At 49.3% G+C, this 229808-nt stretch carries 218 protein-coding genes, 9 pseudogenes and 1 riboswitch (2 of these 228 cut by a window edge); of the genes and pseudogenes, 167 read left to right on the forward strand and 60 right to left on the reverse strand.

Going from position 1 to position 229808, the window contains the following annotated elements; translation table 11 throughout:
* The 19 genes from DCC85_RS04355 to DCC85_RS04445 form a co-directional block, all read left to right on the forward strand.
* Positions 1 to 545: the 3' portion of a response regulator transcription factor gene (locus tag DCC85_RS04355; RefSeq protein ID WP_108464473.1), read on the forward strand. Its footprint begins 160 nt before the window's first position; 545 of the gene's 705 nt are visible here — the last part of the coding sequence; the start codon falls outside the window, past its left edge; it ends in the stop codon at positions 543 to 545.
* Positions 542 to 1546, forward strand: a complete 1005-nt coding sequence (locus DCC85_RS04360) for a sensor histidine kinase (protein ID WP_108464474.1) — start codon at positions 542 to 544, stop codon at positions 1544 to 1546. The genes DCC85_RS04355 and DCC85_RS04360 overlap by 4 nt, the downstream gene beginning before the upstream one ends.
* A gap of 117 nt (positions 1547 to 1663) precedes the next feature.
* On the forward strand, positions 1664 to 2434 hold the full coding sequence (locus DCC85_RS04365; protein WP_108464475.1) for an ABC transporter ATP-binding protein: 771 nt from the start codon (positions 1664 to 1666) through the stop codon (positions 2432 to 2434).
* Positions 2409 to 4337, forward strand: coding sequence for an ABC transporter permease (locus DCC85_RS04370; RefSeq protein WP_108464476.1), 1929 nt, complete (start codon positions 2409 to 2411; stop codon positions 4335 to 4337). The genes DCC85_RS04365 and DCC85_RS04370 overlap by 26 nt, the downstream gene beginning before the upstream one ends.
* 120 nt (positions 4338 to 4457) lie before the next feature.
* Positions 4458 to 5033 (forward strand): SLOG family protein, encoded by a 576-nt coding sequence (locus tag DCC85_RS04375; protein ID WP_108464477.1) that lies wholly within the window; start codon positions 4458 to 4460, stop codon positions 5031 to 5033.
* 126 nt (positions 5034 to 5159) lie between these two features.
* Positions 5160 to 5263: riboswitch (TPP riboswitch) on the forward strand.
* A 163-nt stretch (positions 5264 to 5426) separates the two neighbouring features.
* Positions 5427 to 6113 carry a thiaminase II gene (gene tenA, locus DCC85_RS04380; protein ID WP_108464478.1) on the forward strand — a complete coding sequence of 229 codons (687 nt, stop codon included), beginning with the start codon at positions 5427 to 5429 and terminating at the stop codon, positions 6111 to 6113.
* A 53-nt stretch (positions 6114 to 6166) separates the two neighbouring features.
* The gene (gene thiM, locus DCC85_RS04385) at positions 6167 to 7006 is read left to right on the forward strand and encodes a hydroxyethylthiazole kinase (RefSeq protein WP_108464479.1); all 840 of its coding nucleotides are present in this window, start codon (positions 6167 to 6169) and stop codon (positions 7004 to 7006) included.
* Positions 7003 to 7824, forward strand: coding sequence for a bifunctional hydroxymethylpyrimidine kinase/phosphomethylpyrimidine kinase (thiD, locus tag DCC85_RS04390; RefSeq protein ID WP_108464480.1), 822 nt, complete (start codon positions 7003 to 7005; stop codon positions 7822 to 7824). Before thiM ends, thiD begins: the two co-directional genes overlap by 4 nt.
* A complete protein-coding gene (thiE, locus tag DCC85_RS04395; RefSeq protein ID WP_108464481.1) occupies positions 7821 to 8504 on the forward strand; it encodes a thiamine phosphate synthase in 684 nt (227 codons plus the stop codon). The genes thiD and thiE overlap by 4 nt, the downstream gene beginning before the upstream one ends.
* A gap of 362 nt (positions 8505 to 8866) precedes the next feature.
* A complete protein-coding gene (locus DCC85_RS04400; protein ID WP_108464482.1) occupies positions 8867 to 9559 on the forward strand; it encodes an ABC transporter ATP-binding protein in 693 nt (230 codons plus the stop codon).
* Between the two features lie 22 nt (positions 9560 to 9581).
* A complete protein-coding gene (locus DCC85_RS04405; protein ID WP_108464483.1) occupies positions 9582 to 10355 on the forward strand; it encodes a hypothetical protein in 774 nt (257 codons plus the stop codon).
* 92 nt (positions 10356 to 10447) lie between these two features.
* Positions 10448 to 11242, forward strand: a complete 795-nt coding sequence (locus DCC85_RS04410) for a hypothetical protein (protein WP_108464484.1) — start codon at positions 10448 to 10450, stop codon at positions 11240 to 11242.
* Positions 11239 to 13299 (forward strand): sensor histidine kinase, encoded by a 2061-nt coding sequence (locus DCC85_RS04415; RefSeq protein WP_108464485.1) that lies wholly within the window; start codon positions 11239 to 11241, stop codon positions 13297 to 13299. Before DCC85_RS04410 ends, DCC85_RS04415 begins: the two co-directional genes overlap by 4 nt.
* Positions 13300 to 13322: 23 nt before the next feature.
* Positions 13323 to 13949 (forward strand): response regulator transcription factor, encoded by a 627-nt coding sequence (locus DCC85_RS04420; protein WP_108464486.1) that lies wholly within the window; start codon positions 13323 to 13325, stop codon positions 13947 to 13949.
* 276 nt (positions 13950 to 14225) lie between these two features.
* Positions 14226 to 15785 carry a M4 family metallopeptidase gene (locus tag DCC85_RS04425; protein WP_108464487.1) on the forward strand — a complete coding sequence of 520 codons (1560 nt, stop codon included), beginning with the start codon at positions 14226 to 14228 and terminating at the stop codon, positions 15783 to 15785.
* Between the two features lie 52 nt (positions 15786 to 15837).
* Positions 15838 to 19665, forward strand: a complete 3828-nt coding sequence (locus tag DCC85_RS04430) for an S-layer homology domain-containing protein (protein ID WP_159081777.1) — start codon at positions 15838 to 15840, stop codon at positions 19663 to 19665.
* 164 nt (positions 19666 to 19829) lie between these two features.
* Positions 19830 to 21044, forward strand: coding sequence for a macrolide family glycosyltransferase (locus DCC85_RS04435; RefSeq protein WP_159081778.1), 1215 nt, complete (start codon positions 19830 to 19832; stop codon positions 21042 to 21044).
* A gap of 103 nt (positions 21045 to 21147) precedes the next feature.
* Entirely contained in the window at positions 21148 to 21465 is a 318-nt protein-coding gene (locus DCC85_RS04440; RefSeq protein WP_234414343.1) for a PadR family transcriptional regulator, read from the forward strand.
* 11 nt (positions 21466 to 21476) lie between these two features.
* Complete coding sequence (locus DCC85_RS04445; protein WP_108464490.1) at positions 21477 to 21989, forward strand: DUF2812 domain-containing protein; 513 nt, start codon at positions 21477 to 21479, stop codon at positions 21987 to 21989.
* Between the two features lie 64 nt (positions 21990 to 22053).
* On the opposite strand, the gene DCC85_RS04450 is transcribed toward DCC85_RS04445, so the two are convergent.
* Positions 22054 to 23103, reverse strand: coding sequence for a 2,3-butanediol dehydrogenase (locus tag DCC85_RS04450; protein ID WP_108464491.1), 1050 nt, complete (start codon positions 23101 to 23103; stop codon positions 22054 to 22056).
* Between the two features lie 301 nt (positions 23104 to 23404).
* On the opposite strand from DCC85_RS04450, the gene DCC85_RS04455 reads away from it, so the two are divergent.
* Both DCC85_RS04455 and DCC85_RS04460 read left to right on the forward strand, forming a co-directional pair.
* Positions 23405 to 24433 carry a LacI family DNA-binding transcriptional regulator gene (locus DCC85_RS04455; RefSeq protein ID WP_108467723.1) on the forward strand — a complete coding sequence of 343 codons (1029 nt, stop codon included), beginning with the start codon at positions 23405 to 23407 and terminating at the stop codon, positions 24431 to 24433.
* Between the two features lie 95 nt (positions 24434 to 24528).
* The gene (locus DCC85_RS04460; protein WP_108464492.1) at positions 24529 to 24984 is read left to right on the forward strand and encodes a cupin domain-containing protein; all 456 of its coding nucleotides are present in this window, start codon (positions 24529 to 24531) and stop codon (positions 24982 to 24984) included.
* Positions 24985 to 25067: 83 nt separating this feature from the next.
* On the opposite strand, the gene DCC85_RS04465 is transcribed toward DCC85_RS04460, so the two are convergent.
* Both DCC85_RS04465 and DCC85_RS04470 read right to left on the reverse strand, forming a co-directional pair.
* Complete coding sequence (locus DCC85_RS04465) at positions 25068 to 25907, reverse strand: 1,4-dihydroxy-6-naphtoate synthase (RefSeq protein WP_108464493.1); 840 nt, start codon at positions 25905 to 25907, stop codon at positions 25068 to 25070.
* Positions 25904 to 26581, reverse strand: a complete 678-nt coding sequence (locus DCC85_RS04470; protein ID WP_108464494.1) for a futalosine hydrolase — start codon at positions 26579 to 26581, stop codon at positions 25904 to 25906. The genes DCC85_RS04465 and DCC85_RS04470 overlap by 4 nt, the downstream gene beginning before the upstream one ends.
* Before the next feature lie 388 nt (positions 26582 to 26969).
* Here DCC85_RS04470 and DCC85_RS04475 point away from each other — a divergent pair, with 388 nt between their 5' ends.
* The 5 genes from DCC85_RS04475 (at position 26970) to DCC85_RS04495 (ending at position 31222) form a co-directional block, all read left to right on the forward strand.
* On the forward strand, positions 26970 to 28112 hold the full coding sequence (locus tag DCC85_RS04475) for a polysaccharide deacetylase family protein (protein WP_108464495.1): 1143 nt from the start codon (positions 26970 to 26972) through the stop codon (positions 28110 to 28112).
* A gap of 248 nt (positions 28113 to 28360) precedes the next feature.
* Positions 28361 to 29134: an amino acid ABC transporter substrate-binding protein gene (locus tag DCC85_RS04480; protein ID WP_108464496.1), complete on the forward strand. Its 774-nt coding sequence runs from the start codon at positions 28361 to 28363 to the stop codon at positions 29132 to 29134.
* Positions 29135 to 29213: 79 nt separating this feature from the next.
* The gene (locus tag DCC85_RS04485) at positions 29214 to 29873 is read left to right on the forward strand and encodes an amino acid ABC transporter permease (RefSeq protein WP_108464497.1); all 660 of its coding nucleotides are present in this window, start codon (positions 29214 to 29216) and stop codon (positions 29871 to 29873) included.
* A gap of 14 nt (positions 29874 to 29887) precedes the next feature.
* Positions 29888 to 30631 carry an amino acid ABC transporter ATP-binding protein gene (locus DCC85_RS04490; RefSeq protein ID WP_108464498.1) on the forward strand — a complete coding sequence of 248 codons (744 nt, stop codon included), beginning with the start codon at positions 29888 to 29890 and terminating at the stop codon, positions 30629 to 30631.
* Positions 30632 to 30745: 114 nt separating this feature from the next.
* A complete protein-coding gene (locus DCC85_RS04495; RefSeq protein ID WP_108467724.1) occupies positions 30746 to 31222 on the forward strand; it encodes a chromate efflux transcriptional regulator ChrS in 477 nt (158 codons plus the stop codon).
* 121 nt (positions 31223 to 31343) lie between these two features.
* Here the strand turns inward: DCC85_RS04495 and DCC85_RS04500 are convergent, their stop codons facing one another.
* Positions 31344 to 32315: an LCP family protein gene (locus DCC85_RS04500; RefSeq protein WP_108464499.1), complete on the reverse strand. Its 972-nt coding sequence runs from the start codon at positions 32313 to 32315 to the stop codon at positions 31344 to 31346.
* Positions 32316 to 32509: 194 nt separating this feature from the next.
* On the opposite strand from DCC85_RS04500, the gene DCC85_RS04505 reads away from it, so the two are divergent.
* The 9 genes from DCC85_RS04505 (at position 32510) to DCC85_RS04545 (ending at position 44199) form a co-directional block, all read left to right on the forward strand.
* Positions 32510 to 33028 carry a mismatch-specific DNA-glycosylase gene (locus DCC85_RS04505; RefSeq protein ID WP_108464500.1) on the forward strand — a complete coding sequence of 173 codons (519 nt, stop codon included), beginning with the start codon at positions 32510 to 32512 and terminating at the stop codon, positions 33026 to 33028.
* A gap of 316 nt (positions 33029 to 33344) precedes the next feature.
* Entirely contained in the window at positions 33345 to 33704 is a 360-nt protein-coding gene (gene nrdI, locus DCC85_RS04510; RefSeq protein WP_108464501.1) for a class Ib ribonucleoside-diphosphate reductase assembly flavoprotein NrdI, read from the forward strand.
* Positions 33691 to 35775 carry a class 1b ribonucleoside-diphosphate reductase subunit alpha gene (gene nrdE, locus DCC85_RS04515; protein WP_108464502.1) on the forward strand — a complete coding sequence of 695 codons (2085 nt, stop codon included), beginning with the start codon at positions 33691 to 33693 and terminating at the stop codon, positions 35773 to 35775. Before nrdI ends, nrdE begins: the two co-directional genes overlap by 14 nt.
* 48 nt (positions 35776 to 35823) lie before the next feature.
* Positions 35824 to 36789, forward strand: coding sequence for a class 1b ribonucleoside-diphosphate reductase subunit beta (nrdF, locus tag DCC85_RS04520; RefSeq protein ID WP_108464503.1), 966 nt, complete (start codon positions 35824 to 35826; stop codon positions 36787 to 36789).
* Positions 36782 to 37249, forward strand: a complete 468-nt coding sequence (locus DCC85_RS04525; RefSeq protein WP_108464504.1) for an NUDIX domain-containing protein — start codon at positions 36782 to 36784, stop codon at positions 37247 to 37249. The genes nrdF and DCC85_RS04525 overlap by 8 nt, the downstream gene beginning before the upstream one ends.
* A gap of 325 nt (positions 37250 to 37574) precedes the next feature.
* A complete protein-coding gene (gene bcd, locus DCC85_RS04530; protein ID WP_108467725.1) occupies positions 37575 to 38681 on the forward strand; it encodes a branched-chain amino acid dehydrogenase in 1107 nt (368 codons plus the stop codon).
* Between the two features lie 301 nt (positions 38682 to 38982).
* Complete coding sequence (locus tag DCC85_RS04535; protein WP_108464505.1) at positions 38983 to 41076, forward strand: class I SAM-dependent methyltransferase; 2094 nt, start codon at positions 38983 to 38985, stop codon at positions 41074 to 41076.
* Positions 41077 to 41105: 29 nt separating this feature from the next.
* Positions 41106 to 41654, forward strand: coding sequence for an STM3941 family protein (locus DCC85_RS04540; RefSeq protein WP_108464506.1), 549 nt, complete (start codon positions 41106 to 41108; stop codon positions 41652 to 41654).
* Positions 41655 to 41805: 151 nt separating this feature from the next.
* Positions 41806 to 44199, forward strand: a complete 2394-nt coding sequence (locus tag DCC85_RS04545; RefSeq protein ID WP_108464507.1) for a bifunctional diguanylate cyclase/phosphodiesterase — start codon at positions 41806 to 41808, stop codon at positions 44197 to 44199.
* 100 nt (positions 44200 to 44299) lie between these two features.
* Here the strand turns inward: DCC85_RS04545 and DCC85_RS22870 are convergent, their stop codons facing one another.
* Positions 44300 to 44440: a hypothetical protein gene (locus tag DCC85_RS22870; RefSeq protein ID WP_159081779.1), complete on the reverse strand. Its 141-nt coding sequence runs from the start codon at positions 44438 to 44440 to the stop codon at positions 44300 to 44302.
* A 144-nt stretch (positions 44441 to 44584) separates the two neighbouring features.
* On the reverse strand, positions 44585 to 45673 hold the full coding sequence (locus DCC85_RS04550) for an SGNH/GDSL hydrolase family protein (RefSeq protein ID WP_108464508.1): 1089 nt from the start codon (positions 45671 to 45673) through the stop codon (positions 44585 to 44587).
* Positions 45674 to 45889: 216 nt separating this feature from the next.
* Between DCC85_RS04550 and DCC85_RS04555 the strand changes: the two genes are divergently transcribed.
* The 5 genes from DCC85_RS04555 (at position 45890) to DCC85_RS04575 (ending at position 50798) form a co-directional block, all read left to right on the forward strand.
* The gene (locus DCC85_RS04555) at positions 45890 to 46606 is read left to right on the forward strand and encodes a PadR family transcriptional regulator (RefSeq protein WP_108464509.1); all 717 of its coding nucleotides are present in this window, start codon (positions 45890 to 45892) and stop codon (positions 46604 to 46606) included.
* A gap of 111 nt (positions 46607 to 46717) precedes the next feature.
* Positions 46718 to 47476, forward strand: a complete 759-nt coding sequence (locus DCC85_RS04560; RefSeq protein WP_108464510.1) for an ABC transporter ATP-binding protein — start codon at positions 46718 to 46720, stop codon at positions 47474 to 47476.
* Positions 47477 to 47478: 2 nt separating this feature from the next.
* Positions 47479 to 48219, forward strand: coding sequence for an ABC transporter permease (locus tag DCC85_RS04565; protein ID WP_108464511.1), 741 nt, complete (start codon positions 47479 to 47481; stop codon positions 48217 to 48219).
* On the forward strand, positions 48219 to 49229 hold the full coding sequence (locus tag DCC85_RS04570; RefSeq protein WP_108464512.1) for an ABC transporter permease: 1011 nt from the start codon (positions 48219 to 48221) through the stop codon (positions 49227 to 49229). The genes DCC85_RS04565 and DCC85_RS04570 overlap by 1 nt, the downstream gene beginning before the upstream one ends.
* 372 nt (positions 49230 to 49601) lie before the next feature.
* The gene (locus tag DCC85_RS04575) at positions 49602 to 50798 is read left to right on the forward strand and encodes an ankyrin repeat domain-containing protein (RefSeq protein ID WP_108464513.1); all 1197 of its coding nucleotides are present in this window, start codon (positions 49602 to 49604) and stop codon (positions 50796 to 50798) included.
* 126 nt (positions 50799 to 50924) lie between these two features.
* Here the strand turns inward: DCC85_RS04575 and DCC85_RS04580 are convergent, their stop codons facing one another.
* From DCC85_RS04580 to DCC85_RS04590, 3 genes are all read right to left on the reverse strand, one after another.
* Positions 50925 to 51596, reverse strand: coding sequence for a M15 family metallopeptidase (locus tag DCC85_RS04580; protein WP_234414344.1), 672 nt, complete (start codon positions 51594 to 51596; stop codon positions 50925 to 50927).
* 11 nt (positions 51597 to 51607) lie between these two features.
* Positions 51608 to 53125 (reverse strand): S41 family peptidase, encoded by a 1518-nt coding sequence (locus DCC85_RS04585; RefSeq protein WP_159081780.1) that lies wholly within the window; start codon positions 53123 to 53125, stop codon positions 51608 to 51610.
* A gap of 107 nt (positions 53126 to 53232) precedes the next feature.
* A complete protein-coding gene (locus DCC85_RS04590; RefSeq protein WP_325048417.1) occupies positions 53233 to 54162 on the reverse strand; it encodes an exonuclease domain-containing protein in 930 nt (309 codons plus the stop codon).
* Between the two features lie 236 nt (positions 54163 to 54398).
* Here DCC85_RS04590 and DCC85_RS04595 point away from each other — a divergent pair, with 236 nt between their 5' ends.
* Genes DCC85_RS04595 through DCC85_RS04605 form a run of 3 tightly spaced genes read left to right on the forward strand, consistent with a single transcriptional unit; the run spans position 54399 to position 56269 of the window.
* Complete coding sequence (locus DCC85_RS04595) at positions 54399 to 55100, forward strand: pirin family protein (RefSeq protein WP_108464516.1); 702 nt, start codon at positions 54399 to 54401, stop codon at positions 55098 to 55100.
* A gap of 26 nt (positions 55101 to 55126) precedes the next feature.
* Complete coding sequence (locus DCC85_RS04600; RefSeq protein WP_108464517.1) at positions 55127 to 55459, forward strand: hypothetical protein; 333 nt, start codon at positions 55127 to 55129, stop codon at positions 55457 to 55459.
* A gap of 39 nt (positions 55460 to 55498) precedes the next feature.
* Positions 55499 to 56269: a zinc ribbon domain-containing protein gene (locus DCC85_RS04605; protein WP_159081781.1), complete on the forward strand. Its 771-nt coding sequence runs from the start codon at positions 55499 to 55501 to the stop codon at positions 56267 to 56269.
* Positions 56270 to 56375: 106 nt separating this feature from the next.
* Here the strand turns inward: DCC85_RS04605 and DCC85_RS04610 are convergent, their stop codons facing one another.
* Positions 56376 to 57167: an SDR family oxidoreductase gene (locus DCC85_RS04610; RefSeq protein ID WP_108464519.1), complete on the reverse strand. Its 792-nt coding sequence runs from the start codon at positions 57165 to 57167 to the stop codon at positions 56376 to 56378.
* 261 nt (positions 57168 to 57428) lie between these two features.
* Here DCC85_RS04610 and DCC85_RS04615 point away from each other — a divergent pair, with 261 nt between their 5' ends.
* Positions 57429 to 59147: a glycoside hydrolase family 13 protein gene (locus DCC85_RS04615; RefSeq protein WP_108464520.1), complete on the forward strand. Its 1719-nt coding sequence runs from the start codon at positions 57429 to 57431 to the stop codon at positions 59145 to 59147.
* A gap of 119 nt (positions 59148 to 59266) precedes the next feature.
* On the forward strand, positions 59267 to 60610 hold the full coding sequence (locus tag DCC85_RS04620) for a GH1 family beta-glucosidase (RefSeq protein ID WP_108464521.1): 1344 nt from the start codon (positions 59267 to 59269) through the stop codon (positions 60608 to 60610).
* Between the two features lie 173 nt (positions 60611 to 60783).
* Here the strand turns inward: DCC85_RS04620 and DCC85_RS04625 are convergent, their stop codons facing one another.
* The gene (locus tag DCC85_RS04625; RefSeq protein WP_108464522.1) at positions 60784 to 61968 is read right to left on the reverse strand and encodes a MalY/PatB family protein; all 1185 of its coding nucleotides are present in this window, start codon (positions 61966 to 61968) and stop codon (positions 60784 to 60786) included.
* Between the two features lie 195 nt (positions 61969 to 62163).
* Between DCC85_RS04625 and DCC85_RS04630 the strand changes: the two genes are divergently transcribed.
* Positions 62164 to 63783, forward strand: a complete 1620-nt coding sequence (locus DCC85_RS04630; protein ID WP_108464523.1) for an S-layer homology domain-containing protein — start codon at positions 62164 to 62166, stop codon at positions 63781 to 63783.
* 186 nt (positions 63784 to 63969) lie between these two features.
* Here DCC85_RS04630 and DCC85_RS04635 read toward each other — a convergent pair whose 3' ends face one another.
* A complete protein-coding gene (locus tag DCC85_RS04635; RefSeq protein WP_108464524.1) occupies positions 63970 to 64962 on the reverse strand; it encodes a ring-cleaving dioxygenase in 993 nt (330 codons plus the stop codon).
* A 54-nt stretch (positions 64963 to 65016) separates the two neighbouring features.
* A complete protein-coding gene (locus tag DCC85_RS04640; RefSeq protein WP_108464525.1) occupies positions 65017 to 65463 on the reverse strand; it encodes a MarR family winged helix-turn-helix transcriptional regulator in 447 nt (148 codons plus the stop codon).
* Positions 65464 to 65743: 280 nt separating this feature from the next.
* Here DCC85_RS04640 and DCC85_RS23690 point away from each other — a divergent pair, with 280 nt between their 5' ends.
* Positions 65744 to 66019, forward strand: coding sequence for an AEC family transporter (locus DCC85_RS23690; RefSeq protein WP_442789520.1), 276 nt, complete (start codon positions 65744 to 65746; stop codon positions 66017 to 66019).
* A 359-nt stretch (positions 66020 to 66378) separates the two neighbouring features.
* Complete coding sequence (locus DCC85_RS23695) at positions 66379 to 66573, forward strand: hypothetical protein (RefSeq protein ID WP_442789533.1); 195 nt, start codon at positions 66379 to 66381, stop codon at positions 66571 to 66573.
* 125 nt (positions 66574 to 66698) lie between these two features.
* Here the strand turns inward: DCC85_RS23695 and DCC85_RS04650 are convergent, their stop codons facing one another.
* The 3 genes from DCC85_RS04650 to DCC85_RS04660 form a co-directional block, all read right to left on the reverse strand.
* The gene (locus DCC85_RS04650) at positions 66699 to 67121 is read right to left on the reverse strand and encodes a threonine/serine exporter family protein (protein ID WP_108464526.1); all 423 of its coding nucleotides are present in this window, start codon (positions 67119 to 67121) and stop codon (positions 66699 to 66701) included.
* A 17-nt stretch (positions 67122 to 67138) separates the two neighbouring features.
* Entirely contained in the window at positions 67139 to 67831 is a 693-nt protein-coding gene (locus tag DCC85_RS04655; RefSeq protein ID WP_234414447.1) for a threonine/serine exporter family protein, read from the reverse strand.
* A gap of 158 nt (positions 67832 to 67989) precedes the next feature.
* Positions 67990 to 68913, reverse strand: coding sequence for an AEC family transporter (locus DCC85_RS04660; protein WP_108464528.1), 924 nt, complete (start codon positions 68911 to 68913; stop codon positions 67990 to 67992).
* 401 nt (positions 68914 to 69314) lie between these two features.
* Between DCC85_RS04660 and cyoA the strand changes: the two genes are divergently transcribed.
* The 5 genes from cyoA (at position 69315) to DCC85_RS04685 (ending at position 73742) form a co-directional block, all read left to right on the forward strand.
* Complete coding sequence (gene cyoA / locus DCC85_RS04665) at positions 69315 to 70316, forward strand: ubiquinol oxidase subunit II (RefSeq protein ID WP_108464529.1); 1002 nt, start codon at positions 69315 to 69317, stop codon at positions 70314 to 70316.
* Between the two features lie 21 nt (positions 70317 to 70337).
* On the forward strand, positions 70338 to 72308 hold the full coding sequence (locus DCC85_RS04670) for a cbb3-type cytochrome c oxidase subunit I (protein ID WP_108464530.1): 1971 nt from the start codon (positions 70338 to 70340) through the stop codon (positions 72306 to 72308).
* Entirely contained in the window at positions 72308 to 72925 is a 618-nt protein-coding gene (cyoC, locus tag DCC85_RS04675; protein WP_108464531.1) for a cytochrome o ubiquinol oxidase subunit III, read from the forward strand. The genes DCC85_RS04670 and cyoC overlap by 1 nt, the downstream gene beginning before the upstream one ends.
* A 1-nt stretch (position 72926) precedes the next feature.
* Positions 72927 to 73265, forward strand: a complete 339-nt coding sequence (gene cyoD / locus DCC85_RS04680; RefSeq protein WP_108464532.1) for a cytochrome o ubiquinol oxidase subunit IV — start codon at positions 72927 to 72929, stop codon at positions 73263 to 73265.
* Positions 73266 to 73451: 186 nt separating this feature from the next.
* Positions 73452 to 73742, forward strand: coding sequence for a hypothetical protein (locus DCC85_RS04685; RefSeq protein ID WP_108464533.1), 291 nt, complete (start codon positions 73452 to 73454; stop codon positions 73740 to 73742).
* Between the two features lie 62 nt (positions 73743 to 73804).
* Here the strand turns inward: DCC85_RS04685 and DCC85_RS04690 are convergent, their stop codons facing one another.
* On the reverse strand, positions 73805 to 74245 hold the full coding sequence (locus DCC85_RS04690) for a hypothetical protein (RefSeq protein ID WP_108464534.1): 441 nt from the start codon (positions 74243 to 74245) through the stop codon (positions 73805 to 73807).
* A 149-nt stretch (positions 74246 to 74394) separates the two neighbouring features.
* Positions 74395 to 75132 carry a peptidylprolyl isomerase gene (locus tag DCC85_RS04695; RefSeq protein ID WP_108464535.1) on the reverse strand — a complete coding sequence of 246 codons (738 nt, stop codon included), beginning with the start codon at positions 75130 to 75132 and terminating at the stop codon, positions 74395 to 74397.
* A 172-nt stretch (positions 75133 to 75304) separates the two neighbouring features.
* Between DCC85_RS04695 and DCC85_RS04700 the strand changes: the two genes are divergently transcribed.
* The 6 genes from DCC85_RS04700 to DCC85_RS04725 all read left to right on the forward strand — a co-directional run bounded on the left by DCC85_RS04700 (position 75305) and on the right by DCC85_RS04725 (position 82112).
* Positions 75305 to 76144, forward strand: coding sequence for a manganese catalase (locus DCC85_RS04700; protein WP_108464536.1), 840 nt, complete (start codon positions 75305 to 75307; stop codon positions 76142 to 76144).
* Between the two features lie 153 nt (positions 76145 to 76297).
* Positions 76298 to 77371: a GGDEF domain-containing protein gene (locus DCC85_RS04705; RefSeq protein WP_108464537.1), complete on the forward strand. Its 1074-nt coding sequence runs from the start codon at positions 76298 to 76300 to the stop codon at positions 77369 to 77371.
* A gap of 167 nt (positions 77372 to 77538) precedes the next feature.
* Positions 77539 to 78888, forward strand: a complete 1350-nt coding sequence (locus DCC85_RS04710; protein ID WP_234414345.1) for a spore germination protein — start codon at positions 77539 to 77541, stop codon at positions 78886 to 78888.
* On the forward strand, positions 78888 to 79982 hold the full coding sequence (locus DCC85_RS04715) for a GerAB/ArcD/ProY family transporter (RefSeq protein WP_108464538.1): 1095 nt from the start codon (positions 78888 to 78890) through the stop codon (positions 79980 to 79982). The genes DCC85_RS04710 and DCC85_RS04715 overlap by 1 nt, the downstream gene beginning before the upstream one ends.
* Positions 79979 to 81091: a Ger(x)C family spore germination protein gene (locus DCC85_RS04720; RefSeq protein ID WP_108464539.1), complete on the forward strand. Its 1113-nt coding sequence runs from the start codon at positions 79979 to 79981 to the stop codon at positions 81089 to 81091. Before DCC85_RS04715 ends, DCC85_RS04720 begins: the two co-directional genes overlap by 4 nt.
* Before the next feature lie 79 nt (positions 81092 to 81170).
* Complete coding sequence (locus DCC85_RS04725) at positions 81171 to 82112, forward strand: aldo/keto reductase family protein (protein WP_108464540.1); 942 nt, start codon at positions 81171 to 81173, stop codon at positions 82110 to 82112.
* 82 nt (positions 82113 to 82194) lie between these two features.
* Here DCC85_RS04725 and DCC85_RS04730 read toward each other — a convergent pair whose 3' ends face one another.
* On the reverse strand, positions 82195 to 82428 hold the full coding sequence (locus tag DCC85_RS04730; protein WP_108464541.1) for a hypothetical protein: 234 nt from the start codon (positions 82426 to 82428) through the stop codon (positions 82195 to 82197).
* A gap of 254 nt (positions 82429 to 82682) precedes the next feature.
* Between DCC85_RS04730 and DCC85_RS04735 the strand changes: the two genes are divergently transcribed.
* Complete coding sequence (locus DCC85_RS04735) at positions 82683 to 84581, forward strand: sensor histidine kinase (protein ID WP_108464542.1); 1899 nt, start codon at positions 82683 to 82685, stop codon at positions 84579 to 84581.
* A gap of 45 nt (positions 84582 to 84626) precedes the next feature.
* Here DCC85_RS04735 and DCC85_RS04740 read toward each other — a convergent pair whose 3' ends face one another.
* The 3 genes from DCC85_RS04740 to ytaF form a co-directional block, all read right to left on the reverse strand.
* The gene (locus DCC85_RS04740; protein WP_108464543.1) at positions 84627 to 84872 is read right to left on the reverse strand and encodes an NHLP leader peptide family RiPP precursor; all 246 of its coding nucleotides are present in this window, start codon (positions 84870 to 84872) and stop codon (positions 84627 to 84629) included.
* 72 nt (positions 84873 to 84944) lie between these two features.
* Entirely contained in the window at positions 84945 to 85883 is a 939-nt protein-coding gene (locus tag DCC85_RS04745; RefSeq protein ID WP_108464544.1) for a hypothetical protein, read from the reverse strand.
* Between the two features lie 100 nt (positions 85884 to 85983).
* Positions 85984 to 86751 (reverse strand): sporulation membrane protein YtaF, encoded by a 768-nt coding sequence (ytaF, locus tag DCC85_RS04750; protein WP_325048401.1) that lies wholly within the window; start codon positions 86749 to 86751, stop codon positions 85984 to 85986.
* A gap of 38 nt (positions 86752 to 86789) precedes the next feature.
* Here ytaF and DCC85_RS04755 point away from each other — a divergent pair, with 38 nt between their 5' ends.
* From DCC85_RS04755 to DCC85_RS04780, 7 genes are all read left to right on the forward strand, one after another.
* Positions 86790 to 87644: an SPFH domain-containing protein gene (locus DCC85_RS04755; RefSeq protein ID WP_108464545.1), complete on the forward strand. Its 855-nt coding sequence runs from the start codon at positions 86790 to 86792 to the stop codon at positions 87642 to 87644.
* A 16-nt stretch (positions 87645 to 87660) separates the two neighbouring features.
* Positions 87661 to 87846 carry a type II toxin-antitoxin system antitoxin gene (locus DCC85_RS04760; protein ID WP_108464546.1) on the forward strand — a complete coding sequence of 62 codons (186 nt, stop codon included), beginning with the start codon at positions 87661 to 87663 and terminating at the stop codon, positions 87844 to 87846.
* A gap of 204 nt (positions 87847 to 88050) precedes the next feature.
* On the forward strand, positions 88051 to 88446 hold the full coding sequence (locus DCC85_RS04765) for a DivIVA domain-containing protein (RefSeq protein ID WP_108467729.1): 396 nt from the start codon (positions 88051 to 88053) through the stop codon (positions 88444 to 88446).
* Between the two features lie 185 nt (positions 88447 to 88631).
* On the forward strand, positions 88632 to 89096 hold the full coding sequence (locus tag DCC85_RS04770; protein ID WP_108464547.1) for a Dps family protein: 465 nt from the start codon (positions 88632 to 88634) through the stop codon (positions 89094 to 89096).
* 497 nt (positions 89097 to 89593) lie between these two features.
* Positions 89594 to 90994 (forward strand): group II intron reverse transcriptase/maturase, encoded by a 1401-nt coding sequence (gene ltrA, locus DCC85_RS04775; RefSeq protein WP_108463800.1) that lies wholly within the window; start codon positions 89594 to 89596, stop codon positions 90992 to 90994.
* 230 nt (positions 90995 to 91224) lie between these two features.
* Positions 91225 to 91392: a hypothetical protein gene (locus DCC85_RS23105; protein ID WP_199909974.1), complete on the forward strand. Its 168-nt coding sequence runs from the start codon at positions 91225 to 91227 to the stop codon at positions 91390 to 91392.
* A 198-nt stretch (positions 91393 to 91590) separates the two neighbouring features.
* A complete protein-coding gene (locus tag DCC85_RS04780; RefSeq protein WP_108464548.1) occupies positions 91591 to 91914 on the forward strand; it encodes a KGG domain-containing protein in 324 nt (107 codons plus the stop codon).
* Between the two features lie 93 nt (positions 91915 to 92007).
* Here the strand turns inward: DCC85_RS04780 and DCC85_RS04785 are convergent, their stop codons facing one another.
* On the reverse strand, positions 92008 to 93702 hold the full coding sequence (locus DCC85_RS04785; RefSeq protein WP_108464549.1) for a methyl-accepting chemotaxis protein: 1695 nt from the start codon (positions 93700 to 93702) through the stop codon (positions 92008 to 92010).
* Between the two features lie 184 nt (positions 93703 to 93886).
* Here DCC85_RS04785 and thpR point away from each other — a divergent pair, with 184 nt between their 5' ends.
* Together thpR and DCC85_RS04795 are read left to right on the forward strand one after the other, a co-directional pair.
* Positions 93887 to 94471 (forward strand): RNA 2',3'-cyclic phosphodiesterase, encoded by a 585-nt coding sequence (gene thpR, locus DCC85_RS04790; RefSeq protein WP_108464550.1) that lies wholly within the window; start codon positions 93887 to 93889, stop codon positions 94469 to 94471.
* A 304-nt stretch (positions 94472 to 94775) separates the two neighbouring features.
* Positions 94776 to 95582, forward strand: a complete 807-nt coding sequence (locus DCC85_RS04795) for a cell wall hydrolase (RefSeq protein WP_108464551.1) — start codon at positions 94776 to 94778, stop codon at positions 95580 to 95582.
* A 27-nt stretch (positions 95583 to 95609) separates the two neighbouring features.
* Here DCC85_RS04795 and DCC85_RS04800 read toward each other — a convergent pair whose 3' ends face one another.
* On the reverse strand, positions 95610 to 96794 hold the full coding sequence (locus DCC85_RS04800) for an MGDG synthase family glycosyltransferase (RefSeq protein ID WP_108464552.1): 1185 nt from the start codon (positions 96792 to 96794) through the stop codon (positions 95610 to 95612).
* A gap of 373 nt (positions 96795 to 97167) precedes the next feature.
* Between DCC85_RS04800 and DCC85_RS04805 the strand changes: the two genes are divergently transcribed.
* The 9 genes and pseudogenes from DCC85_RS04805 (at position 97168) to DCC85_RS04845 (ending at position 111573) form a co-directional block, all read left to right on the forward strand.
* A complete protein-coding gene (locus DCC85_RS04805; protein ID WP_108464553.1) occupies positions 97168 to 97740 on the forward strand; it encodes a TetR/AcrR family transcriptional regulator in 573 nt (190 codons plus the stop codon).
* A 66-nt stretch (positions 97741 to 97806) separates the two neighbouring features.
* The gene (locus DCC85_RS04810; RefSeq protein ID WP_108464554.1) at positions 97807 to 99987 is read left to right on the forward strand and encodes a YhgE/Pip domain-containing protein; all 2181 of its coding nucleotides are present in this window, start codon (positions 97807 to 97809) and stop codon (positions 99985 to 99987) included.
* A gap of 225 nt (positions 99988 to 100212) precedes the next feature.
* Positions 100213 to 100794 (forward strand): TetR/AcrR family transcriptional regulator, encoded by a 582-nt coding sequence (locus DCC85_RS04815; RefSeq protein ID WP_108464555.1) that lies wholly within the window; start codon positions 100213 to 100215, stop codon positions 100792 to 100794.
* Positions 100795 to 100834: 40 nt separating this feature from the next.
* Positions 100835 to 103018 (forward strand): YhgE/Pip family protein, encoded by a 2184-nt coding sequence (locus DCC85_RS04820; RefSeq protein WP_108464556.1) that lies wholly within the window; start codon positions 100835 to 100837, stop codon positions 103016 to 103018.
* Between the two features lie 544 nt (positions 103019 to 103562).
* Positions 103563 to 108158 (forward strand): glutamate synthase large subunit, encoded by a 4596-nt coding sequence (gene gltB, locus DCC85_RS04825; RefSeq protein ID WP_108464557.1) that lies wholly within the window; start codon positions 103563 to 103565, stop codon positions 108156 to 108158.
* 301 nt (positions 108159 to 108459) lie between these two features.
* Positions 108460 to 108880 (forward strand): annotated as a pseudogene (locus DCC85_RS04830) (dTDP-4-dehydrorhamnose 3,5-epimerase family protein).
* An 8-nt stretch (positions 108881 to 108888) separates the two neighbouring features.
* Positions 108889 to 109791, forward strand: a complete 903-nt coding sequence (gene rfbD, locus DCC85_RS04835; RefSeq protein WP_108464558.1) for a dTDP-4-dehydrorhamnose reductase — start codon at positions 108889 to 108891, stop codon at positions 109789 to 109791.
* A gap of 95 nt (positions 109792 to 109886) precedes the next feature.
* Positions 109887 to 110795 carry an ABC transporter ATP-binding protein gene (locus tag DCC85_RS04840; protein ID WP_108464559.1) on the forward strand — a complete coding sequence of 303 codons (909 nt, stop codon included), beginning with the start codon at positions 109887 to 109889 and terminating at the stop codon, positions 110793 to 110795.
* The gene (locus DCC85_RS04845; protein ID WP_108464560.1) at positions 110788 to 111573 is read left to right on the forward strand and encodes an ABC transporter permease; all 786 of its coding nucleotides are present in this window, start codon (positions 110788 to 110790) and stop codon (positions 111571 to 111573) included. The genes DCC85_RS04840 and DCC85_RS04845 overlap by 8 nt, the downstream gene beginning before the upstream one ends.
* Positions 111574 to 111679: 106 nt before the next feature.
* On the opposite strand, the gene DCC85_RS04850 is transcribed toward DCC85_RS04845, so the two are convergent.
* Together DCC85_RS04850 and DCC85_RS04855 are read right to left on the reverse strand one after the other, a co-directional pair.
* Positions 111680 to 112108 carry a bactofilin family protein gene (locus tag DCC85_RS04850; RefSeq protein ID WP_234414348.1) on the reverse strand — a complete coding sequence of 143 codons (429 nt, stop codon included), beginning with the start codon at positions 112106 to 112108 and terminating at the stop codon, positions 111680 to 111682.
* A gap of 5 nt (positions 112109 to 112113) precedes the next feature.
* On the reverse strand, positions 112114 to 113103 hold the full coding sequence (locus tag DCC85_RS04855) for a M23 family metallopeptidase (protein WP_108464562.1): 990 nt from the start codon (positions 113101 to 113103) through the stop codon (positions 112114 to 112116).
* A 267-nt stretch (positions 113104 to 113370) separates the two neighbouring features.
* Between DCC85_RS04855 and cls the strand changes: the two genes are divergently transcribed.
* The gene (gene cls, locus DCC85_RS04860; RefSeq protein WP_108464563.1) at positions 113371 to 114813 is read left to right on the forward strand and encodes a cardiolipin synthase; all 1443 of its coding nucleotides are present in this window, start codon (positions 113371 to 113373) and stop codon (positions 114811 to 114813) included.
* 104 nt (positions 114814 to 114917) lie between these two features.
* Here cls and ligD read toward each other — a convergent pair whose 3' ends face one another.
* On the reverse strand, positions 114918 to 115805 hold the full coding sequence (gene ligD, locus DCC85_RS04865; protein ID WP_108464564.1) for a non-homologous end-joining DNA ligase: 888 nt from the start codon (positions 115803 to 115805) through the stop codon (positions 114918 to 114920).
* A gap of 160 nt (positions 115806 to 115965) precedes the next feature.
* Here ligD and DCC85_RS04870 point away from each other — a divergent pair, with 160 nt between their 5' ends.
* Positions 115966 to 116913 (forward strand): ATP-dependent DNA ligase, encoded by a 948-nt coding sequence (locus tag DCC85_RS04870; protein ID WP_108464565.1) that lies wholly within the window; start codon positions 115966 to 115968, stop codon positions 116911 to 116913.
* A gap of 54 nt (positions 116914 to 116967) precedes the next feature.
* Here the strand turns inward: DCC85_RS04870 and ku are convergent, their stop codons facing one another.
* A complete protein-coding gene (ku, locus tag DCC85_RS04875; protein WP_108464566.1) occupies positions 116968 to 117891 on the reverse strand; it encodes a non-homologous end joining protein Ku in 924 nt (307 codons plus the stop codon).
* 275 nt (positions 117892 to 118166) lie between these two features.
* On the opposite strand from ku, the gene tsaE reads away from it, so the two are divergent.
* From tsaE to DCC85_RS04900, 5 genes are all read left to right on the forward strand, one after another.
* Positions 118167 to 118658, forward strand: a complete 492-nt coding sequence (tsaE, locus tag DCC85_RS04880) for a tRNA (adenosine(37)-N6)-threonylcarbamoyltransferase complex ATPase subunit type 1 TsaE (RefSeq protein WP_108464567.1) — start codon at positions 118167 to 118169, stop codon at positions 118656 to 118658.
* Positions 118651 to 119472 carry a tRNA (adenosine(37)-N6)-threonylcarbamoyltransferase complex dimerization subunit type 1 TsaB gene (gene tsaB / locus DCC85_RS04885; RefSeq protein WP_108464568.1) on the forward strand — a complete coding sequence of 274 codons (822 nt, stop codon included), beginning with the start codon at positions 118651 to 118653 and terminating at the stop codon, positions 119470 to 119472. The genes tsaE and tsaB overlap by 8 nt, the downstream gene beginning before the upstream one ends.
* 17 nt (positions 119473 to 119489) lie before the next feature.
* The gene (rimI, locus tag DCC85_RS04890) at positions 119490 to 120026 is read left to right on the forward strand and encodes a ribosomal protein S18-alanine N-acetyltransferase (RefSeq protein WP_234414349.1); all 537 of its coding nucleotides are present in this window, start codon (positions 119490 to 119492) and stop codon (positions 120024 to 120026) included.
* A 2-nt stretch (positions 120027 to 120028) separates the two neighbouring features.
* A complete protein-coding gene (tsaD, locus tag DCC85_RS04895) occupies positions 120029 to 121069 on the forward strand; it encodes a tRNA (adenosine(37)-N6)-threonylcarbamoyltransferase complex transferase subunit TsaD (protein WP_108464569.1) in 1041 nt (346 codons plus the stop codon).
* A 262-nt stretch (positions 121070 to 121331) separates the two neighbouring features.
* On the forward strand, positions 121332 to 121982 hold the full coding sequence (locus DCC85_RS04900) for an SGNH/GDSL hydrolase family protein (protein ID WP_108464570.1): 651 nt from the start codon (positions 121332 to 121334) through the stop codon (positions 121980 to 121982).
* Positions 121983 to 122041: 59 nt separating this feature from the next.
* Here the strand turns inward: DCC85_RS04900 and DCC85_RS04905 are convergent, their stop codons facing one another.
* Complete coding sequence (locus tag DCC85_RS04905; RefSeq protein ID WP_108464571.1) at positions 122042 to 122611, reverse strand: GNAT family N-acetyltransferase; 570 nt, start codon at positions 122609 to 122611, stop codon at positions 122042 to 122044.
* Between the two features lie 199 nt (positions 122612 to 122810).
* On the opposite strand from DCC85_RS04905, the gene DCC85_RS04910 reads away from it, so the two are divergent.
* The 12 genes and pseudogenes from DCC85_RS04910 to DCC85_RS04965 all read left to right on the forward strand — a co-directional run bounded on the left by DCC85_RS04910 (position 122811) and on the right by DCC85_RS04965 (position 132458).
* A complete protein-coding gene (locus tag DCC85_RS04910; protein WP_159081782.1) occupies positions 122811 to 123137 on the forward strand; it encodes a hypothetical protein in 327 nt (108 codons plus the stop codon).
* A gap of 33 nt (positions 123138 to 123170) precedes the next feature.
* On the forward strand, positions 123171 to 123374 hold the full coding sequence (locus DCC85_RS04915) for a hypothetical protein (RefSeq protein ID WP_108464573.1): 204 nt from the start codon (positions 123171 to 123173) through the stop codon (positions 123372 to 123374).
* Positions 123375 to 123387: 13 nt separating this feature from the next.
* Positions 123388 to 124401, forward strand: a complete 1014-nt coding sequence (locus DCC85_RS04920) for an asparaginase (RefSeq protein ID WP_108464574.1) — start codon at positions 123388 to 123390, stop codon at positions 124399 to 124401.
* Between the two features lie 117 nt (positions 124402 to 124518).
* On the forward strand, positions 124519 to 125220 hold the full coding sequence (locus DCC85_RS04925) for a hypothetical protein (RefSeq protein ID WP_108464575.1): 702 nt from the start codon (positions 124519 to 124521) through the stop codon (positions 125218 to 125220).
* A 242-nt stretch (positions 125221 to 125462) separates the two neighbouring features.
* A complete protein-coding gene (locus DCC85_RS23275) occupies positions 125463 to 125681 on the forward strand; it encodes a hypothetical protein (RefSeq protein WP_234414350.1) in 219 nt (72 codons plus the stop codon).
* Positions 125682 to 125940: 259 nt separating this feature from the next.
* Positions 125941 to 126403: pseudogene (locus tag DCC85_RS04935) on the forward strand (IS3 family transposase); the annotation flags it as partial.
* 469 nt (positions 126404 to 126872) lie between these two features.
* Positions 126873 to 128729, forward strand: a complete 1857-nt coding sequence (locus DCC85_RS04940; RefSeq protein ID WP_108464576.1) for an HSP90 family protein — start codon at positions 126873 to 126875, stop codon at positions 128727 to 128729.
* The gene (locus DCC85_RS04945) at positions 128729 to 129784 is read left to right on the forward strand and encodes a hypothetical protein (RefSeq protein WP_108464577.1); all 1056 of its coding nucleotides are present in this window, start codon (positions 128729 to 128731) and stop codon (positions 129782 to 129784) included. Before DCC85_RS04940 ends, DCC85_RS04945 begins: the two co-directional genes overlap by 1 nt.
* A 131-nt stretch (positions 129785 to 129915) precedes the next feature.
* Complete coding sequence (locus tag DCC85_RS04950) at positions 129916 to 130743, forward strand: metallophosphoesterase family protein (protein ID WP_108464578.1); 828 nt, start codon at positions 129916 to 129918, stop codon at positions 130741 to 130743.
* Positions 130744 to 130745: 2 nt separating this feature from the next.
* Positions 130746 to 131366: a hypothetical protein gene (locus DCC85_RS04955; RefSeq protein ID WP_108464579.1), complete on the forward strand. Its 621-nt coding sequence runs from the start codon at positions 130746 to 130748 to the stop codon at positions 131364 to 131366.
* Between the two features lie 32 nt (positions 131367 to 131398).
* The gene (locus DCC85_RS04960; RefSeq protein WP_108464580.1) at positions 131399 to 131794 is read left to right on the forward strand and encodes a ribosomal maturation YjgA family protein; all 396 of its coding nucleotides are present in this window, start codon (positions 131399 to 131401) and stop codon (positions 131792 to 131794) included.
* Positions 131795 to 131816: 22 nt separating this feature from the next.
* Entirely contained in the window at positions 131817 to 132458 is a 642-nt protein-coding gene (locus tag DCC85_RS04965; RefSeq protein ID WP_108464581.1) for a hypothetical protein, read from the forward strand.
* Positions 132459 to 132648: 190 nt separating this feature from the next.
* Here the strand turns inward: DCC85_RS04965 and DCC85_RS04970 are convergent, their stop codons facing one another.
* Positions 132649 to 133137 carry a spore coat protein gene (locus DCC85_RS04970; RefSeq protein ID WP_108467731.1) on the reverse strand — a complete coding sequence of 163 codons (489 nt, stop codon included), beginning with the start codon at positions 133135 to 133137 and terminating at the stop codon, positions 132649 to 132651.
* A gap of 117 nt (positions 133138 to 133254) precedes the next feature.
* Positions 133255 to 133959, reverse strand: a complete 705-nt coding sequence (locus DCC85_RS04975; protein ID WP_108464582.1) for a YoaK family protein — start codon at positions 133957 to 133959, stop codon at positions 133255 to 133257.
* Positions 133960 to 134194: 235 nt separating this feature from the next.
* On the opposite strand from DCC85_RS04975, the gene DCC85_RS04980 reads away from it, so the two are divergent.
* From DCC85_RS04980 to DCC85_RS05055, 16 genes and pseudogenes are all read left to right on the forward strand, one after another.
* Entirely contained in the window at positions 134195 to 135244 is a 1050-nt protein-coding gene (locus DCC85_RS04980; RefSeq protein ID WP_108464583.1) for an SPFH domain-containing protein, read from the forward strand.
* A complete protein-coding gene (locus DCC85_RS04985; protein ID WP_108464584.1) occupies positions 135241 to 136203 on the forward strand; it encodes a diacylglycerol kinase catalytic domain-containing protein in 963 nt (320 codons plus the stop codon). Before DCC85_RS04980 ends, DCC85_RS04985 begins: the two co-directional genes overlap by 4 nt.
* A gap of 349 nt (positions 136204 to 136552) precedes the next feature.
* The gene (locus DCC85_RS04990) at positions 136553 to 137089 is read left to right on the forward strand and encodes a hypothetical protein (RefSeq protein WP_108464585.1); all 537 of its coding nucleotides are present in this window, start codon (positions 136553 to 136555) and stop codon (positions 137087 to 137089) included.
* Between the two features lie 81 nt (positions 137090 to 137170).
* Positions 137171 to 137326: pseudogene (locus DCC85_RS04995) on the forward strand (GNAT family N-acetyltransferase); the annotation flags it as partial.
* 15 nt (positions 137327 to 137341) lie between these two features.
* The gene (locus DCC85_RS05000; RefSeq protein WP_108464586.1) at positions 137342 to 138172 is read left to right on the forward strand and encodes a hypothetical protein; all 831 of its coding nucleotides are present in this window, start codon (positions 137342 to 137344) and stop codon (positions 138170 to 138172) included.
* Between the two features lie 12 nt (positions 138173 to 138184).
* A complete protein-coding gene (locus DCC85_RS05005) occupies positions 138185 to 138688 on the forward strand; it encodes a GNAT family N-acetyltransferase (RefSeq protein WP_108464587.1) in 504 nt (167 codons plus the stop codon).
* A gap of 47 nt (positions 138689 to 138735) precedes the next feature.
* Positions 138736 to 139260: an O-acetyl-ADP-ribose deacetylase gene (locus tag DCC85_RS05010; RefSeq protein ID WP_199910006.1), complete on the forward strand. Its 525-nt coding sequence runs from the start codon at positions 138736 to 138738 to the stop codon at positions 139258 to 139260.
* A 40-nt stretch (positions 139261 to 139300) separates the two neighbouring features.
* Positions 139301 to 139846, forward strand: coding sequence for an ATP-binding protein (locus tag DCC85_RS05015; protein WP_108464588.1), 546 nt, complete (start codon positions 139301 to 139303; stop codon positions 139844 to 139846).
* A gap of 23 nt (positions 139847 to 139869) precedes the next feature.
* Entirely contained in the window at positions 139870 to 140397 is a 528-nt protein-coding gene (locus DCC85_RS05020) for a DinB family protein (protein WP_159081783.1), read from the forward strand.
* Between the two features lie 3 nt (positions 140398 to 140400).
* A complete protein-coding gene (locus DCC85_RS05025; RefSeq protein ID WP_108464590.1) occupies positions 140401 to 141666 on the forward strand; it encodes a DNA glycosylase AlkZ-like family protein in 1266 nt (421 codons plus the stop codon).
* A 111-nt stretch (positions 141667 to 141777) separates the two neighbouring features.
* Positions 141778 to 142302 carry an NUDIX hydrolase gene (locus DCC85_RS05030; RefSeq protein ID WP_108464591.1) on the forward strand — a complete coding sequence of 175 codons (525 nt, stop codon included), beginning with the start codon at positions 141778 to 141780 and terminating at the stop codon, positions 142300 to 142302.
* Positions 142289 to 143239, forward strand: coding sequence for a TRM11 family SAM-dependent methyltransferase (locus tag DCC85_RS05035; RefSeq protein ID WP_108464592.1), 951 nt, complete (start codon positions 142289 to 142291; stop codon positions 143237 to 143239). The genes DCC85_RS05030 and DCC85_RS05035 overlap by 14 nt, the downstream gene beginning before the upstream one ends.
* A 75-nt stretch (positions 143240 to 143314) precedes the next feature.
* Positions 143315 to 144013, forward strand: a complete 699-nt coding sequence (locus tag DCC85_RS05040) for a response regulator transcription factor (RefSeq protein ID WP_442789521.1) — start codon at positions 143315 to 143317, stop codon at positions 144011 to 144013.
* Positions 144014 to 144044: 31 nt separating this feature from the next.
* Complete coding sequence (locus tag DCC85_RS05045) at positions 144045 to 145175, forward strand: sensor histidine kinase (protein ID WP_108464593.1); 1131 nt, start codon at positions 144045 to 144047, stop codon at positions 145173 to 145175.
* 48 nt (positions 145176 to 145223) lie between these two features.
* A complete protein-coding gene (locus DCC85_RS05050) occupies positions 145224 to 145958 on the forward strand; it encodes a metallophosphoesterase family protein (RefSeq protein WP_108464594.1) in 735 nt (244 codons plus the stop codon).
* 207 nt (positions 145959 to 146165) lie between these two features.
* Positions 146166 to 148184 (forward strand): methyl-accepting chemotaxis protein, encoded by a 2019-nt coding sequence (locus tag DCC85_RS05055; RefSeq protein ID WP_108464595.1) that lies wholly within the window; start codon positions 146166 to 146168, stop codon positions 148182 to 148184.
* 195 nt (positions 148185 to 148379) lie between these two features.
* Here DCC85_RS05055 and DCC85_RS05060 read toward each other — a convergent pair whose 3' ends face one another.
* The 5 genes and pseudogenes from DCC85_RS05060 to DCC85_RS05075 all read right to left on the reverse strand — a co-directional run bounded on the left by DCC85_RS05060 (position 148380) and on the right by DCC85_RS05075 (position 153392).
* On the reverse strand, positions 148380 to 149669 hold the full coding sequence (locus DCC85_RS05060) for an MFS transporter (protein WP_108464596.1): 1290 nt from the start codon (positions 149667 to 149669) through the stop codon (positions 148380 to 148382).
* A gap of 122 nt (positions 149670 to 149791) precedes the next feature.
* On the reverse strand, positions 149792 to 149914 hold the full coding sequence (locus DCC85_RS23555) for a hypothetical protein (protein WP_267896068.1): 123 nt from the start codon (positions 149912 to 149914) through the stop codon (positions 149792 to 149794).
* Positions 149915 to 150229: 315 nt separating this feature from the next.
* Positions 150230 to 150607 (reverse strand): rhodanese-like domain-containing protein, encoded by a 378-nt coding sequence (locus DCC85_RS05065; RefSeq protein WP_108464597.1) that lies wholly within the window; start codon positions 150605 to 150607, stop codon positions 150230 to 150232.
* A 120-nt stretch (positions 150608 to 150727) separates the two neighbouring features.
* Positions 150728 to 150976: pseudogene (locus DCC85_RS05070) on the reverse strand (pyridoxal-phosphate dependent enzyme); the annotation flags it as partial.
* A gap of 457 nt (positions 150977 to 151433) precedes the next feature.
* On the reverse strand, positions 151434 to 153392 hold the full coding sequence (locus DCC85_RS05075) for an ABC-F family ATP-binding cassette domain-containing protein (RefSeq protein ID WP_108464599.1): 1959 nt from the start codon (positions 153390 to 153392) through the stop codon (positions 151434 to 151436).
* A 292-nt stretch (positions 153393 to 153684) separates the two neighbouring features.
* On the opposite strand from DCC85_RS05075, the gene DCC85_RS05080 reads away from it, so the two are divergent.
* The 7 genes and pseudogenes from DCC85_RS05080 to DCC85_RS23700 all read left to right on the forward strand — a co-directional run.
* Positions 153685 to 154332, forward strand: a complete 648-nt coding sequence (locus DCC85_RS05080; RefSeq protein ID WP_108467734.1) for a 5-formyltetrahydrofolate cyclo-ligase — start codon at positions 153685 to 153687, stop codon at positions 154330 to 154332.
* 2 nt (positions 154333 to 154334) lie between these two features.
* A complete protein-coding gene (gene moaC / locus DCC85_RS05085; RefSeq protein ID WP_325048402.1) occupies positions 154335 to 154823 on the forward strand; it encodes a cyclic pyranopterin monophosphate synthase MoaC in 489 nt (162 codons plus the stop codon).
* Between the two features lie 67 nt (positions 154824 to 154890).
* Positions 154891 to 155376 carry a MogA/MoaB family molybdenum cofactor biosynthesis protein gene (locus DCC85_RS05090; RefSeq protein ID WP_108467736.1) on the forward strand — a complete coding sequence of 162 codons (486 nt, stop codon included), beginning with the start codon at positions 154891 to 154893 and terminating at the stop codon, positions 155374 to 155376.
* Between the two features lie 385 nt (positions 155377 to 155761).
* A complete protein-coding gene (gene groES, locus DCC85_RS05095; protein WP_108464600.1) occupies positions 155762 to 156043 on the forward strand; it encodes a co-chaperone GroES in 282 nt (93 codons plus the stop codon).
* A gap of 72 nt (positions 156044 to 156115) precedes the next feature.
* A complete protein-coding gene (gene groL, locus DCC85_RS05100; protein WP_108464601.1) occupies positions 156116 to 157744 on the forward strand; it encodes a chaperonin GroEL in 1629 nt (542 codons plus the stop codon).
* 325 nt (positions 157745 to 158069) lie between these two features.
* On the forward strand, positions 158070 to 158708 hold the full coding sequence (locus DCC85_RS05110; protein ID WP_159081784.1) for a sigma factor-like helix-turn-helix DNA-binding protein: 639 nt from the start codon (positions 158070 to 158072) through the stop codon (positions 158706 to 158708).
* 187 nt (positions 158709 to 158895) lie between these two features.
* A pseudogene (locus tag DCC85_RS23700) lies at positions 158896 to 159101 on the forward strand (MBL fold metallo-hydrolase); the annotation flags it as partial.
* A gap of 126 nt (positions 159102 to 159227) precedes the next feature.
* On the opposite strand, the gene DCC85_RS05120 reads toward DCC85_RS23700, so the two are convergent.
* From DCC85_RS05120 to DCC85_RS05130, 3 genes are all read right to left on the reverse strand, one after another.
* Complete coding sequence (locus DCC85_RS05120; protein WP_108464604.1) at positions 159228 to 160388, reverse strand: MFS transporter; 1161 nt, start codon at positions 160386 to 160388, stop codon at positions 159228 to 159230.
* Positions 160385 to 162640 carry an alpha-galactosidase gene (locus DCC85_RS05125; protein ID WP_108464605.1) on the reverse strand — a complete coding sequence of 752 codons (2256 nt, stop codon included), beginning with the start codon at positions 162638 to 162640 and terminating at the stop codon, positions 160385 to 160387. The genes DCC85_RS05120 and DCC85_RS05125 overlap by 4 nt, the downstream gene beginning before the upstream one ends.
* Before the next feature lie 95 nt (positions 162641 to 162735).
* A complete protein-coding gene (locus DCC85_RS05130; protein WP_108464606.1) occupies positions 162736 to 163587 on the reverse strand; it encodes an AraC family transcriptional regulator in 852 nt (283 codons plus the stop codon).
* Between the two features lie 494 nt (positions 163588 to 164081).
* Here DCC85_RS05130 and DCC85_RS05135 point away from each other — a divergent pair, with 494 nt between their 5' ends.
* Together DCC85_RS05135 and DCC85_RS05140 are read left to right on the forward strand one after the other, a co-directional pair.
* The gene (locus DCC85_RS05135) at positions 164082 to 164657 is read left to right on the forward strand and encodes a LysE family translocator (protein ID WP_108464607.1); all 576 of its coding nucleotides are present in this window, start codon (positions 164082 to 164084) and stop codon (positions 164655 to 164657) included.
* Positions 164658 to 165293, forward strand: a pseudogene (locus DCC85_RS05140) (helix-turn-helix domain-containing protein); the annotation flags it as partial. It abuts the gene before it with no gap.
* Positions 165294 to 165301: 8 nt separating this feature from the next.
* On the opposite strand, the pseudogene DCC85_RS23615 reads toward DCC85_RS05140, so the two are convergent.
* The 3 genes and pseudogenes from DCC85_RS23615 to DCC85_RS05160 form a co-directional block, all read right to left on the reverse strand.
* A pseudogene (locus DCC85_RS23615) lies at positions 165302 to 165439 on the reverse strand (DUF3267 domain-containing protein); the annotation flags it as partial.
* Positions 165440 to 165465: 26 nt separating this feature from the next.
* Positions 165466 to 165762 (reverse strand): hypothetical protein, encoded by a 297-nt coding sequence (locus tag DCC85_RS23280; protein WP_108464608.1) that lies wholly within the window; start codon positions 165760 to 165762, stop codon positions 165466 to 165468.
* A 247-nt stretch (positions 165763 to 166009) separates the two neighbouring features.
* Positions 166010 to 166099: a YjcZ family sporulation protein gene (locus tag DCC85_RS05160; RefSeq protein WP_108464609.1), complete on the reverse strand. Its 90-nt coding sequence runs from the start codon at positions 166097 to 166099 to the stop codon at positions 166010 to 166012.
* Positions 166100 to 166343: 244 nt separating this feature from the next.
* Between DCC85_RS05160 and DCC85_RS05165 the strand changes: the two genes are divergently transcribed.
* The 4 genes from DCC85_RS05165 (at position 166344) to DCC85_RS05180 (ending at position 170360) form a co-directional block, all read left to right on the forward strand.
* Positions 166344 to 167348 carry a S66 family peptidase gene (locus DCC85_RS05165; protein ID WP_108464610.1) on the forward strand — a complete coding sequence of 335 codons (1005 nt, stop codon included), beginning with the start codon at positions 166344 to 166346 and terminating at the stop codon, positions 167346 to 167348.
* A 595-nt stretch (positions 167349 to 167943) separates the two neighbouring features.
* Entirely contained in the window at positions 167944 to 168753 is an 810-nt protein-coding gene (locus DCC85_RS05170; RefSeq protein WP_108464611.1) for a DUF2262 domain-containing protein, read from the forward strand.
* Between the two features lie 13 nt (positions 168754 to 168766).
* Positions 168767 to 169306 carry a hypothetical protein gene (locus DCC85_RS05175; protein WP_108464612.1) on the forward strand — a complete coding sequence of 180 codons (540 nt, stop codon included), beginning with the start codon at positions 168767 to 168769 and terminating at the stop codon, positions 169304 to 169306.
* Between the two features lie 118 nt (positions 169307 to 169424).
* Complete coding sequence (locus DCC85_RS05180; RefSeq protein ID WP_234414352.1) at positions 169425 to 170360, forward strand: serine/threonine protein kinase; 936 nt, start codon at positions 169425 to 169427, stop codon at positions 170358 to 170360.
* Here DCC85_RS05180 and DCC85_RS05185 read toward each other — a convergent pair.
* On the reverse strand, positions 170320 to 172410 hold the full coding sequence (locus DCC85_RS05185) for a VWA domain-containing protein (RefSeq protein ID WP_108464614.1): 2091 nt from the start codon (positions 172408 to 172410) through the stop codon (positions 170320 to 170322). The two genes, DCC85_RS05180 and DCC85_RS05185, sit on opposite strands and share 41 nt — an antisense overlap.
* Positions 172411 to 172770: 360 nt before the next feature.
* Between DCC85_RS05185 and DCC85_RS05190 the strand changes: the two genes are divergently transcribed.
* From DCC85_RS05190 to DCC85_RS05275, 18 genes are all read left to right on the forward strand, one after another.
* Positions 172771 to 174939, forward strand: a complete 2169-nt coding sequence (locus DCC85_RS05190) for a transcriptional regulator (RefSeq protein ID WP_108464615.1) — start codon at positions 172771 to 172773, stop codon at positions 174937 to 174939.
* Positions 174940 to 175058: 119 nt separating this feature from the next.
* Positions 175059 to 175487, forward strand: coding sequence for a membrane-associated protease 1 (locus tag DCC85_RS05195; protein WP_108464616.1), 429 nt, complete (start codon positions 175059 to 175061; stop codon positions 175485 to 175487).
* 206 nt (positions 175488 to 175693) lie between these two features.
* Positions 175694 to 176149 carry a J domain-containing protein gene (locus DCC85_RS05200; RefSeq protein WP_108464617.1) on the forward strand — a complete coding sequence of 152 codons (456 nt, stop codon included), beginning with the start codon at positions 175694 to 175696 and terminating at the stop codon, positions 176147 to 176149.
* Positions 176150 to 176191: 42 nt separating this feature from the next.
* Positions 176192 to 176734, forward strand: coding sequence for an FHA domain-containing protein (locus tag DCC85_RS05205; protein ID WP_234414353.1), 543 nt, complete (start codon positions 176192 to 176194; stop codon positions 176732 to 176734).
* A 28-nt stretch (positions 176735 to 176762) separates the two neighbouring features.
* Positions 176763 to 177278: an FHA domain-containing protein gene (locus tag DCC85_RS05210; RefSeq protein ID WP_108464618.1), complete on the forward strand. Its 516-nt coding sequence runs from the start codon at positions 176763 to 176765 to the stop codon at positions 177276 to 177278.
* Between the two features lie 14 nt (positions 177279 to 177292).
* The gene (locus tag DCC85_RS05215) at positions 177293 to 178153 is read left to right on the forward strand and encodes a PP2C family protein-serine/threonine phosphatase (RefSeq protein ID WP_108464619.1); all 861 of its coding nucleotides are present in this window, start codon (positions 177293 to 177295) and stop codon (positions 178151 to 178153) included.
* Between the two features lie 56 nt (positions 178154 to 178209).
* A complete protein-coding gene (locus DCC85_RS05220) occupies positions 178210 to 180063 on the forward strand; it encodes a PP2C family serine/threonine-protein phosphatase (protein WP_199909976.1) in 1854 nt (617 codons plus the stop codon).
* Entirely contained in the window at positions 180060 to 181352 is a 1293-nt protein-coding gene (locus tag DCC85_RS05225; RefSeq protein ID WP_108464620.1) for a normocyte-binding protein, read from the forward strand. The genes DCC85_RS05220 and DCC85_RS05225 overlap by 4 nt, the downstream gene beginning before the upstream one ends.
* A complete protein-coding gene (locus DCC85_RS05230; RefSeq protein ID WP_108464621.1) occupies positions 181343 to 182038 on the forward strand; it encodes an iron-dependent peroxidase in 696 nt (231 codons plus the stop codon). Before DCC85_RS05225 ends, DCC85_RS05230 begins: the two co-directional genes overlap by 10 nt.
* 59 nt (positions 182039 to 182097) lie before the next feature.
* A complete protein-coding gene (locus DCC85_RS05235; RefSeq protein ID WP_108464622.1) occupies positions 182098 to 184758 on the forward strand; it encodes an acetate and sugar kinases/Hsc70/actin family protein in 2661 nt (886 codons plus the stop codon).
* Positions 184759 to 184840: 82 nt separating this feature from the next.
* Positions 184841 to 185560, forward strand: coding sequence for a DNA and RNA helicase (locus DCC85_RS05240; RefSeq protein WP_234414354.1), 720 nt, complete (start codon positions 184841 to 184843; stop codon positions 185558 to 185560).
* A gap of 58 nt (positions 185561 to 185618) precedes the next feature.
* Positions 185619 to 187181, forward strand: a complete 1563-nt coding sequence (locus DCC85_RS05245; protein ID WP_108464624.1) for a hypothetical protein — start codon at positions 185619 to 185621, stop codon at positions 187179 to 187181.
* Between the two features lie 35 nt (positions 187182 to 187216).
* The gene (locus tag DCC85_RS05250; RefSeq protein WP_108464625.1) at positions 187217 to 188356 is read left to right on the forward strand and encodes a pentapeptide repeat-containing protein; all 1140 of its coding nucleotides are present in this window, start codon (positions 187217 to 187219) and stop codon (positions 188354 to 188356) included.
* 35 nt (positions 188357 to 188391) lie between these two features.
* Positions 188392 to 188928, forward strand: coding sequence for a hypothetical protein (locus tag DCC85_RS05255; protein ID WP_159081785.1), 537 nt, complete (start codon positions 188392 to 188394; stop codon positions 188926 to 188928).
* A complete protein-coding gene (locus DCC85_RS05260) occupies positions 188925 to 189545 on the forward strand; it encodes a DUF4280 domain-containing protein (protein ID WP_108464627.1) in 621 nt (206 codons plus the stop codon). The genes DCC85_RS05255 and DCC85_RS05260 overlap by 4 nt, the downstream gene beginning before the upstream one ends.
* Positions 189546 to 189584: 39 nt before the next feature.
* The gene (locus DCC85_RS05265) at positions 189585 to 192812 is read left to right on the forward strand and encodes an HNH/ENDO VII family nuclease (protein ID WP_159081786.1); all 3228 of its coding nucleotides are present in this window, start codon (positions 189585 to 189587) and stop codon (positions 192810 to 192812) included.
* Positions 192809 to 193252 carry an SMI1/KNR4 family protein gene (locus DCC85_RS05270; protein WP_108464629.1) on the forward strand — a complete coding sequence of 148 codons (444 nt, stop codon included), beginning with the start codon at positions 192809 to 192811 and terminating at the stop codon, positions 193250 to 193252. The genes DCC85_RS05265 and DCC85_RS05270 overlap by 4 nt, the downstream gene beginning before the upstream one ends.
* 134 nt (positions 193253 to 193386) lie before the next feature.
* Positions 193387 to 193635, forward strand: coding sequence for a transposase (locus DCC85_RS05275; protein ID WP_108464630.1), 249 nt, complete (start codon positions 193387 to 193389; stop codon positions 193633 to 193635).
* A 625-nt stretch (positions 193636 to 194260) separates the two neighbouring features.
* Here the strand turns inward: DCC85_RS05275 and DCC85_RS22875 are convergent.
* Positions 194261 to 194572, reverse strand: a complete 312-nt coding sequence (locus DCC85_RS22875; RefSeq protein ID WP_159081787.1) for a hypothetical protein — start codon at positions 194570 to 194572, stop codon at positions 194261 to 194263.
* Positions 194573 to 194926: 354 nt separating this feature from the next.
* Here DCC85_RS22875 and DCC85_RS05285 point away from each other — a divergent pair, with 354 nt between their 5' ends.
* The 4 genes from DCC85_RS05285 (at position 194927) to DCC85_RS05300 (ending at position 199079) form a co-directional block, all read left to right on the forward strand.
* Positions 194927 to 196957, forward strand: coding sequence for a deaminase domain-containing protein (locus DCC85_RS05285; RefSeq protein ID WP_159081788.1), 2031 nt, complete (start codon positions 194927 to 194929; stop codon positions 196955 to 196957).
* A 13-nt stretch (positions 196958 to 196970) separates the two neighbouring features.
* Entirely contained in the window at positions 196971 to 197654 is a 684-nt protein-coding gene (locus DCC85_RS05290) for an Imm3 family immunity protein (RefSeq protein ID WP_159081789.1), read from the forward strand.
* Positions 197655 to 197885: 231 nt separating this feature from the next.
* On the forward strand, positions 197886 to 198104 hold the full coding sequence (locus DCC85_RS05295) for a hypothetical protein (protein WP_108464634.1): 219 nt from the start codon (positions 197886 to 197888) through the stop codon (positions 198102 to 198104).
* 402 nt (positions 198105 to 198506) lie between these two features.
* Positions 198507 to 199079 (forward strand): DUF2569 domain-containing protein, encoded by a 573-nt coding sequence (locus DCC85_RS05300; protein ID WP_108464635.1) that lies wholly within the window; start codon positions 198507 to 198509, stop codon positions 199077 to 199079.
* A gap of 465 nt (positions 199080 to 199544) precedes the next feature.
* Here the strand turns inward: DCC85_RS05300 and DCC85_RS05305 are convergent, their stop codons facing one another.
* The 3 genes from DCC85_RS05305 to DCC85_RS23560 form a co-directional block, all read right to left on the reverse strand.
* On the reverse strand, positions 199545 to 200147 hold the full coding sequence (locus DCC85_RS05305; protein WP_108464636.1) for a hypothetical protein: 603 nt from the start codon (positions 200145 to 200147) through the stop codon (positions 199545 to 199547).
* Between the two features lie 24 nt (positions 200148 to 200171).
* Complete coding sequence (locus DCC85_RS05310; protein WP_108464637.1) at positions 200172 to 200465, reverse strand: M57 family metalloprotease; 294 nt, start codon at positions 200463 to 200465, stop codon at positions 200172 to 200174.
* A gap of 170 nt (positions 200466 to 200635) precedes the next feature.
* On the reverse strand, positions 200636 to 200764 hold the full coding sequence (locus DCC85_RS23560) for a hypothetical protein (protein ID WP_267896069.1): 129 nt from the start codon (positions 200762 to 200764) through the stop codon (positions 200636 to 200638).
* 302 nt (positions 200765 to 201066) lie between these two features.
* On the opposite strand from DCC85_RS23560, the pseudogene DCC85_RS23285 reads away from it, so the two are divergent.
* The 4 genes and pseudogenes from DCC85_RS23285 to DCC85_RS05330 all read left to right on the forward strand — a co-directional run.
* Positions 201067 to 201542 (forward strand): annotated as a pseudogene (locus DCC85_RS23285) (helix-turn-helix domain-containing protein); the annotation flags it as partial.
* 75 nt (positions 201543 to 201617) lie between these two features.
* Positions 201618 to 201972: pseudogene (locus DCC85_RS23620) on the forward strand (hypothetical protein); the annotation flags it as partial.
* A 30-nt stretch (positions 201973 to 202002) separates the two neighbouring features.
* Positions 202003 to 202584 carry a hypothetical protein gene (locus DCC85_RS05325; RefSeq protein ID WP_108464638.1) on the forward strand — a complete coding sequence of 194 codons (582 nt, stop codon included), beginning with the start codon at positions 202003 to 202005 and terminating at the stop codon, positions 202582 to 202584.
* Between the two features lie 12 nt (positions 202585 to 202596).
* A complete protein-coding gene (locus DCC85_RS05330) occupies positions 202597 to 202863 on the forward strand; it encodes a hypothetical protein (protein ID WP_108464639.1) in 267 nt (88 codons plus the stop codon).
* Between the two features lie 52 nt (positions 202864 to 202915).
* Here DCC85_RS05330 and DCC85_RS05335 read toward each other — a convergent pair whose 3' ends face one another.
* The 4 genes from DCC85_RS05335 to DCC85_RS05350 all read right to left on the reverse strand — a co-directional run bounded on the left by DCC85_RS05335 (position 202916) and on the right by DCC85_RS05350 (position 206610).
* Positions 202916 to 203704 (reverse strand): ABC transporter permease, encoded by a 789-nt coding sequence (locus tag DCC85_RS05335; RefSeq protein WP_108464640.1) that lies wholly within the window; start codon positions 203702 to 203704, stop codon positions 202916 to 202918.
* Positions 203705 to 204487 carry an ABC transporter permease gene (locus tag DCC85_RS05340; RefSeq protein WP_108464641.1) on the reverse strand — a complete coding sequence of 261 codons (783 nt, stop codon included), beginning with the start codon at positions 204485 to 204487 and terminating at the stop codon, positions 203705 to 203707.
* Positions 204450 to 205469 (reverse strand): ABC transporter ATP-binding protein, encoded by a 1020-nt coding sequence (locus DCC85_RS05345; protein ID WP_108464642.1) that lies wholly within the window; start codon positions 205467 to 205469, stop codon positions 204450 to 204452. The genes DCC85_RS05340 and DCC85_RS05345 overlap by 38 nt, the downstream gene beginning before the upstream one ends.
* A 112-nt stretch (positions 205470 to 205581) precedes the next feature.
* Positions 205582 to 206610, reverse strand: coding sequence for an ArsR/SmtB family transcription factor (locus tag DCC85_RS05350; protein ID WP_108464643.1), 1029 nt, complete (start codon positions 206608 to 206610; stop codon positions 205582 to 205584).
* 215 nt (positions 206611 to 206825) lie between these two features.
* On the opposite strand from DCC85_RS05350, the gene DCC85_RS05355 reads away from it, so the two are divergent.
* Positions 206826 to 207161, forward strand: a complete 336-nt coding sequence (locus tag DCC85_RS05355) for a DUF4181 domain-containing protein (protein ID WP_108464644.1) — start codon at positions 206826 to 206828, stop codon at positions 207159 to 207161.
* A 401-nt stretch (positions 207162 to 207562) separates the two neighbouring features.
* Here DCC85_RS05355 and DCC85_RS23125 read toward each other — a convergent pair whose 3' ends face one another.
* Entirely contained in the window at positions 207563 to 207715 is a 153-nt protein-coding gene (locus DCC85_RS23125) for a hypothetical protein (RefSeq protein ID WP_199909978.1), read from the reverse strand.
* Positions 207716 to 207886: 171 nt separating this feature from the next.
* On the opposite strand from DCC85_RS23125, the gene DCC85_RS23130 reads away from it, so the two are divergent.
* The 5 genes from DCC85_RS23130 to DCC85_RS05375 all read left to right on the forward strand — a co-directional run bounded on the left by DCC85_RS23130 (position 207887) and on the right by DCC85_RS05375 (position 211927).
* Entirely contained in the window at positions 207887 to 207976 is a 90-nt protein-coding gene (locus DCC85_RS23130; RefSeq protein WP_199909979.1) for a sporulation protein YjcZ, read from the forward strand.
* A 194-nt stretch (positions 207977 to 208170) separates the two neighbouring features.
* On the forward strand, positions 208171 to 208746 hold the full coding sequence (locus DCC85_RS05360; RefSeq protein WP_108464645.1) for a GbsR/MarR family transcriptional regulator: 576 nt from the start codon (positions 208171 to 208173) through the stop codon (positions 208744 to 208746).
* Positions 208747 to 208964: 218 nt separating this feature from the next.
* Positions 208965 to 209525 (forward strand): sigma-70 family RNA polymerase sigma factor, encoded by a 561-nt coding sequence (locus DCC85_RS05365; protein ID WP_234414448.1) that lies wholly within the window; start codon positions 208965 to 208967, stop codon positions 209523 to 209525.
* Positions 209482 to 209847 carry a hypothetical protein gene (locus DCC85_RS05370; RefSeq protein WP_108464646.1) on the forward strand — a complete coding sequence of 122 codons (366 nt, stop codon included), beginning with the start codon at positions 209482 to 209484 and terminating at the stop codon, positions 209845 to 209847. The genes DCC85_RS05365 and DCC85_RS05370 overlap by 44 nt, the downstream gene beginning before the upstream one ends.
* The gene (locus DCC85_RS05375) at positions 209831 to 211927 is read left to right on the forward strand and encodes a carboxypeptidase-like regulatory domain-containing protein (RefSeq protein WP_159081792.1); all 2097 of its coding nucleotides are present in this window, start codon (positions 209831 to 209833) and stop codon (positions 211925 to 211927) included. The genes DCC85_RS05370 and DCC85_RS05375 overlap by 17 nt, the downstream gene beginning before the upstream one ends.
* Positions 211928 to 212087: 160 nt before the next feature.
* Here DCC85_RS05375 and pstB read toward each other — a convergent pair whose 3' ends face one another.
* The 4 genes from pstB to DCC85_RS05395 form a co-directional block, all read right to left on the reverse strand.
* Positions 212088 to 212843 (reverse strand): phosphate ABC transporter ATP-binding protein PstB, encoded by a 756-nt coding sequence (gene pstB, locus DCC85_RS05380; protein WP_108464648.1) that lies wholly within the window; start codon positions 212841 to 212843, stop codon positions 212088 to 212090.
* Positions 212844 to 212862: 19 nt separating this feature from the next.
* A complete protein-coding gene (gene pstA / locus DCC85_RS05385) occupies positions 212863 to 213750 on the reverse strand; it encodes a phosphate ABC transporter permease PstA (protein ID WP_108464649.1) in 888 nt (295 codons plus the stop codon).
* Positions 213747 to 214646: a phosphate ABC transporter permease subunit PstC gene (gene pstC / locus DCC85_RS05390; protein ID WP_108464650.1), complete on the reverse strand. Its 900-nt coding sequence runs from the start codon at positions 214644 to 214646 to the stop codon at positions 213747 to 213749. The genes pstA and pstC overlap by 4 nt, the downstream gene beginning before the upstream one ends.
* Before the next feature lie 106 nt (positions 214647 to 214752).
* Positions 214753 to 215694, reverse strand: a complete 942-nt coding sequence (locus tag DCC85_RS05395) for a phosphate ABC transporter substrate-binding protein (RefSeq protein WP_108464651.1) — start codon at positions 215692 to 215694, stop codon at positions 214753 to 214755.
* 192 nt (positions 215695 to 215886) lie between these two features.
* On the opposite strand from DCC85_RS05395, the gene DCC85_RS05400 reads away from it, so the two are divergent.
* On the forward strand, positions 215887 to 216783 hold the full coding sequence (locus DCC85_RS05400; protein WP_159081793.1) for a LysR family transcriptional regulator: 897 nt from the start codon (positions 215887 to 215889) through the stop codon (positions 216781 to 216783).
* Here the strand turns inward: DCC85_RS05400 and DCC85_RS05405 are convergent.
* Both DCC85_RS05405 and DCC85_RS05410 read right to left on the reverse strand, forming a co-directional pair.
* Complete coding sequence (locus tag DCC85_RS05405; RefSeq protein WP_108467742.1) at positions 216740 to 219016, reverse strand: alpha/beta hydrolase family protein; 2277 nt, start codon at positions 219014 to 219016, stop codon at positions 216740 to 216742. The genes DCC85_RS05400 and DCC85_RS05405 overlap by 44 nt on opposite strands.
* A 121-nt stretch (positions 219017 to 219137) precedes the next feature.
* Entirely contained in the window at positions 219138 to 219713 is a 576-nt protein-coding gene (locus DCC85_RS05410) for a GbsR/MarR family transcriptional regulator (protein ID WP_108464653.1), read from the reverse strand.
* Between the two features lie 448 nt (positions 219714 to 220161).
* Between DCC85_RS05410 and DCC85_RS05415 the strand changes: the two genes are divergently transcribed.
* From DCC85_RS05415 to deoD, 4 genes are all read left to right on the forward strand, one after another.
* Positions 220162 to 221382, forward strand: coding sequence for a quaternary amine ABC transporter ATP-binding protein (locus DCC85_RS05415; RefSeq protein ID WP_108464654.1), 1221 nt, complete (start codon positions 220162 to 220164; stop codon positions 221380 to 221382).
* The gene (locus tag DCC85_RS05420) at positions 221357 to 222202 is read left to right on the forward strand and encodes an ABC transporter permease (RefSeq protein WP_199909980.1); all 846 of its coding nucleotides are present in this window, start codon (positions 221357 to 221359) and stop codon (positions 222200 to 222202) included. Before DCC85_RS05415 ends, DCC85_RS05420 begins: the two co-directional genes overlap by 26 nt.
* A 52-nt stretch (positions 222203 to 222254) precedes the next feature.
* Positions 222255 to 223178 carry a glycine betaine ABC transporter substrate-binding protein gene (locus tag DCC85_RS05425; RefSeq protein ID WP_108464655.1) on the forward strand — a complete coding sequence of 308 codons (924 nt, stop codon included), beginning with the start codon at positions 222255 to 222257 and terminating at the stop codon, positions 223176 to 223178.
* Between the two features lie 216 nt (positions 223179 to 223394).
* A complete protein-coding gene (gene deoD / locus DCC85_RS05430; RefSeq protein WP_108464656.1) occupies positions 223395 to 224102 on the forward strand; it encodes a purine-nucleoside phosphorylase in 708 nt (235 codons plus the stop codon).
* 169 nt (positions 224103 to 224271) lie between these two features.
* On the opposite strand, the gene DCC85_RS05435 is transcribed toward deoD, so the two are convergent.
* Positions 224272 to 224796: a hypothetical protein gene (locus tag DCC85_RS05435; protein ID WP_108464657.1), complete on the reverse strand. Its 525-nt coding sequence runs from the start codon at positions 224794 to 224796 to the stop codon at positions 224272 to 224274.
* 206 nt (positions 224797 to 225002) lie between these two features.
* Here DCC85_RS05435 and DCC85_RS05440 point away from each other — a divergent pair, with 206 nt between their 5' ends.
* The 3 genes from DCC85_RS05440 to DCC85_RS05445 all read left to right on the forward strand — a co-directional run bounded on the left by DCC85_RS05440 (position 225003) and on the right by DCC85_RS05445 (position 227860).
* The gene (locus tag DCC85_RS05440) at positions 225003 to 225563 is read left to right on the forward strand and encodes a GNAT family N-acetyltransferase (RefSeq protein ID WP_108464658.1); all 561 of its coding nucleotides are present in this window, start codon (positions 225003 to 225005) and stop codon (positions 225561 to 225563) included.
* A 250-nt stretch (positions 225564 to 225813) separates the two neighbouring features.
* Positions 225814 to 225975 (forward strand): hypothetical protein, encoded by a 162-nt coding sequence (locus DCC85_RS22890; RefSeq protein WP_159081794.1) that lies wholly within the window; start codon positions 225814 to 225816, stop codon positions 225973 to 225975.
* A gap of 169 nt (positions 225976 to 226144) precedes the next feature.
* Complete coding sequence (locus DCC85_RS05445; RefSeq protein ID WP_108464659.1) at positions 226145 to 227860, forward strand: NAD-dependent malic enzyme; 1716 nt, start codon at positions 226145 to 226147, stop codon at positions 227858 to 227860.
* Between the two features lie 111 nt (positions 227861 to 227971).
* Here DCC85_RS05445 and DCC85_RS05450 read toward each other — a convergent pair whose 3' ends face one another.
* Positions 227972 to 228907: a DMT family transporter gene (locus DCC85_RS05450; RefSeq protein WP_108464660.1), complete on the reverse strand. Its 936-nt coding sequence runs from the start codon at positions 228905 to 228907 to the stop codon at positions 227972 to 227974.
* A 205-nt stretch (positions 228908 to 229112) separates the two neighbouring features.
* On the opposite strand from DCC85_RS05450, the gene DCC85_RS05455 reads away from it, so the two are divergent.
* Positions 229113 to 229808: the 5' portion of a Gfo/Idh/MocA family protein gene (locus DCC85_RS05455; protein ID WP_108467744.1), read on the forward strand. The gene runs 294 nt beyond the window's last position; the window shows 696 of its 990 coding nt (coding positions 1-696); the start codon lies at positions 229113 to 229115; its stop codon lies beyond the right edge, outside the window.

A 229808-nucleotide genomic window follows, 5' to 3' on the forward strand; every position in this document is an offset into this window, starting at 1 on the left:
ATCTGCCCAGGTATGACGGGTATTATTGGTGTCGGCAGATTCGTCTCGTCTCTACCTGTCCCATTCTTTTCATATCTGCCCGCAGCGGAAAAATGGACCAAGTGATGGCTCTTGAGAACGGAGCCGATGATTATATCCCCAAGCCTTTTGAACATGAAATTGTAATGGCCAAAGTCCGCAGCCAGCTCCGCCGCGTATACGGCGATTACGCCGCGAAGTCAGAAGAGCGGAAGGTAGTGCTGGGCGGGCTCACGTTATATCTGGAGAGCATGGAGCTTGAGCTCGGAGAGCAGAGGGTACCGCTTAGCAAGAAGGAGACTATTCTTCTGGAGACGCTGCTACGCCGCAGCCCGCGTGTTGTCAGCCGGGAGACGATTCTGGAGAAGCTGTGGGACGACGCTTTTGTGGATGACAACACGCTCAGTGTCAATGTCACCCGGGCTCGCAAGAGGCTGGCCGAGCTTGGGATTGAGCAGGCGCTGGAGACGGTGCGCGGTTCAGGCTACCGGCTGCTTGTCACCTGGAAGGACGGGAGCAGGCCATGAAGCTGTTTCTACGGGAGCATCTCGCACTGACCCTCTGGACACTGGCAGAGCTGCTGGTCGTCGTGTTGGTATTCTGGTATGACGGCTATGACCATTGGCTGACCGCCCTATATGCTGTTCTGCTGGGATTGTTCTTCTATGCGGGCTACTTGACCTTTCGTTATACCACCCACCGCATCTTCTACTATCGTCTATCCCGCCGGATGGAGTCGATGAAGGAATTTGTCCCGAGCCCCGAGAATGCGCCGCTTTCTAGGGCACTTGATGATCTGATGGATGCCCAGTACGGGCATTATCACGCCCTGCTGCAGTCCTACGAGCTCAAGCAGAAGGAGCATCTAACCTTTATGAACCAGTGGGTCCATCAGATGAAGACACCGCTCTCTGTCATTGAGATGACGGCCCATGATGAGGATGAGGACGACCCCCGCTTCCGAAGCATCACAGAGGAGGCGGATCAAATCCGCAGGGGGCTGGAGATGGTTCTGTATGCGGCAAGGCTTGATGCTTTCGAGCAGGACTTCAGTGTGGAGCCGGTTCTGCTGCGTGATGTGGCGGGTGAGGCGGTTCATGAGCTCAAGCGTTTCTTTATCCGGAATCATGTCTATCCCGAGATCCTGATCGAACCGGACCTTTCGGTGCAATCTGATGCCAAGTGGCTGCGCTTTGTGCTGCTGCAGGTCCTCTCTAATGCGATCAAATACTCATCCGGCAGCGGGGAGAAGGTAACGATCAGAGCCTGTGCACTGGATAAATCAATCATTCTGGAGGTGCTGGATCGCGGAGCAGGCATCCCGAAGGCGGATTTGCAGCGGGTGTTCCGGCCCTTTTATACCGGTGAGAATGGACGCTTCTTCAAGGAATCCACGGGGATGGGACTTTATCTGGCTAAAGAGGTGCTGACCAAGCTCGGACATCGGATTGAATTGGAATCCGCAGTAGGCGAAGGAACGCTGGTGCGTATCATCTGCAGCCGGGAACATGACATTGTTGTCAGGTAAGTGAAAGGTGAATGAATAGGAGCTAGTGAAATCTTGCTATACACTAGAGACATAGAGACGAGGGGCTATAAGTATTGAGGCTCCTTGGGACTACTCAAGTAGGAGGCGAGATAGACCATGGAAATTTTGAATGTTACGCAGCTAAGTAAAATATATAAAGGGATGGTGTCCTACGAGGCCCTCTCGGGGATCAATCTATCTATTGAAAAAGGGGAATTTGTCGGGGTTATGGGCCCCTCGGGCAGCGGTAAGACAACCTTGCTTAACCTAGTGTCAACGATCGACCGGCCAACCTCTGGAGAGATTCGGATCGCGGGGGAGAATCCGTTCGAACTGAAGCCGGATAAGCTGGCGATGTTCCGGAGGCGTGAGCTCGGCTTTGTCTTCCAGTCCTTCAATTTGCTCAATACGTTGACCGTAAAGGAAAATATCCTGCTGCCGCTCACCCTTGACGGGACACCGCTCAGAGAGATGGATCGCCGCGTTGATGTCCTCGCACAGAAGCTTGGAATCACCTCGATCCTGGATAAGCGTACCTACGAAATATCCGGAGGGCAAGCTCAGCGGACAGCCATTGCCCGCGCGCTGATTCACGGGCCGAAGCTGGTGCTGGCGGATGAGCCGACAGGGAACCTGGATTCCAAAGCTGCACGCGATGTGATGGAGATTCTGGAACAGCGCAACCGCGAGGATGAAGCAACGATGCTGCTGGTTACCCATGATCCCGTAGCAGCGAGCTACTGCTCGCGTGTGATCTTCATCAAGGACGGTCAGCTGTATAACGAAATTCATTTCGGCGATAACCGGGCCGCCTTCTATCAGAAGATTATCAACGTGCTATCTTTGATGGGAGGTTCGGGGCATGACATTTCGCCAGTTCGCGTTTAATAACATTTTCCGCAATAAGCGGACTTATTTGGCCCACTTCTTCAGCAGCGCGTTCTCAGTGATGATCTTCTTTGTCTATGCTCTTTTGCAGTTCCATCCTAATCTGCAGGGGCGCTTAGCCTCCAGCAGTGAGACCCTTAGCGCCTTGGCGACTTATGGGATGATTATCTCTGAAGTTGTGATTCTAATCTTCTCATTTCTGTTCCTGCTGTATTCTGTTGGCTCCTTCCTGAAGCTGCGGAAGAAGGAGTTCGGTATATTCATGCTGCTGGGCATGTCGCGCAAGCAGCTCAACCGCCTGGTCTTTACAGAGAATTTGCTGATTGGCTTGGCGGCCATCATTATGGGGATGGGTGTAGGCATCATCTTCTCCAAGCTGATTCTACTCTTTTGCGGAACGGTGCTGGCGATCAATCACGGGCTTCCCTTCTATTTCCCGCTGAAGCCCTTGCTGCTGACGGGAGCCGCCTTCCTCATTCTATTCCTGTTTATTTCTATACTCAGCTCCCTGCTGCTGGGAAAAGGAAATCTGATCGACCTGATCAAAGCAGAAGATGCGCCAAAGCCTGAGCCGAAGGCTTCCATTCTGCTATCCTTGCTGGCTGTCCTCTTCATTGGCGGCGGTTATGCTTGTGTATTTGCGTTCACGATTCTGCGGCTGTTCGCCTTCTTCCCGCTGCTGCTCGCAGGGGTCTTCTTCACCATTTTGGGGACTTACTTCCTCTATACGCAGCTGAGTGTATATTTCATCCGCAGGCTGAAGACGAAGAGGTCTTTGTTCTTCCGGAGAATAAATCTGCTGACCTTCTCGGAGCTGACTTACCGGATGAAGGACAATGCTGTTATGTTCTTCATGGTGACGATCATCGTGGCTTCCTCCTTTACGGGAATCGGCACGATGCTGGCTGTCTCAGATCCCGGACTGTCGGAGATGGTTAATCCGTATGCGTTCACTTATCATTCGAATACGGAAAATGGGGAAGAAGAGAAGCATTTAAGTGAAATCGAGACCGCGCTTAAGCAAAGTAACATTTCTTACCAAAAGGCAGCTTTTATCCCTTTATTCACAGATCAGGGAACAGAGCTTATCAAGCTGAGTGAATACAATGCGATGACTGGTCTGCTCGGTTATGGCCCGGCCACTTTGAAAGAGGGAGAAGATGGCTTCCGCACTCCTGGCACTGTCGAACAGCGGAATGAATTCCGGAAAGAGAGCGAAGATGCTAAGCCAGCCGAGATCGAGCTTATTTTTATGAATAAAAAATATGAAGTTCATTTAATAGGCCCGGGGACCGAGAGAGTGGTTCCGGGAGGCAATAAAGATATGATTGTGATCTCGGACCGCTTGTACGAAAGCCTTAAAGCGGCGGGAGATTATGTTTCGATAGCCAAGACGGTACTCTACAATGTTGAGGATTGGAAGCAAACTCGTGATGCTGCCGAGAAGCTGAGCGCGTCCATTAATAAAGAGATGCCTGAGTATCCGTTGGAATCTTTGGTGCTGAACTGGGCCAATTCCAAGCAGTCTAACGGCATTATTCTGATTGTCAGCGGGCTTGTGGGTATCGTGTTCTTCACCTTTGCGGCCAGCTTTACCTATTCCAGGCTGTATGCCGATCTGTCCCGGGATGAGCAGCAGTACCGCATGATCTCCAAGATTGGACTCAGCCGGAAGGAGCTGAGGAAGGTTGTCACCAGGCAGCTCGTTCTGATGTTCTTCCTGCCGATTGTGCTGGCTGTAGTTCACAGTGCGGTAGCTTTTATGGCTCTCCAGCAGCTGATCGATTACAGCATGCTCGGGCATGCGCTCTCGCTGTATGCATTCTTCATCGCAGTGCAGGTTGTGTATTATTTCATTACACGCTGGCGTTATCTGCAGCATATGTACCAGAAGGTCGGCTAGAGAAGTGGTATAATGATATACAAGGAATGAATCCTAAAAGTCCTTCCGAAGAATGCAGCTTTCGGAAGGACTCTTTTATGCTGGCAAGCGCCGATTTAAGAAACAGCAAGGATGGGAACTATGAAGAATTTGCTCGTAACCGGTTATCGCGCCCATGAACTGAATATCTTTAATCAGAAGCATCAAGGCATTCCGTATATTATGAAGGCTCTTGAGAATAAGCTGGTCCCGCTGGTGGAAGAAGGCTTGGAATGGATCATTACGCCAGGACAATACGGGGTGGATTTATGGGCTGTAGAGGTGGCTATACAGCTCAAGAGCACATATCCGCACCTGAAGTGTTCTATACTGACAGCCTTCCAGTCCCAGGAGGAGAACTGGAAGGAGGACAAGCAGGAATATTTCCGCGAACTCCTGAGAGGCGTGGACTACTATGCGCCGGTTAGCAAGCAGCCTTATGCAGGCCCCTGGCAGTTCACCGCCCGCGACGAGCTGCTGCTGCGCAAGACCGATGGCATTCTGCTCGTCTATGATGAAGACGCCGGGGAAGGCAGCCCCAAGTTCATCCTTGAACGGGCACTGAAGAAGCAGCAACAGGACGGCTATGAGGTTATCCGGATCAGCTCGGAGGACATTCAGAGTGTAGCGGATGAAGAAGCCTTGGGTATGGATACATTTATGGATGAAATGCCCTGAGATGTTCAAGCAGCTCTATCCGTTTGCAATCAACAGGCCGATTCAAGCTCTGCAAATTTTAATTTGACTTCTTAGGCTGGGATAGGTACAGTTGTAGTGAAATAATGAATTTCCAAAATTACATAGGAAGTCCACTAGGGGAGCCGTCAGCGGCTGAGACAAGAGCATATCTTGGACCCTTTGAACCTGATCTAGTTCGTACTAGCGTAGGAAAGTGGAGCCGGCTCGTTATATATTGCCCCTTGTACTTTCATTAGTGACTAGTGAAGTACAGAACCTTGCCCCATAGCAGCCGCTCCAGTTCCCTGGAGCGGCTTTTTTGCGTTCCGTTTAAGCTGTGCGTGCGGGTCTTTAGAGTGCTTCCTGCAAGGCTATTATTCGGAGGTGGAGAACATGAGCTTTACCGCATCGCTCCGCAGACAGGCGGACGGCATTTTCGAGGCGATCTTTAACCATCCCTTTGTAAGGGGAATTGCAGAGGGGAAATTGCAGAGGGAACAGCTGATTCACTATGTCAAGCAGGACTTTGAATACTTAAACGCCTACATGCGCATCTATGGACTGGCCATATCCAAAAGCACAAGTCGGAAGGATATCGCTGTATTTAATGAGCAAATCTCGTTCATTCTGCACAGTGAGATTCATCCGCATCAGAACTTTTGCCAGGCTGCCGGGGTGACCTATGAGGAGCTGCAGGGATATCCGCTGGCTCCGTCCGCACATCATTATATTCGTCATATGCTTACGGCGGCATATGAAGGGAGTCTGGGAGAGATTATGGCCGTATTGTTGCCTTGTCCATGGACGTATCTGGAGATTGGCCAGAGGCTTCTGGAAGAGGTTCGTCCTTCAGAGTCCCACCCATTCTATGAGTGGATTCACTTCTATGGCGGTCAGTCCATGACCGTCACAGATCAGTTCCGGGAACGTGTAGATGCATGGGCGGAAACAACAACAGAGCTGGAACGAGCGAGAATGACCGAGCATTTCATGCTCAGCTGTCAGCTGGAGTATTTGTTCTGGGATATGGCTTACAAGCTTGAGGAATGGCCGGTTCAGTTAGAGGCTGCGGCACTGTAAGTCTGAACTCTCCTATTGAAAAATCAATCCAAGAGAAAAGTGAGGTTAGTCCCATGTTAGAACACCATATTTCGGGTCTTATTACTAAAATCCAGAGGGCCAAGCCGCTGATTCATAATATGACGAACGTAGTGGTCACCAATTTCACCGCCAATGGCCTGTATGCGCTCGGAGCTTCGCCGGTTATGGCGTATGCTCCAGAAGAGGTGGCGGATATGGCCAAGGTAGCTGGAGCCCTGGTCCTTAACCTCGGGACCCTATCCACAGAGCAGGTGGATGCCATGATCCTTGCAGGGCTGTCCGCGAATGCTCACGGAGTGCCTGTCCTGCTGGACCCGGTTGGCGCGGGCGCGACTGCCTTCCGGACGGAATCGGCGCTTCGTATTCTGCGTGAAGTGAAGGTGAGCCTGGTTCGCGGGAATGCAGCAGAGGTCGCGCATCTCCTTGGTGAAGCCCGGGAGATCAAGGGCGTTGACGCCGGCATAAGTGGAGCCGATGAGAATGCGGAGCTTGCGATCCGGGCCGCGCGTAAGCTGGAGGCTGTCGTCGCGATTACCGGCCGCGAGGATGCCATCTCGGATGGGCAGGGGTGCCGGATCATCAGCGGCGGGGATGCGCTGCTCACCCAGGTGACCGGAACCGGTTGCCTGCTGACATCCGTGCTGGGAGCGTTCGCAGCGGTTGAGAAGAACCTGCTGCTAGCCGGTACGGCCGGCCTGGCCTTCTACGGGGCAGCGGCATCCCGCGCAGCAGAACGAACCTCTGCCCAAGGGCCGGGCAGCTTCCAGATCGCTTTTCTCGATGAGCTGGCGAAGCTGCATCCGCATTCCCTGAAGGGGCATACGGCGATCAGAGAGCTTCAGGCCGAGCGAGCCGGAGGCCAGCAGGCATGAGCAATCACACCATTCCCACAGCGCTGACAATCGCCGGCTCAGACAGCGGCGGGGGGGCCGGCATTCAGGCGGATCTGAAGACATTTCAGGAGCTTGGGGTGTTCGGCATGTCTGCGATTACCGCCATCACGGTGCAGAATACCATGGGCGTATCCGGGGTCTATCCGCTGCCGCCGGAAGCGACGGCCGAGCAGATCGAGGCCGTGGGCTCAGACTTTACGGTCGGCGCCCTGAAGACCGGCATGCTGTTCAGCGCTGATATCATTGCGGCAGCGGCCGAGCAGATCCGAGCCTTTGGCTGGAAGAACGTGGTCGTTGACCCGGTCATGATTGCCAAAGGCGGCAGCGAGCTGCTCCAGCAGGAGGCGGTTCAGGCGCTGAAGGAGCTGCTGCTCCCGCTTGCGCGGGTCGTGACGCCGAACTTGCCCGAGGCCGAGGTGCTGTCCGGCCTTGCGATCAGGACGGCGGCAGACCGGAGGGAAGCCGCCAAGCGGATCGGCGCCTGCGGCCCGCAGGTGGTGGTCATCAAGGGCGGACATGCAGAGGGCAGCGAGCAGGTGGTGGACCTGCTCTATGACGGCACCGGCTTCTCTGAGCTGTCCGGCCCCCGCATTCACACCCCGCATACCCATGGCACAGGGTGTACGTTCTCGGCGGCGATTGCTGCCGAGATGGCTAAGGGGGCCGAGGTAGGGCAGGCAGTGGAGGTTGCCAGGGCTTTTATTCAGGCGGCGATCGAGGAGAATCTAGGATTGGGCCAGGGGCATGGCCCAACCAATCATTGGGCCTACCGCCGCAGACAGGCGGTGCGCTCATGACAGGCCGCTGGTCTGCTTCACAAGTTCGTGAGCTCTTGCGGATGTACCTGGTAGTCGGCAGTCAGAACTGCCGGTCCCATCCGCTGGAGGTCGTGGAGGAGGCCTTGGCCGGCGGGGCAACGCTTGTCCAGTTCCGCGAGAAGGGGCCTGGCGCACTCCGCGGCGCCCCGCTCAAGGAATTGGCACGTGAGCTTCAGGCCGCCTGCCGGCGCGCTGGCGTGCCGTTCATCGTCAATGACGATGTGGAGCTGGCGCTGTCCATTGATGCCGACGGGGTTCACGTCGGGCAGGACGATGAAGATGCGGGCCGTGTCCGCGTCCGCATCGGGGAGGGGCGGATACTGGGTGTATCCGCCCACAGTGTAGAAGACGCGCGCCGGGCTGCTGCCGGCGGTGCCGACTATTTGGGCATCGGGCCAATTTACCCGACGGGGTCCAAGGACGATGCCCGTGCCGTGCAGGGCCCGTCCATCCTGCGCGAGCTGCGCGCAAGCGGGATTGAGCTGCCGCTGGTAGGCATCGGCGGCATCACGGCATCGCGCGTGGAGGAGGTTATCCACGCCGGTGCAGACGGGATCGCCGTTATCTCGGCGATCACGCAGGCGGAGGCGTCCGGTGAGGCGGCGCGCCAGCTGAGCAGGCTTGTCAGCCACAGCCTTGCAGGCAGGCTGACAAGCTAACGACAGCGACAAGAGAGCAGGAGGACATGGAATAAGCCTAGATTGATAACGTTAAAGTACGGAGACCCTCTTAAAGGGATAAGACCCTGTGGACGAATGTAGCTTAGTAGAAATGAACGCTGTGCAGCTCATCCCGGGATCCTTTTTTTTATACCATAGCATGCTTCTTCATTCATTGAAGGGGCATGCTTTTTCTGTTGGTGACCGTATGGTTGGTATCAGCAACCAAAAGATAAGTTTTGCGTGAATTGCGGTAAAGCTTCGGTGAAGCGCAGGTTTAACCCAGTTACAATAAAAATCAGTCGTGTTACACATTTTGGTTTCATAGAAAGAAGACTGAAGAAGGGAAGGATGAGTGCACATTGCAATATTTGCTTGAATGTCATGAGGTAACCAAGAAATACGGTTGCAAGAAGGCGCTGGATCGGTTGAATCTGGTTCTCCCGGAAGGCCGAATTCTGGGTTTGCTGGGGCCCAATGGGGCGGGAAAAACAACACTGATCAAATTAATTGTGGGCCTTCTTCGATCCTACCAGGGAGAGATCACTATTGCAGGAAGCAGGCCGGGAGTTGCCACTAAGGCCATTGTGTCCTATATGCCAGATCGGGAATTTTTGTATCCTTGGATGAATGTAGGGGAGGCCGTTAACTTCTTTGACCAGGCGTTTGCAGACTTTGACCGCAACCGTGCTCTAGGTATGATTGACGATCTGGGAATTCATTTGAAAGATAAGGTTAAGTCACTGTCCAAAGGCATGCAGGAGAGGGTGAATATGTCGTTGATTTTCGCTAGGCAGGCTAAGCTGTTTGTGCTGGATGAGCCGCTGGCCGCTGTAGACCCCTCTACCCGTGACAAAATTATGAGAATTATTCTTGATTATTTCGATCCTGCGAGCTCGATTATTCTTAGTACCCATCTGGTACATGATGTGGAGCAGATTTTTACAGATGTTGCCATTGTTAGTGACGGTAAAGTGCTGCTTCAGGGGAGTGTGGAACATTTGCATCAAACCTATCAACAATCTATAGAATCGCTTTTCAAGGAGCTTGTCTAGCTAGCAATAAAGGAGGATGGAAATGGTGTGGCTGCCCCAATTCAAGACGGAGCTCAGACGGCATATTCCTGTTGTCGCCACTTTAATTGTGCTTAGTTCTTGTGTTAGTTTGTATTTTGCATGGAATAAGAACTCGGATTATGCATTTACTTATTTGCTGATCAACATGGTCATAGGTATTTTAATCCCTGTTTATATTTTTGTAGATTACTATCAGGATTTCTATATTGGGAAGAGGTCAATATCTCATACACTGCCTCTTAAGACTTCCAGCTTGTTCTGGATTAAGTCGGTGGTTTTTCTTGTGGGAATTATGCTGGTGTGGGCCAGCACGCTTTTGGAGCTTTTTTTGAACCCACATGGCTTATACCATGTTAGAATGGCTGGTTCCAGCAGTCCACTGCTGGGTGTTGCCTATATTATATTGTCTAAGCTCGCGGGGGCTGCAAGCGGTCTGGCTGTGATGGGGCTTGCCTTGGCGGCTGCCAAGCTGGTTAGGGTCAGGGCTGCAAGCTATTTGCTAATGGCCTGTATCATAGTTCTCATCGTAGCGCCCCAGTTCTTATGGATTACATCGGAAGGTTATCATTTTAAAATGGGGACCTCGGATCTCGATTCATTCAAACAGTATGCGGGCATGTTGAGCGTCAGTATTAGCTATGAGCCTCCATTTCAAGATATTAATGAGACGATCCGTTGGGCATCTGTATGGATCAATGCGGCTGTTGCGGTTGGAGCCGGTTCGGTGTTACATATCTTATTCAACTCTAGCAAATATGAAGTTTACGGAAACTGACAAGAGGTTATCCCTGTTTCGAACTAGAGGCGTGTTAGAATAATTTGGGAGGCAAGGTTTGGGTTTAGGTTTAGTGGAAAAGAGGAAGAAAAATGGCCGCTCTCCATTTATTTAAAATAGAAGCAAAGCGACAAATCCATCCAATACTCTGGGTTTTTCTGATCAGTCTGCTGCTGAATTTAATCTTCTCAAGCCGGAGTGGGGATGCGATCTATTCGGATTTGAATGTACTGATGAATCAGTGTATCGGTCTTTATCTACCTATTTATATCTTTATTGATTTTTACCGGGATATGTATGTGGGGATGAATTTGCTGAATCACATGGTCCCGGTCCGGACCTCGCTTCATTTTGTTATAAAGGCTTTAGTTCTCGCACTCGGTGTGATCGCAATATGGGCCACAAGCTTGATTCAGGTGTTCTTTAGTGAACAAGGGCTTTACGCAGTAAGAATGCAGTCTTCCAGCCATCCGGTTATGGGGATCTGGTATATTACAGCCGCCAAATTCGCTTCCGTAGGATGCGGACTTGCGATCGTAGGCTTGGCGGCGGCGCTCGGCAGAAGGATTAGCTGCAAACGCCTAGCTATAGCTGCGATGATAGGAATAGTAGCTGGAATTACGCTGGTGCTATTTTGGCTGAACCAACACGGGGCGGCTCACCCGGGGCAGTGGATGCTTGGTACAAGCTCTATTGAATCGTATAAGCAGTATGCTGGATTTTTGACCATAAATTTCCCCGAGCCTTATATGAATTCCGATATATATGACACCGTCCGCTGGGATTCGGTCGGCATCAACGCAGCGGTGGCCCTAGCTGTGTCTCTAGTGGCCGGAAGGATGTTTAATTCGTCAAAGTATGAAGTGTATGGGAAGCTGGGGGCATGAACCGTTTGCAGCGTGGTACTGTAGCACTCTTTACTCTGACGATCATTGCAGCTTTGTATTTTGTGCTAACAGCGGATTTCTCCAATCTGTCTGCAGCATTCATACATACAGTTATTCCGGTTATTGTCCAACTGCTGCTGGGGATGATCGGGGTCTGGCTCTATGCCCGCAACTCGTTGGATCACTCCGCAGCTGCGGCTTCCGGGGTGCTGACGGCAGCAGGTCTTGTGATCCTGAGTGGGCCCGTCAGGAAGGAGGTTCCACTGGCTTGGCCCATTTACGAGTCAGCATTGCTGAGCATTCCATGGCTGCTGTTGATATGGGTCAGATTTCGAAGCAGCTCTGTATTTCATACTGCTGTTAGAGTGAAGTGGCTATTGGCGGCGGTGAGCATTGGCTCCTTTGCATGGCTGGGTGCAGCTGGCATGAACCAAGCAGGGCTTCTTAGCGAAAACGACCTTATTTGGCTGGGCATTCATTGGGATGCAAATTTGGAATACACTTGCCTTGGGTTAACCCTTGTCGGCTGCCTTTTATGGCTGCGACCGCTGAAGCTGACTGTGCTGCTCCTTTTGATGCACATGGGCATCTTCTTCCTGATTGATCTGCCGCCGCTATTGCTTCATGCCGTTTGGCCTATTCCGTATGTTCCGCTGATCCATGCTTGCGCATTTTTTATGGCGGTGGCTGGACTGGAACAAATCGAGCAGGTTTTAAAAGAAGACAGTTGGCGCAGAACCCTTCGGCAGCATGTCTCTGCTATGGCTGCCGCTCTCCTGGCTTCAATAGGGTTAAGTCTTGTTAATGCACTGATCTGGGGAGATCGTCTTTCCCTGGGAGATTACGGCCTAATGGCACTGTTGAGTGCCGTCTTTTTACTCCTTCTGCAAATTGTGATGATCAAGATAAAAGGTTGGACCCATCTGTATACGGCAGAGGGACGTTGGCAAATGGACCGCCTTACCTCCTTTGGAGATAGATTGGCCGGAGCTCAGAATACTGCTAAATTGGATGCCTTAATCGTAGAGGAAGCGTGCTCTGCTCTGAACATGCCAAAGCTGGCCTTGATCGAGTACGACACCTGTTCGGACCGTCTGTCGCTTCGCGCAGGGGATGTCCATCTGCTGCAATCTGGCTTGTACAGATGGCTGCCGTTTGAGCTGGAGAATTATGCATATACAGAGCTGACGGACCGCCGCTACCTTCAATTCACTCACCACGGAACAATTCATCTTTTTCTGGTGATAGACAAGCCGGTCGGGAGCCGGACTCTCTCGCATAGCAAGCGGCAGTATCTTCAAAGTATGGCTGTTTATGCGTCCATTGCCTATGAAAAGCAGCTGCTGATCGAAGGACTGGCGGTGGAGCTGGACAATGTGCTGAAGAATCAGCCTGAGCTGTCCCCAAGGGTGACCCGACTGGCCTTTACGATATCAGAGCGGGAGCGGCGTAAGCTGTCGCTTGAGCTCCATGATTCAGCTCTGCAGGAGCAGCTTCACTGGTACCGTCAGTTGCAAAGCATACTGGAACGAGGGAACCATAATGGACTGCGGGAGGGCCTTGAAGAAATCGGAGAAGGCATGTTGGATGTGATCCATCAAATTCGTGAGATATGTACAGATCTTAGGCCGTTGCTTGTCCCAGAAAGGGGGCTGGTTGAGGCTCTAAATGGTCTCATGCGCCGGATTCAGCTGCGCTCAGATTTGGTCATTCATTTGGATTACGGTCTGCATAACGTAGGACTTCCGGAAGAAGAGATTATTACCCTATATCGGATCCTGCAAGAGCTGTTGAATAATACGTTGAAGCATTCGGGAGCCCATGCTGTGGTGATAGAACTGTTTACGGAAGGGGAGTTGTTGTGCCTTTGCTATTCTGATGATGGGCAAGGAATGGATTGGGATGAAGTGGAGGCATCCGGGGAGCACATGGGTTTGACAGGAATCAGGGAGAGGGTAGCTGGGCTTGAGGGTCAGGCTGAAATCTGGTCGCGGCCTGAAGGGGGCTTCTGCTTCAAGATGTCATTTAGGTCCCGCAGAGCTAGAGCTATAAACTGATAGAAGAGGAGCAGGCGATAATCATGAATTCTATACTGCTAGTTGATGATCACCCTCTCTTGGGAGCTGGAACGAAACAGTTGATTGAACAAGAAGCAGACATGAAGGTAAGCTTTGTTCAAACGGCGGCAGAAGCTCTTGATTTACAACAAAAGCAGGAGTTTGATCTCTATCTCTATGATTTGAATTTACCTGATATGGAGGGCTTGGAGCTGGTACGGCGAACTCAGACTGATGCTCCTATACTGATCTATAGCGGTTTTGACATGGCGCCCCAATTCAACCTGCTGCTGAGAGCTGGTGCGGTTGGGTTCATCAGCAAGGCCTCTTCCCCCTCCCAGTTTATTCGCAGTATCCGGAGTGCGCTGGAAGGTACGGCTACCCTGCCGATTGAACTGCTTCGCGAGCTAAGACGCAGGGAAGAGGGGAGGCCCCTGATGTCGGATACCCCGCAGGAGATTCTGCTTACGGAGAAGGATCGCTGCTTGCTGGTAGGAATTGCTGAAGGGAAAAGCAACAAGGAATTGGCCGAGCAGTTCTATATGAGCCAGCGTACCGTAGAATATCATCTGACAAGCCTGTTCAATAAATTTGAGGTTCATTCGCGCTCCGAGGCAGTGCTTGCAGCGCGGCGCAGGGGACTCATTTAATCGAATCACTCTATGAGTGATTTTTTTGTTTAAACAGGTTCAACTTATAGTTCCGGAGAAGCTGCGTCAGCAGGGGGATAGCCGCCTTATTTACGGCTTGTTCTAATAGCGCAAAATGGAGATGTCGAAATAAAAATGATTTTGTCGAAAAAATGTAAATTTTGGTTGACCAGCCAATGATTCTGCCCTTATAATCCTGATTAACACCAACGATGATGACGATAGATACATACCCATTATCGAAAGTGAGTTTGCTATTAGAAGAGGGGTAGAACCATGGGGAAGCAGGCGGTTTCTGTGCTGCTGACCTCTGCAATTCTTCTGTCCACACTGGTTGTTGGCGGAGGAAGTGTACGGGCGCAGGGAGAAATCTCAGTTATCAGGGATGACTTAGGGGGAATTAACAGCATTAATGGAGATTTGGGCAGGCTAACCGGTTCGACTCCAGAAGAGAGGGCTATTCAAGGCCTGATCAGTGTGAAGGACAAGCTTGGCATTCAAGATGTGCGAAGCGAATTTAGGTTTGTGAGTTCAGAAGAAGGAATTGGCGGCCGAACGCATACCCGGCTGGATCGGGTCCTGAATGGCTTGTTAGTGTATGGGCAGCAGGTTATTATCCATGAGAATCAAGGCAGGCTTGAGGGGATTACCGGAAGCTATACCGCTTTGACGAGTACAGCGACCAAGCCCGTCCTGACTGCTGATGAGGCGATCGATGCTGCGCGAGAGCATACCGGCTATTACGGAAGCACGAGCAAACCGCCGGAAGCCAAGCTTGTCTATTATCCGCAAGGCGACAAAGCGATCCTGTCCTATCAGACCTCTGTTGTATATTTGGCAGGGCGTCAGACCGGTGACTGGACCATCTTCGTGGATGCGGTAACCGGGGACATCATCGACGCTTATAACCAGGCTGAAACGCTGGGAGGGCAAGGGATTGGCACGGCTGGAGATACCAAGAAGATCAATACGGTGAAGAAAGGGACTTCTTATTTTCTTGAAGACCGGACCAAGCCGATGTATGTCAATGGTTCCACCATTCGGACTTTTTCTTATAATAATGGTTCTATTTCTCAGACTCTGCTGACAGACTCTAATAACCTGTGGGATGATGCTTCCCAGCGGACAGCGGTTGATGCCCACTATTACGCAGGTGCTGTCTATGATTTCTATAAAAAGGTTCTAGGGCGCGATTCCTTCGATAATAAGGGCTCCTCGATCATTTCTGGCGTGCACTACTCGACCAATTATAATAATGCTTTCTGGAGCTCTTCCTTGGGCCAGATGGTATACGGCGATGGGGACGGAGCAGAGTTCTCGTCACTTTCCGGTGCGCTGGATGTGGTTGCCCATGAGCTGACACATGCGGTTACCCAGTATACGTCCGGCCTCCTTTATAAGGATCAGCCGGGTGCACTGAACGAGTCCTGGTCTGACGCCATGGCGATGGCGGTGGAGAACACAGACTGGATGATTGGCGAGGATGTCTACACCCCGCAAACCCCAGGAGATGCTCTTCGCTATATGGACGACCCTCATCGGGGGGGACAGCCGGATAAGATGGCTGAGTATATTGTTACCACTTCAGATAGCGGGGGCGTGCATTATAACTCAGGTATTCCGAACAAAGCGTTCTATCTGTTTGCTACAGCAATCGGCTCACGGGTTGATGCGGGCAAAGTATGGTACCAGGCCTCTCTGGCTTATATGGTGCCCGACACCGACTTTGCCGGAGCCCGGGCGGCTACTCTGTTAGCTTGTCGTGATATTTACGGCGCCAGTTCCACACAGTATGCCGCGCTTGCTGATGCTTGGAGCCAAGTAGGCGTGAACTAAAGAGAAAATAATCGCTTAACGAGCCAAGGAACGTACAGGGGGAAAACATAAAGTGAGACGATGGAATAAATGGATGTCGGCGGCTGCTGCTGCCGTGCTGCTTAGTGGAGGAGTTCTTCCGCTGCCTGCTGGAAGCTTATTCGGCGGGGCGGCTCCAGTTCATGCTGCGGGCGAAGAAGGCTTATTGCTGAAGGATTCTGCCTCATGGGCGGCTGAAGCGATTCAGAATGTGAATCGGCTGGGCATTATGACAGGAGATGCACAGGGCAATTTTAGAGCACAAGGGAACTTGACCAGACAAGAGTTCGCAGTGATCTTAACCCGGGTGCTGAAGCTCTCGGCAGCTCCTGTGACCAAAGTATCATATAAAGATGTTAAATCCGGGAGCTGGGCTGCTCCTGCGATTGAAGCTATGAAACAGCAGGGGGTTATGCTGGGCGGCGGAGACGGTCTATTCCGTCCAACAGCGCCTTTAACCCGACAAGAAATGGCGGTTACGTTGGTTCGTGCGCTTAAGGCCGATGCCTCTGGGCTCGGAGCTCAGCTCAGCGTCAAGGACAAAGCCCAAATTAGCTTATGGGCAAAGGATGCTGTGCAGTATCTTTTGCAAAGCGGGATTATGAAGGGGGACGGCACTAATTTTGCGCCGTCAAGATTTGTGCAGCGGCAGGAAATGGCTGTCGTGATCAACCAGTCCCTAGATTCGTTCAATCTTACAGCATCCCAAACTATCGACCGTGTTGAAGATGGCATGGTTGTGGTAGACGGTGAAGCCTACCGGGTAGCTGATTCCCTGAAGGGGTTGTTCTCTTCGGAGAATGCCGCAGCGCTGAAAAATGCAGCCGTACGCATTGAGATGAAGGAGGGTATCGTTGCGAAAGTGACTTACCTGGAGCTGCGCAGTGCTGGCAAGCTTCCGGCAGCCGGGCAGGAGGAGTTCTCCGGCAACCTCGTTCTGGATGCCCATGGGGCGAAGATTGAGGGGGATGCGGCGGTAACAGCCGACTTTGTAACGCTAAGAAATATGGAGATCAGCGGCAATCTTCGGATTGACTCAAAGATGGAGCATGACTTCTATGCGGACCATGTTAGCGTACAGGGACAGACCGTTGTCGATGGTGGCGATAGCAATACCGTTGTCTTCGATCATGCCCGGCTTGCTGGAGTAGATATTACGAAGACAGAGGTGCATGTACGCTTCATAAGCGATTCTGTTGTAGGTCATATTGCCCTTCATACCTCTGCCCAAGTGGAGGCAGGCGAGGGGGTTACGATTCCGCTTCTACAGCTTCTCAGCGGATCAGCAGAAGTGAAGCTCAGCGGAAATATAAAGTCAGTGGAGATGCCGGTATCCGGCAATCAGACGATCAGTGGTTCCGCGGCAATCGGAGAGCTTAAGGTATCTGGTTCGGGCACAGCGCGTGTTAATATCTCCGGCAGCGTAGGTGTACTGTCAGCCGGAGGCTCGGCAGTGAAAATTGTCCTCGGCTCCTCGGCATCAGTACATGATTTATGGCTGCCGGCTGGCTCGGCGCCCGCAGATATCGTGAGCGGTTATGACCAGGTGAAAGCCCAGATTGGAGCCGTTAACGGCGTATCTAATGGACCGGCAGCCAGTGGAGGAGTCTCAGCTCCTGCGACTTCTTCAGGCGCGGGCGGAGGGGGCGGATCAGCTGGATCGGGATCGGAAGGCGGCTCATTTCCTTCTCAGCCGGCTCCTCCTGCCTCTACACAGAATGGAGAGCTGAAGGCAGATGTCGTCTCGGGTAGAGCGTTCTATACCCAGTATGCCAAAGACGATGCTGTAATCCGGCTGATTCGTAAGGACAGCGCAGGAACGGAGATTCCGGCTGGCAGCCTCTCTGACCTGTCCGTGAAGCTGGATGGACAGACCTTGAGTCCGGCGGATTACACCGTGAATGAGGCAGTTGCCGAGGTGACCTTGTCCAAGCAGCTGCTGAACACGCTTCAGGCCGGAGATCATGCAGGGCAGCTTACCTTAGGCGCGCTGAGCGCTTCCTTCACACTGGAAGCCCGAATTCCGCATGCGCCTGTCATGCAGAACTTGGGGGCCAAGTCACTGCGTCTGGATTCCGCTCCACTTATCTTTACGGCGTCTAACTTGGCCACCGACCCGGATGGGGATGACTTAAGCATAGATCCAGCTTCGGTCTCTGTGCCGACTCCGGATATTGTTAGCGCAACGGTAGAGGAAGGCCAGCTGAAGATTGAACCTTTAGCCCTGGGACAGACGTCGGTTTCAGTGACTATCGTGGATAATTCCGCCGTTTTGGGACAAGACCGGGTTGAAGTAACTATCCCTGTATCGGTAGCGGGCGATATGCTTGATGCAGAGCTGCTCTACACGGATCAAATTCGGCAGAACGATGCGGGTACGGACCTGCCGATCGGTATTAAGCTCTATGATTCTCTCGGGAACTTAGTGGAACATCCTCAGCTTGCTGAGCTGAAAGTGGCGAATGGAACAGAACTGATCGCAGGCCAAGACTATATTGTGGATGATACAGAAGGAAATGTGTATCTCACTTTGTCCTATCTAAACAGCCTGTCCAGCGGAACGCACACCATTCAGCTGAGCTATGCAGGATTAACGGCGGAAGTGGCATTAACCGTACTCTCTCCTGATCCTATCATAGTAACCTCGGTTCGAAATGTTAATGAGGCGACAGATATCGCATCCATGAGAAATGCGCTCGAAGCTGCCGGGCTCAAGCTGGAACTGGCCCTATATCAATCGTTGAGTGAAACGCAGAAGAATCAGATTGCAGGCTCTGTGCTCCTTGGAGCAGGCACTTACAGCAATCGTGCCGATATTCAGGATGCCTTGGATCTGGCGCTCAATGATTTGCTGAATGGCGGCGACGAATCTACCGCTATTGCAGCGGTCAATCAAGCGGCCACCGTGGAAGAGATGCTGAGTGCGCTGCGCTCTCCGCAGCTTCACCTGGACAACGAAGACTATAGCTCGCTGGAACCGCGTGAAGTAGCGACACTGGCACAGTATTTCCTGGATCAGATTGCAAGTAATCATAAGGTTTATACATCACGTGATGATATTCAAAATGACTTTGACAGCATTATTTCCATGATCTACGAGGATTGGTATAAGATCGTAGATGATGTAAACGCACTGAAAATTGGATATGTTAGCGGAGATTCCCGCTCCGGCGTAACCAGGGATGTTACTCTGCCTACAGCAGGTACTGTACACGGATCTCAGATTACCTGGACCTCGAGCAATCCTACCGTAATCTCTGCTACAGGGAAGGTCACGCAGCCGATAGGCGCAAGTGTTAAGGTCACCTTGAGCGCCTTGTTTAAGAACCGGTATGAAGAATATACCGCTGTGATTACACTGACCGTTCTGCCTGCCAGCGCACCGCCGCTGAGTGCAGGTACCTCTGCGGGCTTCACCCTATCTGACCAGGCAGCAGCAAGCCTCGCAGACGGCACGAATTCACTGCAGGTTACACGAGATCTCACCGTTGCGGAGCTTATCGGGATGCTGCGATATAACGAAGGGCAAGGTACGGTGAAGATTTATACCGACAGCTCCCTTCAGACTGAAGCGGACCCGAATATGCCTGTCACCAGCGGCATGACCGTAGTAGGCGAGGCTCCACTGGCAAACGGGCAGGAGCGTAAAATGCTTCAGGTCGAGCTGGGAACGGGCGGTTCATCCGCATCTCCGCAGACCTCCGAAGCAGCCCAATCTGCTCAGGAATCTTCTCCGGAGGGGCAGCCGGAAGGCGCAGCTTCAGAAGCAGCATCAACGGATGAAGAGGGCACCGCGCAACCGGATGCTGCTCCAAGCCCTGAGCAAGCTCCTAAAGCTCCGCAGCAGCTCTATCCCCAGTAATTAAGTACAATCAAGCGGCAGTTTCTCCATCAGATTCACGGAGGACTGCCGCTTTTTCTATGCCCTTCCTCCTTGACAAGGCGAGCTTAAACTGGACTATATAGGGGGAATGGACTATTCTTTCAGTTGGATCATGTTCATTCATGAAGGGAGGGTCATTACCGATGTCCAAATTATTCTTTTTAGGCCTGCCCGCCCACGGGCATATCAATCCCACCTTAGGGTTGGTTCGTGAGCTGACCGAGCTGGGGGAACAGGTCATCTATTACTCCTTCGATGCCTTCCGGAGCGGCATCGAAGCAGCGGGCGCCGAGTTCCGCCGATATCCGCTGAACCCTGCGAATTTTGATGCCAATCAGATTACCCAAGATTTCGCTATATTATATAGAACATTAATAGAGGCAGCCTCGAAGCTTCTTCCCGGTCTGCTGGAGGAGATCCAGCGGGAGAAGCCGGATTATATCATTCACGACTCCCTTGCTGTCTATGGCAAATATGCGGGGCTGCTCAGTGGAATTCCCTGTGTGAATTCTGTGACTACCTTGGCCTTTCCAGACCGCTTTTATCTTCTTCCGCCCAATATTCTATGGTCTTCTATCAAACTGGCTTTGTTTCATCCTCGCAACGCTTATTTGGGTTACAGCAGGCATCGTAAGCTGATTCGTGAGATGGGGATTACCAAAGCAAACATGCTTGATGCCTTTATGAATAAGGAGGAGCTGAATATTGTCTACACCTCGGATGAATTGCAGCCCAATCGCCGGTTTTTCGGCCAGGAGTTTCTCTTTGTCGGGCCTTCGATCTCCGGGAGAACAGCTAGTGAGCTTGATATCAAGCTGAAGGAGCTGTTAGAGATGGAGCGGCCTCTGATCTATATTTCCTTGGGGACGATCAATAATCACGATTTCAGCTTCTACCATGCCTGCCTTGAAGCGTTCGCAGATCCGAATTTCTCTGTCTTGATGTCGGTCGGCAGCGCCGTGGATATTTCCGGACTGGAGGTGCCGGAGCATGTTGTGATCCGCCGCAGCCTCCCGCAACTGGAGATTCTGAAGAGAGCTGACCTGTTTATCACTCATGGAGGAATGAACAGCGTGCATGAAGGCCTTTGGTTCGGGGTTCCGCTGATCCTGATTCCGCAGCAGGAGGAACAGCGGGCGGTGGCTTTGCGGGTTCAGAAGCTTGGAGCCGGGATGGTGCTAAAGAGGAAAGGCGCGGGTGACATTACACAGGCTGTGCACAAAGTGCTGACCCATCCGGCTTATCGCCTGAGGAGTAGGCAGCTGGGAGACGGCCTGAAGGAAGCCGGTGGCGCACCAAGGGCTGCGAGTCAAATCAAGGCATATATGATGAACCGGTGCGTGGAGGAACGGGTGTAATTGATGACCACCCTATCATAACTTGCCAACTATATCACATCGTGATATATTATAAACAAATATATCGCGACGCGATATAGTACATAAGGAGAGAGGGACCCTTGTGGAGAAGAAGAGAACCAAGCAAGCTTATTTACCCATGACGGAAACCATGTTCTATATCCTGCTTTCTTTAACGGAGCAGAAGCATGGATACGGAATCATGCAGCATGTAGAGGAATTGACCTCAGGGAGAATTAAGCTTGGGGCAGGTACGACATACAGCAGCCTGTCCAAGCTGGAGAAGGATGATCTGATCCATGCAGCAGGAGAGCAGGACCGCCGCAAATTATATGTCATTACGGACCATGGGCGGGAGCTGCTTCATCTTGAGCTGGACCGGCTTCGGGAGCTCGTTCACAATGGGTGCAAGTTATTATAGGGAGAGAACGTATGAAGCGAATACCATTCACGAAATTAACCGGCAAGGAGTACGATGCCTGGCTTGAGAATTATGCAAAGCAGGGCTGGCATTTGGAGAAGATTAACGGGCTGGGCCTGTTGCACCATTTCCGTGAGGGAGAGCCGTCCAAGGTGCGCTATTTCTCAGACTACCAAGGGAAGAAACCGAAGGATTATGAGCAAATTTTTGCAGACAGCGGCTGGGAGTTGGTGTCCTCCGATCAGGAAGGATTCTATTTATGGCGGATAAATTATGATCATCGGGAACGGCCCGAGGTGTTCACTGACAGGCAGTCTCTGCTGGGCCATTATCGAAAGATCATTACCCTGCAGCTGGTGATCCTACTTCTAGGTACCGTTGGGGCTGTGTTCTTCGGGCCGGAAAATCCTATTCTATTCTACGTATATAAAATTGCAATGTCTGCGATGGCGGTATTGATTGGACTTAGCTGTATTAAGGACTGTATTAACTATATCCGCATTCGTATGGAGGCTGCCTCCTAAAGCAGAAAACGCGCAAAGGGACTTATGAGAGAGTCCTTTTGCGCGTTTGTTATTAAAGGGGGGATTATTCAGCTTTCACCAGGATTTTAACTTGGTTCTTCTCTTTCAGCAGCGCGTCAAAGCCCTGCTCAACGACTTCATCAAGCTTGATGCGCTTGGTTACCAGCTTGTCTGCAGGGAAGTAACCCTTCTCCATCAGGCTGATTACAGCAGGGAAGATATCGCGGTAACCGATGATGCCGCTTATCGTACGTTCCTTCATGACGATATGGTTCGGATGTATAGGAGCTTCCTTCTCGAAGATGCTGACGATCATCATTTCTCCGCCGAGTTTCGTCGATTCAATCGCTTGAGTCAGAACAGGAGGGACGCCTGTCACTTCATAAACGACATCTGCCCCGCCTTGAGTTCGCGCATGAATTTCCTTCACGGCATCAACCTCTTTCGGGTCAATGACAATCGCGCCAAGTTCTGCAGCCTTGCTCTTGCGTTCTGGTGACAGCTCCACAGCATAAATCTCTGAAGCTCCAGAGGCCTTAAGCGCCTCGATTACGAGCAGTCCGATTGGACCTGCGCCGAAGACAACCGCTTTATCGCCGACTTTCAGCTTGCTGGAGCGTACGGCATAAAGAGCAACTGCAGAGGGCTCAACCAGTGCGCCTTGCTCAAAGGATACGCTGTCCGGAATTTTGTGAACCATATGCTCATCGGCTGCAACATATTCAGAGAAGCCGCCGCCACCGCCGGCCAAGCCGAGGAAGCCCATTTGATCACAGAGATTGTATTTCCCTTGTCTGCAGGCCTCGCATTCCCCGCAGGCAAAGATTGGTTCAACGACGACGCGGTCGCCGGCCTTGAATTTAGTAACGCCTTCGCCTACCTCAACTACTTGACCGGAGAATTCATGGCCCATAACGACCGGAGCCTTCTCTCCTGTCAGCGAATGAGGAGTCCCTTCGGAAATAAAGATGGGTCCGGCTGTATATTCATGAAGGTCACTGCCACAAATTCCACACCATTCAACCTTGATTTTAACTTTTCCGGGAAGTGCGGAAGGCTCTTCAATATTCTCTACACGCAGGTCTTTAACACCATGCCATCTCATTGCTTTCATTGCTGTCATCTCCCAATTCCATCATATGCATAGCGGTAATATCATAACCCAATAGGAAACGTTTCCGTTAAATAATATGTCATAATTTAGGCACCTTGTCAATTCAAAACTGTGGAAAAGTGTGATTTTTTTGGTGGATTTATTTAAATTTAAAACGCTTTTTTGATTTCTGGAGACAGGTTCAACTTCAGGAATGCCGAGAGTAAACTCCAAAAAAAGAAGCATGGTATAATAGGAGGACGAAAGCATAGGGAATTCGTTGATTGGGAAACGATTCCCGAAGAGAGAGGTTATTCTAAGCGTGGATACTAAGAGAAAAGTGACGATAGAAGATGTGGCAAAGCGGGCGGGTGTAGGAATTGCGACCGTATCGAGGGCGATTAATAACTCTGGCGGTATTAGCGCGAAGACGAAAGCGCGTATTATGCAGGTGATTGAGGAGATGGGATTCGTTCCGAACACATCTGCTCAGAGTCTGAAGGTCCGTCATACGAATCAGATTGCTTTGGCCGTGCCTGATATTCGGAATGCCTTCATTCCCGAGGTCGCCTGGTCTGTAGAGCAGACCGCCAAGCAGCATAACTATCGTGTGGTGCAGATCAATACTTTGGGTAACGTGCGAGCCGAGCTGGAGATGATTAGGGACATCAAGAAGCTGCACGTGGACGGGCTTGTCATTCTCCCGCTAGCTTATCCAAAGACCTTGATGGACCTTGTGAACAGGTCAAGTATACCTATTTCTATCATTAATTACGGCAAGAAGCTGGAAGCGAATGTGAAGGCCGATATTGTCAGCTTGGCCCGCCAGGAGGGGCTGCTTGTCATGGAGCACTTGAGGAAGATCGGCCGGACCCGCATCGCTTACGCTGGTGCGCCAAAGGATATTATCGAGGAGAGATACTTTGCTTATCAGCGATCCCTGCCGCAGGTGGATGTTTCACTAGTGTATTTTGGTGAGGACTTCTCGTTTTATACCGGAAGGAACGCCGCTGATTATTTTTGCAGTTTGAAAAATATGCCGGATGCGGTCTATGCAGGGAATGATATGATTGCGATCGGCCTTGTAAACCGGTTCAAGGAACTGGGTATACGGGTTCCAGAGGACATTGCAGTGGTCGGAATTGATAACAACCTGCTGACCACGATTACGACCCCGAAGATCAGCTCGGTATCCATCATGGGCGAGGAGGTAGCCCGGCTGGCAACAGAGCTGCTGCTCAAGCGGATCCAGGAGAACAGCTCCGCTCCCTATGAGCGGGTGCAATTTGAACCGAGGCTGATTGTCAGAGAATCCAGTGTAGCTGTAACGCGAAGCACTTCCCCCTTCTAGAGAGCTTTATTACGAATATGTTAAAATAAATCATCAGCACATCATTTCCATGCTCTTCCTTTACTAAAGAGAGCACTGACAGGAGCGATCTACTTATGGAACAGAAGCTATCCCCGCTAGTTAAGGCACTAGACATGGAGCCGCATATCGAAGGCGGCTGGTTCAAAGAAATGTGGAAGTCTTCCTTCAAAATCCCTGAAGAGGTACTTGCCCCGAAATATTCCGGAGCACGTGCTTCCGCAAGCTCAACCTATTTCCTGCTGCATCCGGGAGAAGTGTCCGAATGGCATGTGGTGCTGTCGGACGAGCTGTGGCTGTATCACTCAGGCGGTCCACTGCAGCTGACCCTGGGCGGCAGCGGCGAGCATCCTGAAGCCGGGGAGAAGCTGATTCTCGGTATGGACGTAGAGAATGGCCAAACTCCGCATGCGCTTGTTCCAGCAGGTGTCTGGCAGACGGCAACCCCGCTCGGAGACGAGCCGGTATTTGTTACCTGTGTTGTCGCTCCGGCCTTCCATTATGACGACTTCAAGCTGGTTGAGAAGAAATAGGGTTAAATACGCATGTAATGTAAAAACAGCCTTAGGATCATCATTCGGTGATCCTAAGGCTGTTTTCTTTTTGAAAGTGCGCTTTATCGCAATAGCGAAAGATCAAATTCAGGGGTGAGCCCTTCCTGGGCAGCACGTCCGAGCAGTGTAGATATCGCCTTATAGCCTTCGTCACCCAGCGAGCGGGTAAACTCGTTAACATACAGGTTGATATGCTGCTGGGCTACGGACGGGTCCATCTCCTGGGCATGGCCGAGAATGTAGTCCCGGGACACCTCAGGATGAGCCCAAGCGTATTCCACGGAGGCCTTGGCCCAGTCGGCAATGGCCTGTGTGTCCAGGCTGCGCTTGGCGATGATCGCCCCGAGCGGGATCGGTGATCCGGTGTCACCTTCCCACCAGTTGCCGAGGTCTGTCATGAGGGACAGGCCATAGGATGGGTAAGTGAAGCGGGCTTCGTGAATGACGAGACCGGCGTCAATCTTGCCATCACGGACGGCAGGCATGATCTCGTTGAACGGCATGACGATAATTTCGCCGACCCCGCCCGGCACGTTCTGGGCAGCCCAGAGCCGGAACAGCAGGTAAGCGGTGGAGCGTTCGCTCGGCACAGCTACCCGGCGGCCGGAGAGCAGTGCCGGATCCGCTTCTTGGCTCAGTCCGCCGCGCGTTAATACGAGCGGTCCACAGCCGCGACCGAGTGCGCCTCCGCTAGGCAGAAGCGCATATTCGGAGAGGACCCACGGCAGAGCCGCATAGGAGATTTTGAGAACCTCCGGTCCGTTGCCGCTGGCGGCCCAGTTGTTAGTAATATCAATGTCGGCATAGGTGACATCGAGTTTTGGTGCTCCCGGAATCAGGCCATGCACCCAGGCATGAAAGACAAACGTGTCGTTCGGACACGGGGAGAATGCAATGTTCATGATAGTACCTCCAGTAGAACTGAGCTGGCAGCCTCAAGCTGCTGCAGAGCATCGCCGATCCGCCAGGCGGCCCGGTCACGAGGGCCGACTGCGTTCGAGATGGCGCGCAGCTCGAGAGCCGGCAGGCCGAACGCATGGGCAGCGGCGGCTACGCCGTAGCCCTCCATGCCTTCGGAGGCAGCGTCCGGAAATCGCCGGCCAAGGGCGGCGGCCGTCTCGGCCGTGCCGGTCACGGTGGCCAGCGTAAGCGCCGCCCCCTTGTGAACCGGCAGGCCCGCGCTGGCTAAGGCGGCGGCTGTGCGTTCAGCCAGGGCGGCGTCCACCTCTACCCGGGCAGAGCCGAAGCCGAGCTCGTCCAGGCTGCTGAAGCCGCCGTCCGCCGTTTCGGCGCCAAGGTCGGCGCCGACGATGCGGGTCGATACGACCAGCGAGCCGAGCTCGGCCCGTCCGGGATAGCCGCCGCCAATGCCTGCGCTGAGGACAAGGCGGTAGCCGCCTTGCTCGGCGATCAGCGCTTGCGCGGTGCGGATGGCGGCCGAGACCGGGCCGACCCCGGCGAGGCGGACGTCAAATGCCGGGGAGTTCTTCAAGCCACGCAGGATGGCGCTGGCTTCAGCCTCCACCGCGGCCATGATTAAAATTCGGCCCTGGGCCGGATCTTGCTGCTGCATCATCGTCTGTAAATGCTCCTTTGCTTATATGAATAGGCTTGCTTAACTGGTTCACTCAGTACTCAAAATTTGATTGAAACTATATTAATTATAGTCCTCAAGCTGCGAATTGGACAACTTGACAGTGAATTCGCTTGCCCTGCCCCTATTTTTCCCCATGAAATCAGGCTTTGCTTAAATGACAGTCATAACTTCCCCTGCTTCACGCATATAGAGTAAAGCTTACAATTTATCTTTACTCCTTGGCATTTTGATTCGGGCAATAGGGCAGAGGTTACAAACCTTTTACCGTAAGTTGTCTAAGTTTTCATTCATTTTCTTTCAATATGCTCTACAGTTAATAGAGCTGATTGGAAGAATCATAGACATAAGTTGAAAGGATGAATTGCTAATGTACAGAAGATGGATGGCAGCGGTGCTTGTCGTGATCTTGGGAATGACCCTTGCTTTGCCGAGAGGAACCTCTGCGGCGGCGAGTAAAGGCGAAGCCTTGCTGGGGATTAATGACAAACTGACAGAGATTGCACCGTTACTAAAGAGTGGTAATTATTATGTGCCTGTGCGGGAGCTTGCCAAGGAAATGGGGCTTCAGATGACGGGCTCGCCCGAACATATTGTGCTTGCCGACCAAAGCGGTAGAACACTGACCCTGCTGCGCAGCGGCGACCAGGCGCTCCGGTCGGATGGAGCCAAGGTCAAAGCGAGCATGTTCGTCTCGCAGGGAAGAACAATGATCCCATTCGGTACGGTAGCAGAATCGTTTAATTATAAAGTTACCTACAACCCCGATCAGCGAGTGCTGCGCGCCGTGAACAATGCGAAGGCGCTGAGCGAGAGTGAGTTCCTTAAGAAGTACAGCCAGCAAATAGCTAAGCTTGCCCGTGTAGAGACACCGTCCAGCCCTGGTCAAAAGGGGAAGCAGCCAGTCTATCTTACTTTTGACGATGGTCCGAGTGCACATACGGGTCAGCTGCTTGATATTCTAAGCAAATATGACGCCAAGGCGACCTTCTTCATGCTGGGCAACCGCATCAGCAGCTACCCGGCTGCGGTGCAGCGGATGGTGAAGGAAGGCCATGCTCTGGGACTGCATGGGATGACGCATGAGAAGAATAAGTTCTATGCTTCTCCGGCAGCTGCGTTGAAAGAGATGAATCAGGATAACGAGAGACTGAATAAGGCGGTCAAGCAGAAGACAACCCTTATTAGGACGCCTTACGGCAGCAAGCCGTATTTTACCCAGTCGTTCCGTGACAAGGTTCTGGGCGAAGGTGGATACCATATGTGGGATTGGAACGTGGATTCACTGGATTGGAAATACAAGAGCAACAGCCGTGCTATTTATAATAATGTAATGAAGCAGGTGCATAACGAACACAAACATGGCACAGCGCCGCTGATCCTGTTCCATGATCAGGCTGCTACGCTGAAGGTACTGCCGCAAATTCTGGCAGAGCTTAAGAAGGAAGGATACAACTTTGAGATCCTGACTTCCGAAATGAAGCCCGTGAACTTCTGGAAGGACGCCCGTTAAGAAGCATGTAATAGATGAAAGAACAGGAAAACAGCCATCATATAAGTGATTATTCATGTCAACAAAGCCTGGTGCGGGAGATGCCGCAGCCAGGCCTTTTCTTTGCAGAGAAAATTAGGCCTGCCTGACATAAACTTGGTTCCCCTCTCTCGACTCTTTTATGGTAGTATGGTATCATAAAGTCTTGGTGACGTATTAACGAATTAAAGTGTTCTTTATATTTTTTGATTTTAGTAGGGGGTCTACAGATGAAGAAACTGTCACTACTCGCATTGGTGCTTGGAGCGCTGCTTATGGCTTTGGCCGGCTGCTCTGGGAAGGAAGGCGCAGACAGCGGCAAGCTTGTGATTGGCATTGATGATAAGTTCGCGCCGATGGGCTTTCGGGATGAACAGAACAATATTGTAGGTTTTGATATTGATTACGCTAAGGCTGCTGCGGAGAAGATGGGGGTTCAGGCGGAGTTCCAGCCGATTGATTGGTCTTCCAAAGAGTCTGAGCTGACAAGCGGCCGGATTGATTTGATCTGGAACGGGTATACAATTACGGATGAGCGCAAAGAGAAGGTGCTGTTCACGAAGCCTTATCTGAAGAACAGCCAGGTCATTATGGTGCTGGCTAAATCTCCGATTGCGAAGCTGACGGACTTGGCTGGCAAGGAAGTGGGGCTGCAGTCCTTATCTTCGGCTGCCGATGCACTGGATGCGAGTCCGATCAAGACAGAGCTTAAGAAGGTAACTGAGTTCTCCGATAATGTTCTGGCTTTGTCGGATTTGAAGAACGGCCGCGTTGATGCCGTGGTGATTGATGAAGTGGTTGCCAGATACTACATGTCCAAGGAGAAGGACACCTTTAAGCTGCTGGATGAGTCTTTGGCACCTGAGGAATATGGAGTCGGTGTGAAGAAGGGGAATGAAGAGCTGCTGAACAAGCTGCAGAAAGCCCTTGATGAGCTGAATACGGACGGCACAGCGGCGCAGATTTCGAACAAGTGGTTTGGGGAAGACAAAGTTCTGAAATAGGTTAGTTTATAGCAAATATACTCTACAGACCGGATGAGCTACAGAAGATCCGGTCTTGTTTTTGGGAGCCTGGATAAATATGAGCTTAGATTATTTAATTCAAATTACCGGTCCAATGCTGGAAGGAGCCCGCACAACCATTGTTTTATTTCTGATCTCTGTTGTGCTGTCCATTCCGCTGGGCTTTTTGGTGACCCTGATGGTCAAAAGCCGGATCAAGCCATTAGCTTGGCTGGCGCACGCCTATATTTATGTAATGCGCGGCACGCCGCTCTTGCTGCAGATGCTGTTCTTCTGCTTCGGCCTGCCGAATCTGCCAGTCATAGGCGAGTATTTGGTGCTTGACCGCTTCGTGGCCGCGGCGCTTGCATTCGTGCTGAACTATGCCGCCTACTTCGCGGAGATCTTCCGCGGCGGGCTCTTGGCTGTCGATCAAGGACAGCATGAGGCCGCACAGGTGCTTGGACTCAGCCGGTGGCAGACGACGGTGCGCATTATCATGCCGCAGATGTTCCGTGTTGCGCTTCCGGCAGTAGCGAATGAATCGATTACGCTCGTTAAGGATACAGCGCTGCTGTACGCCGTAGCTGTACCGGAGCTGCTGCACTTTGCCTTAACCGCAGTCAACCGCGATTTTACCATTATGCCATTCTTCGTTGCCGGCGTGATTTATTTGCTGATGACCATGGTCTTGACCTTGTTGTTCAAGCTGATTGAGAAGAAGTTCAAATTCGAATAGAAGGACTGTCGTAAATGAGTATCATTCAAGTAACAGAACTTAAAAAATCATACGGCGATCTGGATGTGCTGAAGCGGATCACCTTTGAGGTGAACAAAGGTGAGGTGATCGCCGTGATCGGCCCGTCGGGATCTGGCAAAAGCACGATGCTGCGCAGCCTGGTGAATCTGGAGCAGGTGAACGGCGGTACGATCCGCGTTCAGGACCGTGAGCTTGTCAAGGATGGACAGTATGCTGGCAGCCAGGAGATCAAAGCCATTACCTCGCGCATGGGAATGGTGTTCCAACACTTTAATTTGTTTCCCCACTTGACTGTACAGGCCAACTTGGAGCTTGCGCCAAAGCTTGTGAAGAAGCTCCCGGCTGCAGATATCCGGCGCATGAGCGCCGAGATGCTGGGCAAGGTGGGCCTGGCAGACCGGGCGGCTGCCTACCCGAGCCGCCTCTCCGGAGGGCAGAAGCAGCGGGTGGCCATCGCCCGTGCGCTGATGATGAATCCGGATATTATGCTGTTTGACGAGCCAACCTCGGCGCTGGACCCGGAGCTGACGGGTGAGGTGCTGCGCGTGATTAAGCAGCTGGCCGAGGAACATATGACGATGGTGATTGTAACCCATGAGATGGGCTTTGCGCGGGAAGTGGCTGACCGTGTGCTGTTCATGGATAATGGAGAGATTGTAGAGGCAGGCCCGCCGGAGCAGCTCTTCGAGCATCCGCAAGCCGAACGGACCCGCTCCTTCCTGGCCCGTACCCGTTAATCCAGAAATCTTGGACTTTCATACCATTGATTGATCCCGGCTTCATAACGGTATATAGTTATAGGATGAGCTTTGTATCGCTCATTGATTATTTACCAGAAGCGGGTGAGTCATTTGTCCAAATCGAACGATCCGGATAAGCCCCTAATCGACCAGATCGACCGGGAGATTATCAAGGCGCTGAACCGGAACGGGAGGATCTCGTATACCGATTTGGGGAAGGAGATCGGGCTGTCCCGCGTCGCTGTGCAGACGCGGATTAACTCCCTTATGGATGAGGGAGTCATCGAACGATTTACAGCCGTGATCAACCCGGAGAAGATCGGGATCACGGTATCTGCCTTTTTCAACGTTGAAGTAGAACCCAAGCATTTACAGAAGGTAGCAGAGGCTCTTGCAGAGGAACCGGTGGTAACCAGCCTCTATCATATGACAGGCCCCTCCAAGCTTCATATGCACGCCCTGTTTACGGACAACCGGGAGATGGAGGCCTTTATGAAGGAGAAGCTGTACGTTCTTCCGGGGATCACCAGTGTGGATTCTCAGGTGCTGATCACACGTTATAAAAGCCGCATGGGCATGCGGTTGTAAAGATAATTACAGCAAAAGACAGGTCTTTCCTGATGAGAAGACCTGTCTTTTGCCCTGTTATAGATGCGGATTTTGTAAATTTCTAGGATAGTGTGAAAGCGAAGGGGCTGGCTTTTATAGGCTACTGCACCTTGTTCGCCAGCACTTGCTCTACGTACTGCCGGAGGGCAGGTGGGTCCGTCTTAAGAACAGCCGCCCCGCCAACCTTCTCATTCTGCAGAAGTTGGTTAGGCGGGATTTGTACTTTGACGACCTCATTAGGAGATATATCAAAGCCTAACCCTGCCAGCTTGATCAGATCCTGAAGGCTGAGATTGGTTTTGATGTACGGGGACACGGCACTAAGAATTCCAGGCAGCTTGAAGATCGATGAGGTGCTCTGGATCTTTGCCGCTACGGCCACTAGAAATTTGCGCTGTCTTTCGGTACGCGTAAAGTCCGAAGTGGCATCATGCCGGAAGCGAACATATTGAAGAGCTGTGGTTCCGTCCAAGTGCTGCTCGCCTTGCTTCAAATCAATGTCGTACCGGTGCTTGTCTCCGCCATCGCTGTATTTCATATCTTTCTCGACATATAGGTCAATGCCGCCGATGGCATCCACCAGGGAGATAAAGCCATTGAAATCGGTGTAGATGTAATAATTAATGTTGATACCAAGCAAATCCCCGACCGTGCGCATAGCCAGATCGCTTCCGCCATAGGAGAAGGCGGCGTTGACTCGGCTGCTACCATGGCCTGGAATTTTGGCATAGGTGTCGCGCATGATGGACATCAGATAAGCCTTCTTGGTAACCGGGTTAATGCTGGCCACCATGATGGAGTCGGAGCGTCCCATCTCCTTATCCCCACGGGAGTCGGCTCCGAGCAGGAGGATATGGACGGTTTCTTTGCCGTCCCATTTGGGCGGCAAGGACAGCTCTTCAGGTTCCCCTTGATCTGCAGAGGAACTGGAAGCAGCAGCGTCTGAGGGGCCTACAGATGGCACGGACATCGTTTGTTTGGAGAAGTGGTACAAGCTGTACCCATAATAGCCTACAACGGCGATGATGGCGATTGAGCAGGTGAGGAGCACCCATTTTATCCATTTTCGCATGAAACATACCTCGGCAATCTTTGATTTTCAAACCATGTTAAACTATATTTTCAATCTAACGTTTTGTCAATTTTTCTTGTTTATTGAATTCTATTTGACGTAGAAATATTGTGATTTCATTCAATTGGTTTGATGTATTCTCTGTTATTTTATCAAAGTGATATACGGAGCAGTGCGGATAGGAGGGAAGCGGTATGGAAGAGATTGTAGATCACTTGGATTACGGCTTGCAAATCATATTCGTTGGCTTCAATCCCAGTCTGCGCTCAGGTGAAGTAGGGCATCATTATGCCAATCCGCGGAATAATTTCTGGCGCATTCTGTATCGGTCCGGCCTGACTCCCCGGCTATATGAGCCTGAAGAGGACGGTGAACTTCTGAAGCTGGGCTATGGGTTCACCAATATTGTCGCCCGGCCAACGCGTGGTATTGAAGACATCACAAGGGAGGAGTACAAGGAGGGGCGGGAGATCCTTTGTCGCAAGCTGATTAAATACCGCCCGCGGGTTGTATGCTTTGTAGGCAAAGGCGTGTATGCGGAATACAGCAAGCGCAGGCAGGCGGAATGGGGGTTCCAGCCGGATCCGTTTATTCCGGGCCTGCATGAATTTGTAGCTCCCTCCTCCAGCGGTTTGGTCCGCATGCCCATGGACGAAATCATTTCTATATACAGCAGATTAAAAAGGGCGATGGAGGAAGAAATTTACGTGTAATTATGATGAAAAACAGCACCTTAATTTCATTCAATTTTCATATAAAAGAAATTATTTTTTTTCGGGTGCATTCGCGGCGCTTCACCAAATTTTTTTTAAGAAAAAAAAGAACGCTTTAGTATAGATACCTAGCGGGTTTAACCGTGTCAACCCCCTTTTTTGGGACAGATAGACGGATTGACAAACACTATATCTAGCGATTAAATTAAATATCGTTCCCTATATATTGGGTTTAACGGAACGGACAAAGGTTTAAAGAAGAGAAGACAAACTTTCGCATAATAGATAGGTTAAGATACGGAAGGGGTAAGAAATCATGCTCATCGCTTATGACTCCAAGACGGGCAATGTTAAGAGGTTTATAGGTAAGCTGAATTTGCCTGCAGTACAGATTAATGAAGCTATGACTCTGGATGAACCATTTGTATTGGTTACATATACTACAGGGTTCGGGCAGGTGCCGCAGCGCGTAGCTGCTTTTCTGCAGAAAAACCATCAGCGCCTGCTTGGAGTAGCTGCCAGCGGCAACCGAAATTGGGGAGACAAGTTCGCCAAGAGCGCAGATTTGATCTCACAGCAATATGACGTTCCGGTCATTGCCAAATTCGAATTGTCAGGCACGTGGGGCGATGCAGAGAGATTTCAACAGGAGGTGAGCCGGGTTGCGGCATATTGAACTGAACAACATGTTAATGAAGCGTGATGCGGATGGATTCTTCCAATTGGAGAAAGATCGCGAAGCGGTTCAAGAATTTATGGAAGAAGTGGCTCGTAAGAGCATTAAATTTGCGGATACTTCCGCTAAAGTACGTTATATGATCGATAATGATTACTATGAGAATATGTATGACCGGTATTCCGAAGCAGAAGTAGAGGAAATTTATGAGATCACGCACAGCTATGGCTTTGAATTTCCTTCTTATATGGCCGCATCCAAATTCTACACGGACTATGCGGTAAAGACGAACGACCGCTCCCTGTATTTGGAGCACTACCCGGACCGGGTCGCTGTCGTAGCTCTTCATCTGGGACGGGGCAATGCGGAAACGGCGCGTACGCTGGCCCGTTCGATGATGGAGCAGCGTCTGCAGCCGGCAACACCGACATTCCTGAACGCGGGCAAGAGCCGCCGCGGAGAGATGGTGTCCTGCTTCCTGCTGGAAATGGATGATTCCTTGAACTCCATTAACTATGTCCTCAATACTTGCATGCAGCTGTCCAAGATTGGCGGCGGGGTTGCCGTTAACTTGTCCAAGCTGCGCGGACGCGGTGAGGCCATTAAAGGAGTTGAAGGCGCAGCTAAAGGAATCATGCCGGTGCTGAAGCTGATGGAGGATGCGTTCTCCTACGCGGACCAAATGGGGCAGCGTAAAGGCTCTGGTGCGGGATACTACAATATCTTCGGCTGGGACGTAATGGAGTTCCTGGACAGCAAGAAGATCAATGCAGATGAAAGAACCCGACTGAAGACCCTGTCGATCGGCCTGATCGTACCGAACCGGTTCTACAAGCTTGCCCAGGACAACCAGCCGCTGCATGTATTCGGTCCTTACAGCGTCTACAAAGCCTATGGCACGCATTTGGACGACATGGACATGGATGAGATGTACGACAAGCTGCTGGCCGATGAGCGCGTGAAGAAGAAGGCCATTATGAGCGCGCGGGACATGCTGACCAAGATCGCTATGGTTCAGCTGGAGTCCGGCTATCCGTACATTATGAACAAGACGAATGCCAATAAGGGACATGCGCTGGGCCGGGTAGGCCAAATCAAAATGTCCAACCTGTGCACAGAGATCTTCCAGCTGCAAGAGACCTCTGAAATCAACGACTATGGCACAGAAGACGCCATTCGCCGCGATATCAGCTGTAACCTGGCTTCCCTCAACATTGTCAATGTGATGGAGCACAAGAAGATTCGCGAATCGGTGCATGAGGGCATGGTTGCGCTGACAGCTGTCAGCGACATGACGAATGTATCGAACGCACCAGGTGTGGCTAAGGCGAACCGTGAGATGCACTCTGTCGGCCTTGGTGTCATGAACTTGCACGGATTTTTTGCTAAGAACAAAATCGCATACGAGAGCGCAGAAGCTAGAGATTTTGCCCGTACGTTCTTTATGACGATGAATTACCACTCCATTGAGAAGAGCATGGAGATCGCCCGAATGACTGGGGAGAAATTCGCTGGGTTCGAGCTCTCCGATTATGCCAGCGGAGAATACTTTGGCCGCTACTTGGAGACCGACTACCGGCCTGCTACAGCCCGCGTACAAGAGCTCTTCGAAGGCATTGATATTCCTACGATTGAGGATTGGAAGAACCTGAAGGCGCAGGTTATGGAACATGGACTTTATCATGCATACCGGATGGCGATTGCGCCAACGGCCAGCATTTCCTATATTCAGAATGCTACCTCCAGCGTAATGCCGGTGGTAGAACAAATCGAGACGCGGACTTATGCGAACTCGACGACATACTATCCAATGCCTTATCTGGGCCGCGATAATATCTTCTTCTATAAATCGGCTTATCAGATGGATCAGTTCAAGGTGCTGGATCTCATTGCTGAGATTCAAGCTCATGTGGACCAAGGCATTTCAACCGTACTTCACGTGAACAGCAATGTGACGACTCGTCAGCTTGCTCGTTATTATCTATATGCGGCTCATAAAGGCTTGAAGTCGCTCTACTATACTCGCACGAAGAAGCTGTCTGTTGAGGAATGCGTGACCTGCTCCATCTGACGATGGGCAGGTTTTGCCCTCGCTTAGGAAGGGAGAATCAATCATATAATGAGTGCTATTAAAGCGGTGAACTGGAACCGTCCGGATGACGACTTCACTCTGATGTTCTGGAATCAGAATATCATGCAGTTCTGGACCGATGATGAAATTCCGCTCTCTGACGACAAGATGTCGTGGATGAAGCTTAATGATCAAGAGAAAGAAGCCTATATGAAGGTGCTTGGCGGGCTTACGCTCCTGGATACAATTCAGGGCGGCGTAGGTATGCCACAAATATTGGAGCATGTGGACGGCCTGCAGCGCAAGGCAGTGCTTGGCTTCATGGCTATGATGGAACAAATTCATGCTAAATCATACAGCAGCATCTTCACCACGCTGGCCTCTACGGAAGAAATCGATGCGGTATTCCGCTGGGTCGAAGAGAATCCTTATCTCCAGACCAAAGCTGAAACCATCCGTCAATATTACGTGAACATTAACTCTCCGAAGGAATTGTTCTTGGCTATGGCAGCCTCCGTACTGCTTGAGAGCTATTTGTTCTATAGCGGATTCTTCTATCCGCTCTATCTGGCCGGACAAGGCAAGATGACCTGCAGCGGGGAGATTATCGACCTGATCCTGCGTGATGAGAGCATTCACGGCGTATATGTCGGCGTATTGGCCCAGGAAATTTACGCCGAGCTGGAAGAGGACGAGCGCCGCGATTTGTATGAGACGCTTGTAGGCCTGCTGCGTTATCTTCACACCAATGAAGAACGGTATACGGAGCAAATTTACAGCTCGATCGGTCTGGTGGATGAAGTGAAGACCTTCCTGCGTTACAATGCGAACAAAGCGATGATGAATCTTGGCTTTGACCCGCTTTTCCCAGAGGAAGAGGTCAATCCGATTGTCTTCAACGGAATAAGCACGCATACGAAGCAGCATGACTTCTTCTCGAAGAAGGGCAATGGTTATGTGCGGGCTCTGAACGTTGAGCCGCTTACGGATGAGGACTTTACCTTTGATGCCTAAAGAAGCTAAGTTGCATCAGCAGGAGCCCCAGACCCCGCAGCAGGTGATCCAACCGAGGATCGGCGTGGGTGCACTGATCGAGAATGAACAGGGAGAGGTTCTGCTCGTTTACCGGAACAGAGCACCGGAGAAGGATACCTGGAGTGTGCCGGGCGGCAAGGTGGATCTGTATGAGCGGCTGGAGGATGCGGTCATCCGTGAGGTGAAGGAAGAGGTTGATCTGAGCATCCGAGTGGATGCCCTGCTGGGGACGGCAGAGACCATAGATGAGAGCAAGGGAGAACATTGGATCTCCGTTCTGTACAAGACATCGGTGGCTCAGGGCACAGCCCGGAACATGGAGGAAGGCGGAGCGATTGGCGACGTTCGCTGGTTCCCGGCCAGCAGCCTTCCGGACAACCTTGCTTGCTTTGCAGAGCCTGTTCTTTTGGAGTGGAAAAGTAAATATAGCCGAGAATGATAAGGAAGCCCCGTAAGGGGGTTCCTTTTGTTTTTGGGGAATACTAGGCTAGATTGCCATTAAGGAAGCGAGCTAGCAGATAGGTTATGAAATCGCATGTTTGTGTCAGATTGTATGACATTATAAGCGGAATATGAGCTGCTAAGGATAAATCCAGCCCGTATGATGGATTGACAGGCTTGGACGATCTATAATACCTTTGGGAATGGAAAGGCATTAGTTTGAGAAACAGATTAAATGAGGCATATTTATGTGACATTACATAACATGAATGGACTGCAAAGAAATGATGCCGCAGAACATTCATGAATTGGAGGATGCTGGGATGGAACTGTTTAAAGCAATGGAGCAATATGATTACGAGCAGTTGGTGTTTTGCCAGGACAAGGCTTCGGGACTCAAAGCGATTATCGCCATTCATGATACAACGCTGGGGCCGGCTTTAGGCGGAACGCGGATGTGGAATTACGTATCTGAAGAGGCAGCCATTGAGGATGCGCTGCGGCTGGCGAAGGGAATGACGTATAAGAACGCGGTGTCCGGACTGAATCTTGGAGGCGGGAAGACGGTCATTATTGGCGATCCGCGTAAAGACAAGAACGAAGCGATGCTAAGAGCGTTTGGCCGCTATATCCAGGGCTTGAACGGCCGGTATATTACGGCGGAGGATGTAGGGACTACGGTTGAGGATATGGATATCATTCACCAGGAGACGGACTATGTTACAGGGATCTCTCCATCGTACGGTTCCTCAGGCAACCCTTCCCCGGCAACCGCTTATGGTGTCTATCAGGGGATGAAGGCGGCGGCGAAGGAAGCGTTCGGATCCGATTCCCTGGAAGGACGCACTGTAGCAGTTCAGGGTGTAGGGAATGTGGCCGTTCATTTGTGTAAATATCTGCATGAAGAGGGGGCCAAGCTGATCGTCACCGATATTCATAAGCAAGCGGTGGACCGAGTGGTGGAACAATTCGGGGCCCAGGCAGTCTCACCGGATGAGATTATCGGTGTCGAATGTGACATTTACGCGCCTTGCGCCTTAGGGGCTACCATTAATGATGAATCCATTCCTCAGCTGAAAGCCAAGGTGATTGCCGGTTCCGCGAATAACCAGCTGAAGGAAGCGCGTCATGGCGACCGTCTGCACGAGCTTGGGATTGTATACGCCCCCGATTATGTGATCAATGCGGGCGGGGTCATCAACATTGCGGATGAGCTTAATGGCTATCACGCAGATCGCGCTTATAAGAAGATTGGAGAAATCTATCAATCGATCGAGCAGGTATTTGAAATTTCCAAGCGCGAAGGAATTCCAACCTATCTGGCTGCCGATCGTCTTGCCGAGCAGCGGATTGAGCGGATCAAGAATGCGCGCAGCACCTTTTTGCAGAACAGCCACAACGCTTTGAGCATTCGCAGAAGCCATCGCTAATGTGAGCTTAATGATCACGACGCCTGTCTTTGAAGTCTTAGAACTTTGAAGACAGGCTATTTTTATAAGAGCACGAATTGGTTCCTAGCCTGGTATAATAGGGTAAAAAATACTTGAGCCGGAAATAGTTAGCGCAGTAAAACGTGGACAAGCGGATGATTGAACAGACGCCGGGGATCGAGCTTACGCTACCAAAAGTATGGTATAAGCCTTTAAAGCGAAAGTAGCGAAAGCAGTAAGATGGGCAGATGAAACTGCTCATCGCTAAGCAGAACGAATAAAGAAAGCAGGGGGAGAACTAATGCTTAAGTCATTAACGGCTATTGCTTTGTATCGCCAGGGGGATGTGGAGATCGTACAGCATCATATGTGGCTGCGCTGGATGACCTCAGCAGAGGAGCGGATTGTCAATCTTGAGCGGATCGCCTCGCTCCGTGAATTGGCGCAAGCGAATCCTGTGCTGGATTATGTGGAGCGAAGCCTAAAGCTGCTGGACCGGATGCAGCTGTCCTTTTGGATGAAGGACATTTTGGAAGAGGTGCTGATCTGGTCGGAGACCGCCAAAGGCGGGACGCTGCGTGAGCGCCTCATCTGGGCAGAGGAAGGCATTAATCTAACCGTACATAACGAAGGCTCCGCCCAGCTGTATATGAAATATGCGGATGACCCAAAAAGTGACCGGGGCCGTGTAATTCATCTGTTGATTCAAACGCATGGTCTGATCGGACAGCAGATTCGCGGGGAGGTCCCGGCTAAGGAAAATGAGGTGCTGATGAAGCTGTATGAGGAGGGCTTGATGACAACTGATGAGCTTGAGCGGCTGCTGTACGCGCTGAATCACTGCATTATTGGAGCTGTGTCGGCAGAGCTATGGAACAGTGTCAAGCCTGAGGTCTCCCACCTAATAAGGCAGTTAACACATGAAGGGGAGACGAATAAGCTGACGATTAGAGAGCGGATGAAGCGGCTTAGAACCCTGTCCATTCAGCAAGGTGAGGACTTTGTTGCCGGATGGGGCCGAGTGGAAGCAAGCCCGCAGCTTTCCGCCCGGTTAGAAGGTCTTGCGCAGCATACATTCTGGTATGTGGAGTCGGCCCTACAAGCCTTCTCCTTGGAAGAGTTCCTTAAAATATTCTGCCTTGTGACAAGTGATCCTGGTATGGAGGAGCTGCGCCATATCAGCTTCGAGAAGCTGATGAAGACCCTGTATTATGATTACAAGGGCGAGAAGAGAATCAATGTCTACATGAAGCGCATCATTGAGAATTATTTAGCCGGATTCACATGGACCGAAGAGTCCCTTCTGGCCTCAAGCCCGCAGGTTCCGGCAAATGCAGCCAATCCTCATCTGACGCACCGGCTTGAGCGGCTTGCTGAACAGCCGGATACGGTATTCTTCGTCTTCGATTTCTCGCCGGCTGCGCGCAAGTTGATTGAATTCTGTATCGAGGCAGAGAAGACTCCGCTCTATGAGCAGGCGGTCCTCATGCTGTTCGACTTATTCGGGCTGCGGCGGGATGCCTACGACCGATTCCATAATGAAGAGACTTATTTGCAGGACATGAACCAAGCTGGCGATCATAAGCGGGTCATTCTGGATTATATCACTGGAAATACCGTCCTTGATATTGGCCCCGGAGGAGGTGTGATGCTGGATCTCATCGAGCAGGAGCTTCCGGGACGGCGGGCGCTAGGGCTGGATATAGCGGCAAATGTTATCGAGGCGCTGGAGCGCCGGAAAGCTATGGAGGGGCGGCAATGGGAAGTTACGCAGGGAGATGCACTGCGGCTGAAGGAATATGTGAAGCCCGGCAGTATTGGCACGGTCATCTTCTCTTCTATTCTTCATGAGCTGTACTCCTACATAGAGACAGACGGTACCCGCTTCAATAAAGCAACGGTTGCAGAGGCTCTGCGAAGTGCCTATGAGGTGCTTGAGAACCGTGGGAGAATTATTATCCGGGATGGCATTATGACAGAACCAGTGGGTCAGAAGAGAATCATCAAGTTTTTAAAACAAGGCGGCATGCGTCAGCTGCAGAGGTATGCGCATGATTTTCGCGGCAGAACCATTGTGTATGAGGAACTTGCCCCAGATACGGCTTGCCTGAAGGTGAATGATGCGATGGAATTTCTATACACATACACCTGGGGGGAAGAGGCTTATGTGCATGAAGTGCAGGAACAGTTCGGAATATTTACACCTTCGGAATACGAGCGGTTTATTTATGATACTTTGGGCGCCGGAATCGACATCATTACAGCAACTCACTATTTACAGGAAGGATATGCAGAAGCCTTAGCAGATAAGGTGGAAGTCTTCGATGAGCAGGGAGACCCTGTGCGCCTGCCTGACAGCACATGCTTGATCGTTATAGAGAAGAGAGAGTCTTGAGTGGAACAAAATTAGAAGGAGGATAACTCATGAACAGAGATGAAATGTTTTCGAGCCGACCGACAGGTCCTTATACAGCTTATATGGGAATGGGGAAAAGGTGGCTTTTTGCAGGATTAGCATTGCTTTTTGTAGTGTTGGGCTGCTTTGTTGCTTATTACTCTTATCAGGATCAAAAGTACTTTTTTACGGTGATCGGAGTCCTTTGCATTGTCTTTTTCGGCTTTTGCCTGCTCTATATTGTCAGCAAGCTGAACGATAGGACACCGGCAGTCGTTGTCGATGAGGATGGGATCACCGACAGATCTTCCTATATCGCTGGAGGACTGATCCGTTGGGAGGAAATCCGAGATATTGAACTTTACGAATTCATGAACCAATCGTTCATCGGTATTGAACTGTACGATAGTGACAGTTATCTGGAGAAGCAGCGCGGATTGAGAAGGCTCATGATGAACGCCAATCGGGGGATGGTTCAGGCTACGATCAATATCTCCCAATCCTCCTTAAGCACTCCGCTTGAGGAGCTGTATGACCGAATCATAGAACAGTGGGAGAGACGGATGGAAAAAGATTAAAATTTTATTTTAATTCATATCTTCCTGACTAAAAAAAGTGAGAATTTTGTCGAAATATAGTGTATAGACAGAGTGAAGACGGCAGCTTTGCCTGGAAAAAGAGTGTTTTTTTCTGGATAGAGCTACTATTGTCAGGAAGAGGGGGCCTTGCGTGGGAGAGATTTACGGAACCTGGAACGAATTCTTGATTACTATCTCGTTTATCATTTCGGTTGCGGCTGCTTATTCAGCGCTTGATCTGGCAGGAAGAATCGGAATTGCTCGGGGAAGGGATCGGATCCTATGGCTGATTACAGGTGCGGCTTCAATGGGCATTGGCATCTGGGCTATGCATTTTGTAGGCATGCTTGCTTTTACGCTTGATACTAAGGTCTCCTATGATATGGACCTTGTTCTGCTCTCCGTGGTGTTAGCCATTGCAGTCTCTGCCATAGCGATGCTAACCATCATTACTACAGAGCATCTGGGCTGGGTTCAATATGTGGCCGGAGGAACCTTGATTTCAAGCGGAATCGTAGGCATGCATTACACGGGGATGGCAGCGATGACAGTGAAGATTACTTATGAGCTGCCAGGCGTATTGTTGTCCGTCCTGATTGCTACAGTAGCGTCTGTGGTCGCTGTTTGGATGCTCTTTCGCTTCAGGCAGGATCAGGAGCAGCATGGGATGAAGTACAAGTTGGGCGGGGCATTAATCATTGGTGCTGCTGTATTTGGAATGCACTATACAGGGATGGCCGCATCCCATTTTCATCATAGAACAAATCCCGAACTGGCACCGGGCATGGAGATTGACCCGAAGGTTCTGGCTTATTTCATTACGGCGGGAACTTTACTGCTGATCGGCTTGACGCTGTTCGGCATCTTCGTGAACAGACGGCTCACGCTGAAGGATTCTGCCTTAGAAGCGCATGATCGGTGGTACCGGTCCCTTTACGAAAACAATCAGGACGGGATTCTGTCGGTGGATACCGACGGGCGAATTATCGGACTCAATCCTGCGCTTTCCCGGCTCAGCGGCTATCAGGCAGAGAGGTACCTTTACAAGCATATTTCCTCCCTTGGGGTGAAGGTTGATCCGCAGTTCCTCATTAATTTGTCCAAAGTGGAGATCAAGGTGCCTTCAGAAAATGGGGAGCTTGAGCTAAGCATAACCAGCGTGCCAGTCAGCATTGAGGGGAAGAACGTCGGTACCCATCTGCTGATCCGTGATATTTCCGAAGAGAAGAAGATTAAGGATCAGGTTCAGCATCTTGCGTATCATGACGAGCTTACAGGATTGCCAAACCGCAGAAGATTTAATCAGGTCCTGTCGGAGACCATCCTCAACAGCCGGGTGTTTGGCGCAAGGTTTGCCGTGATGATGATCGATATCGACCGGTTCAAAATGATTAATGACTCTTTGGGCCATGCCTATGGGGACATCTTCCTTCGGACGGTCAGCGAACGGATTCGGGAGGCGGTTAAGGGCTATCAGGTCACCCTCGCCCGCATGGGCGGGGATGAATTTACCTTGATCTTTGACGGCTGGAATGTTGAGGAAGAGGTGGAACTGCTTGCTGAGCGGATTATTAGCTCTATTCAGGTACCCTACCATTTGAAGGACAACGACTTCTATATCACGGCAAGTATCGGTATTGCGATCTATCCGGGGCATGGTTCGGATGAAATGCAGCTGCTTCGGAATTGTGATTCGGCCATGTATGAGGTCAAGAAGCAGGGGAAGAATGGATACCGCTTCTATAGCAGCACCATGGACAATAAAATGCTGGAGAAGATCGCCCTTGAAGCAGAGCTGCGCAAAGCGGTTGAGCGCGGTGAGCTGGTCATTCACTATCAGCCCCAGATTCGCATGCCTGACCAGACACTGGCGGGTATCGAAGCGCTTGTGCGTTGGAATCACAGAACGAGAGGGATGATTCCGCCGGGTGTGTTCATTCCGATTGCCGAAGAGACGGGCGTCATTTATGAGCTTGGGAACTGGGTGATGCGGGAGGCATGCAGACAAATGAGCGTCTGGCAGCGCGCCGGCCGCCCGGCTGTTCCGGTTTCAGTGAACCTGTCGTCCCAGCAGTTTCACCAGCCGGGGCTGATGGATAATATCCGTGAGATCCTAAGTGAAACAGGGCTTGCACCTGAGTATCTTGAGCTGGAGATTACCGAGAGCATGATGATGGACGCATCGATGTCCATTGATATTTTGCAGGCTCTGACCGAGCTTGGCGTCCGAATCAGTCTGGATGACTTCGGGACAGGCTACAGTTCGCTCAGCTATCTGAAGCTGTTCCCGATCCAACGGCTCAAGATCGACCGTTCCTTCATTACACATATTACTTCTAATGAAAGTGACAAGGCGATTGTAGCAGCCATCATCTCGATGGCACGGCATCTGAAGATGAACGTAGTGGCCGAGGGGATTGAGACCCGGGAACAGCTGGATATCCTTGTTCAAAGTGAAGGGGTTGAGATTCAGGGCTATTATTTCAGCAAGCCGATAACTGCAGAAGAATTGGAGAAATCCTATCTGTCCGTGGTTACAGCATGATGGGCCCTATAGTGGTGAGCTGCTTAAGCTGACCTAAGCGGTAAGCACTAAGGAGGCACACTAATGAGGCAAGCGGCAGGCAAAGCCAAGGTAGGTCTGGCTAGGCTTTACGGCAGATATAGACCATGTTCGTGCTCTTGGAGGAGATGGGGGTTTCCTTCCAATCCTCATAGACGGCTTCAATCAGGAAACCATGCGCATCTAATAGACGCTTCATTTCCTGCGGGTATACATAGCGCAAGCGGATTCGGGTGATATGCTCGGGTCCTTTTTGTTGTCTGCGGATGGTGGTATAGTGCTGAATCTGGGTTAAGGCATCATTGCGCAGGAGAAAAAGAACCCGGGACGCAAGTGTTCCGGGCTCTTCTATCGTGTCAGTGACTGCTTATCTTCGCTCTGTTATTTTTCGAAGTACGGGCTCTAGGCCATCCGCCATCTGAATCAGTCCCAGATCTGTTGGATGGATGCCATCGACGAAGCAGTCCTGTCCATGACGCTTCAGCAGCTTCTCACCATCGTGGAAATAGATATGGCGGTCTCCTGCCGCGCGTAAGGATTCAACCAGCTTGATCTGCATCTCTTTACGGGTTCGCTGGGCCTCGCGGGAGGCGGCATCGAACTTCTGCTTGGCAAAGATAATTCGCGAGAGGACGAGGATCGGAACCTTAGGCTGGGCCTCGCGTAAAATTCGAATGAACTCCGGCAGCGTCTGGGAATACAGCTCCGGTGTTACGCTGTTCGCTTCGTAATCCAGCACATAACAGGCCGGGTCAGGAATGGTTGCCATGAGGCGGGCCAGCTCCGGTTCGCCCTTGCCGCTTCCTGAGAAGCCAAGGTTAATGAATTCCCTGCTCATCCGGCGGCTCAAAACATTGGTATAGCTCATGCCCGGACGCGAGGCACAGGCGCCCTGCGTAATTGAAGTGCCGTAGACGATGATTCGTCCAGGGCGGAATGCTGGAGGAGGCTGTATAGATGTGTTCGGCTCTAAGCCGATCAGTACCTCTTCTACGCCCTGATACAGTGGAAAATGCAGCAGCAGTGTCCGCATTTCCTTGGATCCTCCTTCGAAGAGAACAGCCTGGTATTCCGCAGCCTGGGGATTCAGCGTTGTAGTTCCGCGGTATTCCAATTCTCCATGAATCTCTTCATAGCAGTCAAAGCCGCATTGTCCCGAAGGAGCCATATGGTACATATTAGCCGGTCCAGCCAGCTTTACTTTGAGAGCCAGCTTGGCTGCATTGGTACGAAAGCGGATGATTCCTCCTGAAGTATGGTTTGCCAGATTATTAACTGCTTCAGGGATCGGGAAGGGCAGGACGGAAGGAAGGCGCCGATAGCGCTCATCCTGCTTAAGCCATGGAAATCCTGAAATCTCAAAGGGTGCCTGGAGTGGAGAGTGCCAGTTCAATTCGGCCACCTCCGCCGTTTGCAGGGTCTCTGCATCGGCTGTACTGCTAAATTTGTGGGTCATTCCCACCACTCCTTTCCTAATTCAATGTTGATATGTGAATAACTGGAACCTATCTGAAATTCTAGATAGATCATCAATGTCCTGCTTAAAAGTGGAAATTGGGAGTGGAGCAGAATATCTTTAGCGATTAAGTGCCGGTTTTTTTGTAACGGTATTGAATGTATCCAATGTTGGTGATATTATATACTCAACATTGGATATGCTAGAGGTGAAAACATGATACGCTCATTGATTTTATACTATTTGAACGTTAAGCCAACTCATGGCTACGAAATCCAGAAATTTCTTCAAGTTTCCGGCATTGATAATTGGGCTAAAATACAATCCGGATCTATTTATTATGCACTTACAAAACTGGATAAGGACGGTTGCGTAGAGGTTTTAAAAGAGGAAAAAAACGGTTCTAGAATCCGCAAAATCTATGTTATTACAGATAAAGGAAAACAGAAGCTTCAGGAAGATTTGCAACAAGAGCTATTAACTCCGATTGCTCCTGTTGGTTCCGATAAGTTCTTTCTGAATAATATCCTTGACGAACTGCCAAAAAGCGCAATTATAGCTACGATAAATAAGCACTTGGCCGATTTAAAAGAACAAAAAGAATATTGGGAAAAATGGCGTCAAGCGAAAACGAATACGGTCGTCCCTGGTGCTGAAAAAATAGCTTTTGATATGACAATTGACAGTTTGAAATACCAAATTCTATGGCATGAAGAAATCCTTAATCATATTGACCAGTATATTACGCTTGGTAAAGAAACAAGAAGGATTATTCAAACGATTGATTTCTCTGCTGTTGATGATGAAGATACGATTACTACTTCGGCCAAACTGCTCGATATTCAAAAGCTGCGTGATGAAATTATCAATGATCCGTCGAAAGCAGTTGAAAATATTGACCGATTGATTGAACAGCTTAAAAAGAAAAAATAGAATTCGAAATAGAGCACGAAGACAAGGTGCTTTATTTCAGCATCATATATCCAACGTTGTATATATAATATTGTATAAATTATGTTATCTATTAGGAGGAGATCAAAAATTATGAATAATCCAGTATTAGAGGTCAGAAACATCTGCAAGAAATATGGTGATAGGGAGGTAGTAACGAACGAGAATTTTACGGTTTACAGCGGTGATATTTTGGGGTTTATCGGACCAAATGGCGCCGGGAAAAGCACCAGTATAAACATGATAACAACTTTAGTTGCACCTGATCGTGGAAATATCTTTTTTCGCGAACAAGACATAATGAAACAACCAGATGACTTTAAACGGGCTTTAGGTGTTGTTCCCCAGGATTTGGCTATTTACGAAGACTTATCTGCCTATGAGAATGTTCGATTTTTTTGTGCTTTGTATGGGATCAAAGGCGCAGAGTTAAAAGATCGAGTAAAACAAGCTCTGGAGTTTGTAGGTTTATGGGAGCGCAGAAAAGATAGCCCCTCCAAATTTTCAGGCGGTATGAAGCGCCGTTTGAATATAGCTTGCGCAATTGCACACGGGCCTGAACTGCTGATTATGGACGAACCGACGGTTGGGATTGACCCGCAATCACGAAATAAAATTATGGAAGCAGTCAATCTGCTTCACCAAACAGGAACAACGGTTATTTATACCTCTCATTACATGGAAGAAATTGAAACCCTATGCAATCGTATCGTCTTGATGGATAAGGGGGTTGTTTTAGAGGATTTGGATAAAAAAACGTATAAAGAAAAATATGCAGCTATGGGATTTACGAACTTGGAAGAAATTTTTCTACACCTGACAGGAACAGATTTAAGAGATATGGAGGGTTAAAAATGAGTCAATTCAATACCTTATTTCTCTTTGGATTAAAACGTCGTGGCAAAGATTTTTTTGTTCTGTTCTATAATATTGTATTCCCGACAATCATCATTTTGTTGTTAGGATACTTGACCTCACCTTCCTACGGAACCACATTCACCTCGTACCATTATTATACCATTGTGATGATACCATTTTGTGCGCTCATGGGAATTACAACGGTCTCCTATGCGGCACAGGATGAAAAATTACTGCATACTGCCTATCGGTATATGGCCGCTCCAATCAGCAAGAGGGAGATTGTGCTCTCCAAGTTTGCTTCTTCCGTGATTGTGCTTTCCATCTGCAATAGTGTCACGTTATTGATCGCAATGCTAATGTTCGGGCTTAATTTCCACAGCAATATTTTTAGGGTCATCTGGCTTCTGATTTGTGAAACCATATCCGTTACCGGAATTGGTTTATATTTGGGACTTGCATGTAAAAATTTAGACGCATTACGAAACTTTCTGAATATCCCGATGGTCATATTCGGATTTCTCGGGGGTGCATTTTTCCCTGTTAGTTCATTTAACCCTATTCTAGCCTTTATTATTAATCTTTCGCCTTTAACTTGGATTAATCGGGGCATTATAGCTTGTGTTTACGATAACCAAACCCAAACCATTGAATTCATCTCCGGAGGACTCTTGATCATGGGTTTGATTATGACAGCATTAACCATTCGTTTTTTTAAGAAGGAGGCGTTCATTTAATGATTGGGCTTACCATTTTTCAAAATAATTTCAGACGCAATATGGCTAAAAAATCAGGATTTGCGTTAACGCTACTCCTACCGATTGTTGTAGTCATTCTAGGCGTAACGGCTAATTATATCAGCAAACCCTCTTTTACATTAGGGATTATCAATACTGCCCCCACTACAGTTACAGAACAAATTATTCGTACTCTGAGAGAAACGGAAAGAGTAGAGGTTGAGAATGCTAATCCGTCCACAAAAAAAACAGATATGATTACCGGACGCTACTCTGCAATTCTTGAATTTGGTAACGATGGCTTTCAACTTGAATCCGTTAAGGATCAAGATACGCTCGCAACTTTATTTCATATTGTTGAGAAATATTCTAAGGAACCTAAACCTGTGGATATAGAAATGCTGTTCGATACGTCACTGGGGATTCCAGAACGCACATGCGCCTTTATCCTTCTTTTTTTGATGGTAACCGCTACGATCAATGCTTCCTTAATTACCAAGGATAGAAATAATGGAACCATTCGACGTATTAAGTATTCACCATGTTCAGCTGCTTCCTATGTATCTGGAAACATATTTTATAACTTTACGATTACTTATTTGCAATATTTTATTGCAATATCTATCATAACAATATTGCGTTTAGATACGGGTATCAGTTATGGGAATTATTTGTTAATGGGCGTTTGGATTGCCCTTTTTACAACCGCCTTTGGGACTTGCATGGCCTCCTTGTTTCGTAAAGAAATGCTGGTTAACCTCTTTGCTACATGCATTGCCTTGATTTTTTCGCTGATTGGAGGGAGCTTCATTTCTTTAGAAAAAATGCCACATGCGCTGAAACAAATCAGTGTCATTAGCCCTGTTCGTTGGTTTATTGAAAGTGCAAATATAATGGAACAAGGGAAGTCATGGTTCTGTGATTATACTTCGATTCTTGTGTTAACAGGCTCTACTGTACTTTTATTTGCTATTGCAATGATTAGAAACAAACACATGAAAACAATTTAAACAGAATTATGGAGAAAACAAAGCACATAATGCAATTGCTTATTTAAATGTTCTCACTTTGCATAATAGCGAGTTTGGAGGAAATTCTCCATGCTCGTGGCGTAACTATCCCTCCAAACACATTGGTTTGAGGGAATTTTTATGCGTAAAACGTGATAATAGAAAGTTCAATATAAAACTTTAGATCAATCTATTTAGATAGAATGATCTAAAGAAATGAATGCTATAGGGCCGTATTAGGCCATAATAGTAGAAGTTCAATATAAAACTTTAGATCAATCTATCTAGATGGTATAATATTCTAACTTATCTCTTATTTTTATAGGTGGGTTAAACTCATACATAGAGCATATAGAGTGGTGGAGTGATGATATGAAGCGGCAAACAGGGTTAGCGGGTGTACTGGTGATGTTAGTGATGCTGGGCATGCTGTTTGGAGGATGCGGGAAGAATGCAGCGTTAAACGGCCATGAAGGAGAGAATCGTGCTGCCGACCAGACTTCAGTTGAGGTGGCTGATACCACTGCACAGGCCAAGGGAGCAGAGAAGCCGGAAGAGCAAGCCAAACCGGCTGAACAGAATGAAAGGGGCGGAAGTTCAGCCAAGGTTAAGAATTCGGCAGATCGGGAGGCGTGCAAAGCATATTACCCGCAGGGTGGCGGAGCTTCCAAGGCGGACCTTGTGATCGATGATGAGGGCCCAACCGTAATCATCAAGCAGAAGGACGGTACCCGCATAGAATACGGGGTACAGGGGGCTGCAATGAATGCCAATGTAGAGGCGCTGAAGATGCTGAAGCGCTGCGGGGCAGATCTCAACCAGAAGAATGACGCGGGACAGACGCCACTGCTGCTGGCTGTGGAGGGCAAGGCGTCGGCCACTGGCCAGGAGGATGCCAAGAAATACGATGAGGCTGTGGATTATTTGCTGGAACAGGGCGTCCGTCCGAATGAGAAATCTAATACTAGGCGGACCGCTTATATGGCTGCCTATATGAACGGCGACAGCCGAAATGAGAAGAAGCTGAAGCCCTTCTCCACATCAGCAGAGCAGGCTACGGTTAGGTTGTATTCCGGTCTGGAGAAGCTGTCGCTATCCCAAGTCAAACAGTTGGTGGAAGTGAAGCATGCCGATGTGAATGCCGGCTTCGGGCAGCTGGACTTTCCTGCGTTTTTTCATGCAGTAGAGCTTGAGCGTACAGATATAGCTGAGTATATGATTGAGCATGGCGCGGATTTATCGCTTTGTCCAGGAGAAGAGGGAGGACTTACGATTCTCGAGTTCGCCGTATCTATGGGCAACCTGCCCTTAACCCAGTTTCTATTAGAGCATCCTTATGGCTTTGATGTGACAACACCATCGGACGATATGCAAATTCCCCTGCTGGCCACAGCCGTCTCTCAATCTAATTACGAGATGTCGAAGTATTTAATCGAGCAGGGAGCCGATGTGAATGCGGTCTATTCGGACCAGGGGGACGAGCTGTCCATTTTGCAAAGCGTGAATGAGACTGAGCCGGCTGGGAAGAAAATCAAGGAGCTGCTGATTGCAAATGGGGCAAAGGAATGACCTGATGCCACCAGAGCGCCGTATCTGTCCTGTATTTGACAGCTAGTAAAGAGAAGAAGAGAACGCCAAAGGCACCTGCACTAGATAGAGATAGAGCGCAGGTGCCTTTAATTTTGTATGATCATTCTACGGCGAGGCATCTTCAGGTGGACGCACTCCCCGCTTCAGCTGGGAAATGCTCAGCCCGAAATCCATCTGAAGATGAGGATAGTCCGGAAAGTCGGTCCAGTCTCCTCCCCATTCAAAGCCCAGCTTCTTGGCGATCGCCACGACCTCGAGCCAGTCCGCTTTGCCGTTCTTATTCCCGTCATAGTCCATATCCCATATAATCTTGCCGGCCTTCGTCTTCAGGGCAAAGTCGATGGCAAGGCCATAATTATGATAAGACTGCCCGCCGCGGGCGTAGGTGACAATCTTGCCGGAAGTGTTGCGTCCTTGCTGATATAACGTCTCCTGCTCCTCCGAGCTGCGGAAGCCGTCGGTGATGACCACACGGATTCCCTGCCGCGCGGCCGTAGTGATCAGCTCCTTCTGTTTGGCGGCAACCACCGGGTGAAGCCCGGTAACCGAAGGAACATCCTTCTCTTCAAACTCGGGAATATCAAGGAAATCCCGGATGCTCTCCGCTTTGCTCCACAGCACGCCCAGCAGGAGCGCGAGGAGGATGAGCCAGAACCATCTCCGGCCCTTTCTCTGCTTCCGGCGGGGCTGCCCCCGGTAGGTTCTTGGGCGATCAGCGCTTCGGTTGGGGGCAGAACGAGCAGGCATATTCCGCAAGGCTGGGTTAGGTTTGACCATAACGGCTGCCCTTACTTGCTGTAGACAGTCACACTGCTTGGGTTAAGCAGGGGAGCCTTGCCCGTAATGGCCTTCAGCACTTCAGAGGATACATAGGCCATCCCGTTGAAGTCCCTCACCCCGTTAGGAGCCTGAAGTATCTTGCCATTCGCAGTGACTGCATGTGTTTTGGTATTCACTGTAAATAAAGTTCCGTTATAAGTGAAAGAGATGACAGGCGTTCCTTGGGTCCATTTCAGCTCACAGGCGAACGTCTCCAGGACGAAGCGAAGCGGCAGATACACCGTGTTGCTGGCTTTCATGGCCGCAGGGACACCTGTAAGATCGTTGGTCCCGTTCAGCTTGGCTTCTGTCTTGCCAAGGAGCATGGTTAAGGTTTGGCTCCGATCCGGGATCAGGAGCTGCATCGCCGCATTTACGGCAGTGTCGGGACGTTCAATCCGCAAGTCAGGCGTGAGCCCTTTGCGGTCAATAGACGTGCCGTCAGGCAGCGCCCACCGGTCGATGGAGACCTTCAGCTCACTTCCGTCCGGAAGCAGGAACGGCGACTGCATCGTCCCCTTGCCGTAGGAAGTGACGCCGACGAGCTTGGCGCGGCCGCTCTTCTGAAGCGCTCCCGCCAGCATCTCCGATGCGCTGGCAGTGTTGCCGTCAATCAGGATGGTCAGCGGCAAATCCGTACCGTCTGGCTCCGCCTCGAGGGAGACAGCCTGCCCATTCTCATGTACGATCAGAATCGGGCCCTGCTTCATGAACATATCAGCAATTTCGAGAGCGCCTTGTACATAGCCGCCGCCGTTGCTGCGCAGGTCCAGCACAAGCCCCTTGGGCTGGTTCTTCTGCACAGACCCAAGCACTTTCGCGAATTCAGACGCGGTATCCTCGGCGAAGGAGGTGATGCGAATATAAGCAACGCCGCTGCCCAGATCAGAGGATCCGACTGTTGGAAGCTGAATCGCTTTCCGGGTAACCGTCACAGACCAGGTCTTGGTTCCGCGCTTTACGCCAAGGGTGACCTGGGAGCCCTCCTTGCCGCGAAGCTTGGAGGTAGCCTGGTTCACGCTATCCTTAGTCAGCTTGACGCCGTCAATGTCCGTGATCAAGTCTCCGGCTGCAAGACCGGCTTCTGCTGCCGGCATATTCGGGAGAAGCTCCGAAATGCGCAGGGCAGCCTGCTCAGGAAGCACTTCAAGGGTGGCGCCGATGCCGGCATATTGCTGATTAATGGACTTTACAAAGTTTTGGTATTCATCTGCAGACATATAATTTGTAAACGGATCGTCAAGCGTATCCAGCATCCCTTGAACAGCCCCCTTGAGCAAAGCGTCTTCGGTTGGCTGGGAATAATGCTTATCCAGTAAGAGATGGTATACCTCCAGCAGGGTCTGATCGTTCGTGGCCTCCGCTGCGAGAGCAGGCTGGATCGGGCCAAGCAGCAGGGTAAATGCTGAAGCAGCTCCAATCAGAGTCTTGCTCCATGAGGGTAAGACGCGAAAGGGGCTTTTGGTTCTTCTGTGCTGTTGTTTCATCAAATTACGACTCCATTTCCCAGGTTTAGTGTTAATAATTATCATTCGACAAGGAGAAGGGGAACTCCTTTATCAACCTAAGGCTGAACAGTTGTCAAATGTACCGGTTACCCCAGCAGGCTAAGGAAATCAGATTCGGGCAGCACGGTGACCGGATACCCCATGGCTGCCAGCTTCTCCGCCTTTTGAAGCTTCCGGCTGCTCTTAAGTCCTTCTAAGTGCTTCATGTAATCCTTCTGCCCGATGACGAGGTAGTGTGTCTGTTCTGCGACTGCATCGCTGCAGCGTCCGCCCAAGTCAACGACCTTCTGCATCGCCTCGCGACGGGTCATGCCGCCCAGCGTGCCTGTAAATACGACGTTCTTCTCATAAAGCTGGTGGCTGGGGTCGAAATGATCCACAGTAGCGCGAAGGTTCAAGGTCTGCGGCTTTCTGCTGCTGGAAGAGCGGGAGGCGGTAAAGGTCTGGTAGGAGCCATCCTTGTGAATCATCCCCAGCCTATATCCGAAGCGGTCTGCGATGTCTTGGCATTCTGTGCTGCCGGAAGCCTCCAGGCATTCGAGAAAGAGCAGGGCTGCCGTTCTTGCATCTTCCAGTGCATCGTGATGCTTGAAGGTATCCAGCTTAAGATGTCTTGCCATATGGTTCAGCCGATAGCTGGGAAGCCCAGGCCAAACCCGCTTGGACAGAAGATAGGAGCAGAGATAGCTGCACCCCTCGAAGGTAAGGCCCATCCGTTCTATACAGCTTCGAAGCACGCTCATATCGAAGGAGGCGTTGTGGGCAACAAGAGGCCGTGATGCAAGCCAATCTCTTAAGGTTGGCCAGAGCTCAGAGAAGGTGGGCGCGTCCGTCACATGATCCGCTGTAATCCCATGAATGGCCGTACAGAAAGGATCGAAGCTGTCCTGGGGGTTGATGAGGGAATAGAATTCCCGCACAATCTGACCGTCCTTCACCTCGACCAGCCCTATAGCGCACACGCTGCTTCGGTTCCTCATATTCGCGGTCTCAAAATCAATGGCTATAAAATTCAGGGTCGTTCACCCGGCTTTCTGTATACAATTTAGTTACAAATGAAATAACAACAACTCTTTTATTCTACTATATTAGCTAACCGTGAGCATACAAGCAGGCAGGCTCACTTTTTAGGGCAATTTGGAGAATAAGGACTTAAAAGTCAAAAAAACAAAATATAACTTGTCGTTTTATCTTTAATTTCTATAGTTCTCTCTGGTACAATCGGGATAAATCACATGAGGAGGATTCAGCCATGATTCAACGATATCCAGCCCATGAGCGTAACCAGTTTGATATCGGGTGGCTCAAAGGAGGGCGGAGCTTCTCATTTGGAGACTATCAAGACCCGGAGAATATGGCCTTCGGTCCTATGCGCGTATGCAATGATGATACAATCGCCCCGGGAAAGGGCTTTGGAGCTCACCCGCACAGCGATATGGAGATTGTGTCGCTGGTTCTCTCCGGAGAGTTGCGGCATGAAGACAGCCTTGGCAATGAAGCTGTCACCACTTTTGGCGGGGTGCAGCGAATGTCGGCCGGAACCGGGGTCATCCATACAGAGCATAACCCTTCGCTCGATACCGAAGTGAATCTATTGCAAATGTGGTTTATGCCGAAGGAGAAAGGTCTGCAGCCTTCTTATGCGACAAGCCAGTTTGATCCAGAAGAGATGAAGGGTCGGCTGCTGCCGATCGTGTCCTCAGCTTCTGCGCCTGGCGTTGCAAGCATTGGTCAGGACCTGACGATCTACTTAAGCCGGCTGGCTGAGGGAGAGAAGCTTGTGTTCCATCAGGAACCCGGACGCCGAATCTTTGTGTTTGTCATTGAAGGCAGACTGGAGCTTAACGGCACGGCTCCACTGGAACAACGCGATCATGCAAGAATTTGGGACCAGTCTACGGTAGAGCTGGCTGGCAGTACGGATGTCTTCTATATGCTGATTGACTTGCCGTGAACCTGTGAGAAGGAGGACTAAGAACCATGATGGATCAGGAAAGAGTGCTGGTTAAGCATGCCGTCACAGGCAGGATGCTGCTGGATAGCAGGAGAGATGGCCTTGCTTTTGAAATCATTCGCTCAGAAAGCGGCACGTTGGTGAGAATCTCCGATGTTACCCCGGATCAGGCGGAAGAGGTGCTTTGCTTGCGGGAAGAGCTCAATGTGTTTCACTTTGAAGAGCCGAATGAGGGACCTGTAACGAAGCACTGGTTCTATGTCAAGAGCGGTAAGGTAATGTATGGAAGAGAGCAGCATCAGCTGCGGATTTACACGGAAGGTGAGCTGGTCTATAACCCACAGGATTACTGGGAGTAGCTTTGTAAGCCCGTGAATGAAAAAGAGAGGATGAAAGACGTGATTGAATGTCCAAATTGTCATCATGTGAATGAAGGAGGGAGGTTTTGCGAGAATTGCGGAGCCCAACTGATCGGACCGGAAGATGAGATCAGGCCTGCTCAGACAGGACGCCCCAGCGGCAGATCGGAAGCTGCGGATAAGCTGAAGCCTTATTTGGAGAAGACACAGCAGGTGTCGAAGCAGTACTTCAACTATTTTGTCACCCTGCTGAAGAAGCCGTATACATATGCCAGCAGAACCGGCAAAGAGCAGTTTGTAAACAGCATCATTACCTTGGTGCTATATGCGCTGATGATTCCTCTTACGGTATATCTGGGATTGAAAGGATATTCCTATGATGCATCCTTCTATGGAGCGGTGATTAAGCCTGCCGTTGCTTTTGTGATTTTTGGTCTTCTAATCGGTGTTTATTGCTTTATTGCTGTGAAGCTGGGGAAGGTTCAAGCGGATTTTGGCCAGGTGTTCGGCAGGTTCGGCGGGTTTATGATTCCATTTGTAGCCTTGCTGTTTGTAGGTTTGGTGCTGTCCCTTCTGCAGCTGCGGATATTCAGCATTTTTATGTTCATCGGCTTTCTGGGTTCGATCTTTAGCGTCCCGGCTTTGCTGATTAGCAGTTTTAAGAAGGATTCCGCTCAGGGTCTGGATACCGTGTACTGCTCCATTTTCACCTATTTGGCAACCTTCCTGACTTTGTGGATTATGGGCAGATTTTTGTTCGGATTCGTTATTGATATCATTCAGCAGAGCTTTTTCTACTCGTTCTTTTAAAAAAATTATTCTTAGACAAAGCCCCAAGCTTCGGCCCGCTCGTAGGCGGGTGAAGCTTGGGGCTTTGTAATTCTTAGCCAGCAGTTCCTGGTCAAAGGGAACTTTATTAACCCCGGAGCAATGATTCAGCACCGTCCACATAGACTTCTGTGCCGGTGACATGAGAGGCTTCATCGCTGGCAAGGAAGAGAACCAGATCAGCGACCTGTTTGGCTTTTCCTGGCGCTTCCTCCAGCGGGTGGCTGCCTTCCGGGAACTCTACAGGGATTTTGACCTCTTCAAGATCGTCTGAAGGATACGTATTGTCGCTGATATTCGTATCAATCGCTCCCGGACAGATCGCATTCACCCGGATTTTGTACTGAGCCAGCTCCAGCGCAGCCATCTTCATGAAGGCGACCTGGGCGGCCTTGGTTGATGCGTAGGCTGAGAAGCCAATGCCGGAGAAGACGCGGTTGCCATTAATGGAGCTTGTAATGACAATGCTGCCCCCGGTATTTTTCATATGAGGAATCGCATATTTAACCGTCGCAAAAGTGCCGCGCAAATTGATATCCATCGTCTGGTCCCAGTCCTTAATCTCCATCGTCTCAATCGGCGCCATCGTTCCGTTGATCCCTGCATTGGCAAAGACCACATCGACAGCTCCAGCCTGCTCTTGGATGCGGCGGAATCCCTCTTCAATCATGTCTGGGCGGGAAATATCACACTCGATCACTTCGGCCTTGCCGCCAGAAGCTTCGATTTGAGCTTTGGTCTCCTCGGCATGCTTGGGCGTACGGTCAAGCATATAGACAAGTGCTCCTTCTTCTGCAAAACGGATTGCCGAGGCCTTCCCGATTCCCGAGCCACCGCCTGTGACAACAGCAATCTTACCTTTAAGTCTTGGTCCTTGCATACTAAGTGCCCTCCTTGTCGGTTCAGAGTTATATAGAATGAACTAAAGAAATGAACGTTATAGGACCGTATTAGGCCGTGATAACACAAAATTCAATGTAAAACTTTAGTTCAATCTATATAGTCCAAGTCGTTATTCAATACCCATGTAAGACCCTATCATAATCACTGGATTGCCAGAGATTATGATGTTATCAAGCGTTTTATTAGGGTTATGGCACAATAAGTGCTATTTTTATAGAAGAAAGGAGAGGAGCAGGACATGAAGGAAGCTTGGAAAGAAGCGGTGGTTTATCAGCTGTACCCTTTAAGCTTTATGGATGGCAACGGGGATGGAATCGGTGATCTGAAAGGGATTCTATCACGAGTGGATTACTTGAAGGAGCTCGGAATCAATATGGTCTGGCTCGGTCCGGTATGTCAATCCCCGATGATAGACCATGGTTATGATGTTAGTCATTACCGGCGGATTGCGGATCAGTTCGGCACCATGGAGGAGATGGAGGCCTTAATCGAGGAGCTGCACAAGCGAGGCATCAAGCTGCTGATGGACCTCGTGATTAACCATACCTCTGACGAACATCCCTGGTTCGAGCAGTCCCGGAGCAGTAAGGACAATCCTTATAGAGATTATTATATATGGCGCGAGCCTAAGGAGGACGGCAGCCCGCCGAACGATTGGCAGTCCTTCTCCGGGGAGTCTGCCTGGCGGTTTGATGAGCAGACGGGAGAATATTATTTTCATATTTTCGATGAGAAGCAGCCTGATTTGAATTGGGAGAATGAGAAGCTGCGCTCAGAAATTTACGACATGGTGCGGTTCTGGTTGGACAAAGGAATCGACGGCTTTCGGCTGGACGCCATCAATCATCTGTCCAAGGATCCCTCGTTCCCGGATGCGGCGGATGACCGTGAATCTCCGCGGGGTCAGAAGTATTTCAAGAATGGGCCGCGAATGCATGAGTATCTTCAGGAGCTAAACCGTGAAGCGTTCGGCCGCTACCCCGGGATTGTAACGATCGGCGAGGCGCCTTCGGTTACCATGGAGGAGGTCAACCGGTACACGGCACAGGACCGGGGAGAGATGACGATGGTGCTGATGATGGAGATGAGCAGACTCGATGCGAAGCCGGGAGATCGTTGGGGCCGTGCGGAATGGAAGCTAACAAGGCTTAAGCAGATCGTGGACAAGTGGTATAAAGGTGTGTTTGGCAAGGGCGGATATGCGACCTATTTGAGCAATCATGACTATCCGCGCAGCCTGCCGCGCTATGGAGATGACGGAGTCTACCGCAAGGAATCTGCCAAGATGCTGGCGACTTTTCTGCTGACCGCGCCAGGAACTCCTATTATTTATCAGGGAGAAGAGCTTGGCATGACCAACGCGAAATTTGAGTCGATTGATGATTACCGGGATAAGAAAACGCGATCCTACTACCATCGCAGGGTCGAAAGAGAGGGGGCCGATCCGATGGATGCCCTTACGGCCATCCATCAATGCAGCAAGGACAGCTCACGCACTCCCATGCAGTGGAATGATAGTCCTAATGCAGGATTCACTACAGGGCAGCCTTGGATTCCTGTGAATCCCAACTATCCGGATATTCATGCCGAGGAGGCTATGGCTGACCCGGACTCTATCTTTCACTATTACCGCAAGCTGATCCGGCTGCGCAAGAAGGAACCTGTACTTGCTTACGGCGATTTCCGGCTGGTGGATGAGGAGCATGAGCAGGTGTTCTGTTATACCCGGCAGCTGGAGAATACGAAGTTTGTGACCATCCTGAATTTCAGCGATGAGAAGGCGGAATTTAACCTTCCAAAGGACATTAGGGAGGGGCTTAAGGACGCCGAATATATCCTCTCCAATTTACCGGAGGGGGGGGCCGTGCTTGGGGAAAAGCCAGGCAAAGAGGATAGAGCCGTACTAAATCTGGCTCCTTATGAAGCTATAGTCTGGAAGCTTAAGGTTAACGCTTAGTATAATCATAATAATGTTATTGAATAATATAACAAACGATATAACAATATATAGGTTTGTTATTGAAGTCTCTCTCTTTTTCACGTAGAATAAATTCTAGCAGTTGAATGAAGGGAGTCATGACAATGATTCAATTTCCAAAGGACTTCATATGGGGTTCAGCAACCTCTTCCTATCAAATTGAAGGCGCCTACAATGAGGGAGGACGCGGGCTTTCAATCTGGGATACCTTCGCCCGCACAGAAGGCAAAGTGCTGAATGGAGATACCGGCGACTTAGCATGTGACAGTTATCACCGGTATGCCGAGGATGCAGCTTTACTTCGCGGACTGGGGGCTAAAGCGTATCGTTTCTCCGTAGCCTGGCCGCGCATCTTCCCTCAGGGAGACGGCGAGTTGAATATAGAAGGTCTTGAGTATTACCATCGTCTTGTGGACGAGCTGATCGCTAACGGAATTGAGCCAATGTGTACGCTTTATCACTGGGATCTGCCGCAGGCTCTGCAGGATCGTGGAGGCTGGGGCAACCGGGAGACGATTGACGCATTTGTCAATTATGCTGAGACGATGTTCAAATCGTTCCAGGGCAAGATTAAGACATGGATTACGTTTAACGAGCCATGGTGTGTCTCGTTCTTGTCCAACGAGTTGGGAGACCATGCGCCGGGCAATCGTGACTTTCAGTTGGCGCTAAATGTGGCACATCATCTGCTTGTAGCCCATGGCGAGACCGTCAAGCGGTTTCGTGAACTTGGCGTAGAAGGACAAATTGGGATCGCCCCGAATACGGAATGGTTTGAGCCGTTCACCCGCAAGCCGGAGGATGTGGAGGCCTGCAACCGCCGGAATGCCTACTTCAACAACTGGTTCTTCGATCCGGTATTCAAAGGAGAATATCCGCAGATTGCTCTGGATTGGTATAAGGCGAAAGGCTTTGCGCCCCCAGTTCTGCCAGGGGACATGGAGACAATTGCCCAGAAGGTGGATTTCCTTGGCATCAATTACTATACGGGTGGCGTAGGACGTTATAACCCTGAAGGCGGACTGCTGGAATTTGAAGCGGTTGATACAGGCATGGAGAAGACCGATTTCAATTGGAACATCTATCCGCACGGCTTCCTGACCATATTGAACTGGGTTAAGGACAATTACGGAACGATTCCCGTATATATTACGGAGAATGGAGCGTATTATGAGTCGGAGGAGAGCGGCGGCGAATACCATGATCCGAGGCGGATCGAATATATTCGCAGACACTTGATCCAGCTGTACCGCGCTATGGAATCGGGAGTCAATGTGAAGGGGTATTTCCAATGGTCGCTGATGGATAATTTCGAATGGGCCTTTGGCTATACGAAGCCGTTTGGTCTGGTTCATGTAGACTTCAAGACATTTAAGCGCACGCCAAAAGACAGTTATTATTGGTATAAAGAAATTATCGCTCAAGGCGGATTTGAAATTTAAGCTATATAGAATGAACTAAAGAAATGAACGTTATAGGGCCGTATTAAGCTGTTATATATAGAAAGGTCAATGTAAAACTTTAGTTCAATCTATATAACCGTATTTATCTATAGAAAATAGGGGAGGCCGTCAGTCTATGCAGACTGGCGGCCTTTTTCCTGAGCATCGCTCGCTCAGCTATATGCCGGCTTAAGTTTGCCAAAGGCTTGACTCAGCCGATTCATGGCTTCCTCGACCAGGCTGCGATGGCAGGCCAGGTTAATCCGCATGAAGCCTTCACCTGCGGCACCGAAGGCGGCTCCGCTGTTGAGTCCAAGCCCCGCCTCTTGGATAAGGAATTGGTTTAAGGAGGCATGATCCATGCCGCAGCTGCGGAAATCCAGCCACATTAGATATGTGGCATCAGGAAGCTTGGTGCGGACCCTCGGCAAATGCTCTGTTAGATAGTCCCTAACATACTCCATGTTCTTTCTGATATAAGCCAGACATTGATCCAGCCACTCATCCCCATGCTCATAGGCGGCTTTAGCTCCCTCCATGCCGAATAGGCTGATCGTGCCCAGCTGCATCCGAGCGATCTCCTTCTTGAATTTGGAGCGAAGCTCAGCATTCGGAATAATGATGTTGGAAGCACTTAGCCCGGCCAGGTTAAAAGTCTTACTGGGTGCAGTGCAGATGATGGAATGGTCTCTCGCTGTTTCCGAAACCGAGGCATAGGGCGTATGAGCCCCTTGCTGGAATACCAGATCGGCGTGAATTTCATCTGCAACCACGATCAGGCTGTGCTCGGCGGCAAAGACAGCTAGTTCTTCCAGTTCACTCCTCGACCAGACACGTCCTATCGGGTTATGGGGGCTGCATAGAATCAGCATTTTCACCCGTTCATCCATCTGTTCGCGAAGGCTGTCTAAGTCCATCCTGTAGTCCCCGTCTGCTTCACAAAGCGGGTTTAGCAGAAGCTCCCGCCCATTGTCTTCTACAACACGATAGAAGGGGGGATAGACTGGCGGCTGGATAATGACTCTGTCTCCCGGGTCTGTACAGGCCTGGACAAGCAGGCTGAGGGCGGGGACAACGCCTGGGCAGAATGTGATCCAGTCTTGCTCTATTTCCCAGTGATGACGCCGTTTCATCCAGCCAATAGCAGCCTGGAAGTACTCCGGAGGCTGCATCGTATAACCGAAGACCCCTTGCTCTACACGCCGGCGCAGCGCATCAATAACTGCGGAGGGGGCTTGAAAGTCCATATCCGCTACCCAGAGCGGCAGCACATCCTCGCTGCCAAATACCGCCTGTAAATCGTCCCACTTCACTGATCCCGAATTTCTGCGGTCTATCCGCTGCTCGAATGGGTTCATCTCCACATCCTCCTCTTGTTCTCCAGCTGAACGGAAGACAGCTAGTTATCGTTTATAAGTCTATGATAACTGAAAGGCCTTTTTTTACAAATTTCCAATAAATACTTCATGATGGGAGGACTGGAATCTGCTAGTATAGCGGTGAATCAATAGAATCGTAGAACAATAGCTTTTGAAGCGGAGGAAGGCAGCAGGATGGGACGTAAATGGATGAGCAGAAGGCTGGCGGCCAAATTAAGCTTAGGGATCGGTTTATCGGCAGCAATGATCCTGCAGGTGATTCCCCCGGCAAAGGCGGCATCCTATTCAGACATTGCCGGGAGTTATGCAGCACGTGAAATCGCAGTAGTGGATGATCTGAACATTATGAACGGTACCGCGCCGGGTGTATTCTCTCCGGCGAAGTCCATGACCCGCGCGGAGGCGATGACTGCCTTTCTCCGGCTGCTTAGGCTGCAGCCCGTCACCGGAGGGGTTCAGACCTTTTGGGATGTGAAGCGATCTGCTTGGTACTTCGGGTATGTGCAGGCCGGGGTTGCCTTGGGCGTAGCCGCTGGCGGTAGCGACGGAGCTTACCATCCGGAGCAGTCCATGACCCGCCAGGAGGCGGCGGTATGGCTGGTCCGGTTCTTGAAGCAATCCGGCGTGGAGACCGGTTCGCTCAGCGTGTATAGCGATGCGGGAAGCATCGCGGATTGGGCGCGTGCATCGGTGGATACGGTGACCCGCTTAGGGCTAATGAAGGGCAGCGGGAACAGCTTTCGCCCCCTCGCATCGGTGACGCGGGCAGAGATGGCGGTGATGCTTGCCCGCATTGCGGAAAAGCCGAAGTGGTATTCCCAAGTAGAAGCACAGATCCCGTCAAACATTCATCTTGGCTGGCAGTATGATCAGACCATGGAGGAGTACAAGCAGACGGTCTTGAACTCACCGATTAACGTGCTGTCGCCCCGATGGTACTTCATGAATAAAAACGGGGGATTAGAAGATCATACAGAGTCTTCGTTGGTAACGTGGGCAGCAGGTAACGGACGTAAGATTTGGGCTATGGTCGGCAATCAGTTTGATGCCGATGCGACCCATCTGATGCTGTCTGACTCTGCAAAAAACAAGCAGTTTGCGGCGGCCCTGGCTGGTGTCGTGAGCAAGTACAAGCTAAATGGTCTTAATCTGGACTTCGAAAATATGATTCCTGCCGACAAGCAGGGATTCACTGCATTTACTAAGGATCTGGGCGCCAGATTGAAAGCGGCAGGGGCTGTGCTGTCCATTACAGTCTCTCCTGATCTGGGGACAGATTGGACAGAGGCTTTCGACTATTCTGCATTGGCCAGCAATGCGGATTACCTTGTGCTTATGGCCTATGACGAGCACTGGGGATCAGATCCGATTCCCGGGTCCGTAGCTTCCTTGCCGTGGGTGAATAACGGTCTTACCCGTCTCTTGAAGGTAACTACCCCTAATAAAATTATTCTGGGAACCCCGCTGTATACTAGAGATTGGCAGGTTACATCGGCTAATAAGACGAAATCCTCCGAGGATTTAACGCTGAAGGAGCAGATGGCGGTCATTGCCCGCTATGGCATTAAGTCCACATGGAATACTGCGCTTGGACAATATACCGCTTCTTATACGGTTGGCGGGCAGCAGCATCGAATTTGGCTGGAAGAGGGGCGTTCCCTTGCTTTGAAATACCAGTTGGCTCGCAGGCAGGGACTAGCAGGGATGGCCTACTGGGCGGCCGGGGGAGAGTCCGGTGATGTCTGGAGATCGCTTGGGAATGAGGCGCGGTTTGGCAGTTATAGCTTTCGTTAAAATAAATAGAACTAAAGAATGAATGTTATAGGGCCGTATAAAGCCATTATATATAGAAGTTCAATGTAAAACTTTAGTTCAATCTATATTGAAGTATTTGTAATAATAGTGAATGCTCAAAAAAAGCCTCCACGGTTCACGCGTGGAGGCTTCTGGCTGTTACTTGAAGGTTAATTGCTTCCTTGATTAGAAATCAGAAGCGGATGATTGCTGCTTCGTATCCAGCGGCTTCAGCATTGCCTCGATTTGGGCCCGTTTGGATTCCAGGAATGGCGGCAGCGCTAAGGACTCTCCAAGGTGCATAATATCTTCATCGGTATCGAATCCAGGGCCATCTGTGGCCAGCTCGAACAGAATACCGTTCGGTTCCCGGAAATACAGCGAGCGGAAATAGAACCGGTCTACGAAGCCGGAATTGGGGAACTTGAACTTCCGTACCCGTTCAATCCATTGCTTCAGCTCTTCCTCGTTATCTACACGGAAAGCTACATGGTGCATGCCTCCGCGCCCGAGCCGCTCCTTGGGGAGATCATGCCGTTCTTCCAGGTGAATCTCCGTACCCGTCCCGCCTTGTCCGGTTTCGAACACCTGAATGTCAGGTTGTCCGGCAGCGGCGGAAGGGTAGGTACCTTTGCGGCGGAAGCCGAGCAATTCGGTCAGCACCAGCGCCGTTGGCTCCGCATTGCTGACCGTGAGCTTGACGGGACCTAAGCCTACAATGCCCTGCTCGGCGGGCACCGGACTGCGATCCCATGGGATGCCGCCCGGTACGCCCTCATCATGCTCGTCGGAGACGAGGATGAGGCGTTGTCCTTCAAAGTCCCGGAACGCCAATGTGGACCGGCCTGCCCGCTCGGCAATTGGCTCATGCTCGACATTGAACTCTTCAAAGCGGTTCTTCCAGTATTCAAGGGCGGCATCATTCGGAACGCGCAGGGAGATGGCAGAGATGCTCTCGTTCCCATCACGGTTCTGGCCCGCATTCGGGATCTCGAAGAAAGTAAGCTCTGTTCCGGGATTTCCCTTCACGTCTCCATAGAATAAATGGTAGACCGAAATATCATCCTGATTGACGGTCTTCTTAATGAGGCGCAGCCCTAACACTTTCGTATAGAATTCGAAATTGCCCGGTGCGTTAGCGGTAATAGCGGATACGTGGTGAATGCCTTTAAGTTCCATAATCTGCTCTCTCCTTTGATCACATTTAGATTCATGACGTCTGCTTACTAATTTCTATTGTATCTTCCTTAACAGAGCTAACAGCTGCTTCTTCTCCTCACGGCTCAGTGCGCTGAATTGCTCCGCCTGGAGCTGCTCCTGCTGCGGGGCACATGATGCCAATAGCTCTTGACCTTGCGGGGTGAGTGAGACATATTTCGTCTTCCACTCCTGATCGCGGCGCACCCAGCCCAGTTCCTCCATGCGGCTTAGCAGCTGGGTGATATTCCCCTTAGTCACGAGCAGCTTGTCAGCCAGCTCTTGCTGTGTAAGGCGCTTATTCGCGCCAATTTGGTTCAAAGCATCAAACTGAGCGGCGGATAGCTCCCACTGCTTCAGATGCTGGCTTGTACGGCGGATGCTTTGGTTATAAAAGCGCGAAAGGCGGAACCAAATCAGAGTCCCCAGCCGAACATCCGAGTGGGAAAGGGCTGCTTCAGAATGATCTTGCTCCTGGTTCACCGATGCTACCTCCTGCCATTTTTCAAATAGTCTGAGATTAACGTTGTTGAAATAACCTTGATGAACTCAGTTTATATCTAAACCGATAAAAAGTCAAGTAACTATACTTTTGTACGTTAACATTCAGTTAGCATTCTTCTGTTAGTATTTTATAGAAGATTCTGTATTGACTTAAAAAGCGGCGGAAAGCTATCACGGTTAACTGTATAGTAGGCAGTAGATCCATCGTATGAATGCTAGGATTTAATCAGACATCCTTCATGAGGGGAGAGCCACTGTAATGCTGTATTCCTTTTTGCTAACGATCTACAAAGTATTTCTGCCCATCTCGCTGCCGGTAGTTGGCGGAGCTCTCCTTAAGAGGTTCAAGAATGTGGATAATCGGCCACTTTCCGCTCTATCGCTCTATGTGCTCAGTCCTGCGCTTATTTTCGAGACATTGCTCAAAGCGCGCATCGAGGCGGAGGATGTCATGCAGACCGTGCTCTTCTGCTTGTGCAATTTGGTGGTGATGTGGGGGATTGCCGTCGCAGCTGGCCGCTGGCCGCTGGCTTAAGCTCAGCCAGGAGGAGAGAGCGGGGCTTACACTGGTCTCCATTTTTACGAACAGCGTGAATTATGGTCTACCGCTCGTCCTGCTGGCCTTCGGGCAGCTTGGGCTGGACAAGGCATCAGTCTATGTTATATTGCAGATGATTCTTGGCAACACATTGGGGATTTACTTTGCAGCCCGGTCGCATTTTACGATGGCGATGGCCGTCAAGCAGGTGCTAGGACAACCCGCCGTATATGCGGCTGTGCTCGCGGTGCTCGCAAGAGTGTTTGAGGTTAAGGTGCCTGAAGGAATTGCAGAAGGCCTCGACATGATGTCTGCCGCCTATGCTCCGGTTGCGCTTGGGATTTTTGGGAATGCAAATGGCAGGGGGAGCGAAGGAAGGAAGGGCCGGCAGTGCCAAGCGGGCGTTCGTGTCAGGGATGTTGATCCGGCTTCTGCTGTCCCCGGTCGCAGCTTGGCTGCTTCTTCTTATGCTGAATGTACACGGAACGCTGTTTGCGGTGATTCTCGTCTTGTCATCCATGCCGGCGGCGGAATGCGCTGATTATGGCTGAAGAATTCGGGGCAGCCCCGCAGCTGGTCTCCCGCGTTATTCTGTGGTCTACCGCAGCTTCTTTCCTTGTGCTGCCTGCGCTTACCTGGGATATTGCAGTTATGACGAACGGACGAACTGTAACGCTTAATTCTTACGCCTGCGGAAGGCTTGGTTCAGCACCTCGGAGAGGACAAGTCCGATCGCAATGGAGCCGGAGATAAGGAAGGCCTGGGCAGCGAGTTGTACGGCAGCATTGTAGTCGTTCTCGACGAACTTCCGCATCGCATCATAGGCCAGACCGCCGGGAACCAGCGGAATGATGCCTGCAACGCTGAAGATAATGACAGGCATTCGGTAGACCTTGGCTGACAGCTGGCTGACCACCCCGATCAGCAGTGTGGCGGCTACTGTAGAGAGCACTGTATCAAGGCGAGGGTCCAGGATATAGTAGACGATCCAGCCCAGCATGCCCGTTAGGCCGCACTGCAGAAGCGCGCGTCTGGGCGCATTGAAGATAATGCCGAAGGCCGCAGATGCGATAAAGCTGGTAACCAATTGTGCAATCATTAGACTTCCCGCCTTGTCTAGAAAAATGTAAATACTACGGCAATGCCCGCCCCAATCGCAAAGGCGGTTAGAAAGGCTTCAGCGCCTCGGGACAGCCCGGATACCAGGTGTCCGGCCATCAGATCCCTCACGGCGTTGGTAATGAGCAGGCCGGGCACCAGCGGCATCACGGAGCCAATAATGATCTTATCAAGCTCCTGACCGATGCCTGCCTGTACGAGCAAATAGGAGAGCAGCCCGACGAGGAAAGAGGCTGAGAATTCGGCGAAGAACTTGATTCTGACGAGATGCTGAAGCAGGATGACCGCTGCAAAGCCGATTCCTCCGCTGATTAGAGCCGGGGCAAAGTCAGCCCAGCTTCCCTTGAACATAATGGCAAAGCACCCGCTGGCTATGGAAGCCGCAGCAATTTGCAGCGGCACTGAATAGGCGTGCCGGGCGGTATCAATCTCCTGAAGCAGCGCGGAGGCTTTGGCCGCCGACAGCTTGCCCTCTCCAAGCTGCCTGGAGATCGCGTTCACTGCGGCCACCTTCTCCAGGTCCGTTGTCCGCTCTGCAATCCGTATCATCCGGGCCGACCCCGCATCCCCAGACTGAAAAATAATCCCCGTCGGAGTTACGTAGCTGTGGGAGACTGGCAGCCCCACGGAGGCGGCAATCCGGGACATTGTATCCTCTACTCGATAAGTCTCCGCTCCGCTTTGCAGCATAATCTTGCCCGCCAGAAGACAGATTCCGATCAATTCATCAAAACTTAGGGTAAGTTCTTTATCCAACTTCAGGTGCACTCCTTCAGGACAGCCAAGCCATCATCAGCATTGTCCGGATAATCGGATAGTTGATTCTGCGCTCAAAGCGCGAGAGATCTTTAAGCAAAATGCTTGGCCAAAGTAATCAGGCCCGTAATCGTTACTATATTCAGCAGGGTGGAGACCAGGACGGTCTGGGCTGCAAAATCAGGTTCATTGTTATATTCCTCGGCAAGGATGGATGTATTCACACCTGTAGGCATTCCCGAAGCGATCAGCAGAGCTTGAGCAGGAATACCCTTCAGCCCCAGCAGCAGAACAAGGCAAAGCCCGATTGCCGGCGCGATGAGCAGCCGAATAAGCACACTGTAGTAGACTTCAAGCCGGGTTAGCTGCAGCGGGTATTTGACGATCTGTGCCCCCAGCGTAAGCAAAGCAACTGCAACTAGCGAGTGATCGATATACAGCAGAGGCTTGGATACGAATTCCGGCAGCGGCACGTTTAGAGCGTGAAGAACGAGTCCCAGCACCAGACAGTAAGGCACAGGCATCTTGAGGAAGCCAATCAGGGCCTGCTTGCCGAATCCTTCCGCCTTGGCGCTTTGCACCGAAATCGTTCCATAGGTGAAGGTTAGCAGGCTTTGAAAGGACATGATCAGTGCCTGTACTGAAGCGGCAAGCGGGTCTCCTTTAAATACAAGATCATTAATAGGAAGTCCATAGTTTCCTGAATTGTCCAGAATCAAGCTGTTCGTGAAGGCGGCCTTCATACCTCGTTTGAATCCCAGAGGCTTGCTGACCGCCGCGCTGATTAAATAAAGAATGAACACATACACGGCATAGAACAGGGCGACCGTTCCAAGCAGTGACGGCGACATTTCCGCTTGATACATACTCATAAATACAGCCGCCGGGGTAATATAGTAGAAGTTTATTTTTGCCAGGGTGTAGAGATCGAGCCGAAAGGCACGCTGCATTAGCGCTCCGAACCCAATCAGCACAAAGATGGGCAAAATGATGTCAAGTAAGATCTGCAATAGCATGGAGGTTCATCTACTTTCTACACGAGTTGGCATGCTTCTGATGCGTAGAAGCACGATTGTTATTATATCATGCCAAAGATGACTGTCTAAGCCTAAAATTCAATACCATGCCCTAAGAAAATTAAGTAGAGGTTCAGTCTATTTCATAGTGTGTAAATAATGAAAGATTGGTATAGAATAGTAAAAAATTTGAATCGATTATTTCAAAACAAAGATAGTTTGGGAAAAAAATCACTAAAAGCAAAATAAATATCGACAATTTTGTTAACAAACATATCAAACGCTTTGTTTTCTGCTATCTTTAGAAGGTAAGGTTAATGGTTAATGCATTGTAGGAACGTCTGTACAATGTAAGGCGTTAACAGGCTGTTATCAAGGCTTAATAAGGGAGAGAGGAAAAGATGGATAAAAAACCAAGATCGCTTCGAACGCTGATCGCTGTGGTTATCACCGTGCTGACCCTCGGCGTGCTGATCTGGGGTACGTTCTTCACTGTGGATTACCTGGTTCTTGATCCGAAGGGGCCGATTGGTGAGAAGCAGAAGGACCTCATCATCATTTCAACACTGCTGTGCAGCATTGTGATCGTGCCGGTGCTTATTCTGACTGCAGTCATCGTATGGCGCTACCGCGATAAGCCTAAGCGTAAGGCTGCTTATGATCCGAACTGGCATCACAGCACGAAGCTGGAGACCATTTGGTGGGGAGTACCGATTGTTATTATTTTGGTGCTCGGTATTGTTACGGCCAAGTACACATATGCGCTTGAGCCTTCCAAACCGCTTGATCCGGAGCAGAAGCCGGTAACGGTTCAGGTTGTATCTCTGAACTGGAAATGGCTGTTCCTGTATCCGGAAGAGGGAATTGCAACGGTGAACACCTTGACGATTCCTAAGGATGTTCCGATCCGTTTTGAGATCACGGCGGATTCGCCGATGAACTCCTTCTGGATTCCGCAGCTCGGCGGACAGATTTATGCAATGAATGGCATGTCGATGACCCTGTATTTGAAGGCCGATGAAGTCGGCACTTACTTCGGGTCCGGTGCTAACTTTACTGGCGAGCAGTTCACCAAGATGCGCTTTGATGTGCATGCCAAGACTCAAAAGGATTATGATGCTTGGGTAGACAGTGTGAAGCAGAAGACTGACAAGACTTTGACAGCAGACGGCTACAATACGCTGGCTAAACCAGGCGTGATGGGTGAGGAAGAATACTCCTCCTTCCCTGAAGGCATCTACAACAAGATTGCGTTCAAATATGTAGTTGAAGGTGAAGGGCATCATCATGGCGGCGGTTCTGCCAAAGGCTCTTCCACAGAAGATCAAGATATGGACATGGACATGTCAGGGATGGATATGAGCCATGAATCCGATGCATCCACATCCCACGCAGGACATTGATAAGAGGAAAGGAGTAACCCCATGCTGGATACGATTAAAGACTTCGCGTCATGGTTCTTTGTTACGGGCGACCCGTTAATTTACGGCGCAGACGTAGCCATTACGCTGTCGGTCATCGCAATTGTCGGGGTGCTGACCTATTTCAAAAAATGGGGATGGCTCTGGAAAAACTGGCTGACTACGGTTGACCACAAAAAAATCGGCATTATGTACATTCTGGCATCGCTGCTTATGCTGTTCCGCGGCGGTGTAGACGCCATTATGATGCGGACGCAAATTGCGCTGCCGGATATTAAATTCCTTGAACCTGAACACTATAATCAAGTATTTACGACCCACGGCACGATTATGATCCTCTTCATGGCGATGCCGCTGATGTTCGGACTTTTCAATATTATTGTTCCGCTGCAAATCGGTGCACGGGATGTAGCCTTCCCGTTCCTGAATGCACTTAGCTTCTGGTTGTTCTTCGCAGGAGCGATGCTCTTCAATATGTCCTTCGTGATCGGCGGTTCGCCGGACGCAGGCTGGACCAGTTATCCGCCACTATCCGGACTGATGCATAATCCGGGTGTCGGGCAGAACTTCTATATTTGGGGCATACAGATTTCCGGTATCGGCTCGCTCGCGACAGGGATTAACTTCATGGTGACCCTGATCAAGATGCGTGCACCAGGAATGACATTGATGAAAATGCCAATGTTCTCTTGGTCAGTATTTGCAACTTGTATCATTATCATCCTGGCGTTCCCGATTCTGACGATGACGCTGGCCTTGCTGTTCCTGGACCGTTTTGGCGGCGCGCATTTCTTCACGCTCGACCTTGGCGGTAACCCGATGATGTATATCAACTTGTTTTGGATGTGGGGTCACCCTGAGGTATATATTGTCGTTCTGCCGGCTTTCGGTATTTTCTCCGAAGTCGTGGCGACTTTCTCACGCAAACGGATCTTTGGTTACAAATCTATGGTATTCGCGATGCTGGTCATCAGCGTGCTCTCATTCTTCACTTGGCTCCATCACTTCTTTACGATGGGATCAGGGGCGGACATCAATGTGTTCTTTGCAATCACGACAATGCTGATTGCCATACCGACAGGTGTTAAGATCTTTAACTGGCTGTTCACGATGTACCGTGGCCGGATCAAATTTGAGCTGCCGATGATGTGGACAATCGCGTTCATTCCTTGCTTCGTTGTCGGGGGGATGACCGGGGTGCTGCTGGCTGTAGCACCTGCTGACTTCCAGTTCCACAACAGTTACTTCTTGATTGCTCACTTCCACCAAGTGCTGATTGGCGGGGTTGTCTTCGGATACTTTGCTGGTATGTACTACTGGTGGCCTAAAATGTTTGGCTTCAAGCTTAACGATTACTGGGGTAAATGGGCATTCTGGTTCTGGAACATCGGTTTCTATGTTTGCTTCATGCCGCAATATGCTCTTGGTCTTGCGGGTATGACTCGCCGTATCAGCGAGTACTCTTGGGATACGGGCTGGGGACCGCTGAACCTGATCTCTACGATCGGTGCGTTCCTGATGGGCTTGGGCTTTATTTTCCAAGTGGTCCAAATTGCAACCAGCATCTTCAAGCATCAAAAAGACGTTACTGGAGACATCTGGGATGCACGCACGCTGGAATGGTCTACACCATCCCCGGCACCTGAGTATAACTTCGCCGTTATTCCTCATGTTCATGATGTGGATGACTGGTGGGAGACCAAACAGCGCCGTGCGAAGGGAATTCCAGAGGCACCGCAGCCGCAGCTGGAGCCAATCCATATGCCGAAGAACTCGGCGATTCCGATCATCATGTCGCTCTTCTGGTTTGTCGCAGGCTTCGGCTTTGTGTTCGGCTGGTGGTGGTTCTACGTTCCAGGTATGATTGGCGTTCTGCTCTGCATGCTGGCGCGTTCGTTCTCTTATAATACGGATTACTACATTCCTGTAGATGAAATTAAACGCACGGAAGCTGCAATAAGGGGGTCCGTATAATGGCACAATCGGCTGTAAATAAAGGGAATCACGGTGCCGGCCATGATCACGGTCATCACGACCCGAATGAACTCAAGGTACTTGGCTTCTGGTTCTTCCTGATTTCAGACGTTATTCTCTTCTCCGTCCTGTTCGCGACCTTTATCGTGCTGCGCAACAGCACGGCAGGTGGGCCTACCGGGGAAGAATTGTTCAATATGCCAGGAGTTATCGCAGAGACGTTTATCCTCCTGACATCCAGCTTTACCAGCGGTTTGGCGGTTCTAGCGATGAACCGCAACCAGAAGAAGCAACTGATTGGCTGGCTGATCGTCACAGCTATTCTGGGCGCCGCGTTTATTGGTCTTGAAATTTCCGAGTTTGTTGAAATGGTGCACGAAGGAGCCGCTTATACAACAAGCGCGTTCACATCGGCATTCTTCACACTGGTGGGGACTCACGGTCTTCACGTTTCTCTGGGTCTTCTGTGGATGATCGGACTGATGATTCAGATTGGTCGTCGGGGAATTACAGACACAACCCGCGGCAAGATCACAGTAATCAGCTTGTACTGGCACTTTCTTGACGTCATCTGGATCTTCCTGCTTACGGTTGTCTACTTGATGGGGGTGATGTAATATGGCACAGCATAATACAGAGTCCGGTTCTCATGATCACGGTCATGAATCACATGGTTCGCTGAAATCCTATGTCATTGGATTTGTGCTATCCATCATTCTAACCATCATTCCACTCGTTATCGTACTGAATGACTTGATGAACCGTACGGCTGCATTTGTGGTCATTATGGCTGCTGCAGTCCTGCAATTGTTCGTTCAGCTGTTCTTCTTCATGCATCTCCGCGAGACGGAGAAGCCTCGCTGGAACGTCATGGGACTGGTACTTGGCGTAGTCATTCTGGTTACGGTAGTAGCGGGATCGATTTGGATCATGGAATACAACAAAGTAGGATACTGAGTTAAAATTAGTTTTTTAGAAGCTGTTAAAAGGCGGTCTGCACTCTAGTGCGGGCCGCCTTTTTTACGTCCGACATTGCTTTGGGGAAATGTTTAAATTTGAGAAGATGAGGTTAGTATACAGTACGAGGCTATTCATGAATTCAGGCAGGTTAGCACCTTTATAATCGTTAAGGGAGTGATAAGGATGGCGGCTAAGGTATATCCTTTCAAGGATAAGAAGGGCGAGAGGGACAGGAACGGCCATTGGTTTGCTACAGTGCTGACAATCGCTTCATGGATTGTGCTTATCGTGGGTATTATCCTCTGTCTTGTCAGACTTTCGGATTTTAATGATGATAACATGTATTTGATGGGCGGAATCGGATGTATTGTGGCCAGTGTATTTATTTACTGTATAGGCGCTTTCATGCACGCTTCCCAGACCAAGCGCTACCAGCAAGCCACGGATGATGTAGCGGAGAAGAGGAAGCATTAACTATAGATGGCATAGCAGCCCTTTCGGGGGCTGTTTTTTTTGTTTTTAAGGGTGAAATAACATTAGAGGTCTTTCTTGCGCCACTCTACTTTCTTGCCAATCGTCTCTTCCACTTGGGCGGTGAGCAGCTGCAGAGTGTGATCCTCGTTATCGAAGTTGCCGGTTATACAACCTGAGCACAGCTGATGGGAATTCATAAGCACGATCCGGTAGCCGAACCTGCCTTCCAGCAAGGATTGTGCTCTCGTTATGGCTTGGGGAAAAGAGACAGCCCTGCGTGTGGAAGATTCAGAACAGATGTATAGTTCGCTGCGGATTTTGGCTGTATGTATTTCAGTGAATTGATTAAGGGGAATTTCCTGAAGTCCTCCGCTTTCCAGGATGGTAACCACCTTGTGGCTTCCTATATATATGCCCGCGATTTCGGCTAACCCTTCATGCCAAGTTGTAACAAGCAGAGAGCCTGGGGTAGGTTCGCTAGTCTTAAACAGTCGTCCAAACATTGCTTTCTCCCTCTGATTAAGTAAATAATTCCAGCATTTTACTAGAATTATAAAGGGGAAGATTAGGGATATCAACCTTGAGAAGACATTTAGAACCAAAGTATGAGAAAAGGCAGACTATAGGATTACCCCGTCTGCCTTGGCTTGTCTTATTTTGATTCTGTTTTAGTAGGTTCCTTGTACTCTGTGCCTTTGGTGTCAACCGTGACCTTTTTCATGACCGGAGGATTTTTGGCTAGCTCTCCATTTGTCGGAACACTGACGATCTCGTCTACGGTCTTCATACCTTCAACGACTTTACCGAAAGCAGCATACTGTCCATTTAGAGAATCCGCATCAGCGACCATAATGAAGAACTGGGAACCTGCAGAGTTCGGATCCTGGGCTCTGGCCATAGAGATCACTCCGCGGGTATGAGACAGATCATTCTTGAAGCCATTCGTTGTGAATTCACCCGGGATCGAGTAGCCTGGTCCGCCCCCGCCATTTCCGTCAGGATCGCCCCCCTGGATCATGAATCCTGGCACTACACGATGGAAGGTCAGGCCGTCATAGAAGCCCTTCTTGACCAGACTGATAAAGTTGTTCACCGTATTCGGGGCAACATCAGGATATAGCTCGACCTTTATCGTCTTGCCGTTCTCCATTTCAATCGTAACGATAGGATCTTTCTCGGAGCGGACAGGCTCGGCATCCGAGGTGTTGTCCGATGCTTTAGAAGGATCAGATACGGCAGAATTATTCTTCGCTTGATTTGAGCCCTCCGAGGCGCTCTTGTTGTTCTGGGCGTTCTTAGAGCTGGTGTTATTGTTCCCGCAGCCGGAGACAAGCACCAGGACTAGCAGGAGCGATAGAATACCCGCCCCGTAGGCTTTCAATTGCTTCATGTTGTTGTGTTCTTCCTTTCTTTCATAATAGGTTTGTTTGTTACTTCTATCATACCTCAGGAGGTGGGTTCATGTGAAATTTCTGCGACTAAGCTGATTATTTATACAAGGCCAGGGTAATTACAGTATGCAAGCCAAGCCTAAATATTCAAGCTAGCAGAGGAGGAATACGATGTTTTTTCACGTGAAGGAATTACAGTTCAAAGCAAGGCCTGAGAAGCCCGACCCGATATATGCCAAGAAGTTGCAGGAGGTATTAGGGGGGCAGTACGGCGAAATGTCAGTCATGATGCAGTATCTCTTCCAGGGCTGGAACTGCCGTGCGGAACGGAAGTATCGCGACATGCTGCTGGATATTGGAACAGAGGAGATCGGCCATGTGGAAATGCTCAGTACGATGATCGCCCAGCTGCTGGACGGTGCTCCGGCGGACCAGCAGGAGGAGGCGGCGAAGGATCCTGTGATTGGAGCTGTGCTTGGCGGTATGAATCCGCAGCATGCGATAGTATCAGGCTTGGGAGCGACGCCTACGGACAGCAATGGCTATCCTTGGAACAGCCGTTATATTGTAGCCAGCGGTAATCTGCTCGCAGATTTCCGTGCCAATCTGAATGCGGAGTCGCAAGGGCTCCTACAGGTTGTCCGGCTGTATGAACAGACCACTGATCCTGGAGTCCGTGAGATGCTGTCCTTTATGATTGCACGTGATATCATGCACCAGAACCAATGGCTTGCAGCGATTGAGGAAATTGAACAGATGGACGGTGTTATAGTGCCAGCTTCATTCCCGCGGGAACGGGCGGTGGAAGAAGCAACGCGCCAATTCCTAAACTTCTCTGAAGGTACACAGAGCCGGGAGGGAAGATGGGCAGCCGGACCAACCATGGACGGATTGGGACAGTTTGAATATGTAGAGAAGCCAGCAGCAGCCGGACAGGATCCGGAGCTGAATCCACCGGCTGAATTTACGCATTCCAAAGCAGGCGCGCCTCCAAAGCTTGCTAACCCCTAATGAATAAACCCCTTAGAATTAGCTCAAAGGCTAAGATCAGCTCACATGATCTTGGCCTTTTTATTATTAACTCAATTTTTAGACATTTCTCGCTTAGCCGGGGAGATTGTGTTATTCTAGTCTTTATAGTTCTTGCATGCTAGAGAGGTTTACATGATAGAGAAATTAATTAACAACTTTACACTGATGACTTCCTTTATATTTTTTGGAAATATGCTTCGCTCAACCTTTATAGTTCGGCTGCCGCTGTATTCTAAGGCAAGACATTCTATAGAGGGGATTTTGCTGGGATTGTTCGGGATATTATTAATGCACTATACCTTTCCGGTAACGCCCAGTGTTTTTGCTGATTTCCGGCTGGTTGCCATTCTCGTATCCGTGTGTCTTGGAGGCTGGTATGGGGGACTTTGGACGACCGCGATCGCCGGAATTTACCGTCTGATCTTCCTCCACGGACTTAGCTATGAGTCAATCCTTGCTGCTGCCGGCATTGTTGCTACATACATCGCTTCCCTGTTTATTATCCCGCAAGGCAAGCTGAAGCTGCGGACATGGAGCATTGCACTCGGAGTATCGCTTGCCTGTATCCAAGTGGTTTTTCTGCTTACGCTGCAGGATTATTATTTGGAAACGATGATGAAGTACGCTGTGATCTACCTGGCGGGCGGAATGCTGACTTATTTTATGATGAATTATATGAGTAGGTCGGATCATCTGCTGAGAATGATGAAGGAAGCGGCAAGCCTGGATTTTCTGACCGGACTTCACAATTCGCGCAGTTTTGATGCCCTGTTTCAGGAAAGAGCCAAGCGGGGCTTTAGAGAACAGCGGCCTTTCTCACTGCTTGTAGCCGATATTGATCACTTTAAAAAGGTGAATGATACATATGGACATCCGGCTGGTGATTGTGTACTTAAGCAATTGGCCGAGATTCTTCACGATTCGTTCAGACCTGGAGATCAAATAGCCCGCAAAGGCGGAGAGGAATTCGTGATCATCGTGGAGTGTGGGCCTGATAAAATAGGACATGTGGCAGAAAAGCTGCGTGTTAATGTGGAGGGACATTCTTTTGTCCTGCCGGATGGAACCTCCATTTCTTGCAGTATTTCGGTCGGCGGGGCGACCTACCCTCTCTTCCCTCCAGAGGAGCTGTTCGACAGAGCGGACCAGGCTCTTTACGAGGCCAAGAATACGGGAAGGAATAAAGTATGTATTGCTTCTTTATAACAAGAGATAGAAATTAGGATACTCTCTTCACCTTGGGTGAAGGGAGTTTTTTTGTTGAGAAATCAATGAGCGATGATAAAGACCCATGCATGAAATTTCCTGAGACATGCCAAAATAGGGGATACCCGGATTTAGGGATTTTACCAAAGCACAAGGGGGAACCGCTAGTGAGAAAGGCAGCAGGACATCAGACCATCCCGGAATGGCTGGCGGATCATTTGAAAGGCTTTATGGACTTGGAACAGCGCAAGCTTGGAGCCCGAGAAGAGGTTGAGTTGGTCTATATCAAAAGCCTGACCGATGCTGAGCTGATCAACCGTTTTGTGCTCACTCCTTTTTTCGAAATGAACGAACTAAAGAGCTTTGAAGATTATCTGGCCTCCTTCCCCGGAACGACCAAGACAGATAAAGCAGAGCAGGCTAAGGAGTCTGTCTTGAAGGGCTTCGTAAGCATTACGGTTAAAGACAGCACCTATTTGTTTGAAGCGATTAAGGTGGAGGCCAGCTCCATAAGTGAAGCGACCTCGGAGGCTATTGTTCAAGGGCCTAAGGATGCATTCAATGAAAATATATATACGAATCTTAATCTGGTTCGGCGCCGTTATAAATCAGATAAGCTGAAGGCGGAAATGTCTGTCATCGGGAACATGTCTCAGACCGTTGTAGCCGTTCTCTATGATGAGGATCGGGTGGATTCTGAGGTACTGGATGAATTGAAGAAAAGGTTGTCTAACGTATCCATTGATATTTTGCAATCTGCCGGCGAGCTGGAGAAGGAACTGGCGGGTCGCCATTTCCGTCTGTTTCCGACCACAATGGTTACCGAACGGCCGGACCGGGTGGTCTTCAATTTATCCGAAGGCAAAGTGGCCATTCTGATTGATGGAACAGGCTTCAGTATCATTCTTCCGAGTATCTTTAATGATTTCTTTACAGCCATGGATGACAAAATCCAGTTACCGATGGTGGGCTGGTTTCTGAAGGGGATTCGCTATATCGGCCTGCTCCTGACAGTAACGCTTCCTGCCTTTTACATCGCAGTAACCTCTTATAATCCTGAGATTCTGAAGATTCAAATTGCTCTATTGATTGCCGGCTCTCGGGCAACGGTGCCTTATCCTTCATTTATGGAGGTTATTCTTATGCTCTTGATGATGGAGTTCCTGACGGAGGCGAGCTTAAGACTGCCTAAGGCAATTGGTCCTACTGCAACCACTGTAGGCGGGCTTATTTTAGGTCAAGCCGCAACGCAAGCGGGGCTGGTCGCTGATGTCATGATTATTCTGGTGTCCGCTGTGGCCATATCCAATTTTGTCATCCCGCTAAATATGATGGGATTTACCGTTAGGGTGATTAAATACGGGTTCATCCTGCTTGCTACTTTGCTTGGACTGCTCGGCGTAGTAGTTGGATTAGTGGGGCTGGTCATGTATGCTTGTGGACTTCGAAGCTTTGGCAAGCCTTATCTGAGAGGGTTCGCATTAGATTATATGAGTAAAAAGAGGAGGGAGGTCTGATGGTAAAATATCGTTATTTCTTCTTCTTGTTCTTAATAAACGCTGTGATCAATGTCGTTAATTACGTACCTAGGATCCTGATTGCCTACCGGTTTAAAGGGGCACTAATGTCCATCGTTATTTCTGTGATTATTGGCACCCTCATTATCTTTACAGCTACAAAGCTATACTCCCGATTTCCGAAAAAGGGGCTGCCGGAGATTTATCATTCCTGTATGTCCAAGCCCTTAGCCGGAATTTTATTGCTGTTGGCGGGGGCGTTATGGTACATGGCCGGATTGATTACCCTTATCTCATTTGTGGACATTTCAATTAGATATATCAGCCCAGACATTTCTAGATTATGGATTATGATCGGCTTTCTGGTCGCTGTAGCGCTGTCCAGCAGGCTAAGCTCAGAATCCGTATTGTATGGTCTGGAAATCACGATGCTTCTTACGCTCCCTTTTATCTTGTATATCCTGCTGAAGATGCTGATCAATCCGGCATTTAACTGGGATGCTGTGATGCAAGTGGGGACCTATTTCATGCATAAGCCTTCCTTTCCCAGCATTACTGCCGCTACTTTTATTTTCTCCGGCTATGCGAATCTGGTTATATTCAACCGGGTGTTTCATCCGATCAAGCGGTATCGCGTCTGGCTGCTGGGAGTCCTCGGTCTTATCATCCTGCTGATCAGCATGCTGGTGCCCATTGGCTACCTTGGAACGATCGATGTAGAGCGGCATGTCTTTACCTGGTTCTCTGCAGCAGATTCGGTTCGAATCGGACTTTTCATCGTTGAACGGATGATCTTTTTGTTTTATTTTATTTATTTGGTGCTTTCCCTGGTAAGTGTTATTATTCACTGGCACGTGTGCTTGGAGCTTCTTAAAGGAATAGGTTCTGTGAAGAAAAAAAAGGAGGGGCCGCAAATGAAGGACTGGGGGTATATCATCCTATTCTCTCTTGTGGCATTGTTCATGCTGAGCCTTGAGCAATTCTCTATAAATCTGTTGGGAATGTGGTTCCTTAATATACGCTTCTATGGTGAAATCATAATTATATCTTCCTTATTCTATTGCTATCAGAGGAACCGGAGGGCAAGGATATGAGAAGAAAGTTGTGGTTGCTGCTGGCATGTCTTATCGTATGCTTGCTTCCGCTGCAGGGCTGTAAGTTTAAGGATATAGATTTGCGTATGTTTGTGGTCGCCATCGGTATTGATACAGCCGAAGACCCTTCCAAGGTAAAGGTAACGCTCAAGCTGGCTATTCCGCAAGGCGATCCTAAGACAGGTGAAGAGAAAGTGGATATGATTTCCCGGGAAACGGCAACCATTGCGGAGGCGATCCGGGAAATGAAATCCATGGTGGACAAAGAGCTGGACTTTGGGCACTGCAAGGCGATGATCCTAGGCGAGTCCTACGCTCGGAGGGATATTACCGAGGCTATGGACTGGGCTATTCGCCGCCGGGATATTCAGCTTATCATGTACTGTGCGATTGGCCGGCCCAATGCCTCAGAGGTGCTGGCTGTGCAGCCAAAGACCGAGCGTATCCCCTCCAATTCCCTATTTCTGGCCTTGGGGAAGGAAGGGACGGAATCGCCGTTTATACTCAGTTCGTACTCCTTCGATGTGAAGCGCAGATTGATGGAACGGGGGCTAGATCCTGTTCTTCCGATCGTGGAGGCATTGTCTAAGGAGAGATTTGTGATCGATAAAGTGGTGCTCTTCTCCAAGAAATCATCGAAGCTTGTGCTTAATCCGGATGAGACCCGGCTGTATAACCTGCTGACCCAGAAGGACCTGCTTACGAATTTCACGGTCGTAAATAAACAGGGCGTATTTGATTATAATGTAGACGGCTCCCGTAGCAAGTATAGCATTCATGCGAAGGGCAAAGCAGAGTCTGCTCCCTACATTAGTTATAAGATTGATATCACTGGAGTGCTGGAAGAGGTTCATCAGAAGAAGATGATCAATCGAGATACGCTGAATTTGCTGTCACGATCCAGTTCTGAGGATCTGAATTCACAGATCAGAGAGCTGCTTTTTAAGATCAGGGATAGTGGGACCGATCCTATCGGGTGGGGGCTACGTTACATGGCAAGAAACTGGGATAACAAGACCGAGTATGAGAAGTGGAAGAAGATGTACCCGGAGATGGATTTCAAAGTGCATGCAAAGGTGAACGTGAAATACACGGGAATGATCCGGTAACTCATTTGGTGTATCCGGTTAATTCGGTTTACAATGGAAGAGTGCTTATTCACTAACCATTTTGAAGGAGGTAACTCATATGCAGTATCGCAGATTGGGTGCTAGCGGGCTGAAGGTTAGCGAGATCAGTCTTGGCAGCTGGCTGACCTATGGAGGCTATGTAGAACGGGAAAATGCTGTAAAGGCGATTGAGGCCGCTTATGATCTGGGTGTGAATTTCTTTGATACCGCCAACGTCTACGAACGTGGAGCCGCTGAGGAGCTGCTCGGGGCAACCTTGAAGGCCTATCCGAGAGAGTCTTACGTACTGGCTACCAAGGTGTTTGGCAAAATGGGCGACGGGCCTAATGATATGGGCTTATCCCGCAAGCACATCACAGAACAGTGCAATGCCAGTCTGAAGCGACTTGGTGCTGAGTATGTCGATATCTATTACTGTCATAGGTTCCATCCGGAGACTCCGCTGGAGGAAACGCTGCGTGCGCTTGACGACCTTGTTCGCCAAGGCAAGGTGTTGTATGTGGGGGTTAGCATGTGGACAGCGGCTCAGATGGAAGCCGCACTTGGGGTTGCCGATCGTTATTTGCTGGATCGTATTGTCGTGAACCAGCCGCTATATAATATGTTTGAGCGCGGCATCGAGCAGGAGATTATTCCGCTTGGGCAGCGCAAAGGCATTGGACAAGTGGTATATTCTCCGCTGGCTCAGGGTGTGTTGACGGGCAAATACAACTCAGCGAATAATGTGCCGGAGAATAGCCGTGCTGCTAAGCTCGGCTGGGCTGAGGACCGAATCAGCGCCGAACGAATTGCTAAAGTTCGGGAGCTAACCAAGGTTGCCGAGGAACGCGGAATTACAATGGGACAGCTTGCACTCGCTTGGATTCTTCGTCAGCCAAATGTATCAAGCGCTCTGGTTGGAGCAAGCCGTCCTGAACAGGTTCATGAGAATGTATCTGCTTCAGGGATTGTCTTGTCGCCGGAAGAGCTTGACCGAATTACAGCGATATTGGAATCATAAAAATACTTAAGGGTAAGACAGGAAGAAGAGGCCCTGCGAGCCGATAGCCGCAGAGCCTCTTCTTCTTATACCGTCTTTTAGATTACACTTGGTTATGGTCCGCCAAGGGGCCTCCCAAGGCTGGAGCATCCTCCTCATCGGCACCCGCGCCATTGATGAGATCGGTTCCGTGCACGATATCCACCGGCTGGGCGGCGGGATCTACCGGGCTGCCCGGCTTGATCGCATCGGCGTCAGGTACATCCTCAAGTGGAATATCCACCTGATCGGTCGCCTCAGGGCCGTTATTCGGGATATTGCCGCGTTCCTCCTGCATATTGATTACCTCCTTCGCTTTTCATAACTTGATGGATTTGATGGATCTATGCTCTTAAATGGAGCTTACCCAAAAGTCATCTGTTCCAACCGCATTTCGCCACGGTTAAAGATTCAGTCTTAAGCTCATGAATTTGAGGCTGACCAAGAATTTACTATTTACCCCTCTGGAAATATTTGATAATGTTAATGTGTATTTTTTGAAGCAGGATAAATGCCGAAGTTCTCTCTTATTTATAGTGCAGGGGTGCAAATATGAAATATGTTCTGAGAAGCATTATTGTTGTACTGATTCTCATGGTGATTGCTGCGGCTGTTATCCCTGCGGTTGTTGTGAACGACGGACATCTGGAACAAAGTGAGCAGATTAAGCAGTGGGACCTGGTGTGGGTGGACCAATTGGACGGCGATATGACAGATACTGAGCTTAGGCAGCTATCCGGCTGGAGGAGTGCCGATGCTAAGCATCCGGCTCCAGGTAAGCCGGAAGAAGCAAGCAGCGTCTGGATTAGGCTGGAGCTGCCGGCATTTAAGATCGGTAACCCCGCCATATTAATTGAGGGGCTATACGGCCGGCGGATTATCGCGATGCTGGACGGCAATCCTATTTATCAGGCGGATCGCCGTTATGACCGCGACCTACAGCAGTTCATTCTGCCCCTACATATGGATGATAGCGACAAGGCTATCTATCTAGGTGTAGAGGGGGTAGGTGATCGAATTGGGCTGCAGGAGGCGGCCAGAATCGGTGACTTCAACCAATTGATGGACAAGCTTGTGAAGAAGGACATCACCGATTTCATTTTAGGCAGCGCCTTTATCTTTATTGCTGTAATTATGTTAATGTGTTCTCTCTTTTTAAATACAGAGAATATGCCCAGCTGGCTTTCTCTTTGCTTGGTCATTCTGTGTATAGGTATTCTAATCATTACCTACTCGCCGTTCCTCTATAGCTTTTACGACAAGTTTGGCGCACTGTATTATCGTCTGTTCGATGTGGCACTTCTTGTTCTGCTGCCGGCGTTCAGCAGTTTCTTCGAACGGATCTTTGATAGCGGGTACCACGCCATCATTAGGAAATACCGCAAGTTTCAGGTGCTGTATTCCGTATTTTGCCTGGTTTTCATGGTAAGCAAACCGCTGTGGCTCCCAGGCTTCAGCGCGGTTTATTCCTTTCTCACGGGCACGCTGCTCGGAATAATTATGATCATTCAGTTCGCCCTGCTGGTTACCCTGTCCGTAATCTATGCAACTAGGGGCAATAAAGAGGCGATCATATTTACTAGTGGGTTCGCGTTATTTGCGCTGACAGCGATTGGGGAACTTGCCTGGTATTATTTGGAGAATCCGGACTACAGGCTATATTTATGGAAATGGGGCGTTGTCTGCTTTGTTATCTCGCTGATCATTATTCTTGGCCGTAGGTTCGCCCGCAACCATGACCAGGTCGTCGAGTACTCTCGGAGGTTGGAGATGTTCAACAACGAGCTTCAGCGCTCTGAGAAAATGGAGATCATCAGCGAGCTTGCTGCTTCGGTAGCGCATGAGGTACGCAACCCGCTGCAGGTTACCCGGGGATTTCTGCAGCTTCTGACAGAGAAATCCCAGAATCAGGACAAGCTATATTTGAATTTGGCACTAGAGGAGCTAGACCGAGCTTCGAATATCATTACCGATTTCTTAACCTTTGCCAAGCCAGAGGTAGGTAAGATTGCTACGCTTCATATTCTTGATGAATTCAGGCATATCGAAGGCATTTTGAATCCGATGGCTAACCTGCAAGGCGGTAAAATTTATGTGGATATTCCGGATAATCTGCAGATCAAGGGGAATTCGCCTAAGTTCAAGCAGGCTTTCGTCAATATTCTGAAGAATAGCATCGAAGCCCTTCGTGGTGAAGGAGAAATCAGAGTATGGGCGTATGAATCGGGCGGGAAAGTGGTTATCCATGTGAAAGATAACGGTGAGGGAATGAGCGGTGCGGAATTGGCTCATCTGGGAGAACCTTACTTCTCCAACAAGACAAAAGGGACTGGGCTTGGTCTCATGGTGACCTTTCGAATTATTGAAGTTATGCAGGGGGATATTCAGTTTAAGAGTGAGAAGGGAAGAGGCACAGAAGCAATTATCCGGTTTCCCTCAGTAGAGAGCTGAGCGGAAACCGGATAATTTGACGTATATTCTATTAAGTATATTCTGCTAGTTCCACATGACGAGAGGCTTCACATCCGGGGCAAGCGCCTTGGATGGATTTGGAGGAAGCACGATAAAGAACTCATCTGATTGTTCCTCAACCGCCTTCACCTTAATGTGGTCGGGAAGCTCTACACCAAGGAACTCCTGGAGGGCTGCTTTTGGATCGGATAATAACTTGGTTTTGAAACTGGGATCTTGCCACGCTTTCTGGACCACTTGCGATTGAAGAAGAGCTCCTTGTGTTGACATAAGAATCACCCTTTCAAATTGGTTATATTTCCCTTTTAAGTATATCATTTAGAATTGTGAAAAATCAATCAATTATAGACTTATATTTTTAGAGAGCCAGTACTGAAGCCCGCCTTGTTCTAATAGACACCGCTCCCTCTCGATACTGGAAGCCCCTTGTGTCAGGTTATCAAGAAGAAATATGTAGAATTCATAGAGGTCAGGGGCTAGTTCAATAATGGAAGAGAGCTCCTGCCCTATCGTTTGTGCATACTCGGCATAACGGGTCAGCACTCCGTGGACATACAATGCATCCATAACATCCTCAGGCGTGAGCCTATGGTGATCTGGCAGTTTCAAGTCTGCCCGAATATAAGCCAGCAAGCTATTGTAGCTCCCCTCTTGAAGATCCTTGTTCCAATCCTCCCAATCATCCAGCATTTGCAGAATTGAGAGTACTTGGTCCACAGCATGTTCTGTTTCCGGAATCCGTGCACTGTGACCGCTGAGCAGCAGCGCGCCCGTTGAGGCTAACTTGACGGGTGCAGCCTTATGCCCCATTAGAATTGGCGAATCCAGAACGATATCTCTCTCATTCTCCGTAGTTACCGCTAAAGCCCATTCATTCAAATATCGCTTATAGTAAGACCAGAATGGAGAGCTTGGCGGGAATAATCGGGAATAGCCGGATATGAATTCTGTATAGATCAGATTCGCCAGCGGGAGCCGTTCTGCGGAGCGATTGTCTACTTCGTCCATCACCTCGTCCTGCAGGTGGAAGTACATCATTCCGTAAAGATTAGCTGCAGCCATACGGCGGGCGTTCTCACGGCTTAAGCCGGTAGATTCCTGCATCCAGAAGGGAAGCAGAAAGCAGATGTAGTTCGTGGATATCTGATGCTTGAGCACATTGAATCGGTCTAAATAGAGCAGAGCCTGTTGATCGAAGGGCGGAACAAATTGACTGAGGGTGTGTTCGGCCTGTTGAAAAGACCAGGTTAAATCCTCTGTAAAGTGATGCAGCCAGTTCAAGAGAATGCTCCTTTCTATTTCCTGATAATTCCATTATAGAATAGAAGCAAGTTGCCCGAACAGGTATTTTACCAAAATTAGGGTGAAGGTTCTGTTAAAGTTAGCCCAGCTGGCTGAAGCCGATCAAGATGAGCAGAAGTCCTGAAACAATAGTAGCCCGGCTTCCGAGCTTCTCTGCAGCATATTTCTCTCCGAACCAGGAGCTTGCTGCCAGCAGCAAATAGCTGAACAGCCCGACCGATAGGGAGGTTAATCCAATGTTCAGCTCGGATACGCCGGCATGAAATCCGCCAGCCAGGGCGTTCATGGCTAGTGCAATGCCAAGGATCATGGATTCTCCCAGACTAATGGACTGCGAGCTATCCCGGTCGGCTTCCTCTGGATTGCGCAGCAGTCGGGTGAAATGGCCGGTAGAGGGGGTGGGATGGTTACTGGAGGAGCTTTTTTCTTTTTCCTTAAAAGCTTGAAGAAGCACCCAAATTCCTACGGTAACTATGACAACGGTCCCGATGAGCTGGGCAACCCAGGGACGAATCCATAACGAGATCAGGTTGCCGAATAAGCCTGCCAGCAGGGTACCCAGGCAAGAAATAATGGCAATGGCCAGGTTGGAGTACCAGGGAATGCGTATTCTCCTTGCGCCGTATGCAATGCCTACACCCGCATTGTCTAAATTGGAAGCTAATCCGATAGCCAGAAGAGTGATCCAACTGTACAAATCCATGATGCTTCGCTCCTTTGCCTGCATTTTAATGTCAGCATATGCCCAGATTTCAGGAATGGTTTCAGCTGGAATTTTTACGCATACAGAACAACATAGTGATGATACTTTGCAGGGATTTACAATTACATCCAAAAGTGATATCATAACAATATCTTAATCATATCTGTTGGAGGATACGAAGTATGAAAGAGAAAATGGCGAAGAAGTTCAATGGATTTGTGTTGATTGTATTGTTAGTCATTTGTGCAGGCTTAGGCGTGTACGGAATGGAGGCGGACATCCCAGCACTTGGCATTCCGTTTATGGTGCTCGCAGCGCTGCTGGTGATTGGGGCTTTAACAGGGATTACAGTGGTGCAGCCTAATCAATCGGTTGTTATTACGTTCTTCGGCCGCTATATGGGAACGATTCGTGAGAGCGGTCTGTGGGCAGTCATCCCGTTTAGTCATCGTCAGAAGGTTTCGCTTCGGGTGCGGAATTTTAATAGCGCAACTCTGAAGGTGAACGATGTCGATGGCAATCCTATTGAAATTTCAGCGGTAGTTGTATTCAAGGTTGTGAATCCGACAAAGGCCGTGTTCGATGTGGATTCATATATGGAGTTCGTAGAGATTCAGAGTGAGACCGCACTTCGGCATGTAGCCAGCCGTTATCCTTACGATAATTTTGAGGAGGTCGGCTTCTCGCTTCGGGCCAATTCCGATGAAATTGCGCAGGAACTGGCAGTAGAGCTGCAGGCGCGTTTGTCTTTGTCTGGAGTGGAAGTGCTTGAGGCAAGACTTACACATCTGGCCTACTCTACTGAGATTGCAAGTGTCATGCTGCAGCGTCAGCAGGCTTCGGCCATCCTGTCCGCCCGTCAGAAGATTGTTGAGGGAGCAGTCGGCATGGTGGAAATGGCCATCCGTCAGTTAAGTGAAGACGGGATTGTGGAGCTGGATGAGGAGCGCAAAGCGGCTATGGTCAATAATTTGATGGTGGCGATTGTATCTGAACGGGGTGCCAGCCCGGTCATCAACGCCGGATCTTTATACTAAGGGGAACGGCTAATTTATGGCTCCCAAGAAGAACTTCCCTCTGCGAATTGATCCCAAGCTGTATGAGGCTCTGGAACGGTGGGCCACTGATGAATTCCGCAGCGTGAATGGACATATAGAATTTCTGTTGCGGGAAGCCTTGCACCGGGCAGGACGCTTGCCTGGCGATCGCAGGAAGCAAGACCCTGGCGACGACGCATAAGAAGGCGGGCAAATAAAATAAGCTCTGAGCCGAAGGCTGCAATCGGTTCAGGGCTTTTTTGTCTATTTGAGAGGGAGAATTCTCATCATTCATCATAAAATTGGTTATCATTTAACCAGGCAGGTAAAATATGATACATTTAGAGAAGAAAATTCAGGATTGCGGCTGATTGCTGCCGTGAAGATGAATAACGGAGGGGACATCATGCAGGAAGATTATGGGCGCAAGCTCGAGGATCAGAAAAGTTTGTTTAAACAATTGGGAATCAAACTGGATGCATTAACGATTCACGAGAAAGACTTCGATGTGAAGATGCGCGGTTACGATAAAGAAGAGGTTGACAAATTTTTGGATGAAATCATTATTGACTACGAACGCTTCTATGATATCATCACAGATTTACTTGATAAATATAAGGAAATACAGCGCCGTCAATCGTACTGGGAAGACGAGAAGCGCTCTCTGATCTCACAGCGAAACAAACTGGAAAGCACACATACGGGCGGGATTGACCGGAAGCTCGTTGAAGAGGGAATCCGTGGAATTGAGCGGAGCATTGAGCAGTTCCGTCTTCATATTCGCAAAGAATTTGATGTATAATGCCGCTCACCCGTTCCTCCAAAACCTGCATATTCTCTAATTCTTTGGAGCAGAATGTAATTCAAGCGGACCGGAAGAATCTTCATGAGATGTTCATTGAAATACAGGACAAAACATGCTATTATAAGAACAGGAATTAGAATAAGTCTAAATTTAAAATAATAATAATCTGGGAGGAATGAAAAATGAGCAATAAAACATTAACTTCTGCTGAAACGGCTGTTCAAGAGCAATTAAACCTTCAGGTGGCGAATTGGACAGTTCTATACACGAAGCTTCATAACTTTCACTGGTATGTAAAGGGAGGCCATTTCTTTACCCTTCATGCGAAGTTCGAAGAGCTGTATAATGAAGCAGCCAACTATGTGGATGAATTGGCAGAACGCCTTCTGTCCATTGGCGGCCGTCCGGTTGCAACGCTGAAGGAATCTTTGGCGATGGCTACGGTTGCGGAGGCTTCCGGCACAGAGAACGCCGAACAAATGGTGGCTTCGATCGTTAGCGATTTCGGCAAAATTTCAGAAGAGCTTAAATCCGGTATGGATGCGGCGGAAGAAGCGGGAGATCAAGCTACTGCGGATATGCTTCTGGGGGTTAAGGAAGCACTCGACAAGCATGTTTGGATGCTGAATGCGTTTCTTGGCAAATAACTAATTCATAATAGTGTGTTAAAGCAGCTGGCCTCTCCTTAAGGTAAGGGGACGTCAGCTGCTTTTTTTGGTGTGCGCCCGGCATGGGCGATAACTCGGCGGTGAAAGTCCGCTACAGGCTTGGCAGTAGGAACTGTTAGCTGAAGGCAAGGGTGTCCGCCGCGAGGCGGAATCTGAAGGAAGCCGGAGGCAAACCCTCGGTCTGACGAACAGAAATCACATAGAAGGCATCATGGGACGGACGAGCTTGCACTACAAAGCAAAGTCCAATACTGCCCGAATCCCATGGTGTAAATGTGGCAGATAGATGAGGGGAAGGTTATCGCTCTTACCCGGGGAGGTCTCACAGACGACAAGTAGGAAAAAAAAAACCGAAAGACGGAGTAAAGCTTGCTGTGAGAAGTCAGCAGAGGCCATAGTACCCGGAAGGTTTTTTTTTCGGGGAAGGGCCGAACAATCGTAAGTCTCGAGTACATACCGAAAGGAGAGCTGACGCGATGAAAGCAGAATACCGAAAGGGCTACCTGCAAAGGGATAGCGTGGAACGCGAAGAGCATGCGGGAGTGCGGAGCGCCGGTACTCGGGAACGTAAAGAAAGAGGCGGTGCAACAGACCTGCTGGAGCAGATTCTGGACAGAGACAATCTGAACAGAGCCTACAAACAGGTCAAACGCAACCATGGAGCGCCAGGAATCGACGGAATGACCGTAGAAGACGCGCTACCCTGGCTGCAGGAACATAGAGACGAGCTGTTGCAAAAGATCCGGGAAGGCAGATACAAGCCCAGCCCAGTACGGCGCAAGGAAATTCCCAAAGCAGATGGAAGCGGAGTACGGAAGCTTGGCATACCCACGGTCGTAGACCGAGTGATTCAGCAGGCAGTCGCCCAGCAGCTCCAGCCCCTGTTCGAGCCGCTCTTCTCGGAGGGAAGCTATGGCTACCGCCCCGGTCGGAGCGCACAACAGGCCATTCGCAAGGTGAAAGACTATGCAGAACAGGGATACGGCTACGCAGTAGAAATCGACCTCTCCAAATACTTCGACACGCTGAATCATGAGCTGCTTATGCATCTTTTGCGCAAACAAATTCAGGACAGACGCGTAACCGAACTGATTAAGAGATACCTGAAAAGTGGGGTTATGGAGAACGGGGTGCACTGCAAAACAGAAGAAGGCTCCCCTCAGGGAGGCCCCCTGTCGCCGCTTCTGGCGAACATCTACCTGAACGAATTTGACCAAGAGATGAAAGGCCGCGGAGTGAACGTCATCCGCTATGCGGACGATATTGTGGTGCTTGCCAAAAGCAAACGGGCAGCGGTGCGGCTACTGGAATCCTGCGGAAAGTACCTGGAGACCAAACTGAGACTCCAGATCAATACGCAGAAAAGTAAGGTCGGTAGCGTAGTGGCTCGAAAGCACTTCAAATTTCTCGGCTTTGCCCTGGGAAAGAACAAGAACGGCATGTATATCCGTGCCCATGGACAATCCCTCGCAAAAGCGAAGAAGAAGTTGAAAGAACTCACAAGTCGCAGCCAGGGCAGAAATGTTCGCCAAGTCATGGAAAAGGTAAAAGTCTACATTCGGGGATGGATTGGTTACTACTATGTGGCCGACATGAAACGGATCCTGCAAAGCTGGAGCGAATGGTTGCGAAGACGACTGCGGATGTACATCTGGAAACAGTGGAAAAAGCCGCGAACAAAAGTACAAAACCTGCGGAAGCTGGGGATACCGGAATGGCAGGCTTACCAGTGGGGCAATTCCCGTCTCGGGTACTGGCGCATCGCCGGAAGTCCAGTGTTGTCTCGTTCCATAACAAACAAAAAGCTCGTACAGGCAGGATATTATGACTTTCCTGCGCAATACGAGCGTTTACGTAAATTGCACTTATGCGGTTGAACCGCCGTATACCGAACGGTACGTACGGTGGTGTGAGAGGTCGGCTACTCATCTAATGAATAGCCTCCTACTCGATTATTGATATAATTATCCAGACGCCTTGCTGCAGATAAGTGTTTCGATTGCTGCTTACTGGGTAAATTTATCGGGAGCCCGCTTCTCTTAAATACGAAGGCGGAAGATATCCCAGATGAATATACTGCTATGAATGATAAAAGGAGAGAATTTATATGAATAAACAAGAGCAACGATTTACTAAAATCACAGTTACTGTGAACGGAGAACGTGTCGGCAATGAGCTGCTGATTGATAAGGAAACCTATTTGCCTGTGGCGCGTCAATATGTGAACAAGATTGAAACTCCTGTCAATGTTGAACCGGAGATTAGCGCTGTATAATAGACCGTGCAGGTCAATAGATTTTAAGCAAGAGCAAGGCGATTGCCGGCTCTTTTTTTATGGGGATTTAACTACTAAGTAGACACCAATTTAGGTTTTAAATATAAATTATGGGCCTGTTTGGATTTCTGGAGAGAGGGTAATACAATAGCGTACCCGTTACAACTTTCCAAAAACAACGATTAGGAGTGATTCAAAATGGCACAAAATAATAATGGTAAAATGAGCCGTGAAGAAGCAGGTCGTATGGGTGGAGAGGCAACGGCAAAAAATCATGACAAGGACTTCTATCAGGAAATCGGCCGCAAAGGCGGGGAAGCTACTTCCAAATCTCATGATAAAGAGTTCTATCAAGAGATCGGACAAAAGGGCGGCGAAGCCACTTCCAAATCTCATGGCAAGGAGTTCTACCAGGAGATTGGTGAGAAAGGCGGCGAAGCTCGCGGCAACTCGGACGGCATGAGCCGAGAAGAGGCTGGCCGCAAAGGCGGCGAGGCTAGAGCCCGTCAACGTGATAAATAATAAAATAAGATAGCGGGCGGAGCGTAAGGCTCCGCCGCAAGGAAACGCTCCTTATCCTTTGAGTCTTCGGGATAGGGAGCGTTTTTTCGGTGTTTAAATTTTGAATCGGTCGACCAGTTCCTGAAGCCTCTTGGCCAGGTCTGCCAAAAGGGCGGCAGACGATTCTACCTCTTGGTTAATCGCCAGCTGTTCTTCTGAAGCAGCCGACATCGTCTGTGCGCTCTCTGCGGAGTCTTCAGCGACTTGAAGAATAATCTCCGCGGTGTGCAGAAGCTGCTCGGAGCTGCCGGACAGCTGCTTTACGGCCCCGCTTACATCCTGCAAAGATTCAGCAGTCAGCTTGGCTGTCTGGTCGATGGTGGTGAATGAACTTCCAGCGTCCCGGACGAGCTGAGTTCCCCGAACTACTTCCCGGGCGGTAAGCTCCATGGATTCGGAGGCCAGCTTCATTTGCGTTCCTACGGCAATGATAAGGTCATTCACCTGCTGCGCGGAGGAAGCTGAACGCTCAGCCAGCTTGCGTACGGAATTGGCAACGACGGCAAAGCCGCGCCCGTGCTCGCCTGCCCTGGCTGCCTCAATCGCTGCATTTAGAGCAAGCAGATGGGTTTCTCCTGCAATTTCAGTAATGATTTCGAGAAAGCTCTGAATTTGCGCTGAATGATCGCTAAGGTCAGCAACAATCGCGTCCAGCTGGTGAATATGTTCGTCCATGATGTTCATTTGCCGGATGCTATCTGAAATAACTTCCGCTCCATGATTAGCGGCATGAGCGGAATTACCGGCTGCAGCTGCGGCCTGCTCTGATTTGCAGGCAATCTCGTTAATGGCAAGTGACATATGCTGAATTGCCTCCGAGCTTTCCTTCAGCGAGTCCAGCTGCTTGTCCGCGCCTTGCTGAAGGGCGAGGGTTACCTGCACGGTCTGCTCGCTGGCGCTGCCGCTCTGCTCACTGCTTGCGGCAAGCTGTTGAGAGGAGGAGAAGACCTGGAGCGAGGTTTGGTTCACCTCGGTCAGCAGCCTGCGCAAACTGCCTGCCATAAGATCAAAGTCTCTTGCTAGACGGCCGACTTCATCCTTGCCCTTCATATTCAGTGCCGGAACGGTAAGATCCCCCTCCGCGATACGGTTCACACGCTCGGACAGCAGAGTAACTGGTCTGATCATACGATGGACAATGAAATACACGGCTACGGCTGCTAGCAGGAAGACGGCCGCAGTGATGACGAGAGGCTTGATCAGAATCTCCCAAGTTCTCTCCTGAATAATTGAAGCGTCGAAATTGATAGCCATGAGACCGACAAGCTTTTGAGTATGATCGAAATTTTGATGAATCGGACCATAGCCTGTTTTTAAGCGAGTTCCATCATAGGTGTATACTTTAGAATAGACAGAATCCTGCATAGAGAGAATCGCTTTGCGATCCTCAGGATCAAGATAGAAGCTGTCACCGGCTTTATAGCCCCTTGCTTTCAGATGCTTGTCTGCAGCTAAGATCTTTCCTTCAGGCGACAGAATGAATGCTTCCTTGAATAAATGCTTGTGATCCACCGTCCAGTTTAGACGTTCTTCAACTTTGCTGAGGACCGAAGTATCCCCTTTGGCAAGGAGTTCAATATCGGCCGGATCAATGAGTCCGGTGGTTATATTCGCACATCCGACCAGCTCAATGCCAACAGACTGGTCTACCTGGCGATAGGCGGCCTCATAGGTGAAGAAGCCGACTAGGGCTCCAACAAGGATAAGTAGGCCGATGATGCCTAAAGTAATTTTTCTGGCTAATCCCATGGATGCTTTCTCTCCGTTTCTCTAACAAAAATGCTGCAGGTCAGGGTGGTTAAATCTAACCATATTATAACGATGAATAGTTTGTTGAATATTAAGATATAATGGGGAAATGTGGCAGTTAAATGACGTCTAGATGAATAAAAGTAACATTTTTACATTTTATAAAACGTAAGGAGTTTATACTATGACCAATGTCCTGGTATCTAAGGATAAAGTCCCTGCTTGGAGGGTATTTACAGCGGTGCAGCTGCCGGAGGCATTAGGAAGGAAGCTGGCGCAGGCTTGTGAGACTGCAAAATCCAAGCTGGAGTTCAAGAAATGGGTGGACGAACGGGACTATCACATTACATTGCAATTTCTGGGGGATGTGAAGCCGGAGCAGATCGGAAAAATGACGGAAGTTCTGTATCAAGCGGCGCTGAGATGCCGTTCATTTACTCTCAAGGTGAGCGGGCAGGGAGTCTTCGGAAGAAGTGAAGCGCCCAGCGTGCTCTGGGCGGGCCTGGATGGAGATACAGAGAGCCTCTCTGCCCTGCAAAGTGAAGTCAGCCATACGCTCCAGCCGCTTGGATTCGAGCCTGAACGCAGACCCTATCATCCGCATATTACCCTGGCTCGGAAATATCAGGGGGAATGCCCCTTTCCATCTGATGCCGGAGAAATGATTCCTTCTCTGGGGGAGTGGAATGTGGACTCATTTGTGTTATACCGCACAAGATTAGGGCGGGCACCTATGTATGAGGTATTGGACAGATGGAAGCTGAGATAGGGTTCAGGATAGAGGTAAATGCTGTTAGATTGTGATTTGCAAACTTGAAGCTGAAACACGATTGCAAAGGCCTTTCTCTATGATGGAGGGAGGCTGTTTTTTGTCGTATTTTGTAAAAATATAAAAGAAAAATGGAGATAGTATAAACTTTTTTGATAGAATGTTATTCAAAACTCCGATTTTAGGTTACATAGAGGAGAGTGTGGCGTATAGCTTACACGAGCGGTGAGCCGGCTCCCGAGGGAGAGCGGGAGGTTTCGGCCGGATTTACCGGGATTTAGATAACGGAACACAGGAGGTCGTCATGTATCTATTTAGACAAAGTCGTTATGTCACGCTGTTGATCAGCGCTATTCTTGTATGCCTGGGCTCGATCTATCTTCTATGGATGCCCATTAACCCTGCCCCGCACGGGAAGCGGAGCGAACTCAAGTTGTCTGCAGGTGAGAAGCCTGATATCAGGCGAATTCCGGCTATGGTGAGCACTCAGCCGATATTAATCTATGAACAGACAAAGGCAGCGACCTTATTTCTGCTGAAGCCTGCTGCTTTGCAGCAGCGAGCAAAGGTGCTGCCAACTTACCGATCCATCTTGCCCGCTGGCCGTGCACAGGCTCTAGTTCAGAAGGCAGCACCGGCTGTCTCCTTGGCTATAGATAAATCCCAACCCCCCGAAGAAATCTTCTTTACCCGCACAAAGCTGCTGAGTCCGGAAGAAAGGGACCAGGCAACTTGGACCTATGCGGTATCCAAAGAAGAACTGCTTCTCCTACAAAAAATTGTGATGGCAGAAGCAGAGGGCGAACCGTACGAAGGCAAAGTGGCAGTTGCCAATGTTGTCTTAAACCGGCTGCGGTCCGCTAATTATCCCGATTCTATCAAAGAGGTTATCTATCAGAAATATCAGTTCAGCCCCGTGAGAAACGGGCGTATGTCACGCGTCAAACCAAACAAAGATACGATACGTGCAGTTACCGAAGCCCTGTACGGACGCAAAGAGGTTAGCGATGATACGTATTACTTTCTCTCGTTAAAGCTGGCTAGCGATTTGACGGTTCATCATCATCAAAAGAAGACAAAGACCATAGGAAACCACACATTTTATAAATGATAGAATAGCTGCTTCATTCGGCTCTTGCTATTTTCCCACGGCCGTATAATGTTCGAGCTTGGGATTCATCACAGACAATGACCCATACAGCATCTCGGCGACGGCTTGTGAACAGCTTTCCGGATGATATGCGGCAGGCTGCTGCTTGTTGACTTTCCCGGCAGATAAAGAGCCCAGAGTAGACAGAAGGGGACTCTGCGAGGTCAGGCGTACGAACCAGCGGTCGATGCAAGTCTCCGTCTCAAGAACGGCACCATACCCCTGCTGGACAAAATACTCGCAGTTCCGTTCCTCCTGACCGGGAATCGACTGACAGAACAGCATAGGGAGCCCCTTGGCAAGTCCTTCGGTACAGGTCATGCCTCCCGGCTTGGTAACGAGCAGATCCGAGGCATCCATCAGCTTATCGACTTCACGCGTGTGGCCTAATACCCGGATATGAGGGTGGTCGAAGGAAGGGTGACTGCGCAGCTTAGCGGCAAGCTTGGTATTGCTTCCGGTGCAGAACAGAATCTGGACCCGTTCTCTCCATGCGGTTAAGCGGGCAAGCATGTGTTCATTAAACATCAAGCCCCAGCCGCCTCCCATAACAAGGACAGTCGGCATGTCTTTGAGGCCCAGCTCTTCTCGGACGGTTCGCTTATCGCAGGCTTCCCAGAACTTGGGATGAACTGGAATTCCGGTTACGCGGATGCGGTCAGAGCGGATTCCTCCTTCTTGAAGGAGCTCTTTCACGGCCGGTGTTGACACCAGAAAGCGGTCAACCTCTTGGCTGATCCAGGCGCCATGAGCGTCATAGTCCGTGATGAGTGTACAGAGCGGCACTTCGAGCCCATCGGCTTTGAGCCGGGAGATCACCGCACTTGGAATCGGGTGCGTGCAGATGATCAGGTCAGGCTTAAGCTGCCGGATCACTTGTAAGGCATGAGAATAGAAGACCTTATGAAGTGCCAGCCTTGTGAATCGGTTGATCCGTTTCTTGTAATTGCTGCGGTAGAACATGCCGACCAGCGAAGGGCTGGTGCATACGGTCTTGCGATAAGCGGATAGGATTAGCGGTCCTATAGAGGGGTTAAGGAAGGTCCCCAGCTCCATGACCTTGGTTTGAATGCCTGGCAGAAGCTTCTTAAGTCCTGCGGCCAAGCCATGAGCAGCCTGGGTATGCCCGCTGCCAAATCCCTCGGATAATATAAGCACACGTTTTTTGTGCATTTACCTTCACCTGCTTTTATATAGTAATTCCTACAATGGATTGTGATTGGAATTATGTAATACTTGCTCTCTTTAATTAGAGTTTATAAGGTATGGCAAAAGATGAAAAGAGACTGGGGGCCAGTCTGCTGCTGGACTTAGGTCGGGGATGGAAATTTCTTAAGCCGAAAGATGCATATCTTCTGCTTTTTTTGTTGTGTTTCTCTTTGTTTGCAGGAAAATTTATGAAAATAATACTTGATTAGGGCAGAAGATAGTGCTAAAGTAAGTTTTGACCAAATGACTGTATTAGATATTCAGTCAGTTTGTATGTTTGCATGACCAGCACCAAGAAGCCAGCTTGTCACATTCTATGATAAAGGAGGTGCATTAGATGCCTGTGGATCGCCGGCAGCAGGTGATTGAGGCAGCCGCTAAATCGTTCGCCTTGTTCGGTTATAAGGCAACTACGATGGAACAGGTAGCAAAGATTGCAAGTGTGGGGAAAGGGACGATTTACACTTTTTTCTCCAATAAGGAAGAGCTGTTCGATGAGATTCTGCGAAGTGTCATCCGGGATATGAAGCGAATAGCTGAACAGGAAGTCAATCCGCATGAGCCGTTCTTTGAGAACCTGCACCGAAGCCTGGATTCTCTTCTGGAATTTCGCAGTGAGCATGAGCTGCTCATCAAGCTGGGCCAGGAGGTGCGGGATTTTGGAACGCCTCAAGCGAAGGACGCGATGAACAAGATCGAGGGAGCCATTCTGAATTATTTGCAGCTTCAGGTTCTCAGGGCATTGGAACGCGGGGAGATTCGCAGTATGGATCCCAAGATTGTATCGTTCGTACTGCTTAAGCTGTACATTGCCTTGACTTCGGACTGGAACAAGCTTTTTGATCCGCTTGGCAAGGAGGAGATCAAGGAGTTCACAAGAGCGTTCTTGGCTCAAGGCCTTGCCGGGTAGTCTGCACGCCCCAAGCTCGTGCAGTTCAATAATAGATAGATTTAATGGTTAAGGAGAGAATCATCTATGAAATCATTGTCGGTATTTCTGAAAGACATCGGCGCTTCTCTGAAGAAGCCGAAGGTATTTATTCCGATTCTTGTTGTTCTGTTCATCCCTGTGCTGTATAGCGGGATGTTTCTAACGGCCTTCTGGGATCCTTACGGCAAGATGAATGAGCTCCCGGTGGCCGTGGTGAATCAGGACCAGGGAGCGGAATTTGAAAGCAAATCCCTCCATGTGGGCGATGATCTGGTCACAGAATTGAAGAAAAGTGATGACTTTGACTGGACGTTCGTAACCCGCCAAGAGGCGGAACAAGGGATGAAGGATAATAAATATTACATGACGATTGTGATCCCTGAAGATTTCTCCAGCAAAGCGACAACGCTGATGGACGACCAGCCGGAGCCGGCACGACTTATCTTCGAGCCGAATGAAGGCTATAACTTCCTCGCGGCTCAAATCGGCGGTACTGCAATCAAGCAGATTAAAACCGAGGTGTCCGCCAAAGTCACTGAGGCGTATACCGAGACGCTGTTTGGACAGGTGGAGAAAATCTCCAGTGGCCTTGGCGAAGCGGGCAGTGGTGCAGGTGACTTGAACGATGGAGCCTCGAAGCTGGACGCTGGCGTAGCCAAGATGAAGGAGAATTTAGCCAAGCTGACCAAAGGTACAGGCAAGCTTGCGAGCGGGCTTGCACCGTTAGAGCAAGGTACAGGAACTTTGAATGCAGGCGTTCAGCAGTTCCATCAAGGTGCGACGAAATTGTCCTCTGGTCTTGATCAATTATCCGTGATAGGCAAGAAGCTCAAGACAGGCGCTTTAGCAGTAGAGCAGGGCGGCGTAAAGCTTGGAGTGGGTCTGAACTCTTCCCTGCAAGGCACCAAGAAGCTGCAAGCCGGCATCCAGGCCTCCGAACAGGGGAGTGCAAAGCTAACAGCAGGTTTGGAGCAGACTTATGCAGGCAGCAGTAAAGTGACTGAAGGAGCCAAAGGCGTAGCCCAAGGGTTAGAACAGCTGGTGAAGGCAAGCCCTGAGCTGGCCCAAAGCCCTGCGGTTCAGAAGCTCCTCGCAGCAAGCCAGGCTGTAGCCGAGGGCAGTGAGCAGGTTACGAAGAGCCAGCAGCAGCTGATCCAAGGCAGCAAGCAGCTGCAGGGTGTTCAAGGGCAGCTGCTGTCCGGCAGCAAACAGGTGGTAGCTGGCAATCAGCAGCTTGTGCAAGGCGTAGATCAGATGCAGACCGGACATAAGCAGCTCAGCCAAGGGCTGCAGCAATTTACAGCTAAGCTGGATGAGGCGGCTGCCGGTGGCAAAAAGCTGGCAGTGGGAAGCCAAGCCTTGGCCAGCGGTACAGAGCGCCTGCAGGGCGGATTGAACCAGTTTTCCGGCGGGGTTAAGACCCTGGACAGCAACGTAGGACGGCTTGGCCAAGGTGCGGGCCAGTTGCAGAATGGCATGAATAAGATCGCAGCGGGCACAGGTGAACTGGCAACCAAGCTGAATGAAGCCGCTGAGAAGGCATCCAGTGTAAAGGCAACAGACAACCTGATCAGCATGTATGCACAGCCGATTAAGATCGAAGAGAACAAGATCAATGAGGTTCCGAACTACGGAACCGGATTCTCTCCATACTTCCTCTCCCTGGGCTTGTTCGTAGGGGCGTTGATCACTACACTGGTCATTCCGATGCGCGGCTCTGCCGTAGAGGATGCCAGCGGCTGGAACCGGTTTGTCAGCCGGACGCTCTCTTTTACGATCATGGGGCTTATTCAATCGGTCTTGGCCGTTCTTCTGGTCTTGTATGGATTAGGTTTGGAAGTTAAGAGTGTACCTATGTTCTATCTATTCACATTCATAACAAGCTTATGCTTTATGTTCATTATTCAAGCGATCGTGACTTGGCTGGATCAGCCGGGACGCTTCGTAGCCATCCTGCTCTTGATCTTCCAGCTGACAACCAGTGCGGGCACCTTCCCGTTAGAGTTGATTCCTGGCTGGATGAAGGCATTCAATCCTTGGCTGCCAATGACATACAGTGTAACCGGATATAAAGCTGTAATCTCCAGTGGTGATTTCCATGTCGCTTGGACTCAGATTGGAGCACTGGCCATCTTCGCTGTGATCTTCCTTGCTTTGACCTGTGTATACTTCCTGAGTCATTCACGAGGAGAAAATCTTGAGCAGAATGAAGCTGTAATGGCTTAACGATTAGCGAATATCGGCAATCCTAAGAAACAAGCAGATCCTAGGTACAGGGTCTGCTTGTTTTTGTTCTTACATTAATTTCATGAAAAAGAATGAAAACATCTTGCATTGTGATATTAATCATGATAAAGTAACAAATGACCGGATGACCATATGACCGTTTGTGGTTTTTGGTCAATCCGTAAGGTTTAGCGAATTTAATAATGAATGAAGGGAGGTTATAGAATGGCAGCAGTGGATCGCCGTCAGATGGTGATGGATGCAGCAGCTAAATCATTCTCGTTGTTCGGCTACAAGGCCACCACAATGGATCAAGTAGCCAAAATTGCTAACGTGGGAAAAGGGACCATCTACACTTTCTTTACTACAAAAGAAGAGTTGTTTGATGAGATTTTGAAAGCCGTCATTCAGGACATGAAGCGTGTTGTTGAACTGAATATTCGTGAAGATGTCTCTTTCTTCGATAATCTGTATCGCGGATTGGATGCACTGCTTGAGTTCCGAGGAGAGCACGAACTGCTGGTGAAGCTGTCTCAGGAAGTTCGCGAGTTCGGAACCCCGCAGGCTCAAGAAGCCATGCAGCGGATTGAGAATGTGGTGCTCGATTATGTGGAGAAACAGATTGTTCGGGCGGAGGAGCAAGGAGAGATTGTGGATATCGATCCGAAGATCGTATCCTTCGTGCTGCTTAAGCTGTATATTGCTTTAAGCTTGGAATGGAATAAGCAGCATGAGGCATTAAGCAAGGAAGAGATAAAAAAGTATGTAGGCATATTTATGGCCGAAGGTCTGGCGAAAAAAAGATAAGCCATGAGACCTTATTGATTGGGTAAAGGAGAGAACAATAATGAAATCATTGTCCGTGTTTTTTAAGGACGTGAGATCCGGGTCGAAGAAACCGCTGACCGTGATCTCTGTGATTGCCGTCATTTTTATTCCGATTCTGTACAGCGGCATGCTGATTTCAGCGTTCTGGGATCCATACGGCCATCTGGACGAGCTTCCGGTTGCTGTAGTTAATACAGACAAGGGAGCGGTGTATGAGGGGAAAGAGCTTCATGTGGGAAGTGACCTCGTGAGCGAATTGAAGAAGAATACGGACTTTAAGTGGAAATTCGTGACCGAGGAAGAGGCCAACAAAGGGATTCAGAACAACAGCTATTACATGAAGATTACGATTCCTGAAGATTTCTCTAGCAAAGCTACGACGCTGATGGATGATCATCCGCAGCCGGCAGAACTTGTATATGAACCTAACGGGGATTACAACTTTATTGCAGGACAGATTGGAAACAGTGCGATCAAAGATATCAAGGCTAAAGTAAATGCAAAAGTGATTGAATCTTATACAAACAGCTTGTTTGATTCTGTCACTGATATTTCCAGTGGCTTGGCCGAAGCAGGCAGCGGAGCTACCGACCTGAAGGAAGGTGCGGGCAAGCTCGCAGATGGAACAGCGAAGCTGAAGGCCAACCTGAATAAGCTGGTAACGGGCACAACGGACCTTGCAAACGGCATTAGTCCACTGAAGAGCGGGGTTACCAAGCTTGATAGAGGCGCCTCTGATCTTAGCAAGGGAGCGTCTGATCTCTCTAGTGGGCTGGATCAGTTAAATGCTGCTCACAAGAAGCTGGAGAGCGGAACTTCTCAGGCGGTTGCCGGTGTAGACAAGCTGAGCGGCGGACTGGTGTCCGCTCAGGATGCGAACAAGCAGCTGAACCAAGGTATTCATTCTTCATCTGATGGAGCCGTGAAGCTGCAGCAGGGTCTGAAGACTTCTGCCGACAGTGCAGCGAAGATTGCCGACGGGGCGAAGGGCGTGGCTCAAGGTCTGGAGCAGCTGACCAAGGCGAATCCGGAGCTTGCTAAGGACCCTTCGATTCAGAAGCTTCTGGCTGCAAGCCAAAGCGTTGCTCAGGGTACACAGCAGTTGGAGCAGGGGCAGCAGCAGCTTCTGTCCGGTAGTGAACAGCTCGTACAGGGCAACCAGAAGCTGGCAGCAGGCAGTGATCAAGTTGTTGCCGGAGGCGAGCGGTTGGTTAGCGGAGCTAAAGAACTGCAGGCAGCGGGTCCTCAGCTTACTGCAGGCATGAAGCAGTTTGGCCAGAAGTTGTCTGAGGCGGCAAGCGGTAGCCATAAGTTAGCTAGCGGCGCAAGCCAATTGACAGCCGGAACCCACACGCTCAGTCAAGGAGTGACGAAGCTGACCAGTGGAGTGGACGCAATTACGAGCGGTTCGCGCCAGCTGGATGAAGGGGCAGGTACCCTGAACAACGGCATGAGCGATCTTGTGAGTGGTACAGGCAAGCTGGCCGACAAGCTGACCGAAGCCGCGGACAAGACTTCCGAGGTCAAGGGTACGGATGAACGGGTATCGATGTATGCCGATCCTGTACAATTATCCGAGGATACCAGCCGTAAGATCAGCGGTTATGGAACAGGGATTGCGCCATACTTCCTGTCTCTGGGGTTATTCGTCGGCGCGCTGATCTCCACGATTATTCTGCCTATGCGCGGAACATCGGTAGAAGGCGCTACGGGCTGGCAGCGTTTCGTCAGCCGCACGTTGACCTTTGGATTGATGAGTTTGTTCCAGTCCTTAATGGCGTCGGTAATTACACTAGGAATGATTGGTCTCAAGGTTCAAAGTGTGCCTAAATTTTATTTATTCACCTTTATTACGAGTCTCACATTCATGCTGATTGTTCAGGCAATTGTGACATGGCTGGATCAGCCAGGGCGCTTTATTGCGATCCTGCTCTTGATCTTCCAACTGACAAGCAGTGCGGGAACGTTCCCGCTGGAACTTCTTCCAAGCTGGATGCAGCCGATCAATCCATGGCTTCCGATGACGCATTCGGTGGAGGGCTTCAAGGCAGTGATCGCCAGCGGCGACTTCAGCTTGATGTGGTCTCAAATTGAGTTGCTTCTCGTGTATGCCGTAATTTTTGTAGTAATTACACTGCTTTATTTCTTGATCCGTACGCCAAAAAACTCGGCCGCCCAGCCGGAGGAATTGGTTCACGCATAATAAATAGAGCATGGAAGGAATACCCTGGCTGAATATAGCCAGGGTATTTTTTTAGAGCGAGAAAGTAATAGCAGATTTAGATTAGTTAAAGAATGTAAATTAATTTGCCTAATTAACTAACATATATATAACGTTATAGGTAATATATCACCCTGATCTACAGAAAAATCATGAAAATAGGACAGAACATTGTGTCAGGTTTACGTAAGTTTATTGGATGTGAAGTAACTTTTTTCAAAAATATACTCTTTATACATCTGAATTGAATATTTATTCCTTAAAAATGCATAACTTAATGTCATTAAATATTACATGTTGGTTGGTGATAAGCAATAGCTTCCATATCAGGTTATAAAAAAACTTATTAGTATCATAAAAAGTTTGAATTTCCCTCTTTGACTTTGCAGTGCTAAAATATGAAAACCAAATCCTATCGTGTTGTTGAATAATTATGCATATTATATGCTGCTTCATTTATTTAAATCAGCCGGACGCGGTATAGATGGATTGCGGCATAATTTTACGTACAGAAAGGTTGCTAAATATGAAACATACTGACATTCCCGCCAAACAGGGCCTGTACGATCCAATGTTCGAAAAAGATGCCTGCGGCATGGGCTTTGTAGCTCATATTAAAGGCAAGCCTTCTCATTCTATTGTCAGCCAGGCGCTGACCATGCTCAGCAATATGGAGCACCGTGGAGGACAGGGCAGTGAGCCCAATTCCGGCGACGGTGCCGGTATTCTGCTGCAGATCCCGCATCAATTCTTTGCCGCAGAAAGCGAGAAGCTCGGCTTCACTCTTCCTGAGCCCGGTAAGTACGGGTTAGGCATGCTGTTTCTGCCCCATGATGAAGCTGTAAGAAGCGCACAGGAGGCTCGCCTTGCCGAAATTATCGAAGAAGAGGGACAGAAGCTGCTGGGTTTCCGCACCGTTCCAACACAGGATGATATGCTCGGCAAATCGGCCAAAGCGGCTAAGCCCTATGTGCGGCAAGTGTTTGTAGCTGCCAGTGAAGATATTCAGGATGAGCTTGCCTTTGAGCGCAAGCTGTATGTCATTCGCCGCCGCGCTGAGCTGGCGATCCGCTATGGAGGAGCAGAACAGGGAGATGCCTTCTACATGTCCAGCTTTTCCTGCCGCAAAGTAGTCTATAAAGGGATGCTCACTACGGAACAGGTGGGTCAGTTCTATGTTGACCTGCAGGATGAGCGGCTTGAATCCGCGATTGCCCTGGTGCACTCTCGCTTCAGTACCAATACGTTCCCTAGCTGGGAACGGGCGCATCCATACAGATTTATGATCCACAATGGCGAGATCAATACGCTCCGGGGGAATGTCAATTGGATGCGTGCTCGTCAGTCACTGTTCCAGAGTGAAGTGTTCGGCAGTGATCTCGAGAAGATAAAGCCCGTTATCAATCCGGACGGTTCCGATACGGGCATGTTCGATAATACGTTTGAATTCCTGTACCTTAGCGGCCGTTCCCTGCCTCATGTTGCCATGATGATGGTACCTGAGCCGTGGAATAACCACGAGAGTATGGATGACGACAAGAAGGCCTTTTACGAATACCACAGCACGCTTATGGAGCCTTGGGATGGCCCGGCGGCTATGGGCTTCACGGATGGGGTGCAAATCGGGGCGATCCTAGACCGTAACGGTCTGCGCCCATCCCGGTATTATGTCACCAAAGACGATCTGATTGTCCTCTCTTCAGAGGCCGGGGTACTGGATATTGCACCGGAGAATGTACTGTACAAGGACCGTCTGCGTCCTGGTCGTATGCTGTTAGTGGATACGAAGGAAGGGCGGATTATTTCGGACGAGGAAGTTAAGGCGGCTATCGCGGCAGAGAAGCCTTACCGCGATTGGCTGGATGAGCATATGATCAAGCTGGAGGAGCTGCCGGATGCACCGGAGCTGCCGGAGCCGAAGCATGATAATGTAACGCAGCAGCAGCTGGCGTTCGGCTACACCTATGAGGAGCTGCGCAAGGTGATTGAGCCTATGGCTTCTACGGGTGCAGAAGCTTTGGCTTCCATGGGCTATGATGCGCCAATAGCGGTGCTGTCAGAACGTCCTCAGCGTCTGTACAGCTACTTTAAGCAGATGTTCGCCCAGGTAACCAACCCGCCGATCGATGCTATTCGTGAGGAGCTGGTAACCTCGACGGCTACGACGATCGGACCGGAGCGAGATCTGCTCAATCCGGAGCCGGAGAGCTGCCGGCAAATTCGTCTGGAGTCGCCGATTCTCTCCAACGAGGACTTTGCCAAGCTGCGCCATGTTCATCGTCCAGGGTTCCGCTCGATGACTATCCCGATTCTATTCCCGGCAGGAGAGGGTGCAGAAGGGATGCGCAAGGCCATTGATGTCCTCTGCGAGGCGGCGGATCGGGTCATTGAGAAGGGACACAACATTCTGATTCTGTCCGACCGTGGGGTCGATGCGGAGAATGCAGCGATTCCAGCCCTGCTGGCGGTGTCCAGCCTGCATCACCACTTGATCCGTAAGGAGACACGGACAAAGGTCAGCATTCTGTTGGAATCCGGCGAACCGCGTGAAGTTCATCACTATGCACTGCTGCTCGGTTATGGTGTGAGTGCGGTCAATCCTTACCTGGCATTCGAGACACTGAGCGACATGATGGCTCAGGGAATGCTTCGTGGTCTGACGCTGGAGAAGGCGATCAAGAATTACATCAAGGCGGCTACCAAAGGAGTAATTAAGGTCTTGTCCAAGATGGGCATCTCCACGATTCAGTCCTACCGTGGTGCGCAAATTTTTGAAGCGGTTGGTCTGAAATCTTCCTTCGTGGACCGGTATTTCACCTGGACCCCTTCCCGTATCGGGGGAATCGGTCTGGAAGAGGTGGCCATGGAGACGCTGGCCCAGCATTATCGTGCCTTTACGGATAGAGAAGGCAAAGATGAGGTGCTGGATTCGGGTGGAGATTATCAATGGAGAAGCGGCGGCGAGGAGCATCTGTTCAACCCGCAGACGATTCACTTGCTGCAGCAAGCCGTTCGGACGGGGGATTATGCCACCTATAAGAAATATGCTGCCCTGGTTCAAGGAGAGCACGAGCGCCATTTGACACTGCGTTCCCTGCTGAAGTTGAAGGCTGTAGGTCCGAAGATTCCGCTGGAAGAGGTGGAATCAGCGGCATCTATTATGACCCGCTTCAAGACGGGTGCCATGTCCTTCGGCTCCATCAGTAAAGAAGCGCATGAGACGATCGCTATTGCGATGAACCGGATTGGCGGCAAGAGCAATTCTGGTGAAGGCGGTGAAGACCCGGCTCGCTTCATTCCTGAGGCTAACGGCGATTCCCGCCGCAGTGCGATCAAGCAGGTGGCATCAGGACGCTTCGGGGTTACATCGCATTATCTGGTGAATGCGGATGAGATTCAGATCAAGATGGCGCAAGGGGCGAAGCCGGGTGAAGGCGGTCAGCTGCCAGGACGCAAGGTCTATCCATGGGTAGCTGAAGTTCGCGGCTCTACGCCAGGCGTAGGCTTGATCTCTCCGCCGCCGCATCACGATATCTATTCCATCGAGGACCTGGCGGAGCTGATCTATGATCTGAAGAATGCCAATCCGCGTGCCCGTATCAATGTGAAGCTGGTATCGGAAGCTGGCGTGGGCACCATCGCTGCCGGTGTGGCCAAGGGCCGCGCGGATGTCATCCTGGTCAGCGGCTATGATGGCGGTACAGGCGCTTCCCCGCAAGGCTCGATCCGCCACGCGGGTCTGCCTTGGGAGCTGGGCGTGGCTGAAACGCATCAGACTCTGATGCTGAACAATCTGCGCGACCGCGTGGTGCTTGAGACAGACGGGAAGATGCTGAGCGGCCGCGATCTGGCTGTGGCTGCCCTGCTCGGAGCGGAAGAATACGGCTTCTCCACAGCACCGCTCGTAGCTGTAGGCTGCATAATGATGCGGGTGTGTCAGATGGATACCTGCCCGGTTGGTGTAGCTACCCAGAATCCGGAGCTGCGTAAGAACTTTATGGGCGATCCACAGCATGTGGTGAACTTCATGAAGTTTGTAGCTGAGGACCTGCGGGAATGGATGGCGGAGCTTGGGTTCCGCAATCTGAATGACATGATCGGCCGTCTGGACTGCATCGAGCCGGATCAGGCGATCACGCACTGGAAGAAGAAAGGCGTAGATCTCAGCGGACTGCTGCATATGCCTGAGCTGCCAGAAGGTGCGAGCCGCTACTGCACCCGCCAGCAGAATCACGGTATCGAAGAGACGCTGGATTACAAGAAGCTGCTGAGCATCGCCTCTCCTGCTTTGGAGCGCGGCGAGGCGGTCAGTGCGCATCTGCCGATCACCAACGTGGACCGGGCGACAGGTACGCTGCTGGGCAGTGAAGTTACTCGCCTATACGGAGCAGCCGGCTTGCCGGAGGACACTATCAGCCTTCATTTTGAAGGCTCGGCAGGCCAGAGCTTCGGAGCGTTTGTGCCGAAGGGCATGACGATGACGGTCGAAGGCGATGCGAACGACTATACCGGCAAGGGCTTGTCCGGCGGGAAGCTGATCGTTAAGCCATCCCCGAAGGCCACCTTTGCGGCCGAAGAGAACATCATTGCGGGCAATACCTCTTTCTATGGCGCGACAAGCGGAGAGGCTTATGTCAGCGGTATTGCAGGCGAGCGGTTTGCGGTGCGTAATTCGGGCGCGAACATTGTGGTCGAAGGCGTGGGAGACCATGGCTGTGAGTACATGACCGGCGGGCGAGTAGTTGTTCTCGGCGAGACGGGCCGGAATTTTGCGGCAGGGATGTCCGGCGGCATAGCTTATGTGCTCGACCCCGACAATACCTTCCTCAGCCGCTGCAACCTGGAAATGGTGCTGCTGGAACGGGTGGAGGATCCGGCTGAGCAGGAACAGCTTCGCACCTTGATCAGCCGTCACGTGCTGTACACGGACAGTGCAATCGGGCGGCGGGTTCTTGATCAGTGGTCCGAGGTGCTGCCTTCCTTTGTACGGGTGATTCCTAAGGATTACAAGCGGATGCTGGAACAGATCCGCAAGGTGCACGATGAAGGCCTTCAGGGTGAAGAAGCACTGCTTGCAGCTTTCGAAGCCAACATGCGTGAATTGGCGAGAGCAGGGAATTAAGCAGCACTGAGTTTCGGTGATCAATAAACGTCATCTTCTATATTTTAAATCAAAGGCGTCCTCAGGCTAGTTAAGCGGCCGGGGGCGTCTTTTTTGCGCTTGCCGTCCAATGCATAGGGATCGCTATTTACATGGAATTAATATTGCGAAAGCACTCTCAGCTTTTCTTGAGATATCGCATCTGCCTGCTAGTCCCTTTTCCTTTCCTTTAGGGGAATCAGCCCGGTCCGCATGTCCGGCGGATGAATAAACTAACAACCAAGGATCTATGGGGTTGGAGAAAGAGAAGGAGGGTCGGTTGATGCGTATTACGCCGCTGAAGCTTGAAGGGGCACTGCTGCTGGAGACGAAGCTGTTCCGGGATGAAAGGGGATTTTTCACAGAGAGCTATAATAGAGACGGTTGGGCAGAGCATGGCATAACCCTGAATTTTATTCAGGATAATCATTCTTATTCTAAGGAAGCTGGAACACTCCGGGGACTCCATTATCAGTTGGCACCCGCCGCGATAGACGAAGCTTGTGAGGGTAGTATCGGGGGCCACGCTTGTTCCGGATACGGAAGTCCTGTACAAGGTGGATGAGCCTTATTCCAAAGAACATAACCGCGGGATTCTCTGGTATGATCCTGGCTTAAGCATCCCTTGGCCAGGCAGCCGGGTAATTCTGTCCCAGAAGGATCAGGTTCATCCTTTGCTAAGTGAGGCCGAGCATAACTTTTAAATTTAGATATGAATGGGCTAAGAAGGAGGCGGCTAAAGCTGGAGAAGGAGAAGGTATTGGTCACAGGTGCGAAGGGGCAGCTTGGCTGGGATGTGGTGCGGGAATATGAGCAGCGGGGATATACAGTTTATGGGCTGGGCAGGGATGAGCTGGATATTACGGATGCAGAGGCATGTCAAAAGGCGGCAGTCTTGGTTAAACCGAAGATTGCAATTCACTGTGCAGCTTATACGAAGGTGGACAATGCCGAAATGGATGCGGATGAGGCTTACCGCATTAACGCTTACGGTACTCGGAACGTAGCAGCTGCGGCGGCGGGTGTGGGAGCCAAACTGGTAGGGGTCAGTACGGATTATGTGTTCAATGGCAAATCTACCGTCCCTTATGACGAATTTTGTGCAGTAGACCCGATCAATGTGTACGGGCGTTCCAAATGGGCGGGAGAGCAGCTGATCCGCCAGGTTCATGCCCGGCATTACATTGTGCGCACCTCCTGGGTATATGGTGCAGCAGGGAACAATTTTGTGAAGACCATGCTGAGGCTTGGAGCTGAACGGCCCATGGTTCAAGTTGTCCGCGATCAGATAGGCTCGCCTACGTATACCGCAGATCTTGCCAAGTCCATCGCTGATTTGACGGTAACAGAGCGTTATGGGACCTATCATATTTGCGGCGGGGGCCACTGCTCCTGGCATGAGTTTGCGGAGGCGATATTTGGGCTGGCTGGGCTTAGCGTTCAGACCGTTCCCATCCTCTCCAAGGATTATCCGCAGGCTGCCGCCCGCCCGGGCTATTCGGTTCTCAACTGCAGATCGCTGCGCTTGAACGGGCTGGCCGAGCCCCGTCCTTGGAGAGACGCGCTGGCGGATTTCCTAAGTAGCTATAAGGGGCGTAAGAGCAAAAGTCCATAAAGCGAAGAAATCCATAACTATGATACAATAAAGGAAATTATTCCCGGAAGGGTGATCGTGCTCTAGACCGGGAGTACATAAAGGGGAGTGGAATTATGAGCCAGGAACCGGTTGTCCGGATGTCGGGCGTCAGCAAGAGAGTCGGCAGCAAGACGCTGATTGACCAGCTGACACTGGATATTCAGCCGGGTCAGGTGTTTGGCTTCCTTGGTCCTAACGGGGCAGGGAAGACTACGACCATCCGAATGATGGTCGGTCTGATGTCGATCTCAGAGGGAGATATCTTCATAGGTGGAGCTAGTGTCCGCCATGACTTTGAACGAGCTATGTCTATGGTTGGAGCCATTGTAGAGAACCCGGAAATGTACAAATTCCTCACCGGTTATCAGAACCTGCTTCACTACGCGCGCATGACGCCGGGGGTAACTAAGCAGAGAATCGATGAGGTTATTGCAAGAGTGGGGCTAACCGGCCGCATTCACGAGAAGGTCAAGACCTATTCTCTCGGCATGCGCCAGCGCCTTGGCGTTGCACAGGCGCTGCTGCACAGGCCGAAGCTGCTGGTGTTGGACGAGCCTACCAACGGTCTGGACCCGCAGGGCATTCGCGAGCTCCGTGACTATCTGCGCGAACTTGCTGAGCAGGAAGGAACCACCGTGTTTGTATCCAGTCATTTGTTGTCCGAGATGGAGCTTATGTGTGACAGGGTGGCTGTAATCAAACAGGGGAAGCTTGTTGATGTGAAAGAGCTCCGGGGCGAAGGGGTTTCTGAACAGCTTCTGGAGACGGTGTTCGAGGTTAATGATCCGTCACAGGCTGCCGCGCTCATCGGCTCCGGCAGAGTGGAGTCCGGGCGGTTTATCGTGTCGACTGATCGTGAGGGCACGGCTAGGATCAATGCCAAGCTGGTGGCTGGAGGAATTCTGGTCTATAGCATCCAAGTTCACACCCGTTCACTGGAGGATCAATTCTTGGAAATGACGGGAGGCGGGCAAATTGTCTGATTACTTGAAGCTGATTCAGAACGAGAATATGAAAATATACAGACGTCTGCGGACCTGGATTATGGTCGGCATAACACTGTTGATTCCATTGCTGCTAGCAGTTGTTATAGTAACAAATATGGATAGGGGGGACATTAGCGCATGGGAGGCGATGGACACCCTGAATGGATTTTATTTGATGGTATCCATCTTCTCAGCTATTGTGTTTGCAGATATTGTTGCTGCGGAGTTCACCTGGGGAACGATCAAGCTGCTGCTGATCCGTCCGTGGAAGCGCACTAAGATTCTTGCTTCCAAGCTGCTCGCGGCACTGCTTTTTGCACTATTTCTGTCTGTTCTATTTTTTGGTTTTGTCTGGATTATCTCTTTCCTGCTCTTTCCAACCGAAGGCGTGGCGACAAGTGATATATTTCCGTCCGGGTATACTCCGCTAGCCTACACGCTGGAGTCGATGCTGTACCGGTTTGTTGATATGCTGGTGATCGCCATCTTTGCTTTTATGCTGTCGGCCGTGTTCCGTTCGGGAGGCCTGGCTATCGGTCTATCGATATTTTTGTTCTTTGCCGGCAATATCTTCAGATCCTTGCTTGATCCGGAAGTGTATTCATGGAGCAAATACGTCCTATTCACAAATATGGGGCTTTCGCGGTATATGTTTTCATCCGAAGGCCCGGCAGGCATGACCCTCGGCTTCTCGGCGACGATGCTGGCGATCTATGTGATTCTATTCCTCGCTTTATCTTGGCTTGTATTTAATAAGCGGGATGTGGCGGCATAGGTCCTGATTTTTGACTGTTTAACAAAAAAAGAGGATCCCGGTTTGCCTGTTAGGGGCTGCGGGATCCTTTTGTTCTAGGTAGTCACCCTCGCTTCAGTCCTCTTTTCTAAGCCCGTCTAGCCTCAGCCTTTGTCTTCTTGCGTTTTTGGGGAACCGCTGCAGGGGCTTCGGCGATTTTCTCCATCCGGCTCTCGCCGCTGAGTACGCCTCCCTCGATAATGACAAAGGAGCGCGCTTCAACGTTGCCGACAATATGGCCGGTAGCCGTAAGCACAAGTTTGCCATCGGTAACGATGTCACCGAACACCTTGCCGGCGATCAGAACAGAGGCCCCCTTGATATTGGAGTGCGCTTCTCCGGTTCCGCCGACAATCACCTCACCGGTGCTCTCAATTTCTCCTTGAAATTTGCCCTCAATTCTAACTCCAGCTTTGCATTTCAAGACGCCCTCCATCTCGCTGCCCTGGCCGATTAGCGTCTCTGTTGGCTTGGCCTGCTTGAGATCCTTGAACATAGAAAGCCTCCATTTCTTCATAAAGATCATCTTCCATCTTGAGACGATTGAATATAAGAAAGCGGGTCGACGGGTTCATTGCGCTTCATGACTTGGAAATGCAGATGCGGGCCTGTACTGCGGCCTGTATTGCCCAGCAGGCCGATGGTTTGGCCCTTCGAGACGGTCTCACCGGCAGCTACCTTGGCTCCGTTGAGGTGCATATACCAGGTTTCCAGTCCATTCGGATGGCGGACAATGATATAGGTGCCGCGAGAGCTGTCCTTCTCTACCGCAGTTACTTTTCCGGCGGCTGCCGCAAAGATTGGATCGCCCACCTCGCCGCCGATATCAATCCCTGCATGGAAGGCAGCGTGGCCGGAGAAGGGATCGCTGCGATAGCCAAAGCTGGACGTCATGCGTCTGGAAGGCGTAGGCCATGTCGAGATGGTCCCGGACAGGGTCTCACGCTTTACATGAGCCTGCTTCAGGGAGAGGGGGATGCTCTTCTGCATCTCATCAAGCATGGCCTGCATCTGTTCGAAATCATCTTCCGTCTCATGGGCCAGCCGCTCAAGCTCAAAGTCATGGACGGCAATGAACTCGCCGCCGAGCTGCTGTGAAGATGCCCAGGACAGGGAAGACAGCTTCCTTTCGGTCTGATTGGAGGAAGGTTTGCCCAAGAACTGTTCAAGCTCTGTCTCAAGACTGGACATATTACTAATCTGTTGTTTAATAGCCTTGGACTGTTCGGATAGATTCAGCACCTGTCCCTGGAGCCTTCGCATGGCTTCATTCTTGTCGGAGACTACTGCTTCGAGGGTCAGCTGCTGCTCAGAGAGTCGGTGCTGAAGTCCGGCAATGGTCTGGTTTGATTTGATTTGCAGACTTATGATTAGGCTGGAAATGGACAAGAGAGCAAAGATGGGGACGCACACCATAACCGGTTTGGACAGGCGCAGCTGCCGGGCCGGGCGCCCGCCTTCACGGAGCACTAGCAGGGTCAGGCTGCGAGCTTGTCTTTGAGCAACATACATAGGCATCTCCTTTCCAAGCTTTCTCTAGCTTTTTTAACCATGTGACAGTATAATTTTCTAGTTGTACAACTATTTGAAGACCATCCTTCAATTCGATAGCTTCGCCAAGCGGGGCCTATTCTTTATCTATTCCCGTTTCTCTTAAAACATGCCTTTAAGTCCTTGTCTGATATACATATAAATCTCCCGGGTGTTTAAGAAGCAGGCAGCCTGCCTGCGAATAAGAAGCTGTACATATGGTTAATGCTGATTGAGAGGGGGTTACCTATGGTGGTTTTTGATTTGTGGCTGACAACCGCATTGCTTGCTTTTATATTCCAGATTGCAACCATTCTCATCCTGGAGTTTCGTAATCCCTCTAAGACGGTTGCCTGGCTGTTCATCCTGTTCTGTGTTCCGCTGATCGGCTTTGTCCTCTATTATTTTGTGGCCCAGGATTATAAGAAGCGCAAGAAGCTCCGCACACGGGGGACGCGCCTATTTCAGGAAATGAAGGGCCGCCTGTGGAAGCAATCCGTCATTATCGAATCGGTTGAGGAGATGCAGAATCCCGATTTTCTGCACCAGGAAAGGCTGTTCGGCCTGCTCTCCCACCTGTCGGAAAGCCCGATCACCGGATGCAATTCTACACGGGTGCTTAAGGATGGCGAAGAGACGTTCCGGGCTATGCTTGAGGCCATGGAGAAGGCCAAGGACCATATTCATATTGAATTCTATATCTTCCGCAGTGACATGATCGGAACCAAATTCCAGGAAGTGATGATTCGCAAGGCTCGTGAGGGGGTCAAGGTGCGTCTGATCTGCGATGGCCTGGGCAGCTATAAGCTCAAGCGTCCGTTCATTGACAAGCTGAAGGAAGCGGGAGTTGAGTTTCACTTCTTCCTCCCACCACTGATTGCGCTGATCGACCGCCGGGTGAATTATCGGAATCACCGGAAAATTCTGATCGTCGACGGTACGGTCGGCTTTATGGGCGGGATCAATATCGGGGACGATTATCTGGGTCTGTACGAGAAGATGGGCTTCTGGCGGGATACCCATGTAAAAATCGAGGGGGATGCGGTTTATTTTCTGCAGAATACGTTCCTGGGAGATTGGCGGCTTGCTTCCGGTCAGCGGATCAATGATCCCGATCTGTTTCCGGAGCATCATTGTAAGAAGAATGAACAGGTGCAGATTCTGACAAGCGGTCCTGACCAGCATTGGGATGCCATTCAGGAGATGTGCTTCGGCGCCATTGCGGTTGCAAAGCAGCGTGTATGGCTGTCGACTCCTTATTTCATACCGGACAGCAGCGTGTATGAAGCACTGAAGACGGCAGCCGTGAGCGGGGTTGAGGTCAAGATCATTATTCCATACAAGAGCGACAGCCGGTTTGTGCATCTTGCGTCTCTATCCTATGTCGAAGAACTGCTCCAGGCCGGAGTAAGGTTCTATCAATATACTAAAGGGTTCGTTCATTCCAAAATGATGATTGTAGATGACCTGCTAGCAACAGTCGGCTCTGCAAACATGGATATGCGCAGCTTCTTCTATAACTTTGAAATGACCGCAATTCTGTTCGATCAAGGGCCGATTCGTCGTCTGATGGACGATTTCGAGCAGGATTTGCTGGACTCCCGTCCCATGGAGCTCGGGGAGTTCTCACGGCGTCCCCGTCTGCAAAAGGGTGCGGAAATTATGGCACGCATGCTGTCCCCGCTCTTATAATGCTGTTTGGTGTGAGACAATGGCCTCGTGCTCATGCTAGTGAGAAGGGTAAGTAAACCCATAGGGAGGCCATAGCCTTATTTCCTGGCTGTGACTTGGGGCTGTTAAGGCTGTAAATGCTGGAGAATAAGCTTTACCGATTGTGGCGGCACTTCTTGCAGAAGGTCGCCCTTTTGCGCTAGCCTGGCGCCAATATTGAGCAGGTGAAAGTCAGACGGGCGCGGATTGCGGCGCACCTCTTCCCAGGTAAGCGGCGTGGAGACGCTGGCCGCTTGGCGTGCACGGGGGGTATACGGAGCAGCTAGCGTCTTGCCGCCGTAGTGCTGGAGGTAGTCGAAGTAAATCTTGTCCTCGCGATGACGCTTCAGCCGTTCAATGGTGAACAAGCCAGGATACTTCTCCGTAACATACTTGGCGACAAAATGACCGATTAGCCGAAGCTCATCGAACGTAACTCCATACTCGATCGGTACGATAATTTGAACGCCGGTAGCCCCTGATGTTTTGGGGACGGATTGCAGCCCCAGAGATGTCAGGATATCTCCTACATAGGCGGCTGCCTCCATGATTCTCGGTTCTTCCTCCAGCGTGGGGTCCAGATCAATCATCCACTCGCAAGGCAGCGATTCGCCTACATAATGAAGTGAGGGGTGGAATTCAATGGAGGCCAGATTGCCAAGCCATAGGAGCACCGGCAGACTGTCCATGACAATATAACGTATATTTTCATGAACGGCTGTCTTTACGAATTCGGGCAGCGGTTCCGGGGCATTCTTCTGGTAAAAAAACGGACTGTGAATGCCTCCCGGATAGCGGATCGTGGTCAGCAGCCGATTCGTGCAGTAACGCAGCAGATAAGGGGAAAGCTCGGCCAGTTTCTCCAGGTAAATTCGCTTGGTAATCCCCATTTCAGGCCATAGCAGCTTGTCCGGATTGGAGATGGGAATCTCCTGGCCTTCTACCTTAATGGATCCTTTAACAGCAGGGGGCATTCGGGATCACTCCTTTTTACTAGGCTTATACGAATTAAGTTATCCATCCCTTGAAGGAAGTATGAGGCAAGCGCGAAGGAATGGGTTTCCTCTTATGGGGGTATCCTTTGGGAAGCGGAAGTGATGAAGGAGTATGGATTACTGTTATGGAGGAAGCCTGATGAAGCTACAGCCTGTAGTGCCTTTTGAACCGATTACAACCGACCTAGCGCCTTCCGGTGAGAATTGGGCTGTCCAGGTCAAGTGGGACGGGGTTCGCATGCTGGTATACAATGATGGGGAAGCTGTGCGGCTGATCAACCGAAAGGGAAATGACCGCACCCGGCAGTACCCGGAGTTTGTGGATACCACGGCCTATTGCAAGGCAAGTTCGGTCATATTGGATGGAGAAATAATTGCCCTGGAGGGCGGGAAGCCTTCCTTTCATCAGATTATGAAGCGTGACAGCCTAAAGCGGCAGAATGAAATTCAATTCGCACTGAATAGAGTTACAGCGATTTATATGGTGTTTGATGTGCTGTACCGGGATGGAGAGTGGCTTACGGATCTTCCGCTTAAGGAAAGGCAGAATATTCTGCAGGAGATTATTGTGCCGAGCGAAAAGGTTCAGCTGGTTCAGAACTATCCTGACCCGGCCCAGCTGTTCAAAGTGATGGAGCTTCAAGGATGGGAAGGAATCGTATGCAAGGATTTGAACAGCGTATACGCCCCTGGAGGCAAGGATAAGCGCTGGCAGAAGCAAAAAATCTCGCTCGATCTATATGCTGTAGTTGGCGGAGTCACCTACCGGGATGGTACCGTCAATGCGCTTCTGCTCGGCTTGTACAATGAGCGGGGAAACTTACGGTATATCGGCCATGCCGGAACGGGCAAATTTACGGTAAAAGACTGGAGCTCCATCACTGAGCTGGTTGAGCCGCTGCTCATTACAGAGCGTCCCTTCCTTAACTTGCCCGAACGCAGCAAAGGGGCGGCTTGGGTACAGCCGTCCCTGACCGTGAAGGTTCAGTTCCTGGAATGGACACCGGGCGGAACGATGCGCCATCCGGTGATCCAGTCTATGGCGAATATTCCGCCAGAGCAATGCCTTACCACACAGAGCCTGTAAGGGTGATGAAGCCAAGATATATACTAGGAGGCCGTTAACCAAGCTTTATTGTTCTTAAGAGATGGTCTTTTCCTTCTTGGTCTTAGACGTGCTCTTCCGTTTGGGTCTCGGCAACTCAGAGCCGGCTGCATCCTCCGCCTGCTTGGCGGCCGCTTTCCGCGTGCGGGGCTTCTTCGCCGCAGCAGGTGCTGTGCCGGGATCGGTGCCAATCGGCCTTACCGCCTCAATGCTGGCCTGAAGTGCAGCCATCAGATCGATCACGTTGGTCTCCGGACGGGCCGGTGCCAAGCTGACCTCTTCTCCAGCGACCTTCTGGTTAATCAGCGTCAGCAGGGATTCCCGGTAGTCATCTGTGTATTTCTCCGGTTCAAAGGGCGTTGACAGCTGCTCAATCAGCAGCTTCGCCATCGTCAGTTCTTTCTCGTTGACGCTCTCTGCCTCAGGCAGATTAGGCACCTGGGAGATCGGGCGAATCTCATCAGGATAGAAAATGGTCTCCACCGCCAGACAGCCCTCCATAACCCGAATGGCTGCAAGACTGCTTTTGGAGCGGATCGCAATTTTGGCGATGCCGATCTTTCCGGTATCCCGCATCGCTTCAAGCAGCAGCCGATAAGCATTAGAGCCGGCCTGATCCGGGGACAGATAGTAGGTCTTTTGAAAATAAATCGGATCAATTTCCTTAAGATCCACAAAGTCAAGAATGGTGATGGTCTTGCTCGTATGGTCGGAGAGCTGCTCCAGCTCCTCCTTCTCAAACAGCACGTACCGGCCTTTCTCATATTCATATCCACGGGTAATTTCATCCCACTCCACGTCTTTGTCGCAGGCCGGGCAGCGACGGACATAGGAGATCGGGCTGCCGCACGCTTTATGAATGTATTTCATGGAGATATCCTTATCTTCGGTTGCCGAGAACATTTTGACAGGGACGTGCACCAAGCCGAAGCTGATAGCCCCCTTCCAGACCGTATGCATGTGCTTTCGCTCCTCTCATCTTGAAGGCACTTCATTATTGGGCGTGATGCCTATAGTATGAACCGTTCTGCGGGTTCTGTTGCAACCAGAATTCGGACGGTCAAGACGAAAGCAGTGAGAACTGTCAGTCCTTGCGGGCTTAGGAAGCGGCAGATATAATAGGTACATATGTCTTTTTTTACGAAAGTAGGCTGTGTAAAGCTTGAGAATCCGGCTGGACCTTGGAGAGAAGGGCCGGCTTTTTTGACGGAATAGGAAGGGGATGGCCAAGTAACATGGATAAGGCATCCGCGCAGGTAGTGTACCCTGCAGAAAGTCTCGAAGACACCGAGAAGCTGGCAGCTTGGCTGGCAGCGCGAGCTGGTGAAGGAACCGTCATTGCTCTCGATGGAGATCTCGGGGCAGGCAAGACGGCATTCTCCCAATTGTTCGCACGACATCTGGGAGTCAAGGAATATGTGAACAGCCCAACCTTTACCCTGATTAAGGAATATGAGGGACGCCTGCCCTTTTATCATATGGATGTGTATCGCTTGTCCTTAGAGGAAGCGGATGAGCTAGGACTGGACGAGTACTTTTTCGGGCAAGGGGTCTGCCTAGTCGAATGGGCCAGCTTGATTGAAGAGCTGCTTCCGGCTGCGCACCTGCGGTTGTACATTGAAGTTACGGGAGAGCAACAGCGCAGCATTTATGTTCAGGGGATTGGCACGCCGTATGAGGATTGGGCCATGAACCTCAAGGAAGAACGGGGTACGTTATATGAATAAGAACAATGTACAAGCCGCTCAGCGGTTTTTGGTAATGGATACGGCCACTGCAACGCTTGTTGTTGCTGTGATGGAACGGGGGCGTGTGCTGGCCGAACATAATATGCTGGCCGAACGAGGCCACGCAGAATATTTGCTGCCAGCCTGTGCTGATGTGCTGCAGGCTGCAGGAATAACGCGATCGGAGCTAACGGGGATCGCGGTTGGCGTTGGTCCAGGCTCTTATACCGGCATCCGGATTGCCGTGACCGCCGCGAAGACGCTGGCTTGGTCACTGGGCCTGCCGGTGGCGGGAATCTCGAGCCTGGAGGCCCTTGCGCTCGGCGCCTATGCGAAGGGCGCCGGGCTGACTGCCGCCGATCTGGAACCGGCGGTAGAAGGGGGCCGGGGCGCAGCACCGGGCCCTGTGGAATGGGTCGTGCCGCTGATGGACGCGCGGCGCGGTCAGGTCTTCACGGCGCTGTTCGAAGCCGCGCCAGGCAGCTTGACGCGCCGCCTTGAGCCCGACGGAATCCGCCTAATGGCGGATTGGACGGAGGCTCTCGGCGCGCTGTGGTCAAGCTTGGCGGCGGAAGACCGGCCAAGCAAGGTAACGCTCGCGGGCGACATCGAGAAGCACGCGGCGGCCGCGGAAGCGCTCCGGCCGCTGCTGGGCGAGGCGCTATGCGTAGCGCCTTATGCGCCGGAGGGCGCCTTTGCGGGCCTGCTGGGCGCGGCCCGTCTGCTGCGCGGAGAGCAGGACGACGTGCACAGCCTGCTGCCGAATTATACCCAGCTTGCGGAAGCGGAAGCCAATCGGCTGCGCCAAGCGTAAGGAAGGGTGGAGCGGCCATGGGAGCAGTAACTGAGCACAGAGAAGAGCGAGAATCCGGCGGGGACGTCAGGTTCCGCAAGATGGTTCTGGAGGATATTCCGGACGTCATGATCATTGAACATGAATCATTCACGCTTCCTTGGTCTAAGGAGGCGTTCTACGGTGAGCTGACACAGAATCAGTTCGCGAAATATTTGATAATGGAGAAGAGCGGCAGTCCGATTGGCTATGCCGGCATGTGGACAGTGCTGGATGAGGCGCATGTGACGAATATTGCGGTGCGTACCGCTCATCGGGGCATGCATCTGGGGGAGCGGCTGCTCCGGCGCTTAATGAGCTATGCCTGGGAGCTGGGCATGCAGAAGATGACCCTGGAGGTTCGCGTCTCCAATGATGTGGCGCAATCGCTGTATGGCAAGCTGGGCTTTCGCCCGATCGGGCTGCGCAAGGGATATTATTCCGATAATCAGGAAGATGCGCTGATCATGTGGTGCGACTTGGCCAAGCGACTAGCAGGACAGCAGGGAGCCGACGAGGAAGGAAGCGAAGCTTAAAGATGGGATTAGGTAACGAGAAGGACTGTTATATCTTGGCGGTGGAGACCAGCTGTGACGAGACGTCTGCTGCCGTGGTCAAGAACGGGCATGAGGTGCTGAGCAATCTGATCTCAAGCCAGATTGAGACACATAAGGCCTTTGGCGGGGTTGTGCCTGAGGTAGCTTCACGGAAGCATGTCGAGAGCATAACACTAATGTTGGAACAGGCGCTTGAGCAGTCGGGCATTCGCCCGGAACAGCTGTCAGCAGTTGCGGTAACCGAAGGTCCCGGCCTGGTCGGCGCACTGCTGGTCGGCGTTATGGCGGCGAAGAGCCTGGCCTTTGCACTGGACAAGCCGCTGATCGGCACCCATCACATTGCCGGGCATATTTATGCCAACCGGCTGATGGAGCCGATCAAGTATCCATGCCTCGCCCTCGTCGTGTCCGGAGGACATACGGAGCTTGTGCTGATGGAGCGGGAAGGGCATTTCCGCCTTATCGGCCGCACCCGTGACGATGCTGTAGGCGAGGCATATGACAAGGTGGCCCGGGCGTTAGGCTTCCCTTATCCGGGCGGCCCTTATGTGGACAAGCTGGCCGCTGAGGCACCTGAAGCCGCAGAGCTGCCGCGCGTCTGGCTCGAGCCGGGCTCTTACGACTTCAGCTTCAGCGGACTCAAGTCTGCGGTGCTGAACCTTGTCAACCAGAGCCGTATGCGCGGCGAGGAACCGGACCCCGCCAAGATTGCTCGCGGATTCCAGGAGTCGGTCGTCGAGGTGCTGGTGGAGAAGGCCATCCGGGCCGTCCGCGAGACGGGCGCTGTACAGCTGCTGCTGTGCGGCGGGGTAGCAGCCAACCGCGGCCTGCGCACGGCTCTTGCCGCCCGCTGTGAGAGCGAGCAGGTGCCGCTATCGATTCCGCCGCTCGGGTACTGCACGGATAATGCGGCGATGATCGGAGCCGCTGCTTATTTGAAGTGGAAGCATGGCGAATTCTCGCCGCTCAGCATGAAGGCCGAGCCCGGCCTGTCGCTGGAGGCCTGGTCGGTGGGGCCTTAAGTGAACAATAGTCTTAGCATATAGAAGGATACAGGTATAACAAGGAGCTGCCTTGGAGGTCATGAATTTATGACTTCTAAGCAGCTCTTTTTGCATGATAGGAAGGTTCATTGGAAAGCGGTATCTGTCACTTCACAACGTGACGAAAGCGGTTTAATTTTATTGAAGGAATTGCATTGCAAAAGTCGAACAAGAAATAGATGTTTATTTTTTCATATGGTACCCTCCGATTCTGTTCAATTCTTGAAGGGAGATTGTGTAAATGAAGAAGCAGGTTATTTTATTTCAGGGAGATTCAATTACGGATGGAGGCCGGGGCAGAACGGATGATCCTAATCATATTATGGGCCACAGCTACGCTTACATGATCGCGGGAATACTCGGGCAGGAGCTGGCAAAGCAGCGACCGGTGTTTATCAATCGGGGAGTTAGTGGAGATCGGGCTTCTGATTTATATGCACGTTGGAATGAGGATGCAATTAGCCTTCAGCCGGACCTGATCAGTATTCTGATCGGGGTCAATGATGCTTGGAGAATAGCAAGCGGGGAGCCTAGCGGGGCTACAGATCGCTTCGAGCGGGCCTATCGTTATCTGCTGGAGGAGACACGAGAGGTATTGCCGGAGACTCGACTTGTGCTGTGTGAGCCATTTGTGCTCAAGACAGGAGCAACGGAAGAGCGCTGGGATTTCTGGCAAGAGCGCATGGCAGCGTACCAGAACACGGTGCGCGGGCTTGCGGAACAATTTGGAGCCGCCTTTGTGCCGCTGCAGGATAAATTTAATGCAGCTGAGGAGCAAGTAGATGCCGCTTACTGGTTGTGGGATGGGGTTCATCCGACAGCGGCAGGGCATCAGCTGATCGCGGATCAGTGGCTCAAAATTGTGCGTGAGCACGGCTTGCTGCCCAGTTGAAACTAGATCATAGAATGATCGCTCTTGATTTATAACTTTGAGAATGGAAAGAGCTGTGGTCAGCGACGACTGTAGGCTTTGCGGTGGAAGTCTGTGATCCACCGGAACAGCTCTTCGCCATGTGGGGGCTGGTCTGCAAAGACTTGGTCGTGCCCGTCAAATGGTTTGTACCATGCCGAATAGGGCTCGGGCACCCAAATATAGTGGTGGATATACTCGGTGCGCTGAAAGCCGCAGCGAGTCCAGAATGCCATCCGGCTAATATTCTCCGCGCTTGGCCCTATTTCCGCTTCAATTAACAATCCGTCTAGCCGGGCCTGACGCTGAGCCCATTCCTCTAACAGCCGGATCAACTGTTGGCCGGCACCGCGGCTCCGTTGGTCGGGATGGATGGCGGCATAGTCAATTAACAGGAATCGAGCGGCTGCACCTCCTACCGCCCCGGTGATGGCCATGCCAATGGGGTTATCATGCTTTTTTAATAGGTGCAGGCAGCACATTCGGCGTTCAAACATGCGGAGGAGGATCTCTTTCTTCTTGCGAGTATGCGCCTCGAAGGATGCGTGGTAAATCGGCTCTGCAAGCTGCCACAGCTCTTCGTTCCAAACGTCGGTTGTGATTAATTCCATGGGATCAGCTTCTTTCTAATGGAAGGTTATTCCTTAGCTTGTACTATATCATTAGGATACCCAGTGCGGGGAAGGAAGCGAAATAGAGCAGGCTAGTTTGAATTCGGAGAGTATACCCACCCAATTACAGATTTTTGTTAAGTCAGAGGCAAGCCAGCGTCAAGAAATAAAAGGTTCTGTCATAGAAGAGATACTGTCTTTGCCTACAAGGAGAGCAGTTATCGGCTTCCTTGCGGATGAATTGCGGCAATCCGGCCAGACCTTAGGAGAAAAGGGATACTATACTTCATTAATCGACCCAGAGCTTACGGCAGATTTACTGGAAGTCGCCTATGAAATCTTGTCAGTGGATGCTGAGAGTACGGAGTGGGAGCTCTGTGTCGTTCCGGTGGCCGAGAGGGGAATGGGTATTTCCTCACGGATTCCTTCACTGTATGTGTGTTTAAATAGTGGGGAGACCGTTACCCTGATTGAGAACAGTCTTCAAGCTCTATGGGCTGCCGTCCGTAAGCGATATTTCGATTGACCGATTCCTGACAGTGAGAAGACGTACCCGTGTGTGGCTGTGGAATGTGGTGACGGCCTGATTCTGGAATGCACGATCCCGTGGGGAATTGAAGAAACCAAGCGCCCCCGTGGTGATTTCGGCAAGGATCTGAAGAGCCTTTATGAACGCTGCAGAAATCACCCGGGAACGACCTGTTTACCGGAGGGACATATGGTGACCAAGAAGGGCATCATGACGGTTAGTAAATCAGTATAAAGGAGCTTATGCTATGTCTCAAGCCATTCAAGTCTATCGCGGATCTTATCTGGAAAGCACACATCATATTCATGTAGCTGTCGTTCATGCATCGGGCAAGCTGCTCTATGCCTATGGAGACCCGTATCGGAGGACCTTCCCGCGATCGTCCATGAAGCCGTTCCAGGCGGTTCCCTTGATCGAGACAGGTGCTGCTCAGGCTTACAGCTACTCCGCCTCAGATATTTCCTTGAGCTGTGCTTCTCACAGCGGAGAAGTGATTCACCGGTCAGCCGTGCTGGATATTCTGTCACGCGCTCATTTGGAGGAAGAGGATCTTCAGTGCGGGACTCACGAGCCCAGGGATAAAGAAAGCTATAAACAGCTGATCCGGGAAGGCAAGGAACTAACGCCAGTCTTTAGTAATTGCTCCGGCAAGCATTCGGGGATGCTGGTAACCGCGCTATATATGGGGGAGGACATTAAAACCTACCGGGAGGTTACCCATCCGGTTCAGCAGCGAATTCTTAAGGTCATATCCGATGTTTGTGATATTCCTGCGGAAGAGATTGAGCTGAGTGTAGATGGCTGCGGAGTGCCGGTTCATCGGCTGCCGCTGTACAATACCGCATTGGGCTTTGCGCGTCTAGCTCAGCCTGAAGAACAGGTGTCGGCAGGTCGGGCGGCAGCGCTGAGTACGATCCGTGAAGCGATGACGGCTCATCCTGAGATGGTGGCAGGCACCAAGCGGCTGGATACGGATCTGATGCGTGCTTTTGGCGGCAGAGTAGTAGCTAAGGTTGGAGCAGAAGGAGTTCAGTGTATGGGGATTACAGATTTAGGCATCGGCATTGCCATTAAGACAGAGGACGGTACCGCTCGGGCAGCCGGTGTAGCTGCCATGGAGGTATTGAGACAGCTTGGCGTTGCAGACGAGGCAGCCTATGAGAAGCTGAAGGATTATGCGCATGCTCCTGTATATAATGCCCGGAATGAAGTGATCGGTGTGATTGAACCGAATTTTATTCTGGAGCCTGTCGATGAATAACAGACAGATGGAAGCTTATGGCTAAGCATTAGGGGAAGCTCTGTTCTTATTTCCGTTAGGCATAACTACTAAGTAGTTAGTTCACCTATTTCCATTTTTAAAGAAAATGGTGAGGATATGAAAAAGATAAGTTTTAACGAAATGAAAGAAAAGCACACTTCCTTTTTTTCTCCAAACCAGCTCGTTGTTCGTAAACTGCCGGTTATTTCAACGACTGATGAAGAGCAAATAAGAGAAATCCTGATCAACATGATCAATATTCAAGGGATTCTAGCTAGGCATTATTTTTATCAAAGAGAACTAGGAAGCTCCAGTATAGAAGATTACTCCTTCTTTATCACTAATAAAGTGGATGATGAGGCTTTAATGTTTAGCATGATTTTTGATTCAGTTACTGTAACAAAGACCAGATACGGGGAACCATGCGGCCTTCAAGTTAATAACGCCAAAGATATAGCTTATAAGATTTTTGAAAGAATGATTAAAGAAAAACAGATTAACAATGAAATTGGCCACTTTATTCTAGGTGGAGAATTTCAGAATGATTATCGCCAGTTAGGGTGTTTTGAAATAGAAGGTGATGAAAGGGAGGTTATTGAAAACGAGTTTTTTACTTATTTGATCAAGAGTTCATCTTTGTCCACGTCTGTATATCCTGCTTATCTCGATGTAAGTGGTTTGAAAATGGATGAAATAGAAAAAGATCAGCTAATACTTCAGTTAGCAAATCAAGTTAGTAAACTCTATTTAATGGTTTATGATTATGAAAATACTGAAGGGGTTCCTTTCTTTCGAAAAGAATTAAGATGGTATATTTGAGTTGGATAAGTGAGTCAGTTTCATAATTCGATTCGAGTAAAGGGCTAAAGTTACCAAAAATCAAAAAGGTCAATTGAAGGTCACAAAATGATCAGGAAAAGGGACAAGACAAGGTCACTTAATCCTGTTAATCTGATAGTGTCAAAAAGGTGTGGACAGGCTCCCGGGCATCCCGGACGGCCTGTCTTTTTCATTTTCAGGGCTGATCGGGATCACTGGTCGTTCCTGAAGGGAAAGGAGTGATGGATCCATCCAATATCTCGACAATTGAGGAGCGGAAGATCGAGGGGAGGGGAGCAGCGATGCTCTCTTTTTTATTTCCAAGCTGGTGCGAGCCCGGCCAAGGTCAGCACAAGCGAACGCTATGGTTCGAAATTCAATCCTCCCTTAATGCCACGCCTATGGACTTTGCCAAGGCAACGCGATTTGCCCGGCATGTCAGCGGACTTGGGCTTCCCTGATTCCAGCGTCTTCGGTATGGACAACTCTATTTTCGTTTTCTGATCCAGTGTGCAGGACCTGCTGGACGGGTACGGATCTACGTTTCTGTCCCCGACATTCGCTGGATGGTATTTCGTACCGGGTTCCACACACAGGTGTCCGGAATGTATTTGCTTCCGGTCGAGACACCCGTGTTTACTGCTGGTTCGGGCAAAAACGTGATCGTTGCCGAAGGCCGTCCGGCGTATAAGGGCGCTCTTTCCGTTGCAAGTATCCATCCTTGTTACCGATATTACGTACTTGCCGTTTGGTGGAAAGACGTTATACCTGTCGAGTATTTTGGACTTGTATAACGGAGAGATTGTGGCCTACAGTATAGCTGACAAGCAAGACACGGCGTTCGTGCTGGACACACTGGGCTAGTTACCGGATCTTCCAGGGCACGATACTCCATAGCGATCAGGGCAGCGTCTACACCTCACAGGCCTATCAAGAAGCCGTAAAGGGAAAAGGCATTACCATGAGCATGTCCCGCAAGGGAACGCCCGCTGATAATGCCCCCATCGAATCGTTTCATTCCACACTAAAGTCTGAAACGTTCTACCTCGAAGGTTTAACCTGTACGACGACAGCCATCGTCGAGCAGACCATTCGAGAGTACATCTTTTACTATAACTCAATTCGCATTCAAACAAAACTAAATAACCAGTCGCCGGTTCATTACCGACAACTGGTTGCTTAGAACTTGAAAGGTGTTTTGATCCCTGTCTCGCAAACGGGGGTCAGTCCCGTCCCGGTTGTGGGCAGCTTTTTTCTGTTTACAGGTCGGACTATGAGCCTTCTGCCAAGTCAAGCATGCTCATCTCGGTAAAGAGGGGTCTCGTCAATTCTCCTTACCTGGCCATGAAAAGCCTTTTCGGGCCAATATAGATTGACTTTCACTTCGTTTACGATGAGATATATAGTGAAAGTTTTGGGAGAAAGGGCCCTTGAACGATTAATTTTGCAAAGAGAAGGCAAGTAAAACAGGGAAAGAGGGCCTGTTTTTTGTATTGCCGTGGAACGATTGTTTTACAGAAATAGGGTCGGTATACTTGAATCAGAGGAAAAAAAGACCAGTTCTTGCCCCTTGAAAGATCGGTCGCCTCTGAACCTATGGGACCTATACATAGATTTAGTTGTAGTCATCCCCCAATAAAGGAGAGAAACCTATGAGCAATCAGGACAATTACCGCTTTCAAGTGAATTTAAGCGGCATGATAAATATTTTATCTAATCATCTATACAGCAACCCTAAGGTTTACTTACGGGAAGTTCTTCAGAATGCAATTGATGCAGTAACCGCTAGGAAGAAACTCGATTCGTCCTACGAAGGGCGGATTAATATTGAGCTATCCGGCTCCGGCAGTGGGGCTACCTTAATCATTGAAGATAACGGCGTAGGACTCAATGAAGCGGAGGTCCATGAGTTTCTGGCGATGATCGGACAGTCCTCCAAGCGAGGAGCGACGGATGTTCTGGTCCAGGAGACCTCGTTCATCGGACGCTTTGGCATCGGCCTGTTATCCTGCTTCATGGTCAGTGATGAGATCGTTATGCTGACGCAATCCGCCAAGGGGGGACCATCGTTGGAATGGCGGGGCAATCCTGACGGTACCTACAGCATTCGTCATCTAGAGCAATCGCTTGAGCCAGGCACCAAGGTATTCCTTCGCTGCAAGCCGGACTGCGAGATGTATTATGATCCCGAGAATTTGGAGAAGTGGCTGTATGATTATGGAGCCTTGCTCCCGTATCCGATTCAGCTGCAGACCGCGCAGATGACCAAGGTCGTCAATCACGATCGGCCAATCTGGCTGTCCCAGCCTGAGCTGGCTCGCAGCTGCAGGGACGAAGTGCTGGAGTTCGGAAACAAGCTGCTCGGCGAGCGATTCCATGATTTTATTCCGCTGCAGACAGCGACAGGACGCACGGGAGGCATTGCCTTCATTCTCCCTCAGGCAGTTAATCTGAACGCCAAGAAGTCGCACCGGGTATATTTGAAGCACATGCTGGTATCTGATAAAGCGGAGAATATTTTGCCGGACTGGGCTTTCTTCGTGAAATGTCTCGTATGGACTGACGAACTCCAGCCTACGGCATCCCGCGAGCATTTCTATGAGAACGAGACGCTGGAACAGGTTCGCACAGAGCTCGGTGAGTCTATTCGCAGTGAGCTGATGCGCATGGCGGAGACAGATCCTGACCGGCTGCAGAATATTATCCGGCTGCATGCTCTGTCTATGAAGGCTTTGGCCGCAGAGGATGTGGAGTTCTACCGGATCATTTACCGCTGGCTGCCGTTTGAGAGCACTTATGGACGGCGCAGCTTGGGTGAGCTGCTGAAGGAAGTGAAGGAAGGCAGATCGCTTTATTTCACCTATACCCTGGATGAGTACCGTCAAATTACCCATGTAGCTGCTGCACAGGCCATGCTGGTTATTAACGGCGGATATGTGTACGATACAGAGCTGCTCTCTCGGCTGCCGGAGGTTCATCCAAGCGTAAATGCAGAGCGCCTGCTGCCAGAGGATGTATCCCTTTCCTTCACGGATATTACGCCAGAGGAGCGCTTGCAGCTGTATGAGCTGACACGCATCGCGGACGCGGCGCTGCAGCGGTTCCGCTGCCAGGTGCAAGTTAGACGGTTCAAGCCGGCCGATCTACCGGCCCTGTTCACCTTGTCCCAGGAGTCATCCAGCCTTCGTTCCCTGGAAAAGGCAGAGGAAGTAAGCACGCCGGCTTTCTCTTCTGTGTTAAGCAGCCTGACCGGCAAGTTTGAGGAGTCGGCTTATGCTACTCTTTACCTGAACCTAGATAACCCGGTGGTGTCGCGAATCTTCCAGCCGCAGCATGCTCAGATGCTGGTGGTTGCCGTAGAGATGCTTTACGTCAATTCGCTGATGTTGGGACACTATCCGATGAGCCGTGCAGAGATGGGTGTACTGAACCAAGGGATTTTGCAATTTATGGAGTGGGGATTGTCGGCTAATGCGAATAACAATACAGCTCATGGAGGTCAAGAATAATGCATACAACCTATGAAGATTTGATGGAACAGGCGTACAGTCTGCCGGATGGCCGGGCCAAAGTCGAAGTACTGGAGGAAGCAATCCGTGTAGCGGACAGCATGGGGGATATCGATCTGGGGTATGAAGCCCGCTCCGAACTCGTAGAGACAGCAACTTTCCACGGCTATCCGATGAAGGCGCTGGTCGCTTTCTCCTGGCAGCTGGGCCAGTTCGACAAAGACCCGGAGCGCTTTGATGATTACAGCCTGTTCTGGTCCTATAAGTGGATGCTGGATCAAGTCCCATCCTTCCCTGATATCAGCCGTACCCAAATTGAGAATTTACTGGAGGACATGAGAAACCGGTATCGGGAATATGGATACAGCGACCGGACGTACTATTACTATCGATTTGTACTCGGAATGAAATATGGAGAAGCAAAGGCGGCGGAACCCTATTTGAAGAAGTTCCAGGAGATGGAGCCGGATGATATGAGCAATTGCCAGGCTTGCGAACAGGACCAGCTGGTGGAATTTCAGACCATGCTCGGAAATTATGAAGAAGCGTTAAGACTGGCTAAGCCGATCTTAAAGGGGAGAATGACCTGTGGCGAGGTGCCTCATGTTACGCTAGCTTATCTGTTGAAGCCGCTGTACGATCTCGGACGCTTGGAAGAAGCGAAGGAATATCACTTGAAAGGATATCGCTTAATCAAAGGGCAGCGGGACTTTCCCGAGCAGTTCGGCCAGCATATCGGTTACTTGACCCTGGTAGATCCTATTCGAGCTCTGGAAGTGTTCGAGGAATGCGTAGGGTTGACACTCAACCATGAGAACCCTCATGATAAAATGATTTTTGACGCTTATGCGGCAGGTTTGTTCAAACGTCTGTCACAGGAAAATGTGAAATTCCAGGTGAAGCTGCCTGTAGAATATCCGCACCCGGAGGAAGCTACCGATGTAGTGCGCCTGTCGATGCGTTTTGGCGAGATGGCGATGGATACAGCCCAGAGGCTGGATCAGCGTAACGGCAACAGTTATCATACGAACAGGGTGAAGGATATTATCGGCTGATCGTATTTTTCGAGGCTTAACTATAATTGCACTATAATACTACGTATAACTGCCGGAAGAGCAATAGAGTCTTCCGGCAGTTGTTATTAGGCCCAGTCTGTTCTGGGCAGCGTTCTATAGGGGCGGTGTACATGATGACCATAAGGATCAAATACTTATCGAAGGAGCCCGCAGAGTTCCTGGGATATACCACAGCAGTCCGTGGAGACGGCCCGGTAGCCCATACGGTGCTTCCTATCTACTTTGGTGAGGTCACAGGCCTTGGCGATGAGCTGGATGCTTTGATTGTTACCTCGGATTTGCAGGGGACGGCCGAAACAAAGCAGGGAGACCGCTTGCTCGGAGAGATCCTGCCGGATTTCCTGGCGGTTCTGCTTGGTGTGGAGAAGCCAGATCTAGAACTTGAGCGGATGGCCGTACTGCTATGCGGCGATTTATATGCCGATCCGCAGCATATGGGCTCCAGCGGAGATCCTCTGCCTGTATGGCGGGCGTTCGGACAGAACTTCGGCAGGGTGATCGGCGTTAACGGCAATCACGATCTGGTGGATGATGCAGGGGTTCGTGAGCTCACGGAGGCACAGGATATGGTGTACTTTCATTCGCCAGGCTGCGTGAAGGTGCAGCAGCTGCCCATTGCGGGATTAAGCGGCATTCCAGGCCGGACCGACAAGCCTAACCGGATGGTGGAGGAAGATTATATCCAGGTGCTGAAATCCCTGCTGAAGAAGGGCCCAGAGCTTGTGCTGCTGCACCAGTGTCCAGCGGTTCCAGAGGCAGGCTGTGCCGGGCATTGGGGGACCCGGGAAGTGATCGAGAAGGCAGAGCCCACATTGATTTGCTGTGGACATGTTCATTGGGGTCAGCCGTTAGTGGAGCTGGATAATAGGACTCAAATTCTGAATGCTGACGGGCGGGTCTTTATATTGGTGAACTCTAAGCACACAGGAGGACAATAATTATGCATCGGTTTGTTGATGAACTGGGCAATCGTTTCTCATATGAGTATATTTTGTATCACGGGGGGCGGATTGACACCGTATGTCCTGTCTGTCGATCCCTTGCTCATGTATATAAGGAAGAGACGGGAGAGGCGGCTGCTAGATGTACCAAGTGCACTTATCGTGCTGCAGAGGAGCCGTCTTACCGTTATTCGGCCAATGGGGTATGCAGCAAGTGCGCACTGTGGTTTAACGAAGAACTGCTGGATAAGAGGCAGTTCACACAGAAGTATGTTCATCACCTCTGCCCGCACTGCTCCAGCTTGAACCAGGTGTCTGTTCACAGAGTTCCCACCTATCGTTCTTACCATGGGGAGATCCGGCAGGGAAGAGAGCCGATCTTCAAGCTGGAGCTGTATTTTCTTGCTTACTTCAAGGGAAAGCCCGTCTGGGCGATGAACCGGGAACATTTGAATTATCTGCTCGCTTACATCTCCGCGGACATTCGTCAGAAGCCGACCGGCCCGGTTAAGCGGACACCCTCCTATTCCTTGCCGAAGTATATGAAGGAAGCCAAGAACAGGGAGGCTATGGTGAAGATTCTGAACCAATTGCAGCGTAAAGGGGTATTGCAGGCTTAATAGCGATGCACATAAGGAATGGGTGAGTAGCAATGAACTTACAGCGCAGGTTATTGTATTTAGGGGCCTTTGTACTGTGCATGATGCTGGGACTGGGATCAAGAGCATTCCAGGATGGTATGCCTTTTTTTATCAAGGAGCATGCAGGAGATGCCCTGTGGGCCGGTATGGTTTACTTTGGTTTTAGAGTTCTGCTTGTCAAGCGCAGCTTCCAGGCTGCAGCGGGAGGGAGTCTGATCTTCTGCTTTGCTATAGAGTTCGGCCAGCTGTACCAAGCGGATTGGCTGAACAGCCTGCGCTTAACCGTACTCGGTGCGCTGATTCTTGGAAGAGGCTTTCTGGCCGCCGATTTAGCCCGTTATATGGCAGGAATTGCGCTGGCCTGGGGAGTGGACTACTTTATTTTAAAGCGAATGTTCAGAGCTTAAGTTCAGCAGGAGGTGCTTTCTCTTGGGAGAGCTGGATGATTTGAAGGAACGCTCAAGGATTACCTACCGGACGGCAGTCGCTATTGCACTTATTGGCTCTTTGCCTTTATTGCTCTTTGAAGTCTTGAAGTGGGACATCTTCGGGAATATCACCCCTGTTGTATCCCCTATGCTTGGGATTTTGCTGTATCTTCTATTTGCATTTTGCCTGTTAGGAGTGATCATCTATGCAGTGCGGGGACGAGGCTGGAGGCGGTGGCTTCCGGGTCTTATCTGTCTGTTCACTTTACTGATCGTATGGATGGTACCTTTCACGGCACTTACGATCCGGCTGGATTACTCCCTGCACAAGGCGCAGCGGCAAGAGGCCGTAAGCTGGGTACAGCAGGAAGCCGCCAAGCGACCAGGCATGGCAGCGGAGGGTACACTCCTACAGCTTCCCAAAGACTATGAGGGCCTGTCCAAGGGCGGCAATGAAGTGTATGTTCACAGCATCGGCGGGAGAATGCTAGTTGTATTTTATACCTTCCGGGGCGTGCTGGACAATTATTCAGGCTTTGTCTATGTCAGTGACGGATCAAGCCCTCAGGACGGCGACCTTGGAACTCATATCATGGAAACGGTGGAGCTTGGGGACAGCTGGTATTGGGTGAGCTCTACTTAAGGGGAGATAGGGTGTATGGCAAAATTTTTTCTGCAAATGTCCGGATATCCCGGATCAGGAAAGTCTACCTTGATGTTTAAAGTTATTTAACGTTAGTGAACGTGACGCATTCTAGAATACAATCGGAGTTCATAGAAAACGGACTGTTTGGAAAATAAACAGTCCGTTTTCTCTATGTGTAAATTCCATTTTACATCGACAAGGCCCGCTGTACATTCTGCACGTCAACAGCAAGCAGCTGGTCCAGGTTATAGGAAGGATAATAGCCGCGCTGCAGCATGAAGTAGAAGATATCGGCATGCAGCTTAATGGCTCCGTTGATTTGCTTGGTCAGCACCTCCCGCAGCTGCGGAGTAGCTGTCTCGGTAATGGCGATCGCGTAGTTTCTCACGTTGGTCTTAGCCAAGCCAAGCAAGTCCCCGGCAAAAAAGCTGGTTTCAGGGTCCGGTGCCAGGTGATCGCGAGCCATAGAAGGGTGAGGTGCCTTGGGATAGAAGGCGAGGAGCTCCCGCAGGTTATTCTCAAGTGCTTGAATGGCTTGGATGTACAAGCCTCTCAGTGCCGGGTCGCGTACTTCTTTGACGGAGCGTTTGAGCTTCATCAGGCCGTTGGCCTGAAAAGCAACCAGCTCATGCATATCCAGCGTTTCATGCCAAGCCAGATGCGGATAGTGGGTCATAGTCATTATTTATAGATTCCTCCCGTAAGTGGTAAGCGGCAAATGATAAATGCCTATGCCCATACTGTATTCACTTAGGAAGCGGCGGGTTACAATCCAGAAGGAAATAACGTTACGTTATGAAACGGAATTATGGGGATGGCGTTCTTCCTTAGTGAACAGGATGAATGAGCCTGCCAGCACGATGGCAGCCCCCCAGACTGCTTTGGCACCAACATGGAGGGTGAATAGACCGCCAATGACGGCTCCCCCAATGAAGAAGAGAATGATCGTCCCATAGCGGATCGCGCGCATGGCCGAGAGGGGGTCTTTTTGCATGAACGCTGAAAAGGCCTCCTGAGAAGCTGAACGCAGGTTACCCGTACACATGGTTGAAGCGTATGGAGAATCTATGAGTTTGCGGAAAGCGGAAACCTGAAGGGAAGCGACAAATGAAATCGTGACCGTAACGACGATGTTAGGTACACTGTCCGGTACAAAGCCTATGGCGAACAGAATGAGGCTTTCTGTGATCAGGATGGCGCGGGCAAAATCAAAGGCTGATCGGTGTGTCGAATGCTTCTTGATCATTTCGGCAACGATCACCCCGAGAATGAAGGCGATAATCGGCGGGATTTGAATGAGAGCCTTGCTCCAATTTCCTTCGGCTGCTCCTACGGCAAGGAGCACGATATTGCCGGTCTGAGCATTGGCGAACACGCCGTCCCTGCCTACAAACGTATAAGCGTCCAGGTAACCGCCGACGATGGCCAGCAGAATGCCTAGACGCAGGGATTCTGTAGTAATTTTGTGCAGGTGCATCATTTGTTTGATTGTATTCATAGCTGTAAAATCTCCTTTCACAAAAAGCACCGTACCATTATAGCACTTTCCTAAAAATCATGACTGAGAAATGGATCACTTTAAAGGGCTTAATCACAGGAAAGCTGGAACAGAAGCTTTTTATTTTTTGGGTGATTAAAGGGATTGCAAAAGGCTATTTTTGATGGTAACATTTTGATAATATCAGTTTGATACTATTATAAATCCACAAATCTACGAAAGCGAGGTTATGATGATGTTCGGATTCAAGTATGTAAAGTTTCAGCCTAGTGAGTATGTGATGAAGATGAAGAAGGGCCGAGTGGTACAGGAAGGGGTGGGACTGTCGTTCTACTATTATGAGCCGACTACATCAGTCGTGGTTGTTCCCGTCTCCTCGATCGATGTTCCGTTCATGTTCGAAGAGATAACGAGCGATTATCAGACGGTTACCGTGCAAGGACAGCTGACCTATAGGATTGTGGATTATCGCACAACAGCCCAAATTTTGAACTACACTTACAATTTGAAGAAGAATCAATATTTGTCGGACGATCCTGGCAGGCTGGCCCAGCGGGTCATAAATATCGCCAAAGTACTGATGAAGAAGCAGCTGGAACAGATGCCTCTGCGGGAAGCCATTCAGTCTAGCGAGCGGCTGGCTAGAAGCATCACAACCGAAATTGGCAACAACGAAGAGCTGAGCAAGCTGGGCATTGAATTAATGGGGCTGTCCATTCTAGCTGTCCTTCCGAATAAGGAAACCCAGCGGGCTCTTGAGGCACAGGCCCGGGAGGAGATTTTGCGGCAGGCTGACGAGGCGCTGTACGAGCGGCGCAACGCTTCCATTCAGCAGGAACGCCTTGTGAAGGAGAATGAGCTGAATACGGAAATTGCCGTGGAGACGAAGAAGAAGCAGATTCGCGAGACACAGCTTGATGCAGAAGCAGCCGTGAAGCAGAAGCAGAACCAGATGCGTGAAGAGCAGCTGGCATTTGATACAGCTATGGAAGATAAGAAGCAGCAGCTCATCGAGCTGGCTGTCGCGAACAAGAAGGCGGAGGCCGATGCCAAAGCATACGAACTCGGAGCCGTAATGAGATCGCTCCAAGGGGTTGAACCCGGTGTTCTGCAGGCGATGGCTAACCTTGGCATGAAGCCGGATAAGCTGATTGCAATAGCCTTTCAGGAGCTGGCGGAGAATGCGCAGAAGATCGGCCAGCTTAACATTACCCCTGATCTGCTGCAGGGCCTGATGGCTGACGGAGGTGCCGCAGCTGGAGCAAGAAATGGAGCAGGACGATGAGCGGCAGGGTGAGCGAGAATAAGATTGTGCTTGTCAAGCGGCGGACTCGTCTGGAGGAGCTGATCGTCCGGTACAATACTGTGCAGCAGGCCAAGTTCTACATTGAACGGCTTGGCGCTGACTTCAGTGATTATGCTGCTGAAGACAGCCGGTATCATGAAGCGGTCCGTCAAGCGGTCAGTGAGCTGTCGCTGATCGGAAGGGTGCAGGTCGTCGAGCGGGAGCATGTTCCGAACTTTATCTTCGGGGAGCAGGATACAGTGGTCGTGCTTGGACAGGATGGCCTGGTGGCCAATACGCTCAAATATTTGACCGATCAGCCGCTCATTGGTGTCAATCCCGACCCGCTGCGCTGGGACGGAGTGCTGCTCCCCTTCACAGTTCATGATTTGCGAATGATCGTGCAGGATGTATTTCACAAGGCCCGTCCCATCAAGGAGGTGACGCTCGCCAAGGCTCGCCTGAACGACGGCCAGACCTTGTACGGCGTGAATGATCTGTTCATCGGCCGCAGAACGCATGTGTCCGCCCGTTATCAGCTCAGCGTGTCCGGGCAGACCGAGCAGCAATCCTCCAGCGGTGTAATTATATCGACCGGACTAGGTGCAACAGGATGGCTGAAGAGCGTGCTTGCTGGGGCTGCCGGAATTGTCAGCCATGCCATGCAGCAGCAGGTTATACTGGAGCCGGAATATCTGGTGGAGAACCATCATCAGGCGGTTAGCTGGGACAGTCAGCAGTTGTATTACTCGGTTCGGGAGCCTTTTCCCAGCCGGAATACATCCGCTGGACTTGTCTTTGGGCAGATTGCCGCAGATCGCCCGCTGCAAATCACCTCACAGATGCCGGAGGACGGGGTGATCTTCAGCGATGGGGTGGAGAGCGATTATTTGGAGTTCAATGCAGGGGTTGAGGCGACAATCGGCATCGCCGAGAAGAGAGGGAAGCTGGTGGTATAACCACCGGCTTCTTTTGTGTCCATAGAAGGGTTCTCTTGGCATAGCAGAATGAGATACACTATAAGGATGAAACATTTTCCACATAAATGCCGTAAGAATGCACAGGGGCCGCCTTGGTAAAAGGCTCAATCAGCAGGGGAAGCTGACGGACCTTTGATTACTCGGCGGAAGCTGTCATGAACACAAGAAAGCATGGTAGAAGGGATGTTGAAAGCGGGAAATTAGCAGTATACCAAGGGAGTGTCTTTAGCTCTTCCTTTTCCAGAGAATCAATTTGAGCTTGTGAGAGCGCAATGGATTTGTGTGGTGGGGAGTAAATAAAAACAGCTAGAAGGAGTTCATTTGAGCGATGAAGCAAAAGATCATCATATTTCTGATTACCTCTATAACCTACGGGATGCTGATGGCTATGTTGAAAGGAGAAACAGGAGATCGTTTTCCTACATACCTACTAATCTATGGAATTCCCTTCGGTCTTATTATGACCTTGGGAACCGGCTGGATTCAGCACAGAAACCTGAAGAAGACTGGAAATAGAGGGCAAGAGGTAAAGGTTAAGAATGTGATTCAAATGAGGGTGGAAGGAAGCCGGGAGGAAATATTTGAGCTATGCCTGCGCTCTCTTGGTGAGATTAAGAGAACGAAGGTCAAGAGCACAAGCCCGGACGAGGGAATCATTCAGGCTAGCGCCGGTATTTCCTGGCTTACTTGGGGCGATGTGATTGAATTTCAGATAAAGTCCGCGGGTGAGGAGCATTACTTCGTTCAGGTGTTAAGTAGACCGGCTGTAAGCACCACATTGATTGATTACGGCAAGAATCTGGACAATGTCCAGCGTATTCTGAGATATTTCAAGCATTATGCTAAGAGCGTTCAAGTAGAGTGATACATAAGGAGGTGTGAAGATGGACCATGTTCAGATTGTACCCATTCCAGAGATTGACCCGAAAGTTAAAGGATTATCAGACTGATCCTCGATACCAAAGAGGGGGATCCCTCCAATTTGCTGTACCGGAAGCTAGGATACCAGGAGGCGGGACGAATCCCGGGGTTCGCCAGGTCGGCTGACGGGGACTTAAGCGCAACAGTGATTTATTATAAAGAGCTGAAATCTGTAGAGTGAGAAGAGGATAAAATAATGAAAGTACGACAAAAGGGCCGGGGACTTGCTGTGAGTACAGCCATGCTGGCAGCCGCAGTATTATTTAATGCTTGTAGTATTAAGGACGAGAAGGAGGTACTGCCAGAAACGTCTTCTCCAGTCCAACAGCAGACCCAAGCAGTTAACAAGGTTAGTAGCTCCGATCAGAAGGGTCGGCTTCAGCAGGAGCAGTCCAATCGGGGAGAACAATCCAAGGAGTCTCAGCAGCCTCATTCATCCGAGCAGGTCGATAAAGTTTATAATCTGAAGGATTATGTAGGAACCTGGGTGGATCAAGATTATAATGAAGCCTTCTATGATGATTGTGAGAATGCGGTCGATATTCGAGTTACGGGCGACAAGACGGGAAGCATCTATTTCTTCCTGGACGGGCCGTCAGGACGGGTTACAGATTCAGAAGTAGCGATCAAGTTGTCCGGGAACAAGGCCAATTTCTGGTTTGATGACAGCGATTCGGAGGGCAAGGGCCGAGGAATCCTGACGTTGGAGAAAGATAAGATTAAGATTGAGCTGAAGCTGGAATCCGGGAACGAGGAGTTAAGAAGCGTTTATGATCAGGTGCGGACCTTTGTGCGTGATCCCTATCAGGGAATAGAAGAGAAGGACCCGATTGCTCTTATGAAGTCTTACGCCAAGAACCATCCGGAATTGCAGGGCTTAACCTTTCAATATGATGAGAATGTGGAATGGACCGAGGGAAGAAATAAGGTCAAAGTGATGATTGGTGTTGATTCGCAAGGTGAGCAAAAGAAGCGCTACACGGTAAATGTACTGACGGGGAATATCGTGGAACAACCTGCCGATTAGGGAGAGTGGGCTATGACGATCATATGCGAGACGAAGCGTCTTTATTTAAGAGAATATAAGGACGATGACTTTGCTGCACTACATGCAATTTTCTCTGATCCGGAGCATATCCGGTTTTACCCGGCGGCCTTCTCTGAGGAGCAGACCCGGAAGTGGATGGTCAGAAATCAGAACAGGTACGTCACCGACGGATTCGGATTATGGGCGGTATGTTTAAAAGAAACGGGTAAGCTCATTGGAGACTGCGGCTTGATCAAGCAGAGGGTTGACGGCCAGGAGGAAGTGGAGATCGGCTATCATATCCATCCTGCCTTTGGCTCTATGGGTTATGCCACTGAGGCAGCGGCATGCTGCATGGCCTATGCCTTTGAGCATCTGAATTTGCAGCGAGTGATTTCCATCATTGCCCCAGGCAATGAAGCATCGATTCGGGTAGCAGAGAAAGCGGGGCTACGCTTCGAGAAAACAGAGATAATTTTTAATCGTGAGCATTTGATTTATGCCTGTAACAATTAAATCGGGAAGCAGAGGAGGAGATTCATGTGGAGAAGCTTTTAGGCGGTGTGGTGCTAAAGCTGATCGAGGGCGATATCACAAAGCAGGAGACAGATGTCATTGTTAATGCGGCGAACAGCAGCCTGCTGGGCGGCGGCGGCGTGGATGGTGCTATACATCGTGCAGGTGGCAAGGAGATCCTAGAAGCGTGTAGGGCGATTAGAGCTAGACAAGGTGGCTGTGAGACCGGCGAAGCGGTGCTGACGACAGCAGGAAGGCTCCCATCCCGCTTTGTGATCCATACGGTGGGACCGGTATGGCAGGGCGGACAGAACCGGGAAGAGGCGCTGCTTAAGAGCTGCTATGTGAAATCTTTGCAGTTGGCACGGGAGGCAGGTGCCCGTTCTGTATCTTTTCCGAATATTAGCACAGGCATCTATGGCTATCCCAAGGAACTGGCTGCTGCCGCAGCGGTTCAGGCTGTGAGAGATTATGCTGAAGATAGGGCGGCAGTGGGCATAGAGGAGATCAGGTTCGTCTGTTTTGCTGCGGAGAATTACAGGATTTATCAAGAGATTCTGCAGCGGCTATAGTCTGGTAAATATGTCAGTAGACTGATCAGGAGGTAATGATATGAAGCAAAGGGTTCATATATTCGGGGCTTCGGGTTCGGGGACGACTACGCTCGGCAGTGCTCTGTGCCGGGTAATACCCCATGAACATTTGGACAGCGATAACTATTTATGGGAACAGAAATTCAGTCAGCTAAGGCCTGCGGAGAAGCGGCTAGCTTTGATTAAGGAAGACCTGGAGCAGCGCCAACCTTGGATTTTAACCGGAGCCGTTTGCGGGTGGGGCGATTCTTTAAAACCCTACTTTGATCTTGTAGTGTTTCTCTATATTCCGCCGGAGATCAGGATGGAGCGGCTTCTCAAACGGGAAGTAGAGAGGTACGGGGATGCAATTCTTCCAGGCGGAAGTCTTCATGAAGAGCATGTGAAATTTATGGAGTGGGCTTCATTATATGATACAGCTGGGCCTGAGGTCAGAAGCAGAAGGCTGCATGAAGCGTGGATGGCAGACCTGAAATGCCCGGTGCTTCGGCTGGAAGAAGACTTAACCGTTCAGGAGCGGGTGAATCGGATTCTGCCTTGGCTCTCACCTTGCACAAGCTGCTGATTGAAATTAGAGGGGGAATTGAAATGGAGGAACAACAGGATTTCAAGCTTTGCTTTCTGAAAATTACGCTGTATCGAATGACGGATACCTACTGGCCTAAGCTCAGAAAGGTACTGGAAAGCCTAAATACGGATCAGCTCTGGGCCGAGCCCTATCCTGGTGGCAACTCCATAGGCGGTATTGCCCTTCATGTCTGCGAACATCTTCACAGAAGCTGTCTGCGGATGACCGGCTCTACGGCGGCTTTATCCTCGGACTTTCAATATTATTTTCCAGATGCGGGAACCCCGGTTAGCGAGGTGCTGCAGCAGCTGGAGGGGCAGTGGACAGAGTGGGCCGAGGTTATCAATTCGCTAATCCAGGAAGCGCATCGTTTTACAGAGGAACATCTGCATCATCTCTATCATTTAGTGGAACATACGGGCTATCATTTAGGGCAAATTATTGACCGGGCACAGGGCATTACTGGAACCTTTTTCCGCTTCTATGATGCAGGCTTAAGTGAGCAGGCCTTGCGAGTGCGGATTGAGGAAGATCGGCGAGGAGAGTAAACGATGAGGGCCCCACTACAAATAGACCGAAGTACAGTCAGGCGGTTTCTGCTCAAAGTTCAACAGTTGACTGAAGAAAATCCAAATCCATCTGGTTCTGGAGAACAAGGCGGGGAAGAAGCTTCTGCGCTTGAGCTGATTCGAACCTTGGGAGCCGTTCAAATTGATCCGGTGGCGGCTGTGACCGGAAACCAGCATTTGGCGCTGAGTGCCCGAAGTGCCGGGTACAGGCAGGAGCATTTAAGCCGGCTGCTTGCGCAGAATCGGGTATTCGAATATTTCGCTAATGCTGCATGTGTGATCCCGATGGAGGATTATGCGATCTTCGAGCCTACTCGGGCGCGGCTGCGCAGTCAGTTGGCAGGGCCGCTTCATGAGCTGGGGGATGTGGTGAAACAGGTGAAGGATCGGCTAAGAGCGGAAGGGCCTCTTCCATCCCGGGCGTTCCGCTCGGAGAAGCGCGTTCATGGCTACTGGGATGCTGCTGCTGAAGTGCCCAAGACCAAGGCCACCAGTCTGGCCTTGAACCTGCTGCTGGATACGGGCGAGCTTCGTGTTGTCGCAAGACAGGGGACAGAGCGGTACTTTCATCTTGCAGAGCTCACCATCGAGGAGTCACTTCTTAACCAGGCCCGCGAAATGGACCTTGAAACAGCCGGTCAGGCTCTGACCGATAAATATATCCGAGCTTACCGGATCATTGATGCCAGAGATCCCCGTCTAGGCTGGAGGAAGACTACGGCGGCGGAGCGAAGGCGAGATGTTCAGACGCGGCTTGAGGCAGGGAGACTCGTAGCGCTGAGTATTTCGGGCCTTCCTGATGTCTACTATGTCGGACCTGAAGATGCGGAGGCGCTGCGCGATCTGCAGTTGCAAAAAGAGTCTGCGGATGAACCGGGACCGGTGCGCTTCCTTCCTCCCTTGGATAATTTGCTGTGGAGAAGGGAACGCGTTGCTGATTTATTCGATTTCGAATACAAATGGGAAATTTATACGCCTGAGGCCAAGCGGCGCTATGGCTATTACGCGATGCCGATTCTTGATGGAGAGCATCTGATCGGCCGGATGGACCCGCGGCTGGACCGCAAGAATAAGCTGCTGACAGTACAGCTGCTGCAGCTGGAAGAAGGCTACGAGAGCTCGCCCGATCGGCTTTATCGCATATGGGAAGGCCTACAGAGCTTCGCGGCAAGGCATGGAGCTGCTGAAGTACGTGTAGAGCGGACGATGCCGGAGGGTGTGATGCTTCTCTCCAGGTTTCAGAATTAAGCAGCAGGTTTGGAGATTCGTTGTTGATCTTGGATTACCTTGGGAAAAGGGTATATATTACAATCTAGTTAACATTTGATTCAAATCATAGATTAAAATAGGGGGTGCTCTATGATCGGGAAAATCATCCGCCGGCTTCCACGTCCGTGGCTGGTCAAGCTGTACCAGTTCGTGCCGTTTCAGCGGTTTAAGGATTGGGCTGCTTGCCGGGCACAAGCAAAATTCAGGTTAAGCGTGCTGGGGATCATCACCAACCGGGATGGTGAGGTTCTGTTGCTTAAGCATGTATACCGAGACGAGCCTTGGAGAATACCGGGCGGCTGGATCGATTCCGAGGCGCCGGAACTGGCATTTCGGCGTGAGATTCGGGAAGAGACCGGATTTGAAGTAGAGTACCCGGAATTAGTTAAAGCGTTATACTACAGCAAACCAGACCGGGTGGAGCTGATATACCGGGCAGCGGTTGCTTCAGGAAGCTTTCAGAGTAATGAGGAAATCTCTGAAATGCAATTCTGCAGTGTAGGCGATTGGCCGGAAGGGATGCCCGAAGATCAGAAACGGCTCATCCAAAGTATATTTCACCATGATGACGAACTTACCAGGAAACCGAGGATTTTGCCATATGAACAAGATTAATCAAGGCACATTTATATATACGTATGCTTGTCATGAAGATGAGCTGGAGCTCTGTGAACTGGAGCTCGGCATCCTCCTTAATGCGAGTCCTTGCGGGAGGTATGTGGAGAGCAGCGCCAAGGTTGATCCGAGCCGCAGTCCGTTCGTGCATGAGCGGATTGCGGTGCAGCTAGAGGCGCCAAGCCTTGCAGAGCTGGCAGTAAAGGCTGAAGGACTGGAGCTTGGCGGGCAGACGTTCAAGCTGCTGTGTGTGGACGCGGACAACCCCCTGCCTTATGAAGAGAAGCGGGCTAATGAGCGGCTCGTGGGCCAGTCGATTCGGGGCCGGGCACAGATGAAGCGCCCGGACCGCCTGCTGGGCCTGGCCTATGCCGGCGGGCGGTGGGTGCTGGGCGAGTGCCAGCAGAGCGAGCCGGTTTGGCTGCGGCATAACGATAAGCCGCGGCATTATTCCACCGCCCTCAGCACGCGCGTAGCAAGAGCCGCCGTGAACATAGCGGTGCCAAGGCCGGAGGGTATTCGCCTGGTTGATCCGTGCTGCGGCATCGGCACGGTGCTGATTGAGGCGCTGTCCATGGACATTGACGCCGAGGGTTATGACCTAAATCCGCTGGCCGTACGCGGAGCCAGAGAGAACCTTCAGCATCTAGGCATGCCGGATATTGTTCGGGTTGGGGATATCCGGCAGCTTCAAGGCAGGTACGATGCCTTGATTCTTGATCTGCCCTATAATCTGTGCTCGGTGCTTACGAAGGACGAGCAGCTTGAGCTGCTGCACAGCGCGTACCGGCTGGCAGAGAGGGTTGTTATCATCTCCGCCGAGCCGGCCGATGAAGCGATCCGAGAGGCGGGGCTGCAAATCCAGCAGCGCTGCAGCATATGTAAGGGCAGGTTTGTAAGACAGCTGCTGTTATGCTTTGCCGAGCAGTCTCTGTAACACTGCGGCGCTCTATAATCTGGCGCAGAAAGCACGGATTTAGGAATGTGCTTTTTTAGTATAGGAGAGGATATTATGCCTGAAACAATTTTGCTTGTTGATGATGAGAAGGAAATCATCAAGCTGATGGAAATTTATTTTAATAATGAAGGGTATAGGCTTATGACAGCGTCCGACGGTCTTCAGGCCTTGGAGATTATCGGGAAGGAGGAAGTCGATCTTGTCATTCTCGATGTCATGATGCCTAATATGGATGGGATCGAGACCTGCATGAAGATTCGCGAATCCTATGAGATGCCTGTCATTATGCTGTCTGCTAAGGGGCAGGATATGGACAAGATTACCGGACTCAGCATCGGAGCCGACGATTATATGGTAAAGCCGTTTAACCCGCTGGAGCTTGTAGCCCGCGCAAAATCTCATTTAAGACGGTATAATCGTTATCAGGGGAAGGCGCGTCAGCATAATGACCATGAGATCGTCATTGATGATCTGGTCATTAATACGGCGACCCATGAGGTGTGTGTCGATCAGCAGAAGGTCAAGCTGACGCCAAGGGAGTTCGCGATTCTGGAAATGCTTGCACGCCATCAAGGCAACGTGCTCAGCACAGATCAAATCTATGAGAAGGTGTGGAATGAACCCTTCATGGAATCCGGTAATACCGTCATGGTACATATTCGCCGGCTTCGCGAGAAGCTGGAGCGGGATTCGAAGAATCCTAAATATATTCAGACGGTTTGGGGCGTAGGGTACAAAATAGATAAGGGTTAACCTTGTGGAACCCCAAAATTGAGGTGTAGTGTTGCGATATCGTGTATTTAATACGGTCCGCTGGCGGTTTATTTATGCATTTTTTCAATCCATTATTCTAACGGTCATTCTGCTATTCATCATGTACCGTCTAGGGATTTGGTTTGTGGATTCCAAGGGGCTGGGGATCGAATCCATCTTTAACGGATTCCGCTGGCTTATTAACAATATAGGGTCTTTCCCTTTGATGATTGTGGTTGGGTTGTTGTCCTTCCTGCTCTTCTTCTTCTTCTCTTCCCGCAGAATTATCCGGTATCTTGAGGAGATCACCGGCGGGCTGCAGGAGATTTCGAAGGGGAACCTGGAGCACCGCATCGAGGTTAGGACCGCGGATGAGCTAGGTTATTTGGCAGAGAACATTAACGTCATGGCCAAGCAGCTGGCTGAGTCCATCGAAGAGGAGCGTAACGCAGAGACGGCTAAGAATGACCTGATCACAGGGGTGTCTCATGATTTACGGACTCCGCTAACTTCAATTCTAGGTTTCCTTGAGTATATTGAGCAGGATCGTTACCAGGATGAGATTGAACTTAGACATTATGTGGCTATTGCTTATGAGAAGTCTCTGAACTTGAAGAAGCTGATTGATGATCTGTTCGAATATACCCGAATCTCCAGCAGAGGCATTCCGCTTGACTTCCGGGAACTGAATCTGAACCACTTCATTCAGCAGCTGGCGGATGAGTTCGTTCCCATTCTGGAAAAGGCTCGAATGACGTACCGGATCATCGAGGTTCATCGGCCTTTGATTATCTCTGCAGATCCTATCGAGCTGCTTAGGGCATATCAGAACTTGCTTACGAATGCGGTTCGATATGGGTCCAAGGGCGGCAAGGTGGACATTCGAATCCGCCGTGAAGGGGAGGAAGCAGTCGTATCTGTGGTGAACTATGGGGATCCTATTCCCAAAAGTGATCTGCCCCACATTTTTGACCGCTTCTACCGCGGAGACAAGTCGCGCTCCGGCAACGGAGGCTCAGGGCTTGGCCTGGCGATTACGAGAACTATAGTGCAGCTGCATGGAGGAACTGTGACTGCTGAAAGCAGCCGCAGAGAGACAGAGTTCATTACCAGGTTCCCGCTGCTGCAGTACAAGCTGCCGGATACCGAAGAAAGCGTGTAGAATAGATTTGTTAGAATAACATGATATTGAATGCTGGAGGGAGCTTCCATGGAACAAATAGCAATCATCTCAGATATTCACGGCAATATGCCTGCACTGCATGCTGTCATGGAGGACATTGGCCGCCGCGGAATCTCCAGGATCTTCTGTTTGGGAGATCTGGTAGGAAAGGGCCCCCATTCGGACCTTGCAGTTGATTATGTGCGTGAACATTGCGAGCAGGTCATAAAGGGGAATTGGGATGAATTTATATTGGAGCCCAGAGAGATTGAGATGGTGCGCTGGCACCAGGAGAGACTGGGACCCGAGCGAATGAGCTATCTGAGAGAGCTCCCCTTTTGTATAGAGTTTGTAATGAGCGGCAGGCTGGTCCGTTTGTTCCACGCTTCTCCGCGCAGCTTATACGAACGGATTTATCCTTGGGATGAGCTGGACAAGCGTCTCACCTTGCTGGAGTGCTCGGAATATTGCCGGGCCAAAAAGCAGGCGGATGTCATCGGCTATGGGGACATTCACACTGCTTATTTACAGCATATTGAGGATAAGACGCTGTTTAATACAGGGAGCGTAGGTAATCCGCTGGATATGACTCAAGCATCGTACACTATATTGGAAGGGGCTTATCTTGAGGCTGAGCCTGCTCCCTTTAGCATTGCAAGCGTTAGGGTACCCTACGATATTGAGCTGGCAGTGAGAGTAGCCCAGGAATCTGGGATGCCAGAGCTTGAGCCTTATATTGTGGAACTGCGGACAGGAACATATCGGAAGAAGAATAAGAATTAAGAAAGAGGCTGTACCTCATAATGAGGGATTTCTATTTCATTCGAGCCCGGGTGAGATTAGGAGTCCCTCTATTTTTATGGAAATGAAGGATGAAATTAGGCGGAAATTTTATGAAAATTTCAATAGAAAGGTCGAAATCTATAAAGAAATAGAAAATACTGTCGAAATATAAAGATGGGATAGAAATTTAATGGGGGAGTCAGTTTAATGAAAAAGAATAAAAAGGAAGGCCAGTCATTTTGGAAGAACTTCAAAAGACAGATGGGGCTTATGCGAACCAAGCTGATCGCGTCTTTTGTCGCCGTGCTGGTCATTCCAAGTGCATTGATCGGTTATTTTTCTTATCAAAGCGCCACAGAGCAGGTTCGCAAGCAGATGACAGAAGCTGCTATCAGCAACATGCATTTGGTGCAGTCTAATATTACAGGATACATAACACCAGTAGTGAACAATCTCCAAATGATGTCTTGGAATTTCACCTCCGAGCTGGTGGGCACTGAAAAAATGCAAGCAGATCTTGATCATATACAGAAGAATCATCCTGAGCTGGATCAGGTGATTGTTGCGAATGACCAAGGAGCTTACTCCAGTTCTCCTCAATTCGAAAAAGAGGGCTATGACCCAAGAAGCAGGAACTGGTATAAAAATTCTCAGAAGTCGCCAAGTGAAGTTGTGATTTCCGAACCAACACAGAGTAACTCCACCGGAAAAATGATCGTTACCATTTCCAAAGCTTTCGTAACCGGCGGCGGCTCTGCAACTTTCAATTTAAGCCTGGACAAGCTGACAGACAGCTTAAAGGATACCACCATTGGTGGAAGCGGCGGACTGCTTGTGCTGGATGAGCAGGGAAAGGTGGTTACAGGGTCCTCAACGATGGTGGGGATGTTTAAGCCTGGACAGAAAGCGGATGACTTTCTGAAGCTTCCGAAACAGGACAGCAAGGACATTTATCGTTCAATTATTGATGCGAATGGCTATGAGATGGAAGTATTCAAGCTTAGCGAGCCCACGACAGGATGGGACATTGTCGGTATTGTAGGAACTTCGGATTACAGCGATGCAGCCCACCCGATTATGGTTCGTGCTATTGTGGTGATCGCGATTTCGATTGTGATTGGCGCTCTGATTATCTTGCTTATGCTGCGGTTGTTCGTTGCGCCGCTTAAGAAGCTGCAGATGGGTACTCGCCGCGTTACCGAAGGCAATCTGACGGAGCGTGTACCACTGGATAAGGATGACGAATTCGGAGAGCTTGCCAGCGATTTCAACAGCATGACCGATGCACTGCAGACGATGGTCACCAATCTGAATCAAACCTCCACCAAGCTGGCTTTCTCGTCGCAGACGATTCAGGAGAGCATTCAGCAGACCTCGCAATCTGTGCAGCATGTGGCACAAACCGTTCAGGAAAGCGCAGAGCTGGCGAATATGAGTGCGGCCGCTTCGGGTGAAACGGCTAAGGCTGTTGAAGAGATGGCGAAGGGTGTGAGCACCATTGCCGAATCAGCCAGTCTCATTGTAGACTCGGCAGAGCACACCGAGAATGAAGTGGAGAGAGGCAGCCGTTCGGTATCCGAAGTAAACGGACAGATGGAGCGGATTCTCGAGGCTGTTGATGAGTCAGCGCAGATGATCAATGATCTGTCGAAGCTGTCTGAGAGCGCGAGCCGCATGAATGAGGCCATCGCGGACATTGCGAAGCAGACGAATCTGCTGTCGTTCAATGCTGCTATTGAGGCATCCCGTGCAGGAGAGCATGGACGAGGCTTTGCTGTAGTCGCTACCGAAGTAAGATTGCTGGCTGAGCAGTCCAAGCAGACGGCGGAAGACATTGAATCCACGCTGAGCCAGATGATTGATCTGATTGAGAAGTCCACGGCAAATATGAACGGCCAGGTGAAAAGCCAGGTTGGTGAAGGTCTTCGCATCAGTGAGGAGGCTGCGGCCGTCTTTAGGAATATTGAGAAGTCCACGACGAGCATTGTTGAGCAGATTCAGGATATTTCAGCTGTGGCGGAAGAGATGTCTGCAAGTACGGAGGAAGTATCGGCAACGGTGCACGAGCTGGCGCACCAGTCCAAATATTCGGCTGAGAGCGCTGAGACGACCTCGGCGGCAGCCCAAGAGCAAATGGCGGCTATGGAAGAGATTGAAGCTTCTTCCCACGAGCTGGCTTCGATGGCTACCGATCTTCAGGAGCTCGTCAAACGATTTAAAGTATAACTCACCTAAAAATTACACAAAGCCGAACCCTTCAGAGGCAGTTAATTGCTTCCCCGGGGTTCGGCTTTTTTTCATGCGAGAAGCTGCTTAGCTAGGAATGCTAAAATACAAATGGGGCTGTTCCTATAGCCCGTTAAACCGGCTATAGGAACAGCCCCGTATTAGATAGGGGGGTGTCATGAGAATGGACAAGACTTATACAACTTCAACCGCAGGGTTTGTACCCTTAGTGCGTTTGGTTTTGAACATATAGAAGTACAGCAAGGAAGCTGCAATATAGAAGACCCCGGTTATACTGAAGGTGATGGCATAGCCCCAGTAGCTGCCGTAGGTGGTTACCAGATAGGACTGAACCGGCCCCATGCTGGCCCAGCCAATCATGAAGGCCGTCTGGGTAAGCGAGTTCGCGATTCCTCGGCGATGATCAGGCACCCGGTCGATCATAATAGCCGACTGAATGGGGTTTGCGGCGTTCATCAGTGCCTGCCGGAACAGAAAGCTGACAGAGGCGATCACGAATAGGTTCGTAAAGCCAGTCAACAGAAGGAACGGCAGTGACAGCATCTGAAAGCAGACGACCGCACGAACCTGGCCGATCCTGGCGGCGAGCGAAGGACCAATGAGCATGGAGACGATCGTCATGACCTGTCCGAGGGAGATGAGGATGCCCATGGCGGATAGGGAGATCGAGAAGCGATTCGTGAAGTATAAATTCAGGTACGGGACGACGAGCCCTGAGCCTATGCCGACAAGGAGCTGTGCGGCGACAAATTTGCCGATCATCTTAAAATCGGAGGCGTTAGCCGGCTGAATTCCCTGTTCTTGTTTTTGCTCATGTACGGGAACGGAAGCCTCAAGCTGTTCTGATTCGCCCTTCTTCTTCTCCAGCACGAAGATCATCGGAATGAACGCGGCGAAGGTCGCGATGCCGCCGATCAGAAGTACGATTTGCAGGCTGGAGACACGGCTTACGCCCAGTGCCTGCAGATAGTCGGCGAGAAATCCGCCGCCCATGCTGCCCAGTACCTGAGAAGCTAGAACCAGGGAGGAATGGTAGCTGAACATCCTCAGCCGGTCCTTCTTCCGTACGTTCTCTGCCAGGAAAGGAATGGCCAGCACTTGAAAGAAGGAGGCGAATAGGCCGGTAAAGACTGCGAGCCCGATCAGGCTGGTCTCGGATTCCATAAACGAGCGGCTGATAAACGCCGCTCCGCTGAATAATGCGCCAAGGATCAGAATTCGTTTGCGGCTGGCCCGGTCTCCCCATAGTCCAATAGGGACGAACATGATCGCTGTGGCCAGGGACTGAATGCTGACCACCCTTCCGTTCATCGCATCATTGTAGCCGAGTCCCTGGATATATAAATTGTATAGGACTCCGAACATGCCTGTACCCAGCTGATATAGAATATTGGCCAGGAAAAAAAGCTTGATATTGCGCGGCCATTTCCGCAATTCCAAAGCGGTTTGCTGTATAAATCTCAAGATGACTCCCCCTGTTCTGTTCAACCAACTTATTTATTTTAGCAGGTAACAGGGGATCAAGGAAGTAAAACTGTATTAAACAAATAAAAAATGCCGCTTATCGAAAGCGGCACTTCAATGGGTCAGGCTTTGGACTTCGTGAAGGACTGGAATTGATTCATCAGCTTCTGGCGGGAATCCTTGTTGCGAAGCAGATAGGCGGCACCTAAACCAATTGCGGTAAACATCATACTTTTCTTCTTCATTATGACTACCTCCTTAGGTCTTAATTCGTGTTGCCTTGATAAGAAATACCCGCTCCATAGGAATTTAAACAGATGGTCGTGCCGATTGGATGTGGAAATTCCTGTTTCTGTTCTCCTGAAATGATTCGTTATTTGGAAAAGATGAGATTTAGTGTGCTATCCGGTGAGTCCTTCGCTCGGCCGCAGTTGGTGGTTCATACTTATGAGAAGATGGTCTGCCCTATCGGATCCGCCTCTAGCCCAGCCCAAAAAGCAGCTCCCAGGGATTGATCGATCCTCGGAAACTGCTTTTCTTAATAAGCAAGCTGTGTTGGCTTAGCGCTCCAGCTGCTCTGGGCTGAAGTCTTCGATGATCTTCTCCGGGCCGGTGACAATCTCCTTGTCCCATTCCAGCATGCCGCCCAGATAGTTCGTAATATGAGGGAAGCCCAGGTGCTGAAAGTACTTGGAGACCTGAAGGCTGCGGTAACCGCTGCGGCACACAAAGACATATTCGCGCTCTTTGTCCATCTGGTCCGCATAGGCTGCAATTTCATTCATGGGAACCAGGGGCAGGGTAGGAATATGGCCTGCGATGTATTCATGTGGCTCCCTGACGTCAACAACAATGATAGAGCGGTGCTCTGGACTATGGAGCAGCTCGTGAAGCTCTTCCTTATCAATATGGCGTACGCCTTCAATGATTTCGCTCAAATTCAATATCTCCTCTTCGTGTTCATGATAACGTTGTTTGTTATTAGTTAAAAGATGTTCATGCTCAGATAGCGTTCACCCGTATCCGGCGCAATGCTGAGAATGCGTTTGCCTGCACCGAGCTTTCGGGCCAGCTGAAGTGCCGCTTAAGATGGTGGCCGCTAGGCCGATGCCGGTATTTCCGCTGGTAGGCTCGATGATCGTCGCTCCCAGCGAGAGCAGGCCCTCCAGTTCTGCCTGAAGAATCATAGAATAGGCGGCGCGGTCCTTAACGCTCCCGCTTGGGTTGAAGGACTCCAGCTTGACGTAGACTTTGGCATCTTCTGCGGCTCCCATACGTCTAAGCCGTACCGCAGGCGTATCGCCGATTAACTCCGCAGGTGTTGTTCACCCCTTTAGGAGGTATAAGAGACCGCCTTTCCTGAAAATAAGAATGTTTAGTCTATTCTATAGGATAATCTGAGGCGGATTCAAGTGGAGCTTTGGGCTGATAACAGGGAGAACTATCAAGGTAACATCGATGTTGTCAAGTTGTGGACAAGGTTATCCACAATTCGACCGTTTTCTGTGTGCAAAACGAATGAAAGCTTACCCAGACTACATTTATTTGAAACAAGAAAATGAGCATATTTTTTTCATTTTTTAGTGTGAGGTTTGTGGATAATGTGCATAACTCCGTGGATAAAAAAGACGTTTTTGCGTGAAGTGCTGCTGCATTCATAAAAAAACGGCCTAAACGGCCGATTTTTTAAAAAACAGTTGGTTCATAATGTGGATAAGTCTGTGAATAATAGAATGTGAATGAAACAGCACAAATTTACAAAAATTACTCGGCAAGCTGCTCCCATTCGGCATAAATTTCAGCCAATTCAGCCTTGCGTGAATCCATCGAAGTCTGGTGCTCCTGAAGCGCCATATAGTCCTGATAAATTTCCGGAAGTGCCATCTCAGCTTCAAGCTCAGAGATTTCCTGTTCAAGCTCGGAAATCCGCTGCTCCAGCTGCTCCAATCTTCGCTGGCGGTTTCGTTCCTCGCGTTTGGCTTGTTTCTCCATCTCATAGCTAGCGGCTCTGCTGGAGGGGGCCTCAGCAGCCGGCACAGCCGCCAGCTTGTCCGCAGCCTTGCTGCGCCCGCTGGACTCAGCGTCCTTTTCCATTTGGAGCTCCAGCAGCTCTTGTTTTTTCTCGACATAATCGTCGTAATTTCCTAGGAAATGTTCAGCACCGCCTGGTTGAAGCTCTACAATGCGTTCGGCCATCTTATTTAAGAAGTAACGGTCGTGTGAAATAAAGAGCAGGGTTCCTTCATAATCTAGCAGGGCAGCCTCAAGCACTTCCTTGCTGTATAGATCCAGATGGTTGGTCGGTTCGTCCAGGACCAGCACGTTGGCCTTCTTGAGCATCAGCTTGGCCAGGGCAACCCGTGCTTTCTCGCCGCCGCTCAGGGAGCTTACCTTCTTCAGCACATCATCCCCACTGAACAAGAAGTTGCCGAGAACGGTGCGGATGCGGGCTTCCTCCACGCTGGGGAAGGCGCTCCAGAGCTCTTCAAGCACGGTATTCTGTCCGTTGAGATGCGTCTGCTCCTGATCATAGTAGCCGATGCGGACTTTCGTTCCCCACAGGATTTTGCCGCTTGACGGTTTCAGGTCGCCTATCAACATTTTCAGCAGGGTAGACTTGCCGATCCCGTTGGGGCCGATCAAGGCGACGGTCTCTCCGCGTCGCAGGTCGAACGATACATTTCGGAATAGCGTCTGACCTTCCTCGAACGTGTAGGACAAATCATCGACCTGAAGAACTTCACGCCCGGACATGATCTCTGCTTCAAAAGAAAAATGGGCCTTCTTCAGCTCACCGATGGGTTTGTCCATGACCTCCATTTTCTCTAGAGCCTTGCGACGGCTCTGCGCCCGCTTGGTCGTTGAAGCGCGCACAATGTTGCGCTGGATGAATTGCTCCATCTTCGCGATCTCGCCCTGCTGCTTCTCGTACAGTTTGAGCTGGCTCTCGTATTCCGCAGCCTTCAGCTCCATAAAGCGGCTGTAATTGCCTGTGTACCTGCGGGACTGATGGCGTTCAATCTCTACAATTACATTGACGAGCCGGTCCAGGAAGTAGCGGTCATGGGATACTACGACCAGCGCTCCTGAATAGCTTCTCAAATAGTCCTCCAGCCAGGTCAGGGTCTCAATGTCCAAGTGGTTCGTCGGTTCGTCGAGCATAAGAAGATCCGGAGCCTGAAGCAGGATGCGCGCCAGGGCTAACCTGGTCTTCTGTCCTCCGCTTAAGGTAGCGATAGGCGTGTCTGGCGGAAATTCGCCGAAGCCCATACCATGCAGCACACTGCGGATGCGCGTCTCCATCTCGTAACCGCCGTGGTCTTTGAACCAGTCGGATTTCACGGCATAGCGCTCCAGCAACTCCTGATAGGCTTTGCCATCCTCCGCAGCGGAAGGATCGGCAATTTGCACCTCCATGCGGCGCAGTTCTTGTTCTGTCTCAATTAAAGGGGCGAAGACATGCAGCATTTCCTCCCAGATCGTCCGGTCAGAGTTAAGACCGCTGTTCTGGGCTAGGTATCCAAGGGTAGTCTCCTTGGATTTGAAGATTTGCCCGCCGTCATAGGATATTTCTCCGGCTAATATTTTTAGAAATGTTGATTTCCCGGCTCCGTTGACGCCGACAAGTCCGATGCGGTCCCGTTCGAGGACCTGAAGGTTGATTCCCTCCAGCACCGGGGTAACTCCGTATAATTTAGTGATATCTGTAGCTTGCAGCAGCATAGTGACTAATATCCTCCGTCTTTGGTTTTGAACCTTTCGGGGCCTATAAGGCTTGGGGGATGTAGTTTTATAGCCTTTAGGTCCGTTACGTCTGTTGTTTTCTATTAGACAGTTTACCTGAAAAAGCAGGCATTTGCACCGTTTAAGCCAAAGCAGAAAAGGTTGTAAATAGGAAGAAAGCTAAGTTTTCATTTTAAGTCAACAATGATAAACTAGATAAATGAGAACATGTTATCCGAAGACATACGATTAAGCTTTCTAATAATAGAAGGTTGTTGGAGAGTGGATGGATATGACAGAGCTTGCCTGGGTGAAGAAGCAGCTGCGGGAGGAGATGATCCAGCTGCGTGCAGGTATCTCGCCTGAGCGCAGGTCGCTCCAGTCAGCAGAGGCTGTACGGACTTGCGAGATGCAGGTGTTGGCACCTCTTCGTGAGCGGCTTGAAGCCTCAGGGCAGAGGTTAACCGTCTGCACTTATGTATCCTTCCGGGACGAGCCCGATACTTGGCCGCTCATTCTCGGCTGTCTACAGCGGGGAGACCGCCTGCTGGTGCCGAAGATCGGCAGTCAGCGCAGCTTGACCCTGCATGAGATAACCGGGCCTGAAGATTTGGCGCCGGGTACGTGGGGCATTCTGGAGCCAACTGCCGAGATCCCTGCTTATCCTGTCAGGGGATGGGCGGATATTGATGTGGCGATGATTCCGGGCCTTGCTTATGATTTGAGAGGCGGAAGAATCGGCTTCGGCGGAGGTTATTATGACCGTTTTGTGGAGAAGCTACAAGCTTTGGGACAACATGAGGGCAAAGAGCCCATACTCGCGGCATTGGCCTTCGAGGAGCAGATGATTGAACGGGTACCCATGGAGGATCATGATTTTCAATTGGACCTTGTGATTATGGCGTCCCGCGTGATAGATATAAATAAAGGTAGTGAATGAGAATGGAACAGGCTTCGGGTGGAATGACCCATTTTAACGAACAAGGAAGAGCCCGGATGGTGGATATTTCCGGGAAGGACAGCACGGTGCGCACCGCTGTGGCTGTGACACGCATTACCATGCAGCCCGCAACGTTGGAAGCGATTAAAGAGGGGCGCATTGGCAAGGGAGATGTGCTTGCCGTTGCCCAGGTGGCTGGAATTCAAGGGGCGAAGCGTACTTCGGATTGGATTCCGATGTGTCACCCTTTAGCGCTGACAGGTGTAAACATTACTTTCTCCGACAACGGAGCTGACGAGCTTTATATTGAAGCAGCCGTGAAGACTGAAGGCAAGACCGGGGTAGAGATGGAGGCCTTGACGGCCGTCTCTAGCGCCGCTCTGACAGTCTATGACATGTGTAAGGCGCTGCAAAAGGATATGGTTATTGGTCCCACTCAGCTTAAGATTAAGACTGGCGGCAAGAGTGGGGATTATCATCGTGAAGAATAGCAGGCTATGCTATTCTTCAGTTATATAGACAATTGTTCCAAATACGGATAAGGAGGGTGACTTCATGGTGGTGTGGAAAACAGCGATCCTGACGGCAAGCGACAAAGGAGCCAGAGGCGAGCGTGAAGATACGAGCGCCCAGGTTATCCGGGAACTGGTCGAGGAGGAACTGGGCGGCGAGATTATCGAATATCGGATTGTACCCGATGAAGAGGACGAGATTATTGCCGCACTCATTGAGATGACGGATTATTTTCAGGCGAATCTGGTGCTGACGACAGGCGGAACCGAACTGGCCATCCGCGATGTAACCCCGGAAGCAACGCGCCGGGTTATTGAGCGGGAGGTTCCAGGCATGGCAGAAGCGATGCGGGCAGGTGCCATGCGCAAGAACCCTGCAGCCATGCTCTTCCGCGGAGTGGTCGGCATTCGCGGGCGCACGCTGATCGTTAATTTGCCAGGAACGCCGAAGGGCGTGCATGAGAATCTGGCCGCCATTATGGAGCAGCTGCCTGAGGCTCTGCTCATGGTGACGGGTCAGTTCCGTCTCTAGAAATAGCTTTTTAAGCAGTACATAAAGAAGTTCCTCTTGTCTCGTGCTGCAGCATGGCGGGATGATAAGCGGGAATTTGCAGGGGGCAGCAGGCTATAGCAACTGGGATGAAGCAGTTGCCTTAGCCTGCTGTCTTGCATTTCCGGCCTGCGCGAAAGGCGGCTCTCTATAGAAGGGGTTGGAATATTTTAGATAAGCGAAGGATAGAATGAAGAGGGCATGTCCGCTTATGCAAATTGAAAAAAACTCCATGAAGGGACTTGAAATCTCGCGCGGTATTGAGTATCATAAAGTTGGTTGTTAGCACTAAAGCAAGTCGAGTGCTAATACATAGCGACAGCTACTCTAATTTAACACTAACATATTTAAAGGAGGCTATTTTTTCATGATCAGACCTTTAGGTGAACGCGTATTGGTAGAAGCGATCGAGCAAAACGAGACAACGGCATTTGGAATCGTGCTTCCGGACTCTGCTAAGGAGAAACCGCAAGAAGGCAGAATCGTTGCTGTAGGCAGCGGCGCTTTGAAAGATGGCGTCCGTGTTCCTTTGGAAGTGAAGGAAGGCGACCGCGTTATTTTCTCCAAATATGCCGGCACAGAAGTGAAGTATGAAGGTAAAGAATACTTGATTATGAAAGAAAGCGACATTCACGCGATCGTAGAATAAGTCAGACTCTAGGCCGTACGTATACAGAAGATATTTTAACGAAATTTAAATATACGGGAGGTTTACATTACAATGGCAAAAGACATTAAATTCAGTGAAGACGCTCGTCGCGCAATGCTGCGCGGTGTGGATGCCCTGGCGAATGCCGTAAAAGTTACTTTGGGTCCTAAAGGCCGCAACGTGGTGCTGGAGAAGAAATTCGGCAGCCCGCTGATCACGAATGACGGTGTAACTATCGCGAAGGAAATCGAACTCGAAGACGCGTTCGAGAACATGGGTGCACAGCTTGTTAAAGAAGTAGCTACCAAGACGAACGATGTTGCCGGTGACGGTACAACCACTGCTACGGTTCTGGCTCAAGCCCTCATCCGTGAAGGCCTGAAGAACGTAACTGCAGGTGCAAGCCCAATCGGACTTCGCAAAGGGATCGACAAAGCGGTTCGCGCTGCGGTAGGAGAACTGCAAAGCATCTCCAAGACGATCGACAGCAAGCAGTCCATCGCTCAAGTTGCTGCCATCTCTGCAGCTGACGAAGAAGTAGGCGAACTGATCGCTGAAGCTATGGAGAAAGTCGGCAAAGACGGCGTAATTACAGTTGAAGAATCCCGTGGATTTGCAACTGAGCTTGAAGTGGTTGAAGGTATGCAATTCGACCGCGGATATATCTCTCCTTATATGATCACAGACACAGACAAGATGGAAGCTGTGATGGAGAACCCATATATCCTGATCACTGACAAGAAGATCTCCAGCACTCAAGAAATTCTGCCGCTGCTTGAGAAGCTCGTTCAACAAGGCAAGCCAGTTGTAATTATCGCTGAAGACATTGAAGGCGAAGCTCTGGCCCTGCTCGTAGTGAACAAGCTGCGCGGTGTATTCAATGCCGTAGCTGTTAAGGCTCCTGGCTTTGGTGACCGTCGTAAGGCCATGCTGCAGGACATCGCAGCTCTGACTGGTGCTCAAGTGATCACCGAAGAATTGGGTCTGGATCTGAAGACGGCTACACTGGACCAACTCGGAAGCGCACGTCAAGTTCGCGTAACCAAAGAGAACACGATCATCGTAGACGGCAGCGGCAACAAAACCGACATCGATGCTCGCGTCAGCCAAATCCGTTCCCAATTAGAAGAAACGACTTCCGAATTCGACAAAGAGAAGCTGCAAGAGCGTCTGGCTAAACTGGCTGGCGGCGTAGCAGTTATCAAAGTCGGTGCTGCAACTGAAACTGAATTGAAAGAGCGCAAGCTGCGCATCGAAGACGCCCTGAACGCAACCCGTGCTGCGGTTGAAGAAGGGATCGTATCCGGTGGTGGTACTGCCCTCGTGAACGTATATCATGCTGTTGCTGCTGTGAAGGCAGAAGGCGACGAGCAAACCGGTGTGAACATCGTGCTGCGTGCTCTGGAAGAGCCGATCCGCACAATCGCTGCGAACGCTGGCGAAGAAGGTTCCGTTATCGTTGAGCGCCTGAAGAAAGAACAACCAGGCATCGGCTACAACGCTGCGACTGGCGAATGGGTGAACATGATCGAAGCAGGTATCGTTGACCCTGCGAAGGTAACCCGTTCCGCATTGCAGCACGCTGCATCCGTAGCAGGCCTGTTCCTGACTACTGAAGCTGTAGTTGCTGACAAGCCAGAACCAGAAAAGCCAGCTATGCCTGATATGGGCGGCATGGGTGGAATGGGCGGCATGATGTAAGGCATTTAAGCCTTGCATTGAGAAATAGTTAAAGCTATTTCTCGTCCTTTATACAAGCAAAAACCACTTCCTATATAATTAGGGAGTGGTTTTTTATGTTGTTAAAGGATACATATCAAGATTTTCTGGTTGGTGGACGTTTCAAGAGCATGGCTAAGAAAAGCATGGGGAAATTTTTAAAGCTTGTCCATATAATGAAGTTAATACGTAAAAATATAAAAATGTTTTCACCTCATATCTTTTCATTAGAAAAATTCGTTTATAAATTAAAGACGTACTGAAGGAGTGACGGTTGTGCCAAGTCAACATCGAAACGGTTCAGAAGATGATTGTCAAGAACATCGTCAAAATCACAGAAGAACAGCTTAATGAACTTTATCCTAAGCTCCGTCGGTATTGCCAGTTTTTAACCCAAAGCACCTGGGATGGAGAGGAAATCGCACAAGAGACCTTGTTTAAGGCTTGGCTTCATTATAAGCATCAACCGGAGATCTCAATGGCTGTACTACATAGGATTGCTCAGAATGAATGGATAGACACTGTGCGAAAAAGAAGTACAGAGCCGTTAGAAGCTGGTTCTGAATATATATATGATGAATCAAAACAAATTGAAAACCGTTTTGAGGTTATTCATAAGCTTGTAAATAAATTAACACCAAAGCAGGCTGTTATGTTTGCCTTAAAAGAAGGATTCCGGTTTCAAATAAATGAGATTTCCGAGATATTTAATACCACCGAGACTGCCGTAAAGGCTGTCATCTACCGTGCGAAACAACGTTTGAAAATAACGGAGTCACACAAGACAAATATCCCTATCGAACAGCATTGGGAAATAGAAGATTATGAGCAAATTCAAAACATACTTCATGAATCTTTCAAAGCTCAAGACCCATCCATACTCATTAACTCTATTCCTTATATCCATTCTTTATATCCATCAAGCACTCTCTATATGGCCGCATAATACGATAATGACTTTCTTTTAATCAGAGGATACTCACGTACAAATCCTGAAGGGAGAAAGAAGGCATATGAGCATTTCAAATGGATTAAAAATGTTTGAATTACAGATTGAATCTTTCGGGGGCCGTCAAGAATTAAATCCTACCCTGATTTGGGATGATCGTACCGCCGTTCTCATTGATACGGGAACCCCCGGACATACACCAGGTCATATTAGTCTATATTTAAAACGCAGTAAGACGCTTGTAGCTGGGGATTCCATGTATAGTGTGGAAGGTGTTTTGTGTGGTCCCAATATTTGGACTTCGATATTGAAAACGTGATTTGTTACCATGGAGGATTAAGTGAGCAGAATGTTAAAGCTCAGCTTGAAAGAATAGTTCAAAATCAATGACCAATAAATCAATCACCTAATAAGATGATTAAGGAGTGGTTTCTTTGTTATGGAAATACAGATAAAAAACGAGATCAAAGAATCACTTTTTGGATTCTCTAATCTCGGATTAGATGATCACTCAAGCTAGCTATTCATTGCCTTTTTTTGTTTTTTGTTGCTGGCGAACAGCGTAATAATCAAAACAATAACCAGAATAAACGCAAAGACATAAAACGGCGCTGTCAAACTAGCAGAATTGGTTAAAAACTGAGTGAATTGCATGGCAAGGGGGGCGGTGAAATTTCCTATATTGCAACCAATAAAGATCAGTGAGGTCGCAAAAGTGATTGTATTTTTGGTAGTTACCCGGTCCAAATTGCTAAAAATAAATGGGAAACACCATGAGCCCGGAATACTAGATAGGAATAACCCAATAATCAATAACAACATACTAGAATGGGAAGAGGCAATGAACAAATTCGAAACGATAAAGCAGGCGATTCCTAAATACATCGTTTTGTGGCCTAAATGCTTATTCACAAAGCCAAATACAAAACCTGCAATAATCCCTAAGATGGGCATCAAAGCTAAGTAGTTGCTGGCGTTAAAATCAATTCCTTTGATTTCTGAAGCGATCGAAGCAAATCGAACCGATATAGCAATACTATTCATAACAAGTATGATTGCAAATAGGACTAAGGCATAAACGGCCGGATTCAACTTTTCTTTATAGGCCTTGGTATCTTGCTCCAAAGAGATTTCCGGAACTTTTAAATAGAATAACAATGCAAGAGGAAAGGCAAACGCATAAACCATAAATGAAAAGGTCCAACTAACATTCAGAAAGACTCCTGCTAGGAAGATCAGCACGGTTTGCCCGATGGCTTCCATCGAATTACGGAACCCTAGCAAAGTCGCTCGTGTGTCACCCGTATATAATGCACTGATATAGCTAACGGCTATAGAGTTGTATAACCCTAAGCCCGCGCCTAGAATGATCCGGCTTAGTAAAATCAAATAAAAGTTGGCTGAGAAAACGGGCAGTATTCCTCCAACGCCTGCCAAGATTAAACCGAACAGGACGGATTTCTTCATTCCAATTCGACGGGCGATATAGCTTGATAATAAAATACAAATGATCACCGAAATACTAGGCGCTGTACCTAAAATTTCACTTTGGCTTTGGCTGATATTTAAGGCTTCTTTCATTTGCGGAATGACCCCATTAATCGCTTGAGAACTCGTCAGCATTAAAGAGATGCCTAAAATACCAATTTTCGTTATCACATCTCGCTTATTGGTCATTTACGTTCCCCTCTTTTTTGAATTACCCATATTTTTGAGTCAAAGTCAAAGGTTTCAGGCAGAGGGTTCTGCTCATTAATTTGCCCACTAGATGAATCGCTAACGATAAAGCCTATATTCATCAGCTCTGCTCCGGTGTATTCTTTCTCTTCGATTTCATAAACCGCTTCTGGATCTAGACCGTGTAGTACGATTCGGTCATAAGGCCAATTGACCTCATTTAACCCTTTATATACAGCCAGTAAGGCCTGACTTTGATCGGCCGCGACCACCATCCAGCTTGTCCGGTTTCTCGTGCCTTCAAAGGGTGAGACTAAACGATAAAATTTGCCGTTATGGATCAAGGATTGATGCTGTTTATAGAAACTGATTTGTTCTTTCACTAATAAACAATCGGCAGGATCGAGCTTATTCAAATCTAGCTCGTAGCCAAATGCACCAAAGATCGCTACATTTCCGCGTGTCTTGAGGGGGGTCAGGCGATTAGTTTGATGATTTGGCGTAATTGAGACGTGGGCTCCCATTGATGACAAGGGATAAACCAGGCTAGTTCCATATTGAATTTTTTGCCGCTCGATGGCATCCGTATCATCACTGGTCCAGCATTGCGGCGCATAATATAAAAGCCCTGCATCAAAACGCCCTCCGCCAGAAGAACAAGATTCGAACAATACATTAGGATATTTGGTCGTCAGTTGTTCATATAATTTGTAGACCCCTAGAACATAGCGATGAAATACTTCTCCTTGTTGGCTTGCCGGTAAATTCACACCATAGATATCCGTTAGCGGACGATTCATGTCCCATTTGATGTAGTCAAGCTGGGATTCATCGATGATTTTACACATTTGTTCAAATATATTATCGACTACTTCATCATTGGCAAAATTCAATACAAACTGATTTCGCCCGTGTTGCGGCGTACGATGAGGGATGTGAATAATCCATTCTGGATGTTGGCGATACAATTCGCTATCCTTATTGACCATCTCGGGTTCAAACCATAAACCAAATTTCAACCCTAATGCCCGAATTTTCTCGGCTAAACTACCGATTCCTTTAGGCAGAAGTTTTTGATTCACAAACCAATCTCCCAGTCCGGCTTTATCATGGTTTCTTTCTCCGAACCAGCCGTCATCCAGCACAAATAAATCAATCCCGACTTCTTTGGCTTTTTCAGCGATGGCTACTAGTTTTTCTTCATCAAAATCAAAATAAGTTGCTTCCCAATTGTTGATCAGCACAGGGCGATTCTCATTACGCCACTTTCCTCTGGCCAAGCGATTTCTAAACATAGCATGGAAGGCCTGGCTCATGCCGTTCAAACCTTGATCTGAGTACACTAATAAAGCTTCTGGGGCTTGGAAACTTGCAGCCGGCTGTAACTCCCACTTAAATCCAAAAGGATTGATCCCTGCTTGCAGTCTTGTCACATCCCAGGTATCTACTTCTGCTTGGATCAAGAAGTTGCCGGAATAAATAAAGCTGACACCGATAGCTTCACCTGAGTTTTCTGTCGTGTTCTTGCGTTTCAGCGCAACAAATGGATTGTGTTGATGGCTTGATATGCCTCTAGTCGATTCAATTGATTGAATCCCTTGCTGTAAATCACGCTCTTTCACATAGCGTTCTCTTCCCCAGGCACCGGATAATTGCACCCAACGATAGTCCTGATCTGGGAGATCAAGAGAAAGGCTCGCCAGATTCTCCAAATAAAGAACATCTTGAGAAGGATTTTTTACCTCTACACTGCGAGCAATCACGGGAAGTTGACTAAAAAGGGTATAGGATAAAACCACTTCTGCTTTTGTCACTTCATCTTTTAAAGTAATTAATAAAGTCGCAGCTTCATTTGCGGCTTCTACATAAGTCGCTGGTAGCCCTTTCAAAGAAGGTTTGCCTTCAATGACTTGAAAACAAGCATAACGAAAGTCTGTAATGAAAGAGCCATTTTTTTGTTTGAGCTGAATCGCGGGATGACGAAAATCAGTAGTCCCATACTCCGGGAATTCTTGTTTCAAATGTTCCAATGAATATAATAAGTCTCCTTCTTGACGATAAGTAGTCATTGGGCGATGCTGCATTTCTACAAGATAAGAGTAATCCCTGCTGTTCGAAACTGCCTTTCCATAATATAAATGAAGGAGTTTCCCATCCTCCGATATTTTAAATAGATAACTCACTTCGCCATTCGATAAATGAAATTGATTCCATTGTTCCTCAAAATGTATATGTGCTCCCTTGGTTCTCATCCAAACACCTCCATCAGATTTGGTTCCATTATAAAAAGCGCTTACTTTTTTAGTAAGCGCTTTTCCTGATAGGAATTTATCCAAAACTGACAAGATTAAGTGATCTCGCCCCCGATCCCGATTCGCTGCTGACGGTATTCGGTGGGAGCAACACCGTTGTGTTTCTTAAATGCTTTAGAAAAGGCTTGTAAGCTGGAAAAACCCAACCGCTCACTGATTCGTTGAATCGAATCATCAGTCGTTGTCAACAGATCATTGCTGGTCGTGATGCGTAGTTCCATAATATATTCTTTAATCGACAGTCCTATATCGGCCTTAAATAAGCGGGACAGATAACTGGGGTGAACAGCCAGCTGATTGGCCAACTTATTGATTGTAATATTGTACATGGGGGCTTCATTGATCAACTGAAGGCTTTTGGCAACATAAGAATTCATCTTTTTCGTTTCTATTCGAGTTTGATGGATTTCCATCGATTGATAAAGCTGTTCTAAAAAGCGAAAGGCTTGCCGTTGTAAGCATAATTCGTTTAAGGAGGTATCTTTTTCATAGGCAAAAGATTCAAAAACAATGCTTTTAAAACGATCTACGTCTTTAACTTGAAAGGACAGATGCTCGTCATTAAGAGATAGGTTTGCTAAATAATCCTGGACCAATTCTCCGCCTATTCCCATCCAAATATAGGACCAAGGATTCTTCTCGTCAGCTTGATAAAAAGTCGAGACGTTGGGAGGAATCATAAATCCTTCTCCTTCTTTTAAAAAGTACTTCGTATTATTAATCGAATAATAGCCTTTCCCGGAGATAATGATATGAATCAAATGAACATCACGAACAGCCGGTCCAAAGCTATGCATTTTCTCTGTTCTTGAATAACCACAAAAAGAAAAGAAGACATCCTGATAACTTAGCTTCGGAGGTTTTACTAAATAAATCGAATCTTCCATTGGATCCTGCTCCTATAATGTTGGATTTTGATAAATTTATGTTGCGTAAGATTGAATGTGTCTTAAAACTTATAAGAGTCGTTCTCCAACATGATATCTGAAGGCTCCCGAAAGGGAGCTTTCCTTATCATTATAACCAAGGCTATGTAGATTAAGAAAGAACGCTCTCGCGAGCGTTCTTTCTACTGATTAATAGAAATCCCAATGACGGCGATGCTTCTTCTTACAAACTACCAAGGCCTTTTGTCCCGGATGGAGTTTCACGATAATTACTTTTTTTCTACGATGATGACACATAATTATCACCTCCTTTACTAACAGTATATGGCTCGTAATTAGATTGGATTGGACGAAAAGACAATGAGAGGTATTTAGGGCCAGTGGAGGGGGGAGAGATCAACCATGGAGAATGATGCTCCAAATTTGCAATAATATACTATAGGGTCTTTAAGCTAAGATGTAATATATGAGAATAGCCGGAAAGAGGGGTTCTCATGGATATTACATCTATTTTGATTTATTGTACGGTTGCAACCTTTACACCTGGACCTACGAATGTTGTTATATTGTCTACTGTGCATCATCATGGGGTGAGAAAAGCGATGAACTATACGTATGGAGCAACGGTGGGTTTCAGCTTATTGCTGGTTATTTCCGCTATGCTCAATACGATACTCCTTACCTTCATACCAAAGATAATTATGGTAATGCAGATCATCGGAAGCATTTATATGCTTTATCTTGCTTATATGATCTATAAAATGGATGCATCCGGCGTGGCTGAAAACGAAACGGCTACCTTTGCATCAGGATTACTTATGCAGTTTCTTAATCCCAAAGTAGTACTCTTTACATTGACGGTGATTCCAACTTTTATTATGCCAAAATATAGCTCAAACACGGCAATAACGCTAAGTATTCTAGCGATCACAGCCATGGGTTTCCTAGCGTTTGTAACGTGGGTGCTGTTCGGGGCAATCTTCAGAGCATTTTTACAGAGGCATAGCAGGATTGTTAATGTGATCATGGCATTATCTGTTGCTTATGCTGCGATTATGATTTGGATGTAGGGAAGTTTGCAATTATCTTATCAAAATGGGGTGATGCTCTTTAATCCGGAGCAGGCCCATGATGGAATGGCGCATGACCGGACAGGTCTGGATTATGTCATGGTCTATTTCGAGCCCCAATTACTTATGGAGGCCATAGAAAAAAAGGATCTTCCGAAGTTTACAACCCCTATTATGTATGATGCTCACCTTGCAGAGCGAATAGTAACCCTAGCTGAGGCCATACTCAGCGAACAAGATGAGGCATTATGTAGTGAATTGTTTCTATCTCTCACCAATAGCCTTGTCCAAACCAATTTATCAACTGACGATAGGAAGGAAAATATGCTGATTCGCAAAGCCAAGGATATGCTTCATGCCAATCTGGAGCATGTTCTTAAACTTGATGAGATCAGTAGTGAGCTTCATATGTCAAAGTACCAGTTTATTCGGTTGTTCAAGGCACATACTGGAATCTCACCTTACCAGTACTTTCTCAACTTCAAGATCGAACAGGCAAAGCGCTTAATTGAGAAGAATAAGGATATTTATTCAGCCGTAACTGCCTGCGGTTTTGTAGATTTAACCCATTTGAACAAGCATTTTAAAAGTATGTACGGAACAACAGCCTATGAATATATTTCACATTTACAATGATAAGAATTTGGAGCCAGAAAAATAGTGAGCATTACTAGATAGACAAATTTCATATAATGCCTTCGAAACCAGTTGTTGCGTATGAAAGGTACCCATTCAGACAACTCCATTGTTTTATACGGTAATTGACGAAACCACAAAATCATCTCTTTATCACCTGTCCTATTTCCAGTTATAAAGAAATTGTACCATATAGGAACCAGCGGATGGGCATCCGCATATTTTGATAACAGGTTAAGACAATATCACAAGAAATTTTAAAGGAGAGAAATTGAATGTCATTCATTTCTGTGCCAGGATCATCGGCTCCTCCACCGCCGCCGCCAGGATCATCGGCTCCTCCACCGCCGCCGCCAGGATCATCGGCTCCGCCTCCACCGCCACCGTCTTCGTCGGCTCCACCGCCTCCAGGGCCTTTTCCGCCTTCTTTCTTCCCGCCACCACCACCTCCTGGTGGATCGTATATCATTGATTGCTTGTATAGAATTACCGATGTGCGGTTATGGAGCGGAGAGAGATTCTGGTACTATCCAATTCGGGTCAGCTACGGGCGGGTATCGGGTTTTCGCTGGAACGGTCTGTTCTGGTTTTATGAAGTGATGAATCCGGGGTCCATAAGATCTGTTTCATGCTCTCCGATTCCTACGTTATATTAAGAAATACAGGTGAACTCAAAAAGGAGCCCGCATTACGCGAGGCTCCCTTTTTGGGTTAATTTAGAAGCAGAATGTCGCAAGTACAATGACCAACAGAATGTAAAGCACCAGGATTGTAGCTGTGGAAGTTCCTAATCCGTATCCACCCATTGTGTGCCCCTCCTTTAAGTAATGAAGTTACACCTTATATTATGCGCCTGCATTTGTGGAGGTATGGACTAAAGAACTAAGATGGGCGGATCCATTTGCTTTTTTTGACTATATAAATTGAACTACAGTTTTACATTGAACTTTCTATTATAACGGCCTAATATGGCTCTATAACATTCATTTCTTTAGCTTATTCTGTATCGTTGTTAACAAAAGGACTTATGAATTTAAGGAGGTAATTTCTATGATTGTATACCCTATGCTTCAAGCGGGGATGAGGATAGGAGTCACGGCTCCATCTTCAGGAGTTAGCCCAAGGCTTCATGAACTGCTGGATAAAGCTTGCAGACGTATGGAGGAGCGGGGATATGAGGTCGAGTGCGGAGAGACCGTACATACTCAGCATAAGGCAAAATCAGCTTCGGCCTTTGCCCGGGCCGAGGAGCTTAACCGGATGCTGGCAGATGAAGCGTATGGCTTTATTTTCCCTCCATGGGGAGGAGAACTGCTGATTGAGGTGCTGGAGCACCTGAACCTGAATCAAATCGGGACAAAGTGGGTGATGGGCTATTCGGATATCAGCTTGCTGCTGCTGGCGATTACGCTGAAGACCGGCATGGCCACCGCCCATGGTAGCTGCTTTATGGATTTAAGAGGTGAGCATGCGGATGTCACGACGGCGATGTGGGAGTCGGTGCTGACTACCCCTGCAGGACAGTCTGTTACTCAGCATTCATCTGCACGATATCAGAAACAGTGGGCCGACTCACCCAATGTGTTCCATCTCACTGAACCTACTCGGTGGCAAACGGTATCCGGTAGGCCTGTGAAGTTCGAAGGCCGGCTGCTGGGCGGCTGTATTGATGTTATACGCCATGTCATAGGAACACCTTATGGAGATGTGAAGGCATTTCAGCATAAATTCATTAACAGCGAGCCTCTTCTGTGGTACCTCGAGAATTGTGAACTGAATGCAGCCGATGTGCGGAGATCATTGGTGCAAATGAGGCTGGCAGGTTGGTTCGACAACTGCACGGGCCTGATGTTTGGCAGAAGTTCTGCCAATCAGCCGGTGGATGGCTACACTATAGAGGATGTGTATAAGGACCTGGCGAATGAGCTGGAGCTGCCGATGATCTATGATATCGACTGCGGGCATGTTCCGCCGCAAATCACGCTGATTAACGGGGCGTATGCAGTTGTAGAGGCTCGGGATGGACATGGCGCAGTGACGCAGTTTTTTAAGTAAGGAAGGGGAAATAACCGAAGTCTGCATATGAAGTGCTTCAATTCACATAAAGGATACACTCTTGGCTCAGCTACATTTCGGGGAAATGAAAATGTTAATGTTAATATTTCCTCTACAATGAATTATTATATTATTTCCGTTAACGTTATTGGATTGAACTACGTTCCTAACCCCAAGCTGAACACTGGTCTGTGCCGCCCGCATAACACCCACTGATGCAGCGGAGGCGGAGGCGACTGAACATAACAAACCAGAAGAAAGGAGAACTGCTGAGGTCACTACTTTAAATAAAGTGCTTTTCATGTTATATCACTCCATGTTTTATTAATAGGCGCAATATATTATACAAAAAAATAAGAAAATTTCCCAAATATATAGAATGAACTAAAGAAAAGCACGTTATAGGACCGTATTAGGCCGTGATAACAGAAAATTTAATGTAAAACTTTAGTTCAATCTATATAGTCATATAAGATTATTTATAATAGGTTATAGTCGTCAAGAACTCGTTACAGAGTCCGGAAGAGCTGCGGACATTCATCTCACTGCAGCTTAACGTGCAGGTACATACCGAAGAAATTACAGGAGGGTGAACATGGGGAGAGAGGCAGAAGTTGTTCAGTTCGAAAGTCAATTTGAAGAGCGGGTTATAGAGATAGGTGCTGTAATCGGTCCCTCGGGGTCTGGAGCAGGAAAAGGACCCGGGAGTCACTACTGGACGGCATCGATCGGTCTGATTGCGTGGAAGGACTTAAGCCAGAATGAAGTCGTAAGCCAGGAGCTGCGGCTGAAGTGGTTGGCCGATGAGGAAGAGTGGAAGAATACAAGCGGCATGCTCCAACAGAACACACTCGTTAGACTGCTTGTGCGTATAGGTCAACAGGCCATGATGCTGGTCAAGGTTCTAGACACGAGCTATCAGGACGAGGACTTGGGGCGAATTTTGCAGGAGGCGTTAAAGCCGGTCTTTTACCAGGACCCTACTTTGGGAGAATTCGAGCTGTACAAGGCTTTGAAGATGTTTCAGAAGCAGGTCACTTGGGCGGGAGATACAGGGATGCTGTATTTTGATCAGGATGAAGATCCAGGTAAGATGGAAGCCGCGCTTAGAACCGCTTATGTTCTATTTGGGGATCAAGAGGGCTGGAGCGCGCGGGTCAGAGCTTTTGCGGCAGATGAGCTCGTGGAGCTCGCCAATGAATGGCTGGCTGACGATGAAGAGGCAGAGGTGGACGAGATTACCCATGCCATGTTCATGGAGCGCATGGAGCTAAGCAGTATCAGCGTTGATCCCGATGGCGGGTTCGAGATGTATTTTCATGATGGGGATATGTTCTGGGGCCATGCCATTGTGTTGGACGGAAATATTGACGGAAGCTTCGGCTCGGCTGAAATTGCCGGCTAAGTAGGAGGGGCCCATGGGGAATGTAATATGGATGCCTCAAGAGCAGGAGGAATTGGTAGAATCCCTGTCCATGTCCAATGGACTCACATCGGTATTTATAGACGTTCTGGTCCTGAGCGGCTCCGCCCTGGCCGACTCGGCCCGGGAGAAGGAACTCATCATATGGTTGGCCCAGCAGGATCAGTCTATTGTCGGCATTGGAACGGTGGGGTTTGGGATTGAGGATATGCCCTGGACCGCGGAACATTTTGAACAACAAAGAGCATTCATGAACAGAACCATTCAGGGAGCCATTCATGAAATAGGCTGGGAACGACTAAGCTATGACCTGAGAAAAGATTGGGTTATTCGGTGTCTGGAGCACTTTCGAGTCATGATCAACACGTTCAACAAGAGCTATATTAATGAAGCTAATTATCTGGAATGGGCTGAGGTCGAAAAGGGAGATGATTGTCCTACGATTCGTCCAGGGTACCCTACCTGCAGCATTCATGGGGTCTATCTGTCTTGTCATGGATGCATTTTGTGTAACTATGAGAAGGGGAATAGCTGAGGAGCAGTCTCGAATGGGCTCAGTTATAGAAGACTTCGGCATAATACACTTACAAATTCTTGAAGTATATACGATATAAAGAATAGATACATTAAAATTCAGATTTTGGAGGATGTCTGTGAATACCTGGGGAACAGAGGCTGGACTAAAACGAAATGAGAGATTAGGAGGCAAGTCGCAAGCTGCTTCCCAGGGCTATAAAGTCCGTCGCGTGGTGGCGGTTAGTGAGCTTTCAATTGTCTATGCAGCCCAGACGGAGGCAGGTCATAAATGTGTAATTAAAGAGTTCTTTCCTAAATCCCTAACTAAAAGGGGGAAGGATAGCAGAACCCTCTCGCTCAAGACTGGTGCATCTTATGAGAAATATGAAGAACTTAAGCGCATGTTCGCCACAGAGGCTCAGTTGCTGAAAGCCTGTGAGCTACCGGGCGTGGTCCGGCTGCTGGATCATTTTGAACAACATCATACGCTATATACCGTAACGGAATACTGCGAAGGGCAGACGCTGGGTGAGTATCTACAGGGTGTGAACGAAGAGCACCGAACTGAGTTTCTATACCGGACTATAGTTCCGCTGATCGAGACCATAGAGCAAATTCATAAGAACGGGATTATTCACCGGGATATTAAGCCGGGCAACATCATGATTGATCAAGAGGGCCATGCCAAGCTGCTGGACTTCGGGTCGGCTGTCTATTATGGAAAAGGCGAATATCCTATCGTAACTGCTGCAGGATATTCGCCGCTTGAGCTGTATTCAGATCAGTCGAATCAGGGACCGGTCAGTGATATTTACAGTGTAACTGCCCTGATCTATTACTGCTGCATGGGAGCAGCTCCCTTGGATGTGCGGCAGAGGCTGTTCGAGGACCGGCTGGTTCCTCTGGGGCAGGGGAAGCCGCAGAGATGGCCGTTATTGGCCAGAGTGGTCAAACAAGGACTCGCAGTCTCCCCGGACAACCGATGCCGCTCGCTTAAGCGGATCAAGCATGCGATTTACATGGAGTATCTCATCAGCTTATCTTTTCTTCGGAAGAAGCGCCGCTCCGTATAAAGATATTCGTGCTGGGCTTGATCGCTTTATACCGCAGTTCAATTTCCGTAATTCCATCCTCGAATGTAATGTACAGCTTGTCATTATATTCGAGGATTTCTTTTTTATTCTTCGGTAAAGGCGTGCGGTTGCGCATGAGCGAGCAGCGGGTGGCATGCTTGACCGTCAAAGTTCCCCGCTTGCCCGGCTCAAACAGGATGCTGGCCGCCTCCGGCAAGGGCTCGTGAACATCAAGACTGTGGAACAGCTCTTGAAGCGTAATCCGTCTTCCAGAGAATGACGTTAGCGGCCAGGACTTCACAGGATATTCTGTGCCGCTTGCCGTGTTCAGGAAATACCCTTCCAGCTTGCCGGTGAACGAAGGCTTGGGCCGCAGCCACAAATACATCAGGAAGCCGATGGCTACCAGGACGATGACCCCAATACCGGACCAGATGAGCACGGTATATTTAGAGCTTATCGAGATAGTGATCTTAGCACTTGCCTGCCCGCTTTCCGCATCTGTTGCAGTCAGATGAAGAGTAGCGGAGCCGTTCTTATGAGGAGACAGCACCAGTTGATCTCCTGTTATGGCGGCCTGAAGCTTAGAGTCCGATCCAGCGTCCTGGATGGAATAGGTGAGCTTATCCCCATTCTCATCCGTGAACAGATCGGATAAATTCCAGTGCTGCTCTCCCTCTTCACGAATCAGCTTCAATTCCTGTTGTCCCTTGAACCGTGGCGCCTTATTCACAATAGGCTGATGGTGGGTGGAACTTATTCTATAAAAGCTAGGCCCTTCCATATGTACATACCACTCATAATCCGCAGACTCGGAAAAAACATAATCCGCCTCAAAGTGATCCCCTTTGTTACTCATATCCACACTGTCTTCCTTCTTGGTCTTTACGTTGCGGACGATTAGTTTAGCTTGGAGGGAAGTGTAAACGTCCTTATCTTGTAGAGATTTACCCATGGAAGTAAGGCTCGCTTGAATCCGAGTGGGTTTGCCCTTGATCGCCTTTCCTTGAACCGCACTATCTGCCTCGAAGCTGTAGCTGCCCAGCAGATTAATCTTCACTAAGTCCCCGGGAGAACCTCTGAATTTGAGCTTGGCGGTTCCTTTTCCCGGATGAGAGCTCTTAATCAGCGTATAAGTGCTGGATTTAAATAGACGTATGTTATCTGAGCTGTAGAACAATTGGGCTTCCTTCAGCGCATGCTCGGATAAGAGAATGATGTTTGCCTCCTCCATGCTGGAGTTCGGAATATCCATCGAGATCTCCTGCAGCTGTCCCGTTGCAGTCACCCCGGCAACAGGGGTGAGGACAGAACGGATCTGATCTGCGAAGATGCGATTGAAGATTTCCGGCAGATCATCGGCGCTGCTTGTTATGTAAGATCTGCCGCCGGTCTCTACAGCAATGCGGTTAAGTTCTTCCGGATTTACGGTGCCATCGTGATTGAGTCCGATCGTGTAGATCGGATAATGATAGGTCTTGGCCTGCTGAATGGCGCGTTCAACATCCTTTGCCGAATTCGCAGCGGTTCTGTGGCCCGAGCCGGATGGACCAAAGTCTGTCTCTCCATCGGACAGAAGGATCATGAAAGGCTGCCTTCCTTCTTGCGCTTTCCCCTTCAAGCTCTTGGATAGCAAATTTCCTCCTGTAATCAGGCCAAGGCCGAGATCGGTATAACCGCTTCTCTTCAGCTTAGCGATCCCTTGTCTTAAGTCATTTTTCTTAGAAGTTACGGAAATATCGGTTAGGGGCTTGGATGCGACGATGCTGTGATTGTAAGCCACATATCCAACCCGAGTTCGGCTGGCCTCGCTCATATCCATAAACATATTCATAACCTCACCGGCCATATGGCCAGGGTCTGTCTTGTTCATAGAGTAGCTGGTATCCAGGACAAACATCGCATCAAATGCATCTTGAGTCTTAGGAGCAGAAAGGTCTTCTGCTGCAGCGAGAGGATGACCCGAGAAATAAGAGTTAACGGAAGCTAGAACGAAAAAAAGGATAAAAGTCCTAAGTGCAATTTTCTTTACTCGCTGTAATTTCCACATATTGTATTTAAAACCACCTTATGTACTAGAATGTGCTACTGTATGTAAAAAATAGTAAATCTACTCGTATGTTGTAATAGTATCGGAATTCAGTTGCATAATTTTAATACTCATCCAGAAAATAGGACTTTAATTGGATAAAATACCCTCCAGAGGAAAATTTAATAGGCACGAAGACCCTTCTTTGGTCATAGCTTCAATATATTGACAATCGTTTGGCGGACTGTTTAATATTACGACTGAGACTGGCAAAAATTTACTAGGGTCCATAAGGCTTAGTAGGTGATGCGAGAGTCTTAGTGATGCGAATGGGACATCAGCAACAATTTCTGTGAATTTACGAGAGGAGGTACTCAAAATATGGATATTATTAACCAGACCAATCGGACGATGTTGTTTGAGGAGATTAACCCCGAGAAGCTCGATCTGATTACCATCGTCGGAGACGTCAAAGGAATTGATAGTCTTAGTGATGACAAGATCAAAGAGATTAACCAGGAGCTGCTGGTTCGTTCCTTTGATGAGTTTCTGAACAAATTCTCACCGAGCGTATACTCGTTCTTTAATGCGGCCAATCAGAAGGTTGTCTATACGCTGAAGAAGCCGGAAGGCATTCCGGAAGATATGATTTCAGAGATTCGCATTGATCAGAATAACGATTTTCTGAAGATGCTGTTTACTTTGATTGACACCAAGCGCAGCCAAGGGTCAACAAATGTAGATTTCAAGTTCGAGCACCTGCTTGACATGATTTCACCGAAGAAGGTGATGGATGATATCCGCCAGGTCCGCAAGGAGATTCACTATCTTTACGGACAGTACGAGAAGCTGGAGGAGGAAGATCCGAAGAAGCTGGATATGGGCGACAAGCTGAATGCGATGTTCGAGGAGGCCAGTGCGAACTACAACAATGTTATGGCTATGCTCCCGCTGGCGATTGAGGATATCAAGACCCGGCTGTTGCTGGGAAGATCGCAGGAGGAAGACAATTCAGAAGTCGTTCAGATCGGTATGCTTACGATCGGGGATAGCGGCGAGCTGAAGATTATTGAAGCCCCTAAGGCGGAAAGCACCGAGCTTGTCTTGCTGGATGAGAGCAGCTCCAGCAGCCTGGCGACAGTCTTCGAAGAGGACTATCATTCGATCTCGGAAGCACCTTCCGGTTATGTGAAGGACTTGGTTGTCCGCACATTCAGCCCGCTGCCTGCGGTTAGCGGTGAAGTGAATGTGGAGCAGGAGATTCAGAATTACAACACCTACCTGGAATTTTACAAGACCGCCAAAGATGATTTTGTGAAAACCGTGAAGCCTCTGGTCGAGAAAATTCTGGGTGTGAAGATGTTCTTCGATCAGTATACGGCCAAGAACAAGGGAATGGTGCCCTCCCTGCTGGTGACCAATACGAAGCTGGATGTCACGGTGAAGAGCGCCAACATCCCGAGACTGGAAACTTACCTGAACACAGTCAACTCTAAGAATGACTTCACCGACACCATTTGGTTCGGCATTGTTCCTTCTGTGGAGCTGGAGACGGCCGGCAAGGTCAAAGTCACCCGTGAACGCTTCAAGGGGAACGAGAAGATCAGCAAGCAGGACGGCAATACGATGGAATCCCTGGCTATGCTGATGCAGGTCGTGAAGGATTTCAAAGTGCAGATCTTCTTCAACTTCGAGACCGGAGAAGATACGACCTTTAACAATATGGCAACAGCGGGTATCGACAAATATATCGATAAGTGCGCTCCTTTACTTCGCAAAGAGTACAGTGAGTATACCATTCCGTGCGTGCCTAACTTCACGATCATTCCGAAGGACAAGTCCGGCCTGATTATTGACAGCCGCATGGTTCGCACTGAGAACGGGGCGCAGCTATCCAAGGAAAAGGAAGACGTGCTCAGACTGTGGATCGAAGGTGTCTATGTTGGAGCATCCTATGTCGCTGCCGGGATTGTTGCTGCATATCAATGTCCGGAGTACCTGAAGGAGCTCTTCAAGAATACGAGCAGAGACTTCCCCGGGGTTCGCTACGACATTGAGGCCGGGGAGAACAGCTTCCGCACGGTGACCACCATGGCCAAGGAAATTACCGGCTTCACGAATACCATCAAGGACATGATTAACCGCAAGAACTTCGGCTTTATCTTCTCGTCTGAGAATGCTCAGCTTCAGGATAAGGACATCCGCCGCATCACCGTGTACAAGGCGAGAAGCCTGGCTGCATCCGAGGATGGATTCGATTCCATTTACAAGACGCTGGTAAGTACATATATTGAGCGCATTTTAAGATTCCAGACAGCCGACTTCAAGCATGAGAATATCATCAAGTTCTTCAGTAACAACCCTAGCAGCCAGAAGAGCAAATGGCTCTCCTCGCGCGGGTATGTGAACTCTATCATTCACGATGGGGATGACATGAACTATGTCATCGACGAGAAGAACAACCTGTGCCATATCGACCTGGTCTATAACGGCAATGTGAAGAATCTCGAAGTGATGATCACCAAAGGAACAAGCCCTGTCAAAGTATGAGGGGCCTCTTAAAGCGTATGTGGAAGGCAGCTGCCAGACAGCTAGCCTTGTTACATAAATCAGGGCTCCACCATAAGGAACCCGACCATTCATTAATCCATTTTGAGGAGGAAGCAAGTATGGGATTCAGATTGAAAGTAGAAGGTGCAGAAACAATTGAGCTTGGACTCGACAACATTCAGACGGTAGTTTACGACACAGACACACCGGACGATTCCAATGCTAGATCCACGGATGTGGGCTCTACGCTAAAAATCAGCGGTAAAATTCTTACAGCAACCGACGGAGACAAGGCTGACGACACGCTGAAGCTGGCTACATGGTCTCTGGTGCCTGCAGAGAAAGCGGATTGCTATCGCAAGCTGACCCTGGAAGTCATCTCCGCGGATCAAGTTGTCCGTAAGGTTGAATTCCCGAATGCCTTCGTGGTCGACTACAAAGAACACTATGGCGATACAGAAGGCGTAGGCACATTCACACTTTATGTAAAACAAAAGAAAGACAAAACCGAGCTGGCCAAACTGACTGGCGGTTACACCGCGAACTAAGTGTTCGTATAGCAGCACCTGTAGATTTTAAGAGGCCTTGTGCCTCTTAAAATCTATCCATCTAAATAGAATGAACTAAAGAAATGAATATTATAAAGCCGTATTAGGCCGTGATAATAGAAAGTTCAATGTAAAACTTCAGTTCAATCTATCTATTCAAGAGAATTAGATTTAGACCCAGCAAGAACCGAAGGAGGTTCAAAAGGTTGATCAACTACTATGAGCAGCTTGGCATAACTTCAGCGGCCACGGAAGCTGAGATTAGGCAGGCCTACCGAAAGCTGGCCAAGCAGTATCATCCGGATGTGAACGGCGGAAGTGCCGAAGCAAGCTTGAAATTTAAGCAGATTGTTGAAGCCTACCAGACCTTGAATGATCCCCAGCTCAGGCTGGATTATGATCGAAAGCTAACCGGAGAAGCCAAAGCCGGCCAAGAGAGCGGCGGTACGGCTCGTGCTTCACAGGCTCCATCGGAAGCTAAATCGGGACCTGCTTCATTTGACCCTAATCGGGTGCGAGAGCATTTCGCACAATTTTTCAGCACGCCCTTGCAGAAGAAGGAGCAAGGGAATTCATCGTCCCATCACCAGGGTTCCAAGAAGAACAATGTGATGGATACTACGGATATATTCAATCATTTCTTCGGTGTTCATAAGAAATGAGCTAGTTAGAGAGGAATATGGACTTGACGGGGGTTACGTATTTTGAAAGCCGATAAAACCCGAGTTAATTTAGTGATTAACCTGTTAATATACGGACTGCTTGCCGGGATGGTGCTTTATGCTTATTTACGCCCGGTACATTATATTTTGCAAATGCTTGTCGTAGCGGTATGTGCCCTGATTGCCTGTCTTCATATCTGGACGGACGGCCGCGGGAACAGGCAGTTCCGCAAGGGAAGCCAGGAATCAGTATCCAAGATTGTCCTGCTGGATGATGATGGAGAGCGCATTAAAGAGTGGCTGGTCAGAACCGAGACCTCGGTGGTGATCGGAAAAAGCTCAAGCCAAAGCGAAGTTGATATAGATTTATCGGACTGTGAATATGCCTCGCTCATTAGTCCGGAGCATGCCGTGTTGAACCGTGTAGGTGACAGCTGGTACATCGAGGATGCCGATTCCCAAAGCGGCACAGGTATCAGGAAGGCTGGCCGGAGCGATACAAGGCGGCTTAGCGAGGAGAGTCCCGAGCCGCTAGGCTATGGGGACATGATCTTTATTGCGAATACAAGATTGTTGATGAAGTAGAAGTCAGATACGGGGGAATGAATACGAAATGAGCCTCACAAGATGCCCTAACGGCCATATGTTCAGCACGAGAAAGCACGGGAATATTTGCCCGTATTGCAACACGGCCATGGAGCCGTCCAGACAGGATACCCGGAGACCGCCAGCTGCGGCGGATATGGACGAGAAGACCATGCCTTATATGGGGGAGACCACGGGAATCCAGCCGGTTACGGGCTGGCTCGTATGTGTCGAGGGCCCGCAGATGGGCCAAGATTACCGCATCATGGCCGAGAAGAACTTTATCGGCCGGGCCGAAGAGATGCAGATCCGCATTATCGGCGATAATGCGGTATCCCGGCGCAATCATGCGGTCATTGTCTATGATCCGAAGAAGCGGAACTTCTACCTGCTGCCGGGAGATGCCTCCGGACTGGCTTATCATAACAATGAAGCCGTCTACTCGCCTGCTGAGCTGAATGCCTATGATCTGATCCAGCTCGGCAAGAGCAAGTTTGTGTTCGTGCCGCTTTGCGGTCCGCATTTTGAATGGGATAACGGTTAGGCGAAGGGATAGTTATGAACAATTGGGACTGGATGGAACCCTATGGTGTATTGATTGCCGGCTTGCTGGCTGTTCTGCTATTGATTGTGCTGAAGAAGAAGCTGGGAGAGCGGAAGAAAGCGCCGGAGCCGCTGGAACTTCCTTCGGACATTGAGATTGGCAACGCTCAGACCAAGGGCCGACGGCAGGAGCAGGACGATTATTTTGCCAGTGCAGCAACCAAGCTGGGGACGATGGCGGTGATCGCGGATGGGATTAGCGGGCTGGCTAACGGCAGAATGTCCAGTACGCTGGCGGTTACGGTGTTTACTCAGGAATTCATGAAGGTAGGCAGCATTCGGGACATTGAAGAGTATTTCCACAGGGCTGCAGCGGTCAGCAACCGTTCAATTATTGAGCAATTGGGCGGCGCACATGGCGGCACCACTCTGGTGGCGGCTGTAGTCTCACAAGGCCTGCTGCATTGGGGGGCTGTAGGGGACAGCATGATTCTGCTGTTTCGGGATGGGGAGTTCATGGCTGTGAATTCCAAGCATACCCTGGAGACCGTTCTTGAGCAGCAGTATTTAGCAGGACAGATCAGCAGAGAAGAGGCTAGGGAGAATCCCAAACGCAATCAATTGATCAATTATCTGGGGTATGAAGGGTTTAAGAGTATGGAGATTGGCGAGCCGATCCAGCTCAGGAAGGATGACATCGTTCTTCTGTGCAGTGATGGAGTCTATGACGCCTTAACAGAGGTAGAGCTGGAGCAAATCTTAATGAGACGGCAGCCTCCACAGGATACGGCAGAAGCCATTATTGATTACATAGAGGGTAAGAGTTACAAACATCAGGATAATGCAACGGTCATGATCTTGGAGAAAGGCTGGTAAGAGCCTGTCTCTAAGCCCCATGCAGCGCTGGGGGACCGAGAAAGCGGGAGTTGTGCATGAGGAAGGAGAACAGTGATTTCAAGACAGCCTTCGTCTCCGAGGCGGGATCGTTTCTGGATAACCGAGACTATTTCGCTTTTGTGGAATTGGATGACATGGCCTGTTATGTGATTGCTGACGGTCTGGATACGGATAGGGAGCTGCTCAGTGCGGAGATGGCGGTTAAGGTGATTCTGGAGAACTTCATGGAGAAGCCGTCTTTGTCCCGCAAAAAAATAAAAAATGATCTGGAGACTGCCCATGAGTGGCTCAAGTTTGAGAGCCAGCGGGTCAGACTGAAGGCCAGTCTGCTGGTGGTCGTCACCAACTACACGAACATGGTGTGGGCTTCCTGCGGCAATGCCCGCCTGTATCAGTTCCGGCATGGACGCTTGAACCTGAAGTCCAAGGATCAGAGCTTGGCCCAGCTGCTGGTAGACAGCGGCAAGCTGGCTGAGAGCCGCCTATCGACGCATGAAGAGCGGGGCAATCTCTTGAATTACTTGGGCAAGCCAGATCGGTTCGATCCGTATATCTCGCCGAAGACCCCTCTTGCTGACGGGGATGTGCTTCTGCTCTGTACGGCGGGAATGTGGGATCAAATCGAAATACCGGAGATCCAGGATGCGCTTGCAGACAGCAGTGAGCCGGAAGTATTAACAGATACACTTGAAGAGCTTCTGCTGAGCAAACAGGCACAGACCGTAAATAATTACACGGCAGCTGCCGTGTATGTGAACAAGATCTTTAACGAGAAGCCGAAGAATCGGAAAAAGTGGATCAAGCGGATTGCGATCATGCTGATCTCCATGCTCCTGATGGGCGGCGGCGCCTGGTATATGTATGCCAAACAGGCGGAGCGCCTGGTGCAGGCGGCCCAGCAGATGAAGGAGTCTATAGAATACGGGGACGGGTATGCGGCCGCCGGGGATTATCCGAAGGCGCTGAAGGCATACAGCGAAGCCAAGAATGCGGCAAGCAAGCTCAAGGATAAATATCATTTCCAGCTGCTTCAGAAGAAGCAGCGGGTTGCTCAGACGGTGACGGACGGAGACGGCTACCTTAAGGATGGAAGCTATGACATGGCGCGGGACAGCTATACCAAAGCCTTGAAGGAAGCGGAGAATCTTAAGCCGTACAAGGCAGAGGACATTCAGAAGAAGATCGACCAGAGCCAAGCGATTGAGCAGATTGCTGCAATGATCAAGCAGGGAGACGGGCTATTGCAGGCTCAAGACTATTATGGGGCTCTCAAAACCTATCAGAAGGCCAGATCCGCTGCCATAGAAATAGCTTACGAGAACGGGCAGAAGCAGGCGGATGAGAAGATCGAGACCGCCCAGGGGAAGATCGACTCCCTGACCACCCAGACCAAGACACTCCAGGCGGACAATCTGGAGAAGAAGGGCGACCGGAGTATGGCCACCATGGATTATTCCGCAGCTATTGACGCCTATACGCTGGCACAGGAAACGTACCAGGAGATTAACAAGTTGGAGCGAGTGCTTGCAATGGAGCGGAAGATCAGCAAGGTGAATGACCTGCTGCATCCGGCGGTGCCGTCCGGCGGAGAGGCTGAGGCGCTGCCTGGCAGCCTGGATACGGATACGCCGGAGACGTCAGCGTCTCGCCCGGCAGCTCCGCAGACAGCGTCTCGCCCGGCAGCTCCGGCAGCAGCTCCGCAGACAGCGACGAGCCCGGCAGCTCCAACCACAGCGACGCCGGCCTCATCCAAAGCTTCGGAGAGCGGCAAGACTTCTGCCTCGGGCGCTTCTTCATCCGCAGAAGCCCCCAACGCGGCTTCATCCAGTCCGGCGACGCCGGCTTCAGGAGCGGATAAAACTCATGCCGAAGGAGGGACCACCCCATGAAGGATATCGTGCTAGATCGTCTGAACAAGATGGAAGACTTACAGCAGCGGAGGATCCTTCGCAGCCTGATGACCAGCGTCTTCTTGAATCTTACCGAGTATCAGGAGGAGCTGAATCGCAAGGTAGAAGAGCGCGTGTTCGGCGAGGTGGTTGAGCAGGACGGCCAATACGATATTTATGGGACGATCTGCCACCGGGACGAGCGGGACCCGCTGCATGAGTATCTTTTCCCCATGCTTCCTGAGGACGGCGAGCCAGAACAAATCGATCTGAACCAGATTAGCCTCGCACTGGCCGAAGGCGTGGAAGCCCGGCTATTTACGATCTATCTGGAGTGCAGCCATCTTCAAATACGCAGCCTGCTGCAAAGCGGCCGAACCTTCACCGGCCAGCTCGTGACCCAGCGGCGCCGCTATGAGATTCGTGTTAGATTGCAGCAGAACCGGGACTACATAGATGAGATTGACAAGCTGTACCCCTTGTTCCTTAAGAATGGCCAGCCCTGGAAGACGGTGAACCATCCCTATGTCTATAAATTTGTGGATGTCATTCTTACCGGATGTGACCAAGAGCTGGATGCCGAGGAGGAAGAGATTACCGAAGTTACGATCCAGCTGGAAGAGTTCGAGAAGTTCAAGCGCACCGGACTGATTCCGCTGTGGAATATTCAGCGCCTGGAGCTGAAGACCGGAGGGTTCCCGGTGCCAGCGGCCGACCGGGTGAATTTCGAGCATGTCCTGCCGCTGCGCAAGCTGGGCCTTGAGCACGGCTACCTGGTGGAAGGCGATGAGGATACGATCCGCTATATTAAGCGGACCGCAGAGGAGATCACCGTGGTCTCGCCACGCGAGAAATCCGATACCTGGCGGGTGCTGAGGGTGGTGGAGCCCACTTCAACTTTTATCAGCAAGCCCACTTATGCGCTGATGACGAACCGGCAGAAGTCTGACTTCGTCGGCAACTATGGCCGGAAGCATGCGCCGCGGGTGGTGCGGTCCAAAGGGGAAGTGCTGCAGCTCATTCACTCCTTCGAGGCAGCGTCCTTGCTGGAATTCATCGACCTAAGCATTGCCGAGCATCCACCTCTTGAGCCTCTGACTTACGAATTAAATCACTTCCTCACTGATGATATCCGGTCTAATTCGGCCCAGCAGGTGATGCGGCTGATCTTCAGCGATCAGAAGCTGCCGAGTGAGCTTCGCTATATGGCGGAGGATCTAATGAGCTTTCTAGTCTCCCAGGTGCAGCTATTATTTCCTGAATACCGATGTGAAGGAGAATGGGCTTGAATTACATCTGGGATCTTGTCATTAAAGCGCGCGAAGCCGGGATTCCGAAGGGCAGTCTGACCTTTGTTCCGGCAGAGGTGTACTCGCCGTATATGGAGCTCAGCCAGCAGGATTTGAACGCAGGAGCCGCCGAGACCCGGGTCGAGGTGAACCCTTATTACCGGTTCGAGGATATTTTTCAGCAGCTGTTCGATCTGAACCTGCAGGAGGATGCAGAACTGCGGGCTACGCTGTTCGATATCGTCATTCATTTTCTGGCCGATCTGGATATGATGCAGGGGATGAACAAGCGGGAGTACCATATCAGGTTCGTCATTCGCGACCTGCTGTCAGGCAGGTTCGGGGAGCGGATTGCCCAGCAGTTCGGCCTGTTCGATAAGGAGGAGCAGGACAGGATTGCAGACAGCCTGCTCTCTATGTATGACACGGGAGAGTCGCTGCATCTGCTGAAAAGTCTGATCAGCCGCACATTCCGCAGTTCTACGATTTACGTGAACAGTGAAGAGAAGGATGAGATGCTGATCTACATCGGGCAGAAGTCATCGGCAAGGGCCGCCGAAAGGCTTGAGCTCATTCTGGATTTATTCCTGCCGGTCCGCTTTCGGACTGAGATTTACTGGGATGCCCATTTCGGAATTCTGGAGCAGGAAGAGACGATGCTCATCGATCAGATAGCCCTGTATTAGACATAGGCAGGTCATGCTTGTTGTCTTGGACTTAAGGGGAGGAAGGAGGGCCGTGAGGCATGAGGGGATATAGACTCTATACCGATTCTACAGAACAAGAGCGCATTCGGGGAGCGATCCGGTACAGCCGGGAAGAGCTCGAAGAGATGACAACCTTTCAATTGCGCAATATTTGCTATAAAGAACGATTGGTAGAAGGTCTGACCCGGCGGCTGGACCGGGAAGAGATGATCCGCGTCATCCTGAAATATTTGAGCGCAGACGAGCAGCTGTGGATTACGACGGCCAGCGAAGGCGGATTGGAGCGGCTTCAGCGTGCGCTGAGGCAATACGCTAGAGTGCCGCTGAAGGGAGATGGCGCCATTCGGGTGCCAGCCCGCCTCGTCCTGTATGAAGGCATGGCGGTGGACAAGAGCGACGGCTACAGAGTTAGCGCCGGGACGGAGCTGAACGAATCCAATGTGCTCCTGGTCAATGATCAGATGGAGATATGTGGGATATTCAATTTACATAAGGATAATGAGCAGCGCGGCTTCTATCTTACGGCTGAAGCGGGCAACGAGTGGGCAGCCACGGCGAATCGCCAGTACAGCCTGTTATTCTTCCGCAGACGAGATTCGGAGTACCTCTATAAAACCTATTATCAAGAGCAGGGGCTGCCGCCAGCACAGCTGCATTATTACAAGATTCCGCTAGCCGATCTGGAGATCCGCCGGTTAGAGGAGACGGACGCCGTGCTGGCGATAGACTTCGGCACTTCCAATACGACAGCGGGTGCCTGTCTGCCGGGCGGAGCGGGCCAGGCGGGTCAGGCCCGTCACTTGAAGCAGGCTGATGGGCTTAGCGGCCGCTTTCTGGCCGGAGAGGTACAGTTCGTCAAGTTCCTGGACTCGACCTACAAGCAGCTGGAATGGACAGAAGCGCTGCCTACGGCTGTCAGCGTTGCGGATTGCTCGAACCCGGAAGCGATACAGTACGAGTTCGGCTATGAAGCGCTGAAGAACATGCGGCGCAGCGGGTACAGCGGCCGGGCCAACGTGTTCCTCGGGCTGAAGCGCTGGGTGAACGGATATAACAAGGCGATCGAGATTACGGATGCCGAGGGTAATGCCGTTGGGGTTAGACGCCGAGATATTTTGGAAGCCTATCTTCGCTATATCATTTCGATGGCCGAGCATCAGTTCAAGTGCAAGTTCAAGTATTTGCATTTTACGAGTCCGATCAAGATGAAGGCACCGTTCCTTAATATGTTCACAGAGCTGCTGCCCGACTATATCATCGAACGCGAGCATGCGCTGGATGAAGGGATGGCCGTGCTCTATAACACAATTGCAGATGGGATTGAGCAGGGCAGCTTCCGGGAAGGCCAGGAATATCAGGCGCTTGTGATCGACTGCGGCGGCGGGACGACCGACCTCTCCTCCTGCAAATTCGAATTTGCGGATGGGCACATGTCCTTCCGGCTTGATATGGAGACGACCTATGAGAATGGGGATACCCACTTCGGCGGAGACAATATTACCTACCGCATTATGCAGTTTATGAAAATCGTATTCGCCGATTACTACACATCAGGCCGCCGAACGATCACGGATATTGATTCCCTGATCCCCATTCCTGGGAACGACCTGTTCCGCGAGGTGGACCAGCATGGTATTGGAGAGGTTTATGCGGAGCTTATGCGCAAGTATGCCGAGGCGGAAGCCATCATTCCTACCGCGTATGCGCAGTATGAGAACAGGTCACGGGACGAGTATTTGCGTGTGCGGGGCAATTTCTACTTTCTGTGGGAGATTGCCGAGAACATGAAGGAGCAGTTTTTTCGCAAAACAGGCATTCTACGCAATCGCTTCTACTCCGAGCACCAGGAAGAGAGAGAGCAGGATCTGCAGATTACGACCATGGAGCGCTGGTTCCTCTCGGTAAGGCGGGGGGCCGAGCTGAAGGATGAGTATGAATTCCCGGATGTCGTGTTCAACATTAAGGAGATCAGTCAGCTGATCAAGGCGGACATCTATAATGTCGTCCGAAAGTTCCTTGAGGACTTCTATCAGGAGGGCCGGCTTGGCCATTATTCGATCATTAAGCTGACCGGTCAGTCCTGCCGGATTGATGTCTTCCGGGAAGCGCTCAAGGAGTTCGTTCCGGGAAGAAGCATCGAATTCCGGCAGAAGCCCGCAGAGGGGCGGGTGCCGGAGCTGAAGCTGTCCTGTCTGCGCGGGGCGATCAGGTACTGGAATGCGCGGAAGTCAGGGACTGTCGAGGCGGTGATCCGGAATCAGGCCGCGATGATTCCTTATGCGGTGAGTGCTTATACGCATAGTGGGCGTCAGGTAGAGCTCATTCGTTATCTGGATCCAAGTAACGGCTCTCCAGGTGCAGTATCCAGACCTTCAGATGTAGCTGAAGTAGAGTTGTACTTGTTTGGGAGCGATGGACAACTAAGACATAAATACAGCTATTATAATCAGACAAATAACTATAAGCCTGTCTTGTATGAGGATATTGCCAAGCACCTAGACGGCCGGATTCCTCAGGATGATACGGATTCTATTGTAAATGGGGAAACCAAGTTTTTTGTATATGCCGATCTCCAGCAATGGGGATTTCATGTACTTCCTGTAGCACGCCAAGCAGACCAGCTGTATCTAGGCAAAGGAGTTATATTCCCGTTTGAACAGGATGTTTCGGAATTAGATTTTTTTGACGGGTTTAAGTAGGGGCGATCAGGAAGGGAGGTGAACGGTGTTGTTCGTGAATATAAAGCCGAAGTTCGAGAAAGGCCGCATTTTAAAAAGGACAATGCTTGAGAATTTACGTGACTTTCCCCGGGATCTGGCTAATATTCATTTCCAGAATCTCAGTGACGGAATAGTTGAGGGAACGGAAATTACTGTCCAAGACAAGGTGCTGACAGTATCTCCAGGAATCATTAAGTTTCGTGGGGATCTGTATCTCCTGAAAGATAAGACGGAAATTCCTTATGAGGCAACAGGCCGTTTGCTCGTGCTCAAGATAGCGTTCAGACCGGGTACCTCTTCGCCTGATTTCGATGAATCCACAGGGAAGATCATTCTTGAAGATACGGTCCCAAATGATCAGGAATTAGAGCTGGCCCGCTTCAAGCTTAAGGAGGGGGCAACACTTCGTTCCAGTTATCTCGACTTCGCAGATATGGTCACAGAATACAATACCTTGAATATTGTAAATGCGGCTTATGCAGGAAATAGGCAGGGAACTTTGTCTCCTCTGATATTTAATCGATTTGCTCAAGAGATGCTGGTTTCGGGAAGTTCTGACCCTATGGATTTGATGTTTGCATTATTATGTCTTAACCAAGGAACGATTGAGAGAGAAGTAGCTCAGCAATATCTAAGTACACGTTCAGGAACTTCATATAACGAATACGACAATTATAAATTACATCAAGCACTAGCACTTGTGTTGGAGGAGACCAAGGGTGGCCGGAAAAAGCATTTGGGTGGGTCTAAGCAGGGACCCCAGAGAATGGTTGTCGATTAAGAAGGCTCGTATAATAAGTGGTTTAGGTATGAAAATGGTAAAGGGGAGTTGAGAATAGATGGCTATTCAAACGGTTACGTATGAAACCCTGAAAATTGCTCCGTTTGAGATGACACTGCTGGAGCTGAAATTAGAGAAGAAAATTCAAGACCATGCAAGACTACGCTTCACGGGGATTATTGCTGAGGAGATGGAAGAGCAATATGTGAAGATGGCTAGTGAACAGCTGCCAATTCATATGTATTATACAGATGCCGACGGCAAGGTACACACGTTGTTTCATGGGATGATTCTAAAACTGCATGTGCGTGTAGATCGGGATGCCTACTGGTTAGAAGCGGAAGCCATTTCACATACGTACGCGATGGACATCAAACCCCAGTTTCGCGCCTACCAAAATGCCGCTATGCCCATTCCTTCAGTAATGAAGCATATTTGTGATACTTATAGTAGAGCTAATCTGATTGATACATATACAGAACATAAGACATTAGGCGGGTTTACGCTCCAATACCAGGAGACAGACTGGGCATTCCTCAAAAGATTGGCCTCTCATTATCACGCCCCACTGGTCCCCTCTGTAATTCAGGATCGGATTTCAGTGTATATGGGCATGCCGGAGCATCAGGAGATAGGAGAGATTCAGGCAACCCATTACCGAGTTTACAAAGATATTCTCGCTTTAAAAAAAATAGCTGAAAACGAGAAGGCGCCGCTTGTTGAACAAGATTTCATATGTTACGAATTGGTCACGAATCAGGTGATGGAATTAGGAGATAGGGTCACTTTCAAGGGGAAGAAGCTTCATGTATGTGAGATTCTGACAGAAATGCATCGAAGTGTGCTGACCCATACCTATACATTGCGTTCGAAGAAAGCCACATACCAGAAGAAAGTATATAACTCTCATATTGTTGGTGCGTCGATTCAGGGCAAGGTCAAGGATGTCGTGAGAGACGAAGTGAAAGTGCAGCTTGAATATGATCAGGATTGGAGCTTGAAGACAGCCCACCTGTTCCCGTACTCCACCATGTACGCTTCTGAAGATCAAACTGGCTGGTACTGCATGCCGGAGAAGGGAGATGACGTGCGAATTTATTTCCCTGGTTTCAAAGAGTCAGAAGGAATTGCGCTCAGCACAGTGCGAAAGAAGCTCCCGGCTGAGGCGATGGAAGAGACGTCTGCAGCAAATAACGGTAGCGGGGGACAGAAGACGGTTGTAACCAACACCAGAACCGTGACCAATACGGTGGTAAAAACGGAGCAGCTTCAGCCGGTAGTTCATTACGACAAGGATCTGAAGAAAGACCTTATGGCTAACCCGGATACGAAGTTTATTTTAACCCCTCACGGCCAGCAAATTAAGTTTGAGAAAGACAGGATTAGCATTATTGGAGCAGGTGGAGGAGCTTGGATTACGTTGTTTAACGATGGAAGCATGATTCTCAACAGCAGTAATAAAGTTTCAATTCAGACAGGGAAACAAATTGAAATGACAGCAAAAACGATTCTCTTTATGGCTAATCAAATCGATATGTCCACTAAGGAAGGTGAGGCAGGCATTAAGATTGACCAAGGACAAATTAATATCAAAGGTGTCGAAATCCTGGTAAACGAATAGAGACCTAATAAGACGTACTTGGTAAGGGGGATCCAATGAACTCGTTAGAAACCTGGGATCATTTTTTATCGAATGTGGTATTGCCCTCTAGGCTTCATCACATAACGCAGCTTAATACGTTTTATGTACAGCATATAGATACTCTGACGGAAGAAATCACAACAGTCATCGATAAGCTTTGTAAGTGGGCTCTAAATCGTCAAGCTGCCGGCACTATGGAGGAGTGCGCGATTATTCGTCTCTCGTTCTTGCGTACACGATTGGCAGAAGGGGCCTTTGAGTTTTTGATTGAGGCCTGTGACCAGCCATCTATACAGGAATATAACCATTTTGAATTTCGTTATGAGGCAAAGTGGATTTATTCGTTTTACGAAGCCTGGGATCAATTTTGCCTTACACAGTTAAAAACTTATATGGGTGTAATTAAACCCTGGTTCTTTGAATCCTGGCAAAAGGAACAACTATCTCCTTTCCTGGCTTACAGCGTGCATCTGGTTCGTTATGCCATGAAGCAGGTTGTAGCTCTACCCTCTTATCAGGCACTGAATAAAGGACAGGAGTTTGAAGTGATTGTTGGAGAATACGGAGATGTCCTGCTCGGAGAGTCTGTATATTACTGTAACCGCAATCGGAGAAAAGATCAGAGTTTAAAAAATTGGCTTGATCAAGGTTTACCGCATGATTATGTACATGAGCATTTTACAGATGCTGATCTTTCAAACACTCAATATGGAGGAATAAATCTCAATTATACCCGGCTGCAGGGGGTCAAGTTACAAGCGGCGAACTGGTCCTTTGCCAGGATGATAGGCTGTCAACTGGACCAATGTGATTGTATGTATGTTGACTTCTCCGGAAGCATCATGTTTGATGCGGATTTTTCCAATTGTAATCTTCAAGGTGCATCCTTTCACTCCATCATAGGAACTCGGCATGCAGTCAATGAAGAAGAAGCAGTGTTCTTCGGTATTCATGGCATGAAGTTTATTGGTTCGGATCTTACTGGTGCAACCTTTCAGGGCGCACGTCTTACCGGGGATTTTCGAGGGGCTAAGTTAGAACATACGGATTTTCGCGGAGCAGATTTGAGCGGAAGTCAGATGCTCTATCAGGATCAGGAGAAGGTGGATTTATCTGAAGCCCAACGTCAATCAATTCTGTGGTCAGAAATGTAAGTATGAAATAAGTATAAGGAAAGGAGATTCATCTCTTGGAGTACTTCTTATTAACACGTGATCCAAGATTAGGAGGAATAGAAGGATCTATATCCTGCTCTGGATCATTGCAGCGTGGCTTCCAGCATGCAGACGAAGTAGAATTCGTACAGATTCAAGGCTTAGGCTTGAGAGATTACGGTTGTATGTTAGAACAGCCCACCCTATTGTTCTCAGAAGAGATTCGTACGATCATGTCTCATTATACAAAAACTTTGCCCTCGAAAAATGTAATGATCATGGATTCCTCCGTACCTGGACAACAGCTTCCATATTTCCTACTTGATATACAAGAGATATCCGCTGTAGGCCTGGAACAGACAACCTCTTTTGTACCTCAAAAGCAGCTTAAATTTATTGTTAATTCCTATGAAATTCTAAAATTATTACCTTTCTTTAAATTAACATACCTTCATAGAGAATATGTCATTCTGAGGTTGAATGTAGCAGAGCATATCCTGCGTCATAGCTTGTACGGTATTGCAATTGATCGCATCACTATAGAAGAGATAGAGGAGAGTGAGAAGGAGTGAATTACGATAATTTTCTGAAGAAGTCTATAATCAATGAATTAACGAACATGTCTTTGCAGAAGAAAACGCTTGTTACTGAGGGAGCTTATATGTACTGTACAATGGGTACTCATGAAGACATCCTGAATCAGCCTAATAAGAACGGGACCTATCTCAATGGCAAGCCTCTCTTAACCGTTAAGGATTGCAAAGTATCAACCTCAGAATCCGATATCTTTTCCGGTATCCCCTTTGAAAAACCTAGTGAAACTGTGGATGGGAATTTATATTCCTTCGGATTTTGCCGCAGTAAGTTTCATCCGCTAAAGCTGAATAATTTAGCCGCTTCCTATTCTCCCTATTCGTTTGACTATGATCCAGATACAGGAACCCATCTATTTGGAAAGGAAAATTTGTTAATGCCCTGTGTTCCGAATTTAGGTGCCCTGATGTTCTTTACTCCCATTGGATATGGCTTTGGTGAGGTGCAGTGGCAGAATGGGCACGAGAAGCTCCAGATCGAGGGCGTCCCGGCCTTAACCAATCATTCCTGTCTGAGTTGCATATACGGAGGCCAGATCAAATTACTTAGCAACGGAATGGAACCTGTCCCCAGTGAACTGTTGCATCAAGGATAAGGGCTAATAAGACTTAAGTAAATGAGAGAAGGTGATGGGATGGCTGATGAGGCTAATCACGCGGTTGCGGAATTGGCGAGGTTCCAGGTTGAGTTTCCTTATCCTTATAAAGCAGTACGGAATATACAAGTACACCGAGAATTTAACGAACATGCCCGCTGTACCTTAACATTAGTCATGACAGAGAAGGATGCCGAGATTTGCCTGGAAAAGGGGAGCTTTGACGATAGTATCCGAGTTCTTCATACAGGAGAACATCAGGAATTTTGGTTCGCTGGTGGAATATCCAAGGTGGAGATTAACGTTGAGGATGGGATTTGGCACGTATCGGTTGAAGCAATCTCCAGGTCGTATGTTATGGATCAACAGGTTCGGCAGCGTTCCTATCAAAATAAAAATCTCACCTATACTTCACTCATAGAACAATTGGCTGAACGTTATCCTGGAGGAGCAGCAATGAATGAAGCTACTCATCCGGAATCAAAAATTGGAGAGCTGCTGGTGCAATATCAGGAAACGGATTGGCAGTTTTTAAAGCGGATAGCATCAAAAGTCGGAACAGCTATTTTGCCAGATATTGTTCTGGATGCTCCTCGGGTTTACTTCGGTGTGCCTGATTTCTCGTGGAATAAAGTCTTGCAAGCCAAGTCCTATACGATGATCAAAGACCAGGAAGCCTATCTCCACCAGTTGGTGGGACAAGGTGACTCAACTGTTCAAGGTATCCATACAGTCGGCTACTTAGTAAATAGCCATCAGTATGTACAAGTTGGAGATAATGTCAGCTTTAAAGGACAATTATGGGTAGTTTACGCTTCACAGCTAACATATAAAGAAGGAATTATGAACTATGAGTACAAGTTAGTGCAGCGTGAAGGAATTCGTGTTCAGGTTCGGCAAAATCGTAGCATTCAAGGTGTAGCTTTGGAAGGAAAAGTCGTAAAACGTGCTAACAACATGGTACAGGTACACCTGGATATTGACGACCATTATGATGAACAAACCAACTGGTGGTTTCCCTATTCTTCAGAAGGCAATAATATGTTTCATGCCCTACCTGAGGAAGGAGCTCGGATCAAGGTATATTTCCCAGGAGGGAAAGAAAAGAAGGCAATTGCCATTAATTCCGTTCGCGGTACTCATGAAGAAATGAAAGGCCGAACGGTGTTCCAAAAGCCAACAACGAAGGTCTTTCACGTTCCGGGAAATGCAAAGATGGAGCTTGGGGAAGAGGGAGTGCTATTCGAGCATAACACGGTAAGACTGCATTTAGATCGGGAAAATATACATTTGGAATCCGAAGGCTCACTGCTACTAGTAGCGGGTGAGACCTTAGAGTTTGGCCAATATCAGCCCGTCCCGGATTATATCAAAATGAAGGCAGAAGAAGAGATTCGATTTTTTATAGGACTAGAAGACTTTATTGCTGTCACGAAGAATAAGGTGGGGCTGAAAACTCCGAAAGTTGATATCCATAAGGTTGAGATGAGCTTCTTAGACATGCTGACAGATTCCGAAATGGAAGAATTATACCTAGATGCCATTATGGATGATGAGGTCGAGAAATATAAGAAAGAAAGAGATAAAGATGATCTTACCAAAGTATTTAAAATGGGGACGAATCATAATATTATCGATAAAATACTGGGGATTGAGGAGAAGGAAGAGGAGATTAGTGATGAGGAGCGTGAGCAGGTTAGGGAACGAGCAAGGCAAAGGCTACAGGATGAGCCAGATAGTAAGGAGAAGGTTAAAGCTGTAGTTGAAGATGATGGAGAATATGTAGCTAAACTGCGCTATGCGAGGCATACTCAGCCAGCTGAGGAAGCCGAGAAGTCTAGAGCCGAGAAAAAGCGAGAACGAGCAGAATACGATGAGTATTATGCCAAGTATGTGCAACAACAGAAGGATTTTAGAGATCCGGTAAAGCTGAAGCAGATGCAGCAGGAATACATGGAGAAGGAGGCCAAAAAAGAGGCGCATAAGGAGAGGATGTCCGAACTGGGCTCCACGATAACCGACCACATTAACAAGGCAATAGCACAAGACAAGGGCTTGTCTGCCTTCAAAGAACATATCCTGGACCCAATGGTATCCAAATTAACCCAGGCAAAAGAATGGTATACGCTGGATTATGTCATTCCTCAAAAGCCAGACTACTTAAGTAAGAACCAGAATAGCCCGGTATATTATTCCCGGTATTACATAGAGAAGTTTGTGGTAAGCCCACAAAAAGAGGCAGCAGCATGGAATTTTGTATTTGGTGCAATCGCATTGATTACGGCTATCCCGACAGGCGGAAGCTCGATGTATCTGTATGCCATTGTAAGCGGAGCGTGGGGAATTAGTCAGATGGTCGTAAGCTCTATGAAGCTGGAGGATTTGGAGAATGAGAATTACTTCAAAGATCCAAAGTTTCTAGGGATGAACCAGCATATGCTAGATGTCACAGGCATAGCCTTATCGGTCGTGGATTTGGCTTTCTTGATCCGTGGAGCGGGAAGAGTAGCGAGAAATTTCATAAATGAATCAACCCGAACGAAGATGTTGACAGGGATCAATGATCCAGCCGTTAGAAGAATTCTAGATAATACGGGCAGACGGATGGGCGAGATCAAAGATAGCCTGCCAAAGACATGGGATGAGTTCCGCAACTCGTTAAACCTAGGTTTTTCTGGTAAACTTGCTCTAGAAACAGGAGGCAAGACTCTTGGGAAGAATGGGGGCGAGCCTTGGTACCTGTTTAGTGAGGGAAAAGGCACCAAAAATAGTACTGGTAAAGGTAATAGTACAAAGCCGAAGCCGGATCCGGAAACCAAGCCGCAGCCTGGGGCTGAGGGGACGGGGAATTCAGGTTCAAAAAAAGATATTTATAAAGTATCACGTGAAGAGATCCAACAAGCATTAGAGGGTTATGAGCAAACGAGTAAATTTACTGCGCAATTTAAAGGTTTTGAAGTTAAAGCACAACGTTCATTATCTAATATGTCAGATAAAGAACTGATATATTCATTTAAAAAAGGGTACTCACCGAAAGATGGGGCAAATGATACAATTATACTTCATCATCATGAACAAAGAGTTGAGGGTCCAATAATTGAGATGCCTAGTAGATACCATGATTTAGGAAATAAAAGACAGCATCCATTTGGAAATAAGGGTGGGGTCGGCAGCGGAGGAGCTAGGCAGGAATTCAATAATTGGCGTAAAGAATATTGGAAAGCAAGATACGCTAATGAAATGATTAAAAGGGGGATAATAAAGTGAAAAATGAGTTGTTAATTGCAATAGATGAGGAGTTTGAAATGTACCCTGAAGCATTTGGAGGTCCTGTTAGTATTGAGGAAGTGAAGCAAGCTGAAGATAAACTTAAAGTAAAATTACCAGAGGACTTTAAAATGTTTCTTTTGAAATATGGTTCTGGAGCAGTTGGTGAAGCAATTGTTTTAGGGTTAAATGAGGCGGAGCTTGTGGCTACACCATCTTTTGTAGATAAATCATTACAATTTAGAAGTATCCTCCCTGAAGGATATGAGAATTTTGTTGTTATTGGGGTAGATGGTGCAGGCAATCCAATAGGTTTTGATTCTTCCAATGGAGAGATTATTGTCTTTGACTTTGATTTTGGTGGAACAGAAATTTTAGCAAGTAGTTTTGAGAAATATATAGAAAAAGCGCTCCATGAAGAATTGAATATACAGTTTTAATCAATTTCGTATAAAAATATTACTATTACGGGATTCTAGAAACTACGTATACAAAAGCAATAAATTAAGTGAGAAGATACTTTAGAACTCCATTATTTTGTGAATGAAGAACGCAAAAAAATCCTTGTCTTACGATGCCAAGAAACAGACGTACATTTACAGCAGAATTTAAGAAACAGATGGTTCAGTTATACGAAAATGGAAAGCCGAAAGCAGCTATTGCGAGAGAGTATGAGCTTAGTCCATCCGCACTTGATCGCTGGATTAAGCAAGCTAAACCCTCAGGTTCCTTTTCTGAAAAGGATAACCGAACTGATGAAGAGAAAGAACTCACCGTTCTTCGTAAACGAGACACCGACTCGAAATGGAAAACGATATTTTAAAGCAAGCCGCGCTGATCAGGGGACGAAAGTAAAGATCATTCAGCAAAATCCTGATAAATACTCGGTATCAGTAATGTGCGAAGTCCTACAAATTGCTAGAAGCAGCGAAAGAAAAAGATAACGATGAGGGAGCAGCTACGGTCTTCGTAGAAATCTTTCATACTAATCGAAAAGCAGATGGAACACGCAAAATTAAATTCAAACTTGGGGAACAAGGATTCAGCAATTCCAGGCGCCGAATGGGTCGGATCATGAAACAGTAGAGTCTTGTGTCCGTGTAGACGATAGCGTTCAAGCAGTTCCCCGACAAAATTCAAACAGTCGCAATGGAAAGAGTAAAAAATCGTAGTTAGCGAATGAAGAAACAAGAGACTTTAGCATTTGCTTGTACACACTTTGAGTGTAAATTCCATCGTTTTTAATACTGCTTTGTTACATTAAACAGGTCAATTATGGTCAGATAACACCATGATTGGCCTCTTTTTGTTATCTCTTTATTATTTTTCAAGGTCGACGCTATAAAGTATTCAAAGTAGGCGAGAATGTAGGGTTCAAGCATCAACTCTGGGTGATCTCGGAATCCGTAACAACCTATGAAAAGGGCACTATTCAGCATGAATATTTGCTAGTTAAACGCCAAGCCCTGCGCCGTAAATCGCGGTTCAACCAGTCTATCCAAGGCGTTGCCTTGGAAGGGCGAGTCGTTAAGCGGGCTAACAATATGGTCAAGGTCCATCTGGATATTGACGAGCAGCATGATGAACAGGGGAACTGGTGGTTCCCCTATTCCCCAGAAGGAAATAACATCTTCCACTGTATGCCGGACGAAGGCGCGCGAATTAAAGTCTATTTCCCCAGCGGTATAGAGAAACAGGCCATGGCGGTGAACTCTTCTCGTGGAAGAGGGGAGGAGATGAAGAGACGGACGGTTTTTCAAAAGCCAGCTACCAAGGTGTTTCACATGCCGGGAGAAGCGAAGATGGAGCTCGGGGAAGACGGGGTATTGTTCGAGAAGAATACAGTCAGCCTGACACTGGACAAAGACTCCATAAGTCTGGTGGGTCAGGAGGATATCATGCTGAATGCCTCGAACGGGCTGGAACTAGGCACCGAGCCAGACCCGATGCAGGAAGCAGAGTCGAGCCCTACCATAGAAATGATTAAGATGACTGCGAAGAAGTATATTTATTTGCAGGCGAATACCAAGCAATATATAGGCATTGACGGAGACTCGGTGTCGATTCGGAGTGCAAAGCTGGATTTCCAAAAGGTTGAACTGAGCTTGGCGGAAATGCTGAACGATGATGAGCTTGAAGCCATGTATCTGGAAATGATAATGACGGAGAAGGACTATAGCGAGTTCAGTGAAGAACGTGGTAGAGAACTTGAGCAGCTGGGAAAGAGGCTAAAAGATCGGGAAATCACACAGATCGAGTATGCAGAGTACTTGGAACGAACCCGTACTAACGAGGGCATTCGAGAAGATATGGCCTCTCGAGTATCGAAGAGAATAGAGAATGAACCTTATTATAAAGACAAGATGAGAAAGACTTTGAAGGGGTATGACCCGGACAAATTGGCGGCAAATTACCAGAAAGTTTACCTTTCCTCCGGGACAGAAGAAAGTGACGAAGACAGCTCCGACGAGCAGAGAGAAGAAGCAAGAAGAAGCTATGCCGAGGCTTATAAAAATTACAATGATGCCATGGAGAAGAACTATCAAGCCGCTGAAGCGATGAAAGAAGCTAAGGCTGATCATAAATTAGCTACAATGAACGGAGCCAGCGCGGTTAAGAAGGCTGAGAACAAGAAGAAGTCTTACCTATCTCAAGGCATGGAGAAGCTAGCCGGGTATATTTCGGATTGGCAGCAGAGCGATGCTTACTTAGAGGGAATCGTTCCACAAATGCCGAACTATTTCAGCAAACAGAATCAGGCGGCCATTTATTACTCCCGGTATAACTTTCAAAAATTCGTAGTTGACCCGCAGCGGGCAGCTGCTGAAACAGGCTTAATGTATGGAATCATAGCTGTGGTCACCGCAATTCCGACAGGGGGAACCTCATTATACTTGTTGGCCGCAGCAGAGCTCATGGTAGGTGTAGGGCAGATTTGGATTAACGCGCAGAAGCTAAATGATCTCAATCATGGGATTATTGATTCAAATCCTAGTTTTCTGATGATGGATCAGAATACGCTGGATACGCTGGATTTAGCGCTATCCCTAATAAATCTGTCCATGTTGGCGAAGCATGGGATGATGAAGGCCGCGGACAAATTTAAGAATAGCCAGAAGATCATTGCCTTCAGAGAAGCTACTGAGAAGCTGGGGAACAAGTTCGATGATATCAATAAAGCGATCAATCCGAAGAACTACACCTTAGAAGATGTCCAGGTACATGCGATTCCAGGTGGCGGAAGTTTGGGCAAGGGAGGCAAAAGGCTGGTTAGATCCGGTGACGAGCCGCTGTTCCAGTTTAGTAAGGGTGCTGATGAGGGGCCGAAGAAGCCTTATAAAGATAAGACAGAAGGGAAAGGGAAGCGAGAGAAGGAAGCAAGGGAGAGACGAGAAAGGGAGGAAAGAGAGAGAAGAGAGAGGGAAAAAAGAGAACGGGAGAAGAAAGAGAAAGAAGAAAGAGAAAGAAAAGAAAGAGAGAAGAAAGAGAAGGAGGAAAGAGAGAGAAAAGAAAGAGAGAAGAAAGAGAAGGAGGAAAGAGAGAGAAAAGAGAGAGAGAAGAAAGAGAAGGAAGAAAGAGAAAGAAAAGAGAGAGAAAGAAAAGAGAAGGAAGAGGCTGAGGGGACGGGACAAGATGAACATAAGTTTCCAACAAGACTTATCAATCTAGAGACAGAAGGTTATATTCTTCAAAGGGTGTCAGAGTTAAAAGGTAGATTATCTAATGGGGCTTTGAATAAAAGTGGAGCTAACTTTGGATATGCAGAAGTTAACATTCCAGGAGTAAAAAATGAATTCTATGCACACAGTCAAGTAGACGGGCCTTCACCACCACACCAGGCTGGGATTAATTACGATGGTTTTTCATTTAAACCACAAGGCGAAGTGAGGTACCCGGCAGAGGATGCTCCTAATAGTTTAGGAAAAATTATATCAAGGGATAGTGATACAGAGCATAAAATAATAAATGATTTAGCTAACCAACTTGGTCCGCCAAATCCGAATATAAAGGGAAGAATGAAACTATTTACAGAGAATGATACATGTATAAGCTGTAACAAAAATATTAGTGCTTTTCACAAAGATTATCCAGGCATTACAATAGAAGTTATTCATAATGGTGATAATAAGGTGCCAAAAAAATAAGAGGTGAATGCATATGGCATGGCAGTATCAAGATTTAATAGATGAATTCTATGGGGATGTCGAAAGGTATAAAAATGACTTTTATAGTCACGACGAAGCCATTAATAAGGCATTTAATGAGTTTTATTCTGAAAGCATCGTTGATGAAATGGAAAAAGCGTTAATATTTATCGTTTATGTGGAGCTTTCGTTACAGAATCCAAGAATTTTTAGTAAAACAAAAGATATTCTTATTAATGAATTAGAGTCAATTAATTTAGAGAAAATTGAAGGTCAAATAAAAGATGGACAACTAACACAAAAACAATTTAATGAATTAACAAGTCGTAAAGAAAAGGCTTTGCAAGAAATAAAACTAATGCCTATTGATTTCTGTAATCAGGCAAGATGGTACTATACAGAGATTACAAATGCAGTTAGTGATTTCTGTTCAGAACTTTTTGCCAAAAATTCGGATGGGGATGAGATCATAAGACAAGTCCTGTCTCGGTATAAAAGGAGTTGTGATCGTACTCTTAGTACAAAGATTACAGTGTACGTGACATTGGCTGAAATGTTAGTGAAAAATAATCAGACAATTTCTAAAGAACTGCTTAGTGAAATAAAAACCTTCAAGATAAATTTACTTAAGGATGAACTTAGTTTGGATGAAAAAGCAGATCTTTTGAAACGCATACAAAGTTTAGCGGAGTATTAATTATGAGTCTGTAAAGGGTCTGTCAATATTTTGTGTAAACCCGTTTATAAGTCCAGCGATCAACGTGATCGTACAATATCAACCAATTAATCAAACGCTAACAATGTTAAACCCTTGGTAAACTTTCAAAGGCCTATTCCAACTTGAACGATGAGAAGGAGTAAGCCTTTTTCTTTTTTGTAGCGAAGTGAAGGCATATTTTATGTTTAATTCTGTTAGGTGTAAGAGCGGATGCGTGTGAATCGATTTGGTCAGAATAACTCATTCTCAGACTACTATTTACTCGATGATGAACTGAAGGTTAAAGCTGTAGTTGAAGATGATGGGGAATATGTAGCTAAACTGCGCTATGCGAGCCTTACTAAGCCAGCTGAGGAAGCCGAGAAAAAGCGAGAACGAGCAGAATACGATCAGTATTATGCCAAGTATTGCAACAACAGAAAGATTTAAGAGATCCGGTAAAGCTGAAGCAGATGCAGCAGGAATGCTCTGTTACATTGAACAGGTCCATTATGGTCGGATAACACCATGATGGACCTGTTTTTGTTGTCGCCTTATTATTTTTCCAAGGCCGAGCTATAAAGTGTTCAAACTAGGCGAGAATGTAGGGTTCAAGCATCAAATCTGGCTGATCTCAGAATCCGTAACGACTTATGTAGGGGGCGCTATTCAGCACGAAGGTTGGTTTGACTTGGGGGTGCGCACACCATAGTCATATACGATACCCATTTAATATGGCGAGGAAACTATAGATATTATGATGTTCTAATAAAAATAGTAAAAATAATACAATGATTTGTCGATAAACCTAATTGAGGAATCAAATGAATCCAAATATTGGGGGGGCTATTTTTGCAAGAGCTAATGAAGAACCAAGCAGATCAGGAAGAAAGAGAGAACGAACAGGCAGGAAGGGGGATGGAATGGGATCGAAATATTCATGGTCCTAGAGGGATTGGCGGCTGGTTGATTGTCGTTCTTATAGGAATGATTATTTCGATGTTTCTTGTAGCAAAACAATTATTTGGTAAAACGCTGCCGGCCTTGTTCACAGACTCTGAGGTTGTGCGGATTGAAACATGGTGGTTCAGAGAAATTTACGATGCTGAATGGACAACTATTTTGACTTTTGATGCTGTGTTTGAGGGGTTAACCATCTTCTATTGCTGTTATGTGATAATTGAATTTTTGCGAGAGAAGCCGATCGTGCCACGTTTAATGATCATTTTCTACAGCATGAATCTGCTAGGTATAATTATCGAAACATGCTTGCTTCTAACAACTGTTGAGGCTGTTCGCGAAGAGATTATAGCATCTTATTGGTCAGTTGGTGTTGCTCTTGGCGTATGTTTAGTATGGATTCCATATTTTAAAATGTCTGCTCGTGTGGAAAACACCTTTTTGAATAATTGGAAATCGTATTAATTAGATGATAGGCCTTAGTTTCAGAATACATAGCCATAATAGAGAGGATGATAAGGGGATATTGCAAGGGAAGTTTGGTGACGACCATTTACATAAACAGGTGGAGGTAATGGCTTTGGTTAGCCGTCCTCCCTACTCCTCAGCTGCCCAAAGACGGCATAATAGTACAAGTAGGAAGAATTGTGATAAAAATGAAGTATAACGACTTCTGATAGATTAAGAATAATAAAGTCTCTAATGCGTACATAGACGGAATTGCATTGCTAAGGAGAACAACTTCACAGGACAGCTATCCTTACACTCCGGAAGCCAAAATGGTGTTTCAAAACCTTGAACCCTACCCGGAGTGGGATCCTTTGTTGCGACTGATCGATAACTTCTACCGTAAAAACTACCCACAGTATATCCCGAATCGGCACGGACAGTTATTCCAATAATCATATGACATAGTTTACTCTTTATTAATTAATTCAAATATTTAACTTGAATCTCTTTGAATAATTGATCCTTTCTGTCCCTTTCTTCTTTTTTGTCTTTCGTTAAGTTTATATTCGAGGGGAAATCATCTGGGTCCGTTTGATCCAAATTAAATTTTCCAGATTGCATGTTAATGACGCCATATTGTCCGAATGTATTCTTTTTTAGGGAAATTAAGTATTGGCTTCCTTGCTTCATTTCCGTATATCCTTCAATGGTTAATTTATCTTTCCCCTGTAATGTTTGATCGATCGCCACAGGCTCGATAACATTTATGTTGGTGCCAACAGAACCTTTAAGTGTCTTCTCAACATCAATATTTGTAAAGGTATAAAAATCACCAACTGCACCAGTTGAATAATGTTGCACATGTTGTTCACGATTCTCAAAACTTTGAGTAGGTCTTCCAATGACAACAAGATCAGCGTCTTGATACATTTTGTCAGCGTTTGAGAACTGCAAGTAATCAGCATGTAGAGAAACCTCGTGTACGGAATTATAAATCATGAAATAATAGTAACAACCAGCTAATACTAATGCAGCGGCAAGCGAAAATGTGATGATTGAAACTTTTTTGCTTTTTAAAGTCATTCCAAAATCCTCCTTAGATTTATTTTAATTTCCCCAAATTGATTTCAACTGGTTTTTGTCATATGCTGATGGACTATTTATATAACGATCAGCTTCGTCACCTGCAGTCATTAATGAAGTCGACTTGTTATAAGTATCCGTGGTGTGAGCTAATCCTATTGAATGACCTACTTCATGTGTCGTCGTATGCTTGATATTAGTATCGTTCTTATACCCATCTGCATCTAAATTGTTATCGTAAATAGAAATGACACTATAATCCCATGATGCACTATCAGGATCTGTAGATGAATTCCCATACCAGTGATGAATATACATTTCTGTATGCCCGTATAAATGAGGAGTGCTTGATGTACCGACATAATATTCATCCGTGGTGAGGAATTGCTAGTTGAATAGCCAATAGATACATTAGAAGAAATTCCATTCCAATGAGATCTTGCCCAATCTAATTTCCCCGTATATCCATATGATGCAACAGAACTATCCTACCAAGCGCTGAATTGTCCCGTACTCCTTTTGTAACTAAATACATCTGCAAATACTACCGAAGAAAGCAAAGAACAAAGAGCAATAAGCGATGAAACAGCAATAATTACAATAATTACTTTTTTCATTAACTTTAACCTCCACTAATAGTGGATTGATTTACTTATGACCGTCGTGATGAGATGGTTTGTACCGATATGTTTTCATCATTGTGGTTTAACAGATTTAGCCCCTTTCAAATATTTAGAAACCGAAATCACCCGAAAGATTATAAATATAACATTAAAAAGGATTTATGGGATTTTCGAACAAAAGGACGTTCTTGAAAAAAAGTTGTATTAAACCAACTGAATTATGACTGGATCGGCTACACTTAGTTGGACAGAAAAAATAAGGGCTAGTAGAATGAAAACAACACTATGAGGAGCGGATCTACTATGCCAAGAAACAGACGGTCCAGTTATACGAAAACGGAAAGCCGAGAGCAGCTATTGCGAGAAAGTATGAGCTTAGTCCGTCCGCACTCGATCGTTGGATCAAACAAGCTCAAACCTCAGGTTCTTTTTCTGAAAAAGATAACCGAACCGCTGAAGAGAATGAACTCATCGCTCTTCGCAAACGAGTACAGTGACTCGAAATGGAAAACGATATTTTAAAGCAAACCGCGCTGATCATGGGACGAAAGTAAAGATCATTCAGCAAAACAGTGATAAATACTCGGTATCAGCAATGTGCGAAGTCCTACAAATCGCTAGAAGCATGTTTTATTATGAAGCGAAAGAAAGAGACAACGGAGAGGAAGTAGCTGCAGCTATCGTAGAAATTTTTCATTCCAATCGAAAAGCATATGGAACACGGAAGATCAAAGTCAAGCTTATGGAACAAGGAGTCATCGTTTCCAGGCGCTGAATCGGCCGTATCATGAAAGAGCAGGGTCTTGTGTCCAAGTACGCGATAGCGCAGTGCCGCACAAAACCGCTTCAAGACAGAGAAGGCTACCCGGATTATATCGTCAAGGAAGAAATGAAAAAATACGAAGACGAGCAGGCAAGTATAGGCACGATCCCCACCGGTCAAGTCCGATCTATCAAGCTATCCAGGCATACGATCCCTATACGAATCAAGACAACCTGACAAGCTATGAAATCGTAGCCAAGTATTTGCAGGTTCTGGATTTCAATAAACTAATCGCCACCATTGAGGCAAACAGCCTGAATACCTTTGAAGAGTATATACATTTTCAAGTAACAGCGAGGCTTGCGGAGGGATGCTGCTTTGCGCGACGTACGGAACCATCTATCCTAATCATGAGCTTGAAGTTACGCATGATGGTTAAACACTTTGCCAAATGGGAGACTAGCAACTTATGACTGACACATTACCGATGAAGCGAATCAAGTTTAAACCCAATTCAACCGACGTTCATTTCGTGCTGCTTCGGCAGAAGGAAGTGGGAATCGAGGTTAGGGAAGAGCGGGGAGCAGTGCTGCTCGTTGACGCTGCCGATTGTGAAGAGGTGTTCTTACTCGCCAGCCTGTTCCGGCATGTGATGAGGAGCCAGGACATCGTTTACTTGGAGCGCGGGGATGATCGGCATGCGGACCTGTTTATTTTCAATGGGGCCGTGACGCCGTTAACGCATAAGGATTTGGGGAAAATAAAATCTTCTATTAGCTATACCAAGGCGATCCCCTTCGAGCTCCCTTTAATTCACTCCCATGACGAAGAGGTCTGGAAGACTTGGCAGCATTGGAAATATGACGGCCAATTAAGAGTACAGGCGGGCCAAGATAGGGCGATCCTCAATGCTTCCCGGTTGGGACTAGAGCTGCTGACCGAGGTATGCGGTTATCTCGCCAGCTCTTACATAGGCCATTCGCATCTCGATTGGGCCTCTACGAAATCCTCGTTGGAGCTCATTATTCGGAATACGGCTCGGAACTACTAGACGGAGGTAAGTATGGTTAACTTGCATGTACTTCACGGACTGTCCTTTGCTGGAGCAGAGGCCTTTTTGCTAGAAGAGGGATACGGTCAAGAGGTTGCTATAGAACGGAGGGCAGTGGAAGATGGCAGGCTGTTCCTCTATCCTTACACCCTCTATGATGAGCAGGGAAGCTTGATCGACCGAATCTTCCATGCCGAATATTGCAGAAGAGATGAGGACGGGGAGTGGGAGGCGTATAGCTGCAGCTGGACAAGAGATTTGTCATGTACCGGATATTGAATAGAAGCAACCCGTCTTAATTTATAGGCAGAGGGGTTGCTTCTTTTTAGGATCAGCTTAAATCCATGCTTCCTTTCACCCGGGCCAAATAAGCGGCATACCGGATGCAGCCGATGCTTAGAGCGAAGAAGACACAGCCGAGTAGAAATTCCTGGCCGATATACAGGCCCATATTGTCGTATTGCCCATGATCCAGGATCGCCTTGGTCAGCTCAACACCCCTTGTTAAAGGCAGGCAGTAGGCTATGAACTGGAGAGCTTGCGGCATCACCTGCAGCGGATAATTGGCTCCGCTAAGTAGCAGCAGGATGCTGGACAGCAAGTTGGTCAGCAAATGCATGGAGGGTGTCCACAAGCAGAAGCTGCCGATGATCAGCCCGAGTCCGCAGGCAGAGAAGATAGAGACTGTCCATATCGCGATCAGTGCCAGAACTTGTCCAGAGGTGATGGAGATATGGAATAACGCGATGCCGAAGATAAGCCCAATGCCAGCAGTTACGAAGCCGTTCGCCATATGGGCCAAAGAGCGGGCCAGAAATAGGGCCGGCTTGCTGGCAGGTGCGGCCATCACAAGCTGAAGCGTTCCTGAACTGCGATCGGAATTAATGACCGTAATCATGCCGAACACGGAGTTCATGACACAGAGCAGCAGGGCATTGGCCCCGATATATCCGGCTAGATTCTCCCCATCATACACATGGTTGACCAAGAAGGTGAAGAAGATTAGTTGACTTAGCGGCATCCCGACCATGACAATCAGGTAAACCTTGGGATTCAGCCAGCCGAATAAAGCCCGGTAAGACAACAGGCTATGTCTGAAAAAACGCCGAATGGCCTCCATTTAATACACCCCCAGCTTTCCATCGATTCGTGCTTTGCGTTCCACAGCCTGATAACAGTACCACGCTATTCCTGCAAAGATCAAAGTGAGTATTATAAGTACTCCCATTTGTTGTAAGATGACGGAAAGCTCCTTCTCCATTAAAGTGCTTCGCAGCAGCTGAATGGCCCAGGTAGGAGGCAGCAGATAGGAGAGGGGTTGAATCCAGCCGGGTAAAATGGCTACTGGGAATAAGAAACCGCATACCAGATAGATGGGGTATTCGAGAAAATTCATTAATGCTTCGGCCTGACGTGACAGTGTAAAGAAGAGAGACATGAAGAAGGCGAAGATGATAAGTGCCAGGGAGACAAGAACAAGAGCCAGCCCTAACAGCAGCGGATGGGCCGCTTCCAGCCTGGCACCAAAGATGACGACCAGATAGAGGGTGGACAAGCCCATGGACAGCATTCCCCACAGGGTGTTGCCGATGATTTTCCCCAGCAGAATGATCGAGAAGGGAATCGGTGCTGCAAAAATATTTTCCAAGGTGCCGTAATAACGTTCTCGGTTAATATCGCTGGCTGAAGAATAGACAATGGATGACCACAGAGACATAAAGCCTGAACCGAGCACTACATAGTTCACCAGTGCCTCACGGGAAGTTCGCCCATAAATGAAGAAGCTGATCGTGGCGTAGAAGAAGGGAGAGATCCAGATAACGAACTGGAACACGGGCCTTGCCATGGATAAACGCATCTGAACCCTAGCGGTTTGCAACAGTGCCTGCCATTCGGCTTGCATCTCTGTCACCTCCAATCAGACGAAGATAGACGTCTTCCAAGGAAGGCTCGTTAATGGAGAGATTATGCACATCAGATTGACTCCATTCTTTGTAAATGAGCGGGATGATCTGTTGAGGGTCCGGTGTATGGATTCGCAGGGTCGTGCTATATTCATCGTGAGTTTCTTCCAGATGATGGACAGCAGGATGAATCCCGAGCGCTGAGGAGGCAGCGCTTATCCCTGAAGTGTGAGCATGTGAGAACTGAATCACCGATAATTGGCCAATTTTTTTCTTAAGCTGCTCTGGCGTATCTATGGCCGCTATCTCACCTTGATTGATAAATGCGATGCGATCGCACAGCTCGTCGGCTTCCTGCATGTAGTGGGTCGTGAGTAAAATGGTGGTTCCCTGCTCATTCAGCTGATGAATGATCTGTCGCAGCTTTCTGGCGCTGATCGGATCAAGGCCGATCGAGGGCTCATCCAGGAATAAGATTTGAGGCTCGTTGATGAGTCCACGTGCGATCTGGAGCCGCTGCTTCATTCCTTTGGAGAAGGTCTCTACCCGTCTGTGGGCTGAGGCTTCAAGCCCGACCAGCTCCAGAAGCGCCTGAATCTTGTCCTTCTGCTGGCCCTTGGGCACCTTGTAAAGATCGGCGAAGTATGTAAGATTGTCATATGCTGACAGCCGCCAATATAGATTGCGCTCCCCGCCTAGGATGAAATTGATCTGCGGGCGCAGCGCCCGGAATTCCGTAACCGGATTTAGCCCCAGTATATTTACATGACCGTCTGTGGGAATTAGCATGGTTGTCAAAATTTTGATCATTGTCGTCTTCCCGGCTCCATTGGGCCCAAGAAGGCCGAAGATTTCTCCCTGCCCAACCTCGAACGAAATTCCCTTTAACGCCTCGACCGTTTGCTTCTTCTTCCTCCACATGCCCTGCTCGGTGAGATAGGTGCGTCTTACTTGCTCAACTTGAATAATAGAACGGATCATTACAGTAAATCACCCCAATGTAAGATGTATATCTTATAAGATATACATCTTACATTGTAAAATCAATATTAAAATAAAAAAGAACGCCCCAGAGGGACGTTCTTCGTACTTGTTATTTTTGAGCGGTGAACTGGTGAAGGGCATCCATCATGCGCTTTACCTGTTCGGCATCTGCCGAGAAATACTTGATCGTTCCGATCTTTTCCTCCTTGATAAGCTTTGCTTTCTTCAACAAGTCCAAGTGATGCGACACCGTGGCCGTCGTCAGCCCGATGTATTCCGCAAGTCTAGCGCCATATTCTTTACTTACGCATAGCATTCGAAGAATAAGCAGCCGATTGGGATCGGCTAGCGCCTTAAGCAGCTTGGCCAGTTCTTCGCTTTGTTTGCGGTCGTCGCTGAGCGGCTTGGTGCAGTTGTAGATCACAATACAGATGGAGTCGTTAAATATCCGCATGCGGACGGGAGTAAAGCAGCTGGGGATAAAATAATATAGCTTGTAGCTGCTCACCCGCCTAAATGTTTTACCCATGAGATACTGTGCCAGGGATAAAGGTTTCATATTCAGCTGCTGCAGCTCGGCCAATGAGTGCTCGACTGCCTTTTGCTGTTCCGTAATCTGGTTAGAAAAGCTGCCCATGTGCAGAATATGCTCAAGTGCCGCCGCGAACTGCTGCTGGAAGGTTTGCAGCTTGGAGCATAGGAGCTCAATAAACTGCTGCTTCTCAGGTGTATCCCATTCATAGCGCGGTTCAAGGGTATAAATAAGCCTCGGTGAAGCGATTAGGGCTTGGAGCACATCCACTGGCACTTCTCCGCCAATGAATCCTTGTAAGAACTCAGCCTCCGGCAGAGCTGCAATCTCTGCACAGAATAGGTCACCATTCTGAAAATGTGGCACCAGCAGCGTCAGCCCAAGACAATTTAGCAAATCTTCGGTAACATGCTCCTGCCATTCCTCAATGAACGCATGAATGGGCAAGGACAGCTCCTGCTCGATGGGAGCAAGACGAATATGTGGGAACTCCCTCTCGGAGTGTAATAGGGAGCAGAGCACAATGATTCCTTCTACCACCGGTGAGAAGTGCATATGTACTTGTTCTGTTTTTCCAGGCATTTCAGATTCTCTTTCAATAGCCACGAACGGGTCCTCCCGTTTTGATTAGTTCTACTTATTATAGGATGTTTATCTAATTGTGAAAAGCTGAGCGCAGATCTGCCTTCAAGCAGATATAAAAAAGCCCGGTGCGGATAAGCTCCTTCGCATTCCGGGCTATATTAATGCTCGTATTCCAGCAAGCAGGGATTACCTAAATTATCCATTGTAGTATAAAATAAATACAAGGAGGTGAGATAATGACATACATTATTTCAACTGTGCTTGTTTTAGGTGTGATTCAGTTTATTCTATATAAAATAATCCTCAGAAACAGAGATTCAATGGCACTAACAAATGAATTCAGGGCGTACGTCTTGAGTACAGTGATCGTAGTGGTTATAGGAGTTATCTGCCTGTTTTTGTTTGGTGATGCACATTTTTTAATCGGAATATTACTTACGGTATTGTTCGGTGTTCGAGCTGCTTTTGAAAGGTTATATCTTCGGAGTACAAAAAGACATATTGTTTCACTTTCAATGGTAGCTGCATCTTTAGTGACTACAATGATACTGGTCTTAATGATGATGCCCTGATCCAAGTTATGCTACTTAATTGCAGATAGGGAAAAGGCGCCTGCTTACACAATGTAATATGGTAGGGGCTTATTTCCTCAGCTCCACAATCTCCTCCTGGCCGTTCCATGTCATCTGCAGCTTGACTGTGGCGTTCTCTTTGGATAAGTCTCTACCACGAGCTTTAGAGAGAACTGGTAAGGGGGCTTTGCTTCTTCAGCAGCGCTTCCATTTACTCTGCTCTCTTCCCCCATGAAGGCATGGTACATATAGTCAGATTACGCCCGCTATGCCGACCATGGATAATGTGCTGATTAATAATACGAACAACGGGTGCAGCATGCTGCATCCGTTGTTTCTTTTCTGGAGCCCCCCGTTTCAACTGAAAAAGAATGAAATGAGGTGTGCCTGTCAGGCTTACTCTAGGAGCTGCTGCTTTCGTCCTCCTGCTTGGCTTTGACCAAAGCGAGCAGGGCGAACAGATCCCCCAATATGGTTAGCCCGGCGCCAATCATGGCCAAGTCATCTGCCGAGAGTTCTTGGTCTGCGGCGGACTGTTTCTTTTTTTTTGCCATAAAATCCCTCGCTTAACCCATTCTATAACTTAGAATATGCAGCGGCGGGCTGAATGCTTAGGCGAAAAGCCCCATTCTGTATTGACAGCTTGAGGAAAGGCGGATGTCCATATCGACTGAAGCAGCTATTGCATAGGATAATTTTGAGTTTACGCAAAAGGAGGGATTTACATGTCATACGGTGGCGCATTTACTTCCACAGGCGTGATCCTGGTGCTGTTCATTCTGCTGGTTATCATTACCAGAACATTCTGGTTTTAATGGAACAGCAGGGTACCTCCGAAGTTTTCTTCTCACTGATTTTCCGGGATACCGTGAAAAACCTGAAAGGCAGGCTGCCAAGTTCTCTTGGCGGTCTGTCTATTTGTATTTCTTTACATTCTCAGGGTCATTACATACAATGGATATCATTGAATGTTAGTTCAGATACAGCTGATATCAGGAGGATTGCAGGCATGAGCTTTGGTGATCTCCGTCCGGAGGAGCAGGCCGAATTACTGAAGGTCCGTAAGCGTGTTATTGAGGCTATAGGCAGGAATATGGATCTTTATGGGGTGACCTTATCTACAGGGCATCTATACGGACTTTTGTTCTTTGCCGATAAGCCTATGACATTGGATGAAATGGGCACGGAAATGAAGATGAGCAAGACCAGCATGAGTACAGGAGTCCGTACGCTGCTGGATTTGAAGATGGTCAATAAAGTATGGGAGAAGGGCTCACGTAAGGATTTATATGAAGTCGAATATGACTGGTATCAGACGTTTACGGACTTTTTTGCCATTAAGTGGAGGAAGGCTGTGGAGGCTAATCTGATCGTCATGAAGCGCACCATAGCCGAAACGGACAAGCTGCTGGAGATGGCGGAAGATGAGACATTCCGGCAAGTGCTGCAGGAAGACCGGCAAAGAATGGCGGAGGCTGTAAAATATTATAAATGGCTCGACAGGTTTATTGATGTGCTGGAAAGCGGCGAAATCTTTGACTTGGTGCCCAAGGAACATCCAGAAGAAGATGCGAAGCGAACATAGAGTTCACCTTTAGCGTCTTTTTTTATTTATACAGATTGAACTAAAGTTTTACATTGAACTTTCTATTTATCAAGGCCTAATACGGCCCTATAACCTTTATTTCTTAGTTCTTTCTATATAATTGAGAATATTTTCATTTTATGCAACCTCATATCTGCCAGCAGGCATCTAAATGTATAGAAGAGGGGGGAGAGGCCCTGGATGTCATAAAAGGTTTGATGAACCGAGAGGAAGCTGCGCTTCGAGCGTTAATGGAAGAGTATGGCGATATGCTGCTGCGCACAGCAACGCTGCTTCTCAAGGACCATCAGGCCGCAGAGGAAGCCGTGCAAGATACCTTCGTGCAGGCCTATGAGAAGATTGCCCAGCTTAAGGAGCCGGAGAAGCTCAGGAACTGGCTGGTGCGCATTGTAGTGAACCGGTGTCGGGCGAGGCAGCGGTCCTGGAGCTGGAGACGAATTCTGCCAAGCACACTCCCCGAGGAGCATCGTGTGCCGGATCTTCGTTCCGGTCCAGAGCAGCAGTCGGTAGAGCGCTCGGAGAGCAGGCGCTTAATGGGAGAGATTCACCGGCTGAAGTTCATTTATCGGGAAGTGATTATGCTCTACTATTATCAGGATTGGTCTATACAGGAAATATCCCACGCGCTGGGCTGTTCGGAGAACACTGTGAAATCTCGGCTGGCCCGAGGGAGAAGCAAGCTAAAGGATTTGCTGGAGGAAGGGGGAATGCCCGATGGAGAACGAGCGGGAACGGGAACGAATCAAACAATGTCTTGATCAGGAACTTGAGGCCGTTGTCTTCCACAAGGCGGAGGAGGTCATTCGGCGAACCCATCCGCACTCACTTAAGGGACGTATGGCTGCATGGTGGAACCGGGAGCTGGAGATATCGCTGCTGCCTATTGCTGGGGCGGTCATGCTGCTTCTGCTGGCAGGGGCGCTGCTCGTGACTCCTAAGCTGCTGACCAAGCAGCAGGTGCTCCATAGCCATAGCATAAGCGAAGTTAGCGGCAAGCGAGAGCTGATTGAAGTATGGAACAATGTTTATGATAGAGAAGTATATGAGAGGCGGGTGGCCCAGATTGAAGCTGAGAATTAAGGTCAAGCATTTGGCAGCTGTTCTCTTGGGCATGATTGTGCTCGCCGGGTGCTTCATCTGGGCGGCTCCTCGCATGGAGCTTGCACTTGCAGAGAAGCAGGCCAGCCAGCATCTTGATGCCGGCAAGGCAAAATTACGGGAAGTCATTGATCAGTCTGCCGGCACCCAGAAGTATTGGCAGCATATCCAGGAATACATGATTCCCGAATTCGAGTTGTTCGGACAAAGTCTATATGATGTTATGATTGGAGCTTCTACGGAATGGAATGGTGAAGCAAACGGGCAGCAGCCCTTCAGCCTCGTAGAAGCGAGCCCATACTTGAAGCGGTATGTGGAGGCTGGACCGCTGGATAAATACTATATTCGGGCGGCTGAGGCTCTGTATTATGCGGATGCCCAGTCTGGTCAAGGGAGTCAGACCTTGCAGGCGCTGGATACGGCCCTTACCCGGGTGCAGAAGCGGAAGCTATCGGACCTGGAAGCGGGCGTTCAGCTGCTGCGAGCGCGCTGGTACATGGATCACCGGCAGCCGGAGCTTGCGGAGCCGATTCTGCAGGTGCTGAAGGCGGATGGACTGCCGCAAGACTTGGGCTGGTATGCCAAGGGAAGATGGACGAGACTGCAGGAGGAACTGACCCGGCATGTCCGCAGCCAGCTTGCGGGCACGGTGGAAGGGACGGTCAAGCGCAGTGATGGAACCCCTCTGACCGGAGCAAGTGTTTATTTGCGGCTGCAGCAGGACATGAATCATAGCCTGAGGGATGAGGAGCCCTACAAAGCAATGACCGACGATGAGGGACGCTACCGCTTTGAAGGGGTCGCTCCGGGAAGTTATCAATTGTTTCTGGGACTGACTTACTCTCAGATCGACGGCTGGGTCTGGCCGGATAAAGGAGAGAAGTGGATTGAGATCAAGGGCAAGGAGCATGTGGAGCAGACCATCGTATTACAAAGGCTGATGGAGCTGAAGTCCCCGGCGAATGAACAAGTGATTACAGGTGATCACGTTAAGTTCGAGTGGGAGCCTGTAGAGGGGGCAGCTTATTATAAGCTGTTAACGGGCATGAAGGTGGATAGCGGCTGGATTGCAGCCTCTTTTCTGACTCATATCCAGGATCATCAAATCTCAGTATCTCTAGAAGATCTGTATGACCAGACTACGGGCATAGCTTATTCCAATGAAGATAACCTCCCTGATCCTGTGACAATGCTTGGCTTTGCGAATTCGGAAGGGGAATTCCTCTGGAATGTGGAGGCCTACGATAGCAGGGACCAGCTGATCACACGCAGCAACGGATACCGGCTGAACGAGTCGACTATGGGCAACCTGCCGCTATTTCAGCTGAAGGCCCGCACGTTAACCCCGGCGGATCAGCTGGTTAAGCAGAAGAAGTATCCTGAAGCCCTTCAGGCTTATCTGCAGGTGCTTAAGACGCAGCCCAAAGACCTGCATAGCTTGCGTATGGTGGTGCGAATTCTGGAAGCAAATCAAGATCAAGACAAGACAGCCAGAGACCGGGCTCTGCCCTATATGAAGCGGCTCGCTGCGGTTAAGCCATCGACGAGCAATTTGTGGCGACTTGTAAGCTACTATTATGATCAGGAGAATTGGAAGGAATTCAATAATTACTATGCGAAGATGCGTGAAGTAGCGGGTAGCTCCCCTGACAGCTATGATTTGTCCATTTATGCGACCGCCCTAATGAAGCAGGGTAAGCTGAAGGAGGCCGAAGTGCAGTTCAAGAAAGCACTCGATATGGACATCGATCATCGCTTTATTGGCGCCTATCTGGCTCTGCTGTTGGCAGACGGGCGAGGCTTTGCCAAGGCCTTAGAGGCAGCAGAACACTATACGGATCATGACATGTCCATAGATAAAATGGCGGATTGGCCATCTTATATAAGAAGCATGCAGTCAGAAGCGGAAGCCTCCCCATCCTCCGCCGCATACGAGGCTCAGCTTCAGGAGAAGCTGGCCTGGTATATGCACGGCGAAGAAGATCAGCTTCAGAATTGGCTGAAGCGGGCGGATCAGCCTGCTCTAAGCATCTTTATAAAGGCCCTGCTTAAGGTAAGGTAAGTTAAGGCCAGTTAAATAAAGCAAGAGAGGGAGCCTAAGGACAAGGCTCCCTCTCTTGTTGTTCCATCTGAACAACATCCATCTGTAACAACATCCATCTGTAACAACATCCATCTGTAACAACATCCATCTGTAACAACACCGTCTGTAACAGCATCCGTCAGCCGAAGCGGCCGGAGATGTATTCCTGGGTCATCGGATTCGACGGGTTGGTGAAGATGACCTCGGTCTCATCATATTCAATCAGGTTGCCCATGTAGAAATAGGCCGTGTAGTTGGAGATCCGTGCTGCTTGCTGCATGTTGTGGGTCACGATTACGATGCACAGCTGCTCCTTGAGCTGGGTAATCAGCTCTTCAATCTTGGATGTGGATACCGGATCGAGAGCCGAAGCGGGCTCGTCTAGCAGCAGGATGTCCGGATTGACCGAGAGCGCGCGGGCGATGCACAGACGCTGCTGCTGTCCGCCGGATAAAGAGAGGGCGGATTGGCCCAATCTGTCCTTTACCTCGTCCCATAGAGCAGCCTTTCTAAGGCTATCCTCCACAATCTCATCCAGCTTCTTCTTATTCTTGATGCCATGATACTTAGGTCCGAACGCTATATTCTCATAAATGGATTTATAAAAAGGATTTGGACGCTGCCAAACCATACCGATCCGTTGACGCAGAACGGTGACATCCGTGTCCGAGCTGTTGATGTTCTGGTTGCCGATCCAGATGTTTCCGGTCATCCGGGAGCCGGCGATTTCATCATTCATACGGTTAAGCGAGCGCAAAAACGTCGATTTACCACAGCCAGAAGGGCCGATTAATGCGGTCACGGAGCGTTCGGGAAAAGATAGGTTAACTCCCTTCACCGCCTCGTTCTCGCCATAAAAGATTTTGAGATCTTCGGTACGCAGAATATCCGTCATGTTCTATTCCCCTATTCCATCATTTTATCGACGTAAATTTGCGGTACAATACCCGTCCGAGCCAGCGGGCCAGCAGGTTGAAGGCGAGCACCATAATAATCAGGACGGCGGAGGCCCCTGCGGCGATCTCCTTGGCATCGGAGGCAATCCCTTCGCTGTTGACCTTCCAGATGTGGACGGCCAGTGTCTCGGCAGGACGCATCGGATTCAGCGGAGAATTGTGATCGAATGGATTCCAGTTCGTAAAATCAAGGGTCGGGGTGGTCATCCCCGCAGTAAACAACAGTGCTGCAGCTTCACCGAATACGCGTCCGGCAGCCAGGATCGTGCCTGTAATAATGGCAGGCAGCGCGACAGGGAAGAGAATGGATGTTATAATCTTCCAACGTGATAATCCCATGGCTAGCCCAGCTTCCTTCTGCTCTTTAGGCACGCTGCGGAAGGCCTGCTCTGTAATCCGCACCATTAGCGGCATATTGAAAATGGTTAGAACCAAGGCACCGGACATGAGTGAGTATTTCAAGTCAAAGGTCTGAACGATCAGCAGGAGACCAAAGAGGCCAACGACGATCGAAGGAAAGGAAGACAACACTTCAACGATTAGACGAATGGATGCCGTTAGGCGGTTCGGTTTGGCGTATTCTGCCATATAAATCCCTGCCCCGAGTCCCAAAGGGATCGTAATGATCATGGTCAGAACAAGCAGGTAGACGGAGTTGAACAGCTGCGGGCCGATCCCGCCGCCTGCTTTGATCGTCTCAGAAGGCGAAGTGAGAAAGTCCCAGCTGATATGGCTGATGCCTCTGAACAGGATGAACCCAAGCATACCGAGCAGGAGCCCGACAATCAGCAGGGCGAAAAAGACGATGACCGTGGTAGCAATGCGGTCTATGACTTTGGCTCTCATATTTTGGCTCTCCTTTCAAGCAATCTGACAACGAAGATGAAGATGAAGGTCATGAACAGGAGAAGCAGAGCCATACTCCACAGGACATTATTCTGAACGGTTCCCATAACCGTATTGCTCATATTCAAAGTAATTACACTGGTAAGCGTGGATGCAGATTCAAATAATGAAGTCGGCACATAAGGCGCGTTACCAATGACCATCTGCACAGCCAAGGCTTCACCGAAGGCGCGTGCCATACCGAGCACAACCCCTGTTAACACAGCGGGCAGAACCGTTGGAAGGACAACGCCCGAGATGGTCTGCCAGCGAGTGGCTCCAAGCCCGTAGGAGGCTTCCTTCAGGTTGCGGGGAAGAGATCCCAAGGCATCGGTAGCGACACTTGTAATTGTAGGCAGGATCATGATGGACAATACGATGGACCCTGCCGCTACACCATAACCTTGTCCAGGGAACGTATCGCGCAGGAAAGGAACCAGCACGGTAAGACCGATGAAGCCGTAGACAACGGAAGGAATTCCGGCCAGCAGCTCAATGACAGGCAGCAGCAGCTTTTTCCCCCAGGAGGGAACGATTTCGGTCATGAACAGGGATGCACAGATGCTAAGCGGGCTGGCAATGAGCGCAGCCAGCAGGGAGGTGATGAACGAGCCAGCAATGAAGGGCAGTGCCCCGAACTTGTTATCATCCGGCCCCCAGCTGTTCCCAAACAGGAATTCGGACATACTTACACCATCAACCGCAAAAGTAGCTACGCCTTTGGTCGCGACAAAGTAAACGATGGAGAAAATGATGACGATAAGAAACAAGACACAGACGGTTGTATAGATTCGGCCGATCCACTCTTCGGCTTTGTGTCTCCTGAACAGCACAGGGGCCTCGTTATTAGCTTTCATGAGTGTCCTTCTTTCTGATTAAAAGTGAAAATAGAGGCAGAAGTTGGGATTCTTCCGCCTCTTACTATAATTCATGCTTAAGTCAGGATCCGTGATGTGCTATTAATTATTGTACGATTTTACCTTCAGCATCGCGTTTAACTTGCATTTTGGAGACTGGAATGTATCCAAGGTCTACCACGTCGCTGTCTTGAACTTCAGGAGAGAGGAAGTAGTCCAGGAATGCTTTGGTTGTTTCATCAGGCTCGCCCTTTGTGTACATATGCTCGTAAGCCCATACCGGGTATTTACCGGAAGCTACGTTATCTACAGTCGCTTCAACGCCGTCATAGCTGATGGATTGAACAGTGTCGTCGATGTAGGAAAGTGCAAGGTAACCGATGGCGCCAGGTGTTTCGGCAACGATCTTCGCAACTGTACCGGAGGAATCTTCTTGGATGGAGCCTTTGATATCCTCAGTTTTTTGACCCAATGCGAATTTCTCGAATGTAGCACGAGTGCCGGAGCTGCTAGGTCTGTTCACGATCACGATCGGCTGATCTTTGCCTTGAACATCCTTCCAGTTGGTGATTTTACCAGTGAAGATGTCAACCAGCTGTTGTTTGGTCAGGTTGGTTACGCCAGTATCTTTATTCGTTACAGCTGCCATAGCAACTACGGCAACTTGATGGTCCTTAAGCTCAGCTGCTGCAGATGCGTCCAATTTCTCTTCTGCAAACACGTCAGAGTTACCAATTTGTACTTGACCGCCGGATACTTGAGTCAGCCCAGTGCCGCTTCCGCCGCCTTGAACTTGAACGGAGACGCCAGGATTCTTCTCATTGAATTTCTTGCCTACTTGGTCAACCAGCGGCTGAAGCGCGGTAGAACCGGAAGCTAGAATAGAACCGCTAAGATCGGAAGTCTGAGTCGTATTCTTACTGCCAGTATTTTCTTTCTCTGTGTTAGTGCTGCCCCCAGCATTACTGTTTTTGTTGTTTCCGCACGCAGCTAGCGAAATGGACAAAGCCAGCGTCAGAATCAAGAGGAAGGGTTTCTTTAATTTCATAGTTTTGAGTTCTCCTCCAACATTTTTGTTTTTGACAGGCACGATTGCTGTCGACATTTAGAATTATAAAACCCGTACATTTGTGAAAAGTCAGAAGAGTGTAAAGAGAATGATAAATATACATATAATTTTTCTATTCTAATATATAATTACTCTATAGTTTGAATTGAAAATAGAATGAGGGAGCGAACTATGAATCTGCTCAAATTAAATATTGTGGTTTTGATTGAAAAATATAAAAAGGTAACGGATGTGGCTAGAGAACTTCAGCTGAAGCAGCCCACGGTTACTTTTCATATGAAAAGCCTTGAAGAGGAATTGGGCGTTCCCCTCTTCCACAGCAGGAAAGGTCGAATTGTACTTACAGAGGCAGGCAGAGCTCTGTACCCTTATGCACAGAAGATGCTGTCGCTGCACAACGAAGCGCTTCGTACGATGGAGGAGTATAAAGGGATGGGGAGGGGAACGCTGCGCGTTGGAGCTGAGCCTGCTGTTCAGAGCTTGATGATGCCTGTCATTGCAGATTTCTTGAAACGTCATCCGGGGATCCGTATAGAAGTCCAGGTGGAGCCTGAACAGAAGCTTAAGGCACTGTTAATGGTAGAGGAGATTGATGCGGCAATTATAGAAGAAAGGGCAGCATTAGAGCTGCCCTTGGCATTTGAAAGATGGAATGAGGATGAAGTCGTGCTGATCTGCGCGGCTGACCATCCGTGGGTGCTGCTGGAAGAGCTGGACCCTGGGCAGGCAGGGCAGGAGCGGTTTGTTCGCCACGCTCCCGGCTCCCAGCTTGACCGCATTGGACAAGCTTGGGCCGATCAGCACGCTATCAATCTGTGGTCCCCGCTGACAGCTGCTTCGCCTGAAGGTGTATGCCGTGCCGTGCGGGCAGGAGCGGGTGTAGCCTTTTTCTCGCGAAAAGCGCTTGCCGGTAATGAAGCGAATGAAGGAGGTGGCATCCGTATGCTGAAGGTGCCGGGACTTGAGGATCCCCGCTTGCAGCTTGGTGCGGCTTACCGCAAGGAAGGAAGCCCGGCATCGCTGATTAACGAGTTTGTACACTTCCTGAGGACCTGCGCTCAGATTTAATATATCCAATGTCATCCAGCAGCACTTTGCCCGGGCCTCTCCCGAGCTTGAAGCTGACCCGCACGAGACGGTCCGGATCGAGCTGGTTATTTTCCTCTGTGAAGGAAGTAAAGTTAATGAGATACGTCTGGAACACAGCTTCTGTGGAATGGGCGTACTTGCCATTCTCAACTCGCTTCTCCAGCCAAGAGTTCCAAGTATAAGTGTTCACCGGAAGAGGCAGCACGGGCTGAAACCGCTCCAGCGGCAGACTTGCGGTAACCCCTCTATCATCCTCCAGTTCAATGCTGATCTCGGGTGAGTCTGCAGGATTCAAGTTCTTCGACCCGCTCTCATAGTTCAGGTTCGCCATGGAGAAGGTTAGTCCGTCCATCTTTGGCGGGGTATAGTTCAGGCCGAGATCGTAGCGATTCAGTAGCAGGGAGTAGGCGGCAGAGGGCTTCGTCCACTCCAGGGAGAGGACTCTAGTTCCCTTCTTGTTCTGATCCCGGTCTAAGGCGTCTACCTCTGTCCAGGTTACATCTTTGCCTTCTGCTGTGCCACCGTTAATAGTATTCTTCTTGGTATCTTCATCGAAATCGGCGATTTTGCCATAGCCGGCATCTTCATACCTATTGAAATAAGCGCTGTCTGGCAGCCATTGCAATCCTGTACGATAGTCCCGGAACAGGGCTGTATAGGCCCTGGCGTCCTTGATTGTGGCTTCAAGAAAGGCCGATACATACACCTTGGCGACCTGGCGCTGCTCCTCGGCTGGCATAATCTGGCGCCTGCTCAGCAGCATGCCTTGAGGGAAGCTTAAGTCTCTTCCGCCCCAGGTTGTATTGAATTGGCTGTGGTTGGCCCCCGCAATGTAAAGGGAGCTCTTGATGGCCGAGGAATACTCTGAGAACGATACGCGATTATATTGGCGGTCTCCGTAGAAGTCATTCACATCGCCGTCACGTGCTCCTTGCAGCACCAGGTAGTTGATGTCCAGGAGCCTAGCCTGGGTGCCGTCTACACTCCGGTCGGTCGGAGCCAGAGCGATGACACTGCGGATCTTGTACTTGGCAAGATCCCGCAGCGTCTTGTCCGTGAGGAACCAGCTCTTGGCATCCGCAGCCATCGCGACAGCCTGGCCGCCCCTTGAATGCCCAACCAGCGCAATTTTGTCAAAGTCAACCTTCTTGTAAAAAGGGCTCTTCACATCAATTGCAAAGGCATCGATTTGCTGTAAATGCTTGAGCAGCACCCAGGCTCTAACCTTCATGTCATTATCCGGAATTCCTGTCCAAGCAGAATAGTTCAGGAAGTTCTCATCGACAGATACGGCGATGTATCCCCGGCTTGCCAGAAGCTCTCCCAGATAAGCATAGCCTTCATCTGAATAATCCTCCATCAGGTGGTTGCCGTGAACGAGCAGCACCAGCGGGAAGGGGCCCGCTCCTTCCGGCATCCATACCCGACCGTTCAGCGGCAGCTGATCCGGGCCGAAGCCCCAGAAGCTCGTTCTGCCCGCGCTCCATCCGCCGAGATAACCCGAGGCATCCACCGAAGTGGAGAGCAGGCCGGCCTCACTTCCGAATTCCTTACGGTGATCATCCTTTCCGCTTCCGTAGGTGAAGCTCTTGTAGCTGAAGCTTCCAGGCTCAGCCGGATTGGAGGCTTGAAGAGCATAAGCCTCGCTGGCCTTCGGATAATCCGGCTGCTGTGGAAGAGGATTTCCATACATAAGAACATAAATAAGCGCTGCACACAGGATGGCAGCGGTGAAGGACAAGATAAGCCTAACCTTCCAGGAGCGAGGAAGCCATAGGGCCCCGGCAGCCATGCCGCCAAGGGCCCCTGCAAGCACTGCAAAGGCAGCAATCGCTCCGGCGATTAGCCACCCCGTATCCGAAATTCCGAATATAAGCAGCACGGCTGTATAAGCCGCTATTAATGTACCCAGAAAGAGCCGGGGTGCAGGCAGCCCGGTTACTGCTAACAGCACCGCCAGCAGATGGGCTCCAGCCGCAATGGCCAATGTGCCGCCTGCAATGAATAATATGATATCCAGTACGGTTCCCCATCCGGTGGGCAGGCCCATAGCCGTAAAAGTAAAAAATACGCAGGTAGAGAGCCACAGACCGATAGAACCTGCGCTCCAGAAAGGAGAATCGTAGCGGTAAGTCCCCTTAATGCGTTTGTTTAGACGGGAACGAAGGGGTTCCCGATTAGGTAAATAAGGTATTTCCAGTTGAGTGTTCATGAAGTCTCCGAATCTATTCTGAATTGTAGTGATAAGTCCATCTGACATTGTATCATGATCACTTGCAAAAAACCTCCGATGGTTTCATCGGAGGCTATAGGGACATACCCAATTTATTATATTATAGGGTTTCTGGCAGTACAGGCAGCTCTTTAGGAACAAGATCGAACAAGTCCCCGTCTTCCATCGCATCGATCAGCCGGTCGAGCCAGCGGTAATAGGCTTCTGCTTCAGCCATTCTTTCAAGGTCGCGCTTAATATAGGAGGTGATGAGGGCATCAGGCTGCTCTTGCTCCAGAAGCTTCCTCATTTCCTTCATGGCACGATGCAGTGCTTGAAGATTGCTCTCTACGGCTTTTCTCCATTTGATGGCGAAATAGTCTACGAACGTCTGATACCAGTCATACTCGACCTCGTACAGATCTTTTCTGGACCCCTTTTCCCACACCTTGTTGACCATTTTCAAATCCAGCAGGGCTCTTACTCCGGTACTCATGCTGGTCTTGCTCATTTCCATGGCTCTACCCATGTCATCCAATGTCATCGGTTTATCCGCGAAGAACAGCAGCCCGTACAAATGGCCGGTGGACAGCGTAAAGCCATACAAGTCCATGTTCCGTCCGATATTCTCAATCACTCTCTTCCTAAGCTTGTGAAGAGAGGATTGCTGCTCCTCACTTAACTGGTCCAAGCTCATGCTTGCACCCTCCTATCTTTAGTTATGCAATTTCTGATGATTGCTGTCAGAATACGTTTTTTATTGTAGAAAACCAACTCCATAAAGTAAAGAAATGAATGAGGGAGGATAAAGGAGAAAAACAGAGCATTTTAAAGTATAAGTTTGTACAGTTTTTACTGTACGTTCTTTATGTACGGTTATTTGGGTTGAAATGAAAACCAATAGACTGTTACAATGGTAACCGTTGGACACATGATCGACTTAAATTAGTGGATTTATACGGCTTACTAACCAGATAAATCGAAAAGCATGAAGCGTCACCGGATAAGGGCGATGTGATCTGCTGCAGCTCTTATCTCTTTTTAACGGAATTGCTAACTATCTTGGTTAAGCTTCACAGCCGAAATCCGCGGTCCTTCCTAAGGGACAACTAGCGGATTGAAGTATGAAGAGGGGTGTAGTTTATATGACAATATTAGAATTGAAAGAAGTCAGCAAGCTGTTCGGTCCCCATGCTGAGCAAGGGATAAAGCTTCTGAAGGAAGGTTGGACCAAAGAGAAGCTGGCCAAAGAGAAACAGATTACGGTAGGCGTTAACCAGGTCAGCTTCGATATTAAGCAAGGCGAAATTTTTGTCATTATGGGATTGTCCGGAAGCGGAAAGTCTACGATGGTGCGAATGCTAAACCGGTTGATTGATCCGACAGACGGCCAGATTCTCGTTCATGGCAAAGACCTCCTTAAAATGAACAAAGAGCAGCTTCGCACGGTGCGGCGGAAGACAATCAGCATGGTCTTTCAAAAGTTTGCGCTTTTCCCGCACCGTACGGTAGTTGAGAATGTGGAATATGGCCTTGAGGTTCAGAAGGTGCCAAAGGCAGAGCGGCACGAAAAGGCGCTTAAGTCCCTGGAACTGGTTGGACTGAAGGGTTGGGAGAATAAAAGACCTGACGAGCTGAGCGGCGGGATGCAGCAGCGGGTGGGTCTGGCCAGAGCGCTGGCGAATGATCCTGAAGTGCTGCTCATGGACGAAGCGTTCAGCGCCTTGGACCCTTTGATTCGCCGGGATATGCAGGATGAGCTGCTGGATTTGCAAGAGAAGATGAAGAAGACCATTGTCTTCATTACCCATGATCTTGATGAAGCACTGCGGATCGGGGATCGTATCGCACTCATGCGTGATGGTGCGGTTGTACAGATCGGGACACCGGAAGAGATTATGATTCATCCGGCGAACCGCTATGTGGAACGCTTTGTGGAGGATGTGGATCTGTCCAAGGTCCTCACCGCGTCACATGTGATGCGCAGACCAGAGTCGATTACACTGGACCGCGGTCCTCGGGTTGCGCTGGAACTGATGAGGGAGCGAGGCATCTCAAACCTCTTCATTATTGACCGTACTAAGCATCTGCTCGGTGTAATTACGGCTGAGGACGCATCAGCTGCGATCAAGAATCAGAAATCCCTTGAGGATATTATGCTGACGGACGGGCCGCGTGTCGCCCCCGATCAACTGATCGGCGAACTGTTTGAGATCACAAGCTCGGCCAAGCTGCCTGTAGCGGTTGTTGATGATCAAGGCCGCTTGATCGGCGTGATCGTCCGCGGTGCTCTGCTTGGAGCGCTCGCCGGAGAAATCGAATGGGAAGGAGGCGAGGCTCATGTTGCCGAAACTGCCGCTCGCTGATTGGATTCAGACTATTGTGGATTGGATGTCCACGCATTTATCGGGGTTGTTTGATGTTATTTCCAATGTGATTGAAGCCATTGTGGATAGCTTTGCCACACTGTTCATGCTGCCGCATCCAATATTGTTTATTGTTATTCTCGGTGTACTCGCCTATTTGGCAGGACGTCTGCCGCTGGCCTTATTCTCAATGATTGGATTCTTCCTAATCTATAATCTAGGCTACTGGTCGCAGACCATGGACAGCCTTGCGCTAGTGGTCACCTCCGGAATTGTCTCGATCGTACTCGGAATTCCTATTGGCATCTGGTGCGCTTATAAGGAGTCTGCATCCCGCATTATTATTCCACTGCTGGATTTCATGCAGACGATGCCAGCCTTTGTATATCTGCTGCCGGCCGTTACTTTCTTTAGCTTAGGGGTTGTCCCAGGTGTCATCGCTTCGGTAATCTTCTCGATTCCACCAACCATTCGCTTGACCCGGCTTGGCATCAAGCAGGTGCCTGGCGAGCTCGTTGAAGCTTCAGAGGCTTTCGGCTCGACCTCCATGCAGAAGCTGTTCAAGGTGCAGCTACCATTGTCTATGCCGACTCTAATGGCCGGTGTGAACCAGACGATTATGCTGTCGCTGTCGATGGTCGTGATCGCTTCGATGATCGGGGCGCAAGGGATTGGCGCAGAGGTGTACCGCGCTGTAACTCAGCTGCAAATCGGCAAGGGCTTTGAAGCAGGGATTGTTGTCGTCATCCTGGCGATTGTTCTGGACCGTCTAAGTCAGAATTTGTTCAAGCCGAATCGTAAGCGGGCGCGCCGGGCTTAAATCCGGAGCGTGATGCATATCATGAGACTAAAGTTTGAGGAGTGATTGCAAAATGAAAACACGTAACTTGCTAGTCGCCGTGTTAAGCCTTGTTTTGGTGGTGGCCCTGGCCGCATGTAACCCGGAACGCAATAAGTCGACTTCCGCTGGATCCAGTACAGGTGGGTCAGGCAGCGGATCTGTTGGTGATCAAGTGAAGCATGAAATTATCGGGATTGACCCGGGTGCCGGCATTATGAAGGCCACCACCAAGGCCATCGGTGATTATGGCCTGAGTGACTGGAAGCTGATCGAAGGCTCCGGGGCAGCGATGACAGCTACCTTGGATAAAGCCATTAAGAATAAAGAGCCGATTATTATTACCGGCTGGACACCGCACTGGATGTTCTCCAAATATGATTTGAAATACCTGGATGATCCTAAGAAGTCGTATGGCGAGGCTGAAGAAATTCATACCGTTGTCCGCAAAGGCCTCAAAGAGGACGAGCCGGTTGCCTATGAATTTCTTGACCGGTTTGAATGGACCGACAAGCAGATGGGCGAGATCATGACAGCCATCCAGGAAGGCGCAGCTCCGGAAGAAGCTGCGAAGAAGTGGGCGGATGCGCATGAAGAAGTTATTGCTCCATGGATTAAGGATTTGACGCCAGTGAAGGGGAATAAGCTTAAGCTCAGCTATGTGGCTTGGGATTCCGAAATTGCCAGCACGAATCTGATCAAATATATTCTTGAAAGCAAGCTGGGATACAAGGTAACTGCGCTTCAAGTAGAAGCAGGTCCAATGTGGACAGGGGTAGCCAATGGAGATGTTGATGCAACGGCTGCTGCTTGGCTTCCATTGACACATGCCGACTACTGGAGCAAGTTCAAAGACCAAGTCGAGGATCTTGGTGCGAATATGACAGGCGTGAAGACTGGCCTTGTTGTACCGTCTTATATTGATATCAAATCCATTGAGGATTTGAAGGATAATTAAGACTTTGATCTAATGCTTAAATAGTTATGATTGACCGCTGTGATATACCTGATTTTGACATAGGTATGAACAGCGGTCTTCTTTTGTATTCCGTAATGGTTTGGTTTCCTTTTCGTTTTTGAAGAAGAGGACATCCATGCTATGATAGGTTAGAGCATCGTGCTTGATGAAACTGTTAACCACAAACAAACCTGATCACAAAGGAGACCAATGAAAATGAGTGTACATATTGCTGCCAAACCTGGAGATATTGCAGAAACGATTCTGTTGCCCGGCGATCCGCTGCGTGCCAAATATATTGCAGATACCTATCTAGAGGATGTGACCTGTTACAATGAAGTCCGTGGGATGTTCGGCTTCACCGGAACTTATCAAGGCAAGAAAATTTCTGTACAAGGAACAGGAATGGGTGTGCCTTCAATCAGCATTTATGTGAATGAACTGATTCGTGAGTACAACGTGAAGAACCTGATCCGCGTTGGAACTTGTGGAGGTATGCAGGAGAATGTGCGGGTTCGCGACGTTATTTTGGCACAGGCCTCTTGTACTGACTCCAGCATGAATCATCATGAGTTCGGTGGATTCGATTTCTCCCCAATTGCGAGCTTCCCACTGCTGAAGGCTGCTTATGAGCGCGGTATGGAGAAGGGGCTGAAGCTGCATGTCGGCAATATTCTCACCTCGGATATGTTCTACCGGGATGACACTTCGATTACCAAGAAGATGATGGCTTACGGTGTACTTGGTGTAGAGATGGAGACAACAGCCCTTTATACGCTTGCGGCCAAGTATGGTGTCCATGCTCTGACGATCCTGACGGTAAGTGACCATTTGCTGACAGGTGAGGAGACGACCTCCGAGGAGCGGCAGACAACATTTAATCAGATGATGGAAGTGGCGCTGGATACGGCGATTTCTTTGTAAAGCATATTATATTGCGATAAAAAAGTCGTGAATTAGGTATTGCATCAGAGCCGAGCAGATCCAAAGATAAAATCCTGGATCTGCTCGGCTCTTCTTTATTGATGAGGGAATGGATTTTTCCAGAACAGGGATGACCAGCGTTTATTTTTCCCCTGCTCGTTCAGCTTCCTTAGGCTCCACTTGTTACGCCAAGTTTTGCATATAGGCCTTGCAGTTCACGCATGGCCCAGGAATGACGCTCTTCCTGCTCAAGAGCAAATAGCAGTTCATCATGGAAATCTTGAATCATGAATCCTTCAGGCACTAGGCCCAGCAGCTGTTCGAAATCATAGTTGGGCAGGTGAATATTTCCCTGGTTTAGTCTATCCAGCCACTCAACCCATTCACGAAGCTTCAGAATTCCCTCACTCCAGAGATCCATTTGCAGACTGAGACAGTCTTGAAGCACCTCATAGCCTTCAGGATGATCATATTGGTGACAGATTTTAACGATAAGATTATATAGTTGCTGCACAGCGGGACGCAGGGCTTGAGGTAATTCATGAGGCAGGCATTGCTCAATATCGCTTGCTTGCATAGAAGAGCCTTCATCGTAGAGAAGAAGAGCATTCGGAATGACCCCTAACACTTCTGCAAGCTGTTCCTCGGTGATTTCTTTTTTCTCATATAACGTAAGAATCGGTTGGTTGATCATTTTTACCTCCAGTATTAAAAGGCACCTATTTATGTTTATAGTAACTTCGAGAATTGTCACTAGACATGCCCAATTGTCATCATCCCATGACTCATAGGCCTGCTGCAAGTCACGTTCATTAATGAATATAATCGTTCTTTATCTTGTGGTCGAGTACAGCACTGGCGTAAGGTAGGCATATAGGATTCGCCTAAGGGGGAAGGAAGATGAATGAACAAGTGCAGACACTTAAGATTCGCCCACTCTGTGACAAGGATATGCTCAGGCTTTGGGAGCTAAAGAATAAGGAAGAGGCGCCCGAATGGAAGAAATGGGATGCTCCATACTTTGAACATCATCAGGTATCTTTGGAGGCTTTTTTGGAGAAGCAGGATCAGTATATTGATCAAGAAGACTACTGGGGAATTGAAGTGGATGGAGAGCTTATCGGCACAGTCAGTTATTATTGGGAGCATGAGCCGTCCGGCTGGCTGGAGATGGGGATCGGGATTTATGATCCTGGATACTGGAGCGGAGGGATTGGAACAAGAGCGCTCCGCCTATGGATATCCCATCTCTTCGAGACTCTTCCGCTGGTTCGGGTTGGCTTTACAACCTGGTCCGGCAATCATCGGATGATGAGGGTTGGTGAGAAGCTGGGGATGACGCTTGAGGGCAGGATGAGAAAATGTCGGCTTTATCAAGGCGTATATTATGACTCCATCCGCATGGGGCTGCTGCGCGAGGAATGGGAGGCGGCCGGGGATATTACTCAGCAGGGGACTTAAGGTGTAGTGCAGATAGGTACATTTGCTGACCAAGGGAATCAGCCTTATCGCCATAAAGTATGACCGAGGAACGAAGTGTAAGTATGGCCCTATAGGCACAAGCCGGGCCCTGGGTTATAAGCTTGAGCTGCTTGAATCCTTAAGAACTGTAACTATTCTCCCGAATTTAGCATTTTTTGTTTGAAACCCGGAACTTCAGGTTAATAGAACAAAAATGCTTGAAGTCATTTTGTTCGGGAGGTTGAAGCAAGTGAGCTTAAATGTACATAGTATGATGGCCTACAATCACCAATACTTTAGACCTCAAAGTACAGCGCCCGTAAGAAAAGAAGAGAGAGTAGAGAAGGCCGCGAGCTTTGCGGATATTTTGAATGAAAAAATGAAAGCTGCTGCTGATTCAAGACAAAAATGATCTCTACATATTAAGGAGCCCAGGCCTAGTAAGAGGCGTGGGTTCTTTTCGTTCCGCAAATTGTTAAGTATTTTACATTTTCCGGCTTCCCAGCCCATATATTTAGGAATATACTGTTAGGGCGGAATGTTAATGGCCCTTGTAGGGGCTGATGAAAGAAGGAATAGAAATGCGTGCTTTCAAGCTTATGAATCATGGATCTATTGAAACATCTTTAAGAGGAAAAGAACTGCTGGCTGATCCTCTTCTGAACAAGGGAGTTGCCTTTACGCTGGAGGAGCGGGAGTCATTGGGACTGTGCGGACTGCTTCCTCCCATTGTCATAACGATCGAGGAGCAGGTCTGCAGGGTGTATGAACAGCTGCAGAATCAGCCCGACAATCTGCGCAAAAACGTGGCGCTGAACGATTTATTTCACCGCAATGTGGTGCTGTTTTTCCGGCTGCTGACAGAGCACTTAAGCGAGCTGCTGCCGATTGTCTACACACCGACGGTAGGACAAGCTATCCAGCAATACAGCCATGAATATCACCGTCCTGGCGGAATCTATCTTTCCATTGACGACCCCGATGGTATGGAGAAGGCCTTTGCGAATTTGGAGCTCCAGCCGGATGACATTGATCTGATTGTAGCTACCGATTCGGAGAGTATCCTTGGCATTGGAGACTGGGGAGTCGGCGGGATTAATATATCCATTGGCAAGTTGGCTGTCTATACGGCAGCCGCAGGGATCGACCCGAGCCGGGTGCTGGCTGTCGTGCTCGATCCGGGAACGAATAATAAGAAGCTGCTCGATGATCCGATGTATATCGGAAATCGCCATGAACGCATACGCGGTGAACGATATGAGCAGTTTATTGATCAATATGTTACTACGGCGCTTCGCTATTTTCCTGGAGCTCTACTGCACTGGGAGGACCTGGGCAACGTGAATGCGCGGAAAATTCTTGATAAATATGGGGAGCAGATCCTTACCTTCAATGATGACATTCAGGGCACCGGCGCTGTGACGCTCGCTGCCGTCATGTCTGCCATGAAGGTGACAAGGCAGAAGCTGTCGGACCAGCGCATCCTTGTGTTCGGTCCTGGAGCCGCCGGGATCGGGAACGCGGATCAAATTTGCTCGGCGATGATGCAAGAGGGACTCAGCGAGCAGGAAGCAAGAAGCCGCTTCTGGGCTTATGATCAGCGCGGCTTGCTTACAGATGCGACCGAAGGCGTGCTGAGCTTTCAGAAGCCTTACGTCCGGCGTGCCGAGGAGATTGAAGGCTGGGAGCGCAGTGAGCAAGGAATCGTCTCCCTGCTGGAGACGGTTCGCCAGGTGAAGCCGACGATTCTGATCGGGACCTCCGGCGTTGCCGGCGCCTTCTCGGAAGCGGTAGTGCGGGAGATGGCGCGGCATACAGAGCGTCCGATCATCATGCCGATGTCGAATCCGACCCACCTGGCCGAGGCGGTTCCGTTAGATTTGCTCGCCTGGACCGAAGGGCGGGCGCTTATCGCAACAGGCAGTCCTTTTGAGCCCGTGTCTTATGAAGGCACTCTGTATCAGATTGGACAGTCCAATAATGCCTTTGTATTCCCTGGGCTAGGCCTGGGAGCCATTATTGTGAAGGCAAAATGTATCACAAAGGGCATGTTTGCTGCGGCAGCGGAAGCCGTAGCTGCAATCACTAACGCGCTAGAGCCCGGGGCCTCCCTGCTGCCGGGGATTAATGACCTGCGCTCCGTCTCTGCAGCGGTGGCAGAGGCTGTGGCTCTGACTGCAGTACGGGATGGCGTGGCACGTACGATACCGCAAAATGTTCCCGCAGCAATAAGGGATGCGATGTGGGAGGCCAGTTATAAAGCGATTAAGCCGATCGCGGAACTGGTAGGCGTGTAGTCTTAGCAAAATATAACTTAGTAAAAGGCTCATCTTACGCAGATCAATCTGGGTTAAGATGAGCCTTTTCATATGATTCAGGCAGCTCTGGTGATAAGGAAGGGAGAGCAGCTAACTTGCTTTTGGTCTCTTCGCAGCGATGGCAACTTGCTTAGATTTCTGCCCATGAGGCTTATCCTGTCCATACCGGATGAAGATCCACACCCCGGCAAGGATGAACAGGCCTGCGATCAGCTGCAATGCGGTCAGGCTTTCTTTCAGAAGGAAGTAAGCCAGAATTGTAGAGAAGACGGGCTCGCCAAGGACAGCCATGGAGACAGAGGATGCACTCATATATTTAAGCAGCCAGTTGAACAGGTAATGTCCGAACAAGGTAGGAACAATCGCCAGAAGCAGGAAGATTCCCCATTCCCGCGGAGCGTAGCCGCCAAAAGAGTACCCCTGAAAGAGATTATATACCGCAAGGGAGGAGGCAGCTATCGCAAACACCCAGAAGTTATATACAAATGCACTCAGGGATTCACGAAGATGCTTGCCGATCAGCATATGTACCGCTACGGCAATCGTTCCAAGCAGAGAAAGTCCGTCTCCAAGCAGGGCTGAGCTTGATAGTCCAAAATCGCCAGAACCGATAGCAATGGAGCCGATAACTGCGATGGCCATGCCTAGCACCATCATTCGATTGGTCTTAGCGCCGAACAGCCAGTAGGAGCCGATGGCGATCAGGATAGGTTCCAGGGTCAGGATCACCGTAGAGCTGGCCACAGTGGTCAGCCGTAGTGAGCTCATCCACAGCAGGAAATGAAGCCCCAGCATGACTCCGGATAGGCAGAGCAGCAGCCACTGCCTTGAAGTAAGCCCGAACAGGGTGCGGCGGTATTTCCATACAAGCGGCAGCATAAGCAGATTGGTCAAGTAGAGCCGGTACATGGCGACGACGGAGACCTCAGCATTTGACCAGCGAACGAAGATGGAAGAGAATGAGATGGCAAGGATTCCAACTACATACAAAATTTCAAAAGAATGTCTGCCTTTGTGATTGTCCATGTTAAGCTATAGCATCTCCTATAATAACTTTGTCTGTGGCCGTCTGCGGCACAGGCAGATTCGATTATAGCACAGGATGATTCAAGCCGTTGCAAGTTTTTACGGGTTTTAGATTAACCGCTGATAAATCGCAAATTGAGGGTAATAATGATATGCTTAAGGCATGACCTACACAGGCAATTAGACTAAGAAGCGAGGAATGGTTATGATTCGATTCGGAGTTATAGGTACTAATTGGATTACCGAGCGATTTCTGGAGGCTGCCCGTGAGGCTGAAGGCTTCGAGCTTGCAGCAGTTTACTCTAGAACGGAAGAGAAGGCTAAGCAATTTGCGGAGAAGCATGGGATTCCCCAGTGGTTTACAAGCATCGAGGAACTTGCTGCATCCGAGCATGTGGATGCCATATACATAGCAAGTCCCAATTCCCTGCACGCCCAGCAGGCTATGCTGTGCATGAATCATGGCAAGCATGTGCTCTGTGAGAAGCCGCTTGCTTCCAATGTGCATGAAGTCCGGCAGATGCTTGATACAGCAGAGCGCAACGGAGTGGTGCTCATGGAAGCGCTGAAGACGACCATGCTGCCCGCTTTTGAGGCGATTCGGATGCAGCTGCCGAAGCTGGGCAAGGTGCGGCGTTATTTCGCTAATTACTGCCAGTACTCTTCGCGTTATGATGAATATAGACGAGGCAATGTGCTGAATGCCTTCAAGCCCGAGTTCTCCAACGGTGCCTTGATGGATTTGGGCATCTACTGCTTGTACCCGCAGGTAGCACTGTTTGGCAAGCCTTCTGTGATCAAAGCGACAGGGGTTATGCTGGAATCCGGTGTTGATGGAGAAGGATCGATTGTTACTGGATATGAGGGAATGGATGCTGTCGTCATGTATTCCAAAATCACG

Origin of the sequence: Paenibacillus sp. CAA11 (assembly GCF_003060825.1) — a bacterium.
Classification (GTDB): Bacteria; Bacillota; Bacilli; order Paenibacillales; family Paenibacillaceae; genus Fontibacillus.

Excerpts from the sequence above, each read along its gene's own strand:
- DCC85_RS04655 (WP_234414447.1), bottom strand. The coding sequence starts at position 67,831 with ATGCTGCAAAGCGGAGCGGAGACTTATCGAGTAGAGGATACAATGTCC.
- DCC85_RS04690 (WP_108464534.1), bottom strand. The coding sequence starts at position 74,245 with ATGTTTGGACGACTGTTTAAGACTAGCGAACCTACCCCAGGCTCTCTG.
- thiM (WP_108464479.1), top strand. The coding sequence starts at position 6,167 with ATGTTAGAACACCATATTTCGGGTCTTATTACTAAAATCCAGAGGGCC.
- DCC85_RS04470 (WP_108464494.1), bottom strand. The coding sequence starts at position 26,581 with ATGATGCAGCAGCAAGATCCGGCCCAGGGCCGAATTTTAATCATGGCC.
- DCC85_RS04685 (WP_108464533.1), top strand. The coding sequence starts at position 73,452 with ATGGCGGCTAAGGTATATCCTTTCAAGGATAAGAAGGGCGAGAGGGAC.
- tsaD (WP_108464569.1), top strand. The coding sequence starts at position 120,029 with ATGGGATTAGGTAACGAGAAGGACTGTTATATCTTGGCGGTGGAGACC.
- tsaB (WP_108464568.1), top strand. The coding sequence starts at position 118,651 with ATGAATAAGAACAATGTACAAGCCGCTCAGCGGTTTTTGGTAATGGAT.
- DCC85_RS04735 (WP_108464542.1), top strand. The coding sequence starts at position 82,683 with ATGAAATATGTTCTGAGAAGCATTATTGTTGTACTGATTCTCATGGTG.
- DCC85_RS05025 (WP_108464590.1), top strand. The coding sequence starts at position 140,401 with ATGAGGGCCCCACTACAAATAGACCGAAGTACAGTCAGGCGGTTTCTG.
- DCC85_RS04795 (WP_108464551.1), top strand. The coding sequence starts at position 94,776 with ATGTATCTATTTAGACAAAGTCGTTATGTCACGCTGTTGATCAGCGCT.
- DCC85_RS04725 (WP_108464540.1), top strand. The coding sequence starts at position 81,171 with ATGCAGTATCGCAGATTGGGTGCTAGCGGGCTGAAGGTTAGCGAGATC.
- DCC85_RS04840 (WP_108464559.1), top strand. The coding sequence starts at position 109,887 with ATGAGCCAGGAACCGGTTGTCCGGATGTCGGGCGTCAGCAAGAGAGTC.
- DCC85_RS04555 (WP_108464509.1), top strand. The coding sequence starts at position 45,890 with ATGATACGCTCATTGATTTTATACTATTTGAACGTTAAGCCAACTCAT.
- DCC85_RS23125 (WP_199909978.1), bottom strand. The coding sequence starts at position 207,715 with ATGGCAAAAAAAAAGAAACAGTCCGCCGCAGACCAAGAACTCTCGGCA.
- DCC85_RS04610 (WP_108464519.1), bottom strand. The coding sequence starts at position 57,167 with ATGCAAGGACCAAGACTTAAAGGTAAGATTGCTGTTGTCACAGGCGGT.
- DCC85_RS04970 (WP_108467731.1), bottom strand. The coding sequence starts at position 133,137 with ATGACCCACTATCCGCATCTGGCTTGGCATGAAACGCTGGATATGCAT.
- DCC85_RS04535 (WP_108464505.1), top strand. The coding sequence starts at position 38,983 with ATGCTTAAGTCATTAACGGCTATTGCTTTGTATCGCCAGGGGGATGTG.
- DCC85_RS04585 (WP_159081780.1), bottom strand. The coding sequence starts at position 53,125 with ATGAAACAACAGCACAGAAGAACCAAAAGCCCCTTTCGCGTCTTACCC.
- DCC85_RS04940 (WP_108464576.1), top strand. The coding sequence starts at position 126,873 with ATGAGCAATCAGGACAATTACCGCTTTCAAGTGAATTTAAGCGGCATG.
- DCC85_RS05395 (WP_108464651.1), bottom strand. The coding sequence starts at position 215,694 with ATGAAATTAAAGAAACCCTTCCTCTTGATTCTGACGCTGGCTTTGTCC.
- groES (WP_108464600.1), top strand. The coding sequence starts at position 155,762 with ATGATCAGACCTTTAGGTGAACGCGTATTGGTAGAAGCGATCGAGCAA.
- DCC85_RS05015 (WP_108464588.1), top strand. The coding sequence starts at position 139,301 with ATGAAGCAAAGGGTTCATATATTCGGGGCTTCGGGTTCGGGGACGACT.
- DCC85_RS04720 (WP_108464539.1), top strand. The coding sequence starts at position 79,979 with ATGAGAAGAAAGTTGTGGTTGCTGCTGGCATGTCTTATCGTATGCTTG.
- DCC85_RS05165 (WP_108464610.1), top strand. The coding sequence starts at position 166,344 with ATGATTGTATACCCTATGCTTCAAGCGGGGATGAGGATAGGAGTCACG.
- DCC85_RS04855 (WP_108464562.1), bottom strand. The coding sequence starts at position 113,103 with ATGTATGTTGCTCAAAGACAAGCTCGCAGCCTGACCCTGCTAGTGCTC.
- DCC85_RS05435 (WP_108464657.1), bottom strand. The coding sequence starts at position 224,796 with ATGATCAACCAACCGATTCTTACGTTATATGAGAAAAAAGAAATCACC.
- DCC85_RS04525 (WP_108464504.1), top strand. The coding sequence starts at position 36,782 with ATGCCTAAAGAAGCTAAGTTGCATCAGCAGGAGCCCCAGACCCCGCAG.
- DCC85_RS04810 (WP_108464554.1), top strand. The coding sequence starts at position 97,807 with ATGAAATCATTGTCGGTATTTCTGAAAGACATCGGCGCTTCTCTGAAG.
- DCC85_RS04425 (WP_108464487.1), top strand. The coding sequence starts at position 14,226 with ATGGGGAAGCAGGCGGTTTCTGTGCTGCTGACCTCTGCAATTCTTCTG.
- DCC85_RS04405 (WP_108464483.1), top strand. The coding sequence starts at position 9,582 with ATGGTGTGGCTGCCCCAATTCAAGACGGAGCTCAGACGGCATATTCCT.
- tsaE (WP_108464567.1), top strand. The coding sequence starts at position 118,167 with ATGGATAAGGCATCCGCGCAGGTAGTGTACCCTGCAGAAAGTCTCGAA.
- DCC85_RS05195 (WP_108464616.1), top strand. The coding sequence starts at position 175,059 with ATGGGATTCAGATTGAAAGTAGAAGGTGCAGAAACAATTGAGCTTGGA.
- DCC85_RS04755 (WP_108464545.1), top strand. The coding sequence starts at position 86,790 with ATGAAAGAGAAAATGGCGAAGAAGTTCAATGGATTTGTGTTGATTGTA.
- DCC85_RS05420 (WP_199909980.1), top strand. The coding sequence starts at position 221,357 with ATGTTGCCGAAACTGCCGCTCGCTGATTGGATTCAGACTATTGTGGAT.
- DCC85_RS04705 (WP_108464537.1), top strand. The coding sequence starts at position 76,298 with ATGATAGAGAAATTAATTAACAACTTTACACTGATGACTTCCTTTATA.
- DCC85_RS05265 (WP_159081786.1), top strand. The coding sequence starts at position 189,585 with ATGGCTGATGAGGCTAATCACGCGGTTGCGGAATTGGCGAGGTTCCAG.
- pstB (WP_108464648.1), bottom strand. The coding sequence starts at position 212,843 with ATGACGGATATTCTGCGTACCGAAGATCTCAAAATCTTTTATGGCGAG.
- DCC85_RS05130 (WP_108464606.1), bottom strand. The coding sequence starts at position 163,587 with ATGGAAGATTCGATTTATTTAGTAAAACCTCCGAAGCTAAGTTATCAG.
- DCC85_RS04960 (WP_108464580.1), top strand. The coding sequence starts at position 131,399 with ATGAACTTACAGCGCAGGTTATTGTATTTAGGGGCCTTTGTACTGTGC.
- DCC85_RS05170 (WP_108464611.1), top strand. The coding sequence starts at position 167,944 with ATGGGGAGAGAGGCAGAAGTTGTTCAGTTCGAAAGTCAATTTGAAGAG.
- DCC85_RS05245 (WP_108464624.1), top strand. The coding sequence starts at position 185,619 with ATGGCTATTCAAACGGTTACGTATGAAACCCTGAAAATTGCTCCGTTT.
- thpR (WP_108464550.1), top strand. The coding sequence starts at position 93,887 with ATGACCAATGTCCTGGTATCTAAGGATAAAGTCCCTGCTTGGAGGGTA.
- DCC85_RS05075 (WP_108464599.1), bottom strand. The coding sequence starts at position 153,392 with ATGCTGCTGCAAGCTACAGATATCACTAAATTATACGGAGTTACCCCG.
- DCC85_RS23560 (WP_267896069.1), bottom strand. The coding sequence starts at position 200,764 with ATGAAAAAAGTAATTATTGTAATTATTGCTGTTTCATCGCTTATTGCT.
- cyoC (WP_108464531.1), top strand. The coding sequence starts at position 72,308 with ATGGCACAATCGGCTGTAAATAAAGGGAATCACGGTGCCGGCCATGAT.
- DCC85_RS04985 (WP_108464584.1), top strand. The coding sequence starts at position 135,241 with ATGAGCGGCAGGGTGAGCGAGAATAAGATTGTGCTTGTCAAGCGGCGG.
- DCC85_RS04785 (WP_108464549.1), bottom strand. The coding sequence starts at position 93,702 with ATGGGATTAGCCAGAAAAATTACTTTAGGCATCATCGGCCTACTTATC.
- DCC85_RS04805 (WP_108464553.1), top strand. The coding sequence starts at position 97,168 with ATGCCTGTGGATCGCCGGCAGCAGGTGATTGAGGCAGCCGCTAAATCG.
- DCC85_RS05240 (WP_234414354.1), top strand. The coding sequence starts at position 184,841 with ATGCTTGAGAATTTACGTGACTTTCCCCGGGATCTGGCTAATATTCAT.
- DCC85_RS04625 (WP_108464522.1), bottom strand. The coding sequence starts at position 61,968 with ATGAACCCATTCGAGCAGCGGATAGACCGCAGAAATTCGGGATCAGTG.
- DCC85_RS04450 (WP_108464491.1), bottom strand. The coding sequence starts at position 23,103 with ATGAAAGCAATGAGATGGCATGGTGTTAAAGACCTGCGTGTAGAGAAT.
- DCC85_RS05005 (WP_108464587.1), top strand. The coding sequence starts at position 138,185 with ATGACGATCATATGCGAGACGAAGCGTCTTTATTTAAGAGAATATAAG.
- DCC85_RS04740 (WP_108464543.1), bottom strand. The coding sequence starts at position 84,872 with ATGTCAACACAAGGAGCTCTTCTTCAATCGCAAGTGGTCCAGAAAGCG.
- DCC85_RS04560 (WP_108464510.1), top strand. The coding sequence starts at position 46,718 with ATGAATAATCCAGTATTAGAGGTCAGAAACATCTGCAAGAAATATGGT.
- DCC85_RS05445 (WP_108464659.1), top strand. The coding sequence starts at position 226,145 with ATGCGTGCTTTCAAGCTTATGAATCATGGATCTATTGAAACATCTTTA.
- DCC85_RS05160 (WP_108464609.1), bottom strand. The coding sequence starts at position 166,099 with ATGGGTGGATACGGATTAGGAACTTCCACAGCTACAATCCTGGTGCTT.
- DCC85_RS04570 (WP_108464512.1), top strand. The coding sequence starts at position 48,219 with ATGATTGGGCTTACCATTTTTCAAAATAATTTCAGACGCAATATGGCT.
- DCC85_RS05230 (WP_108464621.1), top strand. The coding sequence starts at position 181,343 with ATGGGCTTGAATTACATCTGGGATCTTGTCATTAAAGCGCGCGAAGCC.
- DCC85_RS04420 (WP_108464486.1), top strand. The coding sequence starts at position 13,323 with ATGAATTCTATACTGCTAGTTGATGATCACCCTCTCTTGGGAGCTGGA.
- DCC85_RS05360 (WP_108464645.1), top strand. The coding sequence starts at position 208,171 with ATGAGCTTTGGTGATCTCCGTCCGGAGGAGCAGGCCGAATTACTGAAG.
- DCC85_RS04905 (WP_108464571.1), bottom strand. The coding sequence starts at position 122,611 with ATGGAATTAATCACAACCGACGTTTGGAACGAAGAGCTGTGGCAGCTT.
- DCC85_RS05030 (WP_108464591.1), top strand. The coding sequence starts at position 141,778 with ATGATCGGGAAAATCATCCGCCGGCTTCCACGTCCGTGGCTGGTCAAG.
- ytaF (WP_325048401.1), bottom strand. The coding sequence starts at position 86,751 with ATGATATCACTTTTGGATGTAATTGTAAATCCCTGCAAAGTATCATCA.
- ku (WP_108464566.1), bottom strand. The coding sequence starts at position 117,891 with ATGCATACGGTCTGGAAGGGGGCTATCAGCTTCGGCTTGGTGCACGTC.
- DCC85_RS23555 (WP_267896068.1), bottom strand. The coding sequence starts at position 149,914 with ATGAAGAAGAAAAGTATGATGTTTACCGCAATTGGTTTAGGTGCCGCC.
- rfbD (WP_108464558.1), top strand. The coding sequence starts at position 108,889 with ATGAATGGGCTAAGAAGGAGGCGGCTAAAGCTGGAGAAGGAGAAGGTA.
- DCC85_RS04770 (WP_108464547.1), top strand. The coding sequence starts at position 88,632 with ATGAGCAATAAAACATTAACTTCTGCTGAAACGGCTGTTCAAGAGCAA.
- DCC85_RS04975 (WP_108464582.1), bottom strand. The coding sequence starts at position 133,959 with ATGAATACAATCAAACAAATGATGCACCTGCACAAAATTACTACAGAA.
- DCC85_RS04485 (WP_108464497.1), top strand. The coding sequence starts at position 29,214 with ATGAGCTTAGATTATTTAATTCAAATTACCGGTCCAATGCTGGAAGGA.
- DCC85_RS04715 (WP_108464538.1), top strand. The coding sequence starts at position 78,888 with ATGGTAAAATATCGTTATTTCTTCTTCTTGTTCTTAATAAACGCTGTG.
- cls (WP_108464563.1), top strand. The coding sequence starts at position 113,371 with ATGGTGGTTTTTGATTTGTGGCTGACAACCGCATTGCTTGCTTTTATA.
- DCC85_RS05425 (WP_108464655.1), top strand. The coding sequence starts at position 222,255 with ATGAAAACACGTAACTTGCTAGTCGCCGTGTTAAGCCTTGTTTTGGTG.
- DCC85_RS04595 (WP_108464516.1), top strand. The coding sequence starts at position 54,399 with ATGATTCAACGATATCCAGCCCATGAGCGTAACCAGTTTGATATCGGG.
- DCC85_RS04500 (WP_108464499.1), bottom strand. The coding sequence starts at position 32,315 with ATGCGAAAATGGATAAAATGGGTGCTCCTCACCTGCTCAATCGCCATC.
- DCC85_RS05175 (WP_108464612.1), top strand. The coding sequence starts at position 168,767 with ATGGGGAATGTAATATGGATGCCTCAAGAGCAGGAGGAATTGGTAGAA.
- DCC85_RS04900 (WP_108464570.1), top strand. The coding sequence starts at position 121,332 with ATGAAGAAGCAGGTTATTTTATTTCAGGGAGATTCAATTACGGATGGA.
- DCC85_RS05080 (WP_108467734.1), top strand. The coding sequence starts at position 153,685 with ATGACAGAGCTTGCCTGGGTGAAGAAGCAGCTGCGGGAGGAGATGATC.
- DCC85_RS04460 (WP_108464492.1), top strand. The coding sequence starts at position 24,529 with ATGGAACAGAAGCTATCCCCGCTAGTTAAGGCACTAGACATGGAGCCG.
- bcd (WP_108467725.1), top strand. The coding sequence starts at position 37,575 with ATGGAACTGTTTAAAGCAATGGAGCAATATGATTACGAGCAGTTGGTG.
- groL (WP_108464601.1), top strand. The coding sequence starts at position 156,116 with ATGGCAAAAGACATTAAATTCAGTGAAGACGCTCGTCGCGCAATGCTG.
- DCC85_RS05225 (WP_108464620.1), top strand. The coding sequence starts at position 180,060 with ATGAAGGATATCGTGCTAGATCGTCTGAACAAGATGGAAGACTTACAG.
- DCC85_RS23690 (WP_442789520.1), top strand. The coding sequence starts at position 65,744 with ATGCTGTATTCCTTTTTGCTAACGATCTACAAAGTATTTCTGCCCATC.
- DCC85_RS04375 (WP_108464477.1), top strand. The coding sequence starts at position 4,458 with ATGAAGAATTTGCTCGTAACCGGTTATCGCGCCCATGAACTGAATATC.
- DCC85_RS05000 (WP_108464586.1), top strand. The coding sequence starts at position 137,342 with ATGAAAGTACGACAAAAGGGCCGGGGACTTGCTGTGAGTACAGCCATG.
- DCC85_RS05450 (WP_108464660.1), bottom strand. The coding sequence starts at position 228,907 with ATGGACAATCACAAAGGCAGACATTCTTTTGAAATTTTGTATGTAGTT.
- DCC85_RS04925 (WP_108464575.1), top strand. The coding sequence starts at position 124,519 with ATGAAAAAGATAAGTTTTAACGAAATGAAAGAAAAGCACACTTCCTTT.
- DCC85_RS05125 (WP_108464605.1), bottom strand. The coding sequence starts at position 162,640 with ATGAGAACCAAGGGAGCACATATACATTTTGAGGAACAATGGAATCAA.
- ltrA (WP_108463800.1), top strand. The coding sequence starts at position 89,594 with ATGAAAGCAGAATACCGAAAGGGCTACCTGCAAAGGGATAGCGTGGAA.
- nrdI (WP_108464501.1), top strand. The coding sequence starts at position 33,345 with ATGCTCATCGCTTATGACTCCAAGACGGGCAATGTTAAGAGGTTTATA.
- DCC85_RS04360 (WP_108464474.1), top strand. The coding sequence starts at position 542 with ATGAAGCTGTTTCTACGGGAGCATCTCGCACTGACCCTCTGGACACTG.
- DCC85_RS05415 (WP_108464654.1), top strand. The coding sequence starts at position 220,162 with ATGACAATATTAGAATTGAAAGAAGTCAGCAAGCTGTTCGGTCCCCAT.
- DCC85_RS05110 (WP_159081784.1), top strand. The coding sequence starts at position 158,070 with ATGATTGTCAAGAACATCGTCAAAATCACAGAAGAACAGCTTAATGAA.
- DCC85_RS04980 (WP_108464583.1), top strand. The coding sequence starts at position 134,195 with ATGTTCGGATTCAAGTATGTAAAGTTTCAGCCTAGTGAGTATGTGATG.
- DCC85_RS04730 (WP_108464541.1), bottom strand. The coding sequence starts at position 82,428 with ATGCAGGAGGAACGCGGCAATATCCCGAATAACGGCCCTGAGGCGACC.
- DCC85_RS04600 (WP_108464517.1), top strand. The coding sequence starts at position 55,127 with ATGATGGATCAGGAAAGAGTGCTGGTTAAGCATGCCGTCACAGGCAGG.
- DCC85_RS05020 (WP_159081783.1), top strand. The coding sequence starts at position 139,870 with ATGGAGGAACAACAGGATTTCAAGCTTTGCTTTCTGAAAATTACGCTG.
- DCC85_RS04760 (WP_108464546.1), top strand. The coding sequence starts at position 87,661 with ATGGCTCCCAAGAAGAACTTCCCTCTGCGAATTGATCCCAAGCTGTAT.
- DCC85_RS04615 (WP_108464520.1), top strand. The coding sequence starts at position 57,429 with ATGAAGGAAGCTTGGAAAGAAGCGGTGGTTTATCAGCTGTACCCTTTA.
- DCC85_RS05185 (WP_108464614.1), bottom strand. The coding sequence starts at position 172,410 with ATGTGGAAATTACAGCGAGTAAAGAAAATTGCACTTAGGACTTTTATC.
- DCC85_RS05440 (WP_108464658.1), top strand. The coding sequence starts at position 225,003 with ATGAATGAACAAGTGCAGACACTTAAGATTCGCCCACTCTGTGACAAG.
- DCC85_RS04630 (WP_108464523.1), top strand. The coding sequence starts at position 62,164 with ATGGGACGTAAATGGATGAGCAGAAGGCTGGCGGCCAAATTAAGCTTA.
- DCC85_RS05035 (WP_108464592.1), top strand. The coding sequence starts at position 142,289 with ATGAACAAGATTAATCAAGGCACATTTATATATACGTATGCTTGTCAT.
- DCC85_RS23275 (WP_234414350.1), top strand. The coding sequence starts at position 125,463 with ATGGATCCATCCAATATCTCGACAATTGAGGAGCGGAAGATCGAGGGG.
- DCC85_RS05210 (WP_108464618.1), top strand. The coding sequence starts at position 176,763 with ATGAGCCTCACAAGATGCCCTAACGGCCATATGTTCAGCACGAGAAAG.
- DCC85_RS04955 (WP_108464579.1), top strand. The coding sequence starts at position 130,746 with ATGCATCGGTTTGTTGATGAACTGGGCAATCGTTTCTCATATGAGTAT.
- DCC85_RS05135 (WP_108464607.1), top strand. The coding sequence starts at position 164,082 with ATGGATATTACATCTATTTTGATTTATTGTACGGTTGCAACCTTTACA.
- moaC (WP_325048402.1), top strand. The coding sequence starts at position 154,335 with ATGGAACAGGCTTCGGGTGGAATGACCCATTTTAACGAACAAGGAAGA.
- DCC85_RS04945 (WP_108464577.1), top strand. The coding sequence starts at position 128,729 with ATGCATACAACCTATGAAGATTTGATGGAACAGGCGTACAGTCTGCCG.
- deoD (WP_108464656.1), top strand. The coding sequence starts at position 223,395 with ATGAGTGTACATATTGCTGCCAAACCTGGAGATATTGCAGAAACGATT.
- DCC85_RS04620 (WP_108464521.1), top strand. The coding sequence starts at position 59,267 with ATGACAATGATTCAATTTCCAAAGGACTTCATATGGGGTTCAGCAACC.
- DCC85_RS23105 (WP_199909974.1), top strand. The coding sequence starts at position 91,225 with ATGAATAAACAAGAGCAACGATTTACTAAAATCACAGTTACTGTGAAC.
- DCC85_RS04850 (WP_234414348.1), bottom strand. The coding sequence starts at position 112,108 with ATGAAGAAATGGAGGCTTTCTATGTTCAAGGATCTCAAGCAGGCCAAG.
- DCC85_RS05295 (WP_108464634.1), top strand. The coding sequence starts at position 197,886 with ATGCGTGTGAATCGATTTGGTCAGAATAACTCATTCTCAGACTACTAT.
- DCC85_RS04660 (WP_108464528.1), bottom strand. The coding sequence starts at position 68,913 with ATGCTATTGCAGATCTTACTTGACATCATTTTGCCCATCTTTGTGCTG.
- DCC85_RS04635 (WP_108464524.1), bottom strand. The coding sequence starts at position 64,962 with ATGGAACTTAAAGGCATTCACCACGTATCCGCTATTACCGCTAACGCA.
- thiD (WP_108464480.1), top strand. The coding sequence starts at position 7,003 with ATGAGCAATCACACCATTCCCACAGCGCTGACAATCGCCGGCTCAGAC.
- DCC85_RS05235 (WP_108464622.1), top strand. The coding sequence starts at position 182,098 with ATGAGGGGATATAGACTCTATACCGATTCTACAGAACAAGAGCGCATT.
- rimI (WP_234414349.1), top strand. The coding sequence starts at position 119,490 with ATGGGAGCAGTAACTGAGCACAGAGAAGAGCGAGAATCCGGCGGGGAC.
- DCC85_RS04575 (WP_108464513.1), top strand. The coding sequence starts at position 49,602 with ATGAAGCGGCAAACAGGGTTAGCGGGTGTACTGGTGATGTTAGTGATG.
- DCC85_RS04870 (WP_108464565.1), top strand. The coding sequence starts at position 115,966 with ATGAAGCTACAGCCTGTAGTGCCTTTTGAACCGATTACAACCGACCTA.
- gltB (WP_108464557.1), top strand. The coding sequence starts at position 103,563 with ATGAAACATACTGACATTCCCGCCAAACAGGGCCTGTACGATCCAATG.
- DCC85_RS04410 (WP_108464484.1), top strand. The coding sequence starts at position 10,448 with ATGGCCGCTCTCCATTTATTTAAAATAGAAGCAAAGCGACAAATCCAT.
- DCC85_RS05400 (WP_159081793.1), top strand. The coding sequence starts at position 215,887 with ATGAATCTGCTCAAATTAAATATTGTGGTTTTGATTGAAAAATATAAA.
- DCC85_RS04580 (WP_234414344.1), bottom strand. The coding sequence starts at position 51,596 with ATGGTCAAACCTAACCCAGCCTTGCGGAATATGCCTGCTCGTTCTGCC.
- DCC85_RS05330 (WP_108464639.1), top strand. The coding sequence starts at position 202,597 with ATGGTTAACTTGCATGTACTTCACGGACTGTCCTTTGCTGGAGCAGAG.
- DCC85_RS04435 (WP_159081778.1), top strand. The coding sequence starts at position 19,830 with ATGTCCAAATTATTCTTTTTAGGCCTGCCCGCCCACGGGCATATCAAT.
- DCC85_RS04920 (WP_108464574.1), top strand. The coding sequence starts at position 123,388 with ATGTCTCAAGCCATTCAAGTCTATCGCGGATCTTATCTGGAAAGCACA.
- DCC85_RS04695 (WP_108464535.1), bottom strand. The coding sequence starts at position 75,132 with ATGAAGCAATTGAAAGCCTACGGGGCGGGTATTCTATCGCTCCTGCTA.
- DCC85_RS05365 (WP_234414448.1), top strand. The coding sequence starts at position 208,965 with ATGAACCGAGAGGAAGCTGCGCTTCGAGCGTTAATGGAAGAGTATGGC.
- DCC85_RS04490 (WP_108464498.1), top strand. The coding sequence starts at position 29,888 with ATGAGTATCATTCAAGTAACAGAACTTAAAAAATCATACGGCGATCTG.
- DCC85_RS04565 (WP_108464511.1), top strand. The coding sequence starts at position 47,479 with ATGAGTCAATTCAATACCTTATTTCTCTTTGGATTAAAACGTCGTGGC.
- DCC85_RS05310 (WP_108464637.1), bottom strand. The coding sequence starts at position 200,465 with ATGTATATTCATCACTGGTATGGGAATTCATCTACAGATCCTGATAGT.
- DCC85_RS05305 (WP_108464636.1), bottom strand. The coding sequence starts at position 200,147 with ATGACTTTAAAAAGCAAAAAAGTTTCAATCATCACATTTTCGCTTGCC.
- ligD (WP_108464564.1), bottom strand. The coding sequence starts at position 115,805 with ATGCCCCCTGCTGTTAAAGGATCCATTAAGGTAGAAGGCCAGGAGATT.
- DCC85_RS04445 (WP_108464490.1), top strand. The coding sequence starts at position 21,477 with ATGAAGCGAATACCATTCACGAAATTAACCGGCAAGGAGTACGATGCC.
- DCC85_RS04670 (WP_108464530.1), top strand. The coding sequence starts at position 70,338 with ATGCTGGATACGATTAAAGACTTCGCGTCATGGTTCTTTGTTACGGGC.
- pstC (WP_108464650.1), bottom strand. The coding sequence starts at position 214,646 with ATGAAAGCTAATAACGAGGCCCCTGTGCTGTTCAGGAGACACAAAGCC.
- DCC85_RS04815 (WP_108464555.1), top strand. The coding sequence starts at position 100,213 with ATGGCAGCAGTGGATCGCCGTCAGATGGTGATGGATGCAGCAGCTAAA.
- DCC85_RS05040 (WP_442789521.1), top strand. The coding sequence starts at position 143,315 with ATGCCTGAAACAATTTTGCTTGTTGATGATGAGAAGGAAATCATCAAG.
- DCC85_RS05250 (WP_108464625.1), top strand. The coding sequence starts at position 187,217 with ATGAACTCGTTAGAAACCTGGGATCATTTTTTATCGAATGTGGTATTG.
- DCC85_RS05285 (WP_159081788.1), top strand. The coding sequence starts at position 194,927 with ATGCTGAACGATGATGAGCTTGAAGCCATGTATCTGGAAATGATAATG.
- cyoA (WP_108464529.1), top strand. The coding sequence starts at position 69,315 with ATGGATAAAAAACCAAGATCGCTTCGAACGCTGATCGCTGTGGTTATC.
- DCC85_RS04950 (WP_108464578.1), top strand. The coding sequence starts at position 129,916 with ATGATGACCATAAGGATCAAATACTTATCGAAGGAGCCCGCAGAGTTC.
- DCC85_RS04990 (WP_108464585.1), top strand. The coding sequence starts at position 136,553 with ATGAAGCAAAAGATCATCATATTTCTGATTACCTCTATAACCTACGGG.
- thiE (WP_108464481.1), top strand. The coding sequence starts at position 7,821 with ATGACAGGCCGCTGGTCTGCTTCACAAGTTCGTGAGCTCTTGCGGATG.
- DCC85_RS04780 (WP_108464548.1), top strand. The coding sequence starts at position 91,591 with ATGGCACAAAATAATAATGGTAAAATGAGCCGTGAAGAAGCAGGTCGT.
- DCC85_RS23695 (WP_442789533.1), top strand. The coding sequence starts at position 66,379 with ATGGCAGGGGGAGCGAAGGAAGGAAGGGCCGGCAGTGCCAAGCGGGCG.
- tenA (WP_108464478.1), top strand. The coding sequence starts at position 5,427 with ATGAGCTTTACCGCATCGCTCCGCAGACAGGCGGACGGCATTTTCGAG.
- DCC85_RS05340 (WP_108464641.1), bottom strand. The coding sequence starts at position 204,487 with ATGCAAGCCGAATGGCAGGCACTGTTGCAAACCGCTAGGGTTCAGATG.
- DCC85_RS05355 (WP_108464644.1), top strand. The coding sequence starts at position 206,826 with ATGACATACATTATTTCAACTGTGCTTGTTTTAGGTGTGATTCAGTTT.
- DCC85_RS04505 (WP_108464500.1), top strand. The coding sequence starts at position 32,510 with ATGGAAGAGATTGTAGATCACTTGGATTACGGCTTGCAAATCATATTC.
- DCC85_RS05335 (WP_108464640.1), bottom strand. The coding sequence starts at position 203,704 with ATGGAGGCCATTCGGCGTTTTTTCAGACATAGCCTGTTGTCTTACCGG.
- DCC85_RS04765 (WP_108467729.1), top strand. The coding sequence starts at position 88,051 with ATGCAGGAAGATTATGGGCGCAAGCTCGAGGATCAGAAAAGTTTGTTT.
- DCC85_RS05405 (WP_108467742.1), bottom strand. The coding sequence starts at position 219,016 with ATGAACACTCAACTGGAAATACCTTATTTACCTAATCGGGAACCCCTT.
- DCC85_RS05050 (WP_108464594.1), top strand. The coding sequence starts at position 145,224 with ATGGAACAAATAGCAATCATCTCAGATATTCACGGCAATATGCCTGCA.
- pstA (WP_108464649.1), bottom strand. The coding sequence starts at position 213,750 with ATGAGAGCCAAAGTCATAGACCGCATTGCTACCACGGTCATCGTCTTT.
- DCC85_RS05410 (WP_108464653.1), bottom strand. The coding sequence starts at position 219,713 with ATGAGCTTGGACCAGTTAAGTGAGGAGCAGCAATCCTCTCTTCACAAG.
- DCC85_RS04800 (WP_108464552.1), bottom strand. The coding sequence starts at position 96,794 with ATGCACAAAAAACGTGTGCTTATATTATCCGAGGGATTTGGCAGCGGG.
- DCC85_RS23130 (WP_199909979.1), top strand. The coding sequence starts at position 207,887 with ATGTCATACGGTGGCGCATTTACTTCCACAGGCGTGATCCTGGTGCTG.
- DCC85_RS23280 (WP_108464608.1), bottom strand. The coding sequence starts at position 165,762 with ATGATATACGATCCACCAGGAGGTGGTGGTGGCGGGAAGAAAGAAGGC.
- DCC85_RS05055 (WP_108464595.1), top strand. The coding sequence starts at position 146,166 with ATGAAAAAGAATAAAAAGGAAGGCCAGTCATTTTGGAAGAACTTCAAA.
- DCC85_RS05275 (WP_108464630.1), top strand. The coding sequence starts at position 193,387 with ATGCCAAGAAACAGACGTACATTTACAGCAGAATTTAAGAAACAGATG.
- DCC85_RS05120 (WP_108464604.1), bottom strand. The coding sequence starts at position 160,388 with ATGACCAATAAGCGAGATGTGATAACGAAAATTGGTATTTTAGGCATC.
- DCC85_RS05345 (WP_108464642.1), bottom strand. The coding sequence starts at position 205,469 with ATGATCCGTTCTATTATTCAAGTTGAGCAAGTAAGACGCACCTATCTC.
- DCC85_RS04365 (WP_108464475.1), top strand. The coding sequence starts at position 1,664 with ATGGAAATTTTGAATGTTACGCAGCTAAGTAAAATATATAAAGGGATG.
- DCC85_RS05215 (WP_108464619.1), top strand. The coding sequence starts at position 177,293 with ATGAACAATTGGGACTGGATGGAACCCTATGGTGTATTGATTGCCGGC.
- DCC85_RS04465 (WP_108464493.1), bottom strand. The coding sequence starts at position 25,907 with ATGAACATTGCATTCTCCCCGTGTCCGAACGACACGTTTGTCTTTCAT.
- DCC85_RS05370 (WP_108464646.1), top strand. The coding sequence starts at position 209,482 with ATGGAGAACGAGCGGGAACGGGAACGAATCAAACAATGTCTTGATCAG.
- DCC85_RS04550 (WP_108464508.1), bottom strand. The coding sequence starts at position 45,673 with ATGACCCACAAATTTAGCAGTACAGCCGATGCAGAGACCCTGCAAACG.
- DCC85_RS05190 (WP_108464615.1), top strand. The coding sequence starts at position 172,771 with ATGGATATTATTAACCAGACCAATCGGACGATGTTGTTTGAGGAGATT.
- DCC85_RS04415 (WP_108464485.1), top strand. The coding sequence starts at position 11,239 with ATGAACCGTTTGCAGCGTGGTACTGTAGCACTCTTTACTCTGACGATC.
- DCC85_RS04480 (WP_108464496.1), top strand. The coding sequence starts at position 28,361 with ATGAAGAAACTGTCACTACTCGCATTGGTGCTTGGAGCGCTGCTTATG.
- DCC85_RS04700 (WP_108464536.1), top strand. The coding sequence starts at position 75,305 with ATGTTTTTTCACGTGAAGGAATTACAGTTCAAAGCAAGGCCTGAGAAG.
- DCC85_RS04370 (WP_108464476.1), top strand. The coding sequence starts at position 2,409 with ATGACATTTCGCCAGTTCGCGTTTAATAACATTTTCCGCAATAAGCGG.
- cyoD (WP_108464532.1), top strand. The coding sequence starts at position 72,927 with ATGGCACAGCATAATACAGAGTCCGGTTCTCATGATCACGGTCATGAA.
- DCC85_RS04650 (WP_108464526.1), bottom strand. The coding sequence starts at position 67,121 with ATGATTGCACAATTGGTTACCAGCTTTATCGCATCTGCGGCCTTCGGC.
- DCC85_RS05290 (WP_159081789.1), top strand. The coding sequence starts at position 196,971 with ATGGCATGGCAGTATCAAGATTTAATAGATGAATTCTATGGGGATGTC.
- DCC85_RS04540 (WP_108464506.1), top strand. The coding sequence starts at position 41,106 with ATGAACAGAGATGAAATGTTTTCGAGCCGACCGACAGGTCCTTATACA.
- nrdF (WP_108464503.1), top strand. The coding sequence starts at position 35,824 with ATGAGTGCTATTAAAGCGGTGAACTGGAACCGTCCGGATGACGACTTC.
- DCC85_RS05220 (WP_199909976.1), top strand. The coding sequence starts at position 178,210 with ATGAGGAAGGAGAACAGTGATTTCAAGACAGCCTTCGTCTCCGAGGCG.
- DCC85_RS04820 (WP_108464556.1), top strand. The coding sequence starts at position 100,835 with ATGAAATCATTGTCCGTGTTTTTTAAGGACGTGAGATCCGGGTCGAAG.
- DCC85_RS04475 (WP_108464495.1), top strand. The coding sequence starts at position 26,970 with ATGTACAGAAGATGGATGGCAGCGGTGCTTGTCGTGATCTTGGGAATG.
- DCC85_RS05325 (WP_108464638.1), top strand. The coding sequence starts at position 202,003 with ATGACTGACACATTACCGATGAAGCGAATCAAGTTTAAACCCAATTCA.